This window comes from Holophagales bacterium (genome assembly GCA_016699405.1).
Classification (GTDB): domain Bacteria; phylum Acidobacteriota; class Thermoanaerobaculia; order Multivoradales; family JAGPDF01; genus JAAYLR01.
Genome location: CP064972.1, coordinates 1,144,161 through 1,370,061, shown reverse-complemented (window position 1 = coordinate 1,370,061; position 225,901 = coordinate 1,144,161). Strand labels below are relative to the sequence as shown.

General features: G+C 71.0%; 218 protein-coding genes and 2 pseudogenes (2 of these 220 only partly in view). 109 read left to right on the top strand and 111 right to left on the bottom strand.

The window, feature by feature from the left end; all coding sequences use genetic code 11:
- The 3 genes from IPJ17_05905 to nth form a co-directional block, all read left to right on the top strand.
- Positions 1–118 carry the final stretch of an NUDIX hydrolase gene (locus tag IPJ17_05905; GenBank protein ID QQR75114.1) on the top strand. It extends 371 nt beyond the left edge of the window, so only the last 118 of its 489 coding nucleotides appear in the window; its start codon lies beyond the left edge, outside the window; it ends in the stop codon at positions 116–118.
- Positions 115–483: a phage holin family protein gene (locus tag IPJ17_05900; protein ID QQR75113.1), complete on the top strand. Its 369-nt coding sequence runs from the start codon at positions 115–117 to the stop codon at positions 481–483. The genes IPJ17_05905 and IPJ17_05900 overlap by 4 nt, the downstream gene beginning before the upstream one ends.
- 68 nt (positions 484–551) lie before the next feature.
- Positions 552–1,205, top strand: coding sequence for an endonuclease III (gene nth, locus IPJ17_05895; protein ID QQR75112.1), 654 nt, complete (start codon positions 552–554; stop codon positions 1,203–1,205).
- Positions 1,206–1,227: 22 nt separating this feature from the next.
- On the opposite strand, the gene IPJ17_05890 is transcribed toward nth, so the two are convergent.
- Positions 1,228–1,857 carry a DUF2239 family protein gene (locus tag IPJ17_05890; protein ID QQR75111.1) on the bottom strand — a complete coding sequence of 210 codons (630 nt, stop codon included), beginning with the start codon at positions 1,855–1,857 and terminating at the stop codon, positions 1,228–1,230.
- An 85-nt stretch (positions 1,858–1,942) separates the two neighbouring features.
- The gene (locus IPJ17_05885; GenBank protein ID QQR75110.1) at positions 1,943–2,296 is read right to left on the bottom strand and encodes an SdpI family protein; all 354 of its coding nucleotides are present in this window, start codon (positions 2,294–2,296) and stop codon (positions 1,943–1,945) included.
- A 61-nt stretch (positions 2,297–2,357) separates the two neighbouring features.
- Between IPJ17_05885 and IPJ17_05880 the strand changes: the two genes are divergently transcribed.
- The 7 genes from IPJ17_05880 to IPJ17_05850 all read left to right on the top strand — a co-directional run bounded on the left by IPJ17_05880 (position 2,358) and on the right by IPJ17_05850 (position 6,933).
- Complete coding sequence (locus IPJ17_05880) at positions 2,358–3,119, top strand: SDR family NAD(P)-dependent oxidoreductase (GenBank protein ID QQR75109.1); 762 nt, start codon at positions 2,358–2,360, stop codon at positions 3,117–3,119.
- A gap of 35 nt (positions 3,120–3,154) precedes the next feature.
- Complete coding sequence (locus IPJ17_05875; GenBank protein QQR75108.1) at positions 3,155–3,502, top strand: cytochrome c; 348 nt, start codon at positions 3,155–3,157, stop codon at positions 3,500–3,502.
- Positions 3,499–3,864 (top strand): c-type cytochrome, encoded by a 366-nt coding sequence (locus IPJ17_05870; GenBank protein ID QQR75107.1) that lies wholly within the window; start codon positions 3,499–3,501, stop codon positions 3,862–3,864. Before IPJ17_05875 ends, IPJ17_05870 begins: the two co-directional genes overlap by 4 nt.
- 26 nt (positions 3,865–3,890) lie before the next feature.
- A complete protein-coding gene (locus IPJ17_05865) occupies positions 3,891–4,124 on the top strand; it encodes a hypothetical protein (protein QQR75106.1) in 234 nt (77 codons plus the stop codon).
- A gap of 210 nt (positions 4,125–4,334) precedes the next feature.
- On the top strand, positions 4,335–4,769 hold the full coding sequence (locus IPJ17_05860; protein ID QQR75105.1) for a hypothetical protein: 435 nt from the start codon (positions 4,335–4,337) through the stop codon (positions 4,767–4,769).
- 471 nt (positions 4,770–5,240) lie between these two features.
- On the top strand, positions 5,241–6,173 hold the full coding sequence (locus IPJ17_05855) for a transposase (GenBank protein QQR75104.1): 933 nt from the start codon (positions 5,241–5,243) through the stop codon (positions 6,171–6,173).
- Positions 6,174–6,546: 373 nt separating this feature from the next.
- Positions 6,547–6,933: a hypothetical protein gene (locus IPJ17_05850; GenBank protein ID QQR75103.1), complete on the top strand. Its 387-nt coding sequence runs from the start codon at positions 6,547–6,549 to the stop codon at positions 6,931–6,933.
- Between the two features lie 215 nt (positions 6,934–7,148).
- On the opposite strand, the gene IPJ17_05845 is transcribed toward IPJ17_05850, so the two are convergent.
- The 4 genes from IPJ17_05845 to IPJ17_05830 all read right to left on the bottom strand — a co-directional run bounded on the left by IPJ17_05845 (position 7,149) and on the right by IPJ17_05830 (position 14,223).
- Positions 7,149–7,964, bottom strand: a complete 816-nt coding sequence (locus IPJ17_05845) for a hypothetical protein (protein ID QQR75102.1) — start codon at positions 7,962–7,964, stop codon at positions 7,149–7,151.
- A 152-nt stretch (positions 7,965–8,116) separates the two neighbouring features.
- The gene (locus IPJ17_05840; GenBank protein ID QQR75101.1) at positions 8,117–8,698 is read right to left on the bottom strand and encodes a suppressor of fused domain protein; all 582 of its coding nucleotides are present in this window, start codon (positions 8,696–8,698) and stop codon (positions 8,117–8,119) included.
- A 9-nt stretch (positions 8,699–8,707) separates the two neighbouring features.
- Positions 8,708–13,786, bottom strand: coding sequence for a hypothetical protein (locus tag IPJ17_05835; protein QQR75100.1), 5,079 nt, complete (start codon positions 13,784–13,786; stop codon positions 8,708–8,710).
- 170 nt (positions 13,787–13,956) lie between these two features.
- The gene (locus IPJ17_05830) at positions 13,957–14,223 is read right to left on the bottom strand and encodes a hypothetical protein (protein ID QQR75099.1); all 267 of its coding nucleotides are present in this window, start codon (positions 14,221–14,223) and stop codon (positions 13,957–13,959) included.
- Between the two features lie 166 nt (positions 14,224–14,389).
- Between IPJ17_05830 and IPJ17_05825 the strand changes: the two genes are divergently transcribed.
- Together IPJ17_05825 and IPJ17_05820 are read left to right on the top strand one after the other, a co-directional pair.
- Positions 14,390–14,695: a helix-turn-helix domain-containing protein gene (locus IPJ17_05825; GenBank protein QQR75098.1), complete on the top strand. Its 306-nt coding sequence runs from the start codon at positions 14,390–14,392 to the stop codon at positions 14,693–14,695.
- 17 nt (positions 14,696–14,712) lie between these two features.
- Positions 14,713–15,675, top strand: coding sequence for a transposase family protein (locus tag IPJ17_05820; protein ID QQR75097.1), 963 nt, complete (start codon positions 14,713–14,715; stop codon positions 15,673–15,675).
- Positions 15,676–16,223: 548 nt separating this feature from the next.
- On the opposite strand, the gene IPJ17_05815 is transcribed toward IPJ17_05820, so the two are convergent.
- Positions 16,224–16,469: a helix-turn-helix transcriptional regulator gene (locus IPJ17_05815; GenBank protein QQR75096.1), complete on the bottom strand. Its 246-nt coding sequence runs from the start codon at positions 16,467–16,469 to the stop codon at positions 16,224–16,226.
- 69 nt (positions 16,470–16,538) lie between these two features.
- Between IPJ17_05815 and IPJ17_05810 the strand changes: the two genes are divergently transcribed.
- On the top strand, positions 16,539–17,432 hold the full coding sequence (locus IPJ17_05810) for a DNA adenine methylase (GenBank protein ID QQR75095.1): 894 nt from the start codon (positions 16,539–16,541) through the stop codon (positions 17,430–17,432).
- Between the two features lie 220 nt (positions 17,433–17,652).
- On the top strand, positions 17,653–18,039 hold the full coding sequence (locus tag IPJ17_05805) for a hypothetical protein (protein QQR75094.1): 387 nt from the start codon (positions 17,653–17,655) through the stop codon (positions 18,037–18,039).
- Positions 18,040–18,180: 141 nt separating this feature from the next.
- On the opposite strand, the gene IPJ17_05800 is transcribed toward IPJ17_05805, so the two are convergent.
- The 18 genes and pseudogenes from IPJ17_05800 to IPJ17_05715 form a co-directional block, all read right to left on the bottom strand.
- Positions 18,181–19,455 carry a DUF4010 domain-containing protein gene (locus tag IPJ17_05800; GenBank protein ID QQR75093.1) on the bottom strand — a complete coding sequence of 425 codons (1,275 nt, stop codon included), beginning with the start codon at positions 19,453–19,455 and terminating at the stop codon, positions 18,181–18,183.
- 7 nt (positions 19,456–19,462) lie between these two features.
- Entirely contained in the window at positions 19,463–20,050 is a 588-nt protein-coding gene (gene vanZ / locus IPJ17_05795) for a VanZ family protein (GenBank protein ID QQR75092.1), read from the bottom strand.
- A 57-nt stretch (positions 20,051–20,107) separates the two neighbouring features.
- A complete protein-coding gene (gene ftsZ / locus IPJ17_05790) occupies positions 20,108–21,304 on the bottom strand; it encodes a cell division protein FtsZ (GenBank protein ID QQR76100.1) in 1,197 nt (398 codons plus the stop codon).
- Positions 21,305–21,425: 121 nt separating this feature from the next.
- Positions 21,426–22,664 (bottom strand): cell division protein FtsA, encoded by a 1,239-nt coding sequence (gene ftsA, locus IPJ17_05785; protein QQR75091.1) that lies wholly within the window; start codon positions 22,662–22,664, stop codon positions 21,426–21,428.
- A complete protein-coding gene (locus tag IPJ17_05780; GenBank protein QQR75090.1) occupies positions 22,637–23,500 on the bottom strand; it encodes an FtsQ-type POTRA domain-containing protein in 864 nt (287 codons plus the stop codon). The genes ftsA and IPJ17_05780 overlap by 28 nt, the downstream gene beginning before the upstream one ends.
- A complete protein-coding gene (locus IPJ17_05775) occupies positions 23,497–24,897 on the bottom strand; it encodes a UDP-N-acetylmuramate--L-alanine ligase (GenBank protein ID QQR75089.1) in 1,401 nt (466 codons plus the stop codon). Before IPJ17_05775 ends, IPJ17_05780 begins: the two co-directional genes overlap by 4 nt.
- Before the next feature lie 99 nt (positions 24,898–24,996).
- Positions 24,997–26,076 (bottom strand): putative lipid II flippase FtsW, encoded by a 1,080-nt coding sequence (gene ftsW, locus IPJ17_05770; protein QQR75088.1) that lies wholly within the window; start codon positions 26,074–26,076, stop codon positions 24,997–24,999.
- Positions 26,069–27,445: a UDP-N-acetylmuramoyl-L-alanine--D-glutamate ligase gene (gene murD, locus IPJ17_05765; protein ID QQR75087.1), complete on the bottom strand. Its 1,377-nt coding sequence runs from the start codon at positions 27,443–27,445 to the stop codon at positions 26,069–26,071. Before murD ends, ftsW begins: the two co-directional genes overlap by 8 nt.
- A complete protein-coding gene (locus tag IPJ17_05760; GenBank protein ID QQR75086.1) occupies positions 27,442–28,527 on the bottom strand; it encodes a phospho-N-acetylmuramoyl-pentapeptide-transferase in 1,086 nt (361 codons plus the stop codon). The genes murD and IPJ17_05760 overlap by 4 nt, the downstream gene beginning before the upstream one ends.
- Positions 28,528–28,538: 11 nt before the next feature.
- Complete coding sequence (locus IPJ17_05755; GenBank protein QQR75085.1) at positions 28,539–30,017, bottom strand: UDP-N-acetylmuramoyl-L-alanyl-D-glutamate--2,6-diaminopimelate ligase; 1,479 nt, start codon at positions 30,015–30,017, stop codon at positions 28,539–28,541.
- Positions 30,017–31,990, bottom strand: coding sequence for a PASTA domain-containing protein (locus tag IPJ17_05750; GenBank protein ID QQR75084.1), 1,974 nt, complete (start codon positions 31,988–31,990; stop codon positions 30,017–30,019). Before IPJ17_05750 ends, IPJ17_05755 begins: the two co-directional genes overlap by 1 nt.
- Positions 31,987–32,331, bottom strand: a complete 345-nt coding sequence (locus IPJ17_05745) for a cell division protein FtsL (GenBank protein QQR75083.1) — start codon at positions 32,329–32,331, stop codon at positions 31,987–31,989. Before IPJ17_05745 ends, IPJ17_05750 begins: the two co-directional genes overlap by 4 nt.
- 8 nt (positions 32,332–32,339) lie before the next feature.
- Positions 32,340–33,266, bottom strand: a complete 927-nt coding sequence (rsmH, locus tag IPJ17_05740; GenBank protein QQR75082.1) for a 16S rRNA (cytosine(1402)-N(4))-methyltransferase RsmH — start codon at positions 33,264–33,266, stop codon at positions 32,340–32,342.
- Between the two features lie 20 nt (positions 33,267–33,286).
- Positions 33,287–33,727, bottom strand: a complete 441-nt coding sequence (locus IPJ17_05735) for a division/cell wall cluster transcriptional repressor MraZ (GenBank protein ID QQR75081.1) — start codon at positions 33,725–33,727, stop codon at positions 33,287–33,289.
- Between the two features lie 141 nt (positions 33,728–33,868).
- On the bottom strand, positions 33,869–34,996 hold the full coding sequence (locus IPJ17_05730; protein ID QQR75080.1) for a peptidyl-prolyl cis-trans isomerase: 1,128 nt from the start codon (positions 34,994–34,996) through the stop codon (positions 33,869–33,871).
- Positions 34,983–35,870 carry a peptidyl-prolyl cis-trans isomerase gene (locus IPJ17_05725; GenBank protein QQR76099.1) on the bottom strand — a complete coding sequence of 296 codons (888 nt, stop codon included), beginning with the start codon at positions 35,868–35,870 and terminating at the stop codon, positions 34,983–34,985. The genes IPJ17_05730 and IPJ17_05725 overlap by 14 nt, the downstream gene beginning before the upstream one ends.
- A complete protein-coding gene (mfd, locus tag IPJ17_05720) occupies positions 35,867–38,413 on the bottom strand; it encodes a transcription-repair coupling factor (GenBank protein ID QQR75079.1) in 2,547 nt (848 codons plus the stop codon). The genes IPJ17_05725 and mfd overlap by 4 nt, the downstream gene beginning before the upstream one ends.
- A 208-nt stretch (positions 38,414–38,621) precedes the next feature.
- Positions 38,622–39,113: pseudogene (locus IPJ17_05715) on the bottom strand (transcription-repair coupling factor).
- Between the two features lie 356 nt (positions 39,114–39,469).
- Between IPJ17_05715 and IPJ17_05710 the strand changes: the two are divergent.
- The 8 genes from IPJ17_05710 (at position 39,470) to IPJ17_05675 (ending at position 49,311) form a co-directional block, all read left to right on the top strand.
- Positions 39,470–41,062: a PLP-dependent aminotransferase family protein gene (locus IPJ17_05710; GenBank protein QQR75078.1), complete on the top strand. Its 1,593-nt coding sequence runs from the start codon at positions 39,470–39,472 to the stop codon at positions 41,060–41,062.
- Positions 41,063–41,132: 70 nt separating this feature from the next.
- Positions 41,133–42,326: a PLP-dependent aminotransferase family protein gene (locus IPJ17_05705; protein QQR75077.1), complete on the top strand. Its 1,194-nt coding sequence runs from the start codon at positions 41,133–41,135 to the stop codon at positions 42,324–42,326.
- Between the two features lie 82 nt (positions 42,327–42,408).
- Positions 42,409–42,906 (top strand): hypothetical protein, encoded by a 498-nt coding sequence (locus tag IPJ17_05700; GenBank protein QQR75076.1) that lies wholly within the window; start codon positions 42,409–42,411, stop codon positions 42,904–42,906.
- Between the two features lie 140 nt (positions 42,907–43,046).
- Complete coding sequence (locus IPJ17_05695; protein QQR75075.1) at positions 43,047–43,388, top strand: FKBP-type peptidyl-prolyl cis-trans isomerase; 342 nt, start codon at positions 43,047–43,049, stop codon at positions 43,386–43,388.
- A 151-nt stretch (positions 43,389–43,539) separates the two neighbouring features.
- The gene (locus IPJ17_05690) at positions 43,540–44,808 is read left to right on the top strand and encodes a nucleotide sugar dehydrogenase (protein QQR75074.1); all 1,269 of its coding nucleotides are present in this window, start codon (positions 43,540–43,542) and stop codon (positions 44,806–44,808) included.
- A complete protein-coding gene (locus IPJ17_05685) occupies positions 44,805–45,827 on the top strand; it encodes an NAD-dependent epimerase/dehydratase family protein (protein ID QQR75073.1) in 1,023 nt (340 codons plus the stop codon). The genes IPJ17_05690 and IPJ17_05685 overlap by 4 nt, the downstream gene beginning before the upstream one ends.
- A gap of 8 nt (positions 45,828–45,835) precedes the next feature.
- Positions 45,836–46,627 (top strand): methyltransferase domain-containing protein, encoded by a 792-nt coding sequence (locus IPJ17_05680; protein ID QQR75072.1) that lies wholly within the window; start codon positions 45,836–45,838, stop codon positions 46,625–46,627.
- An 11-nt stretch (positions 46,628–46,638) separates the two neighbouring features.
- Positions 46,639–49,311 carry a glycosyltransferase gene (locus IPJ17_05675; protein ID QQR75071.1) on the top strand — a complete coding sequence of 891 codons (2,673 nt, stop codon included), beginning with the start codon at positions 46,639–46,641 and terminating at the stop codon, positions 49,309–49,311.
- A 36-nt stretch (positions 49,312–49,347) separates the two neighbouring features.
- Here the strand turns inward: IPJ17_05675 and IPJ17_05670 are convergent, their stop codons facing one another.
- Positions 49,348–51,921 (bottom strand): serine/threonine protein kinase, encoded by a 2,574-nt coding sequence (locus IPJ17_05670; GenBank protein ID QQR75070.1) that lies wholly within the window; start codon positions 51,919–51,921, stop codon positions 49,348–49,350.
- 161 nt (positions 51,922–52,082) lie between these two features.
- Between IPJ17_05670 and add the strand changes: the two genes are divergently transcribed.
- A complete protein-coding gene (add, locus tag IPJ17_05665; GenBank protein QQR75069.1) occupies positions 52,083–53,285 on the top strand; it encodes an adenosine deaminase in 1,203 nt (400 codons plus the stop codon).
- Positions 53,286–53,373: 88 nt separating this feature from the next.
- Here the strand turns inward: add and IPJ17_05660 are convergent, their stop codons facing one another.
- The 3 genes from IPJ17_05660 to IPJ17_05650 all read right to left on the bottom strand — a co-directional run bounded on the left by IPJ17_05660 (position 53,374) and on the right by IPJ17_05650 (position 56,038).
- Complete coding sequence (locus IPJ17_05660; protein QQR75068.1) at positions 53,374–54,081, bottom strand: hypothetical protein; 708 nt, start codon at positions 54,079–54,081, stop codon at positions 53,374–53,376.
- 124 nt (positions 54,082–54,205) lie between these two features.
- Positions 54,206–55,210: a polysaccharide deacetylase family protein gene (locus IPJ17_05655; GenBank protein ID QQR75067.1), complete on the bottom strand. Its 1,005-nt coding sequence runs from the start codon at positions 55,208–55,210 to the stop codon at positions 54,206–54,208.
- Positions 55,211–55,303: 93 nt separating this feature from the next.
- Positions 55,304–56,038 (bottom strand): tetratricopeptide repeat protein, encoded by a 735-nt coding sequence (locus IPJ17_05650; GenBank protein QQR75066.1) that lies wholly within the window; start codon positions 56,036–56,038, stop codon positions 55,304–55,306.
- 199 nt (positions 56,039–56,237) lie between these two features.
- On the opposite strand from IPJ17_05650, the gene IPJ17_05645 reads away from it, so the two are divergent.
- Positions 56,238–57,887, top strand: coding sequence for a mechanosensitive ion channel (locus tag IPJ17_05645; GenBank protein ID QQR75065.1), 1,650 nt, complete (start codon positions 56,238–56,240; stop codon positions 57,885–57,887).
- A 15-nt stretch (positions 57,888–57,902) separates the two neighbouring features.
- On the opposite strand, the gene IPJ17_05640 is transcribed toward IPJ17_05645, so the two are convergent.
- Positions 57,903–60,032, bottom strand: a complete 2,130-nt coding sequence (locus IPJ17_05640) for a mechanosensitive ion channel (GenBank protein ID QQR75064.1) — start codon at positions 60,030–60,032, stop codon at positions 57,903–57,905.
- Between the two features lie 183 nt (positions 60,033–60,215).
- On the opposite strand from IPJ17_05640, the gene IPJ17_05635 reads away from it, so the two are divergent.
- Positions 60,216–60,890: an FKBP-type peptidyl-prolyl cis-trans isomerase gene (locus IPJ17_05635; protein QQR75063.1), complete on the top strand. Its 675-nt coding sequence runs from the start codon at positions 60,216–60,218 to the stop codon at positions 60,888–60,890.
- 198 nt (positions 60,891–61,088) lie between these two features.
- On the opposite strand, the gene IPJ17_05630 is transcribed toward IPJ17_05635, so the two are convergent.
- Positions 61,089–62,027, bottom strand: coding sequence for a diguanylate cyclase (locus IPJ17_05630; GenBank protein ID QQR75062.1), 939 nt, complete (start codon positions 62,025–62,027; stop codon positions 61,089–61,091).
- A gap of 137 nt (positions 62,028–62,164) precedes the next feature.
- Here IPJ17_05630 and IPJ17_05625 point away from each other — a divergent pair, with 137 nt between their 5' ends.
- The 9 genes from IPJ17_05625 to IPJ17_05585 all read left to right on the top strand — a co-directional run bounded on the left by IPJ17_05625 (position 62,165) and on the right by IPJ17_05585 (position 71,642).
- The gene (locus IPJ17_05625) at positions 62,165–62,728 is read left to right on the top strand and encodes a hypothetical protein (GenBank protein ID QQR75061.1); all 564 of its coding nucleotides are present in this window, start codon (positions 62,165–62,167) and stop codon (positions 62,726–62,728) included.
- Between the two features lie 146 nt (positions 62,729–62,874).
- A complete protein-coding gene (locus tag IPJ17_05620) occupies positions 62,875–64,077 on the top strand; it encodes a VCBS repeat-containing protein (GenBank protein ID QQR75060.1) in 1,203 nt (400 codons plus the stop codon).
- Between the two features lie 85 nt (positions 64,078–64,162).
- Complete coding sequence (gene sppA, locus IPJ17_05615) at positions 64,163–66,019, top strand: signal peptide peptidase SppA (protein QQR75059.1); 1,857 nt, start codon at positions 64,163–64,165, stop codon at positions 66,017–66,019.
- Positions 66,020–66,077: 58 nt separating this feature from the next.
- A complete protein-coding gene (locus tag IPJ17_05610) occupies positions 66,078–67,472 on the top strand; it encodes a sigma-54-dependent Fis family transcriptional regulator (GenBank protein QQR75058.1) in 1,395 nt (464 codons plus the stop codon).
- 140 nt (positions 67,473–67,612) lie between these two features.
- On the top strand, positions 67,613–67,981 hold the full coding sequence (locus IPJ17_05605) for a TusE/DsrC/DsvC family sulfur relay protein (protein ID QQR75057.1): 369 nt from the start codon (positions 67,613–67,615) through the stop codon (positions 67,979–67,981).
- Entirely contained in the window at positions 67,971–69,281 is a 1,311-nt protein-coding gene (locus tag IPJ17_05600; protein QQR75056.1) for an outer membrane protein transport protein, read from the top strand. Before IPJ17_05605 ends, IPJ17_05600 begins: the two co-directional genes overlap by 11 nt.
- Positions 69,282–69,301: 20 nt before the next feature.
- Positions 69,302–69,685 carry a hypothetical protein gene (locus IPJ17_05595; GenBank protein ID QQR75055.1) on the top strand — a complete coding sequence of 128 codons (384 nt, stop codon included), beginning with the start codon at positions 69,302–69,304 and terminating at the stop codon, positions 69,683–69,685.
- Positions 69,686–69,828: 143 nt separating this feature from the next.
- Positions 69,829–70,905, top strand: coding sequence for a hypothetical protein (locus tag IPJ17_05590; GenBank protein ID QQR75054.1), 1,077 nt, complete (start codon positions 69,829–69,831; stop codon positions 70,903–70,905).
- Positions 70,878–71,642 (top strand): hypothetical protein, encoded by a 765-nt coding sequence (locus IPJ17_05585; GenBank protein ID QQR75053.1) that lies wholly within the window; start codon positions 70,878–70,880, stop codon positions 71,640–71,642. The genes IPJ17_05590 and IPJ17_05585 overlap by 28 nt, the downstream gene beginning before the upstream one ends.
- A gap of 84 nt (positions 71,643–71,726) precedes the next feature.
- On the opposite strand, the gene IPJ17_05580 is transcribed toward IPJ17_05585, so the two are convergent.
- Positions 71,727–72,395, bottom strand: a complete 669-nt coding sequence (locus tag IPJ17_05580; GenBank protein QQR75052.1) for a DUF2959 domain-containing protein — start codon at positions 72,393–72,395, stop codon at positions 71,727–71,729.
- A gap of 151 nt (positions 72,396–72,546) precedes the next feature.
- On the opposite strand from IPJ17_05580, the gene IPJ17_05575 reads away from it, so the two are divergent.
- From IPJ17_05575 to IPJ17_05565, 3 genes are read left to right on the top strand one after another with little or no spacing between them, the layout of a single operon-like run.
- Positions 72,547–72,882, top strand: a complete 336-nt coding sequence (locus IPJ17_05575) for a winged helix-turn-helix transcriptional regulator (protein QQR75051.1) — start codon at positions 72,547–72,549, stop codon at positions 72,880–72,882.
- Positions 72,879–73,319, top strand: coding sequence for a hypothetical protein (locus tag IPJ17_05570; GenBank protein QQR75050.1), 441 nt, complete (start codon positions 72,879–72,881; stop codon positions 73,317–73,319). Before IPJ17_05575 ends, IPJ17_05570 begins: the two co-directional genes overlap by 4 nt.
- 28 nt (positions 73,320–73,347) lie before the next feature.
- Positions 73,348–73,737, top strand: a complete 390-nt coding sequence (locus IPJ17_05565) for a rhodanese-like domain-containing protein (GenBank protein ID QQR75049.1) — start codon at positions 73,348–73,350, stop codon at positions 73,735–73,737.
- Here the strand turns inward: IPJ17_05565 and IPJ17_05560 are convergent.
- Positions 73,704–74,165, bottom strand: a complete 462-nt coding sequence (locus tag IPJ17_05560; protein QQR76098.1) for a DUF1003 domain-containing protein — start codon at positions 74,163–74,165, stop codon at positions 73,704–73,706. The genes IPJ17_05565 and IPJ17_05560 overlap by 34 nt on opposite strands.
- A 124-nt stretch (positions 74,166–74,289) precedes the next feature.
- Here IPJ17_05560 and IPJ17_05555 point away from each other — a divergent pair, with 124 nt between their 5' ends.
- Positions 74,290–75,027 (top strand): hypothetical protein, encoded by a 738-nt coding sequence (locus IPJ17_05555; protein ID QQR75048.1) that lies wholly within the window; start codon positions 74,290–74,292, stop codon positions 75,025–75,027.
- Between the two features lie 613 nt (positions 75,028–75,640).
- On the opposite strand, the gene IPJ17_05550 is transcribed toward IPJ17_05555, so the two are convergent.
- From IPJ17_05550 to IPJ17_05515, 8 genes are all read right to left on the bottom strand, one after another.
- Positions 75,641–76,240 carry a class I SAM-dependent methyltransferase gene (locus IPJ17_05550; GenBank protein QQR75047.1) on the bottom strand — a complete coding sequence of 200 codons (600 nt, stop codon included), beginning with the start codon at positions 76,238–76,240 and terminating at the stop codon, positions 75,641–75,643.
- Between the two features lie 38 nt (positions 76,241–76,278).
- Complete coding sequence (locus tag IPJ17_05545) at positions 76,279–76,761, bottom strand: VOC family protein (protein QQR75046.1); 483 nt, start codon at positions 76,759–76,761, stop codon at positions 76,279–76,281.
- Between the two features lie 297 nt (positions 76,762–77,058).
- Entirely contained in the window at positions 77,059–77,334 is a 276-nt protein-coding gene (locus IPJ17_05540) for a DUF3303 family protein (protein QQR75045.1), read from the bottom strand.
- An 80-nt stretch (positions 77,335–77,414) separates the two neighbouring features.
- Entirely contained in the window at positions 77,415–77,762 is a 348-nt protein-coding gene (locus IPJ17_05535; GenBank protein QQR75044.1) for a hypothetical protein, read from the bottom strand.
- A 103-nt stretch (positions 77,763–77,865) separates the two neighbouring features.
- The gene (locus tag IPJ17_05530; protein ID QQR75043.1) at positions 77,866–78,342 is read right to left on the bottom strand and encodes a phosphatase PAP2 family protein; all 477 of its coding nucleotides are present in this window, start codon (positions 78,340–78,342) and stop codon (positions 77,866–77,868) included.
- 18 nt (positions 78,343–78,360) lie between these two features.
- On the bottom strand, positions 78,361–78,939 hold the full coding sequence (locus IPJ17_05525) for a DinB family protein (GenBank protein ID QQR75042.1): 579 nt from the start codon (positions 78,937–78,939) through the stop codon (positions 78,361–78,363).
- 340 nt (positions 78,940–79,279) lie between these two features.
- Entirely contained in the window at positions 79,280–79,603 is a 324-nt protein-coding gene (locus IPJ17_05520) for a HigA family addiction module antidote protein (GenBank protein ID QQR75041.1), read from the bottom strand.
- A gap of 10 nt (positions 79,604–79,613) precedes the next feature.
- Positions 79,614–79,895 (bottom strand): type II toxin-antitoxin system RelE/ParE family toxin, encoded by a 282-nt coding sequence (locus tag IPJ17_05515; protein ID QQR75040.1) that lies wholly within the window; start codon positions 79,893–79,895, stop codon positions 79,614–79,616.
- 1,041 nt (positions 79,896–80,936) lie between these two features.
- Here IPJ17_05515 and IPJ17_05510 point away from each other — a divergent pair.
- On the top strand, positions 80,937–81,995 hold the full coding sequence (locus tag IPJ17_05510; GenBank protein QQR75039.1) for an IS110 family transposase: 1,059 nt from the start codon (positions 80,937–80,939) through the stop codon (positions 81,993–81,995).
- A 274-nt stretch (positions 81,996–82,269) separates the two neighbouring features.
- On the opposite strand, the gene IPJ17_05505 is transcribed toward IPJ17_05510, so the two are convergent.
- Positions 82,270–82,872: a hypothetical protein gene (locus IPJ17_05505; protein QQR75038.1), complete on the bottom strand. Its 603-nt coding sequence runs from the start codon at positions 82,870–82,872 to the stop codon at positions 82,270–82,272.
- An 89-nt stretch (positions 82,873–82,961) separates the two neighbouring features.
- Positions 82,962–83,837 carry a hypothetical protein gene (locus IPJ17_05500; protein ID QQR75037.1) on the bottom strand — a complete coding sequence of 292 codons (876 nt, stop codon included), beginning with the start codon at positions 83,835–83,837 and terminating at the stop codon, positions 82,962–82,964.
- A gap of 417 nt (positions 83,838–84,254) precedes the next feature.
- Between IPJ17_05500 and IPJ17_05495 the strand changes: the two genes are divergently transcribed.
- The 4 genes from IPJ17_05495 to IPJ17_05480 all read left to right on the top strand — a co-directional run bounded on the left by IPJ17_05495 (position 84,255) and on the right by IPJ17_05480 (position 89,266).
- A complete protein-coding gene (locus IPJ17_05495; protein ID QQR75036.1) occupies positions 84,255–86,633 on the top strand; it encodes a hypothetical protein in 2,379 nt (792 codons plus the stop codon).
- Positions 86,630–88,240: an aldehyde dehydrogenase family protein gene (locus IPJ17_05490; GenBank protein QQR75035.1), complete on the top strand. Its 1,611-nt coding sequence runs from the start codon at positions 86,630–86,632 to the stop codon at positions 88,238–88,240. The genes IPJ17_05495 and IPJ17_05490 overlap by 4 nt, the downstream gene beginning before the upstream one ends.
- Before the next feature lie 100 nt (positions 88,241–88,340).
- Positions 88,341–88,850, top strand: coding sequence for an RNA polymerase sigma factor (locus IPJ17_05485; GenBank protein ID QQR75034.1), 510 nt, complete (start codon positions 88,341–88,343; stop codon positions 88,848–88,850).
- The gene (locus tag IPJ17_05480) at positions 88,847–89,266 is read left to right on the top strand and encodes a zf-HC2 domain-containing protein (protein ID QQR75033.1); all 420 of its coding nucleotides are present in this window, start codon (positions 88,847–88,849) and stop codon (positions 89,264–89,266) included. Before IPJ17_05485 ends, IPJ17_05480 begins: the two co-directional genes overlap by 4 nt.
- Before the next feature lie 66 nt (positions 89,267–89,332).
- On the opposite strand, the gene dauA is transcribed toward IPJ17_05480, so the two are convergent.
- Positions 89,333–91,111: a C4-dicarboxylic acid transporter DauA gene (gene dauA / locus IPJ17_05475; GenBank protein ID QQR75032.1), complete on the bottom strand. Its 1,779-nt coding sequence runs from the start codon at positions 91,109–91,111 to the stop codon at positions 89,333–89,335.
- A gap of 87 nt (positions 91,112–91,198) precedes the next feature.
- Positions 91,199–93,097: an NAD-binding protein gene (locus tag IPJ17_05470; protein ID QQR75031.1), complete on the bottom strand. Its 1,899-nt coding sequence runs from the start codon at positions 93,095–93,097 to the stop codon at positions 91,199–91,201.
- A 184-nt stretch (positions 93,098–93,281) separates the two neighbouring features.
- Between IPJ17_05470 and IPJ17_05465 the strand changes: the two genes are divergently transcribed.
- Positions 93,282–94,280 (top strand): putative sulfate exporter family transporter, encoded by a 999-nt coding sequence (locus IPJ17_05465; GenBank protein QQR75030.1) that lies wholly within the window; start codon positions 93,282–93,284, stop codon positions 94,278–94,280.
- A 72-nt stretch (positions 94,281–94,352) separates the two neighbouring features.
- On the opposite strand, the gene IPJ17_05460 is transcribed toward IPJ17_05465, so the two are convergent.
- The 7 genes from IPJ17_05460 to IPJ17_05430 all read right to left on the bottom strand — a co-directional run bounded on the left by IPJ17_05460 (position 94,353) and on the right by IPJ17_05430 (position 100,703).
- Positions 94,353–94,973, bottom strand: a complete 621-nt coding sequence (locus IPJ17_05460) for a class I SAM-dependent methyltransferase (protein ID QQR75029.1) — start codon at positions 94,971–94,973, stop codon at positions 94,353–94,355.
- Positions 94,974–95,112: 139 nt separating this feature from the next.
- Positions 95,113–95,796 (bottom strand): rhodanese-like domain-containing protein, encoded by a 684-nt coding sequence (locus tag IPJ17_05455; GenBank protein QQR75028.1) that lies wholly within the window; start codon positions 95,794–95,796, stop codon positions 95,113–95,115.
- The gene (locus tag IPJ17_05450; GenBank protein QQR75027.1) at positions 95,793–96,395 is read right to left on the bottom strand and encodes a YeeE/YedE family protein; all 603 of its coding nucleotides are present in this window, start codon (positions 96,393–96,395) and stop codon (positions 95,793–95,795) included. The genes IPJ17_05455 and IPJ17_05450 overlap by 4 nt, the downstream gene beginning before the upstream one ends.
- Complete coding sequence (locus IPJ17_05445; protein ID QQR75026.1) at positions 96,392–96,970, bottom strand: YeeE/YedE family protein; 579 nt, start codon at positions 96,968–96,970, stop codon at positions 96,392–96,394. Before IPJ17_05445 ends, IPJ17_05450 begins: the two co-directional genes overlap by 4 nt.
- A gap of 39 nt (positions 96,971–97,009) precedes the next feature.
- The gene (nrfD, locus tag IPJ17_05440) at positions 97,010–97,948 is read right to left on the bottom strand and encodes a polysulfide reductase NrfD (protein ID QQR75025.1); all 939 of its coding nucleotides are present in this window, start codon (positions 97,946–97,948) and stop codon (positions 97,010–97,012) included.
- 13 nt (positions 97,949–97,961) lie between these two features.
- Complete coding sequence (locus IPJ17_05435; protein QQR75024.1) at positions 97,962–98,504, bottom strand: 4Fe-4S dicluster domain-containing protein; 543 nt, start codon at positions 98,502–98,504, stop codon at positions 97,962–97,964.
- Between the two features lie 3 nt (positions 98,505–98,507).
- Positions 98,508–100,703 (bottom strand): molybdopterin-dependent oxidoreductase, encoded by a 2,196-nt coding sequence (locus IPJ17_05430; GenBank protein ID QQR76097.1) that lies wholly within the window; start codon positions 100,701–100,703, stop codon positions 98,508–98,510.
- Positions 100,704–100,895: 192 nt separating this feature from the next.
- On the opposite strand from IPJ17_05430, the gene IPJ17_05425 reads away from it, so the two are divergent.
- Positions 100,896–102,116, top strand: coding sequence for a hypothetical protein (locus IPJ17_05425; protein ID QQR75023.1), 1,221 nt, complete (start codon positions 100,896–100,898; stop codon positions 102,114–102,116).
- Here IPJ17_05425 and IPJ17_05420 read toward each other — a convergent pair.
- Positions 102,113–103,567 carry an aminoacyl-histidine dipeptidase gene (locus IPJ17_05420; GenBank protein ID QQR75022.1) on the bottom strand — a complete coding sequence of 485 codons (1,455 nt, stop codon included), beginning with the start codon at positions 103,565–103,567 and terminating at the stop codon, positions 102,113–102,115. The two genes, IPJ17_05425 and IPJ17_05420, sit on opposite strands and share 4 nt — an antisense overlap.
- Before the next feature lie 153 nt (positions 103,568–103,720).
- Here IPJ17_05420 and IPJ17_05415 point away from each other — a divergent pair, with 153 nt between their 5' ends.
- Positions 103,721–105,277: an NAD(P)-dependent oxidoreductase gene (locus IPJ17_05415; protein ID QQR75021.1), complete on the top strand. Its 1,557-nt coding sequence runs from the start codon at positions 103,721–103,723 to the stop codon at positions 105,275–105,277.
- A 164-nt stretch (positions 105,278–105,441) separates the two neighbouring features.
- Here the strand turns inward: IPJ17_05415 and IPJ17_05410 are convergent, their stop codons facing one another.
- From IPJ17_05410 to IPJ17_05345, 14 genes are all read right to left on the bottom strand, one after another.
- Positions 105,442–107,559, bottom strand: a complete 2,118-nt coding sequence (locus IPJ17_05410; protein ID QQR75020.1) for a hypothetical protein — start codon at positions 107,557–107,559, stop codon at positions 105,442–105,444.
- 267 nt (positions 107,560–107,826) lie between these two features.
- Complete coding sequence (locus IPJ17_05405; protein QQR75019.1) at positions 107,827–108,333, bottom strand: hypothetical protein; 507 nt, start codon at positions 108,331–108,333, stop codon at positions 107,827–107,829.
- Between the two features lie 139 nt (positions 108,334–108,472).
- Positions 108,473–109,012 carry a YcxB family protein gene (locus IPJ17_05400; GenBank protein QQR75018.1) on the bottom strand — a complete coding sequence of 180 codons (540 nt, stop codon included), beginning with the start codon at positions 109,010–109,012 and terminating at the stop codon, positions 108,473–108,475.
- A 38-nt stretch (positions 109,013–109,050) separates the two neighbouring features.
- Entirely contained in the window at positions 109,051–109,542 is a 492-nt protein-coding gene (locus tag IPJ17_05395) for an HXXEE domain-containing protein (GenBank protein ID QQR75017.1), read from the bottom strand.
- A 201-nt stretch (positions 109,543–109,743) separates the two neighbouring features.
- Complete coding sequence (locus IPJ17_05390; GenBank protein QQR75016.1) at positions 109,744–110,391, bottom strand: dihydrofolate reductase family protein; 648 nt, start codon at positions 110,389–110,391, stop codon at positions 109,744–109,746.
- A 37-nt stretch (positions 110,392–110,428) separates the two neighbouring features.
- Positions 110,429–110,803, bottom strand: a complete 375-nt coding sequence (locus IPJ17_05385; GenBank protein QQR75015.1) for a hypothetical protein — start codon at positions 110,801–110,803, stop codon at positions 110,429–110,431.
- 203 nt (positions 110,804–111,006) lie between these two features.
- The gene (locus IPJ17_05380) at positions 111,007–111,456 is read right to left on the bottom strand and encodes a hypothetical protein (GenBank protein QQR75014.1); all 450 of its coding nucleotides are present in this window, start codon (positions 111,454–111,456) and stop codon (positions 111,007–111,009) included.
- 183 nt (positions 111,457–111,639) lie between these two features.
- The gene (locus IPJ17_05375) at positions 111,640–111,963 is read right to left on the bottom strand and encodes a carboxymuconolactone decarboxylase family protein (protein QQR75013.1); all 324 of its coding nucleotides are present in this window, start codon (positions 111,961–111,963) and stop codon (positions 111,640–111,642) included.
- Between the two features lie 361 nt (positions 111,964–112,324).
- Positions 112,325–112,780 (bottom strand): hypothetical protein, encoded by a 456-nt coding sequence (locus tag IPJ17_05370; protein ID QQR75012.1) that lies wholly within the window; start codon positions 112,778–112,780, stop codon positions 112,325–112,327.
- A gap of 50 nt (positions 112,781–112,830) precedes the next feature.
- A complete protein-coding gene (locus tag IPJ17_05365; protein QQR75011.1) occupies positions 112,831–113,202 on the bottom strand; it encodes a hypothetical protein in 372 nt (123 codons plus the stop codon).
- Positions 113,199–113,714, bottom strand: a complete 516-nt coding sequence (locus IPJ17_05360; GenBank protein ID QQR75010.1) for a hypothetical protein — start codon at positions 113,712–113,714, stop codon at positions 113,199–113,201. The genes IPJ17_05365 and IPJ17_05360 overlap by 4 nt, the downstream gene beginning before the upstream one ends.
- 162 nt (positions 113,715–113,876) lie before the next feature.
- On the bottom strand, positions 113,877–114,281 hold the full coding sequence (locus IPJ17_05355) for a hypothetical protein (GenBank protein QQR75009.1): 405 nt from the start codon (positions 114,279–114,281) through the stop codon (positions 113,877–113,879).
- 55 nt (positions 114,282–114,336) lie between these two features.
- A complete protein-coding gene (locus tag IPJ17_05350) occupies positions 114,337–114,756 on the bottom strand; it encodes a hypothetical protein (protein ID QQR75008.1) in 420 nt (139 codons plus the stop codon).
- Positions 114,753–115,091, bottom strand: a complete 339-nt coding sequence (locus tag IPJ17_05345) for a Rieske (2Fe-2S) protein (protein QQR75007.1) — start codon at positions 115,089–115,091, stop codon at positions 114,753–114,755. Before IPJ17_05345 ends, IPJ17_05350 begins: the two co-directional genes overlap by 4 nt.
- Positions 115,092–115,354: 263 nt before the next feature.
- Here IPJ17_05345 and hypF point away from each other — a divergent pair, with 263 nt between their 5' ends.
- From hypF to hypE, 4 genes are all read left to right on the top strand, one after another.
- A complete protein-coding gene (hypF, locus tag IPJ17_05340) occupies positions 115,355–117,793 on the top strand; it encodes a carbamoyltransferase HypF (protein QQR75006.1) in 2,439 nt (812 codons plus the stop codon).
- A 17-nt stretch (positions 117,794–117,810) separates the two neighbouring features.
- On the top strand, positions 117,811–118,107 hold the full coding sequence (locus IPJ17_05335) for a HypC/HybG/HupF family hydrogenase formation chaperone (GenBank protein ID QQR75005.1): 297 nt from the start codon (positions 117,811–117,813) through the stop codon (positions 118,105–118,107).
- Positions 118,108–118,111: 4 nt separating this feature from the next.
- On the top strand, positions 118,112–119,203 hold the full coding sequence (gene hypD, locus IPJ17_05330) for a hydrogenase formation protein HypD (protein ID QQR75004.1): 1,092 nt from the start codon (positions 118,112–118,114) through the stop codon (positions 119,201–119,203).
- Positions 119,204–119,280: 77 nt separating this feature from the next.
- Positions 119,281–120,273, top strand: coding sequence for a hydrogenase expression/formation protein HypE (gene hypE, locus IPJ17_05325; protein ID QQR76096.1), 993 nt, complete (start codon positions 119,281–119,283; stop codon positions 120,271–120,273).
- A gap of 558 nt (positions 120,274–120,831) precedes the next feature.
- Here the strand turns inward: hypE and IPJ17_05320 are convergent.
- Positions 120,832–122,685, bottom strand: coding sequence for an IPTL-CTERM sorting domain-containing protein (locus IPJ17_05320; GenBank protein ID QQR75003.1), 1,854 nt, complete (start codon positions 122,683–122,685; stop codon positions 120,832–120,834).
- A gap of 163 nt (positions 122,686–122,848) precedes the next feature.
- On the opposite strand from IPJ17_05320, the gene IPJ17_05315 reads away from it, so the two are divergent.
- Positions 122,849–123,298, top strand: a complete 450-nt coding sequence (locus tag IPJ17_05315; GenBank protein ID QQR75002.1) for a hypothetical protein — start codon at positions 122,849–122,851, stop codon at positions 123,296–123,298.
- 11 nt (positions 123,299–123,309) lie between these two features.
- On the opposite strand, the gene IPJ17_05310 is transcribed toward IPJ17_05315, so the two are convergent.
- The 8 genes from IPJ17_05310 to IPJ17_05275 all read right to left on the bottom strand — a co-directional run bounded on the left by IPJ17_05310 (position 123,310) and on the right by IPJ17_05275 (position 133,576).
- Positions 123,310–123,705: a hypothetical protein gene (locus tag IPJ17_05310; protein ID QQR75001.1), complete on the bottom strand. Its 396-nt coding sequence runs from the start codon at positions 123,703–123,705 to the stop codon at positions 123,310–123,312.
- Between the two features lie 197 nt (positions 123,706–123,902).
- Positions 123,903–127,724: a right-handed parallel beta-helix repeat-containing protein gene (locus tag IPJ17_05305; GenBank protein ID QQR75000.1), complete on the bottom strand. Its 3,822-nt coding sequence runs from the start codon at positions 127,722–127,724 to the stop codon at positions 123,903–123,905.
- A 263-nt stretch (positions 127,725–127,987) separates the two neighbouring features.
- Complete coding sequence (locus IPJ17_05300; GenBank protein QQR74999.1) at positions 127,988–128,227, bottom strand: hypothetical protein; 240 nt, start codon at positions 128,225–128,227, stop codon at positions 127,988–127,990.
- 59 nt (positions 128,228–128,286) lie between these two features.
- The gene (locus tag IPJ17_05295) at positions 128,287–128,793 is read right to left on the bottom strand and encodes a hypothetical protein (protein ID QQR74998.1); all 507 of its coding nucleotides are present in this window, start codon (positions 128,791–128,793) and stop codon (positions 128,287–128,289) included.
- 195 nt (positions 128,794–128,988) lie between these two features.
- Positions 128,989–130,548: a glycosyltransferase family 39 protein gene (locus IPJ17_05290; protein QQR74997.1), complete on the bottom strand. Its 1,560-nt coding sequence runs from the start codon at positions 130,546–130,548 to the stop codon at positions 128,989–128,991.
- 10 nt (positions 130,549–130,558) lie between these two features.
- Positions 130,559–130,999: a hypothetical protein gene (locus IPJ17_05285; GenBank protein QQR74996.1), complete on the bottom strand. Its 441-nt coding sequence runs from the start codon at positions 130,997–130,999 to the stop codon at positions 130,559–130,561.
- Positions 131,000–131,012: 13 nt separating this feature from the next.
- Positions 131,013–132,281: an ABC transporter permease gene (locus IPJ17_05280; protein ID QQR74995.1), complete on the bottom strand. Its 1,269-nt coding sequence runs from the start codon at positions 132,279–132,281 to the stop codon at positions 131,013–131,015.
- A complete protein-coding gene (locus IPJ17_05275; protein QQR74994.1) occupies positions 132,278–133,576 on the bottom strand; it encodes an ABC transporter permease in 1,299 nt (432 codons plus the stop codon). Before IPJ17_05275 ends, IPJ17_05280 begins: the two co-directional genes overlap by 4 nt.
- A 26-nt stretch (positions 133,577–133,602) precedes the next feature.
- On the opposite strand from IPJ17_05275, the gene IPJ17_05270 reads away from it, so the two are divergent.
- Positions 133,603–134,784 (top strand): efflux RND transporter periplasmic adaptor subunit, encoded by a 1,182-nt coding sequence (locus IPJ17_05270; protein ID QQR74993.1) that lies wholly within the window; start codon positions 133,603–133,605, stop codon positions 134,782–134,784.
- 99 nt (positions 134,785–134,883) lie between these two features.
- The gene (locus IPJ17_05265; protein QQR74992.1) at positions 134,884–136,284 is read left to right on the top strand and encodes an aspartate ammonia-lyase; all 1,401 of its coding nucleotides are present in this window, start codon (positions 134,884–134,886) and stop codon (positions 136,282–136,284) included.
- A gap of 78 nt (positions 136,285–136,362) precedes the next feature.
- Here the strand turns inward: IPJ17_05265 and IPJ17_05260 are convergent, their stop codons facing one another.
- From IPJ17_05260 to IPJ17_05250, 3 genes are all read right to left on the bottom strand, one after another.
- A complete protein-coding gene (locus IPJ17_05260; GenBank protein QQR74991.1) occupies positions 136,363–137,019 on the bottom strand; it encodes a YdcF family protein in 657 nt (218 codons plus the stop codon).
- A gap of 97 nt (positions 137,020–137,116) precedes the next feature.
- Positions 137,117–137,641 carry a cupin domain-containing protein gene (locus tag IPJ17_05255; protein ID QQR74990.1) on the bottom strand — a complete coding sequence of 175 codons (525 nt, stop codon included), beginning with the start codon at positions 137,639–137,641 and terminating at the stop codon, positions 137,117–137,119.
- Positions 137,631–139,394: a hypothetical protein gene (locus tag IPJ17_05250; protein ID QQR74989.1), complete on the bottom strand. Its 1,764-nt coding sequence runs from the start codon at positions 139,392–139,394 to the stop codon at positions 137,631–137,633. Before IPJ17_05250 ends, IPJ17_05255 begins: the two co-directional genes overlap by 11 nt.
- A 98-nt stretch (positions 139,395–139,492) precedes the next feature.
- On the opposite strand from IPJ17_05250, the gene IPJ17_05245 reads away from it, so the two are divergent.
- On the top strand, positions 139,493–140,701 hold the full coding sequence (locus IPJ17_05245; GenBank protein QQR74988.1) for a 6-phosphofructokinase: 1,209 nt from the start codon (positions 139,493–139,495) through the stop codon (positions 140,699–140,701).
- Positions 140,702–140,759: 58 nt separating this feature from the next.
- Positions 140,760–142,481 (top strand): hypothetical protein, encoded by a 1,722-nt coding sequence (locus tag IPJ17_05240; protein ID QQR74987.1) that lies wholly within the window; start codon positions 140,760–140,762, stop codon positions 142,479–142,481.
- Positions 142,482–142,577: 96 nt separating this feature from the next.
- On the opposite strand, the gene IPJ17_05235 is transcribed toward IPJ17_05240, so the two are convergent.
- The 11 genes and pseudogenes from IPJ17_05235 to IPJ17_05185 all read right to left on the bottom strand — a co-directional run bounded on the left by IPJ17_05235 (position 142,578) and on the right by IPJ17_05185 (position 150,503).
- A complete protein-coding gene (locus IPJ17_05235) occupies positions 142,578–143,009 on the bottom strand; it encodes a hypothetical protein (GenBank protein ID QQR74986.1) in 432 nt (143 codons plus the stop codon).
- Positions 143,010–143,251: 242 nt separating this feature from the next.
- A complete protein-coding gene (locus tag IPJ17_05230; protein QQR74985.1) occupies positions 143,252–143,539 on the bottom strand; it encodes a hypothetical protein in 288 nt (95 codons plus the stop codon).
- Between the two features lie 219 nt (positions 143,540–143,758).
- Entirely contained in the window at positions 143,759–144,235 is a 477-nt protein-coding gene (gene ybaK, locus IPJ17_05225; protein ID QQR74984.1) for a Cys-tRNA(Pro) deacylase, read from the bottom strand.
- Entirely contained in the window at positions 144,232–144,825 is a 594-nt protein-coding gene (gene yjjX / locus IPJ17_05220) for an inosine/xanthosine triphosphatase (protein QQR74983.1), read from the bottom strand. Before yjjX ends, ybaK begins: the two co-directional genes overlap by 4 nt.
- Positions 144,826–144,832: 7 nt before the next feature.
- Positions 144,833–145,189: a cupin gene (locus IPJ17_05215; GenBank protein QQR74982.1), complete on the bottom strand. Its 357-nt coding sequence runs from the start codon at positions 145,187–145,189 to the stop codon at positions 144,833–144,835.
- Positions 145,190–145,279: 90 nt separating this feature from the next.
- Positions 145,280–147,178: a M36 family metallopeptidase gene (locus IPJ17_05210; protein QQR74981.1), complete on the bottom strand. Its 1,899-nt coding sequence runs from the start codon at positions 147,176–147,178 to the stop codon at positions 145,280–145,282.
- Between the two features lie 133 nt (positions 147,179–147,311).
- Positions 147,312–147,653: pseudogene (locus IPJ17_05205) on the bottom strand (hypothetical protein).
- Positions 147,654–147,817: 164 nt separating this feature from the next.
- Positions 147,818–148,579 carry an SDR family oxidoreductase gene (locus IPJ17_05200; GenBank protein QQR74980.1) on the bottom strand — a complete coding sequence of 254 codons (762 nt, stop codon included), beginning with the start codon at positions 148,577–148,579 and terminating at the stop codon, positions 147,818–147,820.
- Between the two features lie 75 nt (positions 148,580–148,654).
- Positions 148,655–149,368 carry a sulfite exporter TauE/SafE family protein gene (locus tag IPJ17_05195; GenBank protein ID QQR74979.1) on the bottom strand — a complete coding sequence of 238 codons (714 nt, stop codon included), beginning with the start codon at positions 149,366–149,368 and terminating at the stop codon, positions 148,655–148,657.
- Between the two features lie 32 nt (positions 149,369–149,400).
- On the bottom strand, positions 149,401–150,159 hold the full coding sequence (gene hypB, locus IPJ17_05190) for a hydrogenase nickel incorporation protein HypB (GenBank protein QQR74978.1): 759 nt from the start codon (positions 150,157–150,159) through the stop codon (positions 149,401–149,403).
- Positions 150,160–150,161: 2 nt separating this feature from the next.
- Positions 150,162–150,503 (bottom strand): hydrogenase maturation nickel metallochaperone HypA, encoded by a 342-nt coding sequence (locus tag IPJ17_05185; protein QQR74977.1) that lies wholly within the window; start codon positions 150,501–150,503, stop codon positions 150,162–150,164.
- A 257-nt stretch (positions 150,504–150,760) separates the two neighbouring features.
- Between IPJ17_05185 and IPJ17_05180 the strand changes: the two genes are divergently transcribed.
- The 5 genes from IPJ17_05180 to IPJ17_05160 are packed head-to-tail and all read left to right on the top strand — an operon-like array spanning position 150,761 to position 156,297.
- The gene (locus tag IPJ17_05180; protein ID QQR74976.1) at positions 150,761–151,879 is read left to right on the top strand and encodes a hydrogenase small subunit; all 1,119 of its coding nucleotides are present in this window, start codon (positions 150,761–150,763) and stop codon (positions 151,877–151,879) included.
- A gap of 11 nt (positions 151,880–151,890) precedes the next feature.
- Positions 151,891–152,826, top strand: a complete 936-nt coding sequence (gene hybA / locus IPJ17_05175) for a hydrogenase 2 operon protein HybA (protein QQR74975.1) — start codon at positions 151,891–151,893, stop codon at positions 152,824–152,826.
- Positions 152,823–154,019: a Ni/Fe-hydrogenase cytochrome b subunit gene (gene hybB / locus IPJ17_05170; GenBank protein ID QQR74974.1), complete on the top strand. Its 1,197-nt coding sequence runs from the start codon at positions 152,823–152,825 to the stop codon at positions 154,017–154,019. Before hybA ends, hybB begins: the two co-directional genes overlap by 4 nt.
- A gap of 15 nt (positions 154,020–154,034) precedes the next feature.
- Positions 154,035–155,738, top strand: a complete 1,704-nt coding sequence (locus tag IPJ17_05165; protein ID QQR74973.1) for a nickel-dependent hydrogenase large subunit — start codon at positions 154,035–154,037, stop codon at positions 155,736–155,738.
- Positions 155,739–155,781: 43 nt separating this feature from the next.
- Positions 155,782–156,297 carry a hydrogenase maturation protease gene (locus tag IPJ17_05160; protein ID QQR74972.1) on the top strand — a complete coding sequence of 172 codons (516 nt, stop codon included), beginning with the start codon at positions 155,782–155,784 and terminating at the stop codon, positions 156,295–156,297.
- A gap of 131 nt (positions 156,298–156,428) precedes the next feature.
- On the opposite strand, the gene IPJ17_05155 is transcribed toward IPJ17_05160, so the two are convergent.
- Together IPJ17_05155 and IPJ17_05150 are read right to left on the bottom strand one after the other, a co-directional pair.
- Positions 156,429–158,315, bottom strand: a complete 1,887-nt coding sequence (locus IPJ17_05155; protein ID QQR74971.1) for a hypothetical protein — start codon at positions 158,313–158,315, stop codon at positions 156,429–156,431.
- A 231-nt stretch (positions 158,316–158,546) separates the two neighbouring features.
- Entirely contained in the window at positions 158,547–159,083 is a 537-nt protein-coding gene (locus tag IPJ17_05150; protein QQR74970.1) for a GNAT family N-acetyltransferase, read from the bottom strand.
- A gap of 181 nt (positions 159,084–159,264) precedes the next feature.
- On the opposite strand from IPJ17_05150, the gene IPJ17_05145 reads away from it, so the two are divergent.
- The 8 genes from IPJ17_05145 to IPJ17_05110 all read left to right on the top strand — a co-directional run bounded on the left by IPJ17_05145 (position 159,265) and on the right by IPJ17_05110 (position 167,211).
- Positions 159,265–159,873, top strand: coding sequence for a TetR/AcrR family transcriptional regulator (locus IPJ17_05145; protein ID QQR74969.1), 609 nt, complete (start codon positions 159,265–159,267; stop codon positions 159,871–159,873).
- Complete coding sequence (locus tag IPJ17_05140; GenBank protein QQR74968.1) at positions 159,870–161,249, top strand: TolC family protein; 1,380 nt, start codon at positions 159,870–159,872, stop codon at positions 161,247–161,249. Before IPJ17_05145 ends, IPJ17_05140 begins: the two co-directional genes overlap by 4 nt.
- The gene (locus tag IPJ17_05135; GenBank protein ID QQR74967.1) at positions 161,246–162,253 is read left to right on the top strand and encodes an HlyD family efflux transporter periplasmic adaptor subunit; all 1,008 of its coding nucleotides are present in this window, start codon (positions 161,246–161,248) and stop codon (positions 162,251–162,253) included. The genes IPJ17_05140 and IPJ17_05135 overlap by 4 nt, the downstream gene beginning before the upstream one ends.
- A 53-nt stretch (positions 162,254–162,306) precedes the next feature.
- Positions 162,307–163,224: an ABC transporter ATP-binding protein gene (locus tag IPJ17_05130; GenBank protein QQR76095.1), complete on the top strand. Its 918-nt coding sequence runs from the start codon at positions 162,307–162,309 to the stop codon at positions 163,222–163,224.
- A gap of 53 nt (positions 163,225–163,277) precedes the next feature.
- Positions 163,278–163,892 carry a hypothetical protein gene (locus tag IPJ17_05125; GenBank protein ID QQR74966.1) on the top strand — a complete coding sequence of 205 codons (615 nt, stop codon included), beginning with the start codon at positions 163,278–163,280 and terminating at the stop codon, positions 163,890–163,892.
- A gap of 97 nt (positions 163,893–163,989) precedes the next feature.
- A complete protein-coding gene (locus IPJ17_05120) occupies positions 163,990–164,937 on the top strand; it encodes an ABC transporter ATP-binding protein (protein ID QQR74965.1) in 948 nt (315 codons plus the stop codon).
- Between the two features lie 34 nt (positions 164,938–164,971).
- Positions 164,972–166,090, top strand: a complete 1,119-nt coding sequence (locus tag IPJ17_05115; GenBank protein ID QQR76094.1) for an ABC transporter permease — start codon at positions 164,972–164,974, stop codon at positions 166,088–166,090.
- Positions 166,091–166,131: 41 nt separating this feature from the next.
- Positions 166,132–167,211 (top strand): ABC transporter permease, encoded by a 1,080-nt coding sequence (locus tag IPJ17_05110; GenBank protein QQR76093.1) that lies wholly within the window; start codon positions 166,132–166,134, stop codon positions 167,209–167,211.
- 36 nt (positions 167,212–167,247) lie between these two features.
- Here the strand turns inward: IPJ17_05110 and IPJ17_05105 are convergent, their stop codons facing one another.
- Positions 167,248–167,976, bottom strand: a complete 729-nt coding sequence (locus tag IPJ17_05105; GenBank protein QQR74964.1) for a DUF1211 domain-containing protein — start codon at positions 167,974–167,976, stop codon at positions 167,248–167,250.
- A 148-nt stretch (positions 167,977–168,124) separates the two neighbouring features.
- Between IPJ17_05105 and IPJ17_05100 the strand changes: the two genes are divergently transcribed.
- Genes IPJ17_05100 through IPJ17_05080 form a run of 5 tightly spaced genes read left to right on the top strand, consistent with a single transcriptional unit; the run spans position 168,125 to position 173,086 of the window.
- Positions 168,125–169,498 (top strand): potassium transporter, encoded by a 1,374-nt coding sequence (locus IPJ17_05100; GenBank protein QQR74963.1) that lies wholly within the window; start codon positions 168,125–168,127, stop codon positions 169,496–169,498.
- Positions 169,499–169,512: 14 nt separating this feature from the next.
- Complete coding sequence (locus IPJ17_05095) at positions 169,513–170,169, top strand: TrkA family potassium uptake protein (protein QQR74962.1); 657 nt, start codon at positions 169,513–169,515, stop codon at positions 170,167–170,169.
- A gap of 16 nt (positions 170,170–170,185) precedes the next feature.
- The gene (locus IPJ17_05090) at positions 170,186–170,905 is read left to right on the top strand and encodes a noncanonical pyrimidine nucleotidase, YjjG family (GenBank protein ID QQR74961.1); all 720 of its coding nucleotides are present in this window, start codon (positions 170,186–170,188) and stop codon (positions 170,903–170,905) included.
- Positions 170,906–170,912: 7 nt separating this feature from the next.
- Positions 170,913–171,896 (top strand): hypothetical protein, encoded by a 984-nt coding sequence (locus tag IPJ17_05085; GenBank protein QQR74960.1) that lies wholly within the window; start codon positions 170,913–170,915, stop codon positions 171,894–171,896.
- The gene (locus IPJ17_05080; protein ID QQR74959.1) at positions 171,893–173,086 is read left to right on the top strand and encodes a hypothetical protein; all 1,194 of its coding nucleotides are present in this window, start codon (positions 171,893–171,895) and stop codon (positions 173,084–173,086) included. Before IPJ17_05085 ends, IPJ17_05080 begins: the two co-directional genes overlap by 4 nt.
- A gap of 36 nt (positions 173,087–173,122) precedes the next feature.
- On the opposite strand, the gene IPJ17_05075 is transcribed toward IPJ17_05080, so the two are convergent.
- The 3 genes from IPJ17_05075 to IPJ17_05065 all read right to left on the bottom strand — a co-directional run bounded on the left by IPJ17_05075 (position 173,123) and on the right by IPJ17_05065 (position 176,748).
- On the bottom strand, positions 173,123–173,923 hold the full coding sequence (locus IPJ17_05075) for an SDR family oxidoreductase (GenBank protein ID QQR76092.1): 801 nt from the start codon (positions 173,921–173,923) through the stop codon (positions 173,123–173,125).
- Positions 173,924–174,013: 90 nt separating this feature from the next.
- The gene (locus IPJ17_05070; protein ID QQR74958.1) at positions 174,014–175,747 is read right to left on the bottom strand and encodes a diguanylate cyclase; all 1,734 of its coding nucleotides are present in this window, start codon (positions 175,745–175,747) and stop codon (positions 174,014–174,016) included.
- On the bottom strand, positions 175,744–176,748 hold the full coding sequence (locus IPJ17_05065; GenBank protein ID QQR74957.1) for a P1 family peptidase: 1,005 nt from the start codon (positions 176,746–176,748) through the stop codon (positions 175,744–175,746). The genes IPJ17_05070 and IPJ17_05065 overlap by 4 nt, the downstream gene beginning before the upstream one ends.
- Positions 176,749–176,883: 135 nt before the next feature.
- Between IPJ17_05065 and IPJ17_05060 the strand changes: the two genes are divergently transcribed.
- Genes IPJ17_05060 through glmS form a run of 5 tightly spaced genes read left to right on the top strand, consistent with a single transcriptional unit; the run spans position 176,884 to position 182,190 of the window.
- Positions 176,884–177,378 (top strand): roadblock/LC7 domain-containing protein, encoded by a 495-nt coding sequence (locus IPJ17_05060; protein QQR74956.1) that lies wholly within the window; start codon positions 176,884–176,886, stop codon positions 177,376–177,378.
- An 8-nt stretch (positions 177,379–177,386) separates the two neighbouring features.
- Positions 177,387–177,971: a gliding-motility protein MglA gene (locus IPJ17_05055; protein QQR74955.1), complete on the top strand. Its 585-nt coding sequence runs from the start codon at positions 177,387–177,389 to the stop codon at positions 177,969–177,971.
- Positions 177,972–177,989: 18 nt separating this feature from the next.
- Positions 177,990–178,883 carry a uridine diphosphate-N-acetylglucosamine-binding protein YvcK gene (gene yvcK / locus IPJ17_05050; protein ID QQR76091.1) on the top strand — a complete coding sequence of 298 codons (894 nt, stop codon included), beginning with the start codon at positions 177,990–177,992 and terminating at the stop codon, positions 178,881–178,883.
- A 54-nt stretch (positions 178,884–178,937) separates the two neighbouring features.
- The gene (glmU, locus tag IPJ17_05045) at positions 178,938–180,365 is read left to right on the top strand and encodes a bifunctional UDP-N-acetylglucosamine diphosphorylase/glucosamine-1-phosphate N-acetyltransferase GlmU (GenBank protein ID QQR74954.1); all 1,428 of its coding nucleotides are present in this window, start codon (positions 178,938–178,940) and stop codon (positions 180,363–180,365) included.
- A 4-nt stretch (positions 180,366–180,369) separates the two neighbouring features.
- Complete coding sequence (gene glmS, locus IPJ17_05040) at positions 180,370–182,190, top strand: glutamine--fructose-6-phosphate transaminase (isomerizing) (GenBank protein ID QQR74953.1); 1,821 nt, start codon at positions 180,370–180,372, stop codon at positions 182,188–182,190.
- A 9-nt stretch (positions 182,191–182,199) separates the two neighbouring features.
- Here the strand turns inward: glmS and IPJ17_05035 are convergent, their stop codons facing one another.
- On the bottom strand, positions 182,200–183,798 hold the full coding sequence (locus IPJ17_05035; protein ID QQR74952.1) for a DNRLRE domain-containing protein: 1,599 nt from the start codon (positions 183,796–183,798) through the stop codon (positions 182,200–182,202).
- 389 nt (positions 183,799–184,187) lie between these two features.
- Entirely contained in the window at positions 184,188–185,282 is a 1,095-nt protein-coding gene (locus IPJ17_05030) for an acetyl xylan esterase (protein QQR74951.1), read from the bottom strand.
- 514 nt (positions 185,283–185,796) lie between these two features.
- Here IPJ17_05030 and IPJ17_05025 point away from each other — a divergent pair.
- Entirely contained in the window at positions 185,797–186,561 is a 765-nt protein-coding gene (locus IPJ17_05025) for a hypothetical protein (protein ID QQR74950.1), read from the top strand.
- Positions 186,562–186,817: 256 nt separating this feature from the next.
- Here IPJ17_05025 and IPJ17_05020 read toward each other — a convergent pair whose 3' ends face one another.
- Entirely contained in the window at positions 186,818–187,210 is a 393-nt protein-coding gene (locus IPJ17_05020; GenBank protein QQR74949.1) for a VOC family protein, read from the bottom strand.
- An 84-nt stretch (positions 187,211–187,294) separates the two neighbouring features.
- Between IPJ17_05020 and IPJ17_05015 the strand changes: the two genes are divergently transcribed.
- Both IPJ17_05015 and IPJ17_05010 read left to right on the top strand, forming a co-directional pair.
- On the top strand, positions 187,295–187,723 hold the full coding sequence (locus IPJ17_05015; protein ID QQR74948.1) for a thioesterase: 429 nt from the start codon (positions 187,295–187,297) through the stop codon (positions 187,721–187,723).
- Positions 187,624–189,921 carry a UvrD-helicase domain-containing protein gene (locus IPJ17_05010; protein QQR74947.1) on the top strand — a complete coding sequence of 766 codons (2,298 nt, stop codon included), beginning with the start codon at positions 187,624–187,626 and terminating at the stop codon, positions 189,919–189,921. The genes IPJ17_05015 and IPJ17_05010 overlap by 100 nt, the downstream gene beginning before the upstream one ends.
- 76 nt (positions 189,922–189,997) lie before the next feature.
- Here the strand turns inward: IPJ17_05010 and IPJ17_05005 are convergent, their stop codons facing one another.
- Positions 189,998–190,552 (bottom strand): GNAT family N-acetyltransferase, encoded by a 555-nt coding sequence (locus tag IPJ17_05005; protein QQR74946.1) that lies wholly within the window; start codon positions 190,550–190,552, stop codon positions 189,998–190,000.
- On the opposite strand from IPJ17_05005, the gene truA reads away from it, so the two are divergent.
- The 6 genes from truA to IPJ17_04975 are packed head-to-tail and all read left to right on the top strand — an operon-like array spanning position 190,551 to position 196,173.
- Positions 190,551–191,399: a tRNA pseudouridine(38-40) synthase TruA gene (gene truA / locus IPJ17_05000; GenBank protein ID QQR74945.1), complete on the top strand. Its 849-nt coding sequence runs from the start codon at positions 190,551–190,553 to the stop codon at positions 191,397–191,399. The two genes, IPJ17_05005 and truA, sit on opposite strands and share 2 nt — an antisense overlap.
- 11 nt (positions 191,400–191,410) lie before the next feature.
- The gene (locus IPJ17_04995) at positions 191,411–192,226 is read left to right on the top strand and encodes an isoprenyl transferase (protein ID QQR74944.1); all 816 of its coding nucleotides are present in this window, start codon (positions 191,411–191,413) and stop codon (positions 192,224–192,226) included.
- Between the two features lie 37 nt (positions 192,227–192,263).
- Positions 192,264–193,088, top strand: a complete 825-nt coding sequence (locus IPJ17_04990; protein ID QQR74943.1) for a phosphatidate cytidylyltransferase — start codon at positions 192,264–192,266, stop codon at positions 193,086–193,088.
- Positions 193,085–194,242: a 1-deoxy-D-xylulose-5-phosphate reductoisomerase gene (locus IPJ17_04985; protein QQR74942.1), complete on the top strand. Its 1,158-nt coding sequence runs from the start codon at positions 193,085–193,087 to the stop codon at positions 194,240–194,242. Before IPJ17_04990 ends, IPJ17_04985 begins: the two co-directional genes overlap by 4 nt.
- Before the next feature lie 54 nt (positions 194,243–194,296).
- A complete protein-coding gene (rseP, locus tag IPJ17_04980; GenBank protein ID QQR74941.1) occupies positions 194,297–195,613 on the top strand; it encodes an RIP metalloprotease RseP in 1,317 nt (438 codons plus the stop codon).
- A gap of 35 nt (positions 195,614–195,648) precedes the next feature.
- Entirely contained in the window at positions 195,649–196,173 is a 525-nt protein-coding gene (locus IPJ17_04975; protein ID QQR74940.1) for a redoxin domain-containing protein, read from the top strand.
- 1 nt (position 196,174) lies between these two features.
- Here IPJ17_04975 and IPJ17_04970 read toward each other — a convergent pair whose 3' ends face one another.
- A complete protein-coding gene (locus IPJ17_04970) occupies positions 196,175–197,062 on the bottom strand; it encodes a deoxyribonuclease IV (protein ID QQR74939.1) in 888 nt (295 codons plus the stop codon).
- A 44-nt stretch (positions 197,063–197,106) separates the two neighbouring features.
- On the opposite strand from IPJ17_04970, the gene IPJ17_04965 reads away from it, so the two are divergent.
- From IPJ17_04965 to IPJ17_04940, 6 genes are all read left to right on the top strand, one after another.
- The gene (locus tag IPJ17_04965) at positions 197,107–197,850 is read left to right on the top strand and encodes a PASTA domain-containing protein (GenBank protein QQR74938.1); all 744 of its coding nucleotides are present in this window, start codon (positions 197,107–197,109) and stop codon (positions 197,848–197,850) included.
- A gap of 5 nt (positions 197,851–197,855) precedes the next feature.
- Entirely contained in the window at positions 197,856–198,521 is a 666-nt protein-coding gene (rpe, locus tag IPJ17_04960) for a ribulose-phosphate 3-epimerase (GenBank protein QQR74937.1), read from the top strand.
- A complete protein-coding gene (gene bamD, locus IPJ17_04955; protein QQR74936.1) occupies positions 198,518–199,276 on the top strand; it encodes an outer membrane protein assembly factor BamD in 759 nt (252 codons plus the stop codon). The genes rpe and bamD overlap by 4 nt, the downstream gene beginning before the upstream one ends.
- Complete coding sequence (gene ybgF, locus IPJ17_04950; GenBank protein ID QQR74935.1) at positions 199,273–200,043, top strand: tol-pal system protein YbgF; 771 nt, start codon at positions 199,273–199,275, stop codon at positions 200,041–200,043. Before bamD ends, ybgF begins: the two co-directional genes overlap by 4 nt.
- A 129-nt stretch (positions 200,044–200,172) precedes the next feature.
- Positions 200,173–201,414 (top strand): LysM peptidoglycan-binding domain-containing protein, encoded by a 1,242-nt coding sequence (locus tag IPJ17_04945; protein ID QQR74934.1) that lies wholly within the window; start codon positions 200,173–200,175, stop codon positions 201,412–201,414.
- A 92-nt stretch (positions 201,415–201,506) separates the two neighbouring features.
- The gene (locus tag IPJ17_04940; protein QQR74933.1) at positions 201,507–201,779 is read left to right on the top strand and encodes a hypothetical protein; all 273 of its coding nucleotides are present in this window, start codon (positions 201,507–201,509) and stop codon (positions 201,777–201,779) included.
- Between the two features lie 35 nt (positions 201,780–201,814).
- Here IPJ17_04940 and tatA read toward each other — a convergent pair whose 3' ends face one another.
- Positions 201,815–202,003 (bottom strand): twin-arginine translocase TatA/TatE family subunit, encoded by a 189-nt coding sequence (gene tatA, locus IPJ17_04935; protein QQR74932.1) that lies wholly within the window; start codon positions 202,001–202,003, stop codon positions 201,815–201,817.
- Between the two features lie 57 nt (positions 202,004–202,060).
- Positions 202,061–203,059, bottom strand: a complete 999-nt coding sequence (locus IPJ17_04930) for a phosphotransferase (GenBank protein QQR74931.1) — start codon at positions 203,057–203,059, stop codon at positions 202,061–202,063.
- Between the two features lie 121 nt (positions 203,060–203,180).
- On the opposite strand from IPJ17_04930, the gene IPJ17_04925 reads away from it, so the two are divergent.
- Both IPJ17_04925 and rlmN read left to right on the top strand, forming a co-directional pair.
- Positions 203,181–203,450, top strand: coding sequence for a hypothetical protein (locus tag IPJ17_04925; GenBank protein ID QQR74930.1), 270 nt, complete (start codon positions 203,181–203,183; stop codon positions 203,448–203,450).
- Positions 203,451–203,495: 45 nt separating this feature from the next.
- Positions 203,496–204,584, top strand: a complete 1,089-nt coding sequence (rlmN, locus tag IPJ17_04920; GenBank protein ID QQR74929.1) for a 23S rRNA (adenine(2503)-C(2))-methyltransferase RlmN — start codon at positions 203,496–203,498, stop codon at positions 204,582–204,584.
- Here rlmN and pgeF read toward each other — a convergent pair.
- On the bottom strand, positions 204,574–205,329 hold the full coding sequence (gene pgeF / locus IPJ17_04915; GenBank protein ID QQR74928.1) for a peptidoglycan editing factor PgeF: 756 nt from the start codon (positions 205,327–205,329) through the stop codon (positions 204,574–204,576). The two genes, rlmN and pgeF, sit on opposite strands and share 11 nt — an antisense overlap.
- Positions 205,330–205,499: 170 nt before the next feature.
- Here pgeF and ftsE point away from each other — a divergent pair, with 170 nt between their 5' ends.
- Together ftsE and IPJ17_04905 are read left to right on the top strand one after the other, a co-directional pair.
- Positions 205,500–206,225 carry a cell division ATP-binding protein FtsE gene (gene ftsE, locus IPJ17_04910; GenBank protein QQR76090.1) on the top strand — a complete coding sequence of 242 codons (726 nt, stop codon included), beginning with the start codon at positions 205,500–205,502 and terminating at the stop codon, positions 206,223–206,225.
- The gene (locus IPJ17_04905) at positions 206,222–207,139 is read left to right on the top strand and encodes a hypothetical protein (GenBank protein QQR74927.1); all 918 of its coding nucleotides are present in this window, start codon (positions 206,222–206,224) and stop codon (positions 207,137–207,139) included. Before ftsE ends, IPJ17_04905 begins: the two co-directional genes overlap by 4 nt.
- A 128-nt stretch (positions 207,140–207,267) precedes the next feature.
- Here IPJ17_04905 and IPJ17_04900 read toward each other — a convergent pair whose 3' ends face one another.
- Together IPJ17_04900 and ruvC are read right to left on the bottom strand one after the other, a co-directional pair.
- Positions 207,268–208,089, bottom strand: a complete 822-nt coding sequence (locus IPJ17_04900) for a DUF4388 domain-containing protein (protein QQR74926.1) — start codon at positions 208,087–208,089, stop codon at positions 207,268–207,270.
- 180 nt (positions 208,090–208,269) lie between these two features.
- On the bottom strand, positions 208,270–208,839 hold the full coding sequence (gene ruvC / locus IPJ17_04895) for a crossover junction endodeoxyribonuclease RuvC (GenBank protein QQR74925.1): 570 nt from the start codon (positions 208,837–208,839) through the stop codon (positions 208,270–208,272).
- Positions 208,840–208,969: 130 nt separating this feature from the next.
- Between ruvC and IPJ17_04890 the strand changes: the two genes are divergently transcribed.
- The 5 genes from IPJ17_04890 to IPJ17_04870 all read left to right on the top strand — a co-directional run bounded on the left by IPJ17_04890 (position 208,970) and on the right by IPJ17_04870 (position 216,218).
- Positions 208,970–211,990: a TonB family protein gene (locus IPJ17_04890; GenBank protein ID QQR74924.1), complete on the top strand. Its 3,021-nt coding sequence runs from the start codon at positions 208,970–208,972 to the stop codon at positions 211,988–211,990.
- A 57-nt stretch (positions 211,991–212,047) separates the two neighbouring features.
- Positions 212,048–212,281 (top strand): hypothetical protein, encoded by a 234-nt coding sequence (locus tag IPJ17_04885; GenBank protein ID QQR74923.1) that lies wholly within the window; start codon positions 212,048–212,050, stop codon positions 212,279–212,281.
- 138 nt (positions 212,282–212,419) lie between these two features.
- Entirely contained in the window at positions 212,420–213,268 is an 849-nt protein-coding gene (locus tag IPJ17_04880) for an acetyl-CoA carboxylase carboxyltransferase subunit beta (protein ID QQR74922.1), read from the top strand.
- 8 nt (positions 213,269–213,276) lie between these two features.
- Entirely contained in the window at positions 213,277–214,575 is a 1,299-nt protein-coding gene (locus tag IPJ17_04875) for a bifunctional folylpolyglutamate synthase/dihydrofolate synthase (protein ID QQR74921.1), read from the top strand.
- A 35-nt stretch (positions 214,576–214,610) separates the two neighbouring features.
- A complete protein-coding gene (locus tag IPJ17_04870; GenBank protein QQR74920.1) occupies positions 214,611–216,218 on the top strand; it encodes a serine/threonine protein kinase in 1,608 nt (535 codons plus the stop codon).
- Here the strand turns inward: IPJ17_04870 and IPJ17_04865 are convergent.
- Genes IPJ17_04865 through IPJ17_04845 form a run of 5 tightly spaced genes read right to left on the bottom strand, consistent with a single transcriptional unit; the run spans position 216,187 to position 221,254 of the window.
- On the bottom strand, positions 216,187–217,524 hold the full coding sequence (locus IPJ17_04865) for a 3-deoxy-7-phosphoheptulonate synthase class II (protein ID QQR74919.1): 1,338 nt from the start codon (positions 217,522–217,524) through the stop codon (positions 216,187–216,189). The genes IPJ17_04870 and IPJ17_04865 overlap by 32 nt on opposite strands.
- Before the next feature lie 43 nt (positions 217,525–217,567).
- Positions 217,568–218,821, bottom strand: coding sequence for a serine hydroxymethyltransferase (locus IPJ17_04860; protein ID QQR74918.1), 1,254 nt, complete (start codon positions 218,819–218,821; stop codon positions 217,568–217,570).
- Positions 218,822–218,847: 26 nt separating this feature from the next.
- A complete protein-coding gene (gene rpiB, locus IPJ17_04855; protein QQR74917.1) occupies positions 218,848–219,285 on the bottom strand; it encodes a ribose 5-phosphate isomerase B in 438 nt (145 codons plus the stop codon).
- Positions 219,286–219,307: 22 nt separating this feature from the next.
- A complete protein-coding gene (locus IPJ17_04850) occupies positions 219,308–219,664 on the bottom strand; it encodes a hypothetical protein (protein ID QQR74916.1) in 357 nt (118 codons plus the stop codon).
- Between the two features lie 33 nt (positions 219,665–219,697).
- The gene (locus IPJ17_04845) at positions 219,698–221,254 is read right to left on the bottom strand and encodes a methylmalonyl-CoA carboxyltransferase (protein ID QQR76089.1); all 1,557 of its coding nucleotides are present in this window, start codon (positions 221,252–221,254) and stop codon (positions 219,698–219,700) included.
- A 199-nt stretch (positions 221,255–221,453) separates the two neighbouring features.
- Between IPJ17_04845 and IPJ17_04840 the strand changes: the two genes are divergently transcribed.
- From IPJ17_04840 to IPJ17_04810, 7 genes are all read left to right on the top strand, one after another.
- Complete coding sequence (locus tag IPJ17_04840; protein ID QQR74915.1) at positions 221,454–221,705, top strand: AtpZ/AtpI family protein; 252 nt, start codon at positions 221,454–221,456, stop codon at positions 221,703–221,705.
- Positions 221,702–222,106, top strand: a complete 405-nt coding sequence (locus tag IPJ17_04835; GenBank protein ID QQR74914.1) for a hypothetical protein — start codon at positions 221,702–221,704, stop codon at positions 222,104–222,106. The genes IPJ17_04840 and IPJ17_04835 overlap by 4 nt, the downstream gene beginning before the upstream one ends.
- Before the next feature lie 3 nt (positions 222,107–222,109).
- Positions 222,110–222,982: a F0F1 ATP synthase subunit A gene (atpB, locus tag IPJ17_04830; GenBank protein ID QQR74913.1), complete on the top strand. Its 873-nt coding sequence runs from the start codon at positions 222,110–222,112 to the stop codon at positions 222,980–222,982.
- 165 nt (positions 222,983–223,147) lie between these two features.
- Entirely contained in the window at positions 223,148–223,462 is a 315-nt protein-coding gene (atpE, locus tag IPJ17_04825; GenBank protein ID QQR76088.1) for an ATP synthase F0 subunit C, read from the top strand.
- A gap of 69 nt (positions 223,463–223,531) precedes the next feature.
- Positions 223,532–224,116: a F0F1 ATP synthase subunit B gene (atpF, locus tag IPJ17_04820; protein ID QQR74912.1), complete on the top strand. Its 585-nt coding sequence runs from the start codon at positions 223,532–223,534 to the stop codon at positions 224,114–224,116.
- 16 nt (positions 224,117–224,132) lie between these two features.
- Complete coding sequence (gene atpH / locus IPJ17_04815; GenBank protein ID QQR74911.1) at positions 224,133–224,735, top strand: ATP synthase F1 subunit delta; 603 nt, start codon at positions 224,133–224,135, stop codon at positions 224,733–224,735.
- A 41-nt stretch (positions 224,736–224,776) separates the two neighbouring features.
- A protein-coding gene (locus IPJ17_04810; GenBank protein QQR74910.1) for a F0F1 ATP synthase subunit alpha crosses the window boundary here: on the top strand, positions 224,777–225,901 show its 5' portion. 603 nt of this gene lie beyond the right edge of the window; the window shows 1,125 of its 1,728 coding nt (coding positions 1–1,125); the start codon lies at positions 224,777–224,779; its stop codon lies beyond the right edge, outside the window.

The following is a 225,901-nucleotide window of genomic DNA, read 5'->3' as shown; positions in this document are numbered from 1 at the left end:
GTTCCCCTGGGACGAGGCGCTCTCGCGGCTCACCTTCGACAACGAGCGCCGCGTCGTCAACGCGGCACGCGAGCTGGCCGCAGCCGCCGTGCTGCAGGCCGCAGAGGAGACCCCATGAAGCTCTTGGCGCGCATCGTGCTCAACGGCATCGGACTGCTGGTCGTCGCCTACCTCGTGCCGGGCGTCGACTGGAGCCTCCAACTGACGAGCGTCGACGGCATCCTCACGCTGGTCGGCGGCGGCATCGTCCTCGGGCTCCTCAACCTGCTGGTCAAGCCGCTGCTCACCTTCTTCTCGATCCCGCTGCTGTTCGTCACGCTCGGTCTCTTCTACCTGGTGATCAACGGCATCGTGCTCAAGCTCGCCGACTTCTTCCTCGACTCGCTCACCGTCGACGGCTTCCTCGCCGCCATCCTCGGCGGCCTGGTGCTCTCGATCTTCAACCTGCTGGTCAAGGGGATCGGCCAGGAGAAGAAGAGCTGAACGGTTCGAGTCGCCGTCCGGCGAGCGGACGCAGCGGGCGGAGCGCCCCGGCGCGGCGCACCGGAAGCGTGCGCGGCCGCGAGGCCGGTCCGGCGCGTGACGCGCGCACGCTCGAGCTGCTCGCCCGGCTGCGCCGCGAGCACCCCGACGCCGCCTGCGCCCTCGTTGCCGCCGACGCCTATCAACTGCTCGTCGCGACGATCCTCTCGGCGCAGTGCACCGACGAGCGGGTGAACCTCGTCACCCCGGCGCTCTTCGCCCGCTTCCCCGACGCGCGCGCGCTCGCCGCAGCCCCGGTCGACGAGCTCGAAGAGCTGGTGCGCACGACCGGTTTCTTCCGCAACAAGGCGCGCAATCTGCTCGGCATGGCGCAGGCGGTGGTCGCCGAGCACGGCGGCGCGATCCCGTCGACGATGGAGGCGCTCGTCGCGTTGCCGGGCGTCGGCCGCAAGACGGCCAACGTCGTGCTCGGCAACGCCTTCGGACGCAGCGAGGGGATCGTCGTCGACACCCACGTCCAGCGGCTCTCGGGGAGGCTCGGGCTGACGCGCGAGGACGACCCGGTGAAGATCGAACGTGACCTCATGCCGCTCGTGCCGCGCGCCGACTGGACGCTCTGGTCGCACCTGCTGATCCTCCACGGCCGCCGCGTCTGCAACGCCCGCAAGCCCCGCTGCGGCGACTGCGTCCTCGCCGACCTCTGCCCCAGCGCGACGGTCTGAGCGCCGCCGGCGCGACGACCCGTCAGCGCGATTCCGTCTCGGCCGGCTGCGGCGCGAGCCCCTCGGCGGCCAGGCCCGCGAGGTAGTCGCGCAGGTCGACCGGCCAGGGAGCGATCTCGCGCGTGAAACGCTCGCAATCGCCGGCGAAGAGGGCGCGACTCGCCTCTTCGAAGCCCGGCAGGTTGCCGCCGAGCGCCGAGAGGACGCGGTAGGTCGCCTCGATCGCCCGTCGGCGACGGTCGCCCGCCTCGTTGGCGCGCCGCGCCTGCTCGACGAGCTTGCGCAAGGCGACGGACGCTCCGCCCGGCTGGCCGGCGAGCCAATCCCAATGACGCGGCAGGAGGGTCACCTCCCGCGCCACCACGCCGAGACGCGGGCGCCCGGGCGGCCGTGGAGCCGCGGTCTCACCCTCTCCCGGACCGGCCGGGGCCTCTCCGGGAGCCGGTGGAAGTCGCTCCAGGACCTCGGCGAGCGAGCCCCGCAGGTCGAGGTCGACCGGTTCCCCCGTGGCATCGGCAAAGACCAGCGCAGCGAGCTCCGGCTCGGCGGCGCCGCGCTCCTTGAGCGCCCGGGCGACCTCGGCGAGCGGACCCGCGGCGATGCGGGTGAATCCGACGAAGGCGGTGCAGGGTTCGGTGGCAGGTCGGCTCATCGTGTCCTCCAGATCAAGACGAGCCGGATATTACCCGGATGAAACCGCGGCCGTCAATATCACCCGGACAAAATCTGCCGATGGCTCAGGGCTCGTCACGCTCGAGTCGGCGGACCAGCCAGCCGGTGCGCACACCGGCGACCACGACCGGCAGCCCGAGGGCGAGGACCGAGAAGAAGAGGAAGGACTCCGGCGCGACGAGCCCGCTCCCGGCCACCCAGCCGGTCACCGCCGCGCTCGTCAGGCTGCCGGCGAGGAGCCAGCGGCCGAAGCAGGCGTTGGCCGCGTACCAGAGCCGGTCGCTCGCCAGCGTGGCACGTGTGCGGTAGCCGTAGACGACGTTGCGCGGCACGCGCTCGAGCAGGAGCGGCAGCGCGATCGCGGCAAAGAGCAGCGAGCAGGCGAGCACGGTGATCGTGCCCTTCTCGAAGACGGTCACGGCCGAAGCCTACGCCTCCCCGCGCGGGCCGACACCGTGCCGATGCGCTACGATCCCGCCGATGAATCCAACCCAGACAACCTCCGCGGCGCGCGTCGCCGTGGTCACCGGTGCCAGCTCCGGGATCGGCGCGGCGACGGCGCGGGCGCTCGCCGGTGCCGGTTTCTCCGTGGTGATCGGGGCACGCCGGCGCGACCGGCTCGCCGCGGTCGCGGCAGCGTGCGGCGCTCGCGCCCTGCCGCTCGATGTCATCGACCCGGAGAGCGTCGCCGCCTTCGCCGCCGCGCTCCCCGAGACGGTCCACCTCCTGGTCAACAACGCCGGTGGAGCGCTCGGGCTCGAGCCGATCGCCGAGACCGACGAGGACAAGTGGCTCTGGATGTACCAGGCCAACGTCCTCGGCACGCTGCGCGTCACCCAGGCGCTGCTGCCGCGTCTGCTCGCCTCGGGGGACGGCCACGTGGTCAACGTCGGCTCGATCGCCGGCTTCGAGACCTACGCCAACGGCGCCGGCTACACCGGTGCCAAGCACGCGCTGCGCGCCTTCACCCGCACGCTGCGCATCGAGCTGCTCGGCAAGCCGGTGCGCGTCACCGAGGTCGACCCGGGGCTCGTCGAAACGGAGTTCTCGAGCGTCCGCTTCGCCGGCGACGAGGAGCGCGCCGCCGCGGTCTACCGCGGGCTCACGCCGCTCTCCGCCGACGACGTCGCCGACTGCATCCTCTGGGCGGCGAGCCGTCCGCCGCACGTCAACATCGACGAGATCGTCGTCCGGCCGCGCGACCAGGCCACCGCACAGCTCGTTCACCGTCGCCCCACCTGAGACGCCGCGCTCCCTCACCTGACGAGGAGAACCGCATGCGCCTGCGCCCCGTGCCCGTCGTCACCGTCTTCGCCGCGGTCCTGCTGCTCGCCGCCTGCGACGACCTCCTGGTCCGCGATCCCGGCGAGCGGCTCTGGCGCCAGCACTGCGCGAGCTGTCACGGCCTCGACGGCGCCGGCAACACGCCGCGCTCGATGGGCGAGGTCTACGCCGACCTGCGCGACGACGCCTGGAACATCGGCGCCGGCGATCGCTATGCCATCGAGCAGGTGATCCGCAACGGCGTCTTCGCCAAGATGCCCGCCAACGAGAAGTTGACGAAAGAGGAGATGGACCTGCTCGTCGCCCACCTCTTCAAGCTGCGGGGCGAATCGCTCCGGTGAGGCGCGGGCGACAGCGTCACGCGTCTTCGACTGCCGCCGGGAGCGCCGCGCTCCTGCTCCTCGCCGTCGCCTGCGGCCCGGCGAAGAAGCCCGAGAGCCCGGCGGAGATCTACGCCGTCTACTGCGCCCGCTGCCATTCGGCCGACGGACGTGGTGTGGCGCAGCAGCTCGAGCGCTATCCGAAGGCGGACCTGACGCGCTCCGAGATGCTCGCTCGCGGCGACCGCCCGGCAGTGCTCGCCCGCACCGCCAAGGGCTACGGCCCGATGCCGGCGTTCGCCGACAAGCTCACGCCCGCCGAGCTCGAGAAGGTCACCGACTTCGTCCTCGCCTACGGCACCGGCCCGCGACGAGGCAACTGAGGAGGGTCGTCATGGATCCGCAACGGATGAAGGAAGTCTACGAGCGGCTGCAGCTCCTCGAAGACCGCCTCGGCCACCGCGTGCGCGCCTCGCGCGGCGGCTCGATGGGCCGCGCGACGACCGAGCAGCTCGAAGAGCGCCTCCGCGACCTCTCGCAGTACACCTCCGAGCTGCGCCAACTCGTCGAAGAGCTCGTCCTCGCCATCGGCAGCCGCCCCGCGGCCCCACCGCCCAGCTCCAGCCAGACACCCGGCGCCTGAAGCGCGCGGGCCCGGGGCGAGAGAGCCCGTCTCGCGGCCCAACACGGGACCGGGCGAAGGGCGGTGCGTCACCGAGTCGCCCCGAGAATCCGACTTGCGCAATCGACGTTACTTCGCTGTGAGTGCTAACATCTGTACATCATCCCCGCGGCCAGGGGCCCGCGCAGGGACTTCGCCGCCACCCGTCGCTCTCTCGAGGAGGAAGACGACATGCCGCCGATCGCCAAGCCGCTGCGCCACTTCTTGATCCTTGCTGTCGCGCTCCTGCCGTTGGCCTGCGACCGCCTCCTGCAAATCGGCAACGACCCGCGCGAGCACGCCAAGAAGCGTGTCGAGTTCATACTCGCCGCGCGCTACGCACCCGGCGCCGGCAAGGCGAGTGACTTCCAGACGGCGGTCTGCCGGTGGTACGGCGACAAGATCATCTACATGGACCGTGACACCCTCGAGAGAGCCCTCGACGGCTACGAGAATTTCACCCGCTCGCAGGGCTTCGCGGAAGCGAGCATCACCCAGCTGTCGATCGACGAGGTCCGTGACGGCATGCCAGGCGATCCGCCCGGCACCTATCTGGTGCGCGCCACGATCAACCACAAGACCTACTGGCTCGGCGTTCCGCCCGACGCGGAGATCACCTGGCGGTAGGGCGAGCAGGCGGAGAGGAAACGTGCCTGAACGATCCTGCATCTGCTCGCGTCGACCGCCACCGACAGGCGCTGCTTGAGCGCGTTCTAGGTGTGCGCGTCTCCACCTGGCGGCAGGACGGCGCGCCCGTCGCGTCGACGACCTCGCTCAGGTGCCGCTCGCTCGCCAGGAAAGTGCCCGGCACCTCTTCGGAGCTGCGTGCCGTCCCTTGTGTCGCCCCGCCGATCTCCTCGGCGAGCCTGAGCCCTTCCCCGAAAACTGGTCCAGTTAGAGCGAGAGGCCCCGATCAGGTGCCACCCGATTTTCCGATCCCGATCAGGTGCCACCCGATTTCCAGATCAGGTGGGTGCCACCCGATTTTTTCGCTGCCGATTTTTTCGCTGCAACGAGCCAGTGGCTCTCGCGCAACCAGGGGGCGTCGCCGCCCCACTTCGCGCAAGATCGCCGCCCCGCTTCTCGTCTTAGGGAGGCATGGCGAGGAGATTACGCTACATCCCCCCAGGCGGCGGGCTGGTCGAGGTCACTTGCCGCACCCTGCAGGGCCGGCTTCTGCTCCGGCCCTCGGCTCCCCTCAACGACACGGTCGCCGGCATTCTCGCTCGCGCCGCGCGGCTCTACGCGGTCGAGGTCATCGGCTTCGCGTTCCTCTCGAACCACTTCCACCTGCTGCTCTCCGTCCTCGACTCGCTCCAGCTCGCCGCCTTCATGAACTACCTCGACTCCAACCTCGCCCGAGAGGCCGGCCGGCTCGTCCAATGGCGTGAGAAGTTCTGGGGGCGGCGCTATCAGGCGATCCCGGTCTCGGACGAGGAGCCCGCCCAGGTGGGTCGGCTCGCCTATCTCCTGGCGCATGGCGTCAAGGAGGGCCTCGTCGCCTCGCCGCTCGACTGGCCTGGAGCTCACTGCGCGCGGCATTTGGTCGAAGGTACGCCGGTCGTCGGCCACTGGCACGACCGAACGCTCGAGTCGAAGGCGCGGAGGAAGGGCATCCTGTTGGACCGGGAGGACTATGTCTTCGAGGAAACGCTGACCTTGGCCCCGCTCCCCTGCTGGCGGTCGCTCGACCCCGAAGCCTATCGAGCACGCATTCGGGACCTGATCGCGGAGATCGAGGCCTGGGGCGAACAGCGCGAGGAAGAGACCGGCAAGCCCCCACTCGGTCGGGAAGCCGTCTGTCGCCAGAGCCCGCACCACGAGCCGAACCGACTCAAGAAGGCTCCCGCACCGCTGGTTCATGCCGTGGCACCCGAGGTCCGACGAGCGCTGCGCAAGGCCTACTTCGCCTTTCGTGAGGCCTACCAGCACGCCGCGCGGCTGCTCCGCGCCGGCGTGAGAGAGGTTATCTTCCCCGAAGGCGCGTTTCCGCCGGCGCTACCCTTCCGTGTTGCCGCTCGGAGCGGCTGAGTCTCAGCGCAGGCTCGCTCGATTCCGAGGACTGGATCTGAAGCACTGCCACTGCCTGCGGGGCCGAAGGCTGCGCAAGAGAGCCCTCTCGCGCCCTTCGACGGGCATTGCCCGAAAGCGACGCGACCTTCTCAGCTCGGCGAGCTCACGGCGACGATCGAATAGGGCGCCACCTTCCCGCGCGAAGAGCCCTGACGCGTGCCCGAGATATCAAGATGACACTGGGCAGTCGCCGCGGTCGGGAACTCAGGTGGCACCTCTTCAGATCAGCACCTCTTCCGTCTTCAGCACCTCTTCAGCGCCTCTTCAGCGCCTCTTCAGCGCCCACGCCGCCTGACACGACGTAGAGTCGGTGCAACGAAAGGAGGTCCTGATGTTCGCGATCCTCGACAAGGTCCTCGACAAGCTGCCGCTCCTACTGAAACACACTGGCCGCGAAGTCGCTCGGGATCTCGACTCGCTGTCGCTCAAGGGCTGGAGAGCTCTGGCCCGTACACTGCGCCGGATCACGAGCGAGAAGCTCCCTCGCCGGTCTCGGCGAGGCTACCGAATGAAGTGGACCAATCGTCTCTTCGTCCTCATCTGGTCCATCGAGGCCGCCTACTTCTTGCTCCTCTTCACCAGCGCGATCGGCCTCCTGGTACGCACCCCTCCGACCGGCGTTCACGACTCGTTCGCCCTCCTCGCGGTCGCGGCCGCGACCGTTCTCGCTGCGGCCTTCTATCGGCGCCTTGCTTACGAAGAGCGCTTCGGACGCTGAATGCCGTTGAATGCCATGACCGCCTTCTGGTAATTGAAGAGCTCGACGGCGCCAGACTCCAGACCGATAGGTACGGACTGCGAGAACCTGCTGCGGCAGTAGCCGCTGATTCTTGTACGCCTGGAATGAGGGGCTGACGGAGTACATTTTCACCACGTGACGACCGCGACGGGCTCGTTCGGACAGGCGCAACGCGCGGTGTCCACGGGGGACGACTACGCGGGGCGTGATTTCAGGGTGTTGAAAGCAGGAAAGGGAGTGCGAGAAGAGCAGACTTCGCGAAAGCGTTCAGCGAAAGGCGTCCGGGTTGGGGAAGGAATCTGACGCGCGGCGATTGGGAAATCGGGTGGCACCTCTTCAGCGGGCACGTCAGCCTCGATCAACGAGGGGTCGCGTGCCACCTCTTCGGCCAGGAGCTCACGATGGCCAGCGTCGAGCCCCTGCGCCGCACGCTCGAACCGAATGAAGCGCAGGAAGTGCTCCGACCGGCCGCCGACGAGGACCTCGACCGGGAGATCGAACCCGTAGCGGCCGCTCTCTCGCTTCTCACGCTGCCAAGCGTGCCAGCCACGTCGGAGAATCTCCTGGACTTGGTGCTCCTTGTACTCGAGGGAAATGAAGTGCCGCGTCGGATTGTGCCGTGCCGGATCCGCGCCCACGAAGAAGCCCTGCTCGAGGTTGATGCCAAAGAACAGGGTCGTATAGAGCGCGTACGGGTCGCTCCAGATCTCGTGCAGCCCACCGGTCTTCTTGCCGTACTTGATCTGAAAGCGGTGCTCGTCGGGAGGCCGGTTCTTTGTCGGCTCGGAATTCGCGAAGAACGCGTACGCCAACACCCCCATGCGCTCTCCCATCGCCGTCTCGAACGTAAGGCGAAATGGCGCCTCTCTAGCCTCCGACACTCGCAGCATCCGACAGCCCGCAGCCTCCAGCGCCCCGATCATCCAATCGAGCAACGGTCTGCGAGCCTTCGCGCTCACCCCGTAGAGCCGGTAACCCAGATCTGCCTTACGACTCGAGATCGTAGCCATCGCCCTTCTCGTTCAAGGCCACACTGCCGCGGTGCCTAACGCCATCCTGACCGTGCGTTCCTTGCTGCGCGCCTCCCGCATGGTGGCGGGCACCGGAACTCTCGGCTCACCGCTCGCTCATCCCATGCCCGCAGCAGACTCCTACGGGACCTTCAGAACCCAATGCGGGGGCGAGTTCCCACACCTCGCGTCAGGTCCAGGATATCGACTTCTTGGTTGTCGATCCTCCCGCAAAAGGCCCACCAGTCTCTCTTCGCCTCTTCAGCTTCGAGCGATGTGAGCGGTATCAGCTCGACTATCACTGTTGGCGGGTCGGTTGCGATTTCCCCGAAGCCTTGTTGAAAGAACGAGGGTGCCGATGCCAGTAGCGCCGTGAGGCCAAGGCCAGTGGCTTCCTCCAACAGATCGCCGGCCGGTCCTAGGACATCGCCGCGACTCAGAGCACGTCTGTTCCGCTTCATCAAGAAAGCTACCGAGAGGATCACCTCTGGCCACGAGTAATCCTCGTATTGGCGCGCGACCGTGATGAGAAGCTCCTGCCGTATTGGTGTTGATCCTGCTTTTCCATGCGGGAGCGGCTCCCTGCTGAGACCAATCGAAAGGAAGCTCACCAGGTCCGGTTCAGGAACCGCTGAGAACCTAGCGACGTAGATTCCCGAAGCGACTTCTTGAGAGAGTGCGACCGGTCGCGAGCCACAATACCGGTCCAGGTGCGTCTCTAGCTCACTGTCCATCGCCTCGACCTAGTGCTTGATCTCGGGTTGATTGTCGCTTCGATTGCAGGAACGGCAACGAAGCCGCGTGTTCTGAGGATCATTATAGGCATCGCGATACTCAGACGGATCCGCACGTCTCGTATCGAGTTCAAGTTTGGTCTTCAGCCAATGGATGATGTGGTCAATGTCCCAACCCTCGGGGGTGTTTCTGGTCTCGCCCAGCCATGGATTACCCTGGACATCAGCACCACAAGTGGAGCAGGCGCGTCTGTCCCGTTGAGTTCCCGGCAGAGCGCTGTCCCACGCACTCAGAACCGTTGGTCGTCTCGTATTCGGCCGTCGATCCTGATAGGGGAGACGGTGCCCATCAACCTGACTCGGAGCCTGCTCGCGCGACACTGCTTCCGGACTGAGGGGACCCTGCCCGAGTTTCAGCACCTGATCTGGCGCGAGGACGGTGGGAGCCGGCGGGACCTGGGACCTCTCCGGGGGAAGCCAAAGCAGCACATCACCGCCAGTATGGCGAACCGCAGTCCATCCCTCCGAGATCAGCACGTTCGGTGATGCGCCACCTGGAGCTACCGCATCGCCATTGCCCGTCAGTAGAAGGATGTTGTTGGACATCGTCTCCTGGGCCCGGCGGTCGATCGCCCCCCCTGACCACTGGTTGACCTGCCTCGTCAGCCAGAAAGCGGCGACACCCACATCGATCGCCGGTCCCAACACCGCAGCTCCGCTTCGCGCGGCAGTGCTCCCCACCTTGACCAGGACACCCTGGCCGCGAACGAGCTGCCAACCCACACCAGGTGCTCCTGGCGCCGGCAGAACCGCCGGAGGGGGCGGCGCCAGCGGCAACGGAACCGCTTCCCCCTTCGGATCTACTGCCCCCTGCGGCCCCCACCCCACAAACGCCTGCAGGTTGACGGAGTCGACGGTGCCGGCGGGATCCTCCGAGAGCCAGTGCGCCGTCCGCGGCTCGTACCACCGCGCACGGTGGTAGGCCATCCCAGTCACCGGATCCGTCCACGCCCCTTGGAAGAGATGGCTCTGCCCACCCGGGAAGCGGTTGCCGAGGGTGTCGTTGGCGGCGCGCCAGCTTTCGTAGCTGAGGGTGGTCTTGCGGTCGAAGGGGACCGCTGGCATCACGCCTGTTGCGGGCGCAGCTGCTGTGCGCAGCTCGAGGGTCTCGTTGGCGGCCAGCGCGCGGCCGAGGGTGTCGTGCAGGCTCGGCGTGAGCCGCACGCGGTAGCTCGTGCTCGCGGTCCAGCCGTGGATTGGGAGGATGGTCAGCTTCGTCGCCGAGGAGTCAAGTGCGATCGCGACATCGGCGCCCGCAAGAGCGGTCCACGTCCCCCCTACCTGAGTGTCTAGCGCTACGCCCGCGGCCAGCGTGCTCGCGTCGAGCGCTGCGCTCCAGTCGAGCAGCAGGGCTCCCGGCGCTGCGAGGCGAGGATCACTGATCGCCTGCGGCGTGCCGTTCGCGCTCGTCACGTCGCCATCGATGTGCGCTCGCAGCAGCTCCGGGGCGCTCTCGACGTGGGCTTCGCCGTAGGGCGAGTAGGCGTAGCGGCCGGCGATCGTCGGGTGCAGCGGGTCGGTGGACTCGTTCTCTGCCACGAGCGACTGCACCGTGCCCAGCTCGTCGCGGAGGTAGGTGTAGATCCGCGACTGGTTGCCTTGCTCGACGACGACTTGCGCGGCGTCGTCGAGGCCGGTCGGGCCGGGGACGTAGGTCTTGCGCCAGCGCAGGCTCGCCTCGGTGCCCTCGAGGCCGTAGGACGACTCACTCAGCAGGCTCGGGCCTTCCCAGACGTATCGCCGCTGGTCGATGAAGGGGCGTGCATTTTCGTCGTTGCTGTTCTCGGGCAACGCACCGAGGTGAAGCCGGTGCGCGAGCCGTCCCGCCGCGTCGTATGCGTAGCGCACCTGGTGCCCGGCGTAGGGCGTGACCTCCGCTTGCCCGTCGCCGTCGCTGTCCGGCCACGTCGGCTTCACCGTCGCCGAGACGAGCTGACCTCTCCAGTCCCAACGCAGGACGAAGCGATCGTCTTCGAGGCGCCGTCCCGCGCCGTCGTAGGTGAAGGCCTGTCCGTTGCGCGAGGTGATGCGCCCGTAGGGGCCGCTCTCGACGACCGTGATGGCTCCCGTGCTCTCGCGCACCAACCGCTCGAGCTCGTCGCCTTCGCCGTAGGTGAAACGGTGTTTGTCGAAGGTCGCGGTGCCGTTGTCGAGAGAGGCGCCGGTGAGGTCGCCGATGCCGGAGGCTGCTCCCGTCAGTCGCGTCGCCGCGTCGTAGCTCCAGCTCCAGCCCAGGCCCGCGGTGAGATTCGGAGCGTTGGGTGCTGCTGGGATTGCCGCGCGACCGAGCCTCGCGCCATCGCTCGGAGCCGTGGCCGTCCCTCTCCAGCCGTACCCAAACTGACCCCACGTCGTCGCTGGCAGCGTCGTCGGTGCGCTGCTGCCGCTCGCGCCCCAGGTCAGCGTCGCGAGACGCCAGGTCGTGTCTTCTCCCGGCTGGCCCGGGATCTGCGGCCCCGCGCCTCCCGCGTACCCGAAGCGCGTCGTCGTGCCCAGTGCGCCGTGCGCCGTCATCGCGTAGAGACGATCGCCGCCCCAGCTCCAGGTCGCACCGCTCGCATTCGGGCCGGTGATCGTCAGCAGGCGATCGAGCGTGTCGTAGCTCCGCTCGAGCGTGCCGAGCGTGCCCATGGTGGTGCGCGTCCGGCGATCGAAGGCGTCGTACGTCCAGGTCAGCGGTGAGCGTGTGCCCACCGTTTCCGCGAGCGGACGCGACGCGAGGTCGTAGCCGCCGATCGCTAGCGTGAGCTCGGTGTCGTAGCCCGGGATGCCGCTCCGTCCCCGCTCGATCTGCGTCGGCCGCGAGAGGGCGTCGTAGACCGTGTGGTCGCCGGCGTCGATGCGCGTCGCGCTCGGGCTGCCCTCCGGCAGTGTCGGCACCGCGCTCGTCAGGCGATTGGCCGCGTCGTACGTGAAGTCGATCTCCACCCCGTCGCGCGTGCGGCGGTGCGAGACCGTGGAGTCCGCGTGGTAGGCCAGCGTCTCGAAGCTGCCGTCCGCATAGTCCACCCGCACCGGCCGGCCGCTCGCGTCGAGCGTCGTGCGTGTCTCCCACGGCGTCCCCGACGCGTTGCTCGTCGACTCGAGGATCAGCGCACCGCTCGAGTCGAACGCCCGCCTCGTGCTGCCCCGGCCCGCCGGGCGCACCTCCTCGATCGGCAGGCCGCGTCCGTCGCGCACCACGAGCGTCACCGCGCCCGCGCCCGTCTCCTGGCGCAGCACGCCGCCCGTGCGGTCGTAGGTCGTGCGGGTGAGCGTCCCGTCGCTGCGCTTCTCCTCGATCACCCGCCCCAGCGCGTCGCGCACCAAGGTCGATTCCACCGTCGGCACCAGATTGCTCTGCCCCGGTACCGCCTCCTCGACCGCCACCGCGGTCGGCCACGGCGTGTGCGCCTCGCTCGCGTAGGTGTAGCGCTTGCGCAGCTGCGGGCCCTCGCCCGCCGTCCCGCCGATCTCCTCGGCCAGCAGACGACCGCTCTCCGGTTCGTAAACCGCCGAGCGCTCGCGCCGTGCGCCGTTGCGGTCGAGCACCGCCACCGTCGGGTCCGCCACCATCGCCCCGCCGCGCCACACCGCCAGCTCGCGGCCCTCCTCGTCGAGATCGCGCTCGGTGATCCGCACCTCGTAGCGCGTCCCCTCCGGCGTCGACACCTCCCGCAGCACCTCGACCGAGCGACGCGCCACGCCGAAGCTCGTCGTCGCCAGCACCCGATCCGCCACCACCGTCGCCCCCGGCGACGTCGGCTCGCGATCGAACACGGTCTCGCGCGTCAGCTGATCCGCCTGATCGAAACGACGCCGCGTCACCGCCCCGGTCGGCGACCGCTCCTCGAAGAGCCGGTCCCAGGCGTCGTAGCGACCGCGCCAGACGCCGACGTCGCCGTCCGTCTGCCGCGCCACCCGGCCCACCGCGTCGTAGCCCGTCGCGACGACACCCGCGCTGCCGACTTGGACCGACGACACGCGACCCGCCGGGTCGTAACCCAGGCGCGTCGCGACCGACGGGGCCACCTCGCCCACCGCCGTCTCGCTCGCCAGGCGGCCATGCTCGTCGTAGTCGTAGCGCGTCACCTCGCGGCTCGACGGGTCGATCGCGCCCGGCACCAGGCCGCTCGCCAGCTGGTCGACCGCCACCGACAGGCGCTGCTCACGCGCGTTGTAGGTGAAACGCGTCTCCACCCAGCGGCAGCTCGGCGTGCCCGTCGCGTCGACGACGTCGCTCAGCCGCCGCTCGACGACCACGTGACCCGCCGCATCGAACGCCTGCTGCGCCACCGACCCCGTCGCCCCGCACTCCGGCCCACCCGCCCCCACCGGCGCCAGCGACCCGCCATCCCGCTCGCCGTCGCTCGACTCCACCGGACGATCCCAGGCGTCGTAGCCCGTGCGCGCCACCCGGCCCTGCGACCACCGCCGCAGGATCGGATTGCCACGCTCGTCGCGCTCGATCTCCAACGAATGCGCCGTCTGGCCCTGCCGGATCTGCTTCGCCAGGCCCGCCTTCAAACGACCCTTGGCGTCGGCGGCGAACTCCACCTCAGTGAGCGAGCCGCCGGTGCCGCCGCCCGTCGTCCGCGCGACACGGCCGAAGCCGTCGAACTGCGAGGTCCACGAAGCCCCGCGGCTCCCGAACGGGTCGAGCGCACCGTCGCGTCCCGCAAGCTCGTGACCCGAGCCCCGCTGCGCGGCCGTCCGCGCCCCGCCGTCCGGCGCGAAACGCAGCGCGCTCGTCCCACGAACCGTCGACACCGGCAGATCGATCCGCCGGCCGCGACCGTCGGTCACCGACGAGGGGAGGTTGTCCTCCTGATAGCTCGCACTGGTCTGCGTCGACGTGTAACCCGCCGGACCCGCCTCCGCCCCGCCCACGGCACGAACGACCGCCAGCACGTTGCCGCGCGCCAGGCGGTCCTCGCCGCTGCCCACCCCGGGCACGTCGGCGCACACCGGCGCGTCGTCCTTGCCGTCCTTGTCGTCCGGGTAGCAACGCGTCGCGATGCTCCCGTCGCCCCGGGTCACCGACCGCAACCGGCCGCTGATCCCGTCGGCTCGGTAGAAAGGTCAAGCGCAGGGGTGCGAAATGAGGTCCGGCGAAGAAGAAGAGGTCAGCGTGTACTCGCTGAAGGGGGGAGGGACAAGCCGAGTTTCCTCCTAGCAGGCAGCTTCGCCCTGCTAGAAGCCACCGACCGCCGAGCTGACTACCGCGAGTTGCGGCCTTCGCGGAGGCCGACCCAGTTTCCGACCATGGCGGGCAAGCGCTCGAGGACCTCGCGGCCGAAGAGGACTTCGTCGATCAGCCCCATCTGGAGCATGTCGACAATGCGGCACAGATACGAGCGACCGCAGTCCCACCAGGTGTACCGCGCGTCGACGATGAGCACGTGTTCGACGTGAATTCCCTCGGCTTCTCGGAGCTCTTCCAGCTCCATGCCATCGAGCAGGCTCTCGTAGACGCCATCGGCCACGCGACTCCCGAAGGTCGTCGTGTGGTAGTACTCCTTGATCTCCCAAACAGCGACAGGATCCGTTGCCGAAGGGAACGCGCCGTCGACTCGGCGAGCGAGTGTCTTGCCCGCAGTTTCCTGGACTCGGGTAGTTTGAGGGGCGTGTCCCCGAGTCGAGGAGAGCGCGATGCCGAAGCGGAGCGAGTTGTCCGGCGAGGAGCGGGTGCAGGTGGTGCTGTCGCTGCTGCGCAAGGAGGAGCCGGTCGCGGCGTTGTCTCGCCGGTACCGGGTGAGCGAGCAGACGCTGTACCGGTGGCGTGACGAGTTCGTGTCGGGTGGTCGAGAGCGGCTGTCGAAAGGCTCGAAGGACTCAGGTGAGGAGAGCCGCCGCATCGCGGAGATGGAGCAAGAGCTGGCTCGTCGGGCGCAGGCGATCGGTGAGCTGACGATCGCCAACGGCATTCTCCGAAAACTACCGCGGTACCCCCGCTGAGCGAGGAGTGGCGGGAGATGGTACGCAACGAGGTCTCCTCGCATTCGCCAGCGCGGCTGAAGGCAGTGGTCTCGGCGGTGGGCTGGCCGTTATCGAGCTTCTTTCGCCGCTCGAGCGCGGAGCGTCGACGTCCTGGTCCAGCGCCGAGGCCGCTGAATCGTGATCTCTACGACGCGGTGAGGGATGTGGCGTTGGCTTTCCCCTGGTGGGGCTACAAGCGCTTGGCGGTGGTTTGTCGTCGCCGACAGCTCGATGTCTCGAACCGCTTCGTGTATCGCGTGCTGAAGGCCGAGGGTCTGTTGTGTCGTCCGCTGCCGCGCTCGGCGGAGCTGTACCAGGCTGCGCGCCTGTTCGAGCTGTTGCCGCGGCAAGCGAACGACCTGTGGCAGGCGGACGTGACGTACGTGCACGTGCCAGGCCACGGCTGGTGGTACGCGGTGACGGTGATCGACTACTTCAGCCGCTACCTGTTGGCGCTTCATCTGTCGCCGAGCCACGACGCGGTAGCGGTGACGACGGCACTCGATCAGGCCAAGGCCGAAGCGGAGAGACTGCACGGGCCGCTGTCGAAGCCGCCGATTCTGGTGACGGACAACGGATCGACGTTTCTGGCGAAGCGATTCCGTCGCCACATCAACGGCGTCCTGAGTCATGTGCGCACGCGCTATCGGACGCCTCAGCAGCTGGGTCTGCTCGAGCGATTCCACCAGACGCTGAAGGACGAAGAGGTGCACTGGCATCTCTACGCCTCACCGGCTGACGCCCGCGAGAAGCTCGCAGCCTTCCGGCGGCGGTACAACGAAGTGAGGCCGCACTGGGCGCTGATGCCGCTCGAGGGAGGTGATCCCGTAACGCCGGTCGACGTCTATGCCGGTGGTGTCGAAGTCGGGATCCCCACTTGGCAGGGCTGGGCGAAAGCCGCCAAAGAGAAGCTCGACGAGCTGATGACCATCGATGCAGAGCGTGGAGCCGCCGCCTGAAGGAGGCTCACGTAAGATCAACCCAACCCGGTCCAAGGGAACTGCGAGCCGAGACACGAGCGTACGAAGGGGGCGACCGTCACGGGTCACCGTGGTCAGAGTTCGCGGATCGTACTCGCAGGAGCACTGGCCGACCCCCGCCTCGACCAGCATGTTGACGATCCCTGTCAGGTAAGCCGGCGCTCTCTTCTCCCCCTTCTGTTTGTTCATCGGAAGCGGGCAACGGGGCCGGAGACGGCGTTTCAGGTCGTTGAAGACCTTCGCGGCTTGCCGAGAGTCCATGAGTCGCGGCTCGACGAAACCACCGAGAATCTCTGCACGATAGGCGAAGTAGTCGAGGAGCTTCCGCCCTGTGAGCGTTGGTTCGCCGTTCGCCGGAAACAAATGCTCAGAAGTGAGCGATAGTCGAGCCATTGCCGAGACGATCTTCTCGGCTGTCGGAACGAGAATGCTACCCCTACCCCTAGTCGTGTAGCCGACCTCCTGGCTCACCAGACGAACGGTTGCCCAGAAGTCTCTCTCGAGCCCGGTGAAGCGAGGGTCGGCTCTCACGAACCCGCGCCCTCGAGCTTGTGCCCAAGCTCCGTGAGATCGACTTCGAGCACGGAGCAGATCCTGGAGACCTCACCGAAGGTGAGCCGCCGCTCGCCCGCCTCGTACTTGCTGACAAAGGACTGAGGCAGGCCCAGCCGCTCGGCGAGATCGGCTTGCCGCAGGCCGGCAGCGATTCTCGCGGCGCGCAGAAGATCGCCCAGCCGTCTGGCGTCTTTGGTGGATGTGGTACTACTTCGCAAGCGAAGGCAGACTAGTTTCGGGGATTACGTATCCCAAATCGGGATATCCTCGACTCGGTCGCCAGTGACATGAACGTCGCCCTCTTCCAATCCAACCTCTTCGCAGAGGAGACCCTCGGGAGCGCCCAGCCGCCCCGAGGCCAGCTTCTGAAGTGGATCGGAAACAAGCACCGTCTCGCCTCTCAGATTGTCGCGCTGTTTCCGGCGGACATGCGCGCCTACTGGGAGCCGTTCCTCGGCGGCGGCGCTGTCCTTGCCACCCTCGCACCTTCCCGAGGCTTCGCCTCCGATGCATTCCCACCGCTCATCGAGATCTGGAGAACGCTCAAGACCAAGCCGGACGAGCTGAAGGCCTGGTATCGAGAGCGGTGGGAGCATTTTCGCAGCGGTGATCGCGTCGAACGATACGAGGAGATCAAGCGACGCTTCAATGCATCACCGAATGGCGCCGACCTTCTCTTCCTCTGTCGCAGCTGCTACGGAGGAGTCGTCCGCTTCCGCAAGGCCGACGGGTACATGTCGACGCCTTGCGGAATCCACTCCCCCATCGCGCCAGATCGCTTTTCAGCGCGCGTCGACGACTGGCGGCGACGCATCGTCGGCTCGGAGTTCGCGCTCTCCCACTTCGCCGACGCCATGCGGCGGACAAGAACGGGAGACGTCGTCTATTGTGATCCGCCGTACTCCCACACTCAGGCGATCCTTTACGGCGCCCAGAGCTTCAGCTTCGAGTCACTCCTCGACGAGATCGCCGCCTGCAAGGCTCGCGGCGTGCGCGTCCTGCTCAGCATCGACGGAACCAAGAAGTCGGGAGCGCATTCCTGCGATCTCCCGATCCCGGATGGCCTATTCGCACGCGAGGTCTTCCTGAGTATCGGCCGCTCCATGCTTCGGCGCTTCCAGCTACCTGGCCAGAGCCTGGAAGCAGAAGAGGTTTCCGAGCGCCTTCTCCTGACCTTCTAGACTCGACGAGTAGGCAATCCAGCTCGGCGACCCGCACCGCCCCGCGTCCATGGGGGACCACTACGCGGTCGGCGATCTCCGTCGCCCGGGAGCGATAACGGGCGACGAAGGGAGAGCACTTCGCAAGCACCGTCAGCGAAGGCCGACAGGACAGGATTGTGTCGATGGCGCCCACGCCGCCGGACACGACGTAGAGTCGGCGCAACGAAAGGAGGTCCTGATGTTCGCGATCCTCGACAAGATCCTCGACAAGCTGCCGCTCCTACTGAAACACACTGGCCGCGAAGTCGCTCGGGATCTCGACTCGCTGTCGCTCAAGGGCTGGAGAGCTCTGGTCCGTACACTGCGCCGGATCACGAGCGAGAAGCTCCCTCGCCGGTCTCGGCGAGGCTACCGAATGACGTGGACCAATCGTCTCTTCCTCCTCATCTGGTCCATCGAGGCCGCCTACTTCGTGCTCCTCTCCAGCAGCGCGATCGGCCTCCTGGTCCGCACCCCTCCGACCGGCGTTCACGACTCGTTCGCCCTCCTCGCCGTCGCGATCACGACTGTTCTCGCTGCGGCCCTCTATCGGCGCCTTGCTTACGAAGAGCGCTTCGGACGTTGAATGCCATGAACGCCTTCTGGTGGTCAAAGAGCTCGACGGCGCCGGACTTCAGACAGATAGGTGAGCCCTTCCCAACCATCGGTCCATCTCGGATGAGAGTCCGGGTTGAATGGGGCTCTCCTCCCCGATCTTGAGCCTCCCTCACCGCATCATTCCCAGCACCACGAGCACCGCCAGGGCGAGGGCGGCGAGGCCGAGGGTGACGCGGCGGCGGAAGGGGCCGCGGCCGAGGGTGGCGGCGAGGGCGAGCTTGAAGAGGGTGTTGGCGAGGACGCCGACGGCGAGGGCGCGGGCGGCGAGGAAGGGGGAGAGGCCTTCGCCGAGGCGGGACATGGAGTAGGTCAGGGCGTCGAGGTCGGTGAGGCCGGTGGCGAAGGCGGTGGCGTAGACGCCGGAGTCGCCGAAGCCCGCCTCCATCCACTCCATGACGAAGAGCACGACCTGGAAGAGCACGGCCATCTGGATCGCCGCACCGAGCCGGAGCGGGTTCGAGGGCTCCGTCGTCGCGCCGTCGCTCGGCGATCGGCTTGCCGCGCGGAAGCTCAACGCGGCGCTGGCCAGGGCCACGGCGAAGACGGGCGCGAGCAGGCGGGCGACCTCCCATCCCACGTCGCGGTTGAGCAGCAGGGAGAGCACCACGACCCGCGCCGGCAGCACCGTGCAGGCGGCGAGGACGCCGAGGGCGAGCGGCGCCGCGGGCGCACCCTCGCGACGGCTTTCGCGGGCGAAGTTGAGCGTCACCGCGGTCGACGACACGAGACCGCCGAGCAGCCCGGCGACACCGTAACCGCGCGACGGCCCGGCAAGGCGCAGCGCGAGATAGCCGCCGAACGAGAGCGCCGAGAAGACCAGCACCAGCAACCAGGTCTCGCGCGGTCGCAGGCCGTAGCCCGGGCCGAACGGCCCGGCCGGCAGGAGCGGCAGGACGACGAGGGCGAGCACGGCGAAGCGCAGCGCCGCCTCGAGCTCCTCGCTGCGCACGCGCTCGACGAGGGCGTGCAGCCGCCCCTTCTCCGCCAGCACCAACGAGGTGACGGCGAAGACACCGCTCGCCAGCGCCAGCTCGCCCGCCCCGGCGAGCGCTCCAGCGGCGAGCACGACGATGCCGGCAACCTCCGTCGTGGCGTCGACGTGTCCGCGCCGCGCCGTGGCGAAGTAGGCGATCGCCACCAGGAGCGCGCCGGCGGCCAGCACGACCGCCCCGAGCACCGCCTGGCCGAGGGCGGCGAGGAGCGCCGCCAACCCGCCCGCGAGGCCGAGCAACAGGAAGGTGCGCACGCCGCCGAAGCGCGTCGTGTCGCCCTCGCGGCGGGCGGAGAACTCGCGCTCGAAGCCGACCGCGAGACCGCCGAGCGCCGCGACCGCGAGCGGCCAAGCGAGGTGCAACGAGAGCTCGGGAACGAAGGGCTCGGTCATCGTCTCCTCATCGTGCCGGAGTCGGCGCGGCGGCCCGGCCCGCGCGATCGCGCGTGCGCGCCGCGCGACGGGCGGCGACGGCGGCGAGCGCCAGCGCGCCGGCGAAGGCGTTGAAGGCGACGTCCCGCGGGTCGCCGACGCGGCTCGGCAGGATCCCCTGGATCAGCTCGTCGACGAGACCGGCGAGCGCGGTGACGAGGCAGGCGAAGAAGTACGGCGGCCAATGCGGCGGCGGCGAGGAGGAAAGTGCTCGGCAACGCTCCTCGAGCGCGGCGAGCACCAGCAATGCGAGCGCGCCGTACTCGAGGATGTGGAGCCGCTCCTGGTGCATCGCCATCTGGCGGAGCAACAGGGCGTAGGCGAGGCCGAGGGCAAGCACGACGAGCGTCTCGCGCCAGCCCGGGCGGCCGACCGCCACTGCGGCGACGAGCGCCAGCGCGGCGACGAGGAAGACGCCGAGGACCGTGCCGCGCAGGAGACCGCGTTCGCGCAGCGCGAGGAGCAGCTGCTGCGCCGTCGAGAGGGTGGAGAGGATCGCCGCGAAATAGACCGCCGCGGCGGTCCACAGGTGCCGCTCACGCCGCGTCCGGAACACCGCTCGCCCGCTCCGCGAGGAGGCGGCCCGCGACCGCGGGCCGCCCGCCTCCCCGCCTCAGTCCATCTGCTTGCGCAGGACGGTCGGGATGTCGTAGTCGTCGACGCCCGACCAGTTCGGCCCGAAGCCGCCCGGATCGTCGGGACGGCTCTGCGCCACGAGCTTGTTGAAGAACGGGGCGTCGCCGCCGTCCTCCTTGCCGCGCGCCGGGAGCGGCTGGGCCGACACGCGCGAGGGCGCGGCGACGGGGGTCGCCATCGGCCGCGCGGCGCCGATCGACGGCGCACGCAGGAGCGGCGGTGCGGCGACCCGCTCCTCGCCGGCGAAGCGGAAGCCGGTGGCGATGACGGTAATCTTCATCTCCTCCTCGAGCGCCTCGTCGATCACCATGCCGGCGATGATGTTGGCGTCCGGGTCGACGGCGCCCTGGATGATGCGCGCCGCCTCGTTGACCTCGTGCAGCGTCAGGTCGCGGCCGCCGGAGATGTTGATCAGCACCCCCTTGGCGCCCTCGATCGAGGTCTCCTCGAGCAGCGGCGAGCTGATCGCCCGCTGCGCCGCCTCGAGCGCCCGGTTCTCGCCCTTGGCGATGCCGGTGCCCATGAGCGCCATGCCCATGCCGCTCATGATCGCCTTGACGTCGGCGAAGTCGACGTTGACCTCGCCCGGGATGGTGATGAGGTCGGAGATGCCCTGCACCGCCTGGCGCAACACGTCGTCGGCGATGCGGAACGCCTCGGAGAGCGGCGTGCCGCGCTCGACGTAGTTGAGCAGGCGCTCGTTGGGGATGGTGATCAGCGTGTCGACCGAGCCGCGCAGCTCCTCGACGCCGCGCTCGGCGACCATCATCCGGCGACGCCCCTCGAAGCCGAACGGCTTGGTCACCACCGCCACGGTGAGCGCGCCGATCTCCGCCGCCAGGCTGGCGATCACCGGGATGCCGCCGGTGCCGGTGCCGCCGCCGAGGCCGGCGGTGAGGAAGATCATGTCCGCGCCGTCGAGGATCTCGAGGATCCGCTCGGTGTCCTCGAGCGCCGCCTTGCGGCCGATCTCCGGGTCGGCGCCGGCGCCGAGCCCCTTGGTGATCTGCGGGCCGAGCTGCAGCTTCTTCGGCGCGCGGCACTTGGCGAGCGCCTGCAGGTCGGTGTTGGCGGCGATGAACTCGATGCCGCGGAGCTTGGCCGCCATCATCCGGTTGACGGCATTGCCGCCTCCGCCGCCCACGCCGATGACCTTGATCTTGGCGGGCACCATGGTGGCTTCTTCGAGCGCCTCGAGGGTCACGCGGCGGGCAGCGTCGTCGTCGTCGAACAGGATCATGGAGTCTCTCCCTTCCTTCTTCGGATTCGTTGGCCGGGCCCCGGGGCTCGCGGCTCTAGAGCAGATCGGAGAACACGCTGCGCAGGCTGCCCATCATCGAGCGCACCGAGAAGCCGCTTCGCCGTTCCTTGCGCACCGCGTTCTGCTCGGCGACCAGTCCGTAGTGCAGCAGGCCGGCGGCGGTCGACCAGGACGGCGAGTTGATCACGTCGTGCAGACCGCCGAGCCCCTGCGGCAGTCCGAAGCGGACGCTCGAGCCGAAGACCTGCCCCGCCATCTCGAGCAGGCCGTCGAGCTGCGCGCCGCCGCCGGTCAGCACCACCCCGCCGCGCAGCGTCCCGTCCCAGCCGTTCTTGACCAGGTCCTCGCGCAGCAGCGAGAGCAGCTCCTCGGCGCGCGGCTGGAGGATCTCGCAGATCTCGCGGCGCGGCACGACGCGCGCCGCCCCACCGGCCACCGCCGGCACCGAGATCCCCTCCTCGTCCTGGACCATGGCGGCGAGACAGCAGCCTTCCTTGATCTTGATGCGCTCGGCCTCGGCATAGGGCGTCCGCAGGACCATCGCCAAGTCGTTGGTGAAGTGACCCGCGCCGATCGGCAGCACCGCCGAGTGCTCCATCTCGCCGTCGGCGAAGAGCGCGTAGCCGGTGGTGCCGGCCCCGATGTCGAGCAGCAGCACGCCGAGGTCGCGCTCGTCGGGCGAGAGCACTGCCTCGGCCGCGGCGAGCGGCTCGAAGATCATCTCGGCCACCTCGATACCGGCGCGGTTGACGCAGGTCAGCAGCGTCTTCGAGCGCGCCACCTGACCCGTGATCAGGTGAACCGTCACCTCGAGCCGGCTGCCCAGCATCCCCAGCGGGTCGCTGATGCCGCCCTGCTCGTCGACGATGAACTCCTGCGGCAGGGCATGGAGGATCTCGCGATCGGAGGGCAACGCCGCCGACTGCGCCGCTTCGAGCGCCCGCTTGATGTCCTGGCTGGCGATCTCGCGGTCCTTGCGTGACACCGACACCATGCCGCGCGAGTTGACGCTGCGGATGTCCGCTCCGGCGACCCCGACGTAGGCACGCGAGATCTCCACCCCGGCCATCACCTCAGCCTCCTCGCTCGCCGCCTTGAGCGCCTCGACGGTGGCCTCGACGTTGACGATGTTGCCGCGCCGGGTACCGCGGTTCGGGGCGGTCCCCTTGCCGGCCACCTCGAGCGCCCCCTTGGCGTCGCGCTGTCCGATCAGCACGGCGACCTTGGACGAGCCGATGTCGATGCCTACGAGGTACTGCTCGGGCTTTGCCATGTTGCGGTCCTCACCTTTCGATCGTCGGACGCCTCGCGCGGAGGCGCCTCGCCCGGAACCAGAATCATGCGACGCGGGAAACGCAGGTCGACCGCGTCGAGCTTGGGATAGCGGCGGCGCAGCTCGGGGAGCCACTCGCCGAGCACCGCCAGGCGGTGTGCGAGCGGGCCCCGCCGGAGCAGCACGGGAAACGGCAGCGCCGCGGAGAAGACCCGGAAGTCACCGTCGCCCAGCACAGCGACCTCCGAGAGACCCGACCCGACGGCCGGCGCGGCCGCCGCGAGCTCGCTGGCGAAGGCGAACACCTGCGGCAGCTCGCGCTCGGCGCCGGCGGCCACCGACACGAGGAGCAGATCGGCGGCCCCGTCGGCCGGGTCGAACGGCGCGATGACCTGCCCCGCGCTGTCGAGGTAGAGCAGCTCGTGCTCGCGGCGCAATAGCGCGGCAGGCCGCTTCTCCACCACCGCGACACGCAGTGCGCGCGGCAGGCGCTTTTCGACGGTCACCGCCTCGATCCACGGGTTGGCCGAGAGGCGCCCCGAGACCTCGCCGAGCTCGAGGCGCGGGAGGTTGCGGCCGCGCAGCGGCGCGAGCGCCCGGTCGACCCACTGCGGCGCCACGTGGGTGAGCCCCTCGACCTGCACGTCGGCGAGCGCGAAGCTCGGCGAAGCCAGCACCCAGAAGAGCAGCGCCGCCGGCGCACCGACGAGCAGCAGCGCCTGGGCGAACGGTGCGGCGAGCCGGGCGACGAGCGGACGGCGGCGGATCCGCACCGCCCCCTGCCGGCGGCGGAACGGCAGCACCTTCGCCTCGGGGCCGATCGGCGCCGGCGTCACGACGGGACCTCCGCTCCGCTCGCGGCGAGCGACTGCGCCAGACGCACGATGTCGCCGGCGCCGAGCGTCAGCACGACGTCGCCGGGCTCGAGCTCGGCGCGCACCAGCGCCTCAGCCTCGGCCCGTGTCGGGCAGTAGCGCACCCACGGGTGTCCCGCCGCCCGTGCGGCGGTGACGACGAGCTCCCCCGTCACTCCGGGGATCGGCGATTCGCGCGACGGGTAGACGTCGGTGACCACCGCGCGGTCGGCGCCGAGCAGGACGCGGCCGAAGTCGCCCGCGAGATCGCGGGTGCGCGAGAAGAGGTGCGGCTGGAACACCGCGACGATGCGACGGCGCGGATAGACCTGACGCGCTGCGGCGAGGGTCGCGGCGACCTCGGTCGGGTGGTGCGCGTAGTCGTCGATGATCTCGGCGCCCGAGAGGTCGCCGAGCCGCTCGAAGCGACGGTGGACGCCCGAGAAGGTGGCGAGCGCGCGAGCGATCGCCGGCGGTTCGATGCCCAGGGCGAGCGCCACCCCGATCGCCGCGAGCGCGTTCCGGACATTGTGCAGGCCTGGCATCGGCACCAGGAACTCGCCGAGATCGCCGCGCTGCACGTGCACGACGCGGAAACGCGTGCCGGTCGGCAACGCCTCGAGGTCGACGGCGCGCAGGTCGGCGGGCTCGGCGAGGCCGTAGGTGACGATCCGTCGATTCGCCAGGCGCGGCAGCACCTCGGCGACCCGCGGGTCGTCGAGGCAGGCGACGATCTGGCCGAAGAAGGGCACGCGGCTGGCGAAGGTGACGAAGGCGTCCTGGATCTCGGCGAGGTCGCGGTAGGTGTCGAGGTGATCGGCGTCGATCGTCGTGATCACCGCCACCACCGGAGAGAGCGAGAGGAAACTGCGGTCGAACTCGTCGGCTTCGACCACCATGTAGTCGCTCTGGCCGAGGCGGGCGCCGGTCCCCGAGACGCGCAGGCGTCCGCCGACGATCACCGTCGGGTCGAGCCCGGCTTCGGTGAGCAGTGTGCCGGCGAGCGAGGTGGTGGTCGTCTTGCCGTGCGTCCCGGCCACGGCGATGCCGTACTTGAGTCGCATCAGCTCGGCGAGCATCTCGGCACGGCGGACCACGGTGATGCCGCGCTCGCGCGCCGCGCGGACCTCCGGGTTGGCCGCCGCGACGGCCGAGGAGATCACCAGCAGGTCGACGCCGTCGAGGTGCTCCGGCGAGTGGCCGAGGGAGATCCGCGCCCCGAGCGACGCCAGGCGCGCCGTCGCCTCGCTCGCCGCGAGGTCGCAGCCCGAGACGGCGAGCTCGTACTGCAGCAGGACCTCGGCGATGCCGCTCATCCCGGCGCCGCCGATGCCGACGAAGTGCGCGTGCCGCAAGCCGGCGAAGCGATGGAACATCATCGCGTCACCTCACCGCGGCGAGCCAAAGGCGAACGACGATCGCCGCCACGCCGGCCGGGCGCCGTTGCTGGGGTCGAGCCCGCGGAGACGCAGAGGATCTCAGGCATGTTGGGAGATGTTGAGCAGCACGCCGGAGAGCAGCAGCGCCATGACGAGCGACGAGCCGCCGTACGAGATGAACGGCAGGGTCATCCCCTTGGTGGGGAAGATGGCGATGACCACACTGATATTGATCAGCGCCTGCAGGACCAGGACGGTGGTGATCCCCCAGCCGAGGTAACGACCGAAGAGGTCGGGCGCCCGCATTCCGGCGAGCACGCCGCGCCAGAGGAGGACGCCGAAGAGCGCCAGCACGGCGACCGCCCCGACGAGCCCGAGCTCCTCGGCGACGATGGCGTAGATGAAGTCGGAGAACGGATAGGGCAGGAAGTAGAGCTTCTGCACGCTCTGCCCCGGTCCGAGGCCGAGCAGCCCCCCGGAGCCGACGGCGATGAGCGACTGGAGCACCTGGAAACCCGAGCGAAGCGGATCGCGCTCCGGGTCGAGGAAGGTCAGCAGGCGTTGGCGGCGGTACGGCACGGTGACGATCAGGAAGTAGATCGTCGGCACCGCCAGACCGCCGAGAGTGGCGACGAACCGCCACGAAAGCCCGGCGATGAAGAGCATCGTCGCCGCCGTGCCGCAGAGCAGGACGGCCGTGCCGAGGTCGGGCTCGAGCACCACCAGGCCGGCGAGCAGGCCGGTGATCAGCGCCGCCGGAATCAGCAGCTCGGTGGAGTTGACGCGATCCTGCTTCTTCTCGATCTGGTAGGCGAGGTAGGCGACGAGCGCCAGCTTGGCGAGCTCCGACGGCTGGAAGGAGACGCCGGCGAGGAAGATCCAGCGCCGCGTCGCGTTGAGCTCGGGGCCGACCAGGACGAGGGCGAGCAGGAGCAGCGCGGCCGCCACCAGCGAGCCCACGACCGCGGGCTCACGGAGCTTGCGGTAGTCGACGTGCATGGCGAGCAGCATCAGGGCGAAGCCGATGAGCGCCGCGACCCCCTGCTTGACCAGGAACAGGTTGATCGGCCGTCCGGCCGCCTGGGCGGCGCTCGCCGAATAGACCATCACCAGGCCGAGGCCGGCGAGCAGCGAGACGGTCGTGAAGAGAACCCGGTCGAAGGCGAGCTTCTTAGCCAACGGTCACCTCCGCCGGCAGCTCGCGCACCAGGCGCTTGAACTCCTCGCCGCGGTGCAGGTAGTCGCGAAACTGGTCGAAGCTGGCGCAGGCCGGAGAGAGCACGACCGACTCGCCGGGTCGCGCCGCCGCCGCCGCGGAGACGATGGCCCGGTCGAGCGTGCCGCAGCGCTCGAACGGCGCGTGGGCGGCGAGCGCGCGCTCGAACGCCTCGGCCGACTCGCCGATGAGGTAGATGCGCCGCGCCTTGCGCTCCACCATCGGCGCCAGGTAGGCGAGGTCGGCGCCCTTGTTGCGGCCGCCGAGGATGAGGTGAACCGAGCCGTCCGCGAAGCCCTCGAGCGAGCGCTCGGTCGCGGCGACGTTCGTCCCCTTCGAGTCGTCGAAGAAGACCACGCCGCCGCGCTCGCGCACCCGCTCGAGGCGATGCGGCAGACCCCGGTAGCTGGCGAGCGCCGGCGCGATCGCCTCGACGCTCGCCCCGCCGGCGCGCGCCAGCAGTGCGGCGGCCATCGCGTTCTCGAGGTTGTGCAGCCCCGGCACCGGCACGTCGGCGACGGCGAAGAGGCGGCGCGGCCTCTGCCCCGGCGCGACCTCGACGACCTCGCCGCCCTCCACGTAGCAGCCGTCGATCACCGGGCCGCGACGCGAGAAGAGACGGCGCCGCGCCGCCACGGGCGTTTCGGCAACCGCCGTCTCGTCGGCGTTGAGCACTGCCACGTCGGCGGCGGTCTGGTTCTCGAAGACACGCTGCTTGGCGGCGAGGTAGGCCGCGAGGCTCCCGTGCCGGTCGAGGTGGTCGGGCGAGAGGTTGAGCAGCGCCGCGGCGCGCGGCCGGAAGCGGGAGATCCCCTCGAGCTGGAAGCTCGAGAGCTCGACGACGAAGACCCGCCCGGGCGCGCCGTCGACGACGTCGCAGAGCGGCAGACCGATGTTGCCGCAGACCTCGGTGGGGAATCCGGCGCCGGCGAGCAACGTCCCGGTCATCGCCGTCACCGTGCTCTTGCCGTTGCTTCCCGTCACCGCGACGACCGTTCCCTCGAGGAGGCGAAAGGCCAGCTCGACCTCCGCCACCACCGGCAGTCCGGCCGCCCGAGCCGCGGCGAGGACCGGCCGGTCGACCGGCACCCCGGGGCTCGCGACGATCGCGTCGACTCCTGGCGGGAGCGTGTCGGGCTCGCGGCCGAGCAGCGCCGAAAAGCCCGGCTCGCCGGCGAGCGCACCGAGCGCCTCGCCGGCGAGCTGACGGCGGTCGACGCCGACGACCTCGATGCCGCGACGGCGCAGCAGGCGCGCTGCCGCAAGGCCCGAGAGCCCCAGCCCGTAGACCAGGACCCGGCGCAGGCGGGCGGGATCGAAGGGCGCGTTCATCGCAGCTTGAGGGTCGACAGCCCGAGCAGGGCGAAGACCAGCGAGAGGATCCAGAAGCGCGCGATCACCTTCGACTCCGCCCAACCGCCGAGCTCGAAGTGGTGATGCAACGGCGCCATGCGGAAGATCCGGCGGCCGGTGGCCTTGAACGAGGCCACTTGGAGGATGACGGAGACCGCTTCGATGACGAAGAGCCCGCCGACGAGGATCAGCACGATCTCCTGCCGCGAGAGCAGGGCGACGGTGCCGATGGCGCCGCCGAGCGCGAGCGAGCCGACGTCGCCCATGAAGACCTCGGCCGGATGCGCGTTGAACCAGAGGAAGCCCAGCGAGGCTCCGGCGAGCGCGCCGCAGAAGACGGCCACCTCGCCGACCCCGGCGACGTACGGCACCTGCAGGTAGCGCGCCAGGCCGGCATGGCCCGCCACGTAGGTGAAGACGGCGTAAGTCGAGGCGGCGATGAGCATCGCGCCGATCGCCAGGCCGTCGAGCCCATCGGTGAGATTCACGCCGTTCGACGTGCTCACCAGCACCACGAGGGCGAACGGCACGTACCACCCGCCGAGCGGCAGCACCCAGCCCTTGAAGAAGGGGAAAGTGAGGCTCGCCGGCACGCCGAAGTGCTCGGGCCAGATCCAGAGCGCCAGACCGGCGCCGCCCGCGACGAGGAACTGGCCACCGAGCTTCGCGCGCACCCCGAGCCCCAGATTGCGATGCCGCCGGACCTTGAGCAGATCGTCGGCAAAGCCGACCGCCCCGAAGCCGAGCGTGACGGCGAGCGCCAGCCAGACGAGGGGGTTGCGCAGCTGGGCCCAGAGCAGCGTCGCTCCGGTAAGACTGACGAGGATGAGCAGGCCGCCCATCGTCGGCGTGCCGGCCTTGACCTGATGGCTCGCCGGACCGACCTCGCGGATGTTCTGACCGACCGACAGGCGGCGCAGCAGGGCGATGAAGCGCGGTCCGGCGAGCAGGCAGATCGCCAGCGCCGTGAGCACCGCACCGGCCGTGCGGAAGGTGATGTAGCGGAAGACGTTGAGCGCCGGCAGGCGCTCGTGCAGGGGCAGCAGGAGGTCGAGCAGCATGGTCGTCCGCCTCAGCTCGCCACCGGTCGGTCCCGCAGCTCGACGAGCGCCTTCTCGATCTCCTCGCGATCGGAGAACGGAATGCGGCGATCGCCGACGAGCTGCACCTGCTCGTGTCCCTTGCCGGCGACCAGTACGGCGTAGCGTCCGCCGCCGGCCACGGCGAGCGCCCGGCGGATCGCCTCGCGGCGATCCGGCATGACGCGATAGCCCGGGTTGCCGCTCGCCCGCAGCCCCTCCTCCACCGCCGCGATGATCGCCAGGGGATCCTCGCTGCGCGGGTTGTCGGAGGTCACGATCGGCAGGTCGGCGAGCCGCCCGGCGATCCGCCCCATGAGCGGACGCTTCCCGGGATCACGGTCGCCGCCACAGCCGAAGACGACGATCACCTTGCGACCGGAGAGCTCGCGCAGCGAGCGCAGCGCCGCTTCGAGCGCCGCATCGGTGTGGGCGAAGTCGATCAGCACCGGGAATGCCTGGCCGCAGTCGACCGGCTCCATCCGTCCGGGCAAGGGGGCGAGCGCAGCCAGGCCGGCGGCGATCGCCTCGTGCGGCAGCTCGAGCGCTTCGGCGGTCGCGGCGGCGGCCCAGAGGTTGGCGAGGTTGTACCGCCCGAGCAGCCTGGCCTCGAAGGCGAGCTCGCCGCGCGGAGTCAGCAGTCGTCCGCGCGTCGAGCGCTCCGACAGCGCGGCGTCCACCAGGCGCACCGCGCCCGACTCGCCGAAGGTCAGCGCGTCGGGCAGCTCCTCGGCGAGCCGCTTGCCCCAGGGGTCGTCGAGGTTGACCACCGCTCGGCCACCCGGCTTCAGGCGGTCGAAGAGCCGCCGCTTGGCGGCGAAGTAGCCCTCCATCCCGCCGTGGAAGTCGAGATGGTCGCGCGTCAGGTTGGTGAAGACGGCCGCGTCGAAGCGCAGCCCCTCGACCCGGCCCTGGACGAGCGAGTGCGACGAGACCTCCATCGCCGCGGCGACCGCTCCGCGATCACGCGCCGCGCGGATCGCCGACAGCAGGTCGGAGCCCTCCGGCGTGGTGCGTCCGAACCTCGCCAGCTCGTCGCCGGCGAAGGCATGGCCGAGCGTGCCGAAGACGGCGCAGGGCCGTCCGGCGGCCTGCCAGATCGCCGCCAGGGCCGCGACCGTCGTCGACTTGCCGTTGGTCCCGGTGACGCCGAGCAGCGTCAGCTCGCGCTCCGGATGGGCGAACAGGCGGGCGGCGAGCGGCGCGAGCAAGGCTCGCGGCTCGGCCGCCTCGAGCCACGGCACGACCGACGGAACGTCCGCCGGCGCCGGCGCGTCGACGATCACCGCCACCGCGCCGCCGGCGACCGCATCGGCGACGAAGTCGCGCGGGTCGTGCCGTACGCCGCGCCAGCCGACGAACAGGTCGCCCGGCCGCACCTGCCGCGAGTCGTAGGCGATTCCGCTCACCTCCGGGTCGGTTCCGGCGGAGCCGATCACCGGCATCCCGGCCACGAGCTCGGCGAGGCGCATCAGGAGACCCCCGCCGCGAGGTAGACCTGAACCGCACCGCCGCGTGCCGGCAACGGGGCCCCGGCCGGCGGCTCCTGCCGCTCGACGACCCCGTTGCCGAGCAGGACCGGCCGCAGACCGAGCCGGGTGAGCTGGCTCGTCGCCTGGCGCGCGGTCATCCCGGCCAGATCCGGGAGCAGGGGCCCGGCGGCGACCACGGCGGGCGCCTCGGTCGCGGGCGCTGCCGTCTCCTGGCGCTCGGCAACCTGCACGGTCGTCTTCGGCTCCTCGGTCGGCTCGGGCTCGCCCGGCCACCGCTCCGGCGTCTCGCGCTCGGGCCGTACGCCGAGGTAAAGCAGCGTCCGCTCGACCACGGTCTTGAACACCGGCGCCGCCACGTCGCCTCCGTGGTAGCCCCCCTTGGGGTCGTCCACCACGACGGCCACCACGACCCGCGGGCGGTCGAGCGGCGCGAAGCCGACGAAGCTGGCGATGAACTCGTCCGGCAGGTAGCCGACTCCGGGCACCGCCTTCTGCGCGGTTCCGGTCTTGCCGGCCACGGGGAATCCGCCGATCGCCGCCGACTTGCCCGTTCCGTCGGTCACCACCGAGGTGAGCAGCGAGGCGAGCGTCGCCACGGTCCGGCGCGACACCGGCTCGCCGACGACCTCCGGTTGCGCGTGCAGCGAGCGTCGTCCCCCTTCGTCACCCACCTCGGCGACGATGTACGGCCGCAGCAGGCGTCCGCCGTTCGCCACCACCGCGAAGGCGGAGGCGAGCTGGAGCGGAGTGATCGAGATCCCCTGGCCGAACGAGATGTAGGCCTTGGCGATCGGACCCCAGCGCTCGACCGGCATCAGCAGGCCGGCGCTTTCGCCGGGCAGGTCGATCTGCGTCAACCGTCCGAAGCCGAAGGCGCGGATGGTGTCGTAGAAGGGACGGTTGGCGACACGCAGCGCCGTCTTGATCGTGCCGACGTTGCTCGACTTGGCGATCACCTCGCGAAAGGTCAGGAGGCCAAACGGCTTGTGGTCCGAGATCCGGGTCTTCGCCAGGGTGATGCCGCCCATCTCGCAGTCGAATATGTCGTCGGGGTCCACCAGCCCGCCTTCGAGCGCCGCCGCGGCGGTGACCATCTTGAAGGTGGAGCCCGGCTCGTAGGCGTCCATCACCGGGCGGTTGCGCCACGACTCCTGCGGGTACGAACGGAAGTGATTCGGGTCGAAGCCGGGCACGGAAGCCATCGCCAGCACCGCGCCGGTGGACGGGTCGAGCATCACCAGGCTGCCGCTCTTGGCGTGTCGCTCGGCGACCACTCGTGCGAGCTCGGTCTCGGCGACGCTCTGCAGCACGGCGTCGAGCGTCAGGTGCAGATCGCGCCCCGGCAGCGGCTCGGAGATTTCGTGGTCGGGCGTCGCCAGCGTTCCCGAGCGCGCATCGCGCAGCACGGTGCGCCGTCCCGGCACGCCGGCCACCACCTTCTCGAACTGCGCCTCGAGGCCGCCCAGTCCGTGGTCGTCGGTGCCGACGTACCCGAGCACCGCCGCTCCCACGTCGCGCATCGGGTAGTAGCGCTTGCTCTCGTCGAGAAAATAGATGCCGGGGAGCTTGGCGGCCTTGAGCGCCTGCGCCTGGGGCGGATCGAGCTTGCGCGCCACCCAGACGAACTCGCGGTCGGTGGCGAGCAGGGCGGCGAGGCGCGTGGCGTCGAGCTTGAGCAGCGGCGCGATGCGCCGCGCCGCCGCCGCCGCGTCGCCGATCTCGCGCGGCACGGCGAAGGCCGACTCCACCGCCACCGACACGGCGAGCTCGCGACCGCGCGCGTCGTAGATCGTCCCGCGCGGCGCGTCGAGCTCGAGGACGCGCTGCTGCTGCTTCTCGGCCTTGCGCCGGTAGTCGTCGTGGTCGACGACCTGCAGGTGGTAGAGGCGCCAGACGATCCCGGCGCTCCACAACGCCACCAGGGCGAGCACGATCGCGAGTCGGTGCTTCACCGCAGCTCCTCGGCGAAAAGCAGGCGGTCGAGGGTGGGCGGCACCATGCCGAGCTCGGCAGCGGCGCGTTCACCGACCCGGCCGGGGCTGGCGAGGTAGGCCGCCTCGAGACGCAGCTGGCGCTCGTCCTGCTCGAGACGACGCAGCTGGCGCTCGAGCTTCTCGACGCGATAGCCGACCCGCACCTGCTCGAGGCGCAGCCAGGTGTACCCGGCCATCGCGGTGAGCAACGGGGCGACCGCCATCAGCACCCAGGCGAGATCGCGCAGGCGTCGCCGGTCGCGCTCCCGGACGAGGAAGGCGTTGACGACGGGACGGCGGACCGCGTAGGCGCTGCGCACGGCGCCTCTCAGATCCTCCGCGCCGCGCGCAGCCGCGCCGAGCGGGCGCGGGGGTTGGCCGCGACCTCGGTCTCGCTCGGCCGCACGGGCTTGCGGGTGAGCAGCTCGAGCGCACGCGTCTCGGCAAGCGAGGCGCCGGTGGTCGGGTCGACTTCGCCGCGCGCGAGGTCGCGCAAACGGTGCTTGACGACGCGATCTTCGAGCGAGTGATAGGAGATCACCACCAGGCGCCCGTCGCGGTCGAGCAGCTCGACGGCGTCGTCGAGCATCCGCTCGAGCTCGCGCAGCTCCTGGTTCACCTCGAGGCGCAGCGCCTGGAAGGTGCGGGTGGCCGGGTCGACGCGCCCCTCGCGCTGCCGGTCGCCGCCCTTGGCGGAGACGACGACGCGCGACAGCTCGCCGGTGGTGACGATCGGCTGGCGGGCGCGCGCCCGGACGATCGCCCGCGCGATGCGCCGCGCGTCGTGCTCCTCGCCATAGCCCCGCAGAATGCTCTCCAAGTCCGCCTCCGAGTAGCTGTTCACCACGTCCGCCGCCGTCGGCCCGTCGCGCCCCATGCGCATGTCGAGCGGTCCGTCCCGCCGGAAACTGAAGCCGCGCCGCGCCAGGTCGAGCTGCAGCGACGAGACGCCGAGGTCCGCGAAGACCCCGGCGAGCGGCGGCAGGCCGAGCGGCGCGAGCGCTTCCCGCAGATCGCCGAATCGACTCTCGACGAGCCGCACGCGATCGCCGAAGCCGGCGAGCCGCTCGGCCGCCCGTTCGAGCGCCTCGGGGTCGCGGTCGATCCCCACCAGTCGCACCGTCGGGGCCCGCTCGAGCAGCGCCGCGGCGTGGCCGCCGAGACCGAGCGTGCAGTCGACCACCGTGCCGCCCCGCTCTCCGGCGAGGTAGTGCAGCGACTCGTCGAGCAGCACCGGCTCGTGTCGACCATCCAACGCACCTCTCCTCGCCGCCGTCAGATGCCGCGCTCAGCGAGCGCCTGGAAGTCGTCGTCGGTGAACGGCCGGTCGTCGAGGCGCTTCTCGAACCGCTCGCGGTTCCAGACCACCAGGTGGTCCAACCGACCACTCACCACCACCTCGCCAGCCACTCCCGCGCTCTGGCGCAGGATCGAGGGCACGACCAGCCGCCCCTGGTTGTCGAGGCGCATCTGCTGACCGTAGTAGTTGACCCGCTCGAGGAAGCGCTCCTTGATCCGGTCGGTCGTCGCCATCCCCGCCAGCCGGCCCTCGATCTCCTCCCAGACCGGCATCGGGTAGATCAGCGCCGAGTCTCCCTGAACCGAGGTCACGAAGACCTCGGCGCCCCAGCGCTCCTCGAGCAGACGACGGAAATCGGTCGGGACCTTGAGACGGCCCTTCTCATCGATCGTTGCGACCGCGCTTCCTCGAAACATTCAGTGGCCCCACTCCGCCTGGAGTTTGGAAAGCGAGTGTAGTGCCCTCGTCCACTTTTGTCCATTTATTTCCACCGGCACGCAACACCCCGCGCGGGCCGTGCGAAGCGCACCGCGCGGGGGTCGCAACTGCGGCGGAAATCAGCGAGTCGAGGGGGGCGGCGCCGGGGTCGGCGCGGACGGCGGCTCGGCGGCAGTCGCCGGGGCTGGCGGGGCGGCCGGGGCCTCGGTCGGGGCCGGCAGGTCGAGCAGGTCGCGCTCGGCAGGCGGCTCGAGCGTGCGGTAGCCGACCGCATCGGCCGGGAGGCTCTCGAAGACGAACGCCCGGGCCGCGAGCTCGCCGAGGTAGCGGCGACTCTCACGCAGGTAGATGCGGTCCGACTCCTTCTGTTCGATCTCGCTGCGGACCTCGCCGAAGGCCCGGCGATGCTCCGGCTCGCGCGCCGCGACCTGGAGGACGTGGAGTCCGCCTCGCCCTTCGACCGGCTCGCTCACCTCGCCGGCGGCGAGCCCCCAGACGGCCCGCTCGAGCGCCGGGGAGAGCTCGCCCTTCTGGACCCAGCCGAGGTCGACGAGCGCCGAGACCTCGCCGGCCGTCGGGTGGGCCGCGACGACGTCGGCCATCGGCGTCCCGCCGGCCACGCGCGCCCGCAACTCGGCGGCCAGCGCCGCGCGGGACGCCGGGTCGGCCCGCCCGGTTTCGGTGACGACGAACTCGCGCACCTGGATCTTCTCGGGCACCACGAACTCGGTGGGGTGCTCGCGGTAGTAGCGCAGGACGACCTCGTCGTCGACCTTGACCCGGGGCTGGACCTCTCGCCCCAGGACCTCCTGGGTCTGAAGCTGCTTCTCGAGGCGCTTGCGGTACATGTCGAGGGTCATGCCGGACTGGACGAGCGCCGCCTCGAACTCCTCCTGGGTCGGGATGCCGAAGCGCTTGCGCGAGCTCTCGACCGCCCGGTCGACCTGCTCGCGGGTGACGATGACCCGGATCTGCTGCGCCCGCGAGAGGACGAGCAGCTCGTCGAAGATCTCCTTCATCGTCGCCTTGCCGACCTCGGCGGTCATCCGCCGGCGCTCGTCCTCGTTGAGGTCCGGGGCGCTGCCGATCATCTGCAGGCGCTCCTCGCGCCGCTCCTCGTACTCCCGCAGCGTGGCGATCTGCTCGTTGACCCGCAGCACGATCCGGTTGAGGTCCTCCGAACGAGCCGGGGGAGCGAGCGTGAGCAGGGCGACGAGGGAGAGCAGGGATGCGCTAGCGCTTCTCATAGGGCCTCGAGACGGGGAGTGTGCCGCGATACTCGAACGGCAGGTTGCGATCGTACACCGTCGGCGGGTAGGCCCGCCGCGCCTCCTCCTCGAGGGCGGCGAGCCGCCGGTCGGCCGCCTTCCCGGCCAGATCGCGCTCGATCGCCGGAGCGGCCTCGTCGAGGGTCGCGGTCCGCGCCGGCAGACGCTCCTCGACTCGGAAGACGTGGAAGCCGTACTCGGCCTCGACCACCGCGCTGGTCTCGCCCGGCGCCAGTCGGAAGATCAGCTCGGCGAACGCCTGCGGCAGCTCGTCCCGCGCGAGGTCCCCCTGCGGGCCACCCTGCAGGCCGCCGCCCGCGGCCGCGGCGCGCGCGATCACGGTCTCGAAGTCCGCGCCGGCGACGAGCTCGCGGCGCGCTCGCTCGGCGACGCGGCGGTCGTTGGCGAGCAGTTGCCGCAGGCGCACTCGCTCCGGCAGACGGAACTCGTCGAGGTGGGCTCGATAGTAGGACTCGACCTCGGCTCGCCCCGGAGCGAGCGCGCCGCCCGCGGCGAGCAGCGCGTCGAGCGCCCGGCGCCGATCGTCACCCTCGCGGGCGACGCCCCGGTCGCGCGCCAGGCGCAACAGCAGCTCCTCGCGCACGAACTGGTCGAAAAGCCCCGAGAGCGCGGCGCTCGGCAGCGCCTCGGCCTCCGATCCCGCATTGCGCTTCAGATAGGCCTCGAAGCGCGGCAGGGGGAGCTGCTCGTCACCCAGCCGGGCGACGATGTCGGGGCCGGGAAGGTCGGGGGCCGGGCCGCAACCGCCGACGCTTCCTGAGAGCAGCAGCACCGCGAGCGGTGCAGCGTGCCAGCGGAACCGCCGGCGTGGAACGACGACGTTCGGCCTCATGCGAGCGCCTCCAGGGTCGCGCGGGCGAGTGGCACCAGCGCCTCTCCCCGCGACTCGACGCTCAGCACGCCGGTCGGACTGAAGCTCGCCCCGGGCCGCTCGGCGACGAGCCGCACGAGACGCTCGACGTCGATCTTGGCGTCGCGCCGCATGCGGAAGGTGAGCCTGCCCTCGGCGGCCGAGATCGTCTGCACGTGCAGCCGCTCGGCGAGACGCTTGAGGCCGGCCACGGCGAGCAGGGCCCGCACCTCCGGCGGCGGCGCCCCGAAGCGATCGGCGAGCTCCTCGAGCACCTCGTCTTCGGGCGCTTCGGCGGCGGCGAGCTTGCGGTAGATCTCCATGCGCAGGTTGGCGTCGCCGATGTAGTCGCGCGGGATGGCCATCGGCACCGGCAGGTCGAGCGCCACCGAGGGGGCCTCCTCGACCGCCTCGCCCTTGAGCTCGCGAACGGTGTCCTCGAGCATCTTGAGGTAGGTCTCGATCCCCAGCTCGGCGATGTGGCCGCTCTGCTCGGCCCCCAGCAGGTTGCCGGCACCGCGGATCTCGAGGTCGCGCGCGGCGATGCGGAAGCCGGCGCCGAGCTCGGTGAACTCGCGCAGCGCTTCGAGCCGCTTGCGCGCGTCGACCGAGAGCACGCGCTCGGACTCGACCAGCAGATAGCAGTAGGCGAGCTGGCTCGAGCGGCCGACGCGACCGCGCAGCTGGTAGAGCTGGGCGAGGCCGAAGCGGTCGGCCCGGTGCACCAGCATGGTGTTGACGCTGGGGATGTCGATGCCGTTCTCGATGATCGTCGTGGCGAGCAACAGGTCGTGCTCGCCGCGCGTGAAGGCGTGCATCCGCCGGTAGAGCTCGTCCTCCGGCAACTGGCCGTGCCCGACGGTGACCCGCAGGTCGGGGATGAGCTCGCGCAGCTTGGCGGCCATCGCGTCGATCGACTCGACCCGGTTGTAGACGTAGAAGACCTGGCCGCCGCGCTCGCGCTCGAACTCGATCGCCTCGCGCACCACCTCGTCGGAGAACGGCAGGACCGCCGTCTCGACCGACATGCGGTCTTTCGGCGGCGTCTCGATGACCGAAAGGTCGCGCACGCCGGCGAGCGAAAGCTGCAGGGTGCGCGGCAGCGGCGTCGCGGTCATCGCCAGCACGTGGACGTTCTTCTTGAGCAGCTTGAGCCGCTCCTTCTGCGCCACGCCGAAGCGCTGCTCCTCGTCGACGATCACCAGCGCCAGCCGGGGGATCTCGATGTCGCGCGACAACAGTCGGTGGGTGCCGATGAGGATGTCGACCTTGCCGGCGGCGAGCCGGGCGCGGACTTCGCGCACCTCGGCGGGCGAGCGGAAGCGCGAGATCATCTCGATCGCCACCGGGAAGCCCTCGAAGCGTTCGCGGAACCGCTCGAGATGCTGGTCGGCGAGGATCGTGGTCGGTGCCAGCACGGCCACCTGCCGTCCGGCGTCGACGGCGCGGAACGCCGCCCGCATCGCCACTTCCGTCTTGCCGAACCCCACGTCGCCGCAGAGCAGCCGGTCCATCGGACGCTCGCCACCGAGGTCGGCGAGGATGGTCTCGATCGCCTCGAGCTGGTCCGGCGTCTCGTCGTAGGGGAAGGCGGCGGCGAACTGGCGCTCGAAGTCGCTGCCGCCGGCGAGCGCCGGGGCCTGGGCGAGCTGTCGCTCGGCGTAGAGCTTGAGCAGCTCGTCGGCCATGTCGCGCAGGCTCTTCTTGACCCGCGCCTTGGTCTTGTTCCACGAGGTGCCGCCGAGCTGGTCGAGGCGCGGCGAGAGACCCTCGATGCCGCTGTACTTCTGCACCAGGTCGAGCCGCGAGAGCGGCACGAGCAGCCGCTTGCCGCCGGCGTAGGCGATCTCCATCACTTCGGTCTCGCCGACCCCCGACTTGGCGCCGCTGCGCAGCGTCGCCGGCAGAGCGACCGCTTCGCCGCCGCCGCCCTCCATCGTGCGCAGCGAGACGAACTGGCCGATGCCGTGGTCGCCGTGGACGACGTAGTCGCCGATCTTCAGGTCGCGCAATCCGGAGAGGAACGGGCCGAAGCGGCCACGAGGGCGTCGCGACGGCGCGGTCGCGCGAGCGAGCAGTTGCGTCTCGCCGAAGACGACGACGCCAGCTGCCGGCAGGCGGAAACCGCGCGCCAGCTCGCCGTCGACGAGCTCGACCCCGCGCGGGCCGACCTCGAGATCGCGCCCGGCGAGAAGGTCGGTCAGGGCGGCGAAGCGCTCGCTGCCGGCCACCAGCAGCAGACGCTCGCCGCGCGAACGCGCCGTCTCCACCTCGCGCGGGAAGCGTGGCAGCTGCCCGTGGAAGAGGTCGGTGGTCGCTCCCTGGAAAATCGATCGCCGCGCCGGGCTCGCCGAGCAGCGAGCCGATGCGCACGACGCAGCCGTCGATCTCCGCCAGGACGTCGGCAGCCGGACGCTCGAGCAACTCCGGAGAGGGTGCGAACCGCTGGTGCTCGCGCCGCGCTGCGTGCTCGGAGTCGAGCCGCGCCGCGTGATGCCGGGCCTCGGCGCCGAGCGTCGGAGCATCGACCGCGACCAGCATCCCCCCCGGCGGCAGCCACTCGGCGAGCCCGACGGTGCTTTCGGCGAGCAGCGACAGACAGCTCTCCCAACCAGGGAAGCGCCCCCGTTCGCGCAGCGCCGCCAGGTGCTCGGCGGTCTCCCGTCCGGGCGCCTCGGCAAGCAACGCGCCGAGCACCTCGGCAAGGCGTGTCGCCTCGGCGGCCCCTTCCGGGAAGAGCGCCAGAGGCAGGAGGCGCGCCCCACCCAGCTCCTCGGCGGAGCGTTGGGTGACTGGGTCGAAGCGGCGCACCGACTCCACTTCGTCGCCGAAGAGGTCGAGCCGGATCGGACCGGCCTCGCCCGGCGGAAAGACGTCGACGACCCCGCCACGCACGGCGACCTCGCCGACTTCGGCCACCAGATCGAGGCGGCGATAGCCGTGATCGAGCAGGTGCGCCACGAGCTCGTCGACCTCGACGATGGCGCCGCGCGCCACGTCGCGTGCCGCCGCGAGGAACGCCGCCCGCGACGGGAGCCGGCGGAAGAGCGAGCGGGGGGTGGCGAGCAACAGACGCGCTTCGCCGTCGGCGAGCCGCGCCAGAGCGACCGCCTCCTGCGCCCGCACGGCGAGCGAGAGCTCCCCCTCGTGGTAGGGAGAGAGAGAGGGCGAGGGGAAGTAGAGCGCCGACTCCTCGCCGCCGACGAGTCGCGCCGCCTCGGCCATCGCCAGCGCGTCGGTCTCGTGCGGGACGAGCACCAGGAGCGGTGCCGCAAGGTCCTCGGCGAGCAGGTCGAGCACCCAGGCGGCCGCCGGGAGCGGTAGTCGGGACACCTCACCCAGCCGCTCGCGCAGCTCACGGTAGGGAGCGCTCGCCCGCAGACGCTCGGAAAGCGCCCGCCACGGCGCCGGTCGACTCACGACGACGGAGTCTAACCTCCGCGCCGGCAACGCTTCGCGCGGTCCGCGAGGGCGCGCTGCGTCGAGGCCCCCCACGCTCCACCCCGAGCGCTTTGGCTGGGCAATCGAATGGTCATTGGATGGTTTTCATCTCGGCCAATCTCGCTAGAATCGACCTCGGAATGACCAAACACCCCGCATTGGATCTCTCATTGGAGGATGCCCTGCCGGGCGACGCCGGGACGACCCTGGCCATCGACCGCGCGAGCGAGGTGCCGGTCTACCAACAGATCCGACGCCGATATCGCGAGCAGATCCTCTCCGGAGCCCTGCCTCCGGGCACGCTCCTGCCGCCGGAGCGCCGGCTCGCCGAGCGGCTCGGGGTGAATCGCAGCACCGTCCTCGCCGCCTACGGCGCCCTGAAGGCCGACGGACTGGTCGGCGCGCACGTCGGCCGCGGCACCGCGGTCCTCGCCCGGCCGACTCTCGCCGCAGCGGCCGAGTCGCGGCGCGAGCCGGCACTCGCCTGGCGCGAGCTCGTCCGGCGCGGTGTCGCCTCGCGCGAAGACCCCGTGCTCCGCGACCTGCTCGAGCTCGCCGAACGGCGCGACGTGATCTCGCTCGCCGTCGGCCTGCCTCCCGCCGAGCTGATGCCGCTCGCCGAGCTGCGCGAGGTCCAGGAGCGTCTGCTCGTCGAACGCGGCACCGAAACGCTGCTGCACAGCCCGACCGAGGGGATCGCCCCGCTGCGCGAATCGCTCGCCGCTCGTTGCGCCTCCTGGGGAATTCAGGTGACACCGGCCGAGATCCTGGTGACCTCCGGCTCGCAACAGGGGCTCGACCTCATCGCTCGCGTCTTTCTCGATCCGGGTGACGTCGTGATCGTCGAGCAGCCGACCTACCTCGGCGCTCTCGAGGTCTTCCGCCGCGCCGAGGCGCATCTGGTGAGCGTCCCGGTCGACGGCGACGGAATGCGCATCGACCTGCTCGAGGCGCTGCTGGCGCGACACCGGCCGAAGCTGATCTACACGCTGCCGACCTTCCAGAATCCGTCCGGCGCGGTGCTTTCGACCTCGCGACGGCTGGCACTGCTCGAGCTGGCCCGCCGGTATCAGGTCGCCGTGGTCGAGGACGATCCCTACCGCGACCTGGCCTACGACGCCGAGCCGCCGGCACCGCTTGCCGCGCTCGATCCGCTCGGCCGCCGTGGGGGGACGATCTTCGTCTCGTCGACCTCGAAGGTGCTCTTCCCCGGCCTGCGCGTCGGCTGGATCGCCGCACCCGAGGAGGTGATCCGTCGCCTGGCACTCGCCAAGCAGTCGGCCGACCTCCATTCGAGCACCCCCGGCCAGTGGATCGTCGATCGCTTCCTGCGCGAGGGGCGGCTCGACCGCCACCTCGCGCGCGTCCGCCCGCAGTACGCCCGCCGGCGCGACACGATGCTCGAGGCACTCGCGCCCGGAGCGGCCCTCGGCCTGAGCTGGGCGCGGCCACGTGGCGGCTTCTACGTCTGGTGCGATCTGCCTTCGGCGCTCGCCGCCTCGCATCTGTCCGCCGAAGCGGCGCGCCAGGGGGTCTGCTACCTGCCGGGCTCGGCCTGCGGCGCCCAGGCGACGACCGTCGAGCACCTCCGGCTGAATTTCACCGCGCTCGCTCCCGCGGAGCTCCGCGAGGGCGGCAAGCGCCTCTTGCGAGCGGTCGCCTCGGCGCTCGCCCTCTCCACCGCCCGGAATCCGCGGGACGGAGCGGGTGCCGGAACGCGACCCATCGTCTGAGGCGCCCGTGTTCCCGCAGTCCGACGACCGACGCGCGGCGCCCCGGGCGGCGCGCGAGCAAGGAGCAGCGATGCACGCGAATCTGGCACGACGCATGGAATGGCTGCGGGCCTCCGACATCCGCGAGATGCTCAAGGTCACCCAGCGCCCCGACATGATCTCGCTCGCCGGCGGGCTGCCCGCACCGGAGATCTTCCCCGTCCGCGAGCTCGCCGCCGCTGCCGCGCGGATCTTCGACGAGAGCGGCGAGATCGCCCTGCAGTACGCCACGAGCGAGGGGCATCTGCCGCTGCGCGAGAAGATCGCCGCGCGGATGAACGCGATCTACGGTACCGCCTTCTCCGCCGCCGAGATCCTCGTCACCACCGGCTCGCAGCAGGCGCTCGACCTCGCCGCCAAGCTGTTTCTCGACGAAGGCGACGTGGTGCTCTGCGAGAGTCCCACCTACCTTGCGGCGATCCAGGCGTTCGACGTCTTCCACCCACGGTGGGTCGAAGTGGCGACCGACGACGACGGGATGGACCCCGAGGCGCTCGAAGCGGCACTCGCCGCCGCGCCGCGCGCCAAGCTCGTCTATGTGATTCCCAATTCGCAGAATCCGTCGGGGCGCACCTGGACGCTCGAACGGCGCCGCCGCTTCATGGAGGTCGTCGCCCGGCACGCGGTGACGGTGATCGAGGACAACCCGTACGGCGAGATCTGCTACGACGGCGAACCGCTCCCCTCCCTCGCCAGCCTCGATCGCCAGGGGCAGGTGATCTGCCTCGGGACCTTCTCGAAGACCGTCGCCCCGGGGCTGCGGGTCGGCTGGATCGCCGTCCACGGACCGCTCTACGGCAAGCTCACCATCCTCAAGGGGAGCTCGGACCTCCACACCTCGACGTTCACCCAACTGCTGCTCGACGCCTATCTTGCCGGCGGCACGCTCGACGCCAACATCCGCCGGACGCGGGCGCTCTACCGCGAGCGGCGCGACGCGATGATCGCCGCGCTCGAGCGCGAGCTGCCGGCGGGCGTCCGCTTCACCCGGCCGAGCGGCGGGCTCTTCATCTGGCTCGAGCTGCCCGCCGGCCTCGACGCCCGCGCCCTTCTGCCGCTCTGCCTCGAGCGCGGCGTCGCCTTCGTCCCGGGCGGCGGCTTCTTCCCCAACGGCTCGCGCGAGAACACCGCCCGGCTCAATTTCTCGAACATGCCGGTCGAGCGGATCGTCGAGGGGGTCCGGCGGCTCGGCGAGGCGATGCGCCAGCTCGCGGCACGGCGCTGAGCTCGAACAGAAACGTCGCGGACGGGTGAAACCGCGTGCGGATCCCGGCGTAGGTCGAAGTCAGACGACGCCGGAGGTTCCCATGCGCCCTTCTCACCGCTCGCTGCTCTCGTTCGCCGTGGTCACCCTGCTCGCCGGAGGCGTCGCCCCGGGCCGAGCCGACGCCGGTGTCCGGCTCTCGTTCTCCGTCTCCGGGGACACGCTCTCGTCGTTCGTCGACGGCGTCAGCGCCGACCTCTCGTGTGATCCGAAGCTCTCGCCGGCAGGGCGCGACGCCTGGCTGGAGGTCGTCCGGGAAGGGGAGAACGGTGCCGCGAGCTTCCACGACGAGGAGGATCGACCCGTCTCCTTCCGCCGCGAGCACGACGCCTTCCGCATCCTGACGCGCGACGAGGACGGACGCGAGGTGCGGCTCGAGGTCCCGTGGGGTGTCGCGCGCTGCCTGATCGGCGGCGAGTCGCCGGCCCCGGGGTCCGCCCGGAGGCTGCGGGGCGAGGAGCTCTCCGTCGACCTGGCGGTCGACGACGAGAGCGTCGAGCTGGTCGTCTCGCAGACTCCGCGCCACTCGCGCGCTCGCTGAGCGGGAGCGACTCGGTTCGCTCCTGCTCGCGCTGTCTGGCGACCGCGCGAGCTGCGACTGCCTGGCCGAGCCGTGACCAGGCGAGGACGGTTAGACTCCCGGCGTCCGGCGCTGAAGCCGGCCCTCGCCAGGAGACGACGATGACGACGCCAGGATCGCCCGCCGGACTGCAGATCGAGGAGCTCCTCGTGGGCTCCGGCCCCGAGGCGACGAAGGGACGCGCGGTTCGCGTGCACTACACCGGCTGGCTCACCGACGGCCGGCAGTTCGACTCGAGCGTCGGCGGCGCTCCCTTCGAGTTCGCCCTCGGCGCCGGACAGGTGATCAAGGGCTGGGACCAGGGCGTCGCTGGCATGAAGGTCGGCGGCAAGCGCAAGCTGACGATCCCGTCGGATCTCGCCTACGGCGACCGCGGTTATCCGGGCGCGATTCCGCCCCGCGCCACGCTGGTCTTCGAGGTCGAGCTGCTCGGCGTACGTTAGCGCGCCCAAGGGATCGTTCGCGCCGAGGCATTGCCGCGATGCTGCTGCTAGACTTCGATCGCGAGCTCCACGAGCAAACGATGAGACAGTCCGCGCTGCCTGACGCTCCAAGTCCCAAGGCCTCCTTGACACCACTTGACCGGGGGCGGCGATGAGGCTCCCGCCGGAGGGCGCGCGGCCAGCAGGCGAGCCTTCGCCCCCCTTCACCCGCGACGTCGCGGTGCTCGGCGGTGCCGGGCACATCGGGCTCCCCCTCGCCCTGACGTTCGTCGCTTGCGGCCTGTCGACGGCGATCTACGACCTCGACGAGCGGGCGATCGAGGTGATCCGCTCCGGACGCTTCCCCTTCCTCGAATCCGGCGGCCCCGAAGCGCTTGCCGCTGCGCTGGCGAGCGGTCGGCTGACGCTGTCGAGCGCCCCGGAGGTTCTGGCGAGCTGCCGTTTCGTGGTCTGTACGGTCGGCACGCCGGTCGACGAGCACCTCAACCCGCGCTTCTCGGCGATCCACCGCGCCATCGACGGCTGCGGCGAGCACCTGCGCGACGGACAGGTCTTCGTGCTCCGCTCGACCGTCTTTCCCGGTCTCTCCGAGCAGATCCGCGAGCACTTCCGCCGCCGCGGTCTGGCCATCGATGTCGCCTTCTGCCCCGAGCGCGTGGCCCAGGGGCAGAGCCTCGAAGAGTTCCGCAGCCTGCCCCAGCTCGTCTCGGCATTCGACCAGCGGACGCTCCGCGACGTCAGCGCGCTCTTCGCCCGCTTCACCCCCGAGCTCATCGAGCTCGCACCGATGGAAGCGGAGCTCTGCAAGCTGATGACCAACGCCTGGCGCTACCTGCAATTTGCCGCGGTCAATCAATTCTACATGATCGCCACCGAGCACGGTCTCGACTTCACGCGGATCCTCCACGGTTGCCGCCACCACTATCCGCGGATGGACGGGATGCCGGGGCCGGGGCTCGCCGCCGGTCCCTGCCTGTTCAAGGACACCATGCAGCTCGCCGCCTTCAGCCACAACGGCTTCATGCTCGGGCACGCGGCCATGGTGGTCAACGAGGGGCTGCCCAATCACCTGATCGCCCTGGCGCGCGAGCGCACGACGCTGCGCGGCCGCACGGTGGGCATCCTCGGCATGGCGTTCAAGGCGGGTTCGGACGACCCGCGTGACTCGCTCTCCTACAAGCTGCGCAAGCTCCTGCAGCTCGAAGCCGGCGAGGTCCTGTGCTGCGATCCGCACGTGCGCGACACCATGCTCGTGCCGCTCGCCGAGGTGCTGGCGCGCGCCGAGGTGCTCTTCGTCGCCACGCCGCACCGTGAATACCGCGGCCTCGCCGTACCCGCCGGACGTCTGGTGGTCGACGTCTGGAACTGTCTCGCCGGCGACAGGGTAGAGCCGGCCCCCCCGGAAGGAGCGCCGCGATGAAGGTGCTGGTCACCGGCTCGGCCGGATTCATCGGCGGCTATCTCGTCGGCGAGCTGCTGGCCGCCGGTCACGAGGTGGTCGGCCTCGACAACTTCTCGAAGTACGGCGAGGTCGAGCGCAGCTACGCCGGTCACCCGGCGTTCCGCTTCGTGCGCGGCGACGCCAAGGACAGCTCAGCGCTCACCGAGCTCGTCGCCGATGCCGACCATTTCGTCGCCGCCGCGGCGATGATCGGCGGCATCAGCTATTTCCACGAGCTCGCCTACGACCTCCTGGCGGAAAACGAGCGGATCGTCGCGGCGAGCTTCGACGCGGCGATCGCCGCCCGGAAACGCGGCCGCCTGCGCAAGATCACCGTGCTCTCGAGCTCGATGGTCTACGAGAACGCCACCGTCTTCCCGACCCCGGAGGGTCACCAGCGCGAATGCGCGCCACCGCGCAGCACCTACGGCTTCCAGAAGCTCGCCTGCGAGTATTTCGCCCAGGGGGCTTTCGAGCAGCACGGGCTGCCCTACACCATCTGCCGGCCCTTCAACTGTGTCGGCGTCGGCGAACGGCGTGCACTTGTCGACCGCGAAGTGCCGAGCGGCAACATTCGCCTCGCGATGAGCCACGTGGTCCCGGACCTGGCGCAGAAGGTGCTCAAGGGACAGGACCCGCTGCGGATCCTCGGCAGCGGCGAACAGGTGCGCTGCTACACCTACGGCGGCGACCTCGCGCGCGGCATCGTCGCCGCGATCTTCTCCGACGCGGCGGAGAACCAGGACTTCAACCTCTCGACGCCGACCGCCACGACGGTCGCCGAGCTCGCGCAGGCCGTCTGGACGAAGGTGCACGGCGAGTCCCGACCGCTGCGTCTGGAGCACGATCCGCCGTATCCCTACGACGTCGAGACCCGCATTCCGGACGTCGACAAGGCCCGGCGCCTCCTTGGCTTCGAAGCGACGACGACGCTCTCCGAGATGCTCGACGAGGTGATCCCCTGGGTCGCCGAAGAGATCCGGCTGGGCCGAATCTGAGCTGGCCGGTGCGCGGCGCAGGCGACACTCGGAGCGCGGGCGAGCGCTCCGCTGCCGCGCGAGCGCGCGAGATCGCCACCTTCGACGCGCTCGCCGCGTCGCCCGAGGGTTTCGATCCGTTCCTCCCGGAGGGATGGGCGGTGCTCGGGCGGCGCTTCCTCGCCGCATCGCCTCCGGACCAGGGGTGGGTCGTCGACGTCGGTTGCGGCTCCGGTGCGTCACGGGGGGTCTATTCGTCCGTCGGTGGGCGTTACCTCGGGATCGACCTCTCGCTCGTCGCGCTCGATCGGGCCCGGCAGCACCCTGGGCTTAGGGAGCGTTGGCTCCGCGCCGACGCGCTGCGACTGCCCCTGGCCGACGGCACGGCGGCGGTCGTTGCCTTCTCGAGCGTCCTGCACCATCTCCCGGACCTCGACGCCGCCCTCGCCGAGGCGCGACGCGCCCTGCGACCGGGCGGGCTCGTCTTCGCCTTCGACCCCAACCTGTTGCACCCAGCGATGGCGCTCTTCCGCCACCCGCGGAGCCCGTTCTACGTGGCCAACGGCGTCAGCCCCGACGAGCGACCGCTCGCCCCGTCCGTCCTGCGGTCGGCCTTCGCCGCCGCCGGTTTCGTGCGCATCGGCCAGCGCGGCCAGTCCGGCATCGCCTATCGCGCCGTCGCCCCTCGCGGCTTCCAGCGCGGGCTCGCGATCTTCAACCTCGTCGATCGCGGGTTCGAGGCCGCGGGCCTCGGACGCTGGTTCGGCACCTTCGTCGTCACCTGGGGCCGATGCCCGGGCGACCTGACGGCGCCCGCTTGACCGGCGAAGCGATGCCGCTGCGCTATTCGGTCGTCGTGCCGGTGCGCGACGAGGCCGAGACGATCGGCCCGTTCCTGCGGGCGATCCACACCACCCTGCCCCCCGGCTACGAGGTCCTTCTCGCTTACGACGACGAGGGGGATTCGACGCTGACGGCGCTCGCCGCGCTGCCGCTCGACGAGATCCCGCCGACGATCCGGCGCATCCACAATGCCGGCAGGCCCGGCCCGAAGGAGGCGATCGAGGCGGGGATGAAGGCGGCGCGTGCGCCGGTCGTCGTCGTGATGATGGCGGATCTCTCCGACGACCTGCCGAAAGTCGGGCGGATGGTCGAGCTCGTCGAGCAGGGCGCGGCGGTGGCCTGCGCCAGCCGCTACGCCCCCGGAGGACGACAGATCGGTGGGCCCTGGCTCAAGGGCCTGCTGAGCCGCAGCGCGGGCCACCTGCTCCACTGGCTCTCGGACCTCCCGACGAGCGACCCGACCAACAGCTTCAAGGCCTACTCGCGAGCGTTCCTCGAGCGCACGCCGATCGAGAGCCGCGCCGGGTTCAGTCTCGCCCTCGAGCTCACGGTCAAGGCTCACCTGGCCGGCGAACGGGTCGCCGAGGTGCCCGCCACCTGGCTCGACCGCCGTGGCGGGGCGAGCAAGTTCAAGCTGTTGCGCTGGCTGCCGGAGTACCTCTTCTGGTTCGCCTGGGGACTGCAGGCCCTGCTCCTGCCGCGACGCCCTGCGACCGACTCGGCGGGGGGTGCCGCGGCGGCTCGCCGCCCTCGCGGTGCGCTCACCAGCCGGCTTCGTCTCGCCGGCGCGATGCTCCTTCTCGCGCTCCCCTTCGCGGCCTGGCTCGACCTGCCGCGCGAGATCGCCGGCGACGAGCTCGACCCCTCGTGGCGCCGCGCGCTGGGACAGACCTTCCTCCACGACCTTCGACTCGGCGACGAGCTCGTCTTCACTGGGGGACCGCTCGCCTTCCTCGCCACGGCGAGCTTCGACCGCGCGCTCTACTGGCCGCGCCTGCTCTGGGGCATCGGCTGGGCGGTGCTCGCGACGCTCCTGACGGCGCGCGTGCTCGCCGGCTTGCCCCACCTCGCCTGGCGTGTCGCGCTCGTCGGGCTGCTGCTCGCCGGGCCACCCGACCGCTTTCTCTTCCCGCTGCTGCTCGCCGTCCTCTTCACCTTGCGCGACGACGGGCCGATGCGACGAGGAGCCTTCGGCTGTGCCCTGCTCGCCGGAGTCATCGGGGCGCTCAACCTCGCGGGGCTCTGGTCCGCGGTCGCGCTCCTCCTTCCGGTGCTCGCGCGGGCCGGTTCGCGCCACGGCTCTCGGACCGCCGTTGCCGTCGCGGCAGCGGGCATCGCCACCTTCGTCGCGCCCTGGATGCTGGCCGGCCAGCCACTCGACGGTCTCCGACCGTTCTTCGCCGGCGCTGCGCAGCTCACCTCGGGCTACGCTGGGGCGATGTCGCTGACCTCGGCCCAGGCCGAGTGGCGCTTCGGGCTGCTTCTCGTCGGCTTGCTGCTCATCGCCGCGTCCCGGCTCGGCCTCGCCGAGCGGCGCCCCGGCTCCGCGCCGCTGGCTTTCGTCGCCCTTGCCCTGGTGCTCGGCCTCGCCTTCCGCCACGCCTTCGTCCGACAGGACGTCGAGCACATGGCGCCGTTCTTCTCGCTCACCGCGGCGCTGGCCCTCGCCTTGCCGGCACTCGCGCCCCCGGCCGCGGAGCGCCGGCGCGGTGCCTTCGGCCTCCTCCTCGCCGCCGCTGCGTTGAGTCTCGTCCTGCTGGCCCGGGTCGGTCCGCCGATCGCGACGAAGATGTCCGATCGCGGTGACGTGCTGCTCGACAACGTGACCGGGGTCGTGCGCCCATTCCGGCATCTCGAGCATCTGCTCGAGCGCGAAGCGGCGATGCGGAGCGCGCTTCGGCTACCGCAGCTCGCCGCGGCGATCGGCAGGGACCCCGTGGACCTCTTCACGGTGAAACAAGGCGTGCTCTTCCTCAACGACCTCGCCTGGCGGCCCCGCCCGGTCTTCCAGAGCTACGCGGCCTTCACCCCGCAGCTCGCCGAGCTCAACCGCGCCTTCCTCGCCGGTCCGCACGCCCCGGACTGGTTGCTGGTCCGCTGGTCGTCGATCGACGGACGCCTGCCCGCGCTCGAAGATGGACCCGCCCTGCTCGAGCTGCTCGCGCGCTATCGAGCGGTCGGCGAAGAGAAGGGCTATCTGCTGATGCGCCGCACCTCCCCGTCGACCGTCGGCGGCACCTCGCCGCCGCGGCTCGGCCGCGTGCTCTGGCGCGGCAGCTTCCGGCTCTCCGAGACGCTATCGCTCAGCGGCTTCGGCGACGGGCCCAAAGCCCTCCGGCTGCACCTTCGCCCGACGCTCTACGGACGACTGGTCGGCGCTCTGCTCGGCGCCCGAGAGCTCGCCGCCGAGCTGCGCACCGACGATGGCGCGACGACGGTGGTGCGGATCGTGCCGTCGATGGCCGAGAGCGCCTTCCTGATCGACCCGGCGGCGCGGCGCGACCGTGACCTCGACCGGCTACTGCGCGGCGAACCGCTGCCGCACCCGGTGTCGCTGCGCTTTCTCCCGACACCGCGCGCCCGGGCCTCCTATCGACCCGAGGTCGACGCCGAGCTCTTCGCCCTCCCCGCGCTCGCTTCGCCGCCGAATCCCGGCAACTGACGCGCCCGGCCGACCCGGCGGCGCAGCCGATCGGGCTCACGTCGCCGGCTTGGGCAGCGCCGCAGCCTCGAAAACCGCCAGTCGCGCTCGCCACCGGACGGCCTCCTGGCCATGCCCACGCCCGGGTGCGGCGCCCTCCCACGCTTCGTAGAGCGCCACCAGCGCTTCGATGCAGAGCCGATGGCGTCCGGCTGGCGTCCCCTGGGCGGAGGCGAACGACTGTTCGGCGGCGAGCAGCTCGGGCTCGGCGGCGGCATAGCGCCGCTGGGCGACAAGGGCGCGACCGAGCCCCATCCGAGCGTTCCCGGTCGGCCAGTAGGCCTTCCCCTGGGTGCGCTCGTAGAGCTCCGCGGCCTCGCGATAGAGCGGCTCGGCTTGGGCCATCTCCCCATGGTCCCGATAGAGGCCGGCAAGATTGTTGAGGTCGGTCGCGATGCTCGAGTGACCCGCCGGATAGAGGCGTTTTCGCATGGCGATCGACTCGCGAAAGAGCGCTTCGGCCGAGGCCAGGTCGCCGCGATCCCCGAGCAGCAGCGCAAGGTTGTTGAGCGCGGTGGCAACGTACGGGTGGTCGCCCGGGAAGAGACGCCGACGCATCTCGAGCGTCTCGCGTGCCAGCGGCTCGGCCCGTGCCAGGTCGCCGCGGCGCCAGAACATCGCCGACAGGTTGTTCAGGCCCCCCGCCACCCGCGGGTGGTCGCCCGGGAACAGGCGGCGGTTCATCGCCAGCGCTTCGCCGAAGAGGGCCTCGGCCGCCGCCGGGTCCCCAGGGCCGTTGCGCCCGTCGAGCAGGCTGGCCAAGTTGTTGAGGCTCTCGGCGACATCCTCGTGGTCGCCCGGGAAGAGACGCCGACGCATCTCGAGCGCCTGACGGGCGAGCGGTTCTGCCGCCGCGACATCGCCCCGGTCGTCGAGCAGCTGCGAGAGGTTGTTCAGGCCGGTCGCCACCCTCGGGTCGTCCCCCGGACGGAGGCGCTGGTCCATGGCGAGCGCCTCGCGGGAGAGCGGCTCGGCACCATCCAGATCGCCCTGATCGTGGAGCAACTGGCCGAGGTCGCTCAGTGCTTCCGCGGTCTCCGGTCGATCCCCCGACCCCAGACGGCGGGCGAGCGGCACGGCAGGGGTGAGCATCTTCGCCGCCTCGTCGTAGAGCGCCAGCTCGCGGAAGGCGCTGCCGATCGTCCCGCGCAGGTAGAGCTCGGCCTCCGGAGCGCGCGCCAGCTCGCCCTTCTCGATCCGGGCGGCGGCGGTCGCCATCATCTCCGCCAGCATCTTCGTGTCGCGCCCCCGGGCGATGCTCGGCTCGACGCCGCGCAGCATCTCGGCCATGAACTCGGCGATGCGCTCCGCCTTGTCGCGCTGGGTGCGTGCCACCGCCGCCTGCCAGGAGATTCCGACCACCGCGGCCAGCATCGCCGCCGCCACCAGGCCCGCCGCCGCCACCGAGACCCGATGACGCCGGACGAACTTCTTCACCCGGTAGGCCGCGCTCGGCGGCGCGGCGGTCACCGGTTCGCCGGCGAGATAGCGCCGGATGTCCATCGCCAGTCCGCTCGCCGTCTCGTAGCGCCGCTGCCGGTCCTTCTCGATCGCCTTCATGACGATCCAGTCGAGCTCGCCGCGCAGCGCCGAGGAGAGCTTTCGCGGCTCGGTGTGGCGGCGCGACGCGGCGGAGACGAGCGTCTGGGCGGACTGACCCAGCCTCGAGCTGGGGCTCGGCGGATCGACCTCGCGGATGATGCGCAGGACCTCGCCGAAGGCGGCCGAGCGGAGGCTGCGCGAGTCGAACGGCGTGCTCCCGGAGAGCAGCTCGTAGAGCAGGACCCCGAGCGAGTAGACGTCGGTCCGCGTGTCGATGTCGATCGAGCCCTCGGCCTGCTCGGGGCTCATGTATTCCGGCGTCCCGATCATCTGGCGGTGCGCGGTAAACAGCGTCTGTTCGGTCAGATGCCCGGAGGTCGCCTTGGCGATCCCGAAGTCGATGACGCGCGCCCGCGGCGGTCCGTCCTGGGCAGAGACCAGCACGTTCGACGGCTTGATGTCGCGGTGGATGATCCCCTTGGTGTGCGCGTGCTGCACGGCGGCGCAAACCTGCTCGAAGAGCTCCAGGCGCGCGCGGATCGACAGCTGGTGGCGGTCGCAGAAGTCGGTGATCGGCTCGCCCTGGACCAGCTCCATCACGAAGTACGGCCGGCCGGTGTCGGTGGCCCCGGCATCCAGGACCTTGGCGATGCCGGGATGGTCCATCAGCGCCAGCGCCTGTCGCTCCTGGTCGAAGCGGGCGATCACCTGCCGGCTGTCCATGCCCGGCTTGATCACCTTCACCGCCACGTGCCGCCGGACCGGCTCGGACTGCTCGGCGAGGAAGACCGACCCGAAGCCGCCCTCGCCGAGGAGTTGCAGCAGCCGGTACGGACCGAGGCACCGCCCTTCGCCCCGCGGCAGCGCGGCGCTCAGCCGGCGCTCCCCCTCGTCGAGCATCGGCTCGATCGTCTCGGCCTCGCGGAGCCCGGAGGTCGCGCCAGCCGCCGCCGGCTCGCTGACCGGCACGGCCGCTCCCGGCGCCGCGTTGGTCTTCGCTCGTGCCGCTTCGTCTTCGCCTTGGCCCATTCTCCACACTCCTCCCGGGTCGGCGGCTGCTGCGATTCCGCGGCGCCACCGACCGACGCTGTCGCACGTCCTCGGATGCGCGGCAGACACTACAGGAAAGCCGCCCGCTGCCCGAGCCGTCGCCGTCCGTGGCGCTCGGGCAACGCTGCTAGCATGCGGCGATGCCTTGTCTTCTCGGGGCTTCGCTGACGCTCGCCGTCTTGTCGGCAGCGCCGGCTCCGGCGCTGCACACCGCGCTCGCGGCTCGCTTCTCTTCGATCGAGTGGACCCCCGCCCGGGTGGAGCGCCTGGTGCGCGAGATGCCGAAGGTCGAGACGCATCTTCATCTCGACGGAGCGCTCTCCTCCGAAACGGTCCAGGCCCTCGCCCGGATGCAGGGGGACTCGCCGCTCGCCGGTCTGTCGCTCGACGAGATCCGCCGGCGCACCGTGGTCGACGAGCCGCGCGAGAACCTCGCCGCGGTGCTCGAGGTCTTCAAGACGCTCTACCCGCTTCTGCGGCGCCGCGAGGCGCTGCATCTCGCCGCACGCGAGCTCGTCGCCCAGGCGGCGCGCGACGGGACGCGCTATGTCGAGGTGCGCTTCGCCCCCGCCCTCAACGCCGCTCCGGGCTTCTCGCAGGAAGACGCGCTCGACGCCGTGCTCGCGGGACTCGCCGAAGGCAGGCGCCTTCATGCGGTCGGCAGCGGAGTGATCGTCTGCCTGCTGCGACCGCCCGGCTTCGTCGACCTCGCGACGAACCGCAAGATGCTCGAGCTGGCGATCGCCGCGCGCCGACGGGGCGTGGTCGCCGTCGACCTCGCCGGCAACGAGGCCGCCGAGCCGCTCGCCACCTACGCCGAGCTCTTCCGCCGCGCCCGGGAAGGGGGGCTGCACCTGACCGCCCACGCCGGAGAGGCGCCCGGCAGCAACGACCTCGCGACCGCTCTTGCTTTGGGGGTCGAGCGTCTCGGTCACGCCACGCTGCTCGGCGAGCGTCCCGATCAGCTCGCCGAGGTCATCCGGCGGCGGATCCCGCTCGAGGTCAACCTCACCTCGAACCTGCGGACCGGCGTGGTCGCCCGGATCGCCGACCACCCGGTCCGCACCTGGTTCCGCGCCGGCGCGACGATTGCCCTTTCCACCGACGACCCGGGGATCTTCGGCATCGACCTGCCGGGCGAGTACCTGCGACTTGCCCGCGACCTCGGATTCACGCCCGCCGAGCTCGCGACCGTCGCCCTCCAAGGGTTCGACGCACTCTTCCTTCCCCCGCGCGAGCGCGTCCGCCTCCGGCGCGATGCCGAGCGCGACCTCGGTCGGCTGCTCGACGAGCTCGCCAACCGTAGCGAGCCGTCTCCGGCTCGAAAGTCGACGACGCGCTAGAGGAGCCTCGTCCGCGCCCGCAGCGCATGCCCTGGGCGCGGCTCTCCGCGCCGACGAAATCGCCGGGCGAGCGGCCCGGCCCGCGTCGTCAGGAACCGCCGCCGGCGCTCGGCGACTTCTTGCCCTTGACCATCGTCGGTGGAGGCGTCGAGGTCGGCGTCGGGGTCGGATTCGCCTTGAGCGCCTCGAAGCCGAGCGCCAGAAGCTGGGCGAGGCAGTACTCGACCCGGGCCGGGCTGGTCTGGCTCGGATCGTCCGAGTAGCAGACGGAGAGGTCGTAGTAGCCGTTCTCGAAACGCTGCTCGAAGGCCTCCACGACGCCGGGCTCGAGCCGGCGGACGAGGTCGTCGCGGTAGTAGCGGAGTCGCGGGAACTTCTCGTAGATCGTCGCGAGCGTCGACTTGCCGAACGAGATCGTCCCGGAGACGCGCGGCGCGTTCGGATCGAGGATGAACTTGCGGAGCTGGTAGCCGCCGGGCAGCGGCGTCGGTGTGACCATCGGCTTCTCGACGCCGATGAGCACCTGGTCCCCTTCGCCGACCGCCTCGCGCGCCGGGCGGTTCGGGTCCGGCCCGGTGGCGTTCTGACTCGCCGCCAGATCGACCTCGTCGAGCGGGAGGGCCTGGAGGCGACCCTGGCGGGAGGTGAACTGCACCATCTTGCCGCGCAGGGTCCAAGGCCCCTTCGTCTCCAGCCGGACCCCTGTCTTGAGGACGATCCAGTCCGCGCTGGCCGCTCCGCAGAAGGCCATGGCGCCGAGAATCAGGACGCTCGCAACAAGACCGACCGTTCTCATGGTTCCCCTCCGCGAGCTTGACGATCGGATTATAGGCAGAAGGGTCGCGACCGGCCACCTCGCTGCCGACCGAAACGGCGGAGCGGAAGATCCTCGCTTCCCGAGGCTCGCGGGAGCGGGGCGCTCAGTAGCGCGTCGGCAGCGCGTCGTAAGCCTGTTGAATCCAGGCGGGCGGATCGGGCGCCGGCGAGCGCCGGCGGCCGGCGGTCAGCTCCCAGTGATGGAGCCAGGAGATCCCCCAGCCACCGACATAGTCATCGGGCAGCCCGTAGGCCGGATCGGCCAGCGCGGTCTCGAGCGACACGAAGCGATAGCCGCGCCGCTCGAGTCGAGCTGCAAGTCGATCGAACGTCTCCGCGTTCAGGGTATTGGCGTGGATCAACAGTGTCTGGGCGACCTCCCGCCCGAGCAGCCGCCCGCTGACCTCCTCGACGAAGGCGAAGACGCGCTCCATGTAGTCGAGGTAGTCGGAGGAGACACGAGCCGCCCGCTCGTCGTCGCCACGCCGCCGCGCGTCGGCATAGACCGCGGCGAAGACGTATTCGTCGTTGTCGACAGTCACCGGAGCCACGATGTAGCCGCGCGCCGCGAGATCGGCCTCGAAGGCACGACGCTTCGACAGCTCGAGCCCCACCTGGAGGAACGGGTGACGGAAATAGCGCAGGCGCCGCCCATGTTCGGCGAGCAGCGCGCGCAGCACCGGCTCACCCCGCTCGAGGTCCGCTTCGAAAGCAGGCAGCTCGGTGCGGTTGAGACTCGGATGGGAGTAGGTGTGGTTGCCGAGCTCGAGCCCCGCGGCGGTCCACAGCCGCAACACGTCGACGCGGGCGGCGCGCTCCGCCTCCCCCTCGCCGTCGACCTCGAGCTTGCCCGCGTTGACGAACCCCACCGCCGGCACCTGATGGGCCGCCAGCGCGGCCAGAAGCTGGCGCGTCATCGCGGCGAGCGTCGCCGGGTCGTTGCGGATCATCGCCGCCGACGGCCCCGGGAGGTCGTCGATCGTCACCGCGACCGTGCGCTCGCGGCGCAGGGTCTCTTCGGGTCCTGCGCCCAGCACGTCCCCCGCACCGGCGACGGTCAGCGTCAGGACCAGTGCGAGGGCGGCAACCGGCCTCTGCGATCGAACCATTCCGCCAGTCTAGACGATGCCCCCCGGGCGTCGCGGAGGGAGCCCCGACACCATCGCGGCCCGGCGCACGGAACGCACCTGCCGCCGTCGCGGTCAGCTCGAACCGAGCCGCCAGAGGTGCCAGCGGGCGCGCCAGACCCAGGGGCGCACGCGACCCCGCATGAACGAGGGCGTGAAGACGAACTCGTCGACGATGCGGCGGAAGGTCGCTCGCGCCGCCACGCGGTCGTCGAGCTCGGCCTGGAGCGTCGCGAGCTCGAAGAGAAAATCGGCGCGGCTCGAGCGCTCGGCGAGCTCCTCGAACCGGGCGCGCGCCGCCGCGAGGTCTCCGGCCCCGCGCAGCGACCTTGCGAGCGCGAAGAGCGCCTCACCCGTCGCGTGATCGGGTCGCCGCGCCACGACCCGCTCGAGCGCCTGCCGTGCCTCGGCCGCCTGGCCGCGAGCGAGCAGAGCCCGCCCGAGGTCGTAGAGCGCGTCGATCTGGTCCGGGTCCTTGGCGAGGGCGCGCCGCGCCGCCTCGGTCGTCTCCACCCACCTCCCGCGATCGCCGTGGAGCGACGCGCACTCCGCCCACGCCGCACCGGTGTCGAGCCGCTCGGCGTCCGTCCACGCCCGGCGCAGCTGCGCCGCCGGCGGGCGCGGGGCCCGGACCGTGCGCGGTCGAACCAGCGAGTCGAACTGCGACACGAGGTAGATCGTCGCCCCCACCGGCCCGAACACCAGCACGATCCACAGCCAGCCTCCGGCGTCCCCACGCCGCACGCAGAGTGCCGCCACCGCCACCGTGTAGACCGTCGCCAAGCCGAAGAAGCCGTACTGGCCGAACATCCGAAGCCCTCCGTCGCCACCCGAGCCGCGCGTTGCGCAGAGTATGCGTGGAACTGCCTGCGGCGGTCGAACGCCGGCCCACCGCTCGGTCGCCCCTCGGAAAGAAGCGCACGGCGTGGCAAACGGAGGACTCCCCGAGGCCGGTCGTCACCTCCCCGTTGTGCGACGATCCTCCCCTCACGACCGCCGGGAGCCCGCCATGACTCGAAAGCCGCGCCGCCCGCGCCGACGTTTTGCGCCATTGCTCGTCAGCCTGCTGGCGCTCGTCGCCGGGTGGCCGGCTCTCGCTGCCGGGCAGGAGGACGAGAGGCCGGCGACGAACGACGTGGCGCCGGCCACGCTCTCCTTTTGGAACCGCGAGATCGCCGTGCTGCGCGAGACCTACCGCGAGCGCTCGCCGGCGGAGCGGGTCGAGGCCGCGCAAGCCCGCCTCGCGGCGCTCCCGGAAGTCGGCGTCGTGCCGACCCTGCGCCTCGACCTGGTCGATGGCGGGAGCGGGCGGCGGGCACTCCTGCGCGCCGGCAGCGATCCGCTCTTCGGCCTCGGCGAGGGCGACCTCGACCCCGACTCCTCGACGACGCTCGAACGCGCCGGCGAGGCGGCGCTCGCCCGCCTGCAGGAGGCGCTCGCCGCTCGCGAAGCGCAGCGCCAGTGGCCCCACCTGTTGCGCTCGCTGGCGCTCGCCGTCGTCGCCACCGCCCTCTTCGCGCTGCTTGCCCGGGGCCTCTTGCGGCTGCGCCGCCGGGCCCTCGACCGGCTCCACGCGGCGATCGACCGCCGGCTGGGGCGCCCGTCGCTCTCCGGCTTCGACTTCACCCAGGCCCTGCTCGGCCTCGAGCGCTTCGCCGTGCGTGGGGCCGGTTTCGCCCTCCTCGCCACGCTCGCCTACCTCTGGCTCGCCTTCGTGCTGTCGCGCTTCCCCTTCACCCAGCCCTGGGGCACGCGGCTCGGCGCGTACCTCACCGAACGGCTCGCCTCGCTCGCCCTCGGCTTCGTCGGAGCCATTCCCGGTGTCTTCACCGTGGCGGTGATCTTCCTCGTCACCCGGGCCGTGGCGCAGCTCGCGGCCCAGTTCTTCGACGCGGTCGAACAGCGTCGGATCGAGATCGGCTGGCTCGAGCCGGAGACCGTCCGGGCGACCCGCCGGCTGGTCGGCGTGTTGATCTGGGTCTTCGCGCTCACCGTCGCCTACCCGCACGTCCCCGGCTCGTCGAGCGACGCCTTCAAGGGGGTGAGCGTCTTCGTCGGCCTGATGGTCTCACTCGGGTCGGCGGGGATGGTCAACCAGGTGATGAGCGGCCTCGTGGCGGTCTACTCCCGGGCGCTCAAGCCGGGCGACTACGTGCGTGTCGGCGAGCACGAGGGGCTGATCACCGAAGTCGGTCTGCTCTCGACGAAGATGCACACCCGGCGGCGCGAGGAGATCACCATCCCCAATGCCGTGCTGGTCGGCACGAGCAGCGTCAACTACTCGCGACTCGCCGGCGAGCAGGGGGCCATCGTCGCCACCTCGGTGACCATCGGCTACGACTCGCCGTGGCGGCAGGTCCACGCGCTGCTGCTGCTCGCCGCCGAACGCACCCCGGCGCTGCGCCGCGAGCCGCGCCCGCGGGTGCTGCAGAGGGCGCTGTCGGACTTCTATGTCGAGTACCAGCTCCTGGCCCACCTCGACCGCCCGGAAGAGCGCCTGCAGGCGCTCTCCGACCTGCACGCGCAGATCCAGGACGCCTTCAACGAGTTCGGCGTCCAGATCATGTCGCCCAACTTCGAGGCCCAGCCCGCCGAGCCGGTGCTGGTCCCCCGCGAACGCTGGCACGACGCCCCGGCCCGACCCTCCGACGCGGGTTGAGCAGGCCCGCTCGACTCAGCCCGCGAGGGGTTTCGCCGCCGGGCTTGCCGAAGTCGAGCTCGTCGCGCCGTCGGAGGCGAGGTAGACCGTCCGCGACGGGAAGGCGAACGCCGAACCGGCGCGCTCGACCACGTCGAGGATGCCGAAGTTGAGCTCCTCGGCCACACGCAACGAGGCGGGGAAATCCGGTGTGTCGATCCAGGCGAGCAGCTCGACTTCGAGCGCCGAGTCGCCGAAGCCACGGAAACGCACGCGCTGTCCTTCGGAGGAGACCTCCGGGTGCGCGGCGAGGAGCGCAGCGAGACCGGCGAGGACCTCCCGCAGTTGTGTCGCGCTCGTCGAGTAGACCAGCCCGACCGTCGGGTTGAAGAGGAAGCGGTCGCGGTGGGCGAAGTTCTCCAGCCGTCCGCCGGCGACGAGGCCATTGGGCACGGACACGACTGTGCGGCCCAGCGTGCGCAGCCGCGTCGAACGCAGGCCGATGTCCTCCACGGTCCCCTGATCGCTGCCGATGGCGACGAAGTCGCCCACCTTGAACGGCCGATCGGCGGCGATCACCGTGGCGCCGAATAGGTTTTCCAGCGTCTTCTGCGCCGCGAAGGCCACCGCCGCGCCGGCCAGACCGAGTCCGGCGAGGCCCGCGCCGACGTCGACGCCGACGACCCGCAGTGCCGCGAGGACGACCAGCAGACCGAGGAAGACCTTGACGAAGCGCGCGGCGATCGGCAGGAAGCCGACGCTCACCTGATTGGCCTCGGCGGCGGCCGAGCGGCGCAGATGATCGACGAAGCCGTCGGTGAGCCGCGCCGCGGTCCAGCCGAGGCCGAGCACGCCGAGAATGAGCAGGAGGCGGTGGGCGATCGTCTGCGCTGCCGGGAAGAGGCCGAGGAACGGCACGACGCCGGCGAGCAGCAGCACCCAGACGAGAAACGCCGCCGGACCATCGAGCGACTCGGCCACCACGTCGTCCCAGGCCGTCCGGGTTCGACGGGTCACGGCGCGCGCCAGCCGCCGGAGCGCCCGGCCGGCGAACCGGCTGACCACCCAGCCGACGAGAAGCGCCCCGAGCAGGACGACCCACTGCCAGACCTGGAGTCCGGTCATGCCACCGGCGAAACCGAAGGTCGGCACATGGTCGACGAAGCGCATCGCCAGGCTCGACAGGTAGAGGTCGCCGAGGCGCGCCAGCGTGCTACGCGAGAAGAGCCAGACGTGGCCCTGCAGAGGATCCCAGCGGTGGACCAGCACGACCTCGCCGGTGCGAAAGCGCCGGCGTACCGTGGCGATCCGCTCCTCGTTGTCGGCCACGTCGCTTTCCGGCTTGCCGAGCGGGTCGTCGGAGATCTCGTCGAGCTCGACCCGCGCCGAGCCCAGCAGGCCGATCATCAACCGGCGGGCGAGCCGCGCTCCCTCCGCCACCTGGCGATCGCTCTCGACGTCGGCGAGGTCGAGATAGTGCGCCGCGACATCGAAGCGCCCGGCCTCGCAGGCTTCGAGGAAACCGCCGACGGCCTCGCGCGGTGAGCCGCGACGCACCTCGGGCGGCGTGAGCCCGAGGCCGGGGTTGATCGGTTCGACCTGCTGCGCCGGGACGCCGACGACCAGGGCGGTGTACCAGAAGGCCGCGGCGGAGACGGTCGGCGCGTCGAAGAGCCAGGCTCGCTCGCTGCGGTCGCGACTCTCGACCGGACGCAACCGCACCTCGCCGCGCAGCCCGGCACGCGAGAAGCGCAGCGCCAGCACGCTCTCGGCGCGCCCGCCTTCGACGCGCGGCCCCTCCGGCGATTCCTCGCTCACTGCGTCCCGTCGTGCCGAGAGACTCGCGAGGACGCGGTAGAGCCGCTCGGCGACCGTCGCTCCGGTCGCCCGCTGCTGCGCCGCGGGGATCTCGCCGAGGTCGAGCAGGTGGGCCGCGAGGTCGAAGCGACCGGTCGCGCCGAGATCGAGCAACGACGTCCAGGTCGCCGCCGGGTTGTCGCGATGCGCCTCGGGTGGCGGCGGACCGAGCCCTGGGTTGATCGCCGGTCGCTCGACGACGCCCGCGGCGGCCGAGGCGAAGGTGAACGCCAGGGCGAGCACGGCCCCGAAGGCGGCGATCGGGCGAGTGGGGACAGGACGCGGGCGAACGGTCGGGCGGCGGTGCATCGGTTCCTCCGCGGCGAGTCTGTCAGGTCCCCGCCGGACACCCCAAGCGCCGCCGCTTCGGCGAGCCCGGTGACACCCCACCTTGACCGCCGGCGCACTCCTGCCTAGGGTACGGCGTCCGAGCCCTGCGCGATCGGCCGCTCCGGCTGCCCGCGCCCGAAAGCCCGATTCCGGAGGAATTCGATGACCCGCAAGCTCGCCGTTCCGCTCCTCGCCCTGCTGCTCGCTGTCGCCGCAGCACCGATCTTCGCCGACACGCCGGCGCCGTCGACCGACGACGAGAAGGCCGTCTACACCATCGGCCTGATGCTCCACCGCAACCTCGCCACCCTCGGCCTGACCGACGCCGAGCTGCAGCTCGTCCTGCGGGCGATCTCCGACGCCCACGCCGGCAAGCCGGCGGTCAAGGCCGAGGAGTTCGCACCGAAGGTCCAGGGATTCGTCCAGGCTCGCGCCGAGAAGCGCGCCGCCGCGGAGAAGGAGCGTGGCAAGGCGCTCCTCGACGCGGCGTCCAAGGAGTCGGGGGCCCAGAAAACCGCCACCGGGCTCGTCTACCGCGAGACGCTGGCGGGGACCGGCGCCACGCCCGCCGCCACCGACAAGGTCAAGGTCCACTACCGCGGCACGCTCGTCGACGGCACCGAGTTCGACAGCTCGATCGGGCGCGGCCAGCCGGCCGAGTTCGCGCTGAACGGCGTCATCCCCTGTTGGACCGAAGGTCTCCAGAAGATGAAGGTCGGCGGCAAGGCGAAGCTGGTCTGCCCGGCCGAGCTCGCCTACGGCGACCGTGGCCGTCCGGGCATCCCGCCCGGTGCCACGCTGGTGTTCGAGGTCGAGCTGATCGAGATCGTCAAGTAGTCGACGCGCCGCCGTTCCGTCCTGCTTCCCCCGGGTCTACCGGCGCGAGAGCAGGAGACGTGGTCGGACCCTCCTGCCGGTCGGGACGACGCGGGGGGGAGGGACGGACTTCTGCGCGACCACCCACTCGTCCTGGTCCCGTGCGTGAGCCGGAGACCCGGGCGGGTGGCGCGTGTGGCCGGCAGTCAGGCGTGACGCCTAGGCGAGCGGCAGTTGTCCCGCTTGGGTGGGGAGCGCTTGACGGATGGTGTCGCCGCCCTCGGAACGGGCGCGCCGCAGCGCCTCGGAGGCGCGGTCGAGCAACTCCTCGGCGCTGATCGATCCGCCGCGGTCGGAGGCGAGCCCGACACTGGCCGTGAGCACCACGCTCCGCCCCTCGCCGAGCGGGAACGGCTTCTCGGCCGAGGCGTGACGCAGCCGTTCGGCGGTCGCCACGGCCCGGTCGGGATTGCAGCCGGGCAGGAGGAGGAAGTACTTCGCCGCCACGTTCCGCCCCAGCCAGTCGGAGGCGCGGATCGCCGTGCGCAGGCGCTCGGCAGCCTCGCGGATCACGCCGTCTCCGGCCTCCGGGCCGTGGGTCTCGTTGAGCTCCTTGAAGCCGTCGAGATGCAGCGCGAGCACGGTGACCCAGTCGTTGTCGCGGCAGGCCCGGGTCAGCTCGCGCGCCAGCATCTCGGCGATGGCGCGGCGGTTCCACACGTTGGTCACCGGGTCGCGATCGGCCTGGTGGCGGACGACGTCGGTGAGGACCGTGAGCTTCTCCTGCAGATGCAGCGCCCGGCGCGCCAATGCCAGGCGCACGCGCAGCTCCTCGGCATTCACCGGCAGGAAGAGCACGTCGTCCGCTCCGGCATCGACGGCAGCGAGCGGCGGCGTCGCCTCGCCCCGCTCGGCGAGGACGAGCAGGTGCACATAACGGGGAGCATCGACCCCGCGCAGTCGGCGGGCTGCCGCGAGGGCGTCGAGACCGGGAAGATCGACCTGCCAGAAGGCGAGGCGCGGTCCGCCGGGCGCCTCGAGCGCTTCCCAGGCCGAGAGGCCATCGCCGTGGCTTTCCGGGGCAAACCGCCAGTCGGCCAGGAGCTCGTCGAGCTCCCGTCGCAGCCTTGCGCTGCCCACCGCCACCAACACTCGCATCGAGGGATCCCCCTACCCCGGCCCCGGTGGATTCCCGGCAGCGTATGGTAGAGATCCTCGACGGGTCAACGTCCTCGTGGGCGCTACGCTATGATCCGCCGGTTTTCTGCAGGGGCAATCCCCGGGGAGTCAAGCCGATGCACCATCATCAGAAAGTCGTCATGTACAGCGGCGGCCACAAGGGCGCCGAGGCGGAGTTCGGTCGCTCGGCCAAGCGCTGGGGGATCCGCGAGACCACGTTCTCCTTCGAAGGGCATGCCATGGAGTGGGGCGAGGATGTCCGCACCCTCTCCGAAGACGAGCTCGCCAAGGGCGACGTCAGCATGGAGATCGTCTCGAAGCGCATGGGCCGCACCTACCACGAGGCCGAGAAGGTGCGCCGCGTCATCCAGTCGATCTTCCACATGGTCAACGAGTCGTATCAGGTCTTCGCCATCGGCTGGATCCAGGCCGACGACACCGTCAAGGGCGGCACCGGCTGGGGCGTCGAGCTCGCCAAGCTCTTCAACCGCCACCTCCACGTCTACGACCAGGAGCGCGCCGGCTGGTTCACCTGGCGCGACGGGCACTGGGTCCCCGACCAGCCGACGATCGGTGAGCGCCCCTTCGCCGGCACCGGCACGCGCAACCTCACCCCCGAGGGCCGCACCGCCATCCAGGACCTCTTCACCCGCTCCTTCGGCCCCGCCCCGGGCGCCTGAGCGCGGTTCTCACCGGATTCGGCCGAATAGGAAGGAAGAGGCCACCGACGGGGTCGGTGGCCCTTTCGCTTCTCGTGGATACCCAAGGGAATATCTCGGAGTATTGCACTCGCGTAAAATAGAAGCATTCCTGTGAGGTCTACGCGATGCTCACCTCCCACTTCCGCTCCACCTTCTTCGCATTTCTGATCGCGGCCGCGTGGAGCAGTTTCGCCGCCCCTGCCTCCGGCCAGCTGCTCCCGTTCGACCAGCCTTTTCTCGCACCCACCAACGACGTATCTTGGCGCCTCGTCGTGCAGGACATCGATGGCGACGGCCTGCCCGACGTGAGTACTGCCGGCCCGAGCCACGGGCAGGTCTTGTTCGGAGACCGCACGAGCTTGTTGCGTGTCGGACCGAGCTTCCTTACCGGTGCCCCGGTCTCTCTGGCCGCCGGAGACCTCAACGAGGATGGGTTCGGCGATTTCGCGTGGGCTTCCTCCGATCTCGCTACCGCGTACGTCAATCTGAGCGATGGTGCCGGCGGCTACCATTGGTACCAGGCGCTCGAGCCGAGTCCGCTCACGCCCGAGACCTTGGAGATTCGAGACTGCAACGGCGACGGCCACCGCGACGTGGCAGCCACCTCGGTGGGTTGGCTCGGCGGCGGTGACGGTACATTCACCTCCGGCTCAGGCTGTTTGGCTCTCCATGCAGTCGTCGGTGACTTTGACGGCGACGCCTGGCCAGATCGGGCGAGGGCCGTGTACAACGGGTTCACGAACACGATCCGCATCCGAGTAGCGTTGGGTACTGCGGGAGGACTCTATGGAACAGAGTTCGACGGCCCACTCCTCCCTCCTCAGACTTCCCTGCCATTCGTGGGAGATGCCGACGGAGACGGCCTCGACGATCTCGTCATCGTCCATTACGGCGTCCCGAAGCAGATCGGCATCGCGAGATCGGTCGGAGGGGGAGCCTTCGCAGACTCGGTATTCACTCTCTTTCCGGACGGGCCCAGCCAGGGTGCTGCCATGGACATCGATGGGGACGGTCGAACCGAGTTCGTGTTCTCGTCCTCCTTCGCGCCCAGAGCCCACTTCTTCCGCGGAGCCGTGACGGACGGTCTAATTGAATACGCGACTCTCGATCTGCCTGCAACGTCGGACGCCCTGGTCATCGCCGATCTCGCCCGAGACGGCGCTCCCGAACTGGTGGTCGACAACGGCCCCAACAGCGGCCTCTGGGTCTACCCCAATCGCCGAGGCTTCCTGATCGACGTGCCGACTCTCGACCCCCATGGCCTGACTCTTCTCGGCCTTCTCGTCGCCGCCGCTGGTTGTCTGCTGCTTCACCGCGCCCGTCCCTAGGGGGCCTTTCCACAACTCCGGGTCCTCCCGCGCGTAGAATCCTTGGACCCGGGCAGAGTCCGCCCAGGCCCTTCCGGAGGGATCCATGGAGAACGAACGGCCCAATATCCTCTTCCGCTTCCTGCGCGCGATCTGGCGCGGGGTGGATCTGTCGCGGCGGATCGTGGTCAACGCGATCTTCCTGCTGATCGTCATCGCTCTCTTCGCCGCCGCCGGCGGGAGCAAGCCAAAGGTGCCGGGCAAGGCGGCGCTGGTGCTCAACCCGAAGGGCGCCGTGGTCGAGCAGCTGACCGGCGACCCGGTCGCCCAGGCGATGCGCAAGCTCGACGGCTCGGCCGATGCCGAGACGCTGCTCAAGGACCTCACCGACGCCCTGCACGCCGCCAAGAGCGACGACCGCATTCAGGCGGTCTACCTCGGGCTCGACGAGCTCGGCGCGATCGGGCCGAGCAAGCTGCAGGATCTCAAGGCGGCCCTCGTCGACTTCAAGACCAGCGGCAAGAAAGTGATCGCCGCGGCCGACAGCTACGGCAACGCCTCCTACTTCCTCGCCGCGCAGGCCGACGAGGTGCACCTCAACCCTCTCGGCATGGTGCTCGTCGAGGGCTACGGCATCTGGCGCCCCTACTTCAAGGAGGGGCTGGACAAGTACGAGGTCGACGTCCACGTCTTCCGCGTCGGCGAGTACAAGTCGGCGGTCGAGCCGTATCTGCGCGACGACATCTCGCCCGAGGCGCGCGATTCGTACCAGGATCTGCTCGGCGACCTCTGGGGCTCGTGGGTCGCCGACGTCGCCGCGGCGCGCAAGCTCACCCCCGGCGAGGTGATCGCCAGCATCGAGGGCGTCGACGGGCGGCTGCGGGCCGCCCACGGCGACGCCGCGAAGATGGCGCTGGCCGACAAGCTGGTCGACAAGCTGTCGAATCGCGACGAGGTGCGGGCGCGGATGATCGAGCTGGTCGGCAAGGACGCGGAGTCGAAGAGCTTCAACCAGATCGCCTTCGCCGACTATCTCAAGGCGAAGGGGCTGCGCGACCGCAAGCCGGTGAAGGGCGACGCCGTCGGCGTCGTCGTCGCCAAGGGGACGATCGCCGACGGCACCAAGCCCTCCGGCGAGATCGGCGGCGACTCCACGGCGGCGCTCATCCGGCAGGCACGCGAGGACGACCAGATCAAGGCGATCGTGCTGCGCGTCGACTCGCCCGGCGGGAGCGCCTTCGCTTCCGAGCTCATCCGGCGCGAGGCCGAGCTGGCGCGCGCCGCTGGCAAGCCGGTGGTCGTGTCGATGGGCTCGCTCGCCGCCTCGGGCGGCTACTGGATCTCCACCGCCTCCGACCGCATCTTCGCCAGCCCCGACACGCTCACCGGCTCGATCGGCATCTTCGGAATGATCCCGACCTTCCAGAAGCCGCTCGCCAAGTACCTCGGCGTCCACGTCGACGGTGTCGGCACGACCTGGCTCTCCGGTGCCGTGCGCGTCGACCGGGCGCTCGACCCGCGCGCCGGCGAGCTCATCCAGACGATGATCGACCGCGGCTACGAGGAGTTCCTCACTCGCGTCGGCCAGGCGCGCAAGATGACGCGCGACGAGGTCGACAAGATCGCCCGCGGTCGCGTCTGGAGCGGGGCCGACGCCAAGCGGCTCGGCCTCGTCGACGAGCTCGGCGACCTCTCCGCGGCCATCGCCGCGGCGGGCAAGCTCGCCAAGCTCGAAGGAGAGCCGAAGGTCATCTGGGTCGAGAAGGAGGCGGACTGGAAAGAGCAGCTCGCCGCCGACATCCTCAACTCCACGGCTCGGCTGGTGCGGCTCGACGACGTGTCGAGGCCGCGCGGGCTCTCGCCGGCTCGCCGCCTGACCGAGATCACGCGCGAGGTGCGTGCCCTCGCCGAGCTCGACGATCCGCAGGGGCTCTTCGCCCACTGCCTCTGCGAGGTGCGCTGAGCCTCGCCACGACCCGCGCCGCCCGCTCGTCGGCCGGCGCGGGTCCCTCTTCTCGCCGATGGCCCGCCGCGCGCTCTCCGATCAGGCTGCCGTCGCCGCGATGATCGGCGGCATCGACCGCGTCTTCTCCTCGCTCGGGCGGGTCGTGCTGTGCGCCGATCCCCGCTGGCGGGTCGTCCATGCCTCGCACGGCATCGACGCCATGGGCGGCGACGGCACCGCCGCGAGTCTCGTCGGTGCGACGCTCGAGGAGCTGCTCGGCGCCGAGCTGTTCGGTTCCGCCGGGGCGCTGCGCGCCGCTGTCGAAGCCGGCGAACGGCGTGAGGGCTGGGGCGCCACCTTGCAACTCGCCGGGCGGCGACCGCGGCGGGTTTCGGTGACCGCCGCGCCACTCGTCGAACGCCGCGACGACCTCTGTGACCCCGGGGTCGCCTACGTCGTCGTCATGCGCCCCGCCGAGGAGGCGCTCGAGCCCGGAGCCGAGCCGGGCATCATCCACTTCTCGGGCCTCGTCGCGCGCTCGCAGGCGATGCAGAACATCTTCCGCCTGATCGAGAACCTTGCCGAGAGCGACGCCACGGTCCTGCTCTCCGGCGAGAGCGGCACCGGCAAGGAGCTCGTCGCCCGCGCCTTCCATCTCCACTCCGGACGGCGCAGCGGCGCCTTCGTGGCGGTCAACTGCGCGGCGCTGCCGGGAGAGCTGCTGGAGAGCGAGCTCTTCGGCCACGTGCGCGGCGCATTCACCGGCGCCGTGCGCGACCGCGCCGGTCGTTTCGAGCTCGCCGAGCACGGCACGCTCTTTCTCGACGAGATCGGCGACCTGCCGCTCTCGCTCCAGGGCAAGCTCCTGCGCGTCCTGCAGGAGCGCACCTTCGAGCGGGTCGGCGAAAGCCGGACCCGAGAGAGCGATGCCCGCATCCTCGCGGCGACCCACCTCGACCTGTCCCGCGCGGTGCGTGAAGGGCGATTCCGCGAGGACCTCTACTACCGCCTGCGCGTCGTTCCCGTCGAGGTGCCGCCGCTGCGTGCGCGCCGCGAAGACGTCGAGCCGCTCACCCGCCATCTGCTCGCCCGCGCCGCGCGGCGCAGCGGGCGGGAGGTGCGCCTCTCCCCCGACGCGCTGCGAGCGCTCCTCGCCTACGACTGGCCGGGGAACGTGCGCGAGCTCGAGAACGCCCTCGAGTACGCGCTCGCCGTCTGCCGGCGCCAGACCATCCTGCCGGAGGACCTCCCGGCCGAAGCTCGTTTGCCGGCGCGGAGCGTGCCGAGCCCGGTCGAGAGCCGGCCGCCGGCGGGGAGCCAGCCGACCGCCCCGCGGGACGAACGCGAGCGCCTCCTCGTCGCCCTCGAGGCCGCCCGCTGGCGACGCGACGAGGCGGCCCGGGCCCTCGGGCTCTCCCGCACGACGCTCTGGCGGCGCATGCGCGAGCTGGGGCTCGGCGTTTCAGCGTAGCAACGTTGCGTTTCGCCTGAAACGTCGCGTAGCAACGTGACGTTTCAGGCTCGCCTCGAAAGACCAGAAAACAGACTCGTCCGGCCCGTTTTCATCGCGGCACGCTCCGTGCTCTAGGACACGGCGGAGCGATCGACCGCATGCCCTCACCCTCTCGCCTCGACTCGTGCCTCGCCAGGTCGGAGGCGTGGACTCCCGCCCAGGCCGAGCGAAGCGCCGACGCGCTCGGGCTCGCCCCACTCTCCGAGCGCCACTGGCGGGCGCTCGCCGCCTGCCGCGAGGAGGCCGCACGTTCCGGGCGCATCCCGGCGCTCGCCACCATCGCTCGCACCACCGCGCTCTCCCGCTCGACCCTCGCCCGGCTGTTCGGCGCCGCGCCACTGGCGGCGATCGCCACCCTCGCCGGGCTCGATCTGTCGCGCTCGACCTCGCTTCGTGCGCCGTCCTCGCGGACGCGGCCGCTGCCGCGCCGCTCTCTTCTCAAGGAGGAAGAACCCCATGCCGGCTAGCAGAACCTGGCTCGCCGCCGCCCTCGCTCTCGCCCTGGCGCTCCTGCTCGCGCCCGCGGCCCATGCGACGAACGGCATGTACCTGACCGCCTACGGCACCGAAGCGATGGGCCGCGGCGGCGCCAACCTCGCGATCTCCGACCGCTCGCTCGCCATCGGCTTCAACCCCGCCGGCATCGCGCAGCTCCAGGGCAATCACTTCTCGGCGAACCTGGCGACGATGGCGCCGTCGCTCGAGTTCGAGAACATGGTCAACGGCCCGACCGACGCCAAGAGCCGCTACTTCACCATGCCCTCGGTCGCCTACGTGCGCGGGGCCAAGGGCTCGCCGTGGACCTGGGGCATCGGCTTCATCGGCCAGGGCGGCATGGGCGCCACCTTCGAGAAGCTCAACACCTTCTTCGGCACCGTCGACGGCACCTACACGCAGGTCCGTTTCATGACCATTTCGCCGACCGTCGCCTACTCCTTCTCCGAGGACTTCGCCGTCGGCGCGACGATGAACGTCGGCTATGCCGACGCCTCGTTCCGCTTCTTCCCCGGCACGTCGTTCTTCAACACGCAGATGCCGGCAATGAGCTTCTTCGGCGTGAAGATGGAGAACGCTCACGGCTATCAGCAGAACTTCCGCCTCGGTGCCTGGTGGCGACCGCACCCGAAGGTCTCGCTCGGCGCGATCTACCAGACCGAGACCGATTCGACCTTCGACAACGGCGACATGCAGGTCAACTTCACGGGGCATCCGCTGCTCGGCCGCAAGGTCCACTACGACGGCAAGATGGACGGCTTCACCTTCGCCGCCCAGGCGGGTCTCGGCATCGCCCTGCGGCCGAACGATCGCTGGACGATCGCCCTCGACGTGAAGAAGAACTACTGGGACGACGCGCTCAACACGATCACCGTGAGCAGCAGCAATCCCGACACTCCGGGCGCTCCGGACGTCGTCATGCCGTTCGTCTTCAACTGGAAGGACCAGTGGGTCTACGCCCTCGGCGTCGACTACCGGGCGAGCGAGCGCCTGACGCTGCGCGCCGGCTACAACTTCGGCGAGAATCCGGTGCCCGCCGAGACCCTCACCCCGCTCTTTCCGGCGACCGTCGAGAAGCACGCGACGATCGGCATGACCTGGATGGGGGAGACCGGTCGCACCTACGAGCTGGCGCTCGAGCACGCCTTCAACGCCAGCCAGACCAACAACAACGTCGATCCGTTCGTCAACCCGTTCGGCCCCGGCGCCCGCGTCGATCACTCGCAGTGGACGCTCTCGTTCGGCGTCTCCTGGGCCTGGGCCCGCAAGTAGCGCGAGGAGGAGCCCTTCTCATGAAGCTCACCAAGCTCACCGCTTTTCCCACGATCGCCCTCGCCGTGGCACTGCTCGCCGCGGCCACGCTCCTGCCCGCCCACCCGGCCGCCGCCACCGACGCGATGGCCAAGTCGACGCAGCTCGCCTGCACCGCCTGCCACGACAAGCCGGGCAGCAAGCTGCTCACCGCCAAGGGCAAGTACTTCGAGACGATGGGCTCGCTCGACGGCTACGAGGCCCTCGAAGTCGCCTTCAAGGACTGCACCGCCTGCCACGTCGCCAAGCCCGGCTCGTCGAAGCTGACCGCCAAGGGCAAGGAGTTCGCCGGGTTGGTCAAGGACATGAAGGGCCTCGCGGAGTGGCTCAAGAGCGCCCATCCCGCCAAGCCTGCCAGGCCGTGACCGGAGACGGGACACGCCGTTCGTCCTTGCCGGAGCGGGTCGAACGGCGTCTCCCTGGCTGAGTGCAGAAACGCCTCGGCGCCCCGGAGTGCTCGGCCGGGGCGCTCGTCGTTCCCCTTGTGACCTAGACTGCGCGCGTGCCGATGCCCCGCGCGCCCCGCCACCCGTCGACTCGCCGCCGCCGCGGTGAGCTTGCGCTCGCGCTCCTGGCCGTTTCGTCCGCGGCCGGCTGTGCGACCTGGCCGGCCGCCGGCGGGCGCGTCGCGGTGACGCTCGCGCCGGTGGCGCCGTCCGCACGAATCGCGCATCTCGCCGAGCTCCAGAGCGCTCCCGCGCCGCCAGGCGACGAACGCGCCGAAATCGCCCGCGTGCTCGACCACGCCGCCCAGGCGATCGCCGCCGACCTCACGGCTCGGCTGACGGAGAGCCGGCAGATCGAGCTCGTCGTCGCCGCGAGCCCCGCGTCTCCCGCGATCGCCGCGCGCGAGCTCTCCCCTCTCGCGGCTGTCGAAACCGCCCCTTCGCCGGCGGCGCCAGCGTTGCGGCTCGACGTCCGCCTCGTGGGCTACGGTCGCATCGAACGGAAGTGGCTCGTGCTGCTCATCGGCAGCGGCGTCGTCGAGGCCGCCGTCCAGGGTCTTCTCGTCGCCGAGCTCGCCGGCGGTTGGGCCGGCGCCGCGGTGGCCGCCGAGGAGCTGGCTCAAGAGGCGCTCGTCTGGGGCGGCGGGGCGCACCTGCTGGCGCGCTTTTACGCGCCGGTGACGCTCACCGCCCGCCTCGTCGATCCACGCGACGAGCACACCCTCTGGCGCACCTGGGTGTTCAGCCGCGCCACCCGCAAGCTGCGCCGCTCGCTCCCGGAGCTCGAGCGCACGCGGCGCGAGTCGCTGCTTGCCGCCACGGCGGCCGAGGCCTCGCGCGAGCTCGCGCTTCGGCTCGAGCGCGCCGTCCGACGGCACCGAGCGCGCAGCTCTGGCGGCCCGCAACCGACACGCTTCCCCCACCAGCAGCCGAGCGTGGCGCGTCGCCACTCTGCTCACGCTCCTGCTGTTCCCGCTCTGGTACGCCTCCGACCTCTTCCTGATCCGGAGCCTGCGCCCGGACGGCAGTCGTCGGGGGCGTTCCTCCCGGACCTCCCCGCCGGGCGGGCGTGCTATTGTGTGGGCGCGTTTCGCTTCTCGGAGAAGCCGTCATGCCGCACCGAATGCGCCGTCCGCTGATCCTCCTGCTCCCGCTGCTCGCCGCCCTGGCGGTCGCTCCGCTGCGGGCGGATCGTCTCGCCCGGACCTTCCTCGAGGCCGGCGGCAAGCCGCTCGTCGAGCACGGCACCCCGGTCGTCAACGGCTGCGCCGGCGGCCAGATCCACGACGACGGCGTCCCCGAAAACGGCTACGGGTGGAACAACACGGTCGTCGACGGCCGCTATGTCGATCGCTTCACCCCGGCTTCCTACCCGTTCCGTTACGGCACGGTCTGCCTCTGCTGGGTCCGTCAGGGGAGCGACGACACGATCGCTTACGACGTCATCGCCTATGACGACGACGGTCCGTCCGGCACCCCCGGGACCCTCCTCGGCTCCGTTCCGGCGGTTGCCTCGGGCGTGCCGACGGCGCTTCCCGGCGCCTTCTACACCGTCGATCTTTCGACCGTCACCGCCAACGTGACCTCGGGCAGCATCTACCTCGGCGCCCGGTGGAACGCCTCGGTCGAGCAGGGCTTCTACCTCTGCGCCGACGAGTCGAGCGCCACGCCGCTTGCCGGCGGGGAGGCCTGGTCGAACGTCGCCCCCTGGGTGCAGACGACGACGCTCTTCCCCAACTACCGGGCGCTGCAGGTTCAGGCCGGGGAGGGCACGGCGCTCATCGAGGTGCCGACGCTCGACCACGTCGGGCTCGCCGCACTGCTCGCGGCACTTGCCGCGAGCGCGCTCTTCCTGCTGCGCCGCCGCACCGCCTGACGCCGACGTCGTTCGCCGGCACCGACCTCGAAGGCCGCCCGCGTGGCGGCCTTCGCCGTTTCTGCGGCGAAGGTGGAGCGCCGCTCAGCGGCCGCCGCCCGCCTTCATCTCGGCGATGAAGCGGTCGGCCTCGGCGATCGACGTCTGCATCTGCTGCAACAGACCCCCGACCTCGAGCTCGAGACTCTTGGCGGTGCCGGAAAGCGAGCCGAGCGCCCGTGCGTTGAGGTTGTGCTTGAGGAAGAGCACCTGGTCGTGCAGTCGGCCGAGGACGGGGTCCATGCTCTTGGCCGAGCGCTGCATCGCGACGAGCACCTGGCGGTAGCGGTCGCGCGTCGCGGTGAGCTCGCGCTCGCTCTCGCGACGCAACCCGGCGTCCTGGTACTGGCCGATCTCACGCTGCCACTCCTCGAAGAGCGACTGCGCGACGTGCTCGACCTTGGCGATGCGGTCGTTGACCTCGGCCGCCTGCTTGGCGCTCGCCTCGTATTCGCCCGAGAGCTTGCCGTACATCGCCTCGAGGTCGCCGCCGGTGTAGCCGACGAGCGCCTGGAACTGCTCGAGCGCGTCCTTGAACTGCTGTTGCGCCTCGACCTGCGATTCGCGCGCCTTGTCGACACGCGAGACGAGCAGCTCGCGCTTCTCGACCCCCACCTTCTCGAGCGCCTTGTAGTAGCGGTCCCGCGCGAGCTTGCACCCGGATAGCGCAAGCAGCAGGACGAGGATCACGAAAGAGCGAGCGCGTAAGGACATGGACTGCCTCCGGAAGGTCTCGCGTCATGCTAGCAGGCGGCCTCGGCGAGCTCGGGACAAGCATCCGCCGACTGCCCGCGGTCCGGACTCCGGAGTCGTCGACGGCGGCCGTCGCTTGACAATAGTTCGATAGTTAGCTAATTATCGACCCATGAACCGCGTCTTCAAGGCGCTCGCCGATCCGACCCGGCGGCGCATCCTGCAGCTGCTGCGGCAGGGCCCACTGGGAGCCGGCGAGCTCGCAGGGCATTTCGACGTCTCGAAGCCGACCATGTCGGCGCACTTCGCGGTGCTGCAGGAGGCCGATCTCGTCGCGGCCGAGCGGCAGGGCCGCACGATCCTCTATCGGCTGAAGCTCTCGGTGCTGGAGGACGCGCTCCTGAGCTTCGCCCAAACCGTCGGCTCGGATGTGGTCGCGGCGGCTCGCCCCCGGCGTGCCGCCCAGCAGGGCACGCCGACACGCCGACCCCTGCGAGGGACCACGTGAACGAGCTTGCGAGCCTCGAACCGAAGCCCAAGAGCAGCGCCCCGGAGATCCGCGTCGCCCTCGTCTTTGCCGGCCTGATGCTGGCAACGGCCGCGGTCGCCCGGCTCGCTCCGCGATTCGGTTGGATCGACACCGCATCCATCCAGCAACGATCGCTGATGATCCTCCTGGCGGCGTACATCGTGCTCACCGGCAACACGATTCCCAAGCGACTGACATCCCTCGCGTGCGTGCGGATGAACCCTGCCCGGACGCAGTCGTTCTTCCGTTTCGCCGGCTGGACCTGGGTGCTCGCCGGCCTCGCCTTCGGCGCCGCCTGGCTCGCCCTGCCGCTCTCGACCGCCGGCACGACGACGCTCGTCGTCCTGCCCCTCGCCATCGCAGCGGTCGCCATCCAGTGGTTGCGTCACACCGCCGCCCCTCCCCCGGCGGCGTGACGCCGCCGATCAAGCAGGAGGAGATGTCATGTTCGCCCGCCTCATGGGTCTCGCGGAGATCTCACCCAAGGAGCTCTACGCCCGCAGCCAGAGCGAGCCGCTGGTGATTTTCGACGTCAACGCCGAGCCGCGTTGGCTGGCCGCTCGCGTGCCGGGCGCCAACCACCTCGACCCCCTCGGCTTCGCCGCCAGCGACCTGCCGGCCGATCGCGAGACCGCCCTCGTCTTCTACTGTTCGAATCCGCTCTGTCGCAAGGCGCCCAACGCCGCCCGGCGCGCCCGGGGGATGGGCTATCGCAACGTGCGCGTGATGTCGGCTGGCATCAGCGGCTGGCTGAAGGCCGATCTGCCGACCGAATCCGGCCAGCCCGCCACGGTGCCGGCTCAGGCAGGCTCGGTTTCTGCGAAGCCGAGCTGAGCTCGGAGCGTCGCGACCTCGAGCGGACACACCTCCGACGTCGGCCACTCGAAGCTCGCGAGGTGCTCCCGCAGGCGGAGCTCGGCCTTGAGGTTGACCTGGTCGTCGTGCTGCGAGCGGAACCGGTCCTTCGCCTCCTGCCGGTTCTGACTCATCATGATCACCGGCGCCTGGATCGCCGCGGGGCAGGAGAGGATCAGATCGAGGAGGATGAACGCCCAGCTCCCGCCGTAGGTCGCGATGCGGTCGGCGAGCTGCTCGGCGAACGACCACTTCTCTTCGAGCTCGCGTCCGCGTTCTTGACCAGGAGCTCGTGCTCGCGAATGCTGTGCCGCACCTCCTGCTCGAGGTTCGTCAGCTCGCCGCCTTCGGTTTCGAGCGGGGAGAGGACGTAGGCCGGGCGACAGCGCGCGAGATCGCGCCGGCAGAGGAAGCTCTCCGAGGACCGGTCGGGGGCTCGCGCATGACCGCCTCGGAGATCACGTCGCGCACCGCGGCCGCCGGGGCGAGCGAGCGCGCCCATCGCGCGCCGGGGGCGGATAGGATCGCGCGATGCCAGCCAAGCCCCGTCCGCGCCGGGAGAAGCCGACCCTGATCCAGGCGTTCCTCGCCCGCGGGCCCGAGCGCGATCCGCGCATCCTGCTTCCGCGCAGCGCGTTGCCGCTCGCGCGGGCCGCGTTCCTCTTCCATGGGGTGGTCGTCCGCGGATGGTCGCTCGGCTGGCTCGCGGGGTTTCTCTTCGCCGAGTTCTTCCTCGTCGTGCGTCTCGCGGTGCTCGGCGACCGCTTCGCCGGCGGCCACTCGCTCGACCCCGAGCTGCATCGACGCACGTCGCTCGCGTTCCAGTTGGCCTGGCTCGTCGTCTCGACGGCGGCTCTCGCCTTCACCGGACTGGCGCTCGCGGCCTCGCAGGCGGGCGGCTCGCTCTTCACGGGCGGACACCTCGACGTCTCCTCGCTCGATGCCGCCGCGACCTGGGGAGTCGCCGGCTACGTGGTGCTGCTCTTCGTCGACGCGATCGTCGAAGGTCTCTCGGCGCGACGCGCGCAGCGCGCCTTTTCGTCGGCCGCCGCCGTGCAGGCGTCCTTCTTCCTCGTCGCCGTCCTCCTGCTCTCGTTCGTCTCGATCTTCCTCGCCGGTCTGGTCGAGGACCTCCTCGGCGAACCGGGAGCCCGCGGCGTCTTCGCGCTCCAGCTCGTCGCCGCGCGCGGCATCTCCGAGCTCGCCGTCCTCTGGCTCCCGCTCCTCGCCCCGCGGCTCGAAAACTGGAAGCGCTCGCGGCGCTCGTAGCCACCGCCCCACGGCGCGCTCACGGGAAGTTGCGGCCCGCACGGGAATACCGCGCGCTTGCCGCCGAGGCCCACGCGCCAGTGGAAACGGCCATCTGCGCGCCGCGATCCCGCGCCGCAGTCCAGGGAGGTGCGAAGTGGTCGACAAGAGCCGGCTCGACGACCTCCCTTCCTTTCGAACCGAGTAGCAAGCGAAGGAAGAGATCCCCTTCCGAGGCCCGCGTCCAGCGCGGGTACCGAGTCGTCCGCGGAGACAAGGAGTCCCTCGAGAAGCTCGGGCGGAATGACCTCTGCCCCGGCGGCTCCGGGCGGCGCTTTCAAACGCTGCTGCATGCGGGCGGGCTTTCCACGACGGTTCCGACCGCGACCGCGACTTCCGCTAGCTGAGCGCGGGCAGCCTCTTGCACCCGGGGGTACCCCGCTTCCCTTCTCGTCACCGCATCCACGGCGAGGCTCCGCAAGGGCCTGCCTCGACCGCGACGCGGGCTCGGCAACCAACGAGCTGCGGACTTCGAGGCGCGGGCCGTCTTCGTGCCGAACGGAGGCCGCGTTCGGGGGGAGTCACCTCCGCTGGGTTTCGGCCGGCGAGTGTTCTCGATCGAGCGGCAACCCGCTCACGCGCCGCGCCAAGAGAGGTGCAAGCCATTGCCGATCGGCACGATCGTCGCACCACGCACCGCAGGCTCACCCGCGAGCAGAGCGAGAAACGGGGCGAGCTCGTCGGCGTGCGAGAGTGCGTTGTCGATCGCGAGCACGCCGCCGGGGCGGAGGACGCGCACCGGGTGGGGCCACCAGTGCGGGTACTCGACGCGCTCGGCGTCGAGGAAGAGGAAGTCGACGCTCCCGTCGGCAAGCGACGCGAGGTAACGTCCGCCGTCTTCCTGGCGCAGCTCGACGCGCCTGCCGAGGCCCGGCTGCGCCGCGTCGGCGCGGGCGAGGTTCGGCGCGGCCGCGTCGCTCTGAACGGTGTCGACGCTCACCACCGAGCCATCGGTGTCGCACGCCGCGTCGGCGAGCCAGATCGTCGAGTAGGCGTTCGAGGTTCCGACCTCGACGATGCGGCGGGCGCCGGCGATCCGGGCCGTGAGGCCGAGTAGCGCGGCCGTGGCCGGTGCGAGATTGCGCCAGCGCAGGTGGCGGTCGGGCTGTGTCGCATCGTAGGCGACGCCGGTGGCGAACAGCTCGTCGACGAATGCGGTGAGCTTCGAGTTCACGCGCGAACTCTCGTCCTTCGCGGCCGTCCTGCGCGCCCTCAGCCGCGGCGCGCCGCCGCGATCGCGGCGATGTCGATCTTGCCCATCGTCATCATCGCTTCGAAGGCGCGCTGGGCGGCGGCGGTGTCGGGGTCGGTGACCGCCTCGGTCAACGCGATCGGCGTGATCTGCCAAGAGAGTCCCCAGCGGTCCTCGCACCAGCCGCAGGCACTCTCCTTGCCGCCGTTGCCGACGATCGCGTTCCAGTAGCGATCCGTCTCGGCCTGGTCGGCGGTCGCGACCTGAAAGGAGAAGGCCATGTTGTGCTTGACCCCGGGCCCGCCGTTGAGCCCGAGGCAGGGGATGCCCAGGACGGTGAACTCGACCGTCAACACATCGCCCTTCTTCCCCGCCGGATAGTCCCCCGGGGCGCGATGGATCGCGCCGACCGACGAGTCGGGAAAGGTCTCGGCGTAGAAGCGCGCCGCGGCCTCGGCGTCGCGGTCGTACCAGAGACAGATCGTGTTCTTTGCTGGCTTCATCGTGTCACCTCTCCTCCGCGAGTCGCCGACCTCGGACCTGTCGACGGGTGTGCCGAGGGGCACGGGACACCGCCCGGTTCTCCACTCGAGCAACGCGCTGGACTGCCTCGCCGACTTGCGCGGCATCTTGTGTGCGCCCCTCGCCCGAGTCAAGGGCGCGAGCGCTCGGGAAAGCGGAGTCCGCGGGTGCACTGACGGTGGGTGCGACGCGTCGACGAGACCCGTCGAAGCGGAATCTCCGCGCCGGCACGACAGTGTCTACCCAACCGGCAACGCCGCGCGCCGGATCCGGACGGCCTACGATCCGGAACGGGGGACTCGCTCGTTCGCCTCGGCGCTGCTGATCACCGGAAAGACCTCGAAATCGACAAGATCGGCCCAGCGCGCCATCCACTCCTCGAGCTGCGAGATTTCCGCGGCTTCCATGAGCTGAAAGCACCGCTCGAGCTTCGCGTCGACCCAACTGTCCAGGTAGGTGAGACCCTCCGGCGCCAACCGACCGTGCTCGCGAAACCGCTCATAGACCGGCGCGGCGTTGCCATCCTTGAAGTGTTCGACGACCATGAATCGCACGGGCTCTCCTCGTGGGATGACGTGGGCAACGGGGTGAACCGACCGCAGAGGCCGGCGCGAGCGCTCCCCGCCCTCCGACCTCACCGCAGCGGCGGCGAGCGACTGGCCCCCACCGTCCGTCGTTTGAGCTCAGCTGGGCGCTTCAAGCCGCGCTTGTCGGCGCGGGCGCGGCGGAATGATCGCACGCGCTCGACGTTCGACTCGCTGTGCTGCCCGACAATCCAACTCGAAGCGGCGAGCACCTTGGACCTCCGTGGGTACCGCTCCGGGTGCTCGATCGACTCGACCGCGAGGTCGGCGTCGAGGTCGGGCCAGTCGAGGGGGTGCGGCTGAGGGCAGGAGACGTCGAGGATCGCGCCGACCGAGGCCTCGGCGAACCACCGGAACTCCGCGAAGGGCATGAACAGCTCGCGCTCGTCGAGGAGCACCCAGATGCCTGCCGCGAGATGTTGGTGATCTCCGCTTCCGAACCGCTCGTTCCAGGCATCGCGAATCTCCTGCTGGCGCCTTTCGAATTCGGGGACGGCTCACTCAATTGGCCGGGTCTTGAGTCAACCGTCCCCGATTTCGTCTCGATCGATCGCCGAGCACGAAACACACCGCCCCGGCCGTCAACCCGGCGACGGCTGCCGAGGTCACCACATCGCGGAACGAGTGGTAGCCGACGACGAGGATGAGCCCCGCATAGCCCAGGAGGACGACCGCCATCGGCCAGCGCCAGCGGCGGCTCCAGCAGGCGAGGCACAGTGCCAGCGCGACCGCATAAGCCGTATGTGTGCTGTAGTCGGCACCGATCGCTGCCCAGATCCCGAACCGCGCGTCGAGCGCGCGCACCGCGTACACGATCGCCAGAACCACACTGCCCCGGAGCCAATGCCGCAGCGCGGGCCACCATCCCGGCCATCTCCGTTCGAGCCGCGGCGCGAGAAGAACCAGCAGCGTCAGGATCGGATCGACGGCATCCGCCACCGGATCGAGGACGCGGTACCAGAAGGACTCGGGCGACATGTCAGACGCGCCCCCAGGTCACGCCGCCGGCCACAGCCCCTTCCGCCGCGCCACGGTCCGCGTGTGATGAAGCCCGTGGTAGAGGGTGAAGAACAGCATCTCCCGCACGGTGAGGCGGCCGAGGAGCGGGTGCGGCAACCGGTAGCGGTCGAGGGCGGTCTCGCTCCACGACGGGATCCGCGATACGAGCGCCGCGTTCGCGGCTTCGAGGTGGGCGACGATCTTGCGCTGCACCGCCACCGGGTCGGATGGCACCACGAGCGGCTGCGGCACGAAGCGACCGCTCGCCCTTCCTCCGCCCGCCAGAGCCTGCCGATAGGTCGTCTCGATCGCTTCGTAGCTGCGCGACGGCCCGGCCGCGCGGCCGAAGAGCAGCGCCAACACGACGCGCGGAATCCGCAGCGCCTGCGCGACGGGCGTGACGGACCGCGTCAGATGACGGACGTTGTCGCATGGCGACCACGCCTCCCCGATCGGGCGAAAGAACTCGTCGGGCTCGAAGCGCATCCAGAACTGCACCGTCTCGGCGCCCACGCGCACGAGCTCGGCGACCAGCTCCTCTCGCGACGACGGCGGGCGAATGACGATTTCGGGCATGAGCCTCCTGATGGTGTCAACAGTTTCGGCGGCCCAAGGCAAGGAACGCGTCTCCTCGGTCTTGCGCTTGGGATTCTGACTCTACCTGGATCGACCTTCGGGTAAGGCTCAAGGCAGCGCACGACTTCGATGACGACTCGGGAGAGATCGACGCGGGGAAGGAACCGACAACTCTTCTGGCCTCCGGGGCCGGTGCAAACGACTGGCTCCCCGCGCGCGGAGTTCATCCTGGCCCGGAGCCTCACGCCCTCCCCTCGGAGGCCGAAGAGTCGACTGCCGTCTCGCCCAACGTCAGCGGCCTGTGCAACGGTGCTTGCGGGAGGAGTCCAGAGACGACGCGTCAGCCGACACGACGCATACGCCCCGCGGTCGCCGCGACGCCAACCACCTCGCGGTCTAGCCGATCGCCGAGCCGGTCTTGTTCGACCTCGAGGTCGTAGCGCGACTGAAGGTTGAGCCAGAACCGCGCCGTGTTCCGGAAGTAGCGCGACAGGCGCAGCGCCGTATCCGCTGAGATCGAGCGCTTCCCGAGGACAATCTCGTTGATGCGGCGGGCCGGGACACCAATGTCGTGAGCGAGCCGATACTGGGATAGCGAGAGGGGCTTGAGAAAGTCCTCGAGCAGAACTTCGCCGGGGTGAATGGGGGCGAGTTTGGCGGCCATGGTGGTCTTCCTAGTGGTAGTCCGCTAGTTCGACGTCGAAAGCGTCAGAGCCGCGCCAGGCAAAGCAGATGCGCCACTGGTCGTTGACCCGGATTGAATGCTGACCTGCGCGGTCGCCACTGAGCTTCTCGAGGCGGTTTCCTGGCGGCGTCCGAAGGTCCTGGAGAGATTCTGCCGCGTCAAGAACCACGAGCTTCCTGAGGGCCGCCCGTTGGATCTCCGCAGGAAGGCGCCGTACCGGGCTTCGGCGGAACAGGCTCTCGGTCGAAGCATCAGCGAAGCTCCGAATCACGGTCGCACCATAACGCCGCGCGTTACTATCGTCAAGGGGCTCGGAATCGCGGCGCTCTCGCGGTGTCGGCTAGCGGCTCATGAGTCGAGCGGCGCGCCACAGGCGCCGCCCCACGAAGCAGCCACCGACTCGGAGGGCGGCCGCTCGAGTGACGGGCCGCGTCAGGCCATCAGCCTTGGGACGTCACGAACCCGTGCACGATCCAGGGGCACCGTGGGTCGGGCAGCTTGCCGAATTGAAGAGACGCCGGCGCTTCCTCCACCGTTTCCCTCTCCGACCGACGCTCGCCCTCACCCGAGCCTGTTTCCCCCGAGAAGACCGGGGGCACAGCTAGCGCATCCATCGAGGTCCACGACCTGACGAGGACGGCACGAGGGCACGAATGAGCTTGGGGGACGTCGCGAGACCCGCTCGCGACCGCGCGACCACGAACGCGCGACAGAGCCTCGATAGCTGTTGGGTGCAGCGCCGTGCGCGCCGCGCCAGAGCGTGAAGCGAAGACAGCGACGATCAGGTAGGGGGGTAGTTCTTCAACGCACTCGGCTGGCTCAACGCCCGCCCTGGAAACCGGCTACCCCTTGACACGAGGGGGCCTGATAGCTGTTAGACGACACTTCACGACTGTTAGGCATTCGACCAGATCGCCTTCGCTGCTTCGTAGCACTTGGCACAAATGAGTCTGACTTGCACGACAGCAAGCGCTTCAGGAGACCATTCGCCGTTCCCCTCAACCTGAAATCGATCGCAGTCAGAGCACCACGCGTCGGGCCAGGGACTTGCGGAGGCCGACGACCAGTGAAAACCGACGGGGTTCTTCGTTCGAAGACTCTCAGCAACATGCTGACAGACGAACGCCTCCGGCTGAGCGCCATGTTCTGGACAGCGAGTCGTAGGCATCGGAAGCGATTCCAGTGTCGTCTAACGGCTATCGAGTTGAGCGGCAAACACGCGCAGCGTGTTTGTCCGATCGAATGATGAGATGGACTCCTCCCTCGACTCGATCGGCATCTCGCGTGCCACAGTCGTCGGAGTCATGAGCGCATGCTCCCTGGAAAGGAGGAGTCCGTGAGTGAGACTACGATCATCGCCGTCGACCTGGCAAAGAGCGTCTTCGAGGTGGCAGTGTCGGCGCGGCCGGGGCAGGTCCGACTCCGCCGGCGCTTGAGCCGCGAGGCGTTGCTCGAGTTCTTCGCGCAGCAACCGGCGGCAATCGTCCTGCTCGAAGCGTGCGGAACGGCCCATTTCTGGGCGCGGGAGATCGGGCAGCTCGGCCACCAAGTGCGCCTCTTGCCGGCTCAGCACGTGCGCCGCTACCGGATCGGCAACAAGACCGATCGCGCCGATGCCAAGGCGCTCCTCGAGGCGTTCCGCAACGGCGAGATCCGCCCCGTGCCCGTCAAGACTCTCGCGCAGCAGGAGCTCACCGCCCTCCACCGCGCTCGATCGGCCTGGCACGCCACCCGCACCGCACGCATCAACACCCTCCGCGGCCTCCTGCGCGAGCAGGGCATCGCTCTTCCCACCGGAGCGAGCGGCTTCGTCTCCTCGGCGCTCGAGCTCGCCGGCGATGCGGAGAGCTCGCTCGCACCCTGCCTGCGCTGGATCGCGTTCGAGGTCGTCCACGAGATCCGTGAGGCGGAGCGCAGAATCCGCGAGGTCGAGCTCCGGCTCGACGCGCTCGCGAAGGAGAGCGCTCTCGTCGAACGACTGCGCTCGATTCCCGGCATCGGTCTGCTCACTTCGACCGCCATCGCCGGCTTCGTCGGCGACCTTGGACGTTTCCCGAGCGGCCGACATTTCGCGAGCTATCTTGGCCTCACACCGCGCGAGCGGTCGACGGGCGGCATCCGCCGGCTCGGTGCGATCACCAAGCGCGGCGACGTCTACCTGCGCATGCTCCTGATCCACGGCGCGCGAGCCGTGCTTGCCGCGGCCCACCAGCAGCGCGAGCCGGACGCGGTCCGCGCCTGGGCCCTCGCCACCTCCGCTCGCCTGGGGCACAACAAGGCCGCGGTTGCCTTGGCCAATCGACTCGCGCGATACGCCTGGGCAGTGGCCACGCGAGACGCCCACTTCGAGGTGAGACCGATGGCTGCCTGACACAATCCACCCGCCGCAAGCTGCGCAGCGCACGACATCGATGACGATTCGGGAGAGACCGACGCGGGGAGTGAGCCGATAACCACTCTGGCCTGCGGGGCCGGTGCGAGCGACTGGCTCCCCGCGCGCGGATTTCATCCTGGCCCGGAGCCCCACACGCTCCCCTCAGAGGCCGAAGATACGACTGCAGTCCTGCCCAACGTCATCGCCTCGTGCATAGGTACTTGCGGGAGGAGTCCAGATACGACGTGTTAGGCGGCGCCACCCGGCACTCTCAGTGAACAACGGCTCGCACGGCCGCCTGGATTTCTGGAAATGGACGGAGGGGCGGCCCAGGGTCGCTCGGAAGTGGTTGCCAGTCGATAAAGCCGACAGCCGTTTCGACGAGGAACTCGCCGAGTGCGTTATCAAGGAGGATGAATCCAAGACGCATCAGTTCTTGTCGATTGGACTCAGTGAGACCGCGGACATACAGCGACAATCCCGTCTTTTGACCGTCCGCTTCCGAACTAAACCAGAGGTCGGCCGCGCCGAGCCGCACCCCTCTGATCTCGACCTCGAGACTAGGATCGCCAGGCTGCCTAAACGCGACGACCTTCCAGCCCGGGAGCGCGGGCGCGCGCTTCACTGTTTCCATGACCGCGCGGAAGCGATCGCGGACTCCGTCCGCGCTGATCACGAAGGTGGTAGCCCGGCCACCCTCTAGTGCGAATTCGGGAACAAGACCAGGCTCGATGCGGGCAAGCCGGTCTTCGATGGCATTGAGAACGGTCTCATTCGGAGGGCTCATGCTGCGGAAGGAGTCTTGGTTCTCTCGGAACCACTCCCAGAAGGAGTCCACCGGATCGAGCGGCTTCTTGCGGGGCCAGAGTTTCATTTGAATTGGCTGCGCCCCCTAACGGAACTGGAGTTCAGCGGCGGCAGGGCTGGCCGCAGGCCAGACCTGACGTCCGCTGAAACGACGTGTTAGCCGCCGCCTTCCGGCTTCGCGAGCTGTCTCACGAACATGGTCGATTCGCCTGCCACCTGGCCAAGTTCTATTCCCTCAAAGCGGCCGAAGTCCATGACGACGAGTGCAACAGTCTTGGGCTGCTCCTGTGGTTGGACCTGATAGGGCTCGTAAAGGCTAAGCGGTTGCTGATGAGGGGCGGGCTCGAACCCAAAGTGGGCGGCGATCGCCTCGGTCAGGTCGTGGAACCGTGAATACTCTCGCTGGCAGTACGTGAGCGCATCGATTTCTTTGGCAAAGGTGAACTGGCGCGGACTCTTCGTGTCTGGGTTGTCGGGAAGGAAGATACGAAGGGCCGGCTCTGAGCCTAGGTCGAGAAACGAGTGTTGAGTAAGGACATAGAAGTGTTGGTCCACGTCCCTAAAGTCTCGAAGTGTTCGCCCGCCGTCGTCCCAATAGCCTTGAAGGAGTGTCGCTACCGCACCATCGAACCAGGTGTAGTGACTCCGCTTCTTCAGAAACTCATTCAGACTGGCAGGCACGGTTCCCGGTCGACCGATCTGAGACGCGGCGGCAGCGAGGAGCGAGTTCTGGAGGACGACCATCGTCGTCAGAAACGGTGACAGTTCGAAGAGAAGCTCTGCCAAGGCCGGCGACCAGAACGAGATCCGCGCCGTTGCAAGCGCCAGGCGAGACCGGAAACGCTCGAATTGCGCTCGGCACGCATTCGCGAGAATGGCCATGCGCTCCAGGAAGAGGAACGCAGCGCTTGCTCGATGAAGAAGCAATGCAGTGGGTGGTTGGTGGCCCCTGACATCGATCTTCTGCGAGCCGTCCCAAGCGGCGACGCGCTGGAAGAGCCTGGCTTGGTTGAAGTGCTGGGCGATGTACAAGGAGGCGTGACCTCAAGGCGGCTAACTACGTTTCGTCGACTGCCACGAGGGTTGCGTTCCGTGTGACAACGTCGCGTAAGCAAAGTCGGAGAAGGTCGTCATCGGCGCCCCGAGGTGTCTTCGCTGCTGTATTTAGGGACAGTGTAGACGGGTGAGCGGCCGTTGGCAATGCTGGTGACAAGAGTCGGATAAGCCGAATCGGTGGGCTCATGGGGTTGGCGGGTGCCCTCTCATTTCTCGAAGGGCACGCTCCTGACCTTCGGGTCGGAGGTCGGATCGATCGGTTTCGACCACGGCCTGTCCCGATTCGAGCGGGCCGCGGCCCAACCTTGCTTCTCGAGCTCGACAGCCCACCGATCCCCGAGCCTCCCCCACGCCCGGTGATAGCGTCCCCGCGACACCTCGCAGAGTGGGCTCGTGAACCTCGATTCCTCCTTCGACACGACAGCACGCGGCGACAGCGCGGGGCCGAGTCGCCGATCGGCCTGGCGCGTCGGGGCGGGGGTGGCGGTGGCGGCGCTGGCGGTGCAGGGACTGCTGCTCCTTGCCGTGCCCGGCGTCGACCGCTTCGACAAGTACCCCGCCGCGGCCGAGCTCGCGGCGCGGGGGGAGCTGACGAACGAGCGGCGGATCGACTTCAGCCCGCTCTATCTCACGCTCACGACGGCCGCACGGCCGCTTGCGGGCGATCCGACGACGGCGCTCGTCGCGCTCCAACTCGTGCTCGCGGCGCTCGCGGCGGGGGCGATCGCGGCGGCGACGGCACGGCGGCTCGCGACACCCTGGGCGGTCGTCGCCGGGGCGGTCGTCGCGCTCGACCTCGGCCTCGCGACCTACACGCGGATCCTCGAGCCGGAGATCGTCCAGCTCGCCTGCGCCGCCGGATGCGTGGCGCTGCTGCCGAGCGCGCGGCGGCGCGACGGTCTGCTCGCCGGCGCGCTCGCCGCCGCGAGCCTCGCGACGCGCGCGACGCTCGCCCCGCTCTTCCTCTTCGGTGTGCCGCTCGTGCTGCGACGCACGCTCGGGTCCGGGCGTTCGTGGCGCCGCGTCACCTTCGCCTTCCTGCTGCCCGTCGTGGCGACGCTGCTTGCCCTCCAGGTGCGATCGCACGCGCTTGCCGGCTCGGCGAGCGCCGCACCGATGAACCCGGGCACGGTCTTCTTCGAAGGCAACCAGCCGCTCGCCCACGGCACCAGCGCCGTCTACCCGCCGCTGGTGCTCTCGCTAGCCGCCGCTCGAGAAGACGAGCCCGATGCGGCCCACGCGCTCTATCGCGAGGTCGCGCGCGCCGAGGCGGGGCGACCGCTCACCGTCGTCGAGGTCAACCGCCTGTGGGGCGGGCGCGCGCTCGCCGCGCTCGCCGATTCGCCGGCGCGCGCCGCGCGGCTCGTCGGCGAGAAGCTCCGCCTGCTCTTCCAGGCCGAGGCGCCGCACGACGTGCGGGCGGCCCTGGCGCTCGCCCGGCGCCTGCCGCTGCCGGGCTGGGGGTGGCCGCTGCTCGGCGCGGCGGCGTTGGCCGGAATCGTCCTCGAACGGCGGCGGCTCGGCGACTGGGCGCTCGAGCTGTCGCTCGCCGGCAATCAGCTCGCGGTGCTGCTCCTCTTCTACGTCTCGGCCCGGCAGCGACTCCTGCTGCTCGTCGCGCTCGCGCCGCTCGCCGCGGCGGCGATCGCGCACCTCGCCCGACTCCGCCGCGACGGCCGCGGACGCGCCGCCGCGCTTGCCGCCGGAGCGATCGCCCTGCTCGCCCTGGGCCTGGCGCCGTCGAGCGCACGAGCCCGCGATCTGCAGCGACAACAGATCGGGGCGCTCGCCAACGACCGCGCCTTCCGCGCTCTCGAGCGCGAATCGCCGGTCCCCGCGCGGCGCGCCGAGGGCGCGGCGGCGGCGATCGCCGAGGCCCCCTGGCTACTCGACCGCACGCGGCCATCCGGATTGCCGCTCGACGAAGCGGCGCTGCTTGCCCGCGTCGCCGCGGCGCTCGAGCGGCGCCTCGCCGCCGACGAGGACGGCTCTGGCGTCACCTTCGACCTGGCGGCGATCGAGCTGCGACTCGGGCGCACGGCGAGCGCCCGCGCCCGTCTCGAGGCACTCGTCGAGAGCCGTGCCCACTTCGCGCGCGGCGCTCTCGGCCCCTCCGACCCACGCCTTCTGCTCTCCCGGCTCGACCTGCGCGAGGGCGATCCGGACGCGGCGCGGCGCCGCCTCGCCGCGGTCCTCGCCGAGACGCCCGGCGACCCGTTCGCCCTCGCCGAGCGCACCGCGTTGGCCACGCGCGAGGGCGACCCGGCCGCTCGCGCCAGGGACCTCGCGGCGCTCGAACGCACCCTCGGGCGACTCGACGCCCGCTGGCTCCTCGGGCGGGCGCTGCTCGAGCAGGGCGCCGCCGAGCCCGCCGTGGCCGCGTTCACCGAGGTCACCGCGGCGCTGCCGGCGGCGCGCGAGGCGTGGCTCGACCTCGCCGCCGCGCTCGCCGCGTGCGGCCAGCTCGAGGCGGGCGCCGAGGCGTTCCTCCAGGCGACGCGACTCGCGCTGCAACCGCTGCAGCGCGAGGGTGCGGTCGTCCCGCTCTTCCTCGCCCTCGCCGAACGCCATCCCGACGACCGCGCGATCCAGCTCTACACGTTGCAGGTTCTCTTCCAGTACGGCCGCTGGGACGAAGCGCGAGGACGCCTCGCCGCGCACCGCGAGCTGCTCGCCCTTCCCGCCGTCGCCGAGATCGCCCGCCAGCTCGCGGACACCGACACGCGACCGGACACCGCGCACGAATCGACCTCCAGGAGCCCCTCGCGATGATCGAACCGACGCTCGCCTCGCTCTTCCCGACCTCCGAGGAGATCCCGGAGCGCTACCGCTGGACCGCCGACGACACCGGGCTCTCGCTCCTCGTCGACGGCGAGGTTCGTCGCTTCGGCGGCGACCGCCAGACGATCCACTCCGCCGTCGCGGTGCGGGGCGCCGAGGGCGCGCTCGCCGCGCTGCCGCTCGGCCCGGCGGCGCTCGCCGGCGAGGCCGAAGGGCTCGCTGCCGTGGAGGCCGCCGCCCGCGCCTGGGCCAACGGACGAGGCGAATGGCCGCGCGCCAGCACGGCCACCCGGATCGCCTGCTGCCGCGACTGGCTCGCTCGGGTCGAGGCGCTCCGCGAGCGCGTCGCCCTCGCCCTGATGTGGGAGGTCGGCAAGCCGTGGAAGGACGCGCTCGTCGAGGTCGACCGCACGGTCGAGTACGTGCGCGCCACGCTCGACACCCTCGCCGAGATGGAGCGCAGCGCCGCCGCGCCGGTCCTCGCCGGCGGTTTCGCCGCTCGCGTCCGCCGCGCACCGCTCGGCGTCGCGCTCTGCCTCGGGCCGTACAACTATGCGATCAACGAGGTCTTCACCCTCGTCGTGCCGGCGCTGCTGATGGGCAACCCGGTGGTCATCAAGACCCCGCGCTACGGCGTGCTGGCCAACGCCCTGCTCGCCCCGTCGCTCGCCGCGAGCTTCCCGCGCGGCGTGGTGAACCTGGTCACCGGCTCGGGACCGTCGCTCGTCGGTCCGATGATGGCGAGCGGGCGCGTCGACGTGCTCGCCTTCATCGGCTCGGCGCGCACCGCCGCGATCCTCGAACGGCAGCACCCGCACCCCTACCGGCTGCGCCGCGTGCTCGGCATGGGGGCGAAGAACCCGGCGATCGTCCTCGCCGACGCCGACCTCGAGCGCGCCGCCGCCGAGATCGTCGCCGGCGCGCTCACCTTCAACGGGCAGCGTTGCACGGCGATCAAGCACGTGCTGGTCGACCGGCGCGTCGCCGAGCCGCTCGTCGAACGCCTCGCCGCACGCGTGGCCGCGCTCGGCGTCGGCATGCCGTGGCAGGAGGGCGTCACCGTCACACCCCTCCCCGATCCGGCGCATCCGGCCTACCTCGCCGGCCTGGTCGAGGATGCCGTGGGGCGTGGGGCCCGCGTCGTCAACCGCGGCGGCGGTGAGTCGGCCGGCTCGCTCGTCCGGCCCGCGGTCGTCTATCCCGTGGTGCGCGAGGCCCGCCTCTTCGTCGAGGAGCAGTTCGGACCGATCGTCCCGGTCTCGACCTTCGACACACCGGAGGAGGCGGTCGGCATCGTCGAGCGCTCCGAATTCGGCCAGCAGGTGGCGCTCTTCGGCCGCGCTCCCGAGCTCGTCGGCCCGCTGCTCGACCACCTCGCGAACCTCGTCTGCCGCGTCAACCTCGATACGCAATGCCGGCGCGGCCCCGACGTCTACCCGTTCACCGGCCGCAAGGACTCGGCCGTCGGCACGCTCTCGATCTCCGACGCGCTGCGTGTCTTCTCGCTCCGCTCGCTGGTCGCCACGACCGAGGCCCAGGCCGCGCGCCTCACCGAGCTCGGCGCCACCTCGTGCTTCCTCGCTCCGCCTCCGGACTGACCCGGGAGACGCCGGGCCGCCGTAACGTTTCGCCCGCTTCGGGATAGATCGAAGGGGCGGGACGATCGTGTCGCCGCCCGGGACCGGATCGAGGGCTCGTTTGATCGACTTCTCGGCGATCTACCAGACGCACGCGGCGCACGTCCATCGCTTCGCGCTCTTCCTCTCGGGCGATCCGACGCTCGCCGAGGACCTGACGGCGGAGTCGTTCGTGCGGCTCTGGCTCGCCCGCGAGCGGCTCGAGCTGGCGACGGTGCGGGCCTACCTCTTCGCCATCGCCCGCAACCTCTACCTGCAGCAGCGGCGTGGCCGCCGCCCGCAGGAGCCGTTCGACGAGGCGACGGCCGACCCGCGCCCCGGGCCGGCGGAGCGGGCGATGGCGCGCGACGAGCTGGCGAGCACGCTCGCCGCGCTCCAGGCGCTGCCCGAGCTCGACCGCGCGGCGCTCCTCATGCGGGCCGACGAGGAGCTCGCCTACGAGGAGATCGCCGCCGCCCTCGGTCTCACCCCCGCCGCCGTGCGCGTGCGTGTGCATCGCGCCCGGCTCAAGCTCGTCGAAGCTCGCGAGATCGCGGCTGCGCCGCGGTCGATTCCGGAGGATCCCCGATGAACGTGACCCGCGACGTGGTCAAGGACCTGCTGCCGCTCTATCTCGCCGGCGAGGCGAGCGCCGACACCCGGGCGCTCGTCGAGTCGCACCTCGCCCACGACCCCGAGCTGGCCCGCCAGGTGGAGGCGGCGCGCGGCGAGCCGTTTCCCCTTCCCGCCTCGCCCGCCCTGCCACCCACCGCCGAAATGACCGCGCTCGCGAAGACGCGCCAGCTGCTCAAGACGCGCAACGCCACGCTGTCGATGGCGCTCGTCTTCACCGCCATTCCGCTCTCGTTCACCTTCGAGGGCTCGCACCTCACCTTCCTGGTGCTGCGCGACGCCCCGGTCGTCGCGATGGCCTGGTGGGCGACCGCCGCCGTGATGTGGCTCGGCCACTTCGCGATCCGGCGGAAGCTCCGCCGCGCCGGGATCTGAGGAAGGGAACTGCCGCCGGCTCCCGCTCGCGCCGTCGCCCGACGGCGCGAGCGGCGTCACTGCGGCTCAGCGGAAGAGCGGGACCTGCTTGCCGTGCGCGACGTGCTCGCGCGCCGCGGCGAGCGCCTTGTCGAACGAGCGGCCGATGGCGAGGCTCCCCGGCTGGTTGCGCCACCCGGCCTTGGCGAGGGCGCGGAGCGGTTGCCGGCGCACGCCGGCGAGCACGACGAGCGCGCCGCCGGAACGCAGGCGCCCGACCGCCGAGTCGAGCGCCACCAGCCCGGTGGCGTCGAGCACCGGCACCTCGCGCAGGTCGAGCACCACGACCTTCGCCTCCTGGTGCACCTGCCGCAGCGCGCTCATCGCCTTGTGCGCGGCGCCGAAGAAGAGCGGACCGGCGATCTCGTAGACGACGATCTCGCGCGGCAGCGGCTCGCCGAGCTCGAGCTCGTGGGCGCCCACCAGCTTCACCTCGGTGATCGCCGCCATGCGCCGCATGAAGAGGAACGAGGCGAGCACGATCCCGGCGGTGACCGAGACCGTCATGTCGAAGATCACCGTCAGCAGCAGGCAGGTGACGAGCACGGCGATGTCGCCGCGCGGCGCCACCCGCATCGTGTGGACGACGTGCCGGGCCTCGCTCATGTTCCACGCCACCAGCAACAGCAGCGCGGCGAGCGAGGCCATCGGCAGATAGCCGAGCAGCGGGGCAAGCAAGAGCACCGAGAGGAGCACGAAGAGGGAATGGACGATCGCGGCAACCGGCGAGCGGGCGCCCGAGCGGATATTCGTGGCCGTGCGGGCGAGCGCACCGGTCGCCGCGATGCCGCCGAAAAACGGCGCCACCAGGTTGCCGATCCCCTGGGCGAGCAGCTCGCCGTTCGGGTCGTGGCGCTTGGCGGTCATGCCGTCGGCGACCACCGCCGAGAGCAGCGACTCGATCGCCCCCAGCATGGCGATGGCGAAGGCGGCCGGCACGAGCTGGCGCACCAGGTCGAAGGAGAGGACGAGCGGCTCGTCGCCGGCGGCGCTGAAGTGCCAGGGAAGACCGGGCAGCGGCGGCAGCGACGGAATGCCGCCACGCACCACGCCGTCGACCTCGTAGCTGAAGCGGGTGCCGATCGTCGCCACCGAGAAGTGCGGCACGGTGCGCGAGAGCCACCAGGCGGCCAGGCCGCCCCCGGCCAGGGCGACGAGCGGCGGCGGGACCCGCTTGGTGACGCGCGGCCAGAGCAGCAGGATCGCCAGGGTCAGGGCGCCGATCGTCACCTCGGGCCAGCGCGAGGTGGGAAGCGCGCGGATCAGCACCGCCAGGCGGTCGAGATAGTGCTCGGGGAGCTTGCCGGTGTCGAGGCCGAGGAGATCCTTGACCTGCAAGGTGCCGATGACGATGGCGATGCCGGCGGTGAACCCGGTGGTCACCGGGTAGGGCACGAACTGGATCAGGTCGCCGAGCCGGGCGAGGCCCATCGCCACGAGCAGCAGGCCGGCCATCAGGGTGGCGAGCAGCAGGCCGCCGAGACCGAAGCGGGCGGCGATCGGCGCCAGGATGACGACGAACGCCGCGGTCGGCCCCGAGACCTGGACCTTCGAGCCGCCGAGCGCGGCGATCACCGCGCCGGCGACGATCGCCGTGTAGAGGCCGTGCTGCGGCGGCACCCCCGACGCGATGGCGAGCGCCATCGAGAGCGGCAGGGCGACGACGCCGACGACGGCGCCGGCGAGCAGGTCGGCCCGCAGGTCGGCGAGCTGATAGCCCTTGAAGAAGGAGCGCCGCAGGGCGACCCCGAGGCGCGCGCTCTTGAGCGCGGTGGTGGCGGTGAGATCCGGAGGTTGGTCGGGCATGGAGCGGCGAGGGCGGAGAACCTCGCGCGGTCGATTGTACTCGACCGGCGACACCGCCCTGGCGCGCGAGCGTCCGCGGGGCGACGCTCAGCTCTCCGCGAGGACGATCACGCCGTCGTTCTCGCCGAAGGCGACCGGTTCGCTCTTCGGCGGGTTGACGCGCACTCCCTGAGCGAGGCCGCCGGTGACCTCGACGCCGCGCAGGCGATAGCCGATCGCCACTTCGCCGCGCCGGCGCGCCGCCTCGACGACCGTGGCGAAGCTCACCGCGCGCCCGAGCTGAACGTAGCTCCCTGCCGGCTTGAGGTAGATCTCCGAGCCCTCGGGGTCGAAGAGGTCGTCGAAGACCGGCCGCAGCAACTTGTTCTCGGCGATCTGGGTGAGCAACAGCGAGACCAGCCGGTCGCCGACGATGAAGTCGTCGGCGCGCGTCACTTCGGCGAGGTCGCGGTTGCGCACGTCGCGCATCTCCGACACCAGCGAGACCGCCTTGCCCGCCTGCTCGCGCAGCGCGCGCAGATGCAGGAGGGTGAGCAGGGTGCGCGCGTCGGCCTGCTGCTCGGCGAGCTCGAGGTCGGAGAGCAGGATGACGTGGTCGTAGGAGGGAACGTCGAGTCCGTGGAGCGTCGCCGGATCGGTGATGTCGCCCTCGACGACCGCGACGGCGAGCTTGGCGAAGCTCCCGCCGGCCAGCTCGTCGGCCTGCGCGCGACAGGCCGCATCGACCACCAGCGTCGCCGTCGAGCCGGCCGCGACGTACTGGTCGAGCTCGCGCAGGATGCGCGCCACCCGCCGGCTCCAGCCGAGCACCAGCGTCCGCTCGGGTTCGGCGGCCGACGGTCGCGGCGGCACCAGGGCGGCTTCGTCGAGCCGCGCCGCGACGTCGCCGACGCGCAGGGCGCTGTCGTCCGCCGAGATGGCGATGATCCGGTCGCCGGGGCCGATCGGCGTTTCCATCGGCGGGTTCACGCGCACGCGATCGGCGGCATCGGCGAGGCCGATCGGCGTCGAGGTCGGATAGGCGAGCAGCGCCTCGCCGAAGCTCCTGCCGACGAGCGCCGGCTCGGCGCGGAAGTAGATCTCGTCGCCGCCGAAGTCGAGCAGCTCCTGATAGACGATCGAGAGGCCCGCCTGCCGGCAGGTCTGCACGGTGACGCGCGCCAGGAGCTCCGAGACGGCGAGCAGCTCGGCCTCGCCGCGCCCGGCGATCGCCGCGGCGGAGAGCTGCCGCTCCTCCTGGATCTCCGCCACGATGTGGTACGGCGCGGCGCGGCGCTGCGGGTGGTTGGTGATGGCGAGCAGCGTCTTGATCGTCGCCGAGTCGGCATCGGCGCCCGACGAGGGGAGGACGAGGATCGACTTCGACTCGGCGAGGTTGACCCGGTCGAGGTCGGCGAGGTCCGCCGGATCGCCGCTGCGGCAGACGATCCGCGTGGTCTGCGGATCGGGCACGCGCGCCCGGATCTCGTCCTCCATCTCGACCTTGTCGCGATCGGCGAGCACCACGACGCAGGCGCGCTTCTGGCTGGCGTTGGCCAGCACCAGCTCGGAGAGCACGGTGAAGACGCGCGGCGACCAGCCGAGGATCACGGTGTGCCCGCTCTCGACGATCCGCGAGCGCCCCTTGCGCAGCTCCTCGATCTTCGCCTCGATGCCGCTGGTGAGCAGACCGATGAGCGTGCTGATGACGAAGACGCCGCCCATCGTCACCGCCAGCATGGCGAAGAGGAACGGCCAGCTTCCCTGGTCGCCGCCCATGGTGCCGGCGTCGAGCGTGCGCATGAGCGACATCCAGGCGAGCTGCGCGAAGCCGGGCCGCTCCCCGCCGTCCTCCGGCGCCATGCCGGTCGTCCAGACGAGCAGCGAGACCGCCGCGATGACCACCGCCGACAACACCGCCAGCCAGCCGATCAACGCCACCGGCCCGCGGGCCATCTGGTTGTCGAATGCGTAGTGCAGACGCTCGCGCAGGGTGGGACGGGACATCGGCGCTCCTCCAAGTTGGCGGCAGAGTCTACCCGAGCCGGGCGTGGCGCACCGACCCGCACCGTCGACAGCGTTTCGCGCCGCGATCGGCATCGGCATCGGCGCTCGTGGATTGGTAGCATGGCGCCGCGGGGAAGCCGCCGATTCGTTCCCTTACCTCTCGCTCCGCCATTCGACAAGCTCCATGATCGCTTCGCCATCGGGCCTGCGAGGCCACGCCGCGGCGATTGTCGGACTCGGTTCGCTCTGTCTCCTCCCGGACCTGCCGGCGATCGGCTGGCGCGCGGTGCCGTCGTGGCTGGCGCTCCTCGCCGGGGTCGCGGTCGCCCTCGCCTTCGGCAACCCCTGGGCGGCCAGGACGCGGGCCGCGACCGGACGGCTGCTCGCCGCCTCGGTCGTCGGCCTGGGCGCCGCGATGAACCTGCGCACCGTTGCGCGCGTCGGACTGCAGGGGTTCGTCTACACGCTGGCAGGGATCGCCGGCACGCTTCTGGTCGCCGCGGTGCTCGGGCGCCTGCTCGCGCTGCGCCCGAGGCTCGCGGTGCTGCTCGGCGTCGGCACCGCGATCTGCGGTGGCAGCGCCATCGCCGCCGCCGCTCCGGTGGTCGGCGCCGACGACGACGAGACCAGCACGGCGCTCGGCATCGTCTTCCTGCTCAACGCCTCCGCGCTGCTGCTCTTCCCGCTCGTCGGCGAGCGGCTCGGGCTCTCGCCGCACGCCTTCGGGCTGTGGGCGGCGCTCGCCATCCACGACACCTCGAGCGTCGTCGGGGCCGCGTCGGCCTACGGCGGCGACGCGCTGCTCGTCGCCACGACGGTGAAGCTGGCACGGGCGCTCTGGATCGTCCCGGTGACGCTGGCGCTCGGCGCGAGCGGCGCTCTTCGCAGGCGCACCGGGCAGCGACCGGCAGCTCCGGGAAAGGCCCGGCGGCCCTGGTTCGTGCTCGGCTTCCTCGCCGCCGCCGCCGTGGTCACCTTCGTCCCGGCCTTGCAGCCGGCGGGCCACCTCGTGGCCGAAGCGGCGCGCCGCTCGCTGGTGCTGACGCTCTTCCTGCTCGGTCTCGGCATGAGCCGGGAAGCACTGGCGCGCGTCGGCGCCCGCCCGTTCGTGATGGCCGTGGTGCTCTGGGCCACCGTGGCCAGCGTGACGCTCGGCGCGATCCGCGCCGGCTGGATCGGCTGAGCCGCGCCCGTTCACCCAGCGCTCGGCACGGCATCGCCTCCGGCGACCTCCGGACCGGCTCCGGATGCACCCTCACCTCCGGGATGCGGTGACCGGTTTCTCGAACAGCGCGAGCTCGTGCAGCCGTGCCGAGCGGCGCGAGCAGAGCCGAAAGCCACGCGCCACGAGCCCGGCAATGGCGTCGTCCAGCGTCACTCCGCTCTCGAAATGGGTGCGCCCCTCCTGCCGGTGGACCTCGGCGACCAGCTCGAAGCCGGCCCGGGAGAAGTCGGCCAGCACCAGGCGTCCTCCCGGTCGCAACGTCCGGTCCATCTCGGAGAGCACCGGGAGCGGATCGCCGAGATGATGAAGGACGTCCATCGCCGCGGCGGCGGCGAAGGCGGCGGAGGGAAACGGCAGCGCGACGGCATCGGCGGTCAGGAAGCGGATGCGCTCCCGGACTCCCTGCTCCGCTGCGAGCAGCGACGCCAGGTCGCGCTCGGAACCGTCGGCGTCGACCGACACGACGTCGAGACCGCGCGCCGCGAGCGCCCGCGCCAGGAACCCCTTGCCGGTCCCGACGTCGAGCACCGGACCCTCGCGGGATTCGATCTGCGCCGCCACCCAATCGGCGGCGACCTGGCGATCGAATCCGTGCCGCGCGTAGCGCGCGGAGCGCTCTTCGAAGGCGGCGCGTTGCGCGTTCAGATCCACGGAAACACCCGGCGTCTGCTGCGCGATCGGGGGGACGACCCGGCGTCCGACTCGCCGGGGCCACGCGGGAGGGCCAGCGATCGAACGGCGGCGGGAACCCTGCTCCGCCGGCCTCGCGGACCCTCCACGGGGAGAGGTCTCAGCAGCCTTCCTTCTTCTTCTTCGCCGGCGCTGCGCCGGCGGGCGGGGCGGCGACCGGCGGGGCCATCGCCGGGGTCGCGGGAGTCGGCAACGCGGCGAGCGCCGGAGCCGCTCCGGGGGCCACCGCCGCACGCGGAGCGCCGCCGAAGTGGGCGGCGACCTGCGCGGCCTGGGCGAACTCGGCCTGCTCGGCGGCCGTGGCGCCCGGGCCCGGCTGCACCGGGTAGAGCACGTGGTCCTTCCACCCCTTCAGGCCGTTGACCAGGATGTAGACCGCCGGGTACTTCTTCGCCTTGAGCAGCATCCAGGCCTGCGCCGAGTGGATCCCCTCCTCGCTGTAGAGGACGATCTTCTCGTTGCGCGCGAGGTCGGCCGCCTCGAGGCCGACGATCGGAATCCGCTCGGCGTTCGGGATGTGGTAGGCGGCGAAATCGGCCTCGTCGCGCAGGTCGATCAGGCGGAAGTCCTGTCGCCCGGCGATCAGCCAGTCGGCGAGCTCGGCCGGCTCGACGTGATCCACCTCGCCTTGGACGATGGCGGCAAGATCCTGCGTGTCGAGCGTGATGCGCGTGCCGGCCGTCGGATTGCCGATCGCGAGCGCACCGAGGCCGAGCACGACGAGCAACAGCGCGAGGCGCCCGGAGAGCGGGGTGCGCGCCCAGAGCTCCGCGAGACGGTTCATGCGCCCTCCTTGCCGGCGCCGCCGAACTTCTTCTCGAGCGCCGCTGCGCCCCAGAAGCCGCCGAGCGCCATCAGTGCGACCAGGAAGACCACCAGACCGTGCGGCAGGCCGAGGACCTCGGGCAGCGTCAGACGGCCGAGGTTCGTCGAGCTCGCGAAGCCGACGACCGCCGGCCACAGCTCGCCGATCACCAGCACGCCGAAGGCGATGCCGAGCACATTGACCACCGCGTCGATCTTGCCCGTCGCCACGCCGACCATCGAGGTTCCCGGGCAGTAGCCGCCGACCACGAAGCCGATGCCGACCAAGAGGCCGCCGAGCGCCTGCGGCGCGAGATAGGTCGTCGAGATGTAGACGAGCGACAGGTCGAGGATGCCGAGCCAGCCGAAGTAGAAGAGGCCGAGCATCGCGGTGACCACGGCGGTGAACATGACGCGGAAGACGGCGAGGTCCTTCAGGTAGAACTGAGCCGTCAGCTTGCGCGCCGAGCCGAAGCCGGCGCGCTCGAGGAACCAGCCGAAACCGATGCCGATGACGAAGGCGACGACGAGCGACATCTCGTCGCCGAAGGCGCCGAACTTGAAGAAGGGGGCGTTCACAGCCACTCCTTTCGGACGAACCAGGCCGCGCCGTAGGCGCCGGCGAAGAAGAGCATCATGAAGGTCCAACCGCCGGCCGAGAGCAACGCCCCGCCGGTGAGCGCCTGGCCGCTCGCGCAGCCACGCGCCAGCTTGGCGCCGATGCCCATGAGCGAACCGCCGAGGAAAGCGAGCGCGAAGCGCGCACCGTTCGAAATGCGCGGCCCCTTCTCCACCGTCTTGCGCACGCGCCCGGCGAGCAGGCCGGAGAGGAAGCCGCCGACGAGCACGCCGAGCACTTCGAAGACCAGCCACTCCTTGAGCGGGTGGCCGACGCCGGCCTCGAGATACTCCTTCCAGAAGACGTTCGATTCGGCATGGTGCGGCGCCACGGCGTCGACCACCACGGCGCAGGCCGACGAGACCGCGCCCGAAGCGCCGAGCCCGCGGCCCATCACCACGAACGCGGTGAGCAGCACGAGGCCGAGGCCGATGCCGGCGAGATAGGGGTTCGAGTAAGGGGCCGGACCGCGGCGCGGTGAGCCGGCGTCCGCGGCGGGCGGGGTGAGGCTCGCGGCCTCAGTGGGCGAAGACATGGGCGAGGTTCCTCCCGAAAAGGGACGTCACGGCAGAGGTCAGAAGGGCGACCAGTGGCTGGCCTGACCCGCGAACACCATCACGAAACGCAGGGCGAGCCCGCCGGCCAGGACGAAGAGTGAAGGCAGGACCGTGTGGATCCCCCGGCGCTGGGCGATCGGAGCGACGACGAGCGGCACGACGATGCCCAGTCCGACCACCCCGACCCAGAAGGGCGCCGTGTAGGGCCCGCCGAGCAGCAGACCCGCCGCCGCCGCGTGCACGCGGGTGGCGGTCGTCAGGCCGATCAGGAAGAGGACGAGCAGCGCCAGCTCGCCGCCGAGGAAGCCGGCATCGGCGCGACCGAGGAGCCGCTGCTCCTCCTCGTCGTGCGCCAGCAGGTGGGCGAGCGCCGCCGCCGAGGAGAGCCCGGAGGTGAGGAAGAGGGGACCGAGCAGGCCGCTCGCCCACAGCGGGCGGGCTCCGAGCGAGGAGAGCAGAATGCCGGTGTAGATGCCGAGCGCGACGCCGCCGGCGATCGCGGCGGTCGCGAGCGCGCGCCGCGCGCGCGGGCTCGCGTCGAGGCTCTCACCGAGTCGCGAAAGGGGCTTGGGCACGAACGGCGCGAGCCACCCGACCGGGCGCAACAACAGCAGGAGGGCCAGCACCGGATAGACCAGCAGGAGGATCCACGCGCCCCACGACATCGGCGAGGCCGGCTCGAAGGTGGTGTAGAGCCGCCAGACGAAGAGCTTGTGCTCGAGGTCGAGGAAGAGGGCGAGCATCCCGGCGGAGAGCAGGGCGAGGGCGAGCGGGGCGAACGCCGGGAAGGCGCTTTCCGTGCGACGATGCCGCTCCGTCCACAGCATCCATCCGGCGAGCACCATCAGGCCGGCGACCAGTCCGCCGAGGAAGAGGTAGATCGGAATCTGCCAGGCCCAGACGTGGACGGTCGGGTCGACGAGGTGATTGGCGCGGGTCGTAGTGAGCTCGATCACGAGTCGATTCTCCTCACGCCGTCAGGTAGACGATGCGCGGGCCGGTGCCCGCCTCGGGCTTGAGCGCATGTCCCCGCCGCGACGCGACGAGGCGCGAGACCTCGCTCGCCGGATCGTCGAGGTCGCCGAAGTGCATGCAATACGTCGGGCAGACCGAGACGCAGGCCGGGTCCTGACCCTTGCTCGTGCGGTGGAAGCAGAAGGTGCACTTGTCGGCGTAGCCGGCCGGATGGACGAAGCGGGCGTCGTACGGGCAGGAGGCGAGGCAGGCCTTGCAGCCGATGCACTTGTCGTGCTCGACCAGGACCACCTGCCCGAGCTCCTCGACGTGCGAGGCGCCGGTCGGGCAGCAGGAGACGCAGGGCGGTCGGTCGCAGTGGTTGCAGCGCTCGGAGCGGATCTCCATCGAGAGCGTCGGGAACTTGCCCCGCACTTCCGTGGCGATCCAGTCGCGGCAGAACCCTTCGGGGACCTCGTTCTCCGTCTTGCAGGCGACGACGCAGTCCATGCAGCCCACGCAGCGCGCCGTGTCGATGACCATCGCGAAGCGCGCCATGGCTCAGGCCTCCGTCTCGAAGGTGACGAAGTTGACGTTCATCCCGGTGCCGCCCATCAGCGGGTCGACGGCGTAGCGGGTGATGAGCTGGGAGTCCGACGCGCCCTTGCCGAAGGTGCGCTTCAAGCCCCGGGCGGTGTGGCCGAAGCCGTGCACGAGGTAGACGCAGTCGGTGCGGATCCGCTCGGTGGACTTCACCTTCACCGGTCCCGACACGACCCCGTCCTGGTTCTTCAGCCGCACCCGCGCCCCGTTCTCCAGTCCCCAGCGTCTCGCCACGTCGGCGTTGACCCAGACCTCGTTCTCGCTCATCGCCTCGGCGAGCAATGGATTGGTCTGCGTGCGCGAGAAGGTGTGCACCGGGGCGCGGCCGAAGAGGAGGCGGAAGTGCCCGGGAGGCGGCTCGGGGTGCGGCTTGTAGACCGGCACCGGATCGAACCCCTTGGCCGCGAGCTGCGTGGAGTAGAACTCCACCTTGCCTGACGGCGTCGGGAACTCGAGGGCGTGCCCCTCCTCGACGTTCGTCGGCTTCTTCGCGCCGAGGAAGACACCCTGCTTCTTCAGTTGGGCGAGCGAGAGGCCCATCCCCTGGAGGCGCGTGTCGAGGTACTCCTCGACGTGCTTCCAGGGGTAGAACGCCTCGAGCCCGAGCTTCACCGCGAGCTCGCGGGCGATCCACCAGTTCGGCTTCTGATCGGCCGGCGGCTCGACGACCGGCTGACGCAGGGAGAGGAACGGGTCGCGGAACGCCTCGGTGTTGAAGTCGTCGTAGCGCTCGAGGTAGACCGACTCGGGGAGCACCACGTCGGCCCAGCCGGCGAGCTCGCTCGGCACGACGTCGATGACGACCAGCAGGTCGAGCTGCTGGATCGCCTCGAGGGTCTCCTTCTGCGACGGCAGCGCCTGCAGCAGGTTCGTGGCGTAGACCACCCACGCCTTGACCGGATAGGGCTTGCCCGAGAGCGTCGCGTCGCGAATCCCGGTGGTGAGCCCCAGGTCGGCGAACGGGAACTTCTGCCCCGGGTTGTCGACCGGCCCGTGTTCTCCGTGCGGATACGGCGGATACGGGTACTTCGGCACCGCGACGCTCGACGGGAAGAAGAAGGCCCCACGGCGTCCCCAGTTGCCGAGGAGGGCGTTGACCAGGGCGATCGCCCGCGAGCGCTGCGCGTCGTCGCCGTACCAGGTGACGTGCCGGCCGGGGTGCACCAGCGTCGCCGGTGCGTGGCGGGCCATCTCACGCGCCGTGGCGCGGATCGCCGCCGGCTCGATCCCGGTGATCGGGTAGGCCCACTCCGGCGTGTTGGCGGCGACCGCCGCGGCGAACGCCTCGAAGCCGAAACCGTGCGCGGCGACGAACTCCCGGTCGTAGATCCCCTCGGCGACGAGCACGTTCATCCAGGCGAGCAGCAGGGCGATGTCGGTGCCCGGCTTGACCGGCAGGTAGTGCTTGGCCTTGCTCGCGGCGACCGAGAAGCGCGGATCGGCGACGATCACCGTCGCACCGCGCCCGACCGCTTCGGCGAACTCCTGGACCTGCGAGTTGTGCATGTTCTCGCCGAGATGCGAGCCGACGAGCACCAGGCAGTCGGTGTTGGCGATGTCGGTGCGCTCGGGCGTGCCGATCTCCTCGCCGAAGGTGAGCTGGAAGCCGACGTCGCGCGGCCCGCGGCACTGGGCGTAGGAGGGCGCCACCAGATTCGGCGTGCCATAGGCCTTGAAGGTGTGCTTGAGGAAGTTGCCGCCGATGCCGTGGCTGAAGAAGGCGAGCGCTTCGGGACCGTGTTCGACCTTGAGCTTCGCCAGCTTGTCGGCGATGAAGGAGAGCGCCTCGTCCCAGGTGACCTCGGCCCACTCCTCCTTGCCGCGTTCCCCGCGCCGCAGGAGGGGCGCCTTCAAGCGGTCGGTGTCGTAGTGCGCGCCGATGCCGCCTGTGCCACGCGGGCAGAGGCGCCCGCGCGAAAGCGGGTCGTCCGGGTTGCCCTCGATCTTCCACAGCTTGCCGTTCTTCACCGAGGCGATCGCCGCGCACTTCCAGAAGCAGAGATCGCAGTAGGTCGGGATGCGCTCGATCCGGTCGCCGGCGGCCGCGGGACCGAGCCAGGAGGCCCACGCCGGATCGAGAGTGCTCGCTGCCGAGGCAACTCCGGCGGCCCCGGCTCCGAGCTGGAGGAACTTTCTGCGCGAGAGTATAGGCATATAGCGATCTTTCGCCATCTAGTTTGAAGCCGAGGACGCGGCATACAAACCTCCCGCAGGAGGGGGCACGGCACCCACCCTCGGGGGCGGGGCCATGCGCCGGCAGCGATCCGGGGTCGGTTGCCGGCTCCTGACGCGTGCGAGAGACTGGCGGCGAGCTTCCCCGCCTCACCGCGCCTCGAGGAGACCGTCATGCTTGCCCGGCTCACCCTGCTCCTGCTGCTCTCCACCACTGCCAGCGCGCTCGTCGCCGAGAGTCCGGGCCTTCGCGCTCTCGCGGAAGGGCGGGCCGCGGTCGAGCGCGGCGACGAAGCGACCGCGCTCGCTCGACTCGCCGAGGCCGCGGCGCTGCTCGACCCGGAGAGCGAGCGCGAGCCGCTCGCCGCCGCCTACTTCGAGCTCGCCGACCTCTACGCGCGCCACGGCGACCGGCAAGCCGAAGCGCTCGCGGCATTCCGTCGCAGCGCTTCCTACGCCGGCAATCCGGCGGCGGCACGCCAGCGCGCCGCCGAGATCTCGGCGCGGCTCGCCGATCGCGAGCAGGCCCGACAATCGCCGACTCCAGCACCCAGCCCGGCGACTTCGATCGCCATCGACGAGAACGGACGCACGCCCGCTGCGGCCACCGCTGCCGGGGTCGGCACTCGCGACGACCGCCAACGGCCGACCGCCTCGGCCACCGACGCGGCGAACCTCTCCGCTCCGCAGGCGCCGGCGATCACGGCCGACGGCCGCGAGGCCACACCCGGTCCGGCGGCAGCGCCCGTGGCGCAGCAGGCCGAAAAGCCGGCGCCGATCGCCTCTTCCTCTCCTGCCGCGGCCTCGCCTCGGCCTCCCGCGGCGCCGCCGACCCCCGCTCCCGCCCCGGCAGCCAGCGCTCCGCCGCCGATCGCCTTCCAGCCCTTCTTCGGCACCAAGCCCAGCGCAACAGCGACGGCAGCACCGACCCCGGCGCCCTCCGCGGGCAGCCCGGTGACGCCCGCACCCGTCAGCACGCCATCTCCTGGCCCGACGCCGGCGCCGGCGGCGCCGTCTCCAAGCCCAACTCCCGTTCCGGCGGTGAACACACCCCCGCCGAACGCCTTCCAGCACTTCTTCGGCGGCAAGCCCAGCGCCCAGCCGCCGGCATCACCAACGCCGACTCCCGCGGCGGCGGACGCGGCGACTCCCGCACCCGTCGCCCCGGCCCCTCCGACCCGGACTGCTACGTCTCCTTCTCCTTCGTCGACCAACGCACCCCCCGCGGCGCCGGCGGTCGTGCCGAAGGCCGACGCCACTCCGCCGTCGGCCTTCCAACACTTCTTCGGGAGCAGAAAAAAGCCCGCCGCTCCCGCGGCAGGGGAGAGCGCGGGAGAAGCGGGCGGAGCGAAGGCGACGGCGACACCGCCGCCTTCGGGTGGAAGCGGAGGCTAAGCGCCGAGCTCGCGGATCACTTCGACGAGGAGGTTCCAGAAGCGACCGACCGAGGCGACGTGGACGCGCTCGTCGGGCGAGTGGGGGAACTGGATCGTCGGACCGAAGGAGATCATGTCCATCCCCTCGATCTTCTCGCCGATGATGCCGCACTCGAGGCCGGCGTGGATGGCGCCGACCTGCGCCGGGAAGCCGAGGACGCGCTCGTGGACGCGCTTGACGATGGCGAGCAGCGGGCTGTCGAGATTCGGCTTCCACCCCGGATAGCCGTCGAGCGTCTCGACCGCCGCGCCGGCGAGCTCACCGTAGGCGCGCATTCGCGCCTGGACGCCGCGCAGCGCCGACATCACCGAAGAGCGGTTGCTCATGTGGATGACCAGGGCGCTGTCGCGTTCGGCCACCACCGCGAGATTGGTCGAGGTCTCGACGAGACCCGGGATGTCGTAGCTCATCACCAGCACGCCGTGCGGCAGCGCGTCGAGCAGCGAGAGCGCCCGCCGCGTCACCGCCTCGGTCCAGACGCGATCGGGCAGTGCGACGTCGGCGAGCTCGTAGCGCAGCCCCGGGTCGGCCGGCTTGACCTCGAGCGCCATCGCCTCGATCTCCTTGGCGACCGCCGCGCGGAAGCTCTCGCGCGCTGCCGCGCCGACCACCACCACGGCGCGTGCCTCGCGCGGGATGGCGTTGTGCTTGTCGCCGCCGGCGATCGCGGCGAGCCGCAGCGGCGCCACCTCGGTGGCCACGTGCAGCGCCCGGGCGAGCACCTTGAGGGCGTTGGCGCGCTGCAGGTGGATGTCGACGCCGGAGTGGCCGCCCTTGAGCCCGGCCACCACCACCTCGACCGCCGTCGCCCCGGGCACCGGCGGCTCCTTCTCGATCGGCAGCGAGAGGTTGTTGCCGGCGCCGCCGGCGCAGCCGACGGTGAGCGTCCCCTCCTCCTCCGAATCGAGGTTGATCAGGCGCCGGCCATGCAGCAGCTTGGCGTCGACCTCCGTGGCGCCGGTCAGGCCGGTCTCCTCGTCGATGGTGAAGAGCAGCTCGAGCGGACCGTGGACGAGCTCCTTGGACTCGGCGATCGCCAGCATCGCCGCGACGCCGATGCCGTTGTCCGAGCCGAGGGTCGTCCCGCTGGCCTTGAGGAACTCGCCGTCCATCCGCGGCACGAGGGCGTCCTTCTCGAAGTCGTGGACGACGTCGGAGTTCTTCTCGTTGACCATGTCGAGATGCGCCTGGAGGATCGTCGGCGCGGCGCCCTCCATCCCGGGCGAGGCGGGCACCGAGATCACCACGTTGCCCGCCGCGTCGCCGCGCGAGGGGAGCTTGCAGGCGTCGGCCACCGAGAGCACGTAGCGCCGCATCGCCTCCTCGTTCTTCGAGCCGCGCGGGATGGTGAGAATCCGGTCGAAATGGCGCCAGAGCGCCTTGGGTTCCAGGTCAGAGACGAACGTCATGGCGGGATCTCCTCTCGAGACCGTCGGTAGCCCGGCGCCGGGCAGAGCCGCGCCGGGAGGGACAGGGAACCCATTCTAGAGGTCTCTGGCCGTTCCGTCGCCCACCCTACCCATCCGGGTGAATCTGCCTCCCGGACAGGGGAGTATCCTGCCTTGCAGACCATGGAAACCCTGCCACGCCTCGTGCTCACGGGGGCTTCGGGCTTCGTCGGCCGACGAGTGCTCGAGACGGTTCGCTCTCGCTACCGCGTCTTCGCCGTGGACCGGCTCTCCCAGGCCGAGAGCCAGGCACCCGACCACCCCAACGTCAGTTGGCACCAGCTCGACATCGCCGAGCCCGAACCGCTCTCGCGCTTCTTCACCGAGGTCCGCGCCGGTGGCAGCGTGCAGGTCCTGCTTCACCTGGCCGCCTACTACGACTTCACCGGCGAGAACAACCCGGAGTACCAGCGCACCAACGTCGACGGCACCTGCCTGTTGCTCGAGATGTCGCGCGGCCTCGGGCTCGAGCGCTTCATCTTCGCCAGTTCCGCGGCGGCCTGCGAGTTCCCGCGCCCCGGGACAGCGCTGACCGAAGCGAGCCCGCCGGACGCGACTCACCCCTACGGCGTCAGCAAGCGGCAGGGCGAAGAGCTGGTCCGCGAGGCCTCGCGCGACTTCCCGACCGCGATCGTGCGCTTCGCCGCGCTGTTCTCGGACTGGTGCGAGTACGCGCCGCTCTTCGTCTTCCTGCAGACGTGGCTCTCGAAGCGCTGGAACGCGCGCGTCCTCGGCGGGCGCGGGCGTTCGGCCGTCCCCTACATGCACGTGCGCGATCTCGCTCTCTTCCTCGAGCGGGTGATCGACCGCCGCCGCGACCTGCCACCGAGCCAGGTCCTGCTCGCCAGCCCCGACGGCGCGGTGACCCACGAAGAGCTCTTCCGCGCTACCACCGCCTACGCCTTCGGCAAGGCGCGCCGCCCGCTCCACGTGCCGAAGCCGCTCGCCGCGGTCGGCATCCGTGCCCGCCATACGATGGGCAAGCTCCTCGGCGAGGAGCCGTTCGAGCGGCCGTGGATGTCGAAGATGATCGACCTGCGACTCGACGTCGACGCGCGCCGCACGCGCGAGCTGCTCGACTGGGCGCCGCGCCCCCGCCTCTCGATCCTGCGCCGCATCCCCTTCCTGATCGAGAACTCGAAGGCCGACCCGGTCGAGTGGTACGCCAAGAACGCCGACGTGCTGCACCTCGGACACCTCTACCCGAATCTCCAGGTGCTGCGCCTGCTCGATCTGCACGAGCCGGAGATCAGCGCCCGCTTCACCCGTGTGCTGATCGGCCCCGAGGGCCAGGAGCTGCTCACCCACTACCGCGAGATGCCGGCCGAGGAGCACGCCTGGCACCACCGCCTGCTCTTCCACAACCTGCTGCAGGCCGTGCGAACGCGCGAGCGCAGCCCGTTCATGTCCTACTGCCGCGACCTCGCCGAGCGGCGCGCCCGCCAAGGCTTCACCTGCGCCGAGGTGCGTTACGCCATCTCGGCCTTCGACCGCATCGTGCACGAGGTCCTCGCCCACGACTCGGCGAGCTTCCTGCTGCGCCAGGCGATCCACGACTACATCACCGTGACCCTCGAGTTCGGCATCGACGCGATCGAAGACGTCTTCGAGCTCCGCCACGGCGCCCAAGCGGCCGCACCGCCCGAGCCCGTGATCGAGCGCACGGCCTGACGAGTCGCTCGCTCCGCTGGGCGGGACGCGCCCCTTCACCCGACCGGGGTGGCGGGGGGTCTCCACCGAGCTCGATCCGCTGCCGCACCGCCCGTCCACCCAGGCCCCTCGCTCTCGCTCGGGGTGACGAGGGACGGCGAGACGCGCGAAGTCATGGCGTCTTGCTAGGGCCGCGGTGGGTTGGCGAAGCGCCAGATCTCGGTGCGGCCGTCGTTCCAGAGGAGCGCGAAGCGTGTCGAGAGCTCGTCGATCCAGCCGCGCTCCGGCTGGTCGTCGGTGCCGCGCACGACGACGACGAGCTCGACCTCGGCGGCCTCGAGGTTGGCGATCCAGGCCGCTCGATCGAATGCGTCGTGCGGCATGACGAGCGAGCCACCCCAGACGTAGAGCTCCGCTCCGGGCTCGCGGTGCGTCGGCGGCATCCGGACCTGGTGGCGTAGACCGTTGCCGAGGAAGAGGTACGGCTGGTTCCAACCGACGTAGGCGAGGGTGATCGCGCGACCGCGAGTCAGCGCCTCGACGGTCGCTGCGGCGCGCTCGTTGTCCAGCCGGTACCGTTCGTAGTCGCGGGCGCGGTGGGCCATCGGGTCGGCCCCGAGGATCCCCAGCAGCACGATCGCGGGCAGCACGAACCGCGCCGCCAGCCCACCGAGCCGGCCTGCCGGCGCCGTCCACTCGGGCCAGGTCGAGCCGAGAACCAGCCCGCCGAGCGCCATCAGCAGCGGGTGCGGTGGCATCAACGACGAAGCGAGGACGAGACCCGCGGCGATGGCAATCCCACCCTGCGCCACGACACCGGCGGCGCCCCGCAGGCGCGCCGCAAGCCACGCGGTCGCCAGCGCCGTCGTCGCGACCCCGGCGAGCAGGTAGCGCACGTCGCGATGGTCGAAGAAGACGGTGAGGAAGAGGGCCCAGGCGCCGAGCGGCAGCGCCAGAACCGCCGTGTCGAGAAGGCGATCGGCGTGGGCGCGCCCGGGCCGCACGAGCGCCCCCACCGGCGCCAGCAGCGCCCCGGGGAGCAGCAGCCAGGCGAAGAGCGGGCCGAGCTGCGCAGCGTTGTCGAGCAGGAAGCGCGACGGGTCGATCGGGTACTCGGGCCGCGCTCGCCACGCCTCGGCGGTGACGTGCGGCCAGCCGCCGAGCAGCGTCGTCCCGAAGAGCGTGACGTTCGCCGGGAAGAGCGGGTTGCCGGCGGTGACCAGGTTCCGCGCATACGCGTACCCGCCGGTCAGCGCCGCGGCGCCGAGGAGCAGGACGAGAGCGACCGCCAGCGGTCGCCCTCCCGCGCGTCGCTGCGCCGCGAGGGCGAGCAGCAGCGGCAGACCGACCACCGGGAGGAGGAGGAGCCCTGCGTACTTCGTTCCGACCAGCAGTCCGAGCGCGAGCCCCGCCGCGAGCGCACGACCGCGATCGAGCCGTTCCCGCAGCAGCAGGGCCGCGTGCACCAGGGCGAGCGCCGCGAACGCGCTCGCCACGTCGTTGCCCGCCGAGAGCATGAGCTGCGGCACCAGACGCGGCACCGTGCCGGCGAGCGCCACGGCGAGCCCGGTCGCCGGCCAGTCGAGCCCGAGGCGGCGCGCCAGCGCGGCCACGGCGAGCAGGAGCGCCAAGGCGAACGGCAGCTCGGTGAAACGGGCGAGGAAGTCGTTCCCGTCGAGCAGCGCGAGCAGCGTCCAGGAGACGAGCTCACCGTCGATCGGATAGAACGCCGTCGCCGGATCGCCCATGGTGAACTTGAGCATCCGCAGGTCGCCGGCACGCCACCAGGTCGCCGCCGCCGGCAGGTGATACGAGAGGTCGTCGAAGGCCCGCGCCCCCGGCGGCTCGAGCTGGGCGGAACGCAGATCCCTGACGACGCCGGCAACGAGCAGCGCCACCGCTGCCGCGACCAGCGCCGCAGTCGCGCGTGCGCCGAGCGACGCCCGGAGCTCGAATCGGCTCCCTCCACCGGCGTCCGGCGACGCCGGCGAAGTCTCCACGACGCGGTGCTCCTTCAGCCAACTCGCCGCCAGCGCGAGCCCCGCGACGATCGCCCAGAACGGCCGTCGCCAGAGCCATCCGCCGTGTCCGAGCCCCGTGCCGACGACGACCACGATCGCCCACGCGATCACGCCAGCCACCACCGCGCGATCGAGCCCGGTACCGCCGCCCACCAGCCGTCGCGCCACGCGAGCCGCACCGGCCAGCAGCGTCACGACGGCGAGCACCGCCGAGACCATCAACCCCGTCCGTCCCAACCTCGCCGCCGGCACCAGCGCCGAGAGGAGCAGCAACACCGCCACCCCGCGCTCCGTCCAAAGCGGCGCGGGCGGACGTGAAGGAGCGCTCATCGCGAGGGCCACTTGGCGATGTTACGTCTGAGCCGTCCGAGTTCCGAGGAGGAACTCCCCACGGACCGGTACCGACCCGCGGCAGGATGGTCTTGTAAACCCTCCCTTCTCAGCTACGGGAGAGTTGCAGGTGGCCACGGTGGCGAGGGAAGAACTCTCGATCCCGATCTTCGCGTCCTCTCGTCGAGACCAGCTCGGCGAAGGTCTCTCGAAGCTCGGCTAGTGCAGGCACCCCTGATAGACCTTCCCTCCCTTCAGGTAGGCGTCCTTGAACAGGCCCCGCACCTTCGCCAAGGTCGCTTTGAGCTCGGCCGACTCCGGGTCGCCGTTTGCCGCGAACACGAGGAAGTAGCCCGGCCGAAAGCTGGCGTAGGCGTCGGAGCGTTCGATGCTCAGGTACACCCCCGCATCGGTGCGGCCGCGTGCGAGGTAGCACGGGAATGGGGAGAGCGCTTCCTTCTCGCAGACCTCTGGCGAGAAGGTCAGTCCGTGTTCGCCGTCGAACACCAGTCCCCGGAGATCGACTGGAATCCCGAGGCGGTCCTTTGCTTCGTCGACGATTCGTCGCGCCTCACGGTAGTCGGTCGTCGAGCGAACGATGACGAAGCCCACCGTCACCCAGGGATCGGGGTCGTCGTTCGCGGCAGCGGCGAGGCCTGCCAAGCCGCTCGTCGCGACCCCCGCCACCAGGAGCCCGGCAAGCGAGCTTGCGAGCCGCCTGCTCATCTTGAAAGCTCCCCCGCCGTGCGCTCTGCGAGAGCGTTCGTCGGGATCAGAGACGATGAGCCCCTTCGAAGAACCGCGTGTCCGCGATGTCGCTCCTCGCGCCTCGGCCGGGCGCTCGCCCGTTGAGCGAACGACTCTCTCAAGTTGCACTGCGCCCTCCGGTGGGCACGCGCTTTGCCAGCAGCTCGCGCGCTTCGCGGCTCAGGCCGGCGAGGGGCAGGGTCATGAACTGGCCACGGCCGAGGATGAGGAGCCAGAGATCGGGAAACTGCCACAGCTCTTCGAAGGTCGACCAGGGGGTCGCTAAGGAGCCCCCTTCGGAGGTGACGCGCAGCTCCGTGTCGGAGAGCTCGAGCTGCACCGGGCGGGAACCGGTACGACGAAGCTTCGCTATGCCGCGACGGTAGTGGAGCAGGTAGAGGCCGACGACGAGGAGCGCTAGCACGAGGGCCGCGCCGGTCGCTACGCCCGACAGCCAGGAGCCCGGCCGGAGGGCCACCAGGAGAGCGGCCGCACCGACCACCGCGAGGAGGCCGACGGCGCCGCCCAGACCGAGCCCGCGACGAAGGTAGGCGAGGGTTGCGCGGCGGACGATCCCCGGGGTGAACGAGAGCTCCACCTGAATCGGTGTCGCAAGTCCGAGAATCGAGCTCCCGGTCGGCACGTTGGAATCGGTCACACCAAGAGCGTAGCCCAGGCGAGCGCGAGTCGGGTGCGCTACCGGCGCGGGGCGACGACGCGCCGGCCGAGGGCGAAGAGGAGGGGGATCGAGAGGACGAGCGAGAGCGCGGAGAGCGGCGCCGCCCAGGCGAGGGTCGGGCCGTCGACGTAGCCCTCGGCGAGAGCGCGGCGGAGAAACCAGACGCCGAGCGGCAGGTTGAGCGCCACCGCCGTCGCGGTACCGGGCATCGGGCGGCGCATGGCGATCGTGGCAAGCAGGTGCGGCACGAGGACGTTGGCGAGCATCGCGCTGACGTAGCCGGCGAAGAGCGTGGCGGCGAGGCTTCGTGGGCCGGCAAACGAGGCGCCTCCGGCGAGAGCGACGAGCAGGGCCGAGAGGGCGGCGACCGCGACGCGGAACTCGCCGGCGCCCACCGGCCGATGCCATCTCCCGGCGCTTGCCGACCAGGCCGGCAGGGCCATCGCCTCTTCGGCGTTGTGGACCAGCACCCCGGCCGTGACGAGCCAGACGAGCGCGGTCATCGACATCGACGACCTCGCCATCGAACTGGAGCCCCGGTGCGCTGGCGGGAGCCCAGCTCCTCGGCGGATCTATTCGTGCCGCCACGGGAGCCTGCCGCGGCGACGCCGCGCACGGCAGGAGAATCTCCCCGTTCCCGCGCGGGGGGGACGTTGCTCACGGCGTCCACCCCGGTGGAGTGGGTGACCGCCGGATTCGCGTCCGCCCCCTCACTGCCGCTTGAAGACCACGTGGGTCGCCCGGGCCGAGGGGAGGTGCTCGGTGCAGGCGTAGCCCAGGGCACGCAAGTCGACGCCGTCGAAGAGACGCTCGCCCGAGCCGAGGACGACGGGCGAGATGGCGACGTGCATCTCGTCGACCAGCCGTTCGCGCAGGTACTGCTGGATGGTGTTCGCCCCGCCGCCGAGCCGCACGTCGGCGCCGCGCGCGGCCTCCCGCGCCGCCGCGAGGGCGACGTGGATCCCCTCGTTGACGAAATGGAAGGTCGTCCCGCCCTCCATCACCAGCGGCGGGCGCGGATGGTGGGTCAACACGAAGACCGGCACGTGATAGACGGGGTTCTCGCCCCACCAGCCGCGCCAGCTCTCGTCCGGCCAGGGACCCCGGACCGGCCCGAACATGTTCCGGCCGAGGATCCAGGCGCCGACGTTGCGGAAGCCGCGCGCGGCGATGTCGTCGTCGACGCCGGTCTCGCCGCCGTCGTTGCCGAGGACCTTCCGCTGAAAGGTCCGCGTCGCGAGCGCCCAACCGTGGAGCGCTTCGCCGCCGACGCCGAGCGGATGTTCGAAGTCCTGGCGCGGGCCGGCGGCGAAGCCGTCGAGCGAGATGGTGAGGCTCTCGACGCGTAGTTTCGACATGGGTCCCCTCCGTTGTGTCGGTGCCATCGTTGAACCGCTAGGGAAACTCCTCGGCGAAACGTGAGCACGCCTCGGCGACCTCGCGCGCACGACGCTCGGCGTCCGGCTCGTCGACATACGGCACCGAGGCGGCCAGGAGCGCGAGGCGCGGCTTCATCGCCTCCACCTCGCGGCGCGCTCCTTCCTCGGTGCCGAGGAAGCGGGTGTGCACCATCGAGCCATAGACGCCGCAGGTGATGGCGAACGGCGGGTAGCCGGTCGCCTCGAGGGTGATCCGCGCACCGGCGGGATGCTCGTCGTCGAGCAAGATGACGCCGCCTTCGGACCCTCGCTGGCCGAGCGTCGCCCCGTCGTCGAGGCGCACCCAGGGCGCCGCGGCGCGCGCTGCGATCGAATCGGATTCGTTCGTCACGGCTGGTTCACCTCGTCCTCCTCGCTTCGCTTCCGGCTACCTCCCACCTCACCTCTCGCTCCGCTCGCTCGCCCCTGGCGGCGGCGCGGAAGGCGAAGGGGAGGGACAGCATCCTCCGCTGAGAGTCGAGGTCGCAAGCCGTCTCGACGAAGCCGGGGAGGAGATCCGGCTCGGGCGACGCGGCAGCAACCCGGCTCCGGCGATCATCTCCGCTCGACGGCGGCCTTGAGGTCGTTCAAGTCCTGCAGAAGGGCCTTTCTCGCCACGCCCCGGAACAGCAGCCCCATCGGGATCGCCAGGAGCCGCGCCGCGAATCCGTGCGGTTCAGACAGGTGCGTGCTGACCAGTTGGAGCGCGCCGTCGCTCTCCGAGATCCGCAGGATCGATCGATAGACAAACCCCTGCTCGTCGGCTCGTGTGGCGTAGAACTCCCCCTCCGCGGCCTCGGTGATCCACTTCTCCGCCGTGGCGGGCTTGCCGAAAAGGACGCGGGTCTCACGCCACCTCAGTCCGACGAGCCCGTTTGCCGGTCGCTCGAGGATCTCGATCCGCTCGATTCCGCGAATCGTCTCCGCGGCGTGCTCGATGTCGCAGATCACCGCCCAGGTTGCCGACCTGGAGCCGTGGATGGTGACTCGTGCTTCGACGTTCATCGCGAGCCTCCTGGGTGCCGAGGGATGGTCGACGGGAGTCGGATCACGAGGGAACTCGCCTGGCGGGCGGATCGCGTCACGCTCCCCTTCCGGAACGGTCCGCGGGGGAGCGAAGACCACGAGATGCCCGGCGAGATCGCCTCGGCACCTCGTCCCATTCCGCCACGCGTCGAGCGCCCCCGCTCATGGGCTGTCGTACGCCTCGAGCGCGCCGGGCAGGACCTGGGTCACGCCGTGGCCCGCCGCCGGCAACCCGACGAGGACGGCGCTGACGATCTCGTCTCTCGAAGCACCCAACTGTTTCGCCACCTGGACGTGGAAGGGCACACCGCTCTCCAGGCGCAGGGCGGCGAGAACGGCCAGATACGCCAACGCCGCCGTCTTCTTGTCGAGAGCGCTCGCGCCCGCCAGACCCTGCACCAGGGTGGCCCACGCCTGGGCGTGGTTCGGGGCGTCGGTCATGAAGGACTGAAAGCCGCGGCTGACCAGCGAAGCCGGATGGGGCATGTCGAGGATCCCCTGTCGTTCGTTGCGTGACGCTGCGGGCCATCCTACTCCCGGCCACGAGCGTTTCGCGGCGACGCTCGCGCCTCGCAATCGCGCGGGTCAGCTCGCGCGATTCGCCACCTGGACGGGCAAGCTGTTGGCCGGCGACCTCGTCGTCGGACTCAGCCGCTCGGCAAGGGTCCTAGCCCGCATTTCTCACCCCGCTCCTGCTGCGGCGTCGCATCTGGCCGCGTCTGCAGCGTTGCGCTCGGTCGGCCGGCTCGACGTACTGCCCAGTACGCCTGCGCCGGCCTCGGTCGCGGCGCCTTGCAGCCACAGCCATCTGCGCCGCCTCGCGACGGAACGGGGTGAGAAATCCGGGCTAGGCTCGCGAAGCGTCTCGCGCGGTCGCGAGGCCGCGCAGGAACGCGGCGGCGCGGAAGAAGAGGATCGCGGCGACGAGGGCGACCGCGACGTCGCGCGTCTGTAGGAGGAGGCCCTCCGCGGCGTCGAGTCGCACGGCAAGCATCCCGCCGGCGAGTGCGAGCACGCCGAGCCCCTGGCACACGCTCGTCGACCAGAGGGTCGTGGAGCCGTGGCGGAGTTGACGCAGGCGGAAGAGGGCGACGCCGAAAAAGAGCAGCGCCGCGGCGAGGAAGGCGGCAAGCATCGCCGACGCGCGCTCCGGCGGCCTCCCGAGGCCGCCCCAGAGCGCGTACGCCGCCAAGCCGGCGAGGGTCGCGGCGATGGCGCCGAAACCGCCGAGCATCCAGACCACCAGGCGTTCGAAGACCGGAAGGTCGACCGGCTTGATCGGAGACGGCGCTCGCACGATCATCTCGGGAGATCTCCTGCGGGGGTCAACGGAGGGCAGGCGGCGACGCGCCATCAGCCGCGTTTCGCCAACACGATGCGCACCTTCTGTTCGGAAACGACCGTCTCGCCGCGGCGGATCGCAATCGAGCAGAAGACGTTCGCCCCGTCGGCGTCGACTTCGACCGAAAACAGCACCACCTCGCCGCTCGCGAGAGTCGTCTTCGTCTCTGCCACGTCGCCCGCGCTGAAGACCGTTTGCGGCGCCGCCAGCAACTCCTGGGTCGAAGCGTCCTTCACCTCCGCCAGGGCGCGATAGGCCCCCGGCCTGCTCCACGGCTCGATCGTCACCGCGCTACTGAAGCTGCGTTCGGCGGCCGCGGCGGCGGTGGCACGAAGAGCTGCAAGAAGAACGACTCCGAGGGTGGCAACGACCCGTCGCTTCATCGAACCTCTCCGGGCAGGTGGGTCAAGACCAACGGCCTCGGCTGCCCGGTGCGCCCTCGAGCAAGCTCGAAGTCGAGGATCGAGGCACTGCCCAAGGTGACGACCGAAAGCGATCGTGGTCGGAGCTCCGCCACGAGGCTGAGCACGTGGGCGACTGCTGAAAATGGCAAGCGGCGGTCGGCACCGACGAGGACACCGCCTTCCGGTCTCCTGGTGAGCTCATTGCGGAGCACTCCTCTGAGCTGGTCGTTCGGAATCCAGTCCTGCCCCACAAAGACCTTGCCGTCTTGAACGATGCGGACCTCCAGGGCGCCCGGGTCGATTCCAAGTGGCTGCGCTTCGGCAGCTTGGGGAAGGGCGCAGCCCACCCGGAAGCAGCTGCCGCTGTGCGGGCCGAAGCCAGCGATCAACATCATGAGGATGGCCGTGTAGATCGTGAAGAAGGCGACCGCAGCGACCGGCCACACATGCACTGCGAGGTTCAAGTGCGGGGAGGAGGAGTTGCTGGTCATCGACTCGCTCAGCAGGGTAACCGCTCCGTCGACGTTGCTGCGTGCAGTCTACTCCCGTCGCGGTGCATCGTGCAGTGCATCGGATGTCCGCGGGACAGGGAGCGTCGAGGTGCCGCAACTGGCGTAAACCGCTCGCATCGGGCCGCCGTTCGGAGCCTGCAGCTAGGTCGCGGCCGCGCTCCCACCCTGCCCCTTCTGCCTCAACCCGAGGCGCACCCGGCGGGAAACTCCCTCCAACCCATAGAGAACCAGCGTCCACGCCGGAATCCCCACCGCGAGGTAACGGAGTCGTTCATCAGCGAGAGTCCCGGGGAAGCAGTAGGTGGCGCGGCGAAACTGTCCGGCGAAACCGGCCTGGAGCCCATCCGGGAGTAGCGCGTTCAGCGCCGAGATCGGCAGGTCGAGGAGCCGACAGAGGGTCCAGTTGAGCTGCAAGAACCACCGAGGCTCCCATCGCCCGGAGACCCGCGTCAGCAGGTAAAACGCGAACGTCGACAGCAGCGCGGCGCGAATGGTCCGCCGAGACAACCTGGCCCAGGGGCCACGCCATCGCAGAAACTCGGCCATCGCCCTTGCGTCCTCTCGCCGAGGTCTTCTCCTGATCGGCCACGCACCCCCGGTGCTACGCCGCTGACCCCCGCTCCCGCTCCGCCGCGCGGTGCAGGGTGACGGCCGCGAGGCCCATCGCGCCGTCGGCGAGGCCGGAGAAGGGGACCGACCAGGCGGGCTCGCCCATCGCCCACATGGTGAGGAGGAAGACGAAGGCGATCGTCTTGGTGCCGACCAGGAGCGTCACCGTGCGCCCACGGAAGTACTCGAGCAGATACCCGAGCACGGCGACGAAGTGGAACGCGCCCGCTTGACGGGGAAAGAAGAGCGGCGTCGCGCCGGGCCAGCCGCCGAAGCCGACCGACCAAGCAGGCACGAAGAGCAGCATCGCGCCGACGGCGAGGCTGTGGAGCGCGACGAGCCAGACGAAGATCCGCTCGAGTTGCTGCCAGCGCCCGGCGGGAGCGGTCGGTTCCGGGCTTTCGGGGCTCATCCGCGCTCCTCCTCGCCGACCACCGCCTCGCCTCCCTCGACGTGCACCGGCACCTTGCCGAGCGGCCGGGTGGGCGCACCGGAGAGCGGCACGCCGTTGTCGTCGTAGGTGCTCTGGTGGCAGGGGCAGAGGTAGCGCCCGATCGCCTCCTGCCATTTCACTTCGCAGCCTTGATGAGTGCAGAGGAGCGACCGCGCCACGACGCCGTCGGCGGTGCGGCGCAGCTCCACCGGATCGCCGCGATAGAGCACGCGCAGGCGGCCACCCGGCGGGAGCGAAGCGAGCGGCACGCGGACGAGCGGCGAGGCTTTCGGTGCCTCGCTGCAGCCGGCCAACCCGAGGCCGCCGGCGGCAAGGCTCGCGACGCCGAGCAGCGAGGCGAGCCGGGCGAACGCCTCGCGGCGCGTGCCGGAGGTCTCGAGGGGCGAGCGATCGCGGGAGGCTCACGCTCTCCTCGTCGAGAAGCAGCCGGCCGGGGCAGCGCCTGGAGGCGGACACGCGCCGATTATCCGGGCCCTCCGCTCCGGTGCCGCCACCCGCGCGGGTGGGCGGGACCCGCCGCGGAGCGATGGCGCGCGGCGGTAAGCTCCGCCGCACGATGCCCGCCGAGACGCCCGAATCGACCGTGAGCTCGGCCCCTGTCGATTCGACCGACCGCGCCGGCCGCGTGCGCCTGCATCTGGCGATCCGCGGCGCGGTGCAGGGCGTCGGCTTCCGGCCGTTCGTCTATCGCCTGGCCGACGAGCTGGCGCTCGGCGGCTGGGTGCGCAACGGGTCGGCCGGCGTCGAGCTCGAGGTCGAGGGCGAGCGAGCGGCGGTCGAGGCATTCCTCGTCCGGCTGCCGAGCGAGAAGCCGGCCCCGGCGCTGCTCCAGTCGATCGCCGCCGAGTGGCGCGAGCCGGCCGGGCTCGGGCGCTTCGCCATCGTGGCGAGCACGGGCGATGCGGCACCGAGCGCTGTCGTCCTGCCCGACCTCGCGACCTGCCCGGCCTGTCGTGCCGAGCTCCTCGACCCGGGCAACCGGCGTCACCGCTACCCGTTCACCAACTGCACGCACTGCGGACCGCGCTTCTCGATCGTCCTCGGCCTGCCGTACGACCGGCCGGCGACGACGATGCGCGGCTTCACCATGTGCCCTGCCTGCCTCGCCGAATACCGCGAGCCGCTCGACCGCCGCTTCCACGCCCAGCCCAACGCCTGTCCGGCGTGTGGGCCGCAGCTTCGCCTGCCCCGACGTGATGCCGTCGAAGTCGCCGGCGATGCAGCGCTCCGTACCGCGGCGGCTGCGCTCGGACGGGGTGGCATCGTCGCGCTCAAGGGGATCGGCGGCTTCCAGCTCCTCTGCGATGCACGCTCCGCGAGCGCGGTGGCGACCCTGCGCGCGCGCAAGCGGCGGCCCGCCAAGCCGCTCGCCCTGATGGTGCGCGACGTCGACGCCGCGCGCGCGCTCTGTGCTGTCTCCGCCGACGAGGCGGAGCTCCTCGCCTCGCCGCAGGCGCCGATCGTCCTGCTCGAGCGGTTGGCGCAGGCCTCGCTCGCCCCCGGCGTCGCGCCGGGCAACCCGCGCGTCGGAATCATGTTGCCGACGAGCCCGCTCCATCACCTGCTGCTCGCCGCGGTCGACTTCCCGCTCGTCGCCACCAGCGGCAACCTCACCGACGAGCCGATCGCCATCGACGACGAGGAGGCGCTCACGCGCCTCGCCGGCATCGCCGATCTCTTCCTGCTGCACGACCGACCGATCGCTCGCCACGTCGACGACAGTGTCGCCTGGCTGCTCGACGGCGCGCCGCAACTGCTGCGGCGGGCGCGCGGGTACGCACCGCTGCCGGTCGTCGCGGCGCACGAGCTCCCCTGCCTGCTCGCCACCGGCGCGCACCAGAAGGCGACCCTCGCCCTCTCGATCGGCGCGCAGGTCTTCCTCTCCCAGCACCTCGGCGACATGGAGACGCCCGAGGCGCACGCCGCCTTCGAACGGGTGGCGCTCGACTTCCTCGACCTCTACGCCGCCGAGCCGGTGGCGATCGCTCACGACCTCCACCCCGACTACCCGACGACGCGCTGGGCACAAGCCGCTGCGCGCGCCGCCGGAGGAGTGCTCGCGCGCGCCGGGAGGGCGGCACGCGAGCTGCCGCTCGTCGCCGTGCAGCACCACCACGCGCACCTGGCCTCCTGCCTGGCCGAGCACGGCGAGAGTTGCGAGCAACGGCCAGCGCTCGGCCTCGCCTTCGACGGCACCGGCTTCGGCGGCGACGGCACCGTCTGGGGGGGCGAAGCGCTCGTCGCCCACGCCGGCGGTCGTTTCACCCGCCTCGCCCGCTTGCGCCCGTTCCGGCTCGCCGGCGGCGAGGCGGCGGTCCACGAGCCGCGGCGCGTCGCGCTCGCGCTGCTTGGCGAAGTCGTCGGCGAGGAGGCGAGCGAGCGCACCGACCTCGCCGCCATCGCCTCGTTCTCCGCGAACGAGCGGCGGCTCTTCGCGAAAATGCTGCGCGACGGCGTGCGCGCCCCCTGGACTTCGTCGCTCGGGCGGCTCTTCGACGGCGTGGCCGCGCTGCTCGGCGTCGGTCCCGACCCCGGAGGGGTCGTCTCCTTCGAAGGAGAATCCGCGATGGCGCTCGAGTTCGCCGCCGACGCCGACGAGCGCGGCAGCTATCCGCTGCCGCTCGTCGAGCGACCGGCGCCGGCGGGGCTCGCACCGGGGCAGATGCCGACCGCGACGCTCTTGGAACTGGACTGGCGACCGCTCGTCGCCGCGCTGCTCGCTGAACGGGAGCGCGGCGAGGCCGATGCTAGGATCGCCGCGAGGTTCCACCAGACCTTGGCCGACGCCGCGCTCTCGCTCGCGAAGGCCGCCGGCCTCGATCGCGTGGCGCTCTCCGGCGGCTGCTTCCAGAACCGACTCCTCACCGAGCGGACCGCCGCGGCGCTGCGCGCTGCCGGCTTCACCGTCCTTCTCCACCGCGCGGTGCCCGCCAATGACGGCGGCATCGCGCTCGGCCAGATCGCCGTCGCCGCCGCGCGCCTCGCGGCGTCGTGAACGCAAGGAGCGTCCCCATGTGCCTCGGAGTTCCTGGACAGGTCGTCGAGGTGACGCCAAGCGAGATCGGCATCCCGATGGGGAAGGTCGACTTCGCCGGCGTGGTCAAGGAGGTCTGCTTCGCCTACATCCCCGACATCGCGGTCGGCCAGTGGGTCGTCGTGCACGTCGGCTTCGCCATCAGCCGCATCGACGAGGAAGAGGCCAAACAGGTCTTCAAGTACCTCGAGGAGCTCGGCGAGCTCGAGGAGCTCGCCGCCGGTGACGGCAGCGAGGCGGCTCACGCTCCCGCCGCACCGCGGACGGAGGCCTGAGGCGATGCGCTTCGTCGACGAGTACCGCGGCGAGGAGGAGGCGCGCCAGCTCTTCGCCGCCCTCCACCGCGACGCCCGCCACCCCTGGAACCTGATGGAGGTCTGCGGCGGACAGACCCACACGCTCATCCGCTCGGGGATCGACCGCATGCTGCCGCCGGCGATCGGTCTGGTGCACGGTCCGGGCTGCCCGGTCTGCGTCACCCCGCTCGAGCTCATCGACCGGGCGCTCGCTATCGCCCGGCGCCCCGAAGTGATCTTCACCTCCTTCGGCGACATGCTGCGCGTGCCCGGTTCGACGACCGACCTGCTCGCCGTCAAGTCCGCCGGCGGCGACGTGCGCATGGTCTACTCGCCACTCGACGCGGTGAAGCTCGCCCGCAAGCACCCGGATCGCGAGGTCGTCTTCTTCGCCGTCGGCTTCGAGACCACCGCACCGCCCAACGCGATGGCGGTCTGGCAGGCGCGCGAGCTCGGGCTGACCAACTTCTCGATCCTCACCTCGCACGTCCTCGTGCCGCCGGCGATGGAGGCGATCCTCGGCTCGCCCGACTGCCGGGTCCAGGCGTTCCTCGCCGCCGGCCACGTCTGCGCGGTGATGGGCTACTGGGAGTACGAGCCGATCGCCGCGAAGTACCGGGTGCCGATCGTCGTCACCGGCTTCGAGCCGCTCGACCTGCTGCAGGGGATCCACATGGCGGTCAAGGCGCTCGAGGAGGGGCGCTTCGGCGTCGAGAACCAGTACGCCCGCGCGGTCACCCGCGACGGCTTGAAGCCAGCGCAACAGCTCGTCGGGCAGGTCTTCGAGGTCTGCGACCGGAAGTGGCGCGGCATCGGCACGATTCCGCTCTCCGGCCTGCGGCTGCGCGAGGCGTTCCTCGCCTACGACGCCGAGCGCAAGTTCGCGGTCTCCGGGATCGCCGCCGAAGAGTCGCCGCTCTGCATCGCCGGCGAGGTGCTGCAGGGGATCAAGAAGCCGCACGAATGCCCGGCGTTCGGCAAGGAGTGCACGCCGGAGCGACCGCTCGGCGCGCCGATGGTCTCCTCTGAGGGCGCCTGCTCGGCCTACCACCGCTACGGGAGGCTCGCATCGTGAGCGACGACGAGACCCGCGGCGACCTGGCCCACGGCCCGGTCTGCCCGCTGCCGATCGCCGACTACCCGACCGTCCAGATGGCGCACGGCGGCGGCGGACGGATGACCCAGCAGCTCATCGACAAGCTCTTCGTGCCGAGCTTCGCCAATCCGATGCTCTCCGCGTTGCACGACGGTGCGGTCTTCTCCGTCGGCGGCGCCCGCCTCGCCTTCTCCACCGACTCCTACGTCGTCCGGCCGCTCTTCTTCCCCGGCGGCGACATCGGCTCGCTCGCCGTGCACGGCACGGTCAACGACCTGGCGATGTGCGGCGCGCGGCCGCTCGCGCTCTCCTGCGCGCTGATCCTCGAAGAGGGTCTGTCGATGGAGACGCTGGCGCGCATCGTCGCGTCGATGCGCGATGCCGCGGCGGCGGTCGGGGTGCCGATCGCGACCGGCGACACGAAGGTGGTCGACCGCGGCAAGGGCGACGGCGTGTACGTCAACACCGCGGGGATCGGGCTCGTGTCGCCTGGCGTCGAGATCGACCCGCGGCGCGCGCGACCGGGCGACGTCGTGCTGGTCTCCGGGAGGATCGCCGAGCACGGCATCGCCATCATGTCGGTGCGCGAGGGGCTCGATTTCGAGAGCCCGATCGAGAGCGACTCGGCGCCGCTCCACGACCTCGTCGGCACGCTGCTCGACCGACTGGGCGAGCAGGTTCACGTGCTGCGCGATCCGACACGCGGCGGCGTCGCCTCGGCGCTCAACGAAATCGCCACTGCCGCCGGCGTCGGCGTGAAGCTCGAGGAGGCCGCACTCCCGGTGCCACCCGCCGTGCGCGGCGCCTGCGAGATCCTCGGCCTCGATCCGCTCTACGTCGCCAACGAAGGGAAGGCGATCGCCGTGGTCGCACGCGAGGCCGCCGACGAGGCGCTCGCCCTCTGGCGCGAGCATCCGCTCGGCCGCCACGCCGCGCGCATCGGGGAGGTCGTCGACGGCCCCGCCGGCCTCGTCACCCTGCGCAGCTCGATCGGCGGCACCCGCATCGTCGACCTGCTCTCCGGCGAGCAGCTCCCGCGGATCTGCTGAGGCGGCGGGGCAGGTCGCCTCCGCCGGACAGGACCCACGGCGGGCCGCGGGCCGCGGGTGGCCGGACGGAGGGCTCCCGTCCCCGCGCGCAGCACGGATCGAGAATCGCGGCCGACTCCGTGCCGGTGATTCCGGGCGAGCACGGAGACGGGACGCCGGCCGGACAGGACCCGCGGCGGGGGCGAGTCGCCGCCGCCCGGTCCGTCGAGGGCTCCTCCTCCGCGGGCCCGTCGCTTTTCCGGCCGTCCCATCGACAGGCTCCCCGCCCAACCCCCGGTTGTCGATGGGCCCCTCCGGAGCCGCGCCACCCGCTCCGGAGGATCCCTCGCCGGACCTGCCGCCGCCCGTTCGGACGACAGGTCGTTCCCGGGCGGTGGGCCGCGGGTGGCCGGACGGAGGGCTCCCGTCCCCGCGCGCAGCACGGATCGAGAATCGCGGCCGACTCCGTGCCGGTGATTCCGGGCGAGCACGGAGATGGGAAGCCGGCCGGACAGGACCCGCGGCGGGGAGCGCCACCCGCTCCGGAGGATCCCTCGCCGGCCCTCCCCTCGCCCCAGCCTAGACGCGCCGTTCCCGCTCGCGTCGCCGCCGCAGGGTGCGGAGCCCCGCTCCGGCGAGACCGAGAGCGAGCGCGCCGAGCCCGAAGTCGCCGAGGGTGGGAACGTCGAAGAGCGGCGCGTCGTCGTTGAGGATCGTTACCGTCGCGGTGCCGAGCACCGTGTGGCTCACGGCGGTGCGCACCTGGACGAGGAAGGTCTCGTCGTTCTCCACCGTCGTGTCGCCGACGATGTCGAGGCTGAAGAACTCCTGCGTCACGCCCGCGGCGATCTCGGTCGGCTGGGGAACCTGGAGCAGCGGCACGTAGTCGTTGTCCGCCGTCGAGGCCGAGCCGTCGAAGAGGAGGACCTCGAGCGGCAGCGTCTCGTCGAGCGGCTGCGACAGGTTCATCGTGATGTTGACCGGCGTGGTGCCGGCGTTGCCCTCGACGTGCGCGACGTCCGGCATGGTGAAGATCGCCTGCGGCGCGTTGTCGAGCACCTCGATGCGGAACTGCCGCTCGTAGGTCTGCGGCGGTGGCGTGCCCGGATCGGGGTCGTCGACCGGACACGTGAGCAGCACGTTGAAGAAGTAGACGCCCGGCGCCGTCGGCGTGCCGGAGAGCTGGCCGTGCACCTCCTGGTTGCCGGAGCCCGGCGGATCCTCGACCGTCGTCGTGCCGAGGACGACTCCCGGCGGTAACACCCCGCCGTTCTGCGCCCAGCCGTAGTTCATCGTCGGGTCGAAGGTCGCCGAGTAGCCGCGCAGGTCGACCGGTCCGTACGGCTGGCCGACGTGGCCGAGCGGCAGGTCGCCGTCGCCGACGACGTTGGTGATGGCGCAGAGCCCCGCGGTGTCGTCGTCGTCGACGATCTTCCCCACGGCCGTCGCGTCGGCGAGCTGCACGTACGGGGAGCTGGGCGCCGAGAGCGTGAGATGGACCGTCTTCTCGCCCGGCGGCGTCTCGTCGATCACGTTCGGCAGCGTGTTGACGGTGATGTAGTGGAACGTCTCGCCCGGCGCGAAGGTGAGATCGCCCGCGTTCGGGGTGTAGTCGACGCCGGCCACCGCCGTGCCGTTGCTGGTCGCGAAGTGGACGGTGAACGGAGCATCGAACTGCCGCGAGAGCGAGACGCCGAACTTGAGCGTCGGCGTCGACGGAGGGTTGTACTCGTAGTTGCTGACGTCGTTGACGGACACCGACAGGGGGTTAGTGTCCAGGCGGATCGGCTCGAGCACCAGCGACGAGGTGGCGGGATCGACCGGGCAGTCGAGGTTCGAGCCCGGGGTGAGCGTCGAGTCGAGGACGACGACCACGTGCGCCAGCGCCGGCACCACCGCGGCGACCCACATCGAGTCGTCGAGGTGATAGGCGGCCCAGGCGTCGCGGTAGTAGCCCGGGCTCTGCCGATAGTCGTTGAAGTCGATGCCGGAGACGTCGAAGTAGTTCTTGTAGGAGTGAGTGAGCAGGTTCTGGCGCGGATCGGCCGGATTGAAGCTGCCCAGGTAGAGCCCGATGCCGATCTCGGCGTCGCCACAATCCTGGTGAGTCCAGCGCAGATTCACGCGCACGCAGCGCTGCGGGCCGTTGTTGTAGTAGTCGTACGCCTGGTAGAGGTGGTCCTGCCCGGGGTCGTTGTCCTTGAAGACGAACGGCGCCGGCGAGACGGACTCGGCGTTGGTGTCGAGCGAACAGGCGCGAGAGGTGCCGCGATCGAGCACCCCCTGCTGCACCGACGCGGTGGCGGCGTGGAACGGGACGTGGTCCCAGGCTCGCGCCGCCGCGGCGCCGGCGAGAATCGAGATCGCGATGACCGTCGACGCCAGCGAACGCCGGCATGGGTCGAAGGGGCTTGTCCCCCGAGCTCGTGACATACGGTTGTCTCCTTCTGAGTGCCCGCAAGAGTTGGCGGTCCTGGTCTGAAGGAGGAAACGCCGCCGGCCCCGACAAGCGAACATCGCTCGACGCCGTTCGTTTTGCCTGAATCCCGTCGTTTGATTTGATGGTGGCTCGCAGCGAAGCAACCGGAGGACTCGAATGACCTGCACGCGCGCGCTCGATCTTGCCCTTGCCGTCGTTCTCGGATCGCTCGCCGGCTGTGCCAGCGCCCCACCCGGGAGCCCCGAAGATGCCCTGCTCCTCACCGGGTCGACCTTCGGCACCCGCACCCTGCGCGCCGGCTCCTGCTACTCGGGAGAGAACCGGATCTTCTACGGAGCGGGAGTCGTCGATCCCGCGAGCGGCCTCGAGGCGCGCGTGGTGATCGACCCGATCGACGGACCGGTGGTGCGGCTCCTGGCGACGGCCGACGAGCGCCGTTCGCTCGTCCTGCGGCCGGCGCGCTGCAAGACCTTCGTCGCCGAGGTCGAGCGCACCGGCTCGTGGACCAACGGCGTCAACGAGGTGAGCCTTCGCCTGACGCTCGACTGCCGGGCGCCGAGCGGCGACCGGGTGCGCGGATCGCTCGTCCGCGCGAGCTGCAACTGAGCCGCCGAGGCCTACTTCGCGCCGAGCAGCGTCACTTCCGCCGGCCGGCCCGAGCCGTCGCGCGCGCTGCAGCGGAAGACGATCTTCTCGAGCTTGCCCTGACCTTCGGGCAGCGTGAAGGCGACCGAGCGCTCGCCGAGGTTGACGAAGCCGCGCACCTTCGCGTCGAGCCGTGCGCCGCCCTCGAACTGCAGCCAGGCGCCCTCGAAGATCACCCCGGCTTTGCGCACCTCGAAGACCAGGTTGCGCACGCCGACCGTGTCGGCGACGGCGATCTCCTGTTGCTTGACGGCGAAGTCGACGGTGGTCGAGCCGAGGTTCTTCCAGGCCGCCGCGGCGAGCCCGGGGAAGAGCATCGTCACGGCCAGCGCGAGCGTGAGCGGAACGAGCAGGGAGCGGGTGCGCATCGCGATCTCCTTCGAACAGCAGGGCGCCGACGAGTCACCGGCGCAGCCCAGAACGCCTGTCGGCGATTCCGTGGCGACCTCAGCTTAGCAACCTTCGCCGCACTGCGGCATCCCCCGAACGGGCGGTGCCTCGCTCGCCACCCCCAGGGGTAGTGCGGCGCCGTGTCCGTCGCGCACCCCACGCCGGCCCGGAGAGCTCAGGGCGTCGCGTCCGACCAACGCCCGGTCGAGCCGACCTCGAAGGTGTCGGCGAAGATCGCACCCGGCGGCGGCGGGGTCCCCGAGTCGTCGTTGAGGATCTTGCCGGCCGCGACGGTGTCGTACGCGACCCAGTTGCCACCTCCGGGCGCTGTCGTGATCGTCAGCCACAGGACCTCGTCGGCCTCGACGTCGGTGTCGCCCCAGACCGCCACCTGCACCGGCAGGGTCTGCACCGAACCGCTGGCGCCGAACGACAGCGTGCCGTCGCTCGACTGGAAGTCCTGGCCAGGCGTTGCCGTGCCCTGTCCGGTGAAGTAGGTGACGGTCACCGCATGGTTGCTCGGCGAGAGGTGGACGTTGAAGGTCATCAGCGTCTGGCCGCTGTCGCCTTCGACGACGGCGGCGTCGTCGATCGTGATGCCGGGGTAGGCCGGGTCGTTGTCGAAGATGTAGAGCAACGACGAGGCGACGCCCAGGGTGGCGCCACCGGACGGCGCGCTGAGCGCCAGGTTGGCGAACTCCGGGCTGGGCTCCGGCGCCGGGTCGAAGAGGATCGGGATCTTGACCACCTTGACGACCTCCCAGGGCGCGAAGGTGAGCGTCTGGTCGGAGTCGGTGTAGTCCTGCCCCGCGACGGCGGTGTTGTCGCTGCTGGTGAAGGTCACCGAGACGGTCCCCGAGAGACCGTGGCTGCGGGTCACCACCGCGTCGCCGGTCGGCAGATTGCCTTCGTAGGAGAGCACCGCGTTGCGGTAGAACTGGAGCTTGCCGGGGTTGGCGCCACCGATCGCGACGCAGGGCGAGAGCTCCGAGGTGTTGCCGAGCGGGTCGGTGACGGTCGCCGTCAGGAACGGGTCGGGGACCGCCAGGGGCAGGATCGTCGAGAGCGTCCCCAGGCCGACGGCGTCGGTGGTGACGAGCGTCGCGCCGCGATAGGTTCGGCCCTCGCCGAATCCGGTCGCGCCGCAGGTCGGGCTCGAGAAGAGCTCGACGCGATACTGCGTGTTCGGCTCGTTGTTCAGTCGCCCCTGGACGCTGGTCGTCGCGCCACTCACCATCGCCGCGGCGATCAGCGGGTAGTTCTGGCTCCGGTTGCCGCCGACGTCGGCGTCGCCGCTGTCGTTCGGCGCCACGCCCTGCTCGCCGACGTCGATCCCCAGGAGAGCGCTCCCGAAGATCGAGTTGCCGGAGATCTCGTTGCGTTCGCCGTGCTCGACCCAGATGCCGAGGAAGCCACTGTTGGCGACGACGTTGCCCTCTCCCGCACCGAGGCCGCCGATCGTGTTGCCGCTCGCCGTGTCCACATAGATCCCGATCTGGTAGTTGCCGAGACCTCCGGCCAGCGCCGCATTCGTGCCGATCCAGTTGCCCTGGATCACGTTGCCGGTCGCCACCGCGCCGGTGATGGCGATGCCGTTGTAGGGGAAGCCGGCGATGACGTTGCCGGCTCCCGGCGCGCCGATCGTGTTGCCGGGCGAACCGAGCTCGATGCCGGTACCGCTGTCGGCGAGATCGACGGTGCCGGTGGCGTCGAGGCCGACGATGTTGTTGCGCATCCGGTTGCCGGTGGCCCCGAGCTCGAACGACACGCTCCGCCCGTTGCCGGAGATGACGTTGCCGTCCGCCGCCGCCGGGCCGCCGATCTCGCCGTCGACCTGGCCGTAGCCGCGGATCCCGAAGCCGCCGTTGCCGAGTGCCGCCGTGCCGGCCCCGTTCACCCCGATGTAGTTGCCGCGCACGACCTCCTGGACACCGGACAGGTCCACGCCGTCGCCCGCGTTGCCCGAGATGAGATTGCGCGCCCCCGCCGAGCCGCCGCCGAGCAGGTGCCCGGAGCCGCCGAGCGAAACGCCGCCGCCGTTGGCGACCGCCGCAGAGCCGGCGGCGTTGGTGCCGATCTTGTTGCCCTTGATGGTGACCGTGGAGCTCGTTCCCTCGGTGGCGATGCCGGCCGAGCCGTTGCCGGAGATCAGATTGCCCTCGCCCGCCGCGCTGCCACCGATGGTGATGCCGCTCGCCACCAGCACACGGATGCCGTGGGCAGTACTGCCCGTGATCGCCGCCGAGCCGGTGACGTTGGTGCCGATGTAGTTGCCGCGGATGACGTGCCCCGTGCCGCTGACCGCGACGCCGCCCTGGGGGTTTCCCGAGATGACGTTGCGCGCCGCGGCGACGGCGCCGCCCAGGGTGTGACCGCTGCCATCGAGCTTCACGCCGCCGGCGTTGCCGAGCGCCAGGAGTCCGGTCGCGTCGACACCGATCAGGTTGCCCTGCACGGTCAGACCGCTGGTGTCGCTGTCGAAGGAGATGCCGTTGGCGACGTTCCCGGAGAGGACGTTGCCTTCGCCGGGGTTGAGGCCGCCGATCGCTCCGCTGGTCGCGGTGAGGACCCGGATCCCGTTGCCGCCGTTGGGGAGCGCCGCCGTCCCGGCGGGGTTGGTGCCGATGTAGTTGCCGATCACCTTGTTGTTCGTGCCGCGCAACACGACGCCATCGGCGGAGTTGCCCGAGATGACGTTGCGTTCGCCCGCCGTGTCGCCACCCACGGTGTTGGCGCTGCCGTTGACACTCACCCCGCTGCCGTTCGGGAGCGGGGCGGAGCCCGCAGCGTCGAGGCCGACGTAGTTGGCGATCACCACGCATCCCGTTGCCGTGCCCTCGAGCGAGATCGCGTCCCAGGTATGGCCCGAGATGAGGTTGCGCCCGGTGCCGGTGACGCTGCCGATCGTGCAATTCGTGCCCTGGACCCGGATGCCGATCGGCTGACCGGAAATGGCCGCAGTTCCGGCAGCGTTGGTGCCAAGGGTGTTGCCGAGGATCAACACGGCGTCGGCGGCGCTGCCGACGAGGATCCCGTAGTTGAGGTTCGCCGAGACGACGTTCTTCGCCACGGCGGAGACCCCGCCGACGGTGTGGCTGCTGGTGCCGAGGTAGATGCCGCCACCGGCGTTGCCCAACGCCGAGGTCCCGGCGGCGTTGACCCCGACAGAGTTGCCGGCGATCGTCCAGTGGTTGGAGCTGCCGGCGAGCTCGATCCCGAGACCACCGTTGCCGGAGATGAGATTGCCCTGGCCGGCGAGCGTCCCGCCGACCCCGACGCCGGCACTGCCGGACCCCAGGATCCCGCCGAGGTCGTTCGGGAGCGCCGCGGTGCCAGCCGCGTTCGTGCCGATGCGATTGTCCCGGATCTGCAGGCTGTCTGACCCGCTCAGCACCTGGATGCCATGGCCGCCGTTGCCGGAGATGACGTTGCCGATCGAGGTGTTGCCGACCACGCAGTTGAGCGCCGAGACGACCACCCCCGCGAGGCCGTTGCCGGCGTCGGTGGTGCCGTCGAGCGCCACCCCGAGATAGGAGCGCGTCACCGCCGTGCTGGAGGTCTGGATCAGGATGCCGTTGCCCGGAAAGCGGGTGATCGCCACGCCGTAGACGCTGGAGGCCGAGGCTCCGGCGGCGAAGGTCAGCCCGTTGCCGGAGGCGAGCCCCACGCCGTCGATCCGTACGACCGGCGTGCTCGTCCAGCCGGGGGCCGAGGTGCCGTTGATCACCAGCGGGCTGGTGATCGAAGGCAGCGCGGTGCCGGTGATCGAGAAGGTCCCGGCCACTGCAAAGGTGATCGTGTCGCTGCCTGCCGCCGTGTTGGCGGCGACGATCGCCTCCCGCAGCGAGCAGTCGGCGTTGCAGGTGCCGTCGTTGGTGTCGGCGGTCTTCGAGACCGAGAAGGTCACCGCGCGCGCCGGAGCGGCGAGCACGCCGGCGAGGAGAAGAGCGGCCAGCGCTCGAGTCGTCAAGCGTTCGAGGCAAAGCGGAGAGGTCATGGACGGGCTCCTGGCGTCGGGCATCTCGCAGGGTCGCGTCCGGCTGGCCAGCCCTCTCCCGACCGCCCGCCGAACCCCGGTCGAGCGCTCGTCCGGGAGACCCCGGCCGCCAGAGCATTCACCTGCTATCGGTCCAAGGTGCGGCAAGCCGCCCCGGAAGGGGCCATGCGGGGGCGTCGCCCGTTCACAACGGCACGTCGGCTCAGCCGCTGCGGACGCGACTCACCCGACGTCCATCTGCCGACCGACGTGCAGATCTCGGGTCAGCTCGGGAAGTCCAACGGACCAACCTGAACGAACACGTCGTAGCGGTAGAGGTGCGTCTCTTGGCGGGTCAGATTGCCTGAGGAGTCGTACTCCACCGTCGAGCCGGTCAACCGGTTGCTCAGCGGGTCCGTCGTCAGCGTGCGGATCTCCGGCACCCCGTTGTTGACCACGTGACGCAGCCGCGTGAGATTCCCGAACGGGTCGAACCGCGCCTCCTCCGTCGCCGGCACACTCATCGTGAGCGGCTGGTTCGGGCCCGGCCATCGGCTCGTGTCGCCGGTCTCGAAGCCGTCAACTAGAGTGGGGGCACTCGAGTCGAGGTCTCACAGGCTCCGCTTCCCAGATCGTCAAGCCCGTCTTTCGCCTTGAGGCTCTCTTCGATAGCCGCCAGCGCGACTCTTGCGGCGGTCTCCTCAGAGGCGGAAAGAGAGTCCTTGGCGATCAAGTCCAGAAGAGCGAGATGGGCAGCCGAGCCCCTGAGCGAGCACCCGCGCCACTGGACGAAGCTGGCGATCACGATCGCCTCCTCGAGGGGCAGTCCGTGTCTCTCGCCGCGAATGTACTTCGCCATGAGATCAGCGGCGGGCCAGCCATGGGAGGAAATCCGGGAGCGCGCACGGCTCACCGGGCCAGGAATCAGCGCGCCTTCGAAGTGGCGTTCGTAAGCCACCACTTGCGCTTCGAGCGCTAGCGAATCGAATTCGCCGGGGAGTCGTCCGCAGCCGGAAAGAAGGGTGCCGACAGCGAGCACCACCAGCGGACTCAGCCTGCGCCGCCACCGCACATCCAGGATCCTCTCCACCGCTACGCCCTACCCCACAGTTCAGCAATCGGACTCCCCGGCGAGACAGCGCGCCAGGTCGGCGGTCTCGGCGCGGGACCAGCGTTCGGCAAAGAGAAGGGCGGCGAGCGCGACGCGGAAGACGGCGAGGCCCACGCAACGGTTGGGGATCCACTGAAGACCGAGCCGCGCTTCGCGGCTTCGCGCCGAAACCGGTCACTTGGTTCGGGCGGCTGGAACGGTCGCGGGCGCAATTTCCCGGCGCGAGACGCGCTCGCCTGCCGCGGAGCCGGAGCAGAGCAGGTATCCCTCTCCTGCGGCGAGCGTCGAGCCCTCACTGCAGAAGTCGACGGTGTCGCCGCCGCGCGAGGAGAGGGATCGCAACGACCATTCGGCGGTCGCCGCCGGCGGCTCGTTTCCCGAGGCGCCGTCGCCCATCTCCCGGACGCGGAACCCGGCCACGCCCTCGAGCAGGAAGCGCTCGGAGTGCGAGAGCGGGAAGGCCGCCGCGAGTGGCTGCCTCTCTTCCTGCTTCAGCCTGCCGAGCGAGGCGAGGAACCGCTGGCTCTCGGGGGCACGATCGCGCCCGAGCGACTGCAGCAGCACGCGCGTCTCGCAGAACGCCAACGCGACGACGATCGCGACGACGAAGGCGGGTGGTCCCCATCGCGTCCCGGCTCGCCGGCCGAGAGAGCGCAAGGAGACGGCGGTGAGCATCGCCAGTGCCGGATAGATCGGCAACAGATACCAGTGATGGTGGGTTCGAGCGATCGAGAAGAGCAGGAACGGGATCGCGGCCCAGAGCACGAGCAGCGCCAGCGCCCTGTCGGCGCGCCGTCCCGTGCGGCGGACCCGGCGATCGCGCCACGCGAGCATCCCCGCCGCGGCGAGTGGGATCGGCCAGGGAGCGAAGCGGTCGAGCAGCTTGTCGAGGTAGGTCAGGCTGTGGCCCCGCGAGCGATCGATCGAGTGGGTCGAGCGGGCCAGCAGGTCTTCGTTGACCATCTGCCGCAGGAAGAAGTCCGACCCGTCCGCGCGAACGCGGGCCACCGCCCAGAGCACCACGACGGCAACGAGAATCAAGAGGGAGATGCCCAGCCCTCGCCAGGCTCGACGCTCCCCCCGGACAGCCAGAAAGACGGCCGCCACACCGAGCACCGGCAGGACCGCGAAGCTCTTGAGCAGGAAGATCGCTCCGCAGATCAGCCCCAGGTCCAGGCCCCGCGACCGTCCCTCGCCGAACCGGGAGAGTCGGGCCATCGCCGCGATCACCAGGAGCGAGAGCATCGCGTCGAGATCACCGCTGCGCGCCGCGTGGTGCCCGAGAAAACCGAAGGCGGTCGCCAAGACCGCTCCGGCGAGGAGCGCTTCGGCACGCCCGAGCCAGCGTCGCGCCAGCTCCATGGTCACGAAGACCACGGCGAGCGCGGAAAGGGCCGAAGGCAGGCGCAGTGCGAGGGCGCTCTGGCCGAAGGCGGCAAGAGAGAGAGCCTGAATCCAGTAGCCGAGCGGCGGCTTGAGGTTCCAGGTCTCGCACTTCCCGGCGTAGGTCGGGACGAGCCAGGATCCACCGTTCAGCATCTCGTGACTGGAGACGCCGTAGCGCGCCTCGTCGGAGTCGTCCACCCGCGCACTGCCCAGCCCGGCAAAGACGTTGAAGGCCATCAGCGCGAGAATCGCCACCGTCCAGAGGCGAGAGTGACGCACGACCGAGCGGCTCATCTGCGAGCCGAAGGACGGCAAGCCGCGGGTGCTCGTCGCAACGTTCGCCGCCACCGCTCCCTCGTCAGCTCCGGTTGAGCAGCCAGAGCCCGGCCAGGCAGAGCGCCAGGCCGGCGGTCTTGGCAAGGGACCAGGGTTCGGCGAAGAGGAGAGCGCCGCAGGGGACGAGGAGGATGGCGAGGAGGGCGCCGGCGGTCAAGGCGGCCGTGTTGAGCGGCCAACCGGCGCGGTAGGCGAGGAGGAAGCCGATCTCGACGCCGAAGATGGCGAGACCGACGGCGATGCTCTTCCAATTCAGCCAGGCGGTGACGCCCGCCGCAGGGAGCGGGCCGGCGAGCCAGGGCAGCGCGAGGAGGGTCAGCAGCAGCGCGGTGGCGAAGGTCTGGGCGAGCGAGGCGAGGAGCGGCACGTCGGCCGGCACCGACTTCTGCCCCCAGTGGTAGAGCACGTTGGCGGCGACGACGAGCGCCATCGACGCGAGGAAGAGCGGGCCGGCCTCGCGCACCGTCGCCTCGCCCTCACTCGTAGCGCAACGCTTCGACCGGGTCGAGCGCCGCCGCGCGGCGCGCCGGCCCGTAGCCGGCGACGACCCCGGTGGCGAAGGAGGCGGCGAGACCGCCGACCACCACCCAGAGCGGCGGCACCGAGGCGAGCGCCGGCGCGACGAGGAAGAGCAGCGCGCCGATCGCCCAGGCGACCAGCACGCCGAGCGCGCCGCCGGCGAGGGAGAGCATCGCCGCCTCGAGCAGGAACTGCCGCATCACCTCGCGACGCGGCGCGCCGATCGCTCGCCGCACGCCGATCTCGCGTGTGCGCTCGGTCACCGCGATGATCATCACGTTGGCGATGCCGATGCCGCCGATGCCGAGCGACACGGCGGCGAGCGCCAGCGTCACCAGCCCGATCAGCGCCGAGACCTGGTCGAGCTGGGCGATGATCTGGTCGGCCGTCGAGAGGTTGAAGTCGTTCTCCTGCTCGGGAGCGAGGTCGCGCAGGCGGCGCAGGATCGCCTCGGCTTCGCTGCGCGCCGCGTCGCGCCGGCCCGGCTCGGCGCGGATGTAGAACACGGTGTCCTTGGCCGACGGGTAGAGGCGGCGGGCGGTGTCGATCGGCACGGCGATGACGTTGTCCTGCCGGTTCTCGCCGAAGAAGCCGCCCTTGCGCGGCGCGGCTTCGCCGACGACGAAGAACTCGGTGCCGCCGAGGAGGATCCGCTTGCCGACGCTCTGTCCGCGGCCGAACAGCGCCTGGGCGATGTTCGAGCCGATCACCGCGACCCGCGCGCCGGTCGCCGCCTCGAGCGTCGAGAACGGCCGCCCGGCCTCGAACTCCGCCCCCGTCACCTCGAAGAAGTTCGCCGTCAGCCCCTCGACCAGCGCCTTGTCGGCCTCGCCGCCGTTGGCGCGCGCGGTCAGCGCCCGGCCGCCGACCACCGTCGGCACGATGAGCTGCACGCCGACCTCGCGGATGTCGTCGCCGAGCCGGGCGATCGGCTCGGCCCACGCGGGGTCGAGCGTGCGCCGCTGCGCCTCGGCCTGCGACGGCGGCGAGTAGGGGTCGCCGCGCCGATGGTAGGCGAAGATGTTGTCGCTGCCGAACTCGCGAAAGAGCAGCGCCACCTGTCCACGCACCCCGGCGAGCACCGAGGTGACGAGCGTCACGGTGACGATGCCGATGACCACGCCCATCACCGCGAGCGACGAACGCAGCGGCTGCGCGCGGATCCCCGTCGCGGCCAGGCGCCCCGACTCGAGCGCCATCGTCCCCCAGCGGCGGAGGCTCCTCATTTCTCCACCCGCAGCGCCTGGATCGGGTCGAGGCGCGCGGCGCGCCGCGCCGGGTAGTAGCCGGCGAGGAGCCCGGCGGCCATCGCGTGGGCGAGCGCCACGATCACGGTGTGCGGCGACACGGCGAGCGGGAAGCCGAGCGCGCCGCCGAGCGCCTTGGCGGCGAGCGCCACGGCGACCGTCCCGGCAAGCCCGCCGACGAGCGAGACGAGCGCCGACTCGGCGAGCACCTCGGTGAGGATCTCGCGCCGCGTCGCACCGACCGCTCGCCGCACGCCGATCTCGAAGGTGCGCTGCGCCACCGAAACCAGCGTCGTGTTGGCCACCACGACGATCGCCGCGAGCAGCGCCATCGCGCCGAGCAGCGGTGCCGCGCTGCCGATCCGCTTGGCGAGGGTGAAGACGAAGGTGCGCGCCGCCTCGGGAGAAAGCACGTCGAAGTTGTCCTCTTCGCCCGGCGCGAGCTGGCGTCGGGCCCGCATCGTCGCGCGCGCCCGGTCCTCGGCGAGCAGCACCGCCGCGCTGCCGCCCCCCGTCGCCGCTGGCGGCCGGGCCGAGACCTGGAGCGTCGTCGGGGCGCCGTAGGCGCGCTCGAAGGCGAGCAGCGGGATCCAGACGTAGCGGTCGAGCGAGAAGCCGCCCGAGGTGCCGAGCCGCGCCTGGACGCCGACCACCGTGAAGCCACGTCCGGCAAGGCGCACCGTCTTGCCGAGCGGGTCTTCGGCCGGGAAGAGCTCGTCGGCGATCTCCCGCCCCAGCACCGCCACCTGGGCGCCGCGGCGCTCCTCGTCGGGGACGAAGAAGCGCCCCTCGGCGACCGACAGGTCGCGGATCTCCGGCAGCGTCGACTGCGTCCCGGAGACCGCGGCGTTCTCCACCTTGCGCGGCCCGGCGACCACGTCGGCGGCGCGCTGGGCGGTCGCCGCGTAGATCGCCCGCGAGCCGGCGAAGGCCTCGAGGAAGCGCACGTCGGAGCGGTCGATGACCGGGTTGCGCTGGAGCTTGCGCTCGAGCTCGCGGCGGTTGATCTGCCCCGGCGAGGCGATCTGCGCCAGGACGAAGGTGTCGCTGCCGAAGGCGCGGGCCGCGCTGCGCTCGGCAAAGAGCGCCAGGCCGTCGACCGAGGTGCGCACGAGGACGAGCGTCGCCACCGCCGCGGCCACCGCCACGGCGCCGAGCGTCGAGCGCAGCGGGTGGGCGCGCGCCGTGCGCGCGGCCTGGCCGATCGCCTCCCAGAACTGTCGCGAGCCTCGCCCCGCCATGACGCCGGTCGCCATCGCACCGAAGGTTAGCACCCGCGGCGTGCTAGATTTTTCCCCTCATGAGTCGCGCCCGCTGGGGTCTTGTCCTGCTGCTCGTCGTCGCTGCCGCCGGTACCACCGCTTTCCTTCGCAACCGCGGGCCCCGCCCGGTCGAGGTCGACGTCGAGAAGGCGGTGCGCAAGCCGGTCTTCCGCTCCTACGTCACCGCCTCCGGTGAGATCGTCGCCGCGCGCTACGCCGACATCGGCTCGAGCACCATGGGCAAGCTGGTGCAGCTGCTCGTCAAGGAGGGCGACGCGGTGCGCGCCGGCCAGGTGCTGGCGCGCCTCGACGCGGTGCCGGCGACGAGCGACGAGCAGGCCGCCGGAGCGCTGCTCGCCGCCCTCGGTGCCGACCAGGCCGCTGCCGCGGCGCGCGAGGTCGAAGCGCGCCAGGCGCTCGAGCGGACGCGCTCCCTGGTGCGCCAGGGGATCCAGTCGCAGGCCGAGCTCGACCAGGCGATCGCCGCCGCCGACTCCGCCCACGCCGCCGTCGAGGCCGCGACGCGCCGGGTCGCCCAGGGGCGCGCCCAGCTCTCGCGGGTCCGCGACAGCCTGGCGAAGACCGAGATCACCGCTCCGATGGACGGCGTCGTCACCCGCCTCTCGGTGCGCGAGGGCGAGATGGTGGTCGTCGGCGTGCAGAACCAGCCGGGCACCATCCTGATGACCCTCTCCGACCTCTCGTCGCTCGACGCCGAGGTCAAGGTGGCCGAGGTCGACGTCGTCCGGCTCGCCGTCGGCAAGAGCGCCGAGGTGACCCTCGAGGCCCTGCCCGGGCGGAAGTTCACCGGCCACGTCACCGAGATCGGCGCGAGCTCGCTGCCGCCGACCGGCGCGACGACGGCGGCGCGCGAGTTCCGCGTCGTCGTGCGTCTCACTACGCCCGACCCGGCGCTCAAGCCCGGGATGACCTGCGACACCGCGATCCTCGCCGAGGAGGTCGCCGACGCCACGGTGGTTCCGCTGCAGGCGGTGACGCTGCGCCCCGCCCCCGAGGGCGGCGAGCGCTCCGGCGTCTTCGCCGTCGAGGCCGACGGGCGCGTCCGCTTCGTGCCGGTCGCCACCGGCGTCATCGGCGGGCTCGACGTGACGGTCGGCGGCCTCGCCGACGGCACCGAGATCGTCGCCGGCCCGTTCCAGGCGTTGCGCACGCTCGCCGACGGCGCGGTCGTCAAGCGGCGCGGCGCCCCGGGACGCTAGGGCGCTACACTCCCACCGCCAACAACCCGCAGGCGGCCGGCGATCGGCCGTCCTCGACCCGCCGTGGGGCGTCGCGCCCCTGCACGGCCAGGAGGCGTCATGCCCCGCATCGAACGCGATTTCCTCGGCGAGCGCGAGCTGCCGGACGACGTCTACTACGGCGTGCAGACGCTGCGCGGGATCGAGAACTTCCGCATCCTCGGCGTGCCGGTGGGCGCCGAGCGCTTCCTGGTCAAGGCGCTCGCCCTGGTCAAGAAGGCGGCGGCGCTCGCCAACCGCGACCTCGGCGCGCTCACCCCGGAGATCGCCGCGGCGATCGTCGACGGCTGCGACCGGCTGATTGCCGGCGAGCTCACCGAGCAGTTTCCGGTCGACTTCATCCAGGGCGGCGCCGGAACCTCGACCAACATGAACGTCAACGAGGTGATCGCCAACCTGGCGCTCGAGCGGCTCGGCCGGCCGAAGGGGGAGTACGCGACCGTCAGCCCGAACGACCACGTCAACGCCTCGCAGTCGACCAACGACGTCTACCCGACGGCCCTGCGCCTCGCCCTGGTCTTCCGCCTCGACCGCTACGCCGAGAAGCTGCGGCGCCTGCAGGAGGCGTTCGCCGCCAAGGGCGTGGAGCTCGCCGGCGTCCTGAAGATGGGGCGCACGCATCTGCAGGACGCCGTGCCGATGTCGATGGGCGACGAATTCAAGGGGGTCGCCACCACGCTCGGCGAGGAGGTCCAGCGCGTCGCCGAATCGCGCCGCCTGCTGCTCGAGGTGAACCTCGGCGCGACGGCGATCGGCACCTCGGTCAACGCCCCGGAGGGCTATCCGGAGCTCGCCACCCGCTACCTCGCCGAGCTCACCGGGCTGCCGCTCGTCCTCGCCCACGACCTCGTCGAGGCCACCTCGGACACCGGCGTCTTCGTCCAGCTCTCCGGCGTGCTCAAGCGCACCGCGGTGAAGCTGACGAAGATCTGCAACGACTTGCGCCTGCTCTCTTCCGGACCGCGCGCCGGCTTCGGCGAGATCAACCTGCCACGGCTCCAGCCCGGCTCGTCGATCATGCCCGGCAAGGTCAACCCGGTGATCCCCGAGGTGGTCAACCAGACGACCTTCTACGTCATGGGCGCCGACCTCACGGTGACCATGGCGGCGGCGGCCGGCCAGCTCCAGTTGAACGTCATGGAGCCGGTCATCGCCTTCTCGCTCTTCACCTCGATCCGCGCCATGGGCAACGCGGTGGACGCCCTGCGCGAGAAGTGCGTGGTCGGCATCACCGCCAACGGCGAGCACACCCGCGACCAGGTGCTCGGCAGCCTCGGCATCGTCACCCTGCTCAACCCGCTCTTCGGCTACAAGGCCTGCTCGGAGATCGCCCGCGAGGGGTTCGAGCGCGGCGTCTCGATCCACCGCATCGTCGTCGAAGAGCGCCAGCTCGTCACCCAGGAGCGCTGGGACGAGATCTTCTGCTTCGAGAACCTCGTCCGCCCGCGCGACGTGCGCTGAGCCGGAACTCACCTCTCGGAGAGGCGCCGAGAGGTGCGGCGACCGGGGCCCCTCTGGGTCTGGCGGCAACGCCCTCGCTCAGGGACAGGCGGGAAGATCGCGCCCGCCGCCCCAGGGATCGGGATCGGCCGGGAGCAGGCGCTGCACGAGGTAGGCACCGACGAAATAGGTCTCGCGCAACAGGAAGGCGAGCCGGGCCCGGCGACCGGTGAATCGCGTCACCGGCGTCGGCGAGGGCTCGGCCTCGATGCCGAGGTCGCGGGCCATCGTCACGGCGCGCAGCATGTGGATCGGGTCGCTGACCAGCAGCACCCGCGTGAGCCCCTCGCGTCGCAGCACGGCGCGGGCCGCGAGAAGATTCTCCCGCGTGTTGTGGGAGCTTGCCTCGCAGAGCAGGTCTTCCGGCGGCAGCCCGCGCGCCACCGCGTACGCCCGCGCCACCGTCGCCTCGGCGCGGGTGTCGCCTTCACCGACCCCCCCGGTGAAGAGGATCTTGCGCACGCGACCGGCACGATAGAGGTCGAGCGCGTGGCGGATCCGCGCCTCGAAGACAGGGGACGGACGCTTGCCCCAGATCGCCGCCCCGAGCACCACCGCCGCGTCGCCCGAGCCCGTGGCGCTGCGGTACGAGAAGGCCGCCACCGCCCCGACCAGCGCGCTCGTCCCGACGAGCAGCGCGAGCCCGGCGACTGCCGCTGTCTGCCGGATGCGCCGGCCTCTGCGTGGGTGTCTCATTCCGGCTCTCGTCCCGGAACAAGCCTGACGCGAAGCGGGCGCGAAGGGAAGCCCGCGACTCGCCGGAGGTCGCCGCACGGCCGCGGCCGCGGCCGGATCAGAGCAGCTCGGCGAGATCGGGGCGCAGCGCGACGAGCCGCGCCGCAGACTCCGGATGCTCGACGGCGAAGGCGAAGTCGTCGAACTCGAACCCTGGCGCCACGACGCAGGTGACCAGCGCGTAGGCGCCGAGAGCACGCGCCGCCTGCCATTCGCCGCCCGGGACGCAGGCCAGCGGAGCGAGCTCCGGCGACGGTTCACCGGCGGCCGGGAGCGGACCGAGTCGCCGCTCGACGACGACCCCGGCGCGCTCGTCGAGATGGTAGAGGACGAGCGGCTCGCCGGCGACGAACTGCCAGAGCTCGTCGCCCGCCGCCCGGTGCCAGCGGCTCACCTCGCTGGCCGCGAGAAGAAACCAGATCTGCGTGACGGCGCTCCGCACGACGCCGCGCGCGTCATCGGTCACCGCGCGCGACGACCGATGGATCTCACGATAGAACCCGCCCTCCGGATGCGGCCGGAGCCCGAGGCTGGCGATGCGCTCGGCAGCGCCTCGGGACAGCGGAACGCGACTAGCCGCCATCGATCGCCCCTTTCGGCGAGAGTCGGACCAACAGCCCGTCGACGGCGAGGAAGCTGACGCCCCGCCGTCCGACGAGACGCCGGGCGATCGCCCGGTGAGCGAGACGCTCCCGCGCCGCGGCGCTCACCGGACCATGGTCCGCCGAGAGGAGGACCAGGACCTCGACCTCGCCGTGGCCGCGGAGCCGTTCGAGGACCTGCTCGAGCCCGCGGTCGTCGTCGACGGCGAAGAAGGTCTTCTCGCCCCAGAGGGTCGCCAGCTCTTCGGGAAGCCAGTACTGGTCCGTCACCACCGCTCGCGCCGGCGCCTCCCGCACCGCGGCGAGGAGGGCGCTGCCGGCCTCGCGCTTGAGCAGCAACAGACGCAGCCCCTCGATCTGCACGACCAGTCCGGCGAGCAGGAGCGCGGCGATCGACAACCGCTCCAGCCGGCGCTGGTTCGGCGTGAGCGTCGCGGACCTCTCGTCGTCGACCGCCAGGACGGCGAGCGCCAGCAGCGCCGGGAGGACCGGCAGGAAGTGACGCGGGCCCCAGATCACGCCGACGTCGCCGCGATGGAGCAGCCAGACGAGACCGAGGGTGTAGAGCACCATCGTCCAGCCGACCATCCGGCGACCGATCTCCGGGTCGGCCAGTCGCCGGCGCAAGGAGAGCGCACCCAGCGCCAGGATGGGAGCGTGGGGCAGGAGACTCTGACGGTGGAGCGTCCCCAGCACCGGCTCGGAGTCGGCGAGCAGGACGACGAGCGCCACGACCGCCCCACCGGCGGCGAGAGTCAGGCCGACCGTGCGCCACGCACCGGCGGGCCGAGTCCAGAGCGACCCGACGAGCAGCGCCGGACCGAAGAGGAGGATCAGCAGGGCGGCGAGGCTCGGGCTGGCACCGAAGGCGAAAAGGTAGGCGACCGCATCGCCGAGCTCGCCGCGTAGCGAGTGCGCGGCGTCGAGCGACGCGTAGACGACGGTGTGCAAGCCGAACGGGGCCCCCCAGAGCCGCGCCTGGACGATCCACAGCGGGACGACGATGGCGAGAAAGCCGAGGCCTGCCGCGGCCAACGTCCGGCTGGTGCGTCGCCGCTCCGCCCAGCCGGCGACGAGCATCCCGACGCCCCAGGCCGCCGCCAGGAGGTAGCCCTCCTCTCGCAGCCAGGTGGTGGCGCCGAGCAGCAGCCCGCCGAGGAGAGCGTCGCGAGCCCGGTCCCGTCGCACCGCGGCCAGCAACGCCAGCAGCGCTCCCGAGCCGAAGGCCGTGGCCAGCGGTTGCTCCCAGAAGCCGCAGGCGTAGAAGAGAAGGGGCGACGCCACGAGCGGCAGGGACGCGACCAGGGCGAGCCGAGCGCGTGCTCCCAGCCCGGCGACCAGCCAGGGAAAGAGCGCGGCGGTGGCCAGCAGGCCGGCGAGCGGCCAGAGGTACAACGCCGTCTCGCCCAGCCACCGCACGGCCGGCCAGGTCAGGAGCGCGAGATACGGCGGATAGAAGGAGACGACGCGCTGGCCTTGGCGGAGGAAATGATGGCCGGCCGTCGGGAAGTAGACCCCGTCGGGGTCGGTCTGCCAGCCGTCCCACAACCGCCCGACATCGGGTGCGCCGGTCCGCGCGAGCGCCTCGAGCTGCAGCCAGCGGTTGCCCTCGTCGGTGATCCAGAAGGCGCCCGCCGGGAGGCGCGCGACGACCACTAGCCACACGCCGAACGCGAGCCCCACGGCGACGACCGAGGCTCGGAGCGGCTGCGACGGGACGAGGCGAGCGGCCATGCCGGGCGGGGGGAACGTATCACCCGCCCGCCCCCTCGGGTAGGCTACCGACAGGTCCCCGGCGCCATGATCGACAGGAACCTCGAGGAGCTCCGCAGATGGCCAACCTCAACACGCATCGTGGCACCATCGCCATCCTGACCGGCGGCGGCGACGTCCCCGGTCTCAACCCCGCCATCCGCGCCATCACCGTGCGCGCCCTGCGCGAGGGGTTCCGCGTCCTCGGCGTCCGCCACGGCTGGGCCGGGCTGATCGAGCTCGACCGGGACAATCCGGAGCGGAACGCCGACTGCGTCGTCGAGCTCACCGAGGAGACGGTCAACAAGGTCGGTCGCACGGGCGGCACCTTTCTCCACACCTCGCGGACCCGGCCGTCGCACGTGCCGAAGGCCGTCGTGCCGGTCCACTTGCGCGAGCGCTACACCGCCGAGATGAACGACCTGACGCCCGAGGTGCTGGCCAACATCGGTGCGCTCGGCATCGACTTCCTGATCCCGATCGGCGGCGACGACACGCTCTCCTACGGCGTGCGGCTGCACAAGGAAGGGGTCAAGGTCATCGCCATCCCCAAGACGATGGACAACGACGTGCCGGGGACCGACTACTGCATCGGCTTTTCCACCTGTGTCACCCGCACGATCGAGATGACCCACGCGCTGCGCACCTCGGCCGGCTCGCACGAGCGCTTCCTCGTCATCGAGGTCTTCGGGCGCTACGCCGGTTTCACCGCGCTCCTGCCGACGATGGCCGGCGCGGCGAATCGCTGCGTCATCCCCGAGCACCCGTTCGACGTCCACCGCCTCTGCGAGCTGCTGGTCGCCGACCGCACCTCGAACCCGAGCCGCTACAGCGTCGCGCTGGTCAGCGAGGGCGCCAAGATGCGCGGCATGGACGAGATGGTCTACTCCGGCATGGAGGCCGACGCATACGGCCACCGCAAGCTCGGCGGCATCGGCGACGTCGTTTCCGAGCACCTCAAGGAGCTCTCGCCGAAGTACAACCAGGGGCGACGGATCAACGTCATCAACCAGCGACTCGGCTACCTCGTCCGTTGCGGTGACCCGGACGCGCTCGACTCGATCGTGCCGATGGCGTTCGGCAATCTCGCTCTCGACCTCGTGCTCGACGGCGTCGCCGGTCGTCTGGTCAACGTGCGCAGCGGTCGCTACGACAACGTGCCGATCGACGTGGTGAGCAGTCGCAAGAAGGTGGTCGACGTCGAAAAGTACTACCTGCCGGACCGCCTGCGCCCGAAGTACGAGAACTTCGAGAACCGTCCGCTCTTCATCATGACGAGCGACTACTGAGCAGCGCTGCGACGCATCAGGCATTGGTGCAGGCGAACCCGAAGAAGACCTCGGCGACGTGCGGCCTACGACTCGCGACTCTTCCGCCCTCGTCCACCTCGGCCTGGGTGCGGTTCTCGTCGCCTGGTGCGTGCGACGCATCGGCGACTTCGACATCTGGTGGCACCTCGCCTATGGCCGGTTGATTCTCGCCCGCGGTGCCGTGCCGTCCGTCGACGAGTTCTCCTTCACCGCCGCCGGGACGCCGCGCATCAACCCCGAATGGCTCTTCCAGGTCGCTGTCGCGCTGCTCGAGCGGGCTGGCGGCACGGCGGCCCTGGTGCTCGCCAAGACGTTGCTGCTGCTCGCCGTCGCCTGGCTCGCCGTGCGTTTCGTGCAACGCGAGCTCGCGCTCGACCTCGTGCCGGCCACGGCGCTCGTCACTCCGTTCCTGCTCGCCGGGCGCTGGCGTTTCATCGAGCGGCCCGAGCTCGCCACGATCGCCTGCACCGCCCTGCTCCTCGTGGCCCTCCTGCGACGGCGCGACACACCGCCGAGGCTCGGCGGCCTGCTCTGGATCCCGCTGCTCTTCGCGCTGTGGGCGAATCTGCATGCCGGAATCGTCGTCGGTGCCCTCGTTCTCTCGCTCTTCGCCCTCGGCCGGACCCTGGAGCCGCGCCTCGCCGCGCCTCGGGCCGAAGCTCCCGGGCTCGGCCGGCCGACGGCGCGCCAGGCCTGGATCCTCCTCGCTCTCTCGCTCGGAGCGAGCCTCGCCAACCCCTTCGGCTGGCGCCTCTGGGAGGTGCCGTTCGCGCTCACCTCGTTGCACGAGAAGGGGGTCTTCCGCAACCTCGAATGGGCCTGGCCGCGCTGGCCGGCGCACTGGCTCTTCTTCGCCACCCTGCCGCTCGCGGCCGCCGCGCTGCTGACGCGGCGACGCCGGCCCGACCTCGCCGCGCTGCTGCCGCTCGCGGCGCTCGCCGCGCTGGCGATCCGCTATGTCCGGAACCTCGGGCTCTGGGGGTGCCTCGCGCCGCTGCTCCTCGCCGCCGCCCTCGCCGAGCGCGACGCGCCCGGGCCTTTCGCCGTGGCGCTCACGCGCGTGTTCGCCCGCGTGCGGCCGGCGCTCGTCGCAGCGGTCCTCTTCGCGCTCGCCGCGCTCTTCCTCGCCGGCGAGCAGCCGTTTCCACGCGGCTTTTCGATCGACGACCGGCGACTTCCGGTCGCCGCCGTCGATGCGCTCGAACGCCTCCAACCCAGCGGCGAGCTGCTCAATACCCACGCCTTCGGCGGCTACCTGATCTACCGGCGATGGCCCGCACACCGCGTCTTTCTCGACGGCCGCGACGACCTCTACGCCGACTTCCGTCGCCGCCTCGGCAGCGCGGTGCTCGACAGCCGTCTCTGGTTCCCCCTCCTCGACGAAGAGCGGATCGGCGCGACGTTGCTCGGCTACGAGCAGGACGGCACCGAGGTGCGCACGGTCGACGGCGCGGGTCGAGTCACCGGCACGGTCCGCCAGCCGTGGAGCGTCACCTACTTCCCGCCGGAGGAGTGGTCGCTCGTCTACTTCGACGACGTGGCGATGATCCACCTGCGACGCACACCGGCCCACGCCGCGACGATCGCCCGCGAGAGCCTCGACGCGCTCTTTCCCGAAGACCCCGACTACCAGCGCTGGATGATCGCGCGCGGCGCGGTCGACCGGGACGCTGCCGAGGCTCAGCTCACCCGAGCTCTCGCCCGCAACCCGCACAGTCGGCGCGCCAACGCCCTGCGCGAAGCCCTCGCGGCCCGCTGAGCCGAGGGCGCCGAGCGACCGCGGCGGGCGGCTCGCTCTCGCGCCACGCCGCAGCTCGCCGGACGCCGCCGGCCGGGAGAAGGCGGTGCCGGTGGGTTACTTCGCCGCCCGCTTGGCGGTCCTCTTCACCGCCTTCTTGGCGGCCTTCTTCGTCGCCTTTCTCACGACCTTCTTGACGGCCTTCTTCGCCGTCTTCTTGACGACCTTCTTGGGGGCCCGCTTGAGGCTCTTCTTCGCGACCTTCTTCGTCGCCTTCTTCACGACCTTTTTCGCGACCTTCTTCACGACCTTCTTCGCAACCTTCTTGACCACCTTCTTGGCGGTCTTCTTCGTGGCCTTCTTGGCCGCCGGCTTGGCGCTCGCCTTCGCCGCCGCCGCCTTCTCGGCCGCGCTCTTCTTCTTCAGGTCCGCACGGTGGGCGCGCTCGTAGGTCTGGATGTCCTTGAACTTGCCCCCCTTGTCCCGCACGGCGTAGAGCTTCTTTCCTGCGCGGCTCCGCAACGTGGTGCGTCTCGCCCTTCCGGCCATGGCGACTCTCCTCGTCGTAAGGCGGAGCGCTCCGATGCGACACCGCCGCTTTCCCGCGATCTCCCTGCATCGTAGCCGAGGATCGGGTCTTCCACGCAGGGACTCGGCCTCAATCGCGAATTCCTACCGCCATCCGCCGCCCGGTCGCCCTGCGCTCGGCGAGGACGTCGTCGCTCGCGACACGCGATCGCGACGGCGCCGGCAGGGTGTCGGCGGGCGACGCAGCGCGGTCGTCTCGGGCGTCAGTGCCCCGCCTTCTTCTCGGCTTCCTTCACTTCCTTGACCACCTCGTCTTTCGCCGCCTTGAGGTCCTTGGCGACCTCATTCTTGGCGTCCTTGAGCTCCTTCGCCACGTCCTTGGCGCCGTCATGCAGGTCCTCGGCGGCATCGCGCAGCTTCTCGTTCGGCCGGCGATCGAGCGCGTCGTTGACCTTGTCCCGGACCTGTTCGGTGGCGCTCTTGGGCTTCTGGTCGCAAGCGGCCATGCCGAGGCACAGGACGAGGGCAAAGAACAGGCGGAGTGACTTCATGGCGATCTCCTTCGGGCGTGGACCGGGTCTCGCTGCGCGTCAGCACAGCCGTTGTCTCCGCGCTGCTCGAGGTCGAGCGGGCGGTGCGAGCTCCCGGATTCCGTCTGGCGCCGAAGTGTAGGCGAAGGCCGAACGGCGCGCTGTACGCTTTCTCCTGACCTCGTCGTCGGTCCGCTGCGGAGTGCGAGCCCGCGTCGGCGGAGCGACTCCGACGGCGGCTCAAGGCGCCGAGGGGCGCGCGATCGCCGCCACTCGTCCGCCCGTGAGGGCGAGCAGATCGCCCGGCGCAAGGGCGATCTCGAGGCCGCGGCGGCCGGCGCTCACGTACAGCCGTTCGAGCGCGAGCGCGCTCGCGTCGAGGATCGTCGGCAGTGCCCGGCGCTGGCCGAGCGGGCTGACGCCGCCGAGCACGTAACCGGTGGCGCGTTCGACCTCGGCGGGCTCGGCCATCTCGGCGCGCTTGGCGCCTGCCGCCGCGGCGAGCGCCTTGAGGTCGAGCAGGCTGGCCACCGGGATCACTGCCACCATGAGTCTGCCGTCGACTCTCGCCACCAGGGTCTTGAAGACCTCGTCGGCGGCGAGCCCCAGGGCTTCGACCGCCTCTCGACCGAAGGAGGCGGCACGCGGGTCGTGGACGTAGGAGACGAGCTCGAAGCGCACTCCCGCGCGCTCGGCCGCGCGCACCGCCGGGGTCACGACGCCTCGCTCGTCCCGTCGTCCCGGGTCGGATAGAGGTCGGGACGGAGGAACGGAACGAGCGCCAGGGAGACTGCGGGAGCGTAGAGACCGGCGCGGTCGATCGCCCCCCCGGTGAGCAGACCGACTGCGCCCTCCTCGCGCTTCGAGCCGCTGCGGCCGAAGACGCGATCGTCGGCGTCGCCGAGCTCGAGCCCCGCGTGGAGGACGAGGCGGGCGATCTCGTCGGGCAACACGAAGGTGGCGCTGCGGGCCCGGCCGCAGCGATCGCGGGAGCAGACGACCGCCCAGGCGAAGGCGATGAGCTCCTCGCCGTGCCGCTCGACACCCCCTTCGAGCCCGACCCAGAAGTCGGCGGCGGGGGCGAGCGCTCGCAGCGCTTCGGCGCGCTGCCGAGCCCCACGCAGCGTCTCCTCGTCGCTGACCGGCTGATGCGCCACGCCCGAGGGCACCGCCACGCCCTCGACGGTCAACTCGCGGGGGCCAATCAGGCGACGAAAGCCGTCGATCGTCGCCCGGCGCTTCACCGGGTTCGCCGAGGCGACGAGCACGCGCAGGGTGCCCGCGCCCGGGAGGTGGGGTTCGCTCATTCCTCGCTCACGCGTCGCGGCGGGCCGTGGTGGGCGAGAACGCCGGCAGGCAGATCGCCACGTAGACCGCGCCCTCGCGAGTCGAGCAGCGCATCCACTCGCCGGCGAAGGCACGCAGGGCCTGCCCGGCGCGTGCCTCGAGAGTGCCGCGCCGGGTCTCGAGGCAGAGGCAGCCCTCGAGCACCAGCAGGATTTCGTCGAACTCCGGCGTCTGTCCGACCTCTCCCCAGCCGGGCGGGCTGGTCATCCGCGCAATGCTCACCGCCGACGTCGCGGTGGCGATCCGCCCGACGAACTCCTCGATGCGTTTCGGTGGGTCGCCGGTCGTCTCGAAGACGACCGGCGCGTCGATGAGCTCGGCCATGGGCGCGACGATACCGCGGCCGGCGCGCGTCGGCGCGGAGGGGACGCCGGGTGCTCGGCCGGCGGCCCTCCGCGGGGGGGACCTCGTCGCCTACTCCGTCGCCGTCCCCGACCAGTGCGAGGTGCCGTGGAACTCGAAACCGTCCTCGAAGAAATGACCCTGGCAGGCGGCCGGCAGGTCGAAGGCCTGCACGCCGTCCGTCGCGCTGCTGCTCAGGCCCTGCGAGGCCGACGAGCCGAGCCCCCGCTTGGCGAACGCGCGCCAGATGCGGCACTGGTTGGCTCCGCCGGTGAGCACGGTGTCGGCCTGGAGGATGGCGTTGCGCCCGTCGACGAAGCCCGGCGAGCACGGCTGCAGCTTCATGCCGTCCATCACCAATTGGAAGGCGAGGTTGTTGCCGCCCTTGCCGCGGTAGAAGTCGGGAGACCAGCCGTGGGCGAGGACGAGATTCCAGTACATCTCCCAGAGCATCTCGGCCCACACCGAGCCCACCCCGTGCGGGATCGCCGCCGTCTTGATCGAGTCGTAGGTGTGCAGGTTGACCGCCATGTCGGTCGTGTACGGGTAGGTGCGGATGCCTGTCCCACTCGCACGGGTCTGATAGTTCACGTAGGTGCCCACAGGGCGCGCGGTGGTCGGGCCGTCCGACGGCAGCGCGTGGAGGAAGAGGGTCATCCAATCGCTCCAGCCCTCGCCCGCCTGTTCGTCGTTGCCGAGGCAGCCGACGTTCGCCGGCCCGCCGGTGAGCCGGTTGGAGAGTCCGTGCCCGTACTCGTGGGCCATGATCCCGGCATCGAGGTCGCTGTCGCGATTCACCGTGACGCGGCGCAGGGTCGCGTTGACCCCCGGCGCGGGGAGCTGGCCCTTGATGAGCGCCCCGTCGTTCTGCGAGACCATGAGCGACGGGATGGTCACCGTCGCGCCATTGACCCCGGCGCCCATCGGGATGACGGCGGTGCCGCCCTGGTTGTTGGCGATGATCGCGGCGATCGCGCCGTTGACCTGCGCACACTTGACCTTGGTGCCGAACTCGCAGTTGCCGCGGTCGATCACCGCGATCTTGCCGGTCAACCCGGGAAGCGCTCCCGCCGTGCACACGGTGTTGACCGCGTTGGGACAGGCGTCGCCCGGGATCGCGTCACCGTCGTTGGCCAGGACCAGGTCCCCGGCGAAACCGGCCAGGGTGAGCGCCGGTCCGAAGCCGGCGCTGCCGGCGAGGTAGGTGCCGGCGATCCCGGCCGGCGCGTTGACCACGACCTCGCCGGGAGAGGTCCAGACGAACATCTGCATGCGGCCGGCGCTGCCGTCCGGCGGCGTCGCGAAGTTGGCGTTGTTCGTCCCCGACCCGTCCTGGGCGTCGGCCTGCACCGAGTCGTTGCCGCTGCCGCCGCGGCCGTAGTTGTTCTGCTGAAAGTTGCCGGCCGCCTCGGTGAAGCCGTACTGGTAGAGGACGTCGTGCATGATGTTGTTCCAGTAGAACAGGCTGACCACCGCCGCCTCGCGATAGGCCGCCGGCTCCTGGGTGGCGAGGTCGATTGCCGGCTGGAAGTCGAGCGAGGCACCGCCGCTCGGCCGGATGTCCGAGCCGCCGAACGCGTTGTTGGCGTCGAGGTCGGTCTGCGCCTGCACGTTGTTGCCGCGCGTGTCGGTGAACTCCGCGCCGACCGCACCGTTCGTGTCGTGCCAACCGTACGGCGAGGCGAGCAGGTCGTGCGGGTCGGTCTCGACGGTGCGCGGGCCGTCGTTCGGCGACTCCTTGGGGAAGGCGAAGACCTCGTAGGTGGCGTGTGCCGACCAGTTCACCTTGCCGACGATCTCGCCGGTCGCCGCATCGACCCACAGGTTCCACCAGTCGGATCCCTCGACCGGGCGGATGACCAGGTCCCAGACGAGGGGCAGGGCACCCTGCTTGTCGAGGTAGTACTTGAGCCGCGCCGGGATGTCGTCCTGCGAGACCCCGGGGACCCGGTAGAGGCTGCGCTGCTCCAACCCGCCCTCGAGCCTCGACGAGCTCTGCCGAAGCTGCGGCGCGCAGCCCGAGATCCGCGGCGGCCGCGGCGATCGCCGCCTCGGCGGAGAGCAGCGGCGCGTTGCTCCCGGCCACCGCGGCCGCGTTGGCGACGAAGGCGCCGCCGAGGCCGAAGAGCCGTCCCTGGGCGTCGACGTTGGCGTTCCGCACGGCGTTCTCGATCTCGAGCCCGTGGACGCGCTGGCGCAGGTAGACGTGGGTCACGCCGTTGTGCGCGTCTCGGTACTCGTCGGTGATCGCGACGTCGGCGAGATCGGCCGGCGAGAGGCCGGCATCGGCCGCCGTGGCGGCGAGGTGCGCCAGGACGATCTCGCGCGCCGGCCGGTCGGACGGACGAGTGAGGTAGATCGACGGCGTCTCCGCGGCGAGGCTGCTCGTGGCGGCGAGCAGAGCGAGGGCGACGAAGACGGACGGCCAGGTCGCGTGGCGCTTCATGCGGCTCCTTTCCGGGCCTGAGGCAGTGAGGTCCCTCGCCGAGGCAGGGGGCCGATTCCTGTTGGATCGCTGGATTCTACGCGCCGCGCCGTGTCGCGAGAAGCGCCGGACGCGCCACCCGCCCGAGGCCTGCCACCCGGCCAGCCGAGAGCACGAATTCGCGTCTAGAGCAGGTAGCCGCCGTCGAGCGGCAGGTCGATGCCGGTGACGAAGGCGGAGGTGTCGGAAGCGAGGTAGAGAATGGCCTGGGCGATCTCCTCGGGCTCGGCGAAACGCCCGCCGGGCGTGCCGCCCGCCAACTCGCGGTAGGCCGCCTCCGTCGAGCCGGTCTTGGCCACCAGCTCGCGGAAGAACGGCATCGCCTCCCAGAGCGGCGTCTTGACGCCCGCCGGGCAGACGGTGTTGACCCGCACGCCGAGGCCGCGATCGCGGCTCTCCTTGGCGGCCGCCTTGGCCAGCATGCAGACCGCCGCCTTGCTCACCGAATAGGCCGCCGCACCGGAGGCGGCCCGCAGTCCCGAAGCCGAGGCGACGAGCACGATGCTGCCACCGCGTCCGCTCATCGCCCGGAACCCCGAACGGACGGCGAGGAAGGCGCCGTCGAGATTCACCGCGAGCAGCTCGCGCCAGGCGGCAAGCGAGGTCGCGTCGAGCGCCGACGCGGCTGAAACGCCGGCCGAGTGGACGATCGCGTCGAGCGACGCGAGCGAGCCCACCGCCGCTTCCCACTCGGTCTCGCTCGTCACGTCGAGGCGGCGTGGGGCTGGGTGGTCGATCGCCGGGGGGAGCGCCGCCGCCGTGCGCGCCGCCGCGGCGTCGTCCCGATCGGTGCAAAGGACCGAGGCGCCGGCCGCGGCAAGGCAGCGCGCCGCCGCCGCACCGATCCCCGACCCAGCGCCGGTCACCAGCACGGTGCGGCCGGTCATCGCGCGGTCCGGGCGGAGGTTCGTCGGTTCGCTGCGGGGTCGCGTCGCGGCATCGCCCATCGCGAGAGCGCCGGGTCAGAGCCCGAGAAACTTGATCGCCACGCCGCAAGCGAGGATCGCCGCGCCGGCGAGGGCATGGGCGAAACGCTCGAGGTGGTGGACCGGCAGCAGCGCGAGCCCCTTCACGCCGGCGAGGGTGACGGCGAGCATCGCCGCGAGCGTCGTCGCCGCGAAGACGACGGTGACAGCGACCATGCCGAAGGCGCTCTGCGCCGCCGCCGGGTACATGAGGATCGGAATCAGCGGCTCGCAGGGCCCCAGGACGAAGACGATGAACAGCGCCCACGGCGTCACCGGGGCACGACGGGCCGCCTCGGCCTCCGCCTTGCCGCCGTGCTCGTGGGCATGGGTCAGCGCGTGGACCGAAGCGTGGCCGCTGCCGAGATGGACGTGCCCGTGGCCGCCGGAGAAGGCCTTCTTGATCCCCCAGGCGGTGTAGACGGCGCCGAGGGCGATCAACGCCCAGCCGGCGATTTCGCCGCGGGTCGATTCCACCGCCTCGAGCCGGTGGACGGCGAGACCGAGCGCGATACCGGCCATGCCGAGGACGACGGACGAGAGCACGTGCCCGAGCCCGCAGAGCACGGTGATGCCCGCGGTGCGAGCGAGCGACCAGCCCCGTGCCTTGGCGAGAACGATGAACGGAACGTAGTGGTCCGGGCCGAGGAGCGTGTGCACCACGCCGATCGACGCGGCGGTGGCCATGAGGAGGAGCAGCTCGTTGGACATGCAGGCCTCCGGCGAATCGTCCCAGGTCCCCGTCAGTCGTGCGAGGAGTGCTCGTGAGCGGTGCCGTGCGACGCGTCGTGGCGATGCGCGCGACCGGTCGGCGGCGGCAGCGCGGCCCGGCGTGCTTCGAGCCAGGCGATCCACTCCGGCAGCCCCTCGCCGCTCACCGCCGACAGGCGGATCATTCGCACCTGCGGCATGGTGCGGGCCAGGGCGTCCTCGAGCGCATCGAGCCGGAACCCCGGCAGGTGCGGCAGCAGGTCGACCTTGGTGAGCAGCACGAGGTCGGCCTTGCGGAACATCACCGGGTACTTCAACGGCTTGTCCTCGCCCTCGGTCACCGAGAGAGCGACCACGTTTGCCGCCTCACCCAGGTCGTAGATCGCCGGGCAGACGAGATTGCCGACGTTCTCCACCACCAGCGTGTCGGCGCCGCCGAGATCGAGATGATGCAACGCGTGGTGCACCAGCTTGGCATCGAGGTGGCACGCCGAGCCGGTGGTGATGGTGGCGGCCGGAATGCCGGCGGCGCGCAGACGTTCGCCGTCGTGGTCGGTGGCGAGGTCACCGGAGAGCGCCGCCAGGCGATGCCCCGGCATGGCGCGAGCTGTCGCTTCGAGCAACGCCGTCTTGCCCGACCCCGGCGAGCCCATCAGGTTGACCGCCAGGATGCCGCTCGCCGCGAAGTGCTCGCGGTTGTGGGCCGCCTGGGTCGCATTGCCGGCGAGGATGCTCTCGTGGAGATCGACGGAGACGAGCTCCGGATCGCCACAGCCGCAGGTGTCGCACATCGTCAGGGAACCTCCATCTCGATCCGTTCGAGCACGATCTCGTCGCCTCCGGCCAGCCGTGCCGGCGCACCGCATTCGCCGCAGCGCAGCACCCCGCCACGCGGGATCTCGCGCCCGCAGCGGCCGCACTCCCAGCGAGCCGGCGCGTCGACCAGCTCGAGCTCGGCCGCGGCACAGCAGCTGCCGAGTCGCGCCAGCTCGAACGCCGAGGCCAGCAGCTCGCGCTCCACCCCGGCGAGCTCACCGACGCGAACGCGCAAACGCTCGACGCGGGTCGCTCCGTGCTGCCGCGCCGCGGCGTCGACCCGTTCGAGAAGCGCTTGGATCAACGAGTACTCGTGCATGGCCAAGTGCGCGGACGTTAGCGCGCAAGGGCGCAGCATACCCCTACCCGACGGGAGGGGATTCGCATTCCCCTCCCCACCCCCGGGGAGGTTTCAGGAGCAGTTCGATCCCGATAGAAAGCACCTCCAACTCTTTAGCTTCGGCTTCCACGCGGGGGAGCGAGGAAGGAGCGAAGTCCGAGCGAGAGGGCAGGCTGCACGCGGACTCCCGCATCGTCGGTCATTTCCCGACGGCGCGTTCAATCTGGGAGGTGTACATGCTGCCCGAAATCCCGCTCGCCCGATCCTCGACCGGCCTGCTCGACCGCGAGCTCCGCCGACGAGACTTCCTCCGCATCTGCACGATCGCCGCGGCAGCGGTCGGCCTGCCGCTCAAGGTCGCCGAGCAGTTCGCCGAGGCTGCGGTGGCCGGCAAGAAGCCGTCGGTGATCTGGCTGCACTTCCAGGAGTGCACGGGCTGCACCGAGTCGCTCCTCCGGACCTCGCACCCGGCGCTCGAAGAGCTGATCCTCGACCTCATCTCCCTCGACTACCACGAGACGCTGCTCGTCCCCTCGGGCAAGCTGGCCGAAGAGTGCCGGCACGCCGCGATGGAAGCCAATGCCGGCAAGTTCGTGCTGATCGTCGAAGGCGCGATCCCGACCAAGGACGGCGGCATCTACTGCAAGATCGGCGGCCAGACCGCCATCGAGATGCTCGAGGAGACGGCCGCCAAGGCCGGCGCGATCATCGCCATCGGCTCCTGCGCCTCCTGGGGCGGCATCCCCTCCGCCGACCCGAATCCGACTGGCGCGAAGGGCGCCCACGAGATCCTCAAGGGCAAGACGGTCGTCACCCTCCCGGGCTGCCCGGCCAACCCGTACAACCTGCTCGGCACGGTCCTCCAGTACGCCACGCTCGGCACCCTGCCCGAGCTCGACGAGCTCAACCGTCCGAAGTTCGCCTACGGCCAGACGATCCACGAGCACTGCCCGCGGCGCGCCCACTTCGACGCCGGTCGCTTCGCGCTCGCCTACGGTGACGAGAACCACCGCCTCGGCCACTGCCTCTACAAGCTCGGCTGCAAGGGCCCGGCGACGCACGCCAACTGCTCGACACTCCACTTCAACGAAGTCGTCGGCGCCTGGCCGATCGGCATCGGCCACCCCTGCTTCGGCTGCACCGAGCAGCGCATCGGCTTCCGCGTCCCGCTCCACGACACCGTGCCGATCGAGCGACCGACGCCGCCGGACACCTATCCGCCGATCCACGCCGAACAGGGCGGCATTTCGCCGATCGCCACCGGCGTCGCCGGTCTGGTCGGCGGCGCGGTCGTCGGCGCGGCCTGGATGGCCGCCAAGAAGCTCGGCGACGACGCCGGCGAGCCCAAGGCTTGAGGAGGCCGGCCATGGCCGCGACCACCGACCGACGATCGTTGCTCAAGTCCCTCGCCGTCGCTTCGACGGCGGCCGCCGCCGCAACGGCGCCCGCCGCCGCCGCGCGCGAGAAGAAGGTCGCCCCGCCCGAGGCGCTCGGCATGCTCTACGATGCCACGCGCTGCATCGGCTGCAAGACCTGCGTGGTGGCCTGTCGTGAAGCCAACAACCTCGAGCCCGACACCGGGGACGAAGGCCTCTGGCAGAAGCCGGTGGACCTCAACGGGCGTACCAAGAACATCATCAAGCTCTACAAGGAAGGCGAGCGGGTCTCCTACATGAAGGCGCAGTGCATGCACTGTGTCGATCCGGCCTGCGCCGCCGCCTGCATGCTGCACTCGCTCTCCAAGGACCCGGTCACCGGCGTGGTCGGCTATGACGTGAAGTGGTGCGTCGGCTGCCGCTACTGCCAGATGGCCTGCCCGTTCAACGTCCCGAAGTTCGAGTTCGACAAGGCCGCCCCGAAGATCGTCAAGTGCGAGCTCTGCCGCCACCGTGCCGGCGACGCCCAGCTCGTCAAGGTCGGCGACTTCACGCGCTATCCCAAGGGACACGGCTCGGCCTGCTGCGAAGTCTGTCCGCGCGAAGCGGTGATCGCCGGCAAGCGCGACGAGCTGCTCGCCGAGGCCAAGCGGCGCATCGCCGCCAACCCCGGCATGTACTTCGAGAACCGCGTCTACGGCGAGGTCGAGGGGGGCGGTACGCAGGTGCTCTACCTCTCCAACGTCCCGTTCGACAAGCTCGGGCTGCCGTCGCTCGGACCCGACGGCGTGCCACAGACCTGCTACACCGTGCAGGAGGGGCTCTACAAGGGCTTCGCCGCGCCGGTGGCTCTCTACGCGGTGCTCGCCGGCGTCATGTTGCGCAACCGGCGCGCTGGCGGAGCGTCCGAGGAGGCGGGCAAATGAGCACCCACGCGGTCGTTCACACCCCGGTCGGCGGACCGATCCTCACCCGCCCGTTCCGCTGGCTCCTGCTCGTCGCCGGGATCGGCGTCGCGTTCGCGCTCTGGCGCTTCACCGCCGGCATCGGCGCGGTCAGCAATCTGACCGACGGCTACCCGTGGGGCGTCTGGATCGCCTTCGACGTCGTCGTCGGCACCGCCCTCGGCTGCGGCGGCTACGCCGTCGCCCTGCTCGTCTACATCCTCAACAAGGGCGAGTACCACCCGCTGGTCCGTCCGGCGGTGCTCACCAGCCTGCTCGGCTACGGGCTGGCGGTCATCGCGGTGAGCATCGACCTCGGCCGCTACTGGGATCTCTGGCGGATCCCGGTGACCTACTGGCGGTGGAGCCACTCGCCGCAGCTCGAGGTCGCGCTCTGCGTGGCGCTCTACAACCTCGTCCTGCTCGTCGAGCTCTCGCCGGCGCTGTGGGAGAAGTGGCGCGACGGCACGCACGCCGGACGGCGCGAGTTCGCCGTCAAGGCGCTGCGCTTCGTCGACAAGGGCGGCGTCTGGATCATCGCCCTCGGCCTGCTGCTGCCGACGATGCACCAGTCGACTCTCGGCACGATGATGCTGCTGCCCGGTCCGCGGCTTCACCCACTCTGGTTCACCCCCTGGCTGCCGTTCCTCTTCCTCGTCTCCTGCCTGGTGATGGGCTACGGCGTCGTCGCCTGCGAGTCCGCCTTCTCGGCCAAGGCCTTCGGGCGACCGCGCGAGACGGCGATGCTCGCCCGGCTCGGCAAGGTGGCGATGTGGGTCGCCCTCTTCTGGGCGGTCTTCCGTCTCGGCGAGGTGGCGATCGCCGGCGAGCTCGGCCTCGTCGCCTCGCCGATCGGGGCGTTCTTCGTCGCCGAGGTGGCGACGCATCTCGCCGCGGCGTTCCTTCTGATGTCCGAGGCGCGGCGTTCCGACCCGGTGATCCAGGTCCGGGCCGGAATCCTGCTCATCCTCGGCGGAGCGGGCTACCGCATCAACACCTACCTGGTCGCCTTCAACCCGGGCAACCACTGGCGCTACTTCCCCGCCCTGCCGGAGTTGGCGATCACTTTCGGCATCGTCGCCGCCGAGCTGGCCCTCTACATCTGGGCCGTGAAGACCTTCCCCATCCTCGCCGGCCGCAGCGTGAAGAACGCCGCGGCGCGGGCCACCCGCTAGCAAGGAGAGAGCCTCATGTCCAAACGCATCGTCGTCGACCCGATCACGCGCATCGAGGGCCATCTGCGCATCGACGTCGAGGTCGAGGGTGGGCAGGTCCGCAAGTCCTGGTCCTCGGGCCAGATGTGGCGCGGCATCGAGCTGATCCTCGAAGGCCGCGACCCGCGCGAAGCCTGGCTGTTCACCCAGCGCATCTGCGGCGTCTGCACCACCGTCCACGCCATCACCTCGGTGCGGGCCGTCGAGAACGCCATTCAGCTCGAAGTGCCGCTCAACGCGCAGTACATCCGCAACCTGATCCTCTGCGCGCACGCCCTGCACGACCACATCGTCCACTTCTACCACCTGTCGGCGCTCGACTGGGTCGACGTCACCTCGGCGCTCAAGGCCGACCCGGCGAAGGCCTCGGCGCTCGCCGAGTCGCTCTCGCCCTGGCCGCACAACAGCACGCGCGAGCTCGAGGCGGTCAAGGCCAAGCTCGAAGCGATCGTCGCCTCCGGCCAGCTCGGCATCTTCACCAACGGCTACTGGGGCCACCCGGCGATGCACCTGCCGCCGGAAGTCAACCTGCTCGCCGTCTCGCACTACCTGCAGGCACTCGACTATCAGCGCAAGGCCAACAAGATCGTCACCATCCTGGGCAGCAAGACGCCGAACATCCAGAACCTCGCCGTCGGCGGGGTGGCCAACGCCATCAACCTGGACAACGACGCGACGCTGAACATGGAGAAGCTCTACGCGATCAAGGACACCTTCGACGAGGTCAAGGCCTTCGTCGAGCAGGTCTACCTGCCCGACGTGATCGCGGTCGGCTCGATGTACCCCGAGTGGCTTGGCTACGGCGCCGGCGTCACGAACTACCTCGCCGTCCCCGATCTGCCGCTCGACGGCAAGGGGACGCAGTTCGATCTGCCCGGCGGCGTCATCATGGGCGGCGACCTGTCGACCTACCGTCCGATCACCAGCTTCAACGACCCGCTCTTCCAGGCCAAGGTCGAGGAGTCGGTGGCGCACGCCTGGTACGAGGGCGACTGGCAGAAGCACCCGTGGGAGGAGGACCTTCCTCGCCCGAAGTACACCGACTTCCAGGACGAGGGCAAGTACTCCTGGGTCAAGGCGCCGCGCTTCGAGGGCAAGCCGATGCAGGTCGGTCCGCTCGCCCAGGTGCTGGTCGGTTACGCCTCCGGCCACGAGCTGATCAAGAAGCACGTCGACTCCTCGGTGGCGCTGGCCTCCTCGATCGCCAAGACCAAGATCCCCCTCTCGGCGCTGCATTCGACGCTCGGACGGCACCTCGCCCGGGCGATCCGCTGCGCCGTGCTCGCCGAGCTCGGCCTCAAGCACTGGGGCCTGCTGGTGGGCAACATCGGCAAGGGCGATCTGGCGATCTGGAACCAGCCCGTCTTCCCCAAGGGCGAGGTCAAGGGCTTCGGCTTCCACGAAGCGCCGCGCGGCACGCTGTCGCACTGGGTGGTCATCCGCGACGGGCGGATCGCCAACTACCAGGCCGTCGTGCCGTCGACCTGGAACGCCGGCCCGCGTGACGCCCAGGGTCAGATCGGCCCGTACGAAGCGTCGCTCGTCGGCAACCCGGTGGCCGACGCCGAGCGTCCGCTCGAGGTCGTGCGCACCATTCACTCGTTCGATCCTTGCCTCGCCTGCGCCATCCACGCCTTCGATCCCGAGGGCAACGAGACGGCCCGGGTGAAGGTGCTCTGAGGTTTTCGAGGACGCGGGGGCGGCCGAGGAGGGGAAAGCGGCGATGCGCGCCTTGGTGCTCGGGATGGGCAGCGTGCTGATGCGCGATGACGGCGTGGGGCCATCGGCCCTCGCCGCCCTCGCGGCGCGGTACGAGTTGCCGGCCGAAGTCGAGCTGCTCGACATCGGCACGCCCGGGCCCGAGCTCGCCCACCGAATCGGCGGCTACGACTCTCTGATCGTCTTCGATGCGCTCCGCATCGAGGCGCCGCCGGGCACCGTCCGGTGTCTCACGCGCGAGGAGATCCTCGCCGCCCCCCTCCTCAATCCCCGCCTTTCCCCCCACGATCCCGGTCTGCGCGAGGCGCTGCTCTCGGCCGACTTCTTCGGCGAGGCGCCGCCTCGCGTCCTGCTCGTCGGGATCGTTCCGAAGGACATCCAGCTCGGCACCGACCTCTCTGCCGAGGTCGCCGACGCCCTGCCCGCGGCCGCCCAGGCCGCCGCCGACGAGCTCGCTCGCCAAGGCTTCCCCGTCACCGTTCGTTCCGAGCCAAAGGCGCTCGGCACCTGGTGGCGGTGACCGGCGACGCGACCTCGCTCGCCCGCCTCACCTCGTCTGCAATCCACGGCCGGTCGCCCCGGCCGTCCCGCAGGCGTGGGCTCGATTCGCCGCGCCCGGAGCGCACCGCGCGCTCCGCCAGCCCGCACCGATCAGCCCGGTCTCGCGGCGATCTCGTAGATCAACAGCCCGTCCTGCTCGAAGACGTTACGCAGCCATCCTGCCGCTTCGCGATCGGCGAGCCAGTGGTAGAGCGGCGACTGAACGCTCGCGTCCGCCTCCCGGAAGTCGATGACGAGGTGAGAGATCCCCTGCGCGGCGAGGAGTGCCGGCTCACCGGCAGGAGGCAGGCTGGAGAAGGCGCTCTGCAGGCGTCTGTACTCGGGAGGGAAGGTGCCGCTGTAGCCGTTGGCGATCGCCCGGCCGTGGGCGCGCGCGCTCCACATGCGCGCGATCTCGCGGTCGATCTCGTAGGACGGCGGCAGCGGCAGGAAGATCACCGCCCGGACTTCGTCGTGCTGCCGCAACCAGGTCGCCGGCTCCGGCTGGGCGTCGCGCGCGGCGAGCGGCTGCGACCCGAGATCGCGCGGCGCCGCCTCGAGCGCGAGAAGCGCCACGAGCAGCGCGGGGAGCGCACGAGCCCAGCGGTGCCCGCCTGCCCAACGCTCCACGGCCGCGTAGCCGCGGGCCGCCAACGCCGCCATGCCGAGCGACGCAAACACGAAGAAGCGCGCCGGAACGCGCATGCCGGAGAACCCCGGCAAGACCGACGCCGCGTGCGTGAAGACGACCGGGAAGGCGAAGAGGAGCGCCACCGCGCTCGCCAGCAGCAGGTCGACCTCGAGGGGCCGGCGAGCCCGGGCTCGGGCGATCGACTCCCAACTGGCAGCAAGGCCCAGGGCGAGCCCGAGGACGAGCAGATGAGCTGGCCGCTCATAGCCCTTCAATCCGACGGTGCCGAACGGCACCTTCGCCCGCTGGAGGCCGAGCCAGGTTCGGGCGTCGCCCAGCACCACGCTGGCCGCCACGAGCCCAGCACCGACGGCGCCGAGGAGGAACCGGGAGAGACGACGGCGGGGCGCCGCGCCCGCCGCACCGTCGCGGGCCCACGCCCACAGACCGACCGGAATCAGGAACGCCCCGCTGAAGCCGACGAAGAGGCAGTTTTCCCTTCGGAGCAGCACCGGGGGAAAGATGTCGCCGTACCAGTTCGTCGGGCTCGGCTGCAGCAGACTGATCGCGGTCGCTCCCCAGATGCGGTAGTCCGCCTCGCTCCGGATCTGGGCGAGCCCATCCCGGTAGGGCAGCAGCAGGGCGCCGGCCACCGCCACACAGCCGAGCGCCGCAGGGATCAGCGCGAGCCAGATCCGGTGGTCACCGCGCCGGCGCCAGAGACCGGGCAGGGCGAGCACCGCCAGCACGGCGAGCGGCACATGGGCCATCACGGCGAGATAGGTCCCGCCGCTCAGGTGGAGCGCGTAGACGGCCACGAAAAGCGCCGCGCGACGCCCGTTCGGCTCGGCGAGGAGCCGGTGGAACGAGAGCAGCAGGAGCGGGACGAACGCCGTGAGCAAGACCTGCAGGTGATTGGCCTCGTCCCAACGAAAGGGCAGAAAGGTCCAGATCGCCCCGCCGAAGAACGCCGCGCGCGGTGAGAGCTCGAGCTGGCGGAAGAGCAGAAAGGCGGTCCAGCCGCTGAGGGCGAAGGCAAGGAAGAAGATCAGGTTGTAGGCGGGGATCTCGCCGCCGGCGATCGGCCGGAGGATCGCCATCGCCACGCCCGCGCCGATCAGGTGGTCGGAGAGCGCGAGCGCGTGCCGCGTCGGGAAGAACCAGGGGGCGTCCCAGACACCCGCGAGGGCGTGGGGTACCCGATCGGCGACCCAGGTGACGACCGACAGGTTGAAGAGCGAATCGCCGAGGTCGAGGACGTGATCGCGCCCCAGCGCCAGCAGCCATCGCAGGTAGACGGCGGTGAGCGAGCCGTACCCCAGGAGGGCGACGATCTCCCGCCATCGATTCGCCAGGAAGCCGCGCACGAGGTCTCCTTCGTCCGAGCGGCCGAAAGGTCGAAAAGAGAAGCCGCTCCGAGAGCTTACGAGAGGCCCGTCGCAGGCGCTATGGACACTCGCCGCGAAGATCGCCCCACGGCATCGCCGCGCGCATTCCCGCGCCGCCCCCGGGTTCCTGCTTGTTCCCCGAGTCACCCCGCCTCAGACGCCGACGGCCGCCCGAAGGCGGCCGTCGTCAAGCGCGGACGCTCGCCCGCGTCAGAGCGCCAGCACCATGTGGCTCATGTCGTGCGGGTTGCCGTCGGGGTCGGTGCCGTAACCGGCGAGACGGTGCTCGCTGAAGCCGAGCTCGGCGAGGACCTTCACCGCGTCGGCCTCGAGGTCGGAGATGAGCATGCAGTTGAGATGCTTCAACCCGTTGCCCCGCGCCGTGTCGATGAAGTGGTTGATCAGCAACGTGCCGAGCCCCTGGCCGCGGTACTCCGGATCGATCAGCCACTTGACGCGACCACCGAGGCGCAGCGGTCCGTGCGAGCGCCGATGCAAGGTGGCATCGGCCACGACGCGCTTGCCGTCGAGCGCCAGCAGCGGGAAGACCTTCCCGTAGTCGAGGTGCTTGCCCCAGGTGTCGATCAACGAACGATCGTCGATGCGGTCCCAGGCGAAACGCCGCAGGTCGTCCGGCAAGCGCATGAAGAACTCGTAAAGGGCCTGCGTGTCGCCCTGCTTGAAGGGCCGCAGGACGACCCGCCGGCCGTCGCGCAGCACGGCCTCGTGCGGAAAGCGATTGGGCATGTGATTCCTCCGAAAAAGGATCGGGATCGACCAGCTTCTCCGTGAAGGATATCGCTCCGGAGGGGCTCTGCGTTCCTCCCGTCCTCTCCCGCCGCCGAATCCTCTGGCCGCGGGCTTGACTCTCCCAGAGGTAAGTGTATGCTCACTCACGTAAGTGATGACCAACTCACAACCATCCCCCTTGGCCCTCGAGCCCACGCCGCGACAGACGGAGATCCTCGAGCAGGCTCTTCAGCTCGTCCAGGCGCACGGGCTCGCCAACCTCACGCTCAAGAAGGTCGCCGAGCGGGTCGGCTTCACCGAGGCGGCGATCTATCGCCACTTCGCGAACAAGGAAGAGCTGCTCTTCGGGTTGATCGGTTCGCTCCAGGGCCGTCTGCTCGGGCCGATCTCGGCGATCGCCGCCGATCGCACCCTCCCGGCAGCCGAGCGAGTCGAGCGCATGGTGCGCCACCACGTCGGTCTCCTGCGAGCCACCCAAGGCCTGCCGATCTTGTTGATGGCCGAAGGGCTCGCCAGCGGTGACCAGCGACTGATCGAGCGCCTCGCCCGGGTGATGCGCGCCTATCTCGGACAGCTGACGACGGTGCTCGCCGAGCTCGAACCGCCGGTCGGCGTCGCGCCGTCGCGGCATGCGCTCCTCTTTCTCGGTCTGCCGGCCGCTCTCGGCATGCAGGCGCGCGCCAACCCCGACCTCGCCCCGGGCGACGACGAGGTCGAGGAGCTCGTCCGCTTCTACGTCAACGCGCTCACCAGCGGAACGCACCGGCTCGAGGAGAGCAAGCGATGAGCACCCGATCGAACCTCCGCGACTGGCGATTGCTCGTCGCGTTCGCGGCGGCCTCGGCGCTGCTCGCCGCCGCCGCCGCCGAGGCCGCCGAGGCCGCCGACGCCACCGAGCCCCTGCGCCTGTCGACCGCGGTGACCCAGGCCCTTGCCAGCCACCCGACGCTCGCCGTCTCGCGTGCCCGTCTCGCGGACGCGCAAGAGGCGATCGGCGAGGCCCGAGCGGCGCACGGACCCGTCGCGCGCCTGCTGCTGAGCGGCACCGAGTACCGCGGCGTCATGCCAGTCACACCGATCCACGGCTTCGGACCCGGCCAGATCCCCGCCTTCGACGACACCCTCGTCGGCGCGACACTGAACCTCAGCTACACCCTCTTCGACTCGGGTGCCCGTCGCGAGCGACTGCGCCAGGCCACGGCCCAGCTCGACGCCGGCTCGGCCGCACTGTCCACCGCCGCGCAGACCCTGGCCGCTCGCATCGCCACCGCCTGGACGGGGGCCATCTCTCGCCAGGAGACGCTCGCGGCCCAGCGGACGAGAGTCGGCGCCGTACGCGCCGAGCTCGCGCGCGTCGAGACGCTCCTCGCCGCGGGCCGCGCTCCCGAGGTCGAACGGCTGCGCGCCGAGGCGGCCCTGGCCTCGGCGGAGGCTGAAGAGGCGCGCCTCGCGACGGCGCTCGACAGCGCCGAACGGGACCTCGCCCGGCTTCTCGGCCTGCCTCCGGAGGCCACCCGGGTCGCCGCCTTGGCGCCGCTTCGCACGCCCGACGCGCCCACCTCGGCGCGCGAGACGCTGCAGAGCCAAGCGGTCGCGGCGAGCCCGGCAGTCGCCCAGGCGCGGGCCGCTCTCGCCGCCGCCGAAGCGGCCCGCGCCCTGGCCCGCACGGCCTATTTCCCGGACCTGCGCGCCACCGGCGCCGTGCAGGAGCTCGCCGGCGCCGACCTCGCCTTCAGCAACGAATGGAACGTCGGCCTCGCGCTCAGCGTGCCGCTCTGGGACGGCGGGGCCACCGACCGCCGGGTGGCTCGCGCCGGCACGGCGATCGACGAGGCGCGCGCCCGCCTGGCCCAGGCGGAGCTCGACGTCCGCGAAGCGGTCGATCGTGCGCTCGCCGGCTACGCCGACGCCGACGCCCGCAGCGCCGCGCTCGGCCGAGCCGAAGCTCGCCTGGTCGAGGTCGCTCGCATCCAGAAGCTGCTCCTCGAGGTCGGCTCGGGGACACAGGTCGACTACCTGGCTGCCGAAGCCGAGCTCGCCGGCACCCGCGCCGCCCTCGCCGAAGCGGCGAGCGCCGCGCGCGTCGCGCGGGTCGAGCTCGCTCGCGCCACGGGCGAGATCTCGCCCGCCTGGCTCGCCGAGAACCTGGAGAGTCCGCAATGAGCCCGAAGCGCATCGTCCCGCCGATTCTCGTCCTCGTCGCCGCCGGCTACGCGATCTGGACCTTCGTCCTCAAGCCGCGCTCTCCCGTCTCGGACCTCGTCGCCTCCGGCACCGTCGAAGCGACCGATGCCCAGCTCGGCTTCCAGGCGCCGGGCCGCATCGTCGAGATCACCAAGAAGGAGGGGGAGCGCGCCGCCGCCGGTGAGCTGCTCGCCCGGCTCGACGCCACCGAGATGGAAGCCCGACGCACCCAGGCGGCCGCGTCCGTCGCCGCCGCCGAGGCTCAGCTCGCCGAGCTCTCGACCGGCTTCCGGCGCGAAGAGGTGGCGCAGGCACGTGCCGCCCTCGCCGGTGCCACCGAGCGCGTGGCGGACGCCGAGCGGGACCGCGAGCGCGCGACGACGCTCTTCGCCGGACGCGCGGTGAGCCGCGAGGCGCTCGACAAGGCGACCTTCGCCCTCGACCTGGCCAAGGCACAGCGCGATCAGGCGAGCGAGCAGGTCCGTCTGCTCGAACGCGGCCAGCGCCCGGAACGGGTCGACGCCGCCCGCGCCCAGCTCGCCGCCGCCGAGGCGGCTCTCGCCACGTTCGACGCGACGCTCGCCAACCTCCGACTCGTCGCGCCCTTCGCCGGCGTCGTCACCGTCCGCCACCGCGAGCCCGGCGAGATCGTCGGCGCCGGCGCCGCGGTGCTCACCCTGATGAACCCGGACGACCGTTGGGTGCGCATCTATGTCCCGGAGAACCGCCTCGGTGCCGTCCGCCTCGGCGCCCCGGCGTCGATCGTCTCCGACAGCTACCCGGGCAAGCGCTACCCCGGCGAGGTCTCCTTCATCGCCAGCGAGGCCGAGTTCACCCCGAAGAACGTGCAGACCGCCGAAGAGCGTGTGCGACTGGTCTACGCGGTCAAGGTGCGGATCACCGGCGATCCCCAGATCGAGCTCAAGCCCGGCCTGCCGGCCGACGTGACGCTCGACGTCGCCGCGGGGGCGCCTCCGCAGTGAGCGGAGCCAGCTCCGACGCGGCGACCGCCGCTCGTCTCCGCGGCGCCGCGACGATCGAGGTCCGCGGCCTCGCCCGCCGCTTCGGCGCGCGCACCGCCGTCGCCGGGCTCGATTTCCGCGTCGCTCCGGGAGAGCTCTTCGGCCTCGTCGGCCCGGACGGCGCGGGCAAGACGACGACCCTGCGGATGCTCGCCGGCGTGCTCCGCCCGAGCGAAGGCGACGCACTCGTCGACGGCATCTCGGTTGCCCGCGAACCCGAGCGCGTCAAGCCGCACCTCGCCTACATGTCGCAGCGCTTCGGGCTCTACACCGACCTGACGGTCGAAGAGAACCTCGACTTCTACGCCGACCTCTACCGCGTGCCGCGCGCCGAACGCGCCGCGCGCCTCGCCCGGCTCTACGCCTTCTCCAATCTCGAGCCGTTCCGCGAACGGCTCGCCGGCGCGCTTTCCGGCGGGATGAAGCAGAAGCTCGGCCTGTCCTGCGCGCTCGTCCACGAGCCGCGGGTGCTGCTGCTCGACGAGCCGACCTTCGGAGTCGACCCGGTGTCGCGCCGCGACCTCTGGCGCATCGTCCACGAGATGGTCGGTCACGGGGTGACCGCCGTCGTCTCGACCGCCTACCTCGACGAGGCGGAGCGCTTCGACCGATTGGCGCTCCTCTACCGCGGGCGGCTGCTCGCCGTCGACACGCCGCGCGCTCTCCAGGCGAGCTTTTCCGGCGCGCTCTTCGAGCTTCGCCTCAGCCGGCCGCGCGCCGCCCGAGCGGCGATCGAGGCCTTGCCGGGAGTCGAGCGCGCCCAGGTCTTCGGCGACCGTCTCCATGTCACCGTCGGCGACGAGGCCGCCGCCGAGATGCCGGCGCGTCTCGCCCGCTCCCTCGGCGAAGGCCTGTCTCACGTCGCCCGGATCGAGCCGTCGCTCGAGGACGTCTTCCTCGCTCGCATCGCTGAGGCGGAGGCTCTCGCGTGAACCTCGCCACGTCAATCCATCCCCGCAGCTTCGTTCCCTTCCCGAGGTCTTCCATGGTGGCTCGCCCTCTGCGCTCCTCGCAGGTCCTGACGCTTCTTGCTCTCGCTCTCCCGCTCGCCGCCGCGCCGGCGCGAGCCCACTGCGACACTCTCGACGGCCCGGTCGTGGTCGACGCCCGCGCCGCGCTGTCGGCAGGCGACCCGACGCCGGTGCTCAAGTGGGTGCAGCCGGCCGACGAGGCCGAGATCCGCGCCGCCTTCACCCGCGCCCTCGCCGTGCGTGCCGCCGGTGGCGCCGCCGCCGGGCTCGCCGACACCTGGTTCTTCGAGACCGTGGTTCGCGTCCATCGCGCCGGCGAGGGAGCGCCGTTTACCGGTCTCAAGCCCGCCGGCGCCGTCGAGCCACCGATCGCCATGGCCGATCGCGCGCTCGCCGACGGGTCGGTCGACGAGCTCGCGGCCAAGATCGGGCAACACGCCAGCGCCGCTGTCGCCGAGCGCTTCCGTCGCGTCGTCGAGGCCCGCGCGCACGCCGGCGAGAGCGTCGACAAGGGACGCGAGTACGTGGCCGCCTACGTCGACTACGTGCACTTCGTCGCGGGCGTGGTGGAGGCGGTCCACCGCGGACCGGGCCACGCCGAGGCTGGCGCCCCGGCACACGCCCACTGAGCCCTCGAGAGGAAGCCGAGCCGCGGATGTCCAACTCCCTCCCGCACCTTCCCGCTCCGCGCACCCGGCGCACGCTGTCGCGATCGCGAGGACGACGATGAGCGGCACGACGATCGCCGTCGAAGTGCGCGAGCTGACGAAGCGCTTCGGCGACTTCCTCGCCGTCGACCGCGTGAGCTTCACGGTGAGAGAGGGCGAAGTCTTCGGCTTTCTCGGACCGAACGGCGCCGGCAAGACGACGACGATCAAGATGCTCACCGGCCTCGTCGCGCCGAGCGCCGGGCGCGCCACGGTGGCCGGCTTCGACGTCGCCCGCGAGCGCGCCGCGGTGAAGCGCTCGATCGGCTACATGTCGCAGCTCTTCTCGCTCTATGGCGACCTGACGGTCGAGGAGAACATCGCCTTCTTCTCCGGCCTTTACGGCGTCGCCGACGAGCGGCGTGCCGCGCGGGCCGAGTGGGTGCTCGGAATGGCCGGCCTCGCCGGCGAACGCGGACGGCTGACCGGCGAGCTCTCGCTCGGCTGGAAGCAGCGCCTGGCGCTCGGCTGCGCGGTTCTGCACGAGCCGGCGATCCTCTTCCTCGACGAACCGACCTCCGGCGTCGACCCGATCTCGCGCCGCCGCTTCTGGGACCTCATCTACTCGCTCGCCGAGGGCGGCACCACCGTCTTCGTCAGCACCCACTACATGGAGGAAGCCGAGTACTGCCACCGCCTGGCGCTGATGAACCGCGGGCGGCTGATCGCGCTCGACTCCCCGGCGGGTCTGCGCCGGGCCGCCCAGGAGCCGCTCCTCGAGCTGGCGGTCGACGACGCCGTCGGTGCGCTCGCGGCGCTCGAGGAGGAGCCCGAGGTGGTCCGCGCCGGTCTGTTCGGGCGGCTCCTCCACGTCACCGTGCGCGACCCCCAGGCGGCGCTCGGTGCGCTCGGCGGCCGGCTCGCCGCACACGGCCTGACGCTGCGGAGCGCGCAGCCCATCGAGCCCTCGCTCGAAGACGTGTTCATCTCGCTCGTCGCCGGTGCCGGCGGAGCTCGCGAGGATTGAGCATGGCCACTCGACTTCCCGAGATCGGGCGATGATCGACGCCACCCGTCTCGCCGCCATTGCCCGCAAGGAGGCGCGCCAGCTCGCGCGCGACCGGCGGAGCCTGCTGCTCGCCTTTGCCCTGCCGCTCGCGCTGCTCGTCTTCTTCGGCTACGCGATCTCCTGGGACGTGCGCGACATCGCTCTCGCCGTGGTGGACCAGGATCGCACGCCGGAGAGCCGCGACCTGACCGAGGCGTTCCTGGCGTCCGGCTACTTCACCCTGGTCGCCCGGCCGGCCAGCGCCAGCGCGGCTCCGGCGCTCTTCGCTCGCGGTGCGGCGCAGGTCGTGCTGGTCGTGCCGCCGGGATTCGCCGCTCGGCTCGGCGCCGGTCGCGTCGCCGAGGTCCAGGCCCTGCTCGACGGCAGCGACGCGAACACGGCGACGATCGCCATGGCCTACTCGGAGGCGGTCGCCCGGACCTTCGGCCAGCGGGTGGTGCTGCGGGGCGAGCGGCTCGCCCTGCCGCTCACCGCCGAGAGCCGCGTCTGGTTCAACGAAGAGCTGGCCAGCCGCAACATGATCGTCCCCGGGCTGGTGGCGGTGATCATGATGATCATCGCCGCGATGCTCACCTCGCTGACCATCGCGCGCGAGTGGGAGCGCGGCACGATGGAGCAGCTCGCGGCCACACCGGTCTCGCGCCTCGAGGTCGTGCTCGGCAAGCTGCTCCCCTACCTCGGCATCGGCCTCGTCGACGTCACCGTCTGCAGCGCCCTCGGCGTCTGGCTCTTCGGCGTTCCCTTCCGCGGCAGCGTCTGGCTGCTCGGCGGCCTCTCGCTGCTCTTCCTCACCGGTGCGCTCGGCCTCGGCCTCTTCATCTCCGCAGCCACCCGCTCGCAGATGCTGGCGACGCAGGTGGCGATGCTCGCCACCTTCCTGCCGGCCTTTCTGCTTTCCGGCTTCATGTTCGCCATCGAGACGATGCCGGCGCCGTTGCGGTTCATCACGCTGCTGGTGCCGGCACGCTACTTCCTGGTGGTGACGCGCGGCATCTTCCTCAAGGGGGTGGGCCCCGACGTGCTGGCGGCGCAGGCGATCCTCATGGTCCTCTTCGCCGTCGTCGGCCTGACGCTCGCCGTGCGCAGCTTCCACAAGGAGCTCGAGGGATGACCGCGTCGCCGCTCACGCTCTCCCTGCGCCGGACCTTCGAGATGGTGCGCAAGGAGCTCCGCCAGGTCTTTCGCGACCCCCGAATGGCGCGCGTGCTCTTCGTCGCGCCAATCCTGCAACTGATGGTGATGGGTTATGCGGTCTCGACCGACGTCCGCCACACCCGCCTGATGCTGGTCGACCAGGACGGCAGCGCGGCTTCCCGGGAGCTGCTCTCCTCCTTCACCGCCGGCGGCTACTTCGACCTCGCCGAGCGCTCGTCTCGACCGGCCGATCTCGTCGACGCGCTCGACCACGGACGGGTGATCGCCGGCCTGGTGATCCCCGCCGGCTTCTCCCGCGACCTCGCCGCCGGGCACGCCACCGTCCAACTGGTGTTCGACGGCACGAACTCCAATACCGCGACGATCGCCAAGGGCTACGCCGAGCGCATCGTCTCGACCTTCGCCCTCGCCCGCACCGCGCTCGGTCGCGCGCCGGCGCTCGACGTGCGGCTACGCGCCTGGTACAACCCCGACCTCGAGAGCCGCAATTACAACGTGCCGGCGGTCATCGGCGCCCTGCTGCTGCTCGTCTGCCAGTTGATGACCGCGCTCGCCGTGGTGCGCGAGCGCGAGATCGGGACGCTCGAGCAGTTGCTGGTCTCGCCGCTGCGCGCCCACGAGCTGATCCTCGGCAAGACGCTCCCCTTCGCCGCCATCGGCCTCGTCGACCTGGGCCTCATCAGCACGGTGGCCCTCCTCTGGTTCGAGGTGCCGTTCCGTGGCAATCCCCTGCTGCTCGTCGGTGCCTCGCTGCTCTTCCTGCTCTGCGCGCTCGGCCTCGGCCTGCTGATCTCGACCGTCTCGTCGACACAGCAGGAGGCCTTCCTGTCGTCCTTCCTGATCTTCATGCCGACGCTGCTGCTCTCCGGGTTCATGTTCCCCGTCTCCAGCATGCCGAAGATCTTCCAGTGGATGACGCTGGTCAACCCGCTGCGCCACTACCTGACGATCGTCCGTGGCGTCTTCCTCAAGGGCGTCGGCGCGGCGGACGTCGGACCCCAACTGCTCGCGCTCGCGCTCATCGCCGCGACGCTCCTCACGCTGGCGGTCGCCCGCTTCGCCCGCGCCCGCGACTGACGGGAGCGCACGACCGACGACCGGCACGCCTCGCGGTCAATCGCCGCGGCGCGTTCGCCCGGCGCGTCGCGCGTAGCGCTTCGCCACCGCCGGCATGGTGACGACGAGCGACATGTAGACGAATCCGGCCCAGACGCCGAGGCGCGCGGGCAGCACGCCGGCGGCGAGCGCCGAGACGATGCCGGTGGCGCTCATCACGGCGTTGCCGGCGATCGCCTGTTCCGTCAGCAGGCGCTCGCTCGCGTCGAGATGGAGACCCGGCGCCCGCGCCGCCCGCCAATGGAGCCCCCCGAGCATCGCGGTCTGCAGCGCGAAGCCGAGACCGTAGACGACGAAGAGCCCGGTGAGATCGCCGAGGTTCGTCATCACGAAGCTCGACGGGAGCCGGCCACCGCTGGCGAAGGCCATGAACGCCGAGGCGACCATGCGCAGCGGGTAGACGTAGACGAGCATCACGAAGACCATCGCCAGGCTGAGCAGGATGGTCCAGCCGTCCTCGAGACCGTAGCGCCGGCTCCAACGCCGGTGGGCGAGCCAGAGCAGGACGATCGCCGCGAAGCTGGCGAGGAACGCGGGAGCATCCCGCAGCGCATCGAGGAGCGCCGCGTAGCTGGTCGGCACCACGCCGCCGGCCACCACGAGCAGGGTCACGGCGAACGCGTAGGCCGCATCGCAGAACGCCTCGACCCGCGTGGTCTCGAGACCGCGCAGGCGGAAGCCGCCCTCCACGGTCAACGCCGCCAACCTCTCGTCCGTCCAGGTCAACGCACCTCCTCCGACGCCAAGCGGGCGCCCCTCCCCCCTCGCGCTGCCGAGCGGGGTCTTCCGACGTCGTCGCCGCGGGACAATAGCAGGGCCCCGGCGGTCGCGAACGGGGGCGCACCGGGCGCGCTCGGCGATTTCCCGCTTAGACTTGCCGCACGTGCTCGCCGCCCGACGCCGCTCCGCCTTTCGCCTGGCCGCCATGCCGGCGCACCATCAGGTCGCTTCGTCGTTCCTCCTGCTGATCGCCGTCGGTACCGGCCTCCTGCTGTTGCCGGCCTCCACCCCGGCCGGGCAGCCGATCGCGGTTGTCGACGCGCTCTTCACCGCGACGAGCGCGGCCTGCGTTACCGGCCTCGCGGTGCGCGACACCGGCACCGGCTTCACCCTGTTCGGCCAGGGGGTGATCCTCGCGCTCGTCCAGCTCGGCGGCCTGGGGATCATGACGCTCTCGCTGCTCGTCTTCACCCTCGGCGGCCGGCTGGCGATCAGCCAGCTCTCGCTCGTCGAACAGACGCTCGCCGCCCCCGGCAGCCCCGACCTGCGCCGGCTCGTGCGCCTCGTCTTCGTGACGACCTTCGGTGCCGAGGCGATCGGCGCGCTGCTGTTGGCGCTGCGGTGGCGCGAGAGCCTGGGGCCCACCCGAGCCGTCTGGTACGGCCTCTTCCATGCCGTGAGCGCTTTCTGCAACGCCGGCTTCTCGCTCTTTGCCGACAACCTCGTCGGCTGGCGCTCCGACTGGCCGGTCAATCTCGTGGTGATCGCCTTGATCGTCCTCGGCGGCCTCGGATTCCTCGTGCTGCACGACCTGCGACGCACCGGCGGGCGCTTCGGCCGCCTCGGCTTGCATGCACGCCTGGCGCTCAGCATGACGGCGATCCTCGTCGTCGGCGGCACGCTCGCCCTCTGGGGAATCGAGGGCCGGAGCTCCTTCGCCGCCATGTCGCCGGGCGAGCGATTCCAGGCGTCGCTCTTCCAGAGCGTCACGGCGCGCACCGCCGGATTCAACACCGTCGATCTCGCGACGCTCGCCCCGGCGAGCCTTCTGCTGCTGATGCTCCTGATGTTCGTCGGCGGCTCGCCCGGGTCGTGCGCCGGTGGCATCAAGACGACGACCGCGGCCATCCTCGCGTTGACCACCCGCGCGCGCCTCGGCGGCCGGCAGCACGTCAACCTCTTCCATCGCACGCTGCCGCCGCATCTCGTGCAGACAGCGTTCGCCCTGACCAGTCTGGCGTTCGCCGCGGCGGCGCTCGGCCTCTTCGCCCTCCTGTTGCTCGAGGCGCCCGGCGTGCGCGAGGGCCGCTTCTCGCCCCTCGACCTGGCCTTCGAGACGATTTCGGCGCTCGGTACCGTGGGGCTCTCGACCGGAACGACGCCGCGGCTCGGCGAGGGGGCGCGTCTGGTGCTGAGCGCCTTGATGTTCGTCGGCCGGGTGGGGCCGCTGACGCTGGTGGCCGTCTTCGTCGGCGACGAACGGCCCGGGGACCTGCGTCACCCCGAAGAGCCGGCGATGGTCGGCTGAGGAGGAGAGCGACGATGGCGAGGATTGCGGTGATCGGGCTCGGACGCTTCGGCTCGCACGTGGCGCGCGAGGCGTTCCGCCATGGCCACGAGGTGCTGGCCATCAGCATCGACGCGGCCAACGTCCAGCAGCTGCGCGACGAGTCGAGCCGCGCCGTGGTGGCCGATGCGCGCGACCGCGAACGGCTCGTCGCTCTGCGGCTCGGCGAGGACTACGACGCCGTCGTGGTGAGCCTGGGCGAGAACGTCGAGGCCTCGGCGCTCATCGTGCTGCACCTGCGCGAGCTCGGGGCGCGCCGGATCATCGCCAAGGCCGGGTCGGCGGACCACGGCAAGCTCCTCGCGCTCATCGGGGCCCACGAGGTCGTCTTCCCGGAGATGGAGTCGGCCCACCGGCTGGCGATGCGCCTCTCCTCGCGCAGCCTAGTCGAGTACCTGCCGCTCGGCGACGAGCACGGCGTCGAGGAGCTCGCCGCCCCCGCTCCCTTCGTCGGGCAACGGCTCGACGAGCTGCGCCTGCCCGCCCGTTTCGGCGCCCAGGTCGTCGCCGTGCGCGACCGCCGGAGCGGGCGCCTCACGGTGAGCCCGGGGGCCGACTACGTCGTCGCGCCGGACGACCTGCTCGTCGTCCTCGCCACCAACGCCGACCTGCGCCGTCTCCAGGCGCTCTGAGCGCCCGGGATCGACCATGGCCTATCGCCATCTCGTCCTCGACGCCGACGGCACGCTCTTCGACTTCGCCCGCAGCGAGCGCGAAGCGCTCGCCCGCACGCTCGCTCTCGAAGGCGTCGTGCTCGACGAGGCGCTCCTCGCCCGCTACCGTGCGATCAGCCTCGAGCTCTGGCAGGCGCTCGAACGCGGCGAGACGACACCCGAGCGGCTGCGCAGCGAGCGCTTCGCGCGCCTCGCCGGCGACGGCGGTCCATCGTTCGACGTCGCGCGCGTCGCCGCACGCTACGTCGCCGAGGTGGCGCTCGGCGTCGACCTCCTGCCGCAGGTCGAGGAGACCCTCGCCGTGCTCGCCGGCCGCACGCAAATGGTGCTCGCCACCAACGGCCTCGCCGCGGTCCAGCGCTCGCGCTTCGCCCGCTCGCCGATCCGCCGCCATTTCGTCGACGTCGTGATCTCCGAAGAGATCGGCGTCGCCAAGCCGAGCCCGGCCTTCTTCGCCGAGGCGCTGCGCCGACTGGGCGATCCGTCCCGCGAGTCCGTCCTGGTCGTCGGCGACAGCCTCTCCGCCGATATCGCCGGCGCCGCCGCCGCCGGGCTCGACGCCTGCTGGTACAACCCGCACCGACTCCCTCTCGGCGACACCCCGCCCCCACGCTTCGTCATCGCCGACCTCGCCGAGCTGCCGGCAATCGTCGGCGATGCCTCGGGACGCGACGGGGCTTCGTCGATCGGATGACCCGACGATGCGCTCCCCCGAAACCGCGCGCGCCATCCCCGAGCTGGTCTCCGCCGGTCTGCTGAGCCCGGAGCGGGCGGCACCGTTGCTGGCGGCGGCGCGGGGGGACCTGGTCTCGGTGCGCGCGGAGCTGCGCACGCTCGCCGGCCTGGCCGTGGCGCTGCTGCTCGGTGGCGCCGGGGCGTTGATTGCCCAGCTCGATGCGGCAATCGGTCCGCTCGTCGTCTCGATCGCCTTGGCGCTCGCTACCGCACTGGCGCTCGTCGCCGCCTGGCGGCGCGCTCCCGCCTTCACCTGGGGGCGCGACGAGCGGAGCGACTGGCTGCTCGACGCCCTCGTCCTCCTGGCGATCGGCCTCGCCGGCGCCGAGCTCGCCTGGATCGAGGTCCACGACACCCCGCTCGGCGCCAACTGGCCCGCCCATCTGCTGATCGTGAGCCTGGTCGCCGGAGCGCTCGCGGTGCGCTTCGACTCGCTCGCCGCCTGGTCGCTCGCCCTCTCGACCTTCGCCGCCTGGCGCGGCGTCGCGCTCACCCCGACAGCGGCCACGGTCGACCGCGCCTTCTCGAGCCACGCGACCGGCTCGCTGCGCGCCAACCTGCTCCTCTGCGCGGCGCTCTTCGCCGTCCTCGGGCTGCTGTCGCGACGGCTCGATCGCAAGGCCCATTTCGAACCGGCGACGACCTTCTTCGCCGTCCTCGCCGCCGGCCTGGGACTCGCTTCCGGCCTCGACAGCCACGGTAACTGGCCGCTCTGGACGCTCGCCCTCGCGATTCTCGGCGGCGGCGTCGCCGTCTGGGCGTTCCGACGGCGACGCCGTGCGCTCTTCGCGCTCGGCGCTCTCGGGCTCTACGTCGCGATGACCCGCCTGCTCTTCGCGCTGCCGTTCGCCGAAGGGATCGGTTGCTTCTGGTTCGCCGCCTCGACGGTCGGTGCGATCGTCGTGCTCGTCGTCGTCCACCGCCGCTTCGAGCGCGAGGCCGCATCATGAGGTCCGAGCTGCGACGCGCCGACGAGCGCCACGAGGTTCTGCGCTCGGTCGCCGGCTGGCGCGCCGACGGGGCGACCGACGCGGCGACGACGGCGGCGATCGTCGCCCGATTCCCCGACGACCGGCGTCGCGCCGCCCCGGCGTTCCGTGTGCTCTTCTTTCTCTTCACCGTTCTCACCGGGCTCGCAGTCTGGGGGTTCGGCATCGCGCTCACCGACGTCTCGCTCTTCGGCGCGGTCGGCAGCGATCGGCACTTCGCGCTCCTCGCCCTCCTCGCGCTGCTCTCCGGCGCCGGCGCCGCATGGGGGCACGGACCCTCGCGACTGCGCGGTTTCGGCGTCGAAGAGGGGCTCGTGGCGCTCGCGGTGGGCTTCTCTGCCGCTGCAGTCGCCGTCCTGCTCGACGCCAGCGGAACGAGCGGGCGACCGTTCGGCGCCATCCTCGGCGCGAGCGTCGCGATCCTGGCGCTGGGCGCCGCCTGGCGCTGGGGAACGCCGCTCTCCGGGGCACTCTTCGCGGCCGGCGCCCTGGCCGCCCTCGTCACCTTCGCCCCGGCTCGCCTTCTCGGAATCGTGGCGGCGATCGCGCTCGCCATGCCCGCGCGGCGCCTCGCACGTGGGGAGCACGGCGCCCCGGCTCATCGCGCGCGTGCCGAGGAGGTCCGCGCCGTCGCGCTCGCTGCGCTCTACCTGGCCGTCCATCCGGCGCCGGCGGTCGCCAAGGCGATCGCGTGGGGACGCTCTCCGGGCGAGGTGGCCTCCGTCCTGTCACCGCCGCTCGAGCTGCTCGCCTGGGCAGCGATCTTCCTGCTCCCGGGCGCGCTCGTGTGGCGCGGCCTCCGAGAGCGCGATCGCCTCGAGCTCGATCTCGGGGCGCTCGGGCTCCTGGCAAGCGGCGTGGCGCTGCGCGCGCGGATTTCGGTGGGACCGCTCTGGCTCGTCCTGCTCGCCGCCGGCACGCTGCTCGGCGCCCTGGCAGTCGCCCTGCGCCATGCCTTCGCGCGCGCCGACGGCAGGCCGCTTGCCGGCTTCACCGACCGCCCGCTCGGCGGCGGCGGCGACGGCCACTGGCTCGAGTTGGCGACGATGCTCGCCGCCTTCACCCCCGCACCACGCCGGAGCGACGAGCCACCCGCGTTTCACGGCGAAGGCGGCGACTTCGGCGGCGGCGGCGCGTCGGCGAAGTTCTGACCGCGACGAGCACGCGGTCACGGTCGAGGGTCTCGCCTACCCGGCGATGTCCTCGCCGCCGTCGACGTTGAGGACGTTGCCGGTGAGCCAGTCGGTTCCGGGCTCCGACAGGGCGACGAGGCAGCGCGCGACGTCTTCCGGGGTGGTGAGGCGACCGGCGGGGTTGCGCGCCTTGGCGCCTTCGATCATCACGTCGTTGCCCGGGATCTTGCGCAGCGCCGGGGTGTCGGTGACGCCGGCCTTGATCGCGTTGGCGGTGACGCCGAGCGGCGCGAGCTCGACGGCGAGCTGGCGGACGTACGCCTCGAGCGCCACCTTGGCGGCCGAGACCGCGCCGTAGGCCTTCCACACCAGGTGGTCGCCCGCCGAGGTCATCGCGTAGATCCGTCCGCCCTTGCCCATCAGCCCGGCACGCACCAGGTCCTGCGCCCAGTAGACGAGCGAGTTGGCCATCACGTCGAGCGTCATCTCGAGCTGTCGCTGGTTGAGCGCTTCCTTCTCGTCCGCAGCGACGAACGGTCGCAGCGTGCCGAAGGCGAGCGAGTGCATCAGCACCCGGACGGATCCCGGCGCGAGCTCGGCAGAGAGCGCGGCGACGATCTCGCGACGCTTGTCGGGGTCGGCCGCATTGGCGTTGAAGAAACGCGCCGGGCGTCCGTGGGCCTCGAGCGCCGCGACGATCTCGGCGACGTGGGCGAGGCCGGCGGCGCGGTCGAGGTGCACTCCGGCGACGCCGTAGCCGTGGGCGGCGAACTCGCGCGCCGCGGCTTCGCCGAAGCCGCTCGAGGCGCCGAGGATGAGGGCGGTGGGGACAGTCTGGCTCACGGAACCTCCGATCGGGGTCTCCCCCGTCTGCGATACGGCGTTGGGCGCGGATTCTAGCCCGCAACGGCCGCCGTGCCGGAAGGGAAGGACCGGGCGGCGAGGTCAGGCGAAGATGCGGGGGGCTTCGGCGGGGCTCTTGGGCGAGGCGCCGTCGACGATCTCGCCCGCGGCGGTGCGGAAGCGGCCGCCGCCGGCGTCGAGCAGGCAGCGGTTGCGGCCGGCGCGTTTCGCCTCGTAGAGCGCCGCGTCGGCGAGCTGGAGGAGCTCGGCGGCGCTGCGCACGTGGAGCTCGGGAAAGGCCGCGACGCCGGCGCTGGCGCGCAGCGGCACGATCTCGCCGCTCTCGACGCGGAGCTCGAGCCGCTCGATCGCCCGCCGGGCACGTTCGGCGATCTCGAGCGCGGTCTCTCCGCCGGTGTCTTCGAGCAGCAGGGTGAACTCCTCGCCGCCGTAGCGAGCGCAAAGATCGCGCTCGCGACAGTGGTCCATCAGCGCGCGGGAGCAGAGCTTCAGCGCCTGGTCGCCGACCGCGTGACCGTGCGTGTCGTTGATCCGCTTGAAGTGGTCGAGATCGCACATGACGAGCGCCACCGGGCTGCCGGTCTCCCGCGAGCGCTCGAAGGCGAGGGCGAGGCGCCGCTCGAGCAGGCGCCGCACCGAGGCTCCGGTGAGCGGGTCCTCGCGCGCCTCGCGGTCGAGCAACGCTCCCTGCACCGACCCGGCCATCTGCGGCAGTAGCGCCTCGAGCAGCTCGACGCCGCCGGGGTCGAGCTGGCGCGGGTCGGTCCACAGGCGCAGTCGCGCCACCGGCGCCCCTTCGGCCACCAGGGGGTAGTCGAGCACCCGCCATTCGGGGCGCCGGTGGAACCCGGGGATCGCCGGCGGCGTCTTCGGCGGCGCCGGCTCACCGGGCTCGGGGCCCCCCTCCTCGCCGGCCCACCAGCTCTGGGCGAGCCCTTGGCGCGGGAAGAGCTCGAACTGGAACCAGGCGAAGCGCAGCAGGTTGCGGCACTCGCCGAGGATCTCCTGCGCGATGCCGGGACGTTGCGGCTGTTCGGCGTGGAGCCGTCGCATCGCCTCGCGGTTGGCCGCCAGGATCTCGCCGAGCCGGCGGTCGCTCGCGGCACGGAAGAGGCCCTGCCGCGCCGCTTCGAGAGCCAGCAGCGTCCAGACGGCGAGCAACGCCAGCCCGAGCCCGACTCGTTCGGGCTGCGCCGCGGCGGCGAGCGAAACCCCCGCCAGCCATCCGGCGGCGTCGACGCCGAGCGGCGCGAGGAGGTCGGCGAGCGGTGGCGGCTCGCTCTCGCGCCGCGCGGCCCGCGCGGTGAGCTCCAACCCGGCCCGCAAGGCGAGGACGGCGACGAGGCTCACCAGGGCGGCGAGCAGCGGGCGCTCCGGCGTGAGCCCCGCCCAGATCGCCCCGCCGCACAGACCGAGGCTCGCGCCGCTGCCGGCGACGGCGACGACCCGCAGGGGGCTCCGGCGCTCGGGCCGTTCCGTCGAGAGGCGCCGGCGCAGGACCCGGGTGAGCACCTCGGCCGTGGGCGCCACGAGGGCGCCGAGCAGCCCGGCACCGAGCGGACCGAGCGCCTGCGCCGCGAACGGCGCCGCCGCCAGTCCGAGCCCGAGCCCGGCGCCGCCGAAGGGCCGATGGATCGCCCCGCCGAGGGCCAGAACGGCGAGCGCCACGGCCAGCAGCCACGAGGCCTCCGGCCGCCAGGAGAGCGCCGGGACGACCTGGCCGGCGAGCAGGGCGACCGCCCCGGCGGCCAGCGCCGGGGCCCAGTCGAGCGCCCGCCGCGCCATGCCGACCTGGGCGGTCTGCCGCGGGGTCATCGGACGAGATCCCGCGCCGCGGGGAGCCCCGGGAGTGCGACGGCGTCGCGCACGCCGGAGAGGATCGCCGCGGTGACCGCGTGCTCGGCGAGCACTCCCACCTGGTGGACGTGGGCCGGCCGCCTCCCGAGGGCGAAGGTCACCACGAGGTCGCCGTCGTAGAGCGAGAGCGCCGGCGAAAGCGTGCGATAGAGCCCGCCGAACGCCATCTGGCAGACCTTGAGGCACTCCCCCTTGGTGAGCTCGGCGTCGGTGAGCACGGCGACCAGGGTCGTGTTCTGCTCCCAGCGGTGCACGCTCTGCGGCGGCAGGGCGGCAAGCACGCGCGCAGCGTCGGCGAGCTCGAGGCCCTCCGGGGCGACGCGGCAGCCAGCGACGAGCTCGCCGTTGGCGGGGTCGCGCACGTCGCCGAAGGCGTTGACCGCGGCCAGGGCGGCGACGGTGATGCCGCCCGGCACGGTCAGGCTGGCGAAACCGAAGCCGCCCTTCATCGCCCGATCGAGGCCGAGCACCTTGCCGACGGTCGCCCCGGTCCCCACCCCGACGTTGCCGGTGGCGATCGGACCGCCACCCTCCGAGGCGAGGGCCTGCGCGATCGCCTGCTCCACCTGGGGGCGCCCCGGAGCGACCGGCTGGCCGACCGCGAGATCGAAGAGGATCGCCGTGGGGACGAGCGGTACCCGAGCCACGCCGGTGTCGAAGCCGGCACCGCGCGCGGCGAGGTGCTCGACGACGGCGTCGGCCGCCGCCAACCCGGCCCCACTCCCGCCGGCAAAGACCAGGGCGTGGGAGCGGGTGGCAAGATGAAGCGGATTGACCAGCGAGTCGAACTGGCGGGTCCCGGTCGCCGTGCCCCGCACCTCCGCGGCGGCCACCGCGCCCTCCGGACAGAGCAGCACGGTGACGCCGGTCGCCGCGACCGGATCGCCGCCATGCCCCAGGGCGAGCCCCTCGATCCGAAGCTCCCGGCTCGGAACGGGCAGCGCGGCGAAGGGAGACATCCGCCGGATCTTAGCGCCGGCCGGCCCAGCCCGGCCCGCGGGTTTTCGGTCCCTCGCTGCCATGGCTTACAATGCGGGCTTCGGGGTCCCCAGGCTGGCCTCCAGTCGCTCGCCCGGATCGGGAGAGGTATCGATATGCCGTCCACTGAGTTGGTGCTCTACCAGGAGGAGTTCCAGCGTCTCGAGGCGTCCCTGCGCCGTTTGCGCCAGGACTCGAGCGCCCGGGCCGTCTTCCTGTTCGACAAGAGCGGCCAGCAGATCGCTGCCGCCGGCGAGTTCGAGCAGTTCGACACCACGAGCCTGGCGTCGCTGACCGCCGGCAACGTGGCGGCCACGGACGGTCTGGCCAAGCTGATCGGCGAGCGCGAGTTCTCGACCCTCCACCACGAGGGTCAGCGCGACCACATGCACATCTCGATCGTCGGCAAGCGGGGCATCCTGCTCGTCGTCTTCGACGACCGTTCCTCGCTCGGCCTGGTCCGGCTGCGGGTCAAGCGCTCGAGCGTCGAGCTCGAGAAGATCTTCGAGGAGATGCACGAGAAGGGTCAGCGCACCAGCGAGGGCCAGCCGTTGCAGAGCCCGTTCGCGGAGATCACCGACGAGGACATCGACGCGCTCTTCTCCGAGTAGGCGCGCCCATGACGTTCATCAACTACGCCAGCCGCGAGATCAACTGCAAGATCGTCTACTACGGCCCCGGGCTCGGCGGCAAGACGACCAACCTGCAGTACATCTACACGAAGACCGCACCCGAGTCGAAGGGCAAGATGATCTCGCTTGCCACGGAGACCGATCGCACGCTCTTCTTCGACTTCCTGCCGCTCGACTTGGGGACCATCCGCGGCTTCACCACCCGCTTCCACCTCTACACCGTCCCGGGGCAGGTCTTCTACGACGCCAGCCGCCGGCTCATCCTCAAGGGCGTCGACGGCGTGGTTTTCGTCGCCGACTCGCAAGAGGAGCGGATGGACGCCAACATCGAGTCGATCCGCAACCTCGAAGAGAACCTGCGCGAGCACGGTTTCGACCTGAAGAACATCCCCTACGCACTGCAGTTCAACAAGCGCGACCTGCCGAACATCCTGCCGCTCGCCGACATGTACCGTGTGCTCAACTACAAGCGCGAGCCGACGTTCGAGGGGATCGCCAACCAGGGGGTCGGCGTCTTCGACACCCTCAAGGCCGTCGCCAAGCAGGTCCTGGTCGAGTTGCGCAAGCACTGAGGCCGGCCGTGCCTCCCCCTGCGGCGCGGGCTCGCGCGCGCGCCTCTGACGGGGATCGTCACCGTCGCCGACGACGGCGGCTCCTCGGGACGGCTGCGCCGCGACTTCGGGGTGCTGCCGCCGGGCGACATCCGCAACTGCCTCGCCGCGCTCGCCGACGAAGAGGATCTCCTCACCCGGCTCTTCCAATACCGTTTCGACGCCGGGGAAGGGCTGGCCGGACACCCGTTCGGCAACCTCTTCCTGACCGCCCTGACCGACCTGACCGGCGACTTCTCGCAGGCGATCCTCGCCGCCGAACGGATCCTCTCGGTGCGCGGGCGGATCCTGCCGTCGACCCTCGCCGATGTCCGCCTGCGCGCCCGTGGGGCCTCGGGTCGCTGGCACGAGGGGGAATCGGCCGTGGGCCGGGCCGGCGAGCCGATCCAACGCCTCGCCCTGGTTCCCGCCTCGGCGCCGGCGTTTCCGGCAGCGCTCGCCGCGCTCGCCGAAGCCGACCTGATCGTTCTCGGCCCGGGTTCGCTCTACACCTCGCTGCTTCCCAACCTGCTGATCGACGGCCTGCGGACGGCGCTCGCCCGGCGGCAGGCCCCGGCGGTGCTGCCGCTCAACCTGATGACCCAGCCAGGGGAGACCGACGGGCTCGACGCGGTCGGCCACCTGGCGGCGCTCGAGCGGCACGCCGGCAAGGGTCTGATCGACCTCGTCCTGGTGCATGGCGGCCAAATCCCCGAATCCCGCCTCGCCGCCTACCGGGCGAGCGGCGCCGAACCGGTCGTCGTCGCTCGCCGTGCTCTCGAGCGGCGCGGCGTCGCGGTGGTCGAAGCCGACCTGCTCGCCCCGGGCGATCTGCTGGTGCGCCACGATCCGGCGCGACTCGCCGCCGCCGTTCTCGCCTGCCGCCGCTGCTAGACTTCCCGGGCTTTCGAGGACCTCCAGTCGCCGTTCCGGCGCTTCACTTCCCCCATGCCCAGATCCTCTCCGCTCCCCCGTTTCGCCGTGGTGCTCGCCGCCGGCAAGGGCACCCGGATGAAGTCGTCCCGCCCGAAGGTGCTGCACGAAGCCGGAGGCCGCCCGCTCCTCGGCTGGGTCCTCGCCGCTGCGCGCGCGGCGGGATGTGAACGCCTGGCGGTCATCGTCGGACACGGCGCCGACGCGGTCCGCGGCGCCTTCGCCGCGGAGCCGATTCTCTGGGTCGAGCAGACCGAGCAGCTCGGCACCGGTCACGCCCTCGCCCAGGCCGAGGCCGCTGTCCGCGCCTCGGTCACCGGCGAGTCGCTCCTGCTCGTCCTCTCGGGCGACGTCCCGCTCCTCTCCCCGGCGACGCTCGTCGCCCTCGCCGAGGCGGCCGAGCGCGGCTGGGGCGCGATGGCCACCGCGACGCTCGCCGAGCCGGGAGGGCTCGGGAGAGTGATCGCCCGCCCGGACGGGACGCTTGCGCGCATCGTCGAAGCGGCCGACGCCTCGCCCGCCGAGCGCGCCATCCGCTCGGTCAACGCCGGCCTCTACGCCCTGCGCGCGCCGGCGATCTTCGACGACCTGCGCCGGCTGCGCCCGGACAACGCCAAGGGCGAGCTCTACCTGACCGACGCACTCGGCCTGGCCGCCGAAGACGGCCGGTCGATCGCGCTCGTCGACCTCGACGAGCCGGCCGAGGCCTGGGGGGTCAACGACCGCGCCGACCTCGCCAAGGCCGAGGCCTGGCTTGTCGCCCGCAAGGCTCGCGCCCTGATGGGGGATGGGGTCACGCTCCTCGCCCCGGAGCGCACCCGCGTCGAGGCGCAGGTCGAGATCGGCGCCGACACGGTGCTGCACGCCGACGTCACGCTTCTCGGCGCCACCCGCGTCGGCCGCGGCTGCACGCTCCACCAGGGCGCCTGGTTGCGCAACACCACGGTGGACGACGGCGCGGTCGTCGAACCCTATTCGGTGATCGACGGGGCACACGTCGGACCCGGTTGCCGGGTCGGACCGTTCGCCCGCCTGCGTCCGGGCACGGTGCTCGAGGCCGGCGCGCGCGTCGGCAACTTCGTCGAGGTGAAGAACGCGACGCTCGGCCGCGGCGCCAAGGCGAACCACCTCGCCTATCTCGGCGACGCCTCCGTCGGGGAGCGCGCCAACATCGGCGCCGGCGTGGTGACCTGCAACTACGACGGCGAGGCCAAGCACCGCACGACGGTCGGTGCCGGGGCGTTCGTCGGCAGTGACACGATGCTCGTCGCACCCGTATCCATCGGCGTGGAGGCGACGACGGCCGCCGGTTCGGTCGTCACCAGGGACGTGCCGGACGGCGCGCTCGCCGTCGAGCGCTCCGAGCAGCGCCTCTACCCGGGGTGGGCCGAGCGCCGCAAGCGCCGGACCGCGCCGCGCCGACCGCGACCGGAGAAGGAGTAGCGCCATGTGTGGAATCGTCGGATACGTCGGCCCGCGGGACGTGGTGCCGCTGCTCGTCGACGGGCTGCGCCGGCTCGAGTACCGCGGCTACGACTCGGCGGGCGTCGCCGTGGTGGGAGACGGCGGACTGCAGACCGTGCGCGCCGAGGGCAAGCTCGACCGCCTCGCCGAGAAGCTGGCGCGCCAGCCGCTCAGCGGGCGCTACGGTCTCGGCCACACGCGCTGGGCGACCCACGGCGCGCCGGTCGAGCGCAACGCCCATCCGATCCTCGACTCGCGCCGCCGCCTGGCGGTGATCCACAACGGCATCATCGAGAACTTCCTGCCGCTCAAGCGCCGCCTGCAGAGCGAAGGCTGGAGCTTCGTCACCGACACCGACACCGAAGTGGTGGCCAACCTCCTGTCACACCACCTGCGCGACGACCTGCTGGCGGCCGTGCAGCGCACCGTCGCCGAGCTCGAAGGGATGTACGCCTTCGCCGCGATCGCGCTCGCCGCCGACCAGGAGATCGTCGTCGCCCGCAGCGGTCCGCCGCTGGTGCTCGGCACCGGGCCCGGGGAGGGTTTCCTCGCCTCCGACCCGTCCGCGCTGCTCGCCCACACGCGCGACGTCGTCTTCCTCGAAAACGGCGACGTGGCACGCCTGCGGCGCGGCTCGATCGACATCTTCGACCGCCAGGGCATGCCGGTCGAGCGGCGCGTCCACCATCTCGCCTGGGATCCCATCCAGGCCGAGAAGGGCGGCTACAAGCACTTCATGCTGAAGGAGATCCACGAGCAGTCGCAGGCCCTGCAGGACACCTTCGGCGGGCGCGTCGACTTCGAGAACGGACGGATCGATTTCGACACCTTCACCCTCGCACCGGCCGAGGCCTCCCGTCTCACGCGCCTTCACCTGCTCGCCTGCGGCACCTCCTGGCACGCCGCGCTGGTCGGCAAGTTCCTCATCGAGGAGCTGGCGCGCCTGCCGGTGGCGGTCGACTACGGCTCGGAGTACCGCTATCGCGACCCGATCGTCGACGACACGGTGCTCGCCCTCGGCATCTCCCAATCGGGCGAGACCGCCGACACCCTCTCGGCGATGGAGGCGGCGCGCGATCGCGGTGCCCGCCTCGCCGCGATCTGCAACGTCCCGGGAAGCCAGGCGACCCGCGTCAGCGACGGGGTGATCTACACCCACGCCGGCCCCGAAATCGGCGTCGCCTCCACCAAGGCGTTCACGACGCAGCTCGTGGCGCTCTACCTGCTCGCTCTCTACCTGCGCCAGCAGCGTGGCGGAACGATCCCCGCCGAGCTGCTCGCCGGGCTCGCCCACCTGCCCCAGGCGATGGCCCAGGCGGTGGCGCTCGAATCGCGCACCGAGGAGCTGGCGCGGCGCTTCCACACGGCGCGCAACTTCCTCTACCTGGGGCGCGGCATCAACTATCCGATCGCCCTCGAAGGGGCCCTCAAGCTCAAGGAGATCTCCTACATCCACGCCGAGGGCTATCCGGCCGGCGAGATGAAGCACGGTCCGATCGCGCTGATCGACGCGAGCCTGCCGGTGCTCGCCGTGGCCACCGGGGAGCGGGTGTTCGAGAAGGTGAAGAGCAATCTGCAGGAGGTCAAGGCGCGCGACGGCATCACCCTGGTGGTCACCGATCACCCCGACGAGGCATTCGGCGGCGTTGCCGACGAGATTCTCCGCGTGCCGCGCCTCCCCGAGCTGCTGCAGCCGATCGTCAACGTCGTGCCGCTGCAACTGCTCGCCTACGCCATCGGCGTGCGCCGCGGCTGCGACGTCGACCAGCCGCGCAATCTCGCCAAGAGCGTCACCGTCGAGTAGACGGCGGCGTCACGGCGCCACGCGCGTCCAGCCGCAGAACGGGCGGTCCTCGAAGCCGTCGGCCGCGAGAGCAGGTGCCAGGGACCCGCCCGCGGGCGCGAGCAGCAGTCGCGGCGGCTCCCCCGCTTCCCGCGACAGGTAGCCGGGGCCCCACACTCCGCCGCCGTTCGGAATGAGCACGAAGGTGATTGCCGTGCGGCCGGCGGCGAGCGCTGCCTGCACGGCGGAGGTGACGTCCACCGCGAGCGCGCCACCCCGGCTGTGGCTGGGGATCGTGCGCAGCGTGCCGCCCGTCGTCGGCGGGCGGTTGTCCCAGGTGATCGACATCTCGTTCCAGGCGACCGTCGGGTCCCCGACCTCGACGCGCCCGTCCGGGGCGCCGGTCGTCGCGTCGGCGAGCAGCGAGAGCTTGGCGCGTTCGATCGGCCCGCTGACGCCGTCGAGCGGGAACTCGAGGTAGACGCGCCGCTCGGTCCCGCTCGGCAGGACACGGCTCAGGGCCAGCAGGCCGTTCGCGCCGAGGGGGGTCGACGGCTGGGCGCTGTCGACGGCGGCGTCGGCGCTCGCCGCGACGACGAGCGGTGGGGTGAAGCCGGGCGGCGCGTACCACGAGGCCGCGCGCGCGTCGCTGGCCAAGAAGCTGCGCAGCAGATGAGCCACCTTCGTCTCGCCCGCGAGGCTCGGGTGGAGGTGGTCGCCCGACTCGACGTCCCCGATCGCCCAGACCAGTCCGTCCGCGCGTGCCAGGGGCCCGTCAGCCCACAGGTACGGACCCCAACCGAGCCACGGCGCACCCTGCCAGCCGAGCGTGTCGGTGATCTGCTCGCTGACGAGTCCCTTGACCGCGAAGGCGGTCTCGAAGGCGAACGGCTCGCTGCCGGCGTAACCGCCGAAGATGCGCGAGGAGAAGAAGATCAGCCGCAGCGCCGGGAGCCGTGCACGCAGCAGGCCGACGATCGTCGCGAGATGCCCGCGCAGCACGTCGGCCTTCTCGGGGAAGACCTGCGGCGGGTTCCACGACTCGGGGCCGATCGACTGCTTGATCCACGCCACCTGCACCTGCGCCGGGTCGATCCCCGCCGTCGCGAGGCGCGGTTGGAAGGCGAGGGTCCAGTAGATGTCGCCCGGGTCGGCCATGCGCGCGGCGTCGACGCCGCCCTGCGCGAGGTCGACCAGCACGACGCGCGCCGCGTGCTCCGCCGCCGCGTCAGCGTCACGCTCGAAACGCGCCCACTCCTGGTTGGTGTTCGACATGCCGAGGGCGACGACGCCGATCGCCGGTGCGGCCGGCGCCGTCGAGCCCACGGGCGGGAGCAGCGGCACGACCTCCGCCGCCCGCCGGCTTCCACATGCCGCGTGCGCTCCGCTCGGCACGTTCTGCCCGCCGGGGTAGAGCCCCGGCTCGCCCGGACAGAACGCCGGGTCCGGCGGCACGACTGTGCACTTGTACCAGTCGGCCGGGTTCGCGACCTCGCGATCGACCAGCGCTTTCTCGTGGATCTGGGCCCGGATCGGAGCGACGACCGAGAGGAGGGCCGCAGCGAGCAAGGACGCTGTGCGCTTGTGCACGGGAAGGTCGAAGCGGGTGGCGATGCGATGCGGTCTCATCCAGCGATCCCTCTCCCGCCGAGGGGCTCGTTCCGCCGCGTTGCGATGCAGCGGCCGGCCTGCCTCCGGCTCGACCCCGAAGGGCCGTCGCCCAGAAAGACGCAGGTGGCCGGAGAATCATCGCAGGGGCCCGGCAATCGGCGCCCGAGCCGCGCTCAGCGCTCCCCGACGCGAGGAGAGGCGCGCCTGCCAGCGACCGTGAGCTCCGGCTCGGCGTCCAGGCAAGGTCGCCGCGGTCGAGCCCGAGCTGCGTTCCACCGAATTGGTTTCTGCCGCAAGGCGCGACGAGGTGGCTGGCACCGGCCCGCGACGAGGTGGCTGGCACCGGCCCGGAAACCCGAAACAGGCGAGCGCTGCGGAGAAGGCCGAATCCTGCGTCGATCGTCGGTTCACCACCCGAGCAGCGTGTGCAGGTAGCTCGCGAGGGTCGTGGCCATGAGCTGTTGCGTCGTGCCGCTGGGGTGCCAGTCGCAGCCGTAGCCGTTGACAGGGTTCTGGGTGGGGATGTCGAGATAGCTCACGTGGGCGCCGGAGGCGCTGACGGCGGATTGGAGATACGAGGCCTCCAACGTGTGGTTGGAGCCGTCGAGCATCGGGCTCGAGGTGACGACGATCTCGGCATTCGGGTAGTGCAGGCGGACCTGGGCGATGAGCGCCTTCATCGCGTTGACGAACGCGGTGCCAGGGTCTCCGCCGGCGAAGTCGTTCGTCCCCAGGTTGATCACCACCGCCGCGGGCGTCCAGGAGAAGCCCCAGACGCTCGACGCGTTGTCGGCGAGGGTGCGGGTCCAGAGGACGGGCATCGTGTTCGAGGTGGTCCCGTCGTAGTTCCGGTAGGCGCCCTTGCCGGAGTACGCAATCGAGGCATGGGCCGCGCCGAGGGAGCTCGCCGCCAGCGCTCCCCAGGCGCGCGTCTCGGCCTCGGTGTCGATCGAGAACGAGCACGAGGGGCCGACGCCCAGCACGCCGTAGCCGCAGGTGATCGAGTCGCCGATCAGCTCGAGAAGTCGCGTCGGCGCAGCGGTCGGGATCAGCGTGGCCCCTGGGAAACCCAGAAACTGGGTGACGCCGAAGAACGATTCCGAGCGACGGGTCAGCACGAGACCGTGCGGGCCGGTCGAGAGTCCCGAGGCCAACACGTAGGTCCGCGTGCCCGCAAGCGTCGCCAGCAGGGGTTGCGCAACGCCGTCGACGACGACGTCGAAGCGGTTCGGAGCGGACTCTGCCAGCTCGACCGAGATGGAGCTGCCCGAAAAGCGCGTCCGGATCTCGCTCCCGGGCCAGGCGAAACTCAGCGGCGTGGGCGGGGCGAGATCGAAGCGGCCGATCAGGTGAAGCGACGCGATCTCGCCGGCCACGAACCGCCAGGCCGCGAGGTCCCCACTCTCGAATCCGTCGTTGAGGATCGCCACCGCGCCGGCCGGGGCACCCGCGAACCAGGCGAGCCCGATCGACGCGACGATGGCGCTTCGAATCCAGCTCACCGACCGCGATGGCGCCTCGCGTTGCCGACCCACGAAGGGAACAGCGTGCGCTCCGCTCATCGGAGCCTCCGATCTCTGGAAGGCTGGCTTCGATTGTCGCACCGACTTGCCAGCGAGGGAAGGCCCCGGAACGAAATCATCCACCGCGATTGAATCGCGGAATCGAAAGGCCCTCGAGGGTCTCGGCAGGTCGCTCGGCAGGTCCCTGGCACCGCTCAGCGAACCGCTCGGCAGGTCCCTGTCACCAACCCGGTCGGCACCAACCCGGTCGTCTACGGTCGTCCACCGGTCCGGTCCGGTCCCTGGCACCTGGAAACCTCCTCGTCCACGCAAGGATCTCGGGGCCGTTCTTCGTCTTTGGGGGAATATGGGACGTCCCTTGCGCTTCATTCCAGAAGGCGCCCTGGTCGAGATCACCTGCAGGACCGTGCGGGGCAGGTTCCTCCTTCGCCCATCGCCTCGGTTCAACGCGATCGCTCTCGGCGTCCTCGGGCGCGCTCAGGCCAGGTATCGGATGGAGATCCACCATTTCGTGATGCTCTCCAACCACCTTCATCTGCTCCTTTCCCCGGAGAATCCACGACAGCTCGCCGCCTTCATGGCCTTCTTCGAGGCCAACCTCGCCAAGGCGATCGGTCGCCTCCATGACTGGGAGGGCGCAGTCTGGGCCCGGCGCTACCAGGCGATCGTCGTCTCCGAGGAAGAGTCGGCACAAAGGGAACGCCTGCTCTACCTGCTCCGCCACGGCGTCAAGGAGCACCTTGTCGGCCGTCCCCAGGACTGGCCCGGACCCCACGGAGTCGAGGCGCTCCTCGAGGGCCGCCCGCTGACGGGCATCTGGATCGACCGATCGCTCGAGCGACGCTGGCGCAGGCGGCGCGAGGCATTCGATGCTCGCGTCGGCGAGTCGCAGGAGATCGTGGTCCTCACTCCGCTGCCGTGCTGGAGCCGCCTCTCCCCGGAGGGGTACCGCTCGCGCATCGCTGATCTGGTGCGCGGGGTCGAGGAGGAGGCACGTGTCCTCTCCCGGGAGAGTGGCCCACCACTCGGCCGCGACCGGGTGATCCGGCAACACCCGCATCAGCGACCGCTGAAGACGAAACGTTCGCCCGCTCCCCTCGTGCACGCCTCGACGAGAGCCGTTCGCCTCACCTTTGTCGAGGCCTACCGCAGCTTCGTCTCCGCCTATCGCCGCGCCGCTGATCTCCTCAAGCGTGGCAACCGACTCGTTCGCTTCCCGGCGCTCTCCTTCCCGCCACCACTACCGGCGAGCGGCTAGGAATCGCGACAGAGCTCCACCCGGAAATCAGCGGAGGGCCGATCCGCGGGACTCGATGCCCGCCGGAGGACTTGGTGTGCTCCGAGAGCATCGTGGGCCGCTCCGCACCGCGTTCCGTGGGTTCCGCCACGCGTCTCCTCACCACAATCTCCCGGCCGAGATCCGCTGCATGGAGCAGGTGGGCCCGGAAGTAGAGCCTGAGACCGAGATCCCCGGAGGAACGCAGCGAGAGAATCGCTGGCACCCTCTACCGCGCTCAGCGTGCGGCGGGCTGATAGAGGGCGAACGTCGCCCCTTCCGGGTCGCGCAGCACGGCGTAGCGCGCCGACGGACCTGCACTCCGCGGCGGCGCCACCAACTCCCCTCCCCGTTCGCGGCTCGCAGCGATCGCCTGGTCGAGGTCCTCCACCACGAAGTAGACCAACCAGACCGGTGGCAGATCGGAATTCGCGCCGCGAGCGTGGCACACCCGCGCCACCGTGGCGCCGGCAGCGTTCTGCATCGAGTAGTCGGCGTAGCCCCCCATGTCGACGTCCACCGCCTTCCACCCCACGACCGCAGCGTAGAAGTCGCGCAAGCGCGGCGCCTCCTCCACCGTCAGGTCGACCCAGCCCACGGTCCCGATTGCCGGAGCTCCGTTCTCGCTCATCGTCCCCTTCCTCTTCCGTCGTCCGTGGCCAGACCATACACTCGGCGGCGCGTCGCCGTCCCCTCCGGCGACGCGAGGAGCCCCATGCCGAAAACGATCGAACCGCTTGCCGAGGCCTCGCTCACCCATCGCGTCGGTCGCGAGGACCTGGCCAGCGCCGTCGCCCTCGCCCCCGGCGAGCGCTTTCCCGACGTTCTCTCCACTTCGCGGCTCGTCGCCCTGCTCGAGCTCGCCGCCGCCCGCTGTCTCGCACCGCTGCTCGACGACGGCGAGCTCTCGGTCGGCGTGACCGTCGACATCGCCCACACCGCCGCGACGCCGGTCGGTGCCACCGTCGAGTGCACGGCACGGTACCTCGGACGCGATGGCAAGCTCTTCGACTTCGAGGTCGCAGCGTTCGACGAGGGCGGCGAATGCGGTCGTGGCCGCCACCGTCGCGCGATCGTTTCGGTCGCCCGGCTGCTCGCCGGGATGGAGAAGCGGCGAGCCGCCGCCGGGGCCGGCACCTCGTGAGCGCTTCCGGCAAGCTCGACTTCGCGCGCACTCTCAACGACGAGCAGCTCGCCGCGGTGACCCACGGCGACGGACCCCAGCTCGTCCTCGCCGGGGCCGGCTCGGGCAAGACCCGGGTCATCACCTACCGGATCGCCTGGCTGGTCCTCGAGCGCGGTGTCGAACCGGACGAGATCGCGGCCGTCACCTTCACCAACAAGGCGGCCGGCGAGATGCGCGAGCGCACCGAGCAGTTGCTCGGCCGGGCACCGCTGCCGGTCTTCCTCGGCACCTTCCACCGCTTCTCCCTCCAGTTGCTGCGGCGCTACGGCGACCGGGTCGGCCTGGCCCGCGACTTCGCCATCCTCGACACCGACGACCAGATCGGCCTGATCAAGCAGGCGCTCGCCGCCGAAGGGCTGGCCGAGGCGTCGTACCCGCCACGCACCATGCTCTCGGCGATCAGCGGCGCGAAGAACAAGCTGCTCACCCCCGACGCCTACGAACGCGAGGCCCACGACTTCTTCTCGCAGCGTGTCGGCCGCGTCTACCGCCGTTACCAGGGGCTGCTCCAGCAGGCCTCCGGCGTCGATTTCGACGACATGCTGGCACTCGCCGTGCGGCTCCTCGTCGAGCATCCCGATCTCAAGGAGAGGATCCGCCGGCGCACCCGCCACCTGATGGTCGACGAGTTCCAGGACACGAACCACGCACAGTTGCGGCTCATCGGCGAGCTGATGCCGGTCGACGGCAATCTCACCGCGGTCGGCGACGAGGACCAGGGGATCTACCGGTGGCGTGGCGCCGACCTCGACAACATCCTGGGCTTCGAGCGCCACTTCCCTTCGGCGGTGGTACGCAAGCTCGAGCGCAACTACCGTTCGACGCAGACCATCCTCTCGGCGGCCAATGCCGTCGTCGCCAACAACCGACACCGGCGCGGCAAGCGCCTGTGGACCGATGCCGGCGCCGGCGAGCCGATCGCCGTCTACCGCGCCGCCGACGAGATCGACGAGGCCCGCTGGGTGGCACGAACGCTCTCCGAGCTCGCCACGCGATACCGGCTGAGCGACCTCGCGGTGCTGGTGCGCACGAACGCGCAGACCCGCGCCTACGAGGACGAGTTCTTCCAGCAGCGCATTCCCTACACCCTGGTGGGCGGCGTCCGGTTCTACGAACGGGCAGAGATCAAGGACCTGATCGCCTACCTGCGGCTGCTGCGCAATCCGCGCGACTCGTTCTCGCTCGCCCGGGTGATCAACCAGCCGCCGCGTGGCATCGGCAAGGGCACCCAGCAGGCGCTCGAGGAGCGCGCCGCCGAGCGCGGGGTGATCCCCTGGGACTTGATCGAGAGCGACGAGCTCGGCAACCTCCCTTCGCGGGCTGCCACCGCACTGCGCGCCTTCCGCGAGCTGCTGGCGACGCTGCGGACCTTCGCCACCGAGCTGCCGCTGCCGGCGCTGCTCGACGAGCTGCTGCAGCGCACCGGCTACGCCGAGCTCTACCGGCGACCCGACCCCGAGGACGAGGCACGGCTGGAGAACATCCGCGAGTTCCTCTCCGCCGCGCAGTCGTTCACCGAGTCGCACAGCTGGGGACCGGAGTCCGAGGACGACATGTTGACCGCCTTCCTCGACCACGTCGCGCTCTTCTCCGACGTCGACCTGTGGAACCCGGAGCGCGGCGTCTCGCTGATGACCCTGCACAGCGCCAAGGGGCTCGAGTTTCCCGCCGTGGTGGTCGGGGGCCTCGAGGAAGGACTGCTCCCGCACTACAACACGCAGGGTCGCCCCGAGGACGTCGAAGAGGAGCGGCGGCTGCTCTACGTCGGCATGACCCGCGCCCGGGAGCGGCTGCACCTGACGACCTGCCGCCGGCGACGGATCGCCGGGCGCTACCAGGACCAGATCCCCTCGCCGTTTCTCGACGAGGTCCCGGCGCGGTTGACGCGGGTGGAGGAGAGCCCGGCGCTCTTCTCCTCGTCGCGGGTGCGCGGGGTCTACGACTTCTTCGGTCGCGAGCCGGCGGTTCCGATCGACGCGGAGCCCTCGACGAGCTCGCGACCGCGGCGCGGAGCCCGGGTGCGCCATCCGAGCCTGGGCCAGGGGGTGGTTCTCGACCTCGAAGGCGAGGGCGAGGACCTCAAGATCACCGTCTATTTCGATCGCGCCGGCAAGCGCAAGCTCATCGCCCGCTACGCCACGCTCGAGCCGATCTGAGGATCCGAAGGTCGCTTCGCGTGCTCGGCCACGGTGCCGGCTGAGTTCCGCCGACCGGACGGCTCGCCGCGCCAAGTCAACCGCTGCCGTGGCGCCAGTCGGTTCGCAGCAAGGAGTAAATGTAGTTGTCGACTCGTTCGACGCCGACCCGGAAGTAGTCGCGCAACAGCCCTTCGCGCTCGAAACCGAGCCGCTCGAGCACCTTCTGCGAAGCGACGTTCTCCACCGCGCAGCGCGCTTCGAGGCGGTGGAGGGTCGTACCCGAGAAGAGATCCTCGAGCAGCAGCTGCAGCGCCGCGGGCATCAGCCCCTTGCCCTGCTCGGCGGTGGTGAGGGCGTAGCCGATCTCGGCGAGACCGTGCTCCCAGTTGACCACCAGCAGGGTGATCCAGCCGACGGGCTCGCGGTCGGCGAGCACGAGCCACTGGAACCGGTCGCCCTGCGAGCGCCAGAGCTCCGACGGGCGCAGCGCCGCGAGCTCGTCCCGGATCTCGGCGAGCGGAAGATCGCGCAGCGGCTGGTGACGGCGGACCGACGCCTCGGCACGCCAGCGCGCCAGCAGCGACGCATCGCTGACCTGCGCCGCGCGCAGCGAAACGACACGCGGTCGCGCCTGGGCTGGGCTCACCATGCTGACGTCCAAGTCTACACGGCCGTTCCGCCTTGCTAGGCTGGCGCTCGTGCGCTTTCGCCTCACCGTCGCCTACCTCGGCCAGCCCTTCGCCGGCTGGCAGCGTCAGCCGAACGCCCCGACGGTCCAGGCGGCCCTCGAGGAGGCGCTCGCGGCGCTCGCGGGTCAACGGGTGGTGACGACCGGGGCCGGGCGCACCGATGCCGGCGTCCATGCACGCGGCCAGGTCGTCCACGGCACCTTGCCGCGCCCGCTTCCCGTGCGGGCGCTGGTCCACGGCGTCAACGCCCACCTACCCGCGTCGGTTCGGGTGCTCGAGGCGCAGCTCGCCCCCGCGGGGTTCGACGCCCGGCGGCACGCCGAGGCCAAGGAGTACCTCTACCGCCTCTCGCGCGCCGCGGTGGTCTCACCGTTCGAAGCGCCGTTCCTCTGGCAGGTCCCGTCGCGACTCGATCTCGCGCGCCTCCGCGCCGGCACGGCGCCGCTCGTCGGCCGGCACGACTTCGCCGCCTTCGCCCTGAGCGGCGGAAGCCACCGGTCGAGCGTGCGGACGGTCTACCTCGCCGAATGGTCGGAGGCGGGACCCGAGCTCACCTTCCGCGTGGTCGGTGACGGCTTCCTGCGCGGCATGGTGCGCGGGCTGGTCGGCACGCTGGTCGAGATCGGCCTCGGACGCCGCGAACCGGCCGGCCTCGGCGGCCTGCTCGCCGGAGGGGTGCGCGCCGACGCCGGCCCCACCGCGCCCGCGGCGGGCCTCTGTCTCGCTCGCGTCTTCTATCCGACGGCGTGGGGAGGTCCGCCGTGGGACGACCGCCAGGACGCGAGTCGGGCGCTCTCCGTATGCTAGCTTTGCCACCGATGGTCGACTTCGAACGCCTCGCCCCGCCGGGCACCCCGGAGGCCGACCTCGCGCGGCGGCTCGATCCGTCGCGCCTGCCGCGCCACGTCGCCGTCATCATGGACGGCAACGGGCGCTGGGCGAAGGCCCGCGCCCTGCCGCGCGTCGAAGGGCATCGCCACGGCGTCGAGGCGGTGCGAGACACGGTCGAGGCCTCGGCTCAGCTCGGGCTCGCGGCGCTGACGCTCTACGCCTTCTCGGTGGAGAACTGGAAGCGTCCGCGCTTCGAGATCTGGACCTTGATGAACCTGCTCAAGGAGTATCTGCGGCGCGAGCTGCGGACCCTGGTCGACAACGGCATCGAGCTGCGCATCCTCGGCCGCTGGGAAGAGCTCGACCGCAGTGTCGTCCGCGAGGTCGAGCATGCCCTCGCCGCCACCGCCGGCGGCACGCGGATGATCCTCAACATCGCGCTCAACTACTCGGGGCGTTGCGAGATCGTCGATGCCTGCCGCCGCATCGTCGCCGACTGGGCGGCAGGCAAGCCGGTCGAGATCGACGAGGAGACGCTTTCGCGCTACCTCTACACCGCCGGCCTGCCGGACCCGGATCTGCTCATCCGCACCTCGGGGGAGATGCGAGTGAGCAATTTCCTGCTCTGGCAGATCGCCTACAGCGAGATCTGGGTCACCCCGACGCTCTGGCCCGACTTCCGCCGACGCGAGCTCTTCGAGGCGCTCCTGGCCTACCAGAGCCGCGAGCGTCGCTTCGGCGCCATCCAGGCGGGAGCGCCGCGCGCCGGCTCGGAGCAGCAGGGGGCCGAGTCGGCTCCCTAGCCCACTCGCTCGTCCCGATCTTTCCGGAAGGTCCGTGATGCAACGTCTGCTGACCGCTCTCGTCGCCGTTCCGCTCGCGCTGACCGCGATCTTCATGCTGCCCCCGGTGGCGTTCTTTCTGGTGATCGCCTTCCTGCTCGACTGGGCGGCGCTCGAGTTCCTTCACCTGGTCCGCCCCCTCGCGCCGCGTGCGCCGCTCGGCGCGCTTCTCGTGCTGGTACCGCTCGCCGCCTGGGGGATGGCGTGGGCGCTCGGTCCCGGCCGCAGCGCGCCGGCCGGGACGGTGTTGCTCGTCGCCGCTGCCCTGCTCGCCCTCGGCAGCGGCTCGCTCGTCCTCTTCGCCCGCACCCCGGTCGGCGAGGCGCTGCCCGCCCTCGCGGTGCTCGGCTTCGGCATTCCCTACTTCGCCCTGCCGACGGCGAGCCTCTACGAGCTGCAGCGTCTCGACCCCTGGGTGATGTTCCTGCTCTGCGCCATCGTCTGGCTCGGCGACAGCGCCGCCTTCTACGTCGGCACGTCCATCGGCCGCCACCGCCTCGCACCGGTGGTCAGTCCGAAGAAGACCTGGGAGGGCGCCGCTGCCGGGCTGCTCGTCGGCGTCGGGGCGACCGCGGTCTGGAGCGCCTGGCGGCTCGGCCGCGTGGACGGAATCCTCCTGGCCGTCGGCGCCGCCACCGCGGTCGCCGCCCAGGTGGGGGACCTCGTCGAGTCGGTAATCAAGCGCAGCGCCGGGGTGAAGGATTCGGGCGGGGTCCTGCCGGGCCACGGCGGCGTCTTCGACCGCCTCGATGCGATGCTCTTCGCCGCCCCGGCCCTGCTCCTCGGCCTCCTGCTCACGGGTCTCGAGATCGGGCGGCGGTGAGACAGCGTCTCGCCCTGCTCGGCGCCACCGGCTCGATCGGGGCGAGCGCCCTCGAGGTCGTCCGGCACCACCCGGACCGCCTCGAGGTGGTGACGCTCGCCGCCCACGGCCGCCACCCGGCAAAGCTCGCCGCCATGGCCCGCGAGCTCGGCGTGCGGCTGGTGGCGGTGGCGGACGAGGACGCGGCTCGCGCCCTGCGTGCCGAGCTGCCGACCACGATCCCCGTGCTCGTCGGGCGCGCCGGTCTCGAAGCGGCGGCCACCCACCCGGACGTCGACCGCGTCGTCGCGGCGATGGTCGGCGCCGCCGGCCTGCCGGCGGTGCACGCCGCGCTCGCCGCCGGCAAGGACGTCGCACTCGCCAACAAGGAGTCGCTGGTGGTCGCCGGAACGCTGCTGACCGAGCTCGCGGCGCGCACCGGCGCCGCCATCCTGCCGATCGACAGCGAGCACGTCGCGCTGCATCAGGCGCTGCGTTCGGGCGCACGCGAGGAGGTTCGCCGGCTGGTGCTGACCGCCTCGGGCGGCCCCTTCCTGCACCGCGACGCGGCGACGTGGGAGGCGATCCGTCCGGAAGAGGCGTTGCGCCACCCGACGTGGAGCATGGGGGCGAAGATCACCATCGACTCGGCGACCCTGATGAACAAGGGGCTGGAGCTGATCGAAGCGAGCCACCTGTTCGCCCTCGGCCCGGAGCGCATCGACGTGATCGTGCACCCGCAGTCGATCGTCCACTCGCTGGTCGAGTACCGCGACGGCTCGTGGGTCGCCCAACTGGCACGCAACGACATGGCGTTGCCGATCCAGTACGCGCTCTCGCTGCCCGAGCGCTGGGAGAACTCCTTTCCCCGCCTCGACCTCGCGGCCCTCGGCTCCCTCACCTTCCTCGCCCTCGACGACCGGCGCTTTCCCAGCGTCCGCCTGGCGCGGCAGGCGCTCGCTTCCGGCGAAAGCGCCCCGGCGGTGCTCAACGCCGCCAACGAGGAGGCGGTCCACGCCTTTCTCGGCGGCCGACTCGCCTTCCCGGCGATCTTCGACACCGTTGCCGAGGTACTCGATCTCCACCGCCCCGTCCCCGTACCGACGCTCGAGGACGCCCTCGCCTGGGACGACTGGGGACGGCGCCGGGCGCACGAGGTTTTGGCCCGGGCCTAGCTTCGGGATAGCCTTGTCGGCCGCTGCCTCTCGAGAGGCGGCGCCCAACCTACGATGACCAACCTCCTCGGCAACACCGTCGCTTTCATCTTCGCGCTCGGCATCATCATCTTCGTCCACGAGTCGGGGCACTACCTCGCGGCGAAGGCCTTCGGCATGCGGGTGCTCACCTTCTCGCTCGGCTTCGGCAAGCGCCTCTGGGGCTTCCGGCGCGGGGAGACCGACTACCAGCTCGCCGCGCTGCCGCTCGGTGGCTACGTCAAGCTCTCGGGCGAAGAGCCCGGCGAGGGCGGCGACGACCCGCGCGACTTCCCGAACCGGCCGCGCTGGCAGCGCATCGTCGTCTACCTCGCCGGACCGGCGATGAACGCCGTGCTCGCCATCGTCCTCGTCGCGGTGCTCTTCATGGTCGGCATCGAGGTGCCGGCGCTGCAGAACATCCCCACCGAGGTGGGGTCCGTCGAGCCCGGCTCGCCGGGCGCGCTGGCCGGGATCCTCCCCGGCGACGAGGTCGTGGCGATCAACGGCAAGTCGGTCGACCGCTGGCAGGAGGTCGCCTTTGCGGTGATGACCTCGGTCGGCAAGGAGCTGACCCTGGACCTCGAGCGCGACGGAAAGCGCTCGAGCGTCCACCTCGTGCCGCAGAAGCTGCCGGACGTCGATCTCGGCGACGCCGGGATCTACCCGCGCGTGCTGCCGAAGGTCGCCGGGGTCACGCCCGATAGCCCGGCGCAGCGCGCCGGATTCCAGCCCGGCGACGAGGTGCGCGGCGTCGACGGCCGCCGGCTGGCCAACCCGGCCGAGTTCGTGCAGTACATCGAGGGGAAGACCGGCGTCGAGGTGCGCGTCGAGGTGCTGCGCGGCGGCACCCCGACGACCCTCGCCGTGGTGCCTGCCGATCAGGACGGCAAGGGGAAGATCGGCGTCGCCCTGACCATCTCGCAGCGCTACGGCCCGGCGCGCGCTTTCGTCGAGAGCGTGCGCTTCAACGGCCAGATCGCGCGACAGAGCCTGGTCGTGGTGGGCAAGATCTTCACCCGCGAGGTCAAGGCCCGCTCCGCCCTCGCCGGTCCGATCGAGATCGCCGCACAGAGCGGCGCCGCGGCGCGCAGCGGCGTGAAGAACCTCGTCTACCTGATCGCCGTGATCAGCGTGAGCATCGGACTGCTCAACCTCTTCCCGGTCCCGCTGCTCGACGGCGGCCAGATCTTCCTGCTGCTCGTCGAGTCGGTGCTGCGCCGCGACCTTCCCGACACGCTCAAGGAACGCATCAACCAGGTGGGCCTGGTCCTCATCATCCTGCTGATGGCCACGGTCCTCGTCTTCGACATCACCAAGAATCTTCCCGCCAGCCTGCGCCCGGGACTCTGAGCGGCGCGGCACGAGGCGGGAGCGGGAGAGGCGACATGCCGCTCAACATCGGTGAGGAAGCCCTCAACTTCGACCTGACCTCGAGCGAGGACGTGCTGATCATGCTGCGCGACGAAGTGGCGCGCACGCCGGTCGTGCTCTACGTCTTCCGCGACGCCGCCGACCCCGGCGTGATCGACGATCTCGTCGCGCTCGGCGCCGCCGTCGGCGAGCTCGGACGACGGCGCGCCAAGGTGCTCGCGGTCGCCAAGCAGCCGCTCGCCGGCCTCAAGCAGTTGCAGGTCGAACGCAAGCTTCTCTTTCCTCTGCTTCACGACGATCGCGACTTCTGCACCGCCTACGGCGTGCCGGCCCCCGAAGAGGGATCGACGAGCCGGCCGGCGCTGCTGCTCGTCGGGCGCGACCAGCGGGTTCGCTGGCAGGCCGGCGCCGGCGTCCGCGCCGCCGCGGTGCTGCCCGAGCTGTTCAAGCAGCTCGAGGCGGAGAATCCGCCGAGCGCCACCTACCCGCGACGGGTGATCAACCGTTTCATCGGCCGCGGCGTGCGTCGCGCCGGCTGAGTCACGAAGCGAGGGCACGCAGGCGGGCGAGATCCCGGGCGTGCCCCTCGCCGTCGTCGCCCATCGGCGTCTCGAGCAGCATCGGGACGCGCGCCAGTCGTTCGTCACGCAAGAGACGGGCGAAGAGCTCGAACCCCAGGAGCCCGTCGCCGAGATTGGCGTGACGGTCGCGGTGCGAACCGCACGCTCCCACCGAGTCGTTGAGGTGGATCGCCCCCAGCCGGGCGAAGCCCAGCGTCGTGTCGACCTCACGCCAGAACGCCTCGTAGCCTGGAGCTTCGTCGAGCGCATAGCCGGCGGCGAAGGCATGACAGGTGTCGACGCAAAGGCCGAGCCGAGGCCCGCAAGCGGCGAGCTCGATCATCCGCGCGATCTCGCCGAGCCTCGAGCCGAGGACCGTCCCCTGACCTGCGGTCAGCTCGAGCAGCAGGCGCGGGCCGTCCGCCGCCCTCCCACCGAGCACCGCGTCGAGCGAGGCGGCAGTCCGCTCGAGACCGGCCTCGCGACCCTGCCCCATGTGAGCTCCCGGGTGCAGGACGAGGGCGTCGATGCCACAGAGCGCGCAGCGATCGAGCTCGTCGGCGAGGGCGGCCCGCGAGCGCTCGAGGGTCTCGCCGTCGGGCGCCGCGAGGTTGATCAGGTAGGCGGCGTGGGCGACGACCGGGCCGATACCGCTCGCCGCACGGGCGGCACGAAAGGCCTGGGCATCCTCCGCCGCGAGCGGCTTGGCACGCCACTGGCTCGGGCTCTTGACGAACACCTGGAGGGCGGAGCAGGCGAGCGCCTCGCCGCGGCGAACCGCTTCGGCGAGCCCACCTGCGGCCGAGACGTGCGCGCCGAGCGGCGGCAGGGCACGAGGAGAAGGGGAGGAGGCGGCACGTCGGCTCATGCAGCGAGTCTAACGGTCTCTGCCCCTGCTAGACTGCACGGTCCATGGCTTCTCGCCTGCTCAACGGGCTCTTCCGCCTCGCCTACGCGTTCGCTCTGTTCGTCGTGTTCGCGTTGAGCAGCTACTTCTCCTTCAACTTCTTCGTCCGGCGCGGCGTCACGTCGGTTCCCGACCTTGCCGGGCTCACCGAGGAGGCGGCCCAGGCGCTGCTCGCCGATCACGGCCTCGCCCTGCGACGCCAGCCGGGCGGTGGCCGCAACGACGACACCGTCGCCGCCGGTCGGATCCTCGAGCACCGCCCGAAACCAGGGAGCCTGGTCAAGCGCGGCGCGGCCATCGAGGTCGTCGTCTCGCTCGGTCAGCGCCTGGCGCGAGTGCCCGACCTGACCGGCCAGGCCGTCGGCGCGGTGCAGGTGAGCCTGACCTCGCGCGGCCTTGCGCTCGGTCAGACGCTCGCGATCGCCAGCGGTGCCGCCGAGCCCGGCAACGTGGTCGCCCAGTTCCCGCCGGCCGAGGCCGAAGTCGGCCACGGTGTCGCCGTCGACGTGCTCGTCGCCCTCGACCGCGGCTCCGACCGCTTCCTGATGCCGGACCTGGTGAACCTCCGCTACGAGCCGGTCCGCCGTTTCTTCGAGTCCCAGGGCCTGCGCTTCGGCAGTGTCACGTTCGAGCCCTACGAGGGGCTGCCGGCGGGCGTCGTCCTGCGCCAGCAGCCGTTCGCCGGGCATCCGCTCTCGCGCCATCAGGCGATCTCGCTCGTCGTCTCCGGATCGGCCCCGGGAGTCTGAGCCAGATGATCCGCCTCGCTCCGTCGATCCTCGCCGCCGACCTCGCCGACCTCGGCGGTGCGCTCGCGCAATGCGTCGCCGGCGGCGCCGACCTCGTGCACGTCGACGTGATGGACGGGCGGTTCGTGCCGAACCTGACCTTCGGCGCCCCGGTTCTGGCGGCTCTGGCGCGGCGAACCTCGCTGCCACTCGACGTCCACCTGATGGTCGAGGATCCGGATCGGCTGATCGAGGCCCATCTCGCCGCCGGCGCCCGGCGGATTGCCGTGCATTGGGAGGCCACCGTTCATCTCGACCGGACGCTTGCGGCGATCCGCGCCGGCGGTGCCGAGGCTGGCGTCGCGCTCAATCCGGCGACGCCGATCGCGCTTCTCGACGAGATCCTGCCGGCGCTCGACTTCGTCCTCCTGATGTCGGTCAACCCCGGTTTCTCGGGCCAGCCGTTCCTTCCCTACGTCCTCGACAAGAGCAGGCGTCTGCGTGCCGCGATCGCGGCCCGCGGTTTGCATTGCTCGATCGCCATGGACGGAGGAATCGGCCACGGCAATGTCGCCGCGGCCGTCGCGGCGGGAGTCGATACCCTGGTGGCCGGCTCCGCCGTTTTCGCCGCCGACGATCCGGCCGCCGCCATGCAGGCGCTGCGGACGGCTGCCTGCGAGGTGACGCGATGAGACGATCTGCCCTCTGCGCCGGGCTCCTGCTCGGCACTCTCGGACTTTTCGCCGGGTGCAGCGCCCACAAGAAAGAGGACCCGCTGCTCCGGCTCTCGGCCGAGGAGTCGCTCGTCGAGGGGCGTCGGCTCTACGAGCTGAAGAAGTACGGCCAGGCGCGCCCCTACTTCACCCACGCCTTCGAGGTCGAGCCGAACTCGGCGAGCGGACGCGAGGCGCTGCTGCTCGCCGCCGACTCGCTCTTCCTCGACGGCGGTGAGGCGAACTTCCTCCAGGCCGAGGCGCGCTACCGCGACTTCCAGAACCGCTTTCCGACGAGCGATCGCGCCGCCTACGTGCAGCTGCAGATCGCCCGCAGCCTGGTCGAGCGGATGGAGCGCCCGGACCGCGACCAGAAGGTGACGCGCCAGGCTCGCGAAGCCATCGAGGAGCTCTTGCGCACCTACCCGTCGAGCCCCGAAGCCGAACGGGCACAGCCCGACCTCGCCCGGGTGCTCGATCACCTGGCCGAGCACGAGCACTCGGTGGGCAGTTTCTACCTCCGCTTCGGGCTGGCGCTCTCGGCGGTTCCGCGCTTCGAGACGGTGCTGCGGCAGTATCCCGACTACTCGCGCATGGATCAGCTCCTTTTCGAGCTTTCGACGGCACAACGCAAGATCAAGAAGGTCGCCGAGGCCGATCAGACGCTGGCGCGCCTGCGCGAGGAGTTCCCCCAGAGCCCCTGGACGCGCAAGGCGGAGAAGCAGAAGGGATGAAGAACCGCGGCGGAAGGACCCTCTTCGCGCTCACCACGGCGGGCGCGCTGCTCGCGGGCTGCGGCTCGCTGTCGCTCGGCGGCCCCCGCCGCGCCCGCCCCGATCTGGTCGACCTGGCCGATCGAGTGCGCGCGCTCGAGGCCAAAGTGGCCGCCCAGGAGCTCGAGATCCAGAAGCTGCGCGCCGGTTCGCCCCCGGCCCCGAACGCCGTTTCGCGACCGGCGGCCGCGGCGGCCCCGACGCCCGGCGGTGTGCGCACGACCGCGACCTCGCCGCCTCCGCCGCCGGAGCCTCGGATTCCGCCCGCGGGCGCCGTCGAGAGCTCCGACATCGAGGATCTCGCTCTCACCCCGCCCGGCGATCAGGCGCTCGAGTCGGCCGAGATCCCGCGCGCCGAACAGGAGGCCTACGACGCGGCGGCGGCGCTCTACCGCGCCGGCCAGTCGAGCGAAGCCGAGGCCGCATTCCAGCGCTTCCTCGCCGCGCACCCGGACGGCTCGCTTGCCGACAACGCGCTCTTCTGGATCGGCGCCGCACGGCTCGGGCGCAAGGAGATCGCCGGTGCCGAGGAGGCCTTCCGGCGGGTCGTCGAGCTCTATCCCGAAGGCAACAAGGTCCCGGACGCGCTGCTCAAGCTCGGCGTCTGTCGCGAGCTCGCTGGCGATCCGGCCGGCGCCGCGGCGGTCCTGCGGACCCTGATCGAACGTTTCCCCGGCAGCGAAGCCGCCACCCTGGCGACCCGCCGCTCGTCGCACTCCGCACCGTGAGCCTAAGTTCGTGAAATTGCTTGGTTTTCGCGGAGACTTTGCTTGACAGCCGTGCAGGCCGTACGTAACCTAGGCGGGCGTTCTGAAGAAGACGTCCTTGGGTCTCGACGGCGACCAGGAGGACCCCGCATGTCGATTCGGCTGCTTCGCTCCGCGATTCTCGCCGCTCTGGCGCTCGCCCCGGCCCTGACTCCGCTCCTCGCAGCGGATCAGCCTCCGGGCAACTTGCATTGGACCGGAGATCACTGGACGGCCTGGGAGCTCCCGGCCGCGGCACCCGAGGGTGCCAAAGTCCATGTCGTGAAACCCGGCGACACGTTCTGGGCGCTGGCCAAGCAGAACCTCGGCAACCCCTACCTCTGGCCCCAGCTCTGGGAGAAGAACCAGTACGTCCTCGACGCCCACTGGATCTACCCGGGAGATCCGCTGCTGCTCGATGTCGCGGTTCAGCCCGCGGCCGACGCGGCGACGACGGCCGAGGCGACGCCAACCGGGGACACCGGCGCCGAGGCCGGCGCCACCACCCCGGCCGAGCCGATCGCGGTGACCGCTGCCGAGGCGCCCGTCGAGGATCCCCTGGCCGGGATGCTCGCTCCGGCCGCCGGCGGCGCGCCGACACCCCTCGGCTACGAGGACGACATCTACTGCTCCGGCTACATCGGTGACGAGGAGCAGACCTTCTCCTTCACGCTCACCGGTTCCGAGTACGAGTCGCTTTCGCCGGCGCTCCAGCGCAAGCCCGGCAAGCGCACCGAAGGGGTCTTCGGCGCCATCGACACGGTCAAGTACCGGCTCGACCTCGGCGACATCGTCTACCTCGACGGCGGTCGTGCCGCCGGCCTCGAGCCCGGCGCCGAGCTGACCGCCGTGGCGCCGGCGAACAAGGTGCGCCACCCGCTGACCCGCAAGGTCGTCGGCACGCTCTACGAGTACCTCGGCCGGGTGCGAGTCCTCTCGGTCCAGGAGTCGAGCGCGATCGCCGAGATCGTCCACTCCTGTGCCGGCATGACGGTCGGTGCCCGCCTGGTACCGTTCGAGCCCGAGCCGGTCCCGCTGGCGCGTCGCACCGGACTTCGTCCGATCAACGACCCGTCGCCGGCCGAGAGCCTCAAGGAGGCTCCGACGATCCTCTGGGCGCACCAGGGCGCCGTGTCGATCGCCCAGGACCAGCTGGTCTTCGTCGACCGCGGCTCGGAGGAGAACGTCAGCCCGGGCGATCTCTTCACCATCTATCGCGAGAACCGGGAGGGCTTCCCGCCGGTCGTCCTCGGCGAGCTCGCCGTGCTCTCGGTGCGACGCCACACGGCGATCGCTCGCGTGCTGGAGTCGCGGTTCCCGATCTACGTCGGCGACCGGCTGGAAGTGAAGTAACTGGCGCGGCTCAGTCAGGGCCGGCAAGGCAGAAAAGAACGAGGGTCTTTCGCAGCGACGGGCGCCTGGCGCCCGATGCAGGAGTGACGGAAGTGGCGACGCGGAATCTGAACGGCAGGCTCTACGACATCGTTGACGAACTGGTGAGCCAGGGACTCACGCTCGAACAGGCGAGACAGGAGTTCGAGCGGCAGTTCATCGTGGCCTCGCTGCGGACCAACGAGTGGAACTACTGCCGCTCGGCGCGCAGCATGGGAGTGCACCGCAACACGTTGCGCAACAAGATCTCGTCGCTGGGAATCCTCGACCCGCCGCCACGACCGAGCAGCGGGCGCACCCCGCGCAACAATTCCTCGAAAGAGTGAACGGACGACGGCGGCGAGAGCCGCCGTTCTGCTTTCTACTGGCGGGAGGCGGAGCTGCCGCCGGAGGACTTGTCGTCGCTCTCGTCGTCGCCGCGCATGCCCTTGCGGAAATTGCGGATCCCCTCGCCGATCCCCTTGCCGAGCTGCGGCAGCTTCGACGAGCCGAAGATGATGACGACGATGACCAAGATGACGAGCAACTCCGGGACGCCGAGATTCGGCATGGCGCGGGCCTCCGAGGGCGAAGCGGCAGCGGTGGTCGGCTGCCGCAGTCCGTCAGTCTAGCAGAGGCCCTCGGCGAGCATCCGCTCCCAGCGTGGGGCGAGATCCGCCGCCAACCCTCCGCCTTCCGGTGTCTCCGCCAGGTGCTCGAGCGCGCGCAGCAGGGTCGGTCGCACGAGCGGCAGGTGCCGGGGAACCCCGCGCTGGGCGAAACGCGCGAACGTCCCGGCGGCTTTCAGACCGCGCTGCGTCGCCGCGCGGTGATAGTCGAGCCGGTCCTCCGCCGTGACCTGCGACCGGTCGAGCCAGCGACCGGCGATCGGTGCCGGGACGAACAAACTGTCGTTGGCGAGCGAGGCGAGGTCGTAGCCCCGCGGACCGGAGCGCAGATCCTGATGATCGAGCACCCCGACGACGCCTCCGGCGAGCGGGACGAGGTTTCTCGCCATGAAGTCGCGATGGCAAGCCACCGGCGTCCCGGCACCCAGGCGATCACAGAGCGTCACGAGCACCGCACGCACCGCGCTTTCTTCCGCCGGCTCGACGAGACACCGGGGCCTCAGTAGCACGTCGAACGTGACCTCGAGCTCCCGGATCAGCAGCGCCGTGTCCAACGGCGGCGAACCGAGAGCCGACACCGCGGCGAGCGGCAGGCTCGCGATCGTCGCCACGGTTTGCGCTGCCGCATCGAGCCACGGCGAGAGCTCGCTCCACGAGCGCTCGCGCCAGTCGTAGAGCGTCTCGCGGCCCAGGTCCTCCTGCAGGACCCAGCCCCGCTGCGACTCCACGGCGAGGATTCGCGGCACACGCACACCGGCGCCGGCGAGCAGGGTCGTGCTCGCCACGAAGCGTTCGAGAACCGGCAGGATGTCGGCCGGGTAGGCCGCGACGATCGCCGAGCCGCCGCGCCCATCGGCGAGGCGGGCATAACGACGGGGCGAAACGTCTCCGGGCAGCGGATCGAGCGTCGACGGATCGCTGCCCGCCTTCGCCAGCCAAGCCTCCAGATTCGGGTCGCTCCAGGGAGCGGCGGCGGGCTCTTGCGCTGGCGGCTGCATGGCGTATCGGTCAACGAGCGTAGCACGCCGCGCGGGTTTGACAGGCCGCGAAACCGGCCCGCATAATGCCCGCGCTTTGCGACGGCAACCCGTTTCCCGGCTCGATGCGAGAGCGCAGACCTTGCTGCGTGAGATCAGCCGCGCGCTGCTCGACGCGATCGCCGAGTCCGGCGTCGTCACCGACGGTCTGCGCCGCCTGCACCGCGAGGGCTACACGCTGCATCTCCTGCTCGATTGCCAGCGCGACGGCGCCACCGTCGAGCCGACCCGTCCCGTCCCGAGCCGCGCCGACGTGGCGTTTCGCATCGACGCCGACGATCTCGCCTTCCTGCGCTCGATCGGAATCGATCCCACACGACGACGGCGGCGTCCGCGGCCGGCGACCGACTGACCCGATCTCGACACCGCGCCTGCCGCCGCGCGGATCCGAGGCCTCGTGAGCACCCTTCCGCCTCCCTCGCCCGACTCCCGGCGCGACCTGCTCGGCGCCTCGCTTGCCGAGATTGCCGCGGCGCTCGTGCCGCTCGGCGAACCGCGGTATCGGGCTCGTCAGCTCTGGGAAGCGATTCACCGCCGGGGCGTGATCGATCTTGCCGCCATGACCGAGCTGCCGCTCGGGCTGCGCGAGCGCCTGCAGTCGAGCTTCGTCCTCGCCTTGCCCGAGATCGCCGAACGCCACCGCTCGGCCGACGGAACATGCAAGCTCCTGCTGCGACTGCGCGACGGCGCTTCGATCGAGGCGGTCGACATTCCCGATCGCGAGCGGCGGACGATCTGTCTCTCGAGTCAGGCCGGTTGTGCGCTCGCCTGTCGCTTCTGCGTCACCGGCTACTGGGGCGCCGGACGCGATCTCTCGGCGGGCGAGATCCTCGGCCAGGTCTGGGCGATCTGTCCCCCCGGACCGGAGCGCAACGAGCGCCTGAACCTTGTCTTCATGGGCATGGGTGAGCCGCTGCTCAACCTCGTCGCCCTGCGAACCGCCCTCGAGCTGCTCGCCGAGACGATCCCCTGGCGGCGCATGACCGTGTCCACCGCCGGGATCGTCCCGGGCATCGACGCGCTCGCCACCTGGCCGGCACGGCCGAACCTCGCCGTCTCGCTCCACGCACCCGACGACGCGCGGCGCGAACAGCTCATGCCGATCAATCGCAACTACCCGCTCGGCGAGCTCTTCGCCGCGCTGCGCCGCTATCCACTCGAACCGCGACGCCGGATCACCTTCGAGTACCTGTTGATCGATCGGTTCAATGATCGCCCGAGCGACGCCGATGCGCTCGCCGCGCGCCTGCGCGGACTGAAGGCGAAGGTCAATCTCATCCCGCTCAACCCCGACCCGGTCCTGCCCGCCGAGTGGCGCCCACCGCAGCCCGCGACGGTCGAGGAGTTCCAGCATCGACTGATGCGGCACGGCCTGACGGCCACCGTGCGACGTCGACGGGGCGATGCGGTGAGCGCGGCCTGCGGTCAGCTCCGCGCCTTCGGGCGCCCGCCGCGCGGCTTCCGCCGCAGCCAGCTCAGCTTCTAGTCGGCGTTTCGGCGTGCCGGTCGGCGCAGCCGGCCGCGTCCGCCGGCGGGCGAACGATCCACGCGAGATTCCGGCCGGCGCGCGGTCCATCGCGGCGATAGCTCCACAACAGGTCGGGATGGCACCGCGTGCAGAGATCGAGGTGCCGGATCTCGTCGACGCCGGCCGCCGCGAGCTGCGCCTCGACCGCGGCGCGCAGGTCGAGGTGCGGTCGCGGGAGGCGACGGAGCACGCACTCGGCACCGTGCGCGGCCCGCTCGACCTGCCCGGCGACCTCTTCTCCCACTTCGTAGCAGCAGGCACCGATCGCCGGCCCGATCCACGCGGTGAGCCACTCTACCCGCGGCGCGAATTGCGACACGCTGGCGCTGACGACACCGGCGACGATTCCCCGCCATCCCGCGTGAACGGCCGCGATGCGGCGGCCGCCGGCGAGCAACACCGGCACGCAGTCGGCGGTGACGACGACGAGGGCCAGATCCTCGCCAACGCACGTCAGCGCATCGCCGCTGCCGCAGAGCCCCGGCTGCGCTTCGAGCACGGCGGCACCATGCACCTGACGCAGCCAGCTCGGCCGGACCCCTTCGGCGAGACCGGGAGCGACGAGCTCGGCGAGCGGCGTCTGCGGCGGGGCACCGCGACCGAGGAAGCGAACTTCCGCACCGCTCGCCGAGTCGCTCCATCCGTGACCACAGGCGTTCTTCTGGCCTGGCGCAGAGAGGACGACGCGGGCAGGGCTAGGCATCGCGCGGCATTGTAGCGCCGGCGTCGCGCTCCACATCGACCGGTGGGAGGCTGCGATATCCTGCCGCCGCGATGTCCACGCTCGGCCTCGACGCGATGTCCGGCGACTCGGCGGCCGGTGCGATGGAGGATCCGGCGCCGCTCGATGCGTCGTCCGGGGGCAGCGGCGCGATGATCCGCTTCTTCTCGGTCAGCCGGCGCTACCCGGGTGGGCAGTCGGCGCTCGAGGATCTCTCCTTCGAAATCCCCAAAGGACAGTTCGTCTTTCTCACCGGCGCGAGCGGTGCGGGCAAGACCACCCTGCTGCGTCTGCTCTTTCGCGAGGACCTCCCGACCTCCGGCCAGATCCTCGTCCACGGACGCAACGTCGCGGCACTGCCGGCGCGCAAGATCCCCTTCCTGCGCCGGCGGATGGGGATCGTCTTCCAGGACTTCCGCCTGATCGATCGCCGCACCGTGTTCGAGAACGTCGCCTACCTGCCGCGCATTCTCGGCCTCGACCTGCCACGGCAGAAGCGGCTCGCGGTCGAGGCGCTGCGCCGCGTCGGCCTCGCCCACCGCCTCTCGGCGTTCCCGCGCGAGCTCTCCGGCGGCGAGCAGCAGCGGGTGGCGATCGCCCGGGCCCTGATCAACGATCCCGAGCTGCTCCTCGCCGACGAACCGACCGGCAATCTCGACGCCGAGCTCTCGCAGCAGATCGTCCGACTCCTGATCGACTGTCACCGTCGCGGGACGACCGTCGTCATGGCGACGCACGATCGCGAGCTCATCCGCCAGGTCGGACAGCGCGTCCTCACGCTCGATCGCGGCCGGCTGGTGCGCGACGAGGTGCTCCCGCCGGGCGATCTGCTGAGCGCTCCGGCGAGCGGACCGCGCGAGAGCGAGGCATCGACGTGAGCCTCTGGCGGGCCTTCGGCTACTTCCTGCGCGAGGCCGTCGTCGGTCTGGCGCGCAGCTGGAAGGTCAGCCTGCTCGCCATCTTCACCATCGCCGTGAGCCTGCTGCTCGGCGGCACGGTCCTGATGGTCGGTTCGAACCTGGCGCGCGCAGTCGCGGGGTGGCGGAGCGAGGCGCGCCTCGTCGTCTATCTTCACACCCGGCAGGCCGACGACGCCCGCTCCGCGCTCGGCCCGCTGCTCGACCGCCCACAGTGGATCGTCGAGCGACGCGAGGTCTCGGCTGACGAGGCGGTGCGCCGTTTCGAGGCCCAGTTCCCCAGCCTCGGCGACCTCTTCAGCGAGGCGGGGCCACGTCCGCTCCCCGCTTCGATCGAGCTGGAGCTCTCGGCCGGTGCGCGGAGCGACCCCGGCTACGGCGCCTGGCTCACCGAGCTCCGCGCGCACCCCGCCGTCTCGATGGTCGACGATGACCGCGACTGGCTCTCCCACGCCGAGCGGCTCTTGACGCTGGTGCGCGCTGCCGGTCTGGCGCTCGCCGCCCTCCTGCTCGGCGCGGCGGTGTTCACCATCGCGAGCGTCGTCCGGCTGATCTCGCTGCTCTATCGCGACGAGATCGCCGTCCTGCGGCTGGTCGGCGCGACCGAGTTCTTCGTCCGCGGCCCGTTCTACTTCGAGGGGATGCTCCAGGGCCTGCTCGGCGCCGTCCTCGCCCTTGGCACCCTCGGCGGGGGTTGGCTCGTCGGCGCCCGCCAGGCGGATCCCGCGACCTCGCTCAACCTGCTCTTCGCTCACTTCCTCTCGTGGCGAGAGTGCCTGCTCCTGCTGGCCCTCGGCCCGATCGCCGGACTGGTCGGTGCGGTGCTCTCGCTTCAGCGCGAGGAACCGGGCTCGAGCTCCCGGCTCGTCGCCTGACGCGACGGACCGGCTCCGGACGAGCCGCCGGCGCACCCGGCGACTCCGCCGTCGATCGACGGTTGAACGAGTCGAGTCTGGCGAAGGGGAGCGGCTGGCGCCGATCGGCGGACCGACTGCCCGCCGGATCAGCGCCCGGTGAGGAGTTGCGCCACGCGGTCGAGGAAGCCGCGCGCCTGATTCGGACCGAGCGCCGAGGAGATGACCTTCTCGCCGGCGCGGATCAGGTCGAGCACGGCGTCGACCCGGCGCCCCGACTCCATCTCGGCGCGAGTCTGGCGCGCCAGGCCATCGAGCTCCCCGGCGCGATCACTCCCGCCGAGGATCTGTTGCGCACCGCGAAAGATCGCGTCGGCGACGCGCCCGAGATCCTCGGCCGACATCTGCTGCAGCCGATCGACTTGGAAACGCCGCAGGTCTTCACGCAGCGCGACCAGGCCGGAGGTCAGCAGGCCGTAGAGCACCTTGCAGATCTCGAAGGCGGACAGCCCGCGGCTGGCGGCGATCTCGTCGATCGTCCGGCGCTCGTCGATGCGACAGATGAGCGCCCACTCCTGCGGCGTGAAGGAGACCGAGGTGCTGGCGCCCTGGGTCGTGAAGACCGGCACCAGGCGAGTCGACGGGATCTTCTTCGACAGCACCTGCCACTCGTCGATGCGCCGTGCCGCCTCCATCAGGAGGTTGGTGTTCGAGCGCTCGATGGTGACGACGTCGGTCTCGGAGCCCGGCGTGAAGACGAAGTCGCCCTGGCGCCAGATCGCCAGCTCGTAGACCGCCTCTTCACCGGAGAGCGTGCCGACCTGGGCGTGGACGATCTGGCCCTTGCGCAGGAAGATCTGGCCGGCGTCGCCCTCGTTGCGAAGTTGGAATGCTCCCGTCTTCCCGCCGACCGCCACCAGTTGAATGATGTCGGGAAGCGGAAGCTCTTTGAGCGAACCTTGGAATGCCACGGTGACCTATCGGGGTGAGAGTCTGAGGATCGGATTCGAGCGTTCCGTCACACCGCCCCTGCATCTCCGAGCCCGGCGAACCGACGCGACGTCGAGGCTCCTCGCGTCATCGTCACGCAACCGACCGACCGGTCTCTCGTTCCTGCGGATGGGCCGTGCGTCGGGGCGGTTCACGATGCTTCAGGGACGGCGAGCGATCACGCTAGCACGCCTGCCGCGACGGGTCAACGCGTTTCGCACGCCCCCGGCGACGCCCCTGGGAGCAACGGGAGCAAGGGTTTCCGACCGCCGGCGCTGCGCGCAACAGAGGGCCACGGCCAGCGCGTCCGTCGCGTCCGCCGGCAGCACCGACACGTCGAGAGCGAGCAGCAGCCCGACCAGACGCGCCACCTGTTCCTTGTCCGCGCGCCCACTGCCGAGCGCGGACTTCACCTCGGCGGGCGAGTATTCGCGCACTGGAATCTCCCGCCGTGCCACACCCGCCAGCAGCACCCCTCGCGCCTGGGCCAGGACGATGAGCGAGCTCGTGCTCACGCCGAGAAACGGCTTCTCGATCGCCACCAGCTCCGGAGCGAAACGATCGAGCAGCGTGTCGAGCTCCACGGAGAGCCGCGCCAGGCGTTCGGGCAGGGCGAGCGCGGGCGAGAGGACGATGCGGTCGGCGGCGAGCGCCCGCAGGCGCGACCCGTCGGCTTCGACGAGACCGTAGCCGGTATACCGGCTTCCCGGATCGAGCCCCAGGACTCTCACGAGCGTCTGCTCCGCGACCGATCCCGCGCCGACGCCCGGGGTGGGTCGCCGGCCGGCCTCGTCAATCCGCCCCCGCGGGCTCCGGATTCCACGCTAAGTTGCGCTCCGCCAAGCGTTTCGACGCGATGTCGTGATTGACTCGGCGACCTCGGCGATGTTAGAAACGCCACGTTCGGCTGCTCGCAGGAGAACCTCGATGTCGCTAGTCCTGGTGGTGGAGTCCGAGAAGCTTACCATCGAGCGCGTACGCGACACGCTCGGCGCGGAGGGTTGGCAGATCGAGGTCGCGGACGGACACGACGCGGCGGTTCGCGCCGCCGCCGAGCTGCGCCCACGGCTCGTCTTCGTGTCGGCGGAGCTGCCCCACGCCCAAGACACGGCTCAAGTCTTCTCTCGCGCGCGCGGCGGCCCGGGATCGGTGCTCTTGCTGCCCACGACGATGGTCGAGCAGGGAGAAAGGTTCGGCGCTGACGAAATCCTCGTCAAGCCGTTCACCGAAAGTCAGCTCCGCATGCTGGCCAACCGCCTCGGCTCCGGTCCGGCGAACACGCGCGGGGCGGGCGACGGCGGCAAGACGCTGACCTCGCGGGAGATCTTCGGCGATCTGCTCGCCGAGTTCGAGGGCGAACCGGCGGCCAAGGCCGCCGCGGCGGCACCGCCCGCCACGCCAGTGCCGACCCCCGCGCCGGCCCCGAAGCCGACGGCCGCGCCCGCGACGACGCCACCGCGCCCCGCCGCAGCCCGCCCGAGCAGCAGCAGAGACATCGACGATCTGCTCAGCAAGACGCTCTCCGGGCTCGACGTCGGTCGGCGCACCGCGCCGAAGCCTGCCGCGCCGAAGCCGGTCGAGACGCCGGCGCCCGCGCCGATCGCACCGGCGCCGCCGGTGGTCGCCGAAGCGCCTCCCGCCCGGCCCGTCGAGGCAGCTCCGCCGGCAGCTCCACCCGTCGCGGCCGCTCCGGCACCGCCGCCGGTCGCCCAACCGCCGGCGCCGGTGATCGCCGCGCCGGTCGAGACACCGGCACCGGTCGCGGCACCGGCACCGATTGCGACGCCGACACCCGCGCCAGCTCCGGCGCCGACCCCCGTGCCGGCGCCCGCTCCGGCGCCCCCGGCGGCGGCCAAGCCGGTCGACACGCCGGCGCCTCGGCCGACTCCACGGCGACCGACGAGCGAGATCGACATCTCCGCGCTCGAGGAGCTCGCCAAGCCGAAGACGCGCAGCGGCGCGACGGCAGCGGCCGGCAAGAGGCCCGACGCCTTCGCCACGCAGCGACTCGAGGTCCCGCGCGAGCCCGCGCGGCCGAAGAGCGACGAGTTCGGCGATTACCGCCTGCTCGAGCGCATCGCCGTCGGCGGCATGGCCGAGGTCTGGAAGGCGCGCAAGCGCGGCGTCGAGGGCTTCCAGAAGACGGTGGCGATCAAGCGGATCCTGCCGCACCTGACTGACAGCTCCGACTTCGTCACCATGTTCATCGACGAAGCGAAGCTCGCTGCCCAGCTCGATCACAACAACATCATCCACATCTACGACCTCGGCAAGGCCGGCGACGACTACTACATCGCGATGGAGTACGTCGAAGGCAAGGATCTGCGGTCGATCCTCAACCAGGCGCGCCAGAAGGCGCAGCCGCTGCCGATGGGTCTCGCCCTGCTGGTCGCCTCGCGGCTGGCGAGCGCCCTCGACTACGCGCACCGCAAGAAGGACTTCGACGGACGCGAGCTCGGCCTGGTGCACCGCGACGTGTCGCCGCAGAACGTCCTGATCAGCCACGAGGGCGAGATCAAGCTCTGCGACTTCGGCATCGTCAAGGCGGTCACCAAGGCGAGCAAGACGCAGATGGGCGCGCTCAAGGGCAAGCTCCAGTACATGTCGCCCGAGCAGGCCTGGGGCCGTCCGGTGGATGCGCGCTCCGACATCTTCTCGCTCGGCTCGATCCTCTTCGAGATGCTGACCGGCCGCCGGCTCTTCGCCGGCGAGAGCGAAATGTCGGTGCTCGAATCGGTACGCGAGGGCCGGATCCAGGGGCCGCGCGATCTCGACGCGCGATTGCCCCTCGAGGTCAACGCCCTGGTGCTCAAGGCGCTCGGCAAGGAGCCGGCCGATCGCTTCGCGAGCGCCGGCGAGATGCAGCGCGAAATCGAGAAGATCCTCTTCGCGCTCAAGCCGACGCCGTCGCAGGGCGACCTGGCCGCCTACGTCGGCCGCCTCTTCGATCTGCTCCCGGCGAGCTCGGCGCCGCCGACCGTCGCCGCACCGTCTCCTGCGACGCCACGTCCGGCTGCCGCGCCACCCGCTGCGTCGGCGGCCGGTGCACCCGCCGCCCGGACCGCCCCAGCGGTCGAAGCGATCGCTCCGCTCGGCGAGAGCGCACCGATGGAGAGCGCAGGCGGCTCGAAGGGCCTGCTCTGGGGCGGCATCGCTGCCGCCGCGGTGATCGGCATCGCACTGTTCGTCTTCCTCGGCCGGGGCCGCACGCCGGCTCCTCCTGCCGAGGCCCCGGTACCGGTCGCCACCGGCCTCCCGAGCGAGGCGACAGCGCCGGGTGGGGCGCCCGCCGCGGCCACCACCGCCGGCGAGAGCAACCCGATCGTCGCTCCGACCGCCGTGCCCGCGGTCGAGCGGCCGACCCCGACCGCGGGGACGGCACCTGCCGTTCCGACACCGACTCCGGCGGCGCGCGCCACCGCCACGCCGGCACCGACGATCGCGCCCACGCCGGAACCGGCAACGCCGGCTCCAGCGCTCCAGACTCCCGAGCCGACCTCCGTCCCGGTTCCCACCGAGCCGCCGGTCGCGACGCCGGCGCCGCGCAACACCGAGGCGACGCCGGCGCGGGCGTCCGTGCAGCGTGGAGACCTCGTCGCCATCGGCCCGGGCGTGATCTCACCCGTTCTTGTCTCGATCGACAAACCCCAGTATCCTCCGATCGCCCGACGGCTGAAAGCGCAAGGCGAGGTGGTCGTCTCGATGCTGGTGGACGAGAACGGGCGTGTGGCCGAGGCCCGGCTGACGCGGCCGTATCCCCAGGATGTCGGCTTCAACGAGGCGGCGATGGCGGCGGCGCGCACGGCGACGTTCCGACCGGCGACCAAGGAAGGCGTGCCGGTCAAGGTGTGGTTCCAGTTGAAGATTCCCTTTAAGCTCTGAGCTCCGGCGTCGACCGGTCGACGCACGAAGCACCCGAGCGGCCCTGGAGGATTCACGATGAGCTTGTCCGAACAGCAACGGAAGTTCTACGAGAACACGCTGGCGGTCACCAAGCAGGAGATCGCCGACCTCGACCGGCAGATCGAAGAGGAGCTCGCCAAGGTCAAGGAGCGTCTCGCCCAGCTGCAGCAGGGCAAGAAAGCGGCGCGTCAGATGTACGACGCCGCCTGCCTGCGTCTCGGCATTCCGAACGACCTCGAAGCCGAGGAAGAGGGCTCCGCCGAGATCTGATCTTCTCCGGCGTCCTGACCGGATCCTCTCCTGCCCGACGGGTGCGACCCGTGGCGCCGAGCCGAGACCGGCTCGGCGCCAGTCGTTTCCGGAGGACGCGACGAGCAGAGGTTTCCGCGGGCCGCAACCCCTTCGATCATGGCCTGGTTCCGCAAGGACAAGAAGCCCAAGGCGGTGCGCACCGAGCCAGCGCGCACGCACGTACCCGAAGGTCTGTGGGTACGCTGCGAAGACTGTCGCGAGATTGTCTACGGCAAGGAGCTCGACCGCAATCTGCGCATCTGCCCGAAGTGCGGCTACCACTTCCGCATCGATGCGCCGGCGCGTATTGCCCTGCTGCTCGACGAGCCGACGCCGCGTGAGCTCTTCCGCGGGGTGCGACCGACCGATCCGCTGAAGTTCCGCGACTCGCGACCCTATGCCGACCGCCTGCGGGCCTATCAGGAGGCTGTCGGGGTAGCGGACGCCGTGATCGTCGTCGAGGGGAACGTCGAGAGCATTCCGGTCGTGCTCGCCGTCATGGACTATCGCTTCATGGGCGGATCCATGGGCTCGGTGGTCGGCGAGAAGATCACCCGGGCCGCGGATCTCGCCGCCCGCGAGCGCAAGCCGCTGGTCGTGGTGTCGGCCTCCGGCGGCGCCCGCATGCAGGAGGGGATCCTCTCGCTGATGCAGATGGCCAAGATCTCCACCGCGCTCGGCCAGCTCCGCGAGGCGCGCGTCCCCTACGTCTCGGTGCTCACCGACCCGACGACCGGCGGCGTCACCGCTTCGTTCGCCATGCTCGGCGACCTCAACATCGCCGAACCTGGTGCGCTGATCGGTTTCGCCGGGCCGCGCGTCATCGAGCAGACGATCCGGCAGAGCCTGCCGGAGGGCTTCCAGCGCAGCGAGTTCCTGCTCGAGCACGGCTTCCTCGACCTTGTCGTCAAGCGCACCGAGCTGAAGGAAACGCTCGCGCGCTGCCTGCGCCACCTCGCCGCCTGAGGCGCGGCATGCCCTCGGCAACCGACCTCGGCGCCCTGCTCGCGCGGCTCGAGGAGCAGGGGATCCGGCTCGGGCTCGAGCGGATGGCGGAGCTGCTCGCCGCCCTGGGCTCGCCGGAACGCGCGGTCGCCACGGTGCTCGTCGGCGGCACGAACGGCAAGGGCTCGACCTCGGCCCTCCTCGAACGATCGCTGCGCGCCGCCGGGCTGCGTACCGGCCTCTACATCTCCCCTCACCTCGAAGATCCGGTCGAGCGGATCCGCGTCGACGGCGCCTGCCTCTCGCCTGACGCACTCGGCAGGTTGCTCGACGAGATCTGCGGCAAGACGCCCGGGCTGCCGACCTATTTCGAGGCCTTCACCGCGGCGGCCTTCCTCGCCTTTGCCCGCGCCGGTCTCGACCTCGCGGTCGTCGAGGTCGGGATGGGCGGACGGCTCGACGCGACGAACCTCTGCGCCCCGGAGCTCTCTCTCGTCAGCTCGATCGACTTCGACCATCAGGAGTACCTGGGCTCGACGCTCTCGGCGATCGCCCGCGAGAAGGCGGGAATCTTCCGGCCCGACCGACCGGCGCTGCTGCTCGCCGGCGGCGCCGAAGCCACGGCCGCACTGCTCGACGCCGCCACGACGCGCCGGGCGGCCGCGCTCGACCTCACACCGTGGCTCGCCGCGAGCGACGTGCTCGCGTCGGGGTGGAACGGGATCGAGGTCCGCCTCGCCACCCCGGCGGGGACCCGGGACCTCCACTGCTCGCTTGCCGGACGGCACCAGGCAGGCAACCTCTTGCTCGCCGTGGCCGCCGTCGAGGCGCTTCGCGCCGGCGGACGGACGATCCCGGAGGCCGCCGTGGTCGACGGCGTCTCGCGTTGTCGCTGGCCGGGGCGACTGGAGTCCGTGATTCTCCCCGACGGCCGGCGGGTGTTGCTGGATGCGGCGCACAATCCCGGGGGGGTCGCCCGGCTGGCCGAGTTCCTCGACGAACGCGGCGAGCACTTCACCCTGCTGTTCGCCGCCCTGCGGGACAAGGAGCTCGCCCGGATGCTGCCGCCGCTCGCCGCTCGCGCCGAGACGGTCGTCCTCACCGCCGCGGCGAGCCCACGCAGCGCGACACCCGAGGAGCTTGCCCGATGGCTCGCGGTCGACCGGCCGGCTCGGCTCGAAACCGATCGCCAGCGAGCGCTCGACGCGGCGCTCGGCCAGGAGACCGACCTCCTCGTCATCTGCGGCTCGATCTACCTGATCGGTGAAATGCGGCGCTCGCTGAGCCAGCGCTTCGGCGTGCCCCCGGCCGCCCGGGAGTCGGAGTAGACTCGCCCGATCCGAATTGCCGCTGGAGCGTGCGAATGGACGAGCCCTCGGGTTCCCCGGACTCCGCAACCGACCCGCTGATCGGCCGTGTCGTCGACGGCTATCGCATCGACCGCCTGCTCGGCGCCGGCGGCATGGGACGGGTCTACCGTGCTCACGACTCGCGACTCGACCGCAATGTCGCGATCAAGTTCCTCGCTCGCAGCACGCCGGAGCAGGAGGTTCGCTTCCAGCGCGAGGCCCTGGCCATCTCGGCGATCAACGACCCGAATGTCGCCGCGATCTTCACCCGGGGCGTTGACGCCGGCCAGGCCTACTACGTCATGGAGTACCTCGACGGCGATTCGCTCGCCCGCTATCTTTCCCCCGGAGAGCGGCTGGCGCTGCCCCGCGCGATCGACTTCCTGCAGCAGGCGGCGCGCGGGCTCGCCGCGGCGGCCGAGCGCGGCCTGATCCATCGCGACGTCAAGCCGTCGAACCTCATGCTGCAGGGGAGCGACCGGCTGAAGGTCGTCGACTTCGGCCTGGCGCGGCGCCTCGGCGGGGACCTCTCGCTGACCGAGACCGACACGACCATCGGCACGCCCCACTACATTTCGCCCGAGCAGGCGCTGGGTCAGGCGACCGATCACCGCTCCGACATCTACTCGCTCGGCGCGACCTTCTACCACCTGCTCTCCGGTTTCCCGCCGTTCGAGGCGGAGACGCCGGTGTCGCTGCTGCTCCAGCACGTGAATTCGCCGCTTCCACCGCTGCGCTCGCGCAATCCGCGCGTTCCCCCCGCGATCGCCCGGATCATCGAGCGCATGATGGCCAAGGATCCGGCGCAGCGCTACCCGACCTATGCCGAATTGCTCGATGACCTCGCACGGGCCGCGCCGGGACGCGGCGAGCCGGCGCTCGCCACCGGGCGGACGACGCTCCTGCCGATGGCTCCCGTTGCGGCGCCGAGCGGCGGATTCCCGCTCCCGCTGCGCATCGCCGCGGTGCTCCTCGTCGCGATCCCGCTCCTGATCTGGATCGTCGGCCGGAGTGGCCGCGGCCGTGTCGAGCAGCAGGGCGGCGCCGCGAGCTCGTCGCCGGAGAGCGGCAACGCCGACCTCGCCCGCCTCGGACTGCCGGCGAACCAGATCTCGGGAGACCAGATCGAGCTCCTGCAGCGCCTGTCGGCCGGCGACACCTCACCGGAGGTGCTGGCCGCCGCCGACGGCCTCCCCGGCCCCGCCGCCGAGGCGGTGAAGGCGGCCCTGCGCGCTCGCACCCTCGCCAAGATGCGCCGGATCGCGGTGGCGGTCGAGGCTCGCTTCGCCCAGGAGGGGCAACTGCCGCCGGACCTCGCCACGGTGGCGAGCGACATGGGGATCCGCCCCTCCGAGCTCAACGACGCGTGGGGGCGGCCGATCTTGCTCGAGACCCCGAGCTACGACGAGCACCAGGTGATCTCGCTCGGACCCGACGGCGTTCGCGGGAACGCCGACGACATCGTGCTGGTCAACGGCTCGATCGAAAGCGGAGGGCTGCCCGAGATGGGGATGCCCGGTGGTCTCCGCGGACCCGGCGGATCACCGCCCGGCGGTGCTCAGGGGTTCGACGACGGCGAAATGCCGGTGGCTACGCGACCCGCGCCATCCGACGGGCAATGAGCATCGCCATCTCGAGCGCCTGCTCGTAGTTGAGGCGCGGATCGACCTGGCTGCGATAGGAACGCGGCAGGTCGTCGTCCGACAGGCCCCGGGCGCCGCCGAGACACTCGGTGACGTTCTCTCCGGTGAGCTCGAAGTGCACGCCGCCGAGGTAGCTGCCGAGCTCGTGGTGGATCTCGAAGGCGCTCTCGAGCTCGGCGAGGATGTGCTCGAAGCGCCGGGTCTTGAGTCCCGACGAGGTGCTTTCGGTGTTGCCGTGCATCGGGTCGCAGACCCACAACACCTGCTTGCCGCTCGCTCGCACCGTCTCGACGAGCGCCGGCAGCCGACGCGCGATCTCGCGCGCGCCGAAGCGGTGGATCAGCGTCAGCCGGCCCGGCTCGTTGCTCGGGTGGAGGATGGCGAGCAGCTCCTCGAGCCACGCGGGCGTCGTCGTCGGTCCGACCTTGACGGCGATCGGGTTGGCGATCCCGCGGAAGTACTCGACGTGTGCCCCGTCCGGCTGGGAGGTCCGCACGCCGATCCACGGCAGGTGGGTCGTGAGGTTGTACCAGCCGGAGCGGTGCGGCACGCGTCGGGTCTGGGCCTGCTCGTAGAGCAGATGCAGCCCTTCGTGGCTGGTGAAGAAGTCGACGCGGTCGATCTCTCCCACCTTCGCCCCGGCGAGGGTCTCCATGAACCGCAGCGAGTCGGCGATCGCCTCGACCATCTTCTGGTACTCGACGGCGAGCGGCGAGTGACGAACGAAGTCGAGATCCCAGTACTCGGGGTGGTGCAGGTCGGCGAATCCGCCGTCGATCAGCGCGCGGATGAAGTTCAGCGTCAGCCCTGCCCGCTCGTAACCGCGCAACAGCAGGTGGGGATCGGGCCGCCGATCCTCCGGGGAGAACGGCACGCGGTTGATCAAGTCGCCGCGGTAGGCCGGCAGCGAGAGATCGCCCTGTGTCTCCTGCGCCGCCGAGCGGGGTTTGGCGTACTGGCCGGCGAACCGTCCGACGCGGATGATCCGCTTCTTGCTGCCATGCACGAGCACGAGGCTCATCTGCAGGAGGATCTTGAGCTTGGCGGCGATCTGCGCCGAGTTGCAGTCGGCGAAGCTCTCGGCGCAGTCGCCCCCCTGGAGCAGGAAACGCCGCCCGGCTGCCGCCTCGGCGATCTGCGCCTTGAGCGACTCGACCTCCCAGGAGGAGACGAGCGGCGGCAGCGCCGTCAGTTGGGCGACGACGGCGTCGAGCTCGTCGCCGTCGGCGTAGTCGGGTTGCTGCGTCGCCGGGCAACGGCGCCAGGAATCGGGGGTCCAGTCCATGGTCTCGGCTCCCCGCCGGGCTTGCGCCCGGCGGGAATTCGGCTCATGCGAGCGCGTCGTAGAGCGGGAACCTTCCGGCGAGCAGCCGCACCCGGCGGCGCACCTCGGCGAGCGCCCCGGCGTCCTCCGGCGCCGCGAGAGCCGCGGCGATCAGATCGCCGACCTCGTCCATCGCTGCCGGGTCCATCCCGCGGGTGGTCAGCGCCGGCGTGCCGATGCGGATCCCCGAAGCGACGAGCGGCGGATTGGCGTCGAAGGGGATGGTGTTCTTGTTGACGGTGATTCCGGCCTGGTCGAGCGCCTTCTCCGCCACCTTGCCGGTCAGTCCCTTGGCCGCGACGTCGACGAGGAAAACGTGATTGTCCGTGCCGCCGGAGACGATGCGGAATCCGTGTCCGACCAGGCGGGTGGCGAGGCGCGCCGCATTGGCGACGATGCGCCCCTGGTAGGCCCGGAACTCGGGCGTGAGCGCCTCGTGGAGCGCCACCGCCTTGGCGGCGATGATGTGCATCAGCGGACCGCCCTGCACGCCCGGGAAGACCGCCCGGTCGATCTCCTTGGCGTGCTGCGCACGACAGAGGATGAGCCCGCCGCGCGGACCGCGCAACGTCTTGTGGGTGGTGGTCGTCACCACGTCGCAATGGGGCACCGGCGACGGATGGAGACCCGCCGCCACCAGGCCGGCGATGTGGGCGATGTCGGCCATCAGCAGCGCCCCGACCTCGTCGGCGATGGCACGGAAGGCGGCGAAGTCGATCACCCGGCTGTAGGCCGAAGCGCCGCAGACGATGATCTTCGGCCGATGCTCGCGCGCCAGCCGGCCGACCTCGGCGTAGTCGATCCGCTCGCTCGAACGGTCGACGCCATAGGGAACGACCTGGAAGTCGCGCCCGGAATAGGAAAGTCGGTGTCCGTGCGTCAGGTGACCGCCGCACGACAGGTCCATGCCGAGCAGGGTGTCGCCGGGCCGCAGGAACGCGAAGTAGACCGCCATGTTGGCCGAGGTGCCGGAGTGCGGCTGGACGTTGGCATGCTCGGCGCCGAACAGCTCGAGCGCACGGGAGATGGCGAGTCGCTCGACCTCGTCGACGTGCTCGCAGCCGCCGTAGTAGCGCTTGCCGGGATAACCCTCGGCGTACTTGTTCGTCAGCACGCTTCCGGCCGCTTCGAGCACCGCACGGCTGACGAAGTTCTCCGAGGCGATGAGCTCGAGGCCGTCGTTCTGACGGCGGCGCTCACGCTCGATGGCTGCCGCGACCTCCGGATCGGTGGCGGCGAGATGTTGCTCCATGGACATGGAAAATCTCCGGGCGCCCCGGGGGCTCAGCCCTCGAGGTCGCCGATCTTCCCGACACGCAGGGCGTGCCGGCCGCCGTCGAACGGCGTCTCGAGGAAGGCCTCGAGGATCGCCTCGGCCAGGCCTGGCCCGATCACCCGGGCGCCCAGCGCGAGGACATTGGCATCGTTGTGAGCTCGGGCGAGACGAGCGACGAACAGCTCGTCGCAATTGGCCGCCCGGACGCCTCGCACTTTGTTGGCCGCGATCGCCATGCCGACGCCGGTGCCGCAGACCAGCAGGCCGCGCGCGGCCTCGCCGGTGGCGACCGCCGCACCCACCGCCGCGGCCTGGTCCGGGTAGTCGCTGCGCACCGGCGCGTCGACTCCGAGATCGACCACCTCGTGACCACCCTGCACCAGGAAGGCCACCAGATGAGCCTTGAGCTCGAACCCGGCGTGGTCGGAGCCGACGGCAATCTTCATGGCAGGGCCGAGCGCCCTCGGCTTACCCCTCGACCGGGGGTTCCGCGGCGGCCGGTTCCTTGACGGCCTTCTTGGCCGGAGCCTTCTTCTCGGCGCCCTCGGCGCCTTCGGCCTTCTTGGCCGGGCGCTTGACGGCCGCCTTCTTCTCGTCGCCGTCGCTCGCCTTGGCGGCCTTGCTCGCCTTCTTCGCCGCCGCAGCACGCTCCGTGCGGCCGGCCTTGGCGCGCTCCTTCAACCTCTCATCGCGGCGCTTGCGGCGCCGACGCAACTCGCTTTCCCGTTCGCGCATGCTCGAAACCTCCCGAAATGCCCGCGAGGGCGACCGCTCCCCGGCGGAAAACCGATCTATCAGCTTGTCCGACCGCTCGGCGTGTGTCAAGCGCGGCCGCGTTTCCGCCGCCGCCGCCCACCCTCAGAGCGGGATGTTGCCGTGCTTCTTCGGCGGCATCGAGGCACGCTTGCTGCGCAACTGGCGCAGCGCGCGGACGATGTGCGACCGGGTGGTGCGCGGCGCGATCACCGCGTCGATGAACCCGCGTTCGGCGGCGATGTACGGGTTGGAGAACTTCGCCCGGTACTCGGCGACCTTCTGCGCCCGGACGGCCGGCGCCTCGTCGCCGGCCGCGTCGAGCTCGCGCTTGTAGAGGATGTTCACCGCCCCCTCCGGACCCATCACGGCGATCTCGGCGGTGGGATAGGCCAGGTTGACGTCGGTGCGGATGTGCTTCGAGGCCATGACGCAGTAGGCGCCGCCGTAGGCCTTGCGGGTGATCACGGTGATCTTCGGCACCGTGGCCTCGGCGAAGGCGAAGAGCAGCTTGGCCCCGTGCTTGATGATGCCGCCGAACTCCTGCTGTGTGCCCGGCAGGAACCCGGGCACGTCCTCGAAGGTGACGAGCGGGATGTTGAAGGCATCGCAGAAGCGGACGAAGCGGGCGCCCTTGAGTGACGCGTCGATGTCGAGCACGCCGGCAAGGTAGGCGGGCTGGTTGGCGACGATGCCCACCGGGCGCCCACCGAAGCGCGCGAAGCCGACCACCAGATTGCGCGCATAGGCGGCGTGGATCTCGTAGAACTTGCCGTTGTCGACCAGCCCGGCGATCAGCTTCTTGATGTCGTATGGGCGGTTCGGATCGCGCGGCACCACGTCGTCGAGCCCCGGGTCCTCGCGATTCGGGTCGTCGTCAGTCGGCCCGAGCGGCGGCTCCTCGAGGTTGTTGCTCGGCAGGAAGGAGAGGAGCTCCCGGATCGAGGCGAGACAGGCGGCGTCGTTGGGGACCGTGACGTGGCAGACCCCGCTCCGGCTGGCATGCGTCGAGGCTCCGCCCAGCTCCTCCTTCGACACCTCCTCGTGGGTGACCGTCTTGATGACGTCGGGACCGGTGACGAACATGTAGCTCGTCGACTCGACCATCAGAATGAAGTCGGTGATCGCCGGCGAGTAGACCGCCCCACCCGCGCACGGCCCCATGATCGCGCTGATCTGCGGGATGACGCCGGAGGTCAGGGTATTGCGCAGAAAGATGTCGGCGTAGCCGGCGAGCGAGTTCACCCCCTCCTGGATGCGGGCGCCGCCGGAGTCGTTCAAACCGATCACCGGCGCACCGTTCTCCAGCGCGAGGTCCATCACCTTGCAGATCTTGCGGGCGTTGGTCTCGGAGAGCGAGCCGCCGAAGACGGTGAAGTCCTGGGCGAAGACGTAGACCAGCCGCCCCTCGATGGTGCCGTACCCGCAGACCACACCGTCGCCCGGCATCTCCTGGCGTTCCATGCCGAAGTCGCGACAGCGATGCGTGACGAGCGCGTCGATCTCGACGAACGACCCGCCGTCGAGCAGCAATTCGACCCGCTCGCGCGCCGTCAGCTTGCCCGCCTCGTGCTGCTTGTGGATCCGCTCCGCCCCGCCGCCGAGCGTGGCCGCCTCGAGCCGCCGCGCGAGCTCCTGAAGCCCCGGATTGTCGCCCATCATCCCCTCCCTTTGCGCCGGCGCAATGTTGTGGCGGAAGGCGAGCCGAACGCAAGGTGGGACGGTCAACCGCTCTTCCGCCGGCCACTGCTCGCTGATAGACTCTCGCGCCGGACGGCGAGGTTGTGGCCGTTCTTCCGCTCCACGACTCGTCCGTTCGTCTGGATCGCGGCGCTGCCAGGGCGGGCTGCAACCTCGCGGAATGAAGCGACTACCAGCCGACCGACCGTCCTGGATGCGCTTGGCCAGCGCCGGATTCGACTTGGCGGCCGCCATCGGCGGGTTCACGCTGATCGGCTACTGGGTCGATCGACACTGGGACAGCGCCCCCTGGGGCGTGTTGACCGGCGCCCTGCTGGGGCTCGTCGGAGGACTGTACAACCTGATCAGGGCCTCGCTCGCTGCGGCTTCCGAAGCCCAGCGCGAGGACCACGACCGAGAGAGCCGTTCTTGACCGAACCGACGCTCGCCCCTGGCCGCTACGCGCGGCTGCTCGCCCTGCTGGTCGCCCTGGCCGCGGCGCTCGCCCTGGTCGGCTACCTGCCGACCCTGCGTCTCGCCGGAGAGGCCGGCGCCGTGGCGATGGGGGCGGGGATCGTCGCCAGCCTGCTCGCCACGGCGCTCGGCGGCCTGCCGCTGACGCTGCCCCGCGCCTCGGCGGCCGCCGCCGCTCAGGGTCTGCTGCAGGCGACGGCGCTGCGCTTCGGGGTCGTGCTCGTGCTCGGTCTGGCGCTGGCGCTGTCGCGCGCCGTACCGCTGGCACCGGCCCTGCTCTGGCTCGCCATGTCATATCTCGTGCTCGTCGCCGCCGAGGCCGCCTTCACGGCCCGTGCGGCGACCCGGAAGGGGGCCTGAACCGTGGCCGGCAGCAATCCGCTCTCGCACATCGTCCAGCACCCGATCAAGCAGGCCGAGGCGCACCTCGGCTTCCTCACCCCCGAGGGCAAGATCACCCTCTTCTCCGACCAGGTGTCGATGCTGGTCGTTGCGGCGCTGCTGCTCGCCCTCGTCGTCCCGCGCTGGGTGCGGCGCCGGCGCGGCGGCGACGCTCTCGGCGACCTGGTGCCGAGCGGGCCGGCCAACTTCGTCGAGGGGATCTGCGCCTACCTGCGGCGCGAGGTCGCCGAGCCGTCGCTCGGACCGCACACCGACAAGTTCATCAAGTACATCTGGAGCGTTTTCTTCTTCGTCCTCACGGTGAACCTGCTCGGCCTGCTGCCGATCCCGGCGCTTTCGGCGCTCGGCCCGGTGCATCTCGGCGGCACGGCGACCGGCAACATCTGGGTCACCGCCACGCTGGCGCTCCTGACCATGGGGATGATGGTGGTCAACGGCCTGCGCCTCGGCGGCCGGCACTACCTGGCGCACTTCTGCCCGGGCCCGCTCTGGCTCGCACCGCTCCTCGTGCCGGTCGAGATCATCGGCCTCGTCGCCAAGACCTTCGCTCTCGCCGTCCGACTCTTCGCCAACATGGTGGCCGGCCACACGCTGCTCGCCGTGCTGATGACCTTCATCTTCTCCGCCGCCGCCTCGCTCGGCGCCAGCGGTGGCCTGGCGATCGCCGTGCCGGTGGTCCTCGGCAGCGTCGCCATCATGCTCCTCGAGGTCTTCGTCGCCTTCCTGCAGGCGTTCATCTTCACCTTCCTGACGGCACTGTTCATCGGCATGTCGGTGGTCTTCCACCACGACGACGACCACGCCGGGGCACACGGGGAGACGGCGGCACACTGAGTTTCGGACGAGATTCGCCATGCCCGGACCGCGCGGGGCACTCGGGCCGTAAGGCGTGACTGCGATGGCGACGGAAGGATTGGCAGCCGGCCCCGCCCGGCCGCCGCAAGAGAGAAAGGACCTGGAACGATGAACCGCAAGACGCTGTCCAAGCTCGCGCTCACCATGATGGCGGTCGGCATGCTGCTGATGTTCGCCCCGGCGGCCTTCGCCGCCGAAGGCGACGCGGCCGCCCATGCGAGCGGCACCTTCCTCAGCGACGCCGGCGCCGGCAAGATCTCCGGTGCGATCGGCGCCGGCCTGGCGATCATGGGCGGCGCCGCCGGCATCGGCCGGATCGGCGGCAGCTCGGTCGAGTCGATGGCCCGTCAGCCCGAGGCCGCCGGCCAGATCAGCACCGCGATGATCATCACCGCCGCGATGATCGAGGGCGCGACCCTCTTCGCCGTGGTGGTCGGTCTCCTCGCCGTGCTGGGCTAAGAGCAGGATTCGATGACGGCTCCTCCCCGCCGACGCGGGGAGGAGCCCTATCCACGAAGGACCCGACGCATGCGACTCAAGTTCCTCCTCGGCTGTGCCCTTTCCTGCGTGCTCGCCGCCCCGCTCCTCGCCAACGAGGGCGAAGGCGGGGGTGGCGGCCCGTTCTCGGGCGACATCGGCAACGCGCTCTGGACCCTGGTCATCTTCGGCCTGGTGGTCCTGGTGCTCGGCAAGTACGCCTGGGGCCCGCTGCTCTCCGGCCTGCAGGCACGCGAGAGCTTCATCCGCGAGTCGCTCGAGTCGGCCAAGCGCGATCGCGAAGCCGCCGAAGCTCGGCTCAAGGAGTACGAGCAGAAGCTCGCCACGGCGCGTGACGAGGCCACGGCGATCGTCGACGAGGCACGGCGCGACGCCGAGGCGCTCAAGCGCACGCTCGAGGCGGACGGGCGCGCCGAGGGTCAGCGGCTGATCGAGCGCGCCAAGCGCGAGATCGGGATCGCCAGCGACACGGCGGTCAAGCAGATCTACGACACCAGCGCCCGGCTCGCCACCGAGCTCGCCACCAAGATCCTGCAGCGCGAGATCCGCCCCGAGGACCACGAGCGGCTGATCCGCGAAGCGCTCGACCGCGTCCGCGCGGGCGGACAGAACTGACGGCGGGCGCCGGCCGATGAGCGCCACCGACCATCGTCACGACGCACTCGCGCGGATCTACGCCGAGGCGTTGCTCGCCATCACCGGACCGGCGGGCCGCTCGGCCGAGATGCTCGCCGAGCTCGAGGAGCTCGCTGCCTTCGTCGACTCCCAGCCGGAGCTGGCCAACGTCCTGGCGAGCCCGCTGGTCGACGCCGCCTCGCGCAGCGAGCTCGTCGAGAAGCTCTTTCGCGGCCGCTTGAGCGACCTGCTGGTCGACACGCTGCAGGTTCTGCGGCGCCGCGACCGGCTCTCGCTGCTCGGCGACTTCGCCCGCGCCTTCCGCGACGCCCACCGGCGGCGGGAAGGGATCGTCGAGGTCGAGGTCACGACCGCCGTCCCGCTCACCTCCGAGCTGCGAGCGCGCATCGCCGAGGGAGCCGCCGAGCGGCTCGGCAAGCGCGTCGAGCTCAAGGAGCTCATCGACCCGGCACTGCTCGGCGGCCTCGTCGCCCGGGCCGGGGACCTCAAGATCGACGGCAGCGTGCGCGCCGACCTGGCGCGCATCGGCGCCCGGCTGCGCCAGCGCGGATCGGAAGAGATCCACCGCGACATGCACCTTTTCATCGAGCAGGGCTGACGGGACCGACCCCGGGAACCTGCGAAGGAGCTTTGACGACGATGCGAATCAGGGTCGACGAGATCTCTTCCGTCCTCTCCGAGGAAATCAAGCAGTACCGCAGCCAGGTCGATCTCGGCGAGGTCGGCAAGGTGCTCGAGGTGGGCGACGGCATCGCCCGGGTCTACGGCCTCGGCAACGCGATGTCGAGCGAGTTGCTCCAGTTCTCCAACGGCGCCGCCGGCCAGGTGTTCAACCTGGAGGAGAGCTCGGTGGGCGTCGTCATTCTCGGCGACTACCTCGGCATCAAGGAGGGCGACGAGGTGCGCCGCACCGGCGAGCTCGTCTCCGTGCCCTGCGGCGAGAAGCTGATCGGTCGTGTCGTCGACCCGCTCGGGCGCCCGCTCGACGGCCTCGGCGTCATCGAGACGCCGTTCCGGCGGCCGCTCGAGTGGAAGGCCCCGGGCATCGCCGAGCGCCAGCCGGTCAACGAGCCGTTGCAGACCGGCATCAAGGCGATCGACTCGATGATCCCGATCGGTCGCGGCCAGCGCGAGCTGATCATCGGCGACCGCAAGACCGGCAAGACCGCCATCGCCATCGACGCCATCCTGAGCCAGAAGGGCGGCGACGTCGTCTGCGTCTACGTCGCCGTCGGCCAGAAGGAGTCGACGGTCGTTTCCCTGGTCGAGAAGCTGCGCGAGCACGGGGCGATGGACTACACCATCGTCGTCTCCGCCGGCGCTTCCGATCCGGCGCCGCTGCAGTACATCGCTCCCTACGCCGGCGCCGCGATGGCCGAGTACTTCATGTACCAGGAGGGCCGGGCGACCCTCTGCGTCTACGACGACCTCTCGAAGCAGGCGGCGGCCTACCGTCAGCTCTCGCTGCTGCTGCGCCGGCCGCCGGGCCGTGAGGCCTATCCGGGCGACGTCTTCTACCTGCACTCGCGCCTGCTCGAGCGCTCGGTCAAGCTGCGCGACGAGTACGCCGTGGTGGCCAAGGACGCGCCGGCCGACGCCCGCGATCGCAAGGCCATCCTCAAGCACCCGCAGGGCCTCGCCGCGCCGGCCGAGCACCGCCCGGACGACGAGCGCGGCCTGTTCCACCGCCCGCACGGCAAGGATCGCGCCGCAGCGTGGCTCGCCTCGCTGCCGGAGAAGGACAAGTACCGGGTCCACAAGTTC

Bases quoted from the DNA above. Each gene is read 5' to 3' on its own strand.
- IPJ17_05900 (QQR75113.1), top strand. From the start codon at position 115: ATGAAGCTCTTGGCGCGCATCGTGCTCAACGGCATCGGACTGCTGGTC.
- IPJ17_05890 (QQR75111.1), bottom strand. From the start codon at position 1,857: ATGAGCCGACCTGCCACCGAACCCTGCACCGCCTTCGTCGGATTCACC.
- IPJ17_05880 (QQR75109.1), top strand. From the start codon at position 2,358: ATGAATCCAACCCAGACAACCTCCGCGGCGCGCGTCGCCGTGGTCACC.
- IPJ17_05875 (QQR75108.1), top strand. From the start codon at position 3,155: ATGCGCCTGCGCCCCGTGCCCGTCGTCACCGTCTTCGCCGCGGTCCTG.
- IPJ17_05865 (QQR75106.1), top strand. From the start codon at position 3,891: ATGAAGGAAGTCTACGAGCGGCTGCAGCTCCTCGAAGACCGCCTCGGC.
- IPJ17_05860 (QQR75105.1), top strand. From the start codon at position 4,335: ATGCCGCCGATCGCCAAGCCGCTGCGCCACTTCTTGATCCTTGCTGTC.
- IPJ17_05855 (QQR75104.1), top strand. From the start codon at position 5,241: ATGGCGAGGAGATTACGCTACATCCCCCCAGGCGGCGGGCTGGTCGAG.
- IPJ17_05850 (QQR75103.1), top strand. From the start codon at position 6,547: ATGTTCGCGATCCTCGACAAGGTCCTCGACAAGCTGCCGCTCCTACTG.
- IPJ17_05845 (QQR75102.1), bottom strand. From the start codon at position 7,964: ATGGCTACGATCTCGAGTCGTAAGGCAGATCTGGGTTACCGGCTCTAC.
- IPJ17_05840 (QQR75101.1), bottom strand. From the start codon at position 8,698: ATGGACAGTGAGCTAGAGACGCACCTGGACCGGTATTGTGGCTCGCGA.
- IPJ17_05825 (QQR75098.1), top strand. From the start codon at position 14,390: ATGCCGAAGCGGAGCGAGTTGTCCGGCGAGGAGCGGGTGCAGGTGGTG.
- IPJ17_05820 (QQR75097.1), top strand. From the start codon at position 14,713: ATGGTACGCAACGAGGTCTCCTCGCATTCGCCAGCGCGGCTGAAGGCA.
- IPJ17_05810 (QQR75095.1), top strand. From the start codon at position 16,539: ATGAACGTCGCCCTCTTCCAATCCAACCTCTTCGCAGAGGAGACCCTC.
- IPJ17_05805 (QQR75094.1), top strand. From the start codon at position 17,653: ATGTTCGCGATCCTCGACAAGATCCTCGACAAGCTGCCGCTCCTACTG.
- IPJ17_05800 (QQR75093.1), bottom strand. From the start codon at position 19,455: ATGACCGAGCCCTTCGTTCCCGAGCTCTCGTTGCACCTCGCTTGGCCG.
- ftsZ (QQR76100.1), bottom strand. From the start codon at position 21,304: ATGGTGCCCGCCAAGATCAAGGTCATCGGCGTGGGCGGCGGAGGCGGC.
- ftsA (QQR75091.1), bottom strand. From the start codon at position 22,664: ATGGCAAAGCCCGAGCAGTACCTCGTAGGCATCGACATCGGCTCGTCC.
- IPJ17_05775 (QQR75089.1), bottom strand. From the start codon at position 24,897: ATGATGTTCCATCGCTTCGCCGGCTTGCGGCACGCGCACTTCGTCGGC.
- murD (QQR75087.1), bottom strand. From the start codon at position 27,445: ATGAACGCGCCCTTCGATCCCGCCCGCCTGCGCCGGGTCCTGGTCTAC.
- IPJ17_05760 (QQR75086.1), bottom strand. From the start codon at position 28,527: ATGCTGCTCGACCTCCTGCTGCCCCTGCACGAGCGCCTGCCGGCGCTC.
- IPJ17_05755 (QQR75085.1), bottom strand. From the start codon at position 30,017: ATGCGCCTCGCCGAGCTCGTGGCCGGGATGCCGGTGATCGGCTCCGCC.
- IPJ17_05735 (QQR75081.1), bottom strand. From the start codon at position 33,727: ATGTTTCGAGGAAGCGCGGTCGCAACGATCGATGAGAAGGGCCGTCTC.
- IPJ17_05730 (QQR75080.1), bottom strand. From the start codon at position 34,996: ATGAGAAGCGCTAGCGCATCCCTGCTCTCCCTCGTCGCCCTGCTCACG.
- IPJ17_05725 (QQR76099.1), bottom strand. From the start codon at position 35,870: ATGAGGCCGAACGTCGTCGTTCCACGCCGGCGGTTCCGCTGGCACGCT.
- mfd (QQR75079.1), bottom strand. From the start codon at position 38,413: ATGCTCCGACGCTCGGCGCCGAGGCCCGGCATCACGCGGCGCGGCTCG.
- IPJ17_05710 (QQR75078.1), top strand. From the start codon at position 39,470: ATGACCAAACACCCCGCATTGGATCTCTCATTGGAGGATGCCCTGCCG.
- IPJ17_05705 (QQR75077.1), top strand. From the start codon at position 41,133: ATGCACGCGAATCTGGCACGACGCATGGAATGGCTGCGGGCCTCCGAC.
- IPJ17_05700 (QQR75076.1), top strand. From the start codon at position 42,409: ATGCGCCCTTCTCACCGCTCGCTGCTCTCGTTCGCCGTGGTCACCCTG.
- IPJ17_05695 (QQR75075.1), top strand. From the start codon at position 43,047: ATGACGACGCCAGGATCGCCCGCCGGACTGCAGATCGAGGAGCTCCTC.
- IPJ17_05690 (QQR75074.1), top strand. From the start codon at position 43,540: ATGAGGCTCCCGCCGGAGGGCGCGCGGCCAGCAGGCGAGCCTTCGCCC.
- IPJ17_05685 (QQR75073.1), top strand. From the start codon at position 44,805: ATGAAGGTGCTGGTCACCGGCTCGGCCGGATTCATCGGCGGCTATCTC.
- IPJ17_05675 (QQR75071.1), top strand. From the start codon at position 46,639: ATGCCGCTGCGCTATTCGGTCGTCGTGCCGGTGCGCGACGAGGCCGAG.
- IPJ17_05670 (QQR75070.1), bottom strand. From the start codon at position 51,921: ATGGGCCAAGGCGAAGACGAAGCGGCACGAGCGAAGACCAACGCGGCG.
- add (QQR75069.1), top strand. From the start codon at position 52,083: ATGCCTTGTCTTCTCGGGGCTTCGCTGACGCTCGCCGTCTTGTCGGCA.
- IPJ17_05660 (QQR75068.1), bottom strand. From the start codon at position 54,081: ATGAGAACGGTCGGTCTTGTTGCGAGCGTCCTGATTCTCGGCGCCATG.
- IPJ17_05655 (QQR75067.1), bottom strand. From the start codon at position 55,210: ATGGTTCGATCGCAGAGGCCGGTTGCCGCCCTCGCACTGGTCCTGACG.
- IPJ17_05650 (QQR75066.1), bottom strand. From the start codon at position 56,038: ATGTTCGGCCAGTACGGCTTCTTCGGCTTGGCGACGGTCTACACGGTG.
- IPJ17_05645 (QQR75065.1), top strand. From the start codon at position 56,238: ATGACTCGAAAGCCGCGCCGCCCGCGCCGACGTTTTGCGCCATTGCTC.
- IPJ17_05640 (QQR75064.1), bottom strand. From the start codon at position 60,032: ATGCACCGCCGCCCGACCGTTCGCCCGCGTCCTGTCCCCACTCGCCCG.
- IPJ17_05635 (QQR75063.1), top strand. From the start codon at position 60,216: ATGACCCGCAAGCTCGCCGTTCCGCTCCTCGCCCTGCTGCTCGCTGTC.
- IPJ17_05630 (QQR75062.1), bottom strand. From the start codon at position 62,027: ATGCGAGTGTTGGTGGCGGTGGGCAGCGCAAGGCTGCGACGGGAGCTC.
- IPJ17_05625 (QQR75061.1), top strand. From the start codon at position 62,165: ATGCACCATCATCAGAAAGTCGTCATGTACAGCGGCGGCCACAAGGGC.
- IPJ17_05620 (QQR75060.1), top strand. From the start codon at position 62,875: ATGCTCACCTCCCACTTCCGCTCCACCTTCTTCGCATTTCTGATCGCG.
- sppA (QQR75059.1), top strand. From the start codon at position 64,163: ATGGAGAACGAACGGCCCAATATCCTCTTCCGCTTCCTGCGCGCGATC.
- IPJ17_05610 (QQR75058.1), top strand. From the start codon at position 66,078: ATGGCCCGCCGCGCGCTCTCCGATCAGGCTGCCGTCGCCGCGATGATC.
- IPJ17_05605 (QQR75057.1), top strand. From the start codon at position 67,613: ATGCCCTCACCCTCTCGCCTCGACTCGTGCCTCGCCAGGTCGGAGGCG.
- IPJ17_05600 (QQR75056.1), top strand. From the start codon at position 67,971: ATGCCGGCTAGCAGAACCTGGCTCGCCGCCGCCCTCGCTCTCGCCCTG.
- IPJ17_05595 (QQR75055.1), top strand. From the start codon at position 69,302: ATGAAGCTCACCAAGCTCACCGCTTTTCCCACGATCGCCCTCGCCGTG.
- IPJ17_05590 (QQR75054.1), top strand. From the start codon at position 69,829: ATGCCCCGCGCGCCCCGCCACCCGTCGACTCGCCGCCGCCGCGGTGAG.
- IPJ17_05585 (QQR75053.1), top strand. From the start codon at position 70,878: ATGCCGCACCGAATGCGCCGTCCGCTGATCCTCCTGCTCCCGCTGCTC.
- IPJ17_05580 (QQR75052.1), bottom strand. From the start codon at position 72,395: ATGTCCTTACGCGCTCGCTCTTTCGTGATCCTCGTCCTGCTGCTTGCG.
- IPJ17_05575 (QQR75051.1), top strand. From the start codon at position 72,547: ATGAACCGCGTCTTCAAGGCGCTCGCCGATCCGACCCGGCGGCGCATC.
- IPJ17_05565 (QQR75049.1), top strand. From the start codon at position 73,348: ATGTTCGCCCGCCTCATGGGTCTCGCGGAGATCTCACCCAAGGAGCTC.
- IPJ17_05555 (QQR75048.1), top strand. From the start codon at position 74,290: ATGCCAGCCAAGCCCCGTCCGCGCCGGGAGAAGCCGACCCTGATCCAG.
- IPJ17_05545 (QQR75046.1), bottom strand. From the start codon at position 76,761: ATGAAGCCAGCAAAGAACACGATCTGTCTCTGGTACGACCGCGACGCC.
- IPJ17_05530 (QQR75043.1), bottom strand. From the start codon at position 78,342: ATGTCGCCCGAGTCCTTCTGGTACCGCGTCCTCGATCCGGTGGCGGAT.
- IPJ17_05525 (QQR75042.1), bottom strand. From the start codon at position 78,939: ATGCCCGAAATCGTCATTCGCCCGCCGTCGTCGCGAGAGGAGCTGGTC.
- IPJ17_05520 (QQR75041.1), bottom strand. From the start codon at position 79,603: ATGGCCGCCAAACTCGCCCCCATTCACCCCGGCGAAGTTCTGCTCGAG.
- IPJ17_05510 (QQR75039.1), top strand. From the start codon at position 80,937: ATGCTCCCTGGAAAGGAGGAGTCCGTGAGTGAGACTACGATCATCGCC.
- IPJ17_05505 (QQR75038.1), bottom strand. From the start codon at position 82,872: ATGAAACTCTGGCCCCGCAAGAAGCCGCTCGATCCGGTGGACTCCTTC.
- IPJ17_05490 (QQR75035.1), top strand. From the start codon at position 86,630: ATGATCGAACCGACGCTCGCCTCGCTCTTCCCGACCTCCGAGGAGATC.
- IPJ17_05480 (QQR75033.1), top strand. From the start codon at position 88,847: ATGAACGTGACCCGCGACGTGGTCAAGGACCTGCTGCCGCTCTATCTC.
- dauA (QQR75032.1), bottom strand. From the start codon at position 91,111: ATGCCCGACCAACCTCCGGATCTCACCGCCACCACCGCGCTCAAGAGC.
- IPJ17_05470 (QQR75031.1), bottom strand. From the start codon at position 93,097: ATGTCCCGTCCCACCCTGCGCGAGCGTCTGCACTACGCATTCGACAAC.
- IPJ17_05465 (QQR75030.1), top strand. From the start codon at position 93,282: ATGATCGCTTCGCCATCGGGCCTGCGAGGCCACGCCGCGGCGATTGTC.
- IPJ17_05455 (QQR75028.1), bottom strand. From the start codon at position 95,796: ATGAACCGTCTCGCGGAGCTCTGGGCGCGCACCCCGCTCTCCGGGCGC.
- IPJ17_05445 (QQR75026.1), bottom strand. From the start codon at position 96,970: ATGTCTTCGCCCACTGAGGCCGCGAGCCTCACCCCGCCCGCCGCGGAC.
- IPJ17_05435 (QQR75024.1), bottom strand. From the start codon at position 98,504: ATGGCGCGCTTCGCGATGGTCATCGACACGGCGCGCTGCGTGGGCTGC.
- IPJ17_05430 (QQR76097.1), bottom strand. From the start codon at position 100,703: ATGCCTATACTCTCGCGCAGAAAGTTCCTCCAGCTCGGAGCCGGGGCC.
- IPJ17_05425 (QQR75023.1), top strand. From the start codon at position 100,896: ATGCTTGCCCGGCTCACCCTGCTCCTGCTGCTCTCCACCACTGCCAGC.
- IPJ17_05420 (QQR75022.1), bottom strand. From the start codon at position 103,567: ATGACGTTCGTCTCTGACCTGGAACCCAAGGCGCTCTGGCGCCATTTC.
- IPJ17_05405 (QQR75019.1), bottom strand. From the start codon at position 108,333: ATGAGCAGGCGGCTCGCAAGCTCGCTTGCCGGGCTCCTGGTGGCGGGG.
- IPJ17_05395 (QQR75017.1), bottom strand. From the start codon at position 109,542: ATGTCGATGACCGCGCTCGTCTGGCTCGTCACGGCCGGGGTGCTGGTC.
- IPJ17_05390 (QQR75016.1), bottom strand. From the start codon at position 110,391: ATGTCGAAACTACGCGTCGAGAGCCTCACCATCTCGCTCGACGGCTTC.
- IPJ17_05380 (QQR75014.1), bottom strand. From the start codon at position 111,456: ATGAACGTCGAAGCACGAGTCACCATCCACGGCTCCAGGTCGGCAACC.
- IPJ17_05375 (QQR75013.1), bottom strand. From the start codon at position 111,963: ATGCCCCATCCGGCTTCGCTGGTCAGCCGCGGCTTTCAGTCCTTCATG.
- IPJ17_05370 (QQR75012.1), bottom strand. From the start codon at position 112,780: ATGATCGTGCGAGCGCCGTCTCCGATCAAGCCGGTCGACCTTCCGGTC.
- IPJ17_05365 (QQR75011.1), bottom strand. From the start codon at position 113,202: ATGAAGCGACGGGTCGTTGCCACCCTCGGAGTCGTTCTTCTTGCAGCT.
- IPJ17_05360 (QQR75010.1), bottom strand. From the start codon at position 113,714: ATGACCAGCAACTCCTCCTCCCCGCACTTGAACCTCGCAGTGCATGTG.
- IPJ17_05355 (QQR75009.1), bottom strand. From the start codon at position 114,281: ATGGCCGAGTTTCTGCGATGGCGTGGCCCCTGGGCCAGGTTGTCTCGG.
- IPJ17_05350 (QQR75008.1), bottom strand. From the start codon at position 114,756: ATGAGCCCCGAAAGCCCGGAACCGACCGCTCCCGCCGGGCGCTGGCAG.
- hypF (QQR75006.1), top strand. From the start codon at position 115,355: ATGCCCGCCGAGACGCCCGAATCGACCGTGAGCTCGGCCCCTGTCGAT.
- IPJ17_05335 (QQR75005.1), top strand. From the start codon at position 117,811: ATGTGCCTCGGAGTTCCTGGACAGGTCGTCGAGGTGACGCCAAGCGAG.
- hypD (QQR75004.1), top strand. From the start codon at position 118,112: ATGCGCTTCGTCGACGAGTACCGCGGCGAGGAGGAGGCGCGCCAGCTC.
- hypE (QQR76096.1), top strand. From the start codon at position 119,281: ATGGCGCACGGCGGCGGCGGACGGATGACCCAGCAGCTCATCGACAAG.
- IPJ17_05320 (QQR75003.1), bottom strand. From the start codon at position 122,685: ATGTCACGAGCTCGGGGGACAAGCCCCTTCGACCCATGCCGGCGTTCG.
- IPJ17_05315 (QQR75002.1), top strand. From the start codon at position 122,849: ATGACCTGCACGCGCGCGCTCGATCTTGCCCTTGCCGTCGTTCTCGGA.
- IPJ17_05310 (QQR75001.1), bottom strand. From the start codon at position 123,705: ATGCGCACCCGCTCCCTGCTCGTTCCGCTCACGCTCGCGCTGGCCGTG.
- IPJ17_05305 (QQR75000.1), bottom strand. From the start codon at position 127,724: ATGACCTCTCCGCTTTGCCTCGAACGCTTGACGACTCGAGCGCTGGCC.
- IPJ17_05300 (QQR74999.1), bottom strand. From the start codon at position 128,227: ATGAGTGTGCCGGCGACGGAGGAGGCGCGGTTCGACCCGTTCGGGAAT.
- IPJ17_05280 (QQR74995.1), bottom strand. From the start codon at position 132,281: ATGAGGAGCCTCCGCCGCTGGGGGACGATGGCGCTCGAGTCGGGGCGC.
- IPJ17_05270 (QQR74993.1), top strand. From the start codon at position 133,603: ATGAGTCGCGCCCGCTGGGGTCTTGTCCTGCTGCTCGTCGTCGCTGCC.
- IPJ17_05265 (QQR74992.1), top strand. From the start codon at position 134,884: ATGCCCCGCATCGAACGCGATTTCCTCGGCGAGCGCGAGCTGCCGGAC.
- IPJ17_05260 (QQR74991.1), bottom strand. From the start codon at position 137,019: ATGAGACACCCACGCAGAGGCCGGCGCATCCGGCAGACAGCGGCAGTC.
- IPJ17_05255 (QQR74990.1), bottom strand. From the start codon at position 137,641: ATGGCGGCTAGTCGCGTTCCGCTGTCCCGAGGCGCTGCCGAGCGCATC.
- IPJ17_05250 (QQR74989.1), bottom strand. From the start codon at position 139,394: ATGGCCGCTCGCCTCGTCCCGTCGCAGCCGCTCCGAGCCTCGGTCGTC.
- IPJ17_05245 (QQR74988.1), top strand. From the start codon at position 139,493: ATGGCCAACCTCAACACGCATCGTGGCACCATCGCCATCCTGACCGGC.
- IPJ17_05235 (QQR74986.1), bottom strand. From the start codon at position 143,009: ATGGCCGGAAGGGCGAGACGCACCACGTTGCGGAGCCGCGCAGGAAAG.
- IPJ17_05230 (QQR74985.1), bottom strand. From the start codon at position 143,539: ATGAAGTCACTCCGCCTGTTCTTTGCCCTCGTCCTGTGCCTCGGCATG.
- yjjX (QQR74983.1), bottom strand. From the start codon at position 144,825: ATGAGCGAACCCCACCTCCCGGGCGCGGGCACCCTGCGCGTGCTCGTC.
- IPJ17_05215 (QQR74982.1), bottom strand. From the start codon at position 145,189: ATGGCCGAGCTCATCGACGCGCCGGTCGTCTTCGAGACGACCGGCGAC.
- IPJ17_05200 (QQR74980.1), bottom strand. From the start codon at position 148,579: ATGACCGGCCGCACCGTGCTGGTGACCGGCGCTGGGTCGGGGATCGGT.
- IPJ17_05195 (QQR74979.1), bottom strand. From the start codon at position 149,368: ATGTCCAACGAGCTGCTCCTCCTCATGGCCACCGCCGCGTCGATCGGC.
- hypB (QQR74978.1), bottom strand. From the start codon at position 150,159: ATGTGCGACACCTGCGGCTGTGGCGATCCGGAGCTCGTCTCCGTCGAT.
- IPJ17_05185 (QQR74977.1), bottom strand. From the start codon at position 150,503: ATGCACGAGTACTCGTTGATCCAAGCGCTTCTCGAACGGGTCGACGCC.
- IPJ17_05180 (QQR74976.1), top strand. From the start codon at position 150,761: ATGCTGCCCGAAATCCCGCTCGCCCGATCCTCGACCGGCCTGCTCGAC.
- hybA (QQR74975.1), top strand. From the start codon at position 151,891: ATGGCCGCGACCACCGACCGACGATCGTTGCTCAAGTCCCTCGCCGTC.
- hybB (QQR74974.1), top strand. From the start codon at position 152,823: ATGAGCACCCACGCGGTCGTTCACACCCCGGTCGGCGGACCGATCCTC.
- IPJ17_05165 (QQR74973.1), top strand. From the start codon at position 154,035: ATGTCCAAACGCATCGTCGTCGACCCGATCACGCGCATCGAGGGCCAT.
- IPJ17_05160 (QQR74972.1), top strand. From the start codon at position 155,782: ATGCGCGCCTTGGTGCTCGGGATGGGCAGCGTGCTGATGCGCGATGAC.
- IPJ17_05150 (QQR74970.1), bottom strand. From the start codon at position 159,083: ATGCCCAATCGCTTTCCGCACGAGGCCGTGCTGCGCGACGGCCGGCGG.
- IPJ17_05140 (QQR74968.1), top strand. From the start codon at position 159,870: ATGAGCACCCGATCGAACCTCCGCGACTGGCGATTGCTCGTCGCGTTC.
- IPJ17_05135 (QQR74967.1), top strand. From the start codon at position 161,246: ATGAGCCCGAAGCGCATCGTCCCGCCGATTCTCGTCCTCGTCGCCGCC.
- IPJ17_05125 (QQR74966.1), top strand. From the start codon at position 163,278: ATGGTGGCTCGCCCTCTGCGCTCCTCGCAGGTCCTGACGCTTCTTGCT.
- IPJ17_05120 (QQR74965.1), top strand. From the start codon at position 163,990: ATGAGCGGCACGACGATCGCCGTCGAAGTGCGCGAGCTGACGAAGCGC.
- IPJ17_05110 (QQR76093.1), top strand. From the start codon at position 166,132: ATGGTGCGCAAGGAGCTCCGCCAGGTCTTTCGCGACCCCCGAATGGCG.
- IPJ17_05095 (QQR74962.1), top strand. From the start codon at position 169,513: ATGGCGAGGATTGCGGTGATCGGGCTCGGACGCTTCGGCTCGCACGTG.
- IPJ17_05090 (QQR74961.1), top strand. From the start codon at position 170,186: ATGGCCTATCGCCATCTCGTCCTCGACGCCGACGGCACGCTCTTCGAC.
- IPJ17_05085 (QQR74960.1), top strand. From the start codon at position 170,913: ATGCGCTCCCCCGAAACCGCGCGCGCCATCCCCGAGCTGGTCTCCGCC.
- IPJ17_05080 (QQR74959.1), top strand. From the start codon at position 171,893: ATGAGGTCCGAGCTGCGACGCGCCGACGAGCGCCACGAGGTTCTGCGC.
- IPJ17_05070 (QQR74958.1), bottom strand. From the start codon at position 175,747: ATGACCCCGCGGCAGACCGCCCAGGTCGGCATGGCGCGGCGGGCGCTC.
- IPJ17_05065 (QQR74957.1), bottom strand. From the start codon at position 176,748: ATGTCTCCCTTCGCCGCGCTGCCCGTTCCGAGCCGGGAGCTTCGGATC.
- IPJ17_05060 (QQR74956.1), top strand. From the start codon at position 176,884: ATGCCGTCCACTGAGTTGGTGCTCTACCAGGAGGAGTTCCAGCGTCTC.
- IPJ17_05055 (QQR74955.1), top strand. From the start codon at position 177,387: ATGACGTTCATCAACTACGCCAGCCGCGAGATCAACTGCAAGATCGTC.
- glmU (QQR74954.1), top strand. From the start codon at position 178,938: ATGCCCAGATCCTCTCCGCTCCCCCGTTTCGCCGTGGTGCTCGCCGCC.
- glmS (QQR74953.1), top strand. From the start codon at position 180,370: ATGTGTGGAATCGTCGGATACGTCGGCCCGCGGGACGTGGTGCCGCTG.
- IPJ17_05035 (QQR74952.1), bottom strand. From the start codon at position 183,798: ATGAGACCGCATCGCATCGCCACCCGCTTCGACCTTCCCGTGCACAAG.
- IPJ17_05025 (QQR74950.1), top strand. From the start codon at position 185,797: ATGGAGATCCACCATTTCGTGATGCTCTCCAACCACCTTCATCTGCTC.
- IPJ17_05020 (QQR74949.1), bottom strand. From the start codon at position 187,210: ATGAGCGAGAACGGAGCTCCGGCAATCGGGACCGTGGGCTGGGTCGAC.
- IPJ17_05015 (QQR74948.1), top strand. From the start codon at position 187,295: ATGCCGAAAACGATCGAACCGCTTGCCGAGGCCTCGCTCACCCATCGC.
- IPJ17_05010 (QQR74947.1), top strand. From the start codon at position 187,624: ATGCGGTCGTGGCCGCCACCGTCGCGCGATCGTTTCGGTCGCCCGGCT.
- truA (QQR74945.1), top strand. From the start codon at position 190,551: ATGCTGACGTCCAAGTCTACACGGCCGTTCCGCCTTGCTAGGCTGGCG.
- IPJ17_05005 (QQR74946.1), bottom strand. From the start codon at position 190,552: ATGGTGAGCCCAGCCCAGGCGCGACCGCGTGTCGTTTCGCTGCGCGCG.
- IPJ17_04995 (QQR74944.1), top strand. From the start codon at position 191,411: ATGGTCGACTTCGAACGCCTCGCCCCGCCGGGCACCCCGGAGGCCGAC.
- IPJ17_04990 (QQR74943.1), top strand. From the start codon at position 192,264: ATGCAACGTCTGCTGACCGCTCTCGTCGCCGTTCCGCTCGCGCTGACC.
- rseP (QQR74941.1), top strand. From the start codon at position 194,297: ATGACCAACCTCCTCGGCAACACCGTCGCTTTCATCTTCGCGCTCGGC.
- IPJ17_04975 (QQR74940.1), top strand. From the start codon at position 195,649: ATGCCGCTCAACATCGGTGAGGAAGCCCTCAACTTCGACCTGACCTCG.
- IPJ17_04970 (QQR74939.1), bottom strand. From the start codon at position 197,062: ATGAGCCGACGTGCCGCCTCCTCCCCTTCTCCTCGTGCCCTGCCGCCG.
- IPJ17_04965 (QQR74938.1), top strand. From the start codon at position 197,107: ATGGCTTCTCGCCTGCTCAACGGGCTCTTCCGCCTCGCCTACGCGTTC.
- rpe (QQR74937.1), top strand. From the start codon at position 197,856: ATGATCCGCCTCGCTCCGTCGATCCTCGCCGCCGACCTCGCCGACCTC.
- bamD (QQR74936.1), top strand. From the start codon at position 198,518: ATGAGACGATCTGCCCTCTGCGCCGGGCTCCTGCTCGGCACTCTCGGA.
- ybgF (QQR74935.1), top strand. From the start codon at position 199,273: ATGAAGAACCGCGGCGGAAGGACCCTCTTCGCGCTCACCACGGCGGGC.
- IPJ17_04945 (QQR74934.1), top strand. From the start codon at position 200,173: ATGTCGATTCGGCTGCTTCGCTCCGCGATTCTCGCCGCTCTGGCGCTC.
- tatA (QQR74932.1), bottom strand. From the start codon at position 202,003: ATGCCGAATCTCGGCGTCCCGGAGTTGCTCGTCATCTTGGTCATCGTC.
- IPJ17_04930 (QQR74931.1), bottom strand. From the start codon at position 203,059: ATGCAGCCGCCAGCGCAAGAGCCCGCCGCCGCTCCCTGGAGCGACCCG.
- pgeF (QQR74928.1), bottom strand. From the start codon at position 205,329: ATGCCTAGCCCTGCCCGCGTCGTCCTCTCTGCGCCAGGCCAGAAGAAC.
- ftsE (QQR76090.1), top strand. From the start codon at position 205,500: ATGATCCGCTTCTTCTCGGTCAGCCGGCGCTACCCGGGTGGGCAGTCG.
- IPJ17_04885 (QQR74923.1), top strand. From the start codon at position 212,048: ATGAGCTTGTCCGAACAGCAACGGAAGTTCTACGAGAACACGCTGGCG.
- IPJ17_04880 (QQR74922.1), top strand. From the start codon at position 212,420: ATGGCCTGGTTCCGCAAGGACAAGAAGCCCAAGGCGGTGCGCACCGAG.
- IPJ17_04875 (QQR74921.1), top strand. From the start codon at position 213,277: ATGCCCTCGGCAACCGACCTCGGCGCCCTGCTCGCGCGGCTCGAGGAG.
- IPJ17_04870 (QQR74920.1), top strand. From the start codon at position 214,611: ATGGACGAGCCCTCGGGTTCCCCGGACTCCGCAACCGACCCGCTGATC.
- IPJ17_04865 (QQR74919.1), bottom strand. From the start codon at position 217,524: ATGGACTGGACCCCCGATTCCTGGCGCCGTTGCCCGGCGACGCAGCAA.
- IPJ17_04860 (QQR74918.1), bottom strand. From the start codon at position 218,821: ATGTCCATGGAGCAACATCTCGCCGCCACCGATCCGGAGGTCGCGGCA.
- rpiB (QQR74917.1), bottom strand. From the start codon at position 219,285: ATGAAGATTGCCGTCGGCTCCGACCACGCCGGGTTCGAGCTCAAGGCT.
- IPJ17_04845 (QQR76089.1), bottom strand. From the start codon at position 221,254: ATGATGGGCGACAATCCGGGGCTTCAGGAGCTCGCGCGGCGGCTCGAG.
- IPJ17_04840 (QQR74915.1), top strand. From the start codon at position 221,454: ATGAAGCGACTACCAGCCGACCGACCGTCCTGGATGCGCTTGGCCAGC.
- atpE (QQR76088.1), top strand. From the start codon at position 223,148: ATGATGGCGGTCGGCATGCTGCTGATGTTCGCCCCGGCGGCCTTCGCC.
- atpF (QQR74912.1), top strand. From the start codon at position 223,532: ATGCGACTCAAGTTCCTCCTCGGCTGTGCCCTTTCCTGCGTGCTCGCC.
- atpH (QQR74911.1), top strand. From the start codon at position 224,133: ATGAGCGCCACCGACCATCGTCACGACGCACTCGCGCGGATCTACGCC.